Genomic DNA, 226,696 nt, shown 5'->3' on the forward strand with positions numbered 1-226,696 from the left:
CCGAGCGGGCCGCTGAGGTCAATGCGGTGCTGGACTTGGTGGCCCACGGCATGGTCGGGGTCGCGGTCTCCTCACAGGCCTTGGACGACCCTGGATTTTCTTTGCCCTCGGCCATGAGCGCTGAGCAACTACGGGCGCTGGCAGGTGCCCCCAACGAGGTGAGACATGACTGAATTCGCAACGCGGGTCGCGCTGAGCGACAGCCCCGAAGCCTGGGCCCAAGAGCCTCCCTTGGTGCAGCGCCTGGTCAGCCAGCATGGCGCGCAATGGGTGGATGCCCAGAATGCGCTGGCCTTTGCCCAAGGCTCGGGCGAGCGTGTGCTGTTCTTCTGCGGTGACCCGGTGCGTTTCCCAGAGGGCGTGGACGTGGCCGTGGTGCTGCCTGAATTGCAGAAGGCCTTTGAGGGCCGCTTCCACATCGGCGTGGTCCTGCGCGGGGACGAAGATGCGGTGGCCCGCCGCTGGGGCGTGCAGCGCTGGCCTTCCTTGGTGTTCTTGCGCGATGGCGCTTATGTCACCACCCTGGCCGGCATGCTGGACTGGACCGACTACCTGGCCCGCGTCAAGGACGCCCTGGCCATGCCCACCTCCCGCGCGCCCAGCGTGGGCATTCCGCTGGTGAGTGCCAGCGCTGCGTCTTCTTGCCACTGAGGCCCCATCATCATGAGCCAACCCTTTGCCGCCAAGCCCTTTCCCATCCCTGTGGTGGCCGCTGGCCCTGGTGCCCACACCGAGGATGAAACCCTGGACTACCTGCACATGCCGCAAGGCATGTCCACCTTCAGGGCGCCACCGCTGCCCGAGCCCGAGGAACTCGCGGGCCATGAGGGCGCGGTGGCCGTGCTGCAGCAAGTGCTCAGCGCGGCCCAAGCCCTGGTCCGCGGCGAGGCGGTGGCGCCGGTGGCCGTTCAAGGCTTGGATGCGGCCAACCTCACGCTGCTCAATCAGTTGTTAGGTGAGGGCGAAGTCAGTGCACAGGTGCTCACCCAGCCGGGTGACCCGCGCGCCCTGCAGCCTGGCGAGGCCGCGCCGCGCGTGCGCGTCAGCGTGCAAGAGTCGGTGTTTGCCGGCATCTGGCGCGTCGTCACCACGGCCGATGATGGTGCGGTGAGCGACACCATTGAAGTCGCCACTGTGCCCGCTGTGCTCAAGCAGGCGACTCGGGAGGACCTGCCCTTTACGCCCGCCAAACTCCAGCCCCCGCCCAGCGTACAGAACGCCCCCATGGTGCTGGTGGAGCTGGCCGACCACCGCCAGCACTGGCGTCCGGGCGACAGGCCCCAAGTCGTCAACCTGACGCTCCTGCCGCTGACGGTGGAGGACATCTCCTTCATGGACGCCCAGCTCGGCACCGGCCGGGTGCTCATCCTCTCGCGCGGCTACGGCAATTGCCGCATCACCAACTGCTGCGTGGCCAACACCTGGCGGGTGGTCTATTACAACTCCCAAGACACGGTGATCTTGAACTCAGTGGAGGTCACTGACATGCCAGAAGTGGCCTGCGCGGCGCAGGAGGATCTGGTGGACTCCACCGAGCGCCTGGCCGAAGTGCTGGCCTGGGTGCGCCAAGGATGAGTGCCATGAGCGAGCTTCCCCGCGCTGGCTTCGAAGGCAGTTATCTGGGCGACCGTCACCGCTTGCCGGCCGACGCCCGGCTGGAGTGCAAGATCTGCTGGTGGGTCTATGACCCGGCCGAAGGTGACGCCCAGTGGCAGATTCCCCCGGGCGTGCCTTTTGTCGACCTGCCTGCGCACTGGCGCTGCCCGCAGTGCGACGGCGCGGCCGAGCAGTTCATGGTGCTCTGACTCCGTCCACGCATCATGCGCCTCTCGCCCGCCGCCCAAGCTCGTGTTCATCTGCTGACCCAGGTGTTCGAGCACATTGCCCTCACGCGCTTTCAAGGCCTGGGGCTGCTTCACCCTGGTTTGCGGGTGCAGGCCGTGGGCTTTGCCGAGGTGCAAGAAGGCCCGCAGCAAGTCTGCCTGCAAGGCGTGCTGATCACGCCCTGGTTCATGAGCTTGCTGCGCTTGCCACTGGAGGCACGCCAGGGCGCAGGCCTGCGGCCTGGCGAGTCGGCCACCCGCAGTTTTGCGGCGCAGCGCTGCGACTTCATCGCCGCCCACGAGCCCTTGCTGGGCCACTTCGAGAGCTGCTCCTTGTTCTCGCCCATGGCGGACTTTGCCGACCAAACCGCTGCGGTGCTGACAGCGCATGAAGTGCTGCGTCAGATGGCGGTCTCTGGCGCGGCGCCGTTGGCGCCGACTGCCGTGGCGCCAAGCCGCGCTCAGCCTGCGGTGCCGGCTCCAGCCGTCACGCTGAGCACGGGCACGCCTTCGCCCCAGCTCAGCGAGCCCATGCCCGCACGGCGCGGCTTTTTGCTGGGGCTGAGGGCCAAAAGGGTCACACCATGAGCGCTGATCTCGCCGGTCATCTCTTTGTGCACCCCGGTGCTGCCGCAGGCGCCACGCTGCGCAGCACCCGGCCGCTCTTGGCCCAACGATTGCTGGAAGGGCGCCCTGTGCGCCAAGTGCCGGCCTTGGTGGCCGCCGTCTACAGCCTGTGCGCGCACGCGCAGCGCTGGACCGCCGAGCGGGCCGTCCAGGCCGCTTTGGGAAAGCCGGCCGTCATCACCGAGGCCGAGCAACAAGCGCACCAAGCCGCCACTGCCCGCGAGCACCTGCTGCGCATCGCCCATGATTGGCCGCGCCTGTGGCCCGGCGTGGCCGCTGCGCCCCCCTTGCGCGGCTGCCCGCTGTGGCCCGCGCCCAGCGATGCGGCGCTTGGCCTATCGCGTTTGGCAGACTGGCTGGCTCGGCATTGGCTGGGTGAACCCGCTGCGGCGTGGTGGGCGCGCTGCGCCAACGATGCGGAGGCGGGCCGGCAATGGGCCGCAGAGGCTCCGGGGGCGCTGGCCGCCATGCTGCACTCGCAGGCCGGTGCCGCGATGGCTTTGGCCACACCGGGCGCCAGCTTGGTGATGGGGCCGGCCGCGCAAGCCCAGCTCGCAACCTTGGCACAAGGCATGCTGGACGAGCCCGGCTTTTGCGCCCAGCCAGATTGGGCCGGGCAGACCGCCGACACCGGCCCTTGGAGCCGCGCCCACGCCCACCCGGGCGAGCAGGCTTTGCAGCCTCAGTGCTTGACGGTGTGGGACCGTTGGTGGGCCCGTCTGCGCGAGCTGGTGCAACTGGCGCTGCCGCAAGGCCATCAGGTCTTGGCCCACGGTGCGCTGAGCCTTGGTTCATCCACGGGCCTGGCCTGGACGGAAACGGCCCGCGGGCTGCTGGTCCACGTGGCGCAGCTCAGTGATGACAGCTCGGGGGCGCGCGTGCAGCGCTACCGCGTGCTGGCGCCCACCGAGTGGAACTTTCACCCGCAGGGTGCATTGGGGCAGGCCCTGAGTGCCTTGCCCGTGCAAGGCAGCGAGGATGAGGCCCATCGCCTGATCACGGCCTTCGACCCCTGCATCGGTATCGAGCTGGTCGGCGCCCCAACAGCTCGGCCTCCTGTGGAGACTTTGACCTATGCATGAACTCAGCTTAGCGGGCGGCATCTTGCGCCTGGTGGAGGACGCCGCCCAGCGCGAGCGCTTCAGCCGTGTCTCGCACCTGCACCTGGAGGCGGGCGCCCTCAGCGGTGTCGAGGTGCGGGCCTTGCGCTTTGCCTTGGAGGCCTTGCAGCCCGGCACCTGCTTGGAAGGCGCCGAGATCCTGATCGATGAACCGGCGGGCAGCGCATGGTGCCTGCGCTGTGCCTGCAGCGTCACCATTCACAGCCGCGCCGATGCCTGCCCCCAATGCGGTGGGCACCAGATTCAAGCCACCGGCGGGACCGAGTTGAAAGTCCTCGACCTGCTGGTTCACGACGACGAACCCATTGCCTGAAGGAAGCACCATGTGTGTTGTTTGCGGTTGCGCCACAGGCCACGTGCCTGCTCACCCCCCCCATTCTCATGAGCATGCTCATGAGGGCCCTGACCATGATGCTGCCCATGCCCGCGCCCATGCGCTGGGCCTGCCCCATCATCACGGCCCGGTGCAGGCCGCTGTGGTGGCCGTGCACCCTGAGACGGGGGATCTGCACTATGGCGCAGGCTCAGCCCGCGTCTCGGTGCCGGGCATGAGCCAGGCCCGAGCCATCAAGCTGGAGACCGATGTCCTGGGCGCCAACAATGCCTTGGCGGCCGACAACCGGGCGCACTTTGCCGCCCATGGCGTGACGGCCTACAACCTGGTGTCCAGCCCAGGCTCGGGCAAAACGACGCTGCTGTGCGCCACCATCGAAGCGCTCAAGCAGCGGGTGCCTCACTTGCCCGTGGCGGTGATCGAGGGCGACCAGCAAACCTCCAACGACGCTGACCGCATCCGCGCCACCGGCGCTCCCGCCATCCAGGTCAACACCGGCAAGGGCTGCCACCTGGATGCGCAAATGGTGGGCGATGCGTTCTCGCGCCTGAGCTTGCACGGGGCGGCGCACGCGCACACCCCCGCTGAACAGGGCGGCGCGGTGGACGCCCTGCTCTTCATCGAGAACGTCGGCAACCTCGTCTGCCCCGCGATGTGGGATTTGGGTGAGCAGGCCAAGGTCGCCATCCTCTCGGTCACAGAAGGCGAAGACAAGCCGATCAAATACCCCGACATGTTTGCCGCCGCCACGCTGATGGTGCTCAACAAAGTGGACCTGCTGCCCCACCTCAATTTTGATGTGGCGCGCTGCATTGAGTACGCCCGCCGGGTCAACCCCGGCATCGAGGTGCTGTTGGTCTCCGCCACGCGCGGGGATGGCCTGGACGCTTGGCTGGATTGGCTTTTGCAGGCTCCGTCCGCTCACGTCAGTGCCGCACCTGAAAGCACCGAAGCGCAACTGCGCCGTCGAGTGGCAGAGTTGGAAGCCAAGCTCCAGGCGCTGGAGGCGGCTCGGTGAGCCTGATGCTGCAGCCACGCCGCCTGCCGCGGCCCGCGCCCGCGCGGGTGTTGGCCCTGGGCGCTTACCTGAAGAACAGCGCCTGCTTGGTGCAGGGCGAGGCGCTGTGGTGCTCGCCCGTGCATGGTGACTTGGGCGAGCCTGCGGCCTGCGAGGCACTCTGGGCCTCTGCCCAAGCCCTGCGGCAAGCGGCCGATGGCCCCATTGAGGCGGTGGCTCACGACCTGCACCCTGATTTCGAATCGACCCGCCTGGCCCAGGCCTTGGCCGCAGAGTGGGGCGTGCCCGCGATCGCTGTGCAGCACCATCAAGCCCACATCGCGGCGGTGCAAGCCGAGCATGGCTTGCGTGGCCCGCTGCTGGGCTTGGCCCTGGACGGTGTGGGCCTGGGCGATGACGGCACGGCTTGGGGAGGGGAACTCTTGCTGCTGCAAGACGGCGGCGCGGCTTGGCAACGCCTTGGCCATCTGCCCACACTCGCATTGCCCGGTGGCGATGTGGCTGCGCGTGAGCCTTGGCGCATGGCTGCGGCCGCGATGCAAGCCTCTGGCCGAAGCGCAGACATCATCTCGCTGCTGGCGCCTGCGGTGGGTGAGCCCGCTGTGCGGCTGCTGAGCCAGATGTTGGCACGCGGCCTGAACTGCCCGCCCACCACCGCGGCGGGCCGCTGGTTTGACGCGGCGGCGGGCCTGCTGGGCCTGAGCGTGCGCCAAAGCCAAGAGGCCGAGGCCGCCATGGCTTTGGAGGCGTTGGCCACGGCGTGGCGCGCGCAACATCCTGAAGCGCTGTGGCCCGATCTGCCAATGGCGAACGGCATGCCCGATTTGCGAGCCCTGGTGCCGATGTTGACCCAGGCCCGGCAGGCCGCGCAGACTGAGGCAAAGGCTGAAGCTGCCGCACACTTTCATAGTGCCTTGGCCCAGGGCTTGGCCCGGGCCGCCCTCGCTGCGGCGCGGCAGACGGGGGCCACGCAACTGGCCCTGGCCGGGGGCTGCTTTTTCAATCGCCTGCTGTGTGCGGAGCTGCACACGGCTTTGGCGGGCCAGGGCTTGAAGGTATGGCAGCCCCAACAGTTTTCTTGCGGCGACGCTGGGCTGGCGCTGGGCCAAGCCTGGGCGGCCGCCCATGCGCTTCACCGGCCAGCCCCGGCTGCACCGCCTCCTTCTTTGCTTGAATTGGAAGTCTGACCCATGTGTCTTGCTCTGCCCGCACGCATCGTCGCCTTGAGCGATGCCGATCACGCTGTTGTGGACCTGGGCGGCGTGCGCAAGTCCATCAACATCGCCCTGACCCCCGGCGTGGCGGTGGACGACTACGTCATCGTCCATGTGGGCCATGCCATTGGCCAGATTGACGCTGAAGAGGCGGCTCGCACCTTGGCCCTGTTTGCGCAACTCTCGGCGGTGCCGGCTGAAGGAGCGCTGGGATGAAGTACATCAGCGAGTTCCGCGATGGTGACTTGGCCCGCCAGATGGCCGAGGCCCTGGCCCGCGAGGTCCAGCCCGAGCGCCGCTACAACTTCATGGAGTTTTGCGGCGGCCACACCCATGCCATTTCGCGCTACGGCATTGCCGAGCTGCTGCCGCCACAGGTGCGCATGATCCACGGTCCCGGCTGCCCCGTGTGTGTGTTGCCCATCGGCAGGGTCGATCAGGCCATTGCCTTGGCCCTGGAGCGCGGCGTGATGCTGTGCACCTATGGCGATGTGATGCGGGTGCCGGCCTCGCAAAGCCTGTCACTGATGAAGGCCAAGGCCCGGGGCGCCGATGTGCGCATGGTCTACTCCGCCGCCGACGCGCTGAAGCTGGCGCAAGACAACCCGTTGCGCGAGGTGGTGTTTTTGGCCATTGGCTTTGAGACCACCACGCCGCCCACGGCCTTGGTGATCCGTGAGGCCGCCCGCGCGCAGGTGAAGAACTTCAGCGTCTTGGCCAACCATGTGCTGACCCCGGCCGCTGTCACCCACATTCTCAACAGCCCCGAAGTGGCGCAGTGGGGCACGGTGCCCTTGGATGGCTTCGTCGGCCCGGCCCATGTCAGCATCGTCATCGGCTCGGCCCCTTATGTGCCGTTTGCGGTGGGCTATCGCAAGCCGGTGGTGATTGCAGGATTTGAGCCGCTGGATGTGATGCAGGCCATCCGCATGTTGGTGGCTCAGGTCAATGAAGGCCGCGCCGAGGTGGAGAACGAGTTCACCCGCGCTGTAACACCAGAGGGCAACCGTGCCGCTCAAGCGGTGGTGGCGGAGGTGTTTGAGCACCGCGAAAGTTTTGAGTGGCGGGGTTTGGGCGTGGTGCCCGACAGCGCCTTGCGCATCCGCCCGGCTTACGCAGCGTTTGACGCCGAGTTGAAGTTCGACCTGACCTACACGCCAGTGCCTGACCACAAGCAATGCGAATGCGGCGCCATTTTGCGCGGGGTGAAGCGGCCCACGGATTGCAAGCTCTTCGGCACGGTCTGCACGCCCGAGAACCCGATGGGCTCGTGCATGGTGTCCTCCGAGGGGGCGTGTGCGGCGCATTACTCCTATGGGCGGTTTCGGGATATTCCGATGGTGGTGGAGACGGTGGCATCTTGAGGTCTAGGCATGACGAACCTAGCGCCGTGTTTTAGCGTGCGCATGCTGATGCTTGTGCAGGAACAGGCCACTGGGGGGCGCTGCTCCGTTCCTGTCCCCCGCCAACGCCTTACGGCGCTGGCTCCTCCTTTACCTCACTGCGCAGCGCCCCCCAGCGCCCTGTTCATTCGAGAGGATGGCTTCCTGCGGCGCACAAGGAAGTTGCCATGCGACCCGTGAATCGCTTGGTGGGGAGGCGGGACCTTATGGGCCGGAGTACGACGACGCAACGCTGCCAAGTGGTTGGGGTGACCGGCGCAGCGAAGTAAAGGGGGAGACGGCGGCGTAGCCGACGGCGGAGGACATGAGCGGAGACGGTTGCCCCAAGCGCTTGGCTCGCATCCTTGGTTGCAGTAGGTTTTAAGTAGGTGAGTGACACGATATGAGCATCAAAAAAGACTACATCCGCCCCCTCGACTTCAAGAACGGGAGGGTGGATATGAACCACGGCGCAGGCGGCCGGGCCAGTGCACAACTCATCAGCGAGCTGTTCGCCCGCGCGTTTGACAACGAGTTTCTTCGCCAAGGCGATGATGGGGCGCGGATGCCGGCGCTGCCCACAGGGCATGAGCTGGTGATGGCCACCGATGGCCACGTGATCAGCCCCTTGTTCTTTCCGGGCGGCGACATCGGCAGCTTGGCCGTGCACGGCACCGTCAACGATGTGGCCATGATGGGGGCCACGCCGCTCTATCTTTCGGCCAGCTTCATCCTCGAAGAAGGCTTTGCGCTGGCCGACCTGCAACGCATCGTCCACAGCATGGCCGCAGCAGCGCGTGCCGCTGGCGTGCCGGTGGTGACGGGCGACACCAAAGTGGTGGAGCAAGGCAAGGGCGATGGCGTGTTCATCAGCACCACGGGCGTGGGCGCCGTGCCTGCGGGCCGGCGCCTCAGCGGCAGCCTGGCGCAGGTGGGTGACGTGATTCTCGTATCGGGCACCATGGGCGAACATGGCGTGGCCGTGCTCTCTAAACGAGAGTCCCTGGAGTTTGAGACGGCCATTGAGTCGGATTCCGCCGCGTTGCACACTCTGGTGGCGGCGCTGCTGGCCGCTGTGCCCGAGGGCGCGGTGCGCACCCTGCGTGACCCCACGCGTGGCGGCCTGGCGACCACGCTCAACGAAATCGCGCGGCAATCCAGCGTGGGCATGATGCTCGAGGAGTCTGCCATTCCCATCTTGCCCCAGGTGGATGCGGCCTGCGAGCTCCTTGGGCTGGACCCGCTCTACATGGCCAATGAAGGCAAGCTCATCGCGGTGGTCGATGCGGCCCATGCCGAGGCCGCCTTGGCGGCCCTCCAAGCGCATGAGCGGGGCAAGGCCGCGGCGCGGATCGGGGTGGTCACCGAAGACCCCCACCGGTTTGTGCAGATGAACACCGCCTTTGGGGGGCGCCGCGTGGTGGATTGGCTCAGCGGTGAGCCTTTGCCGCGCATCTGTTGACCCCTACACTTCAGGCCACGCCGAACAAGCCCTTTCGCAGTACCACTTGTGAACGCACCGCACCCTTTGAGCCCTGATGACCTGCCCGTGGTCTTGCTGGTGGACGATGAAGTCCGCTCGCAAGACGCGATGCGCCGCACGCTGGATGAGGACTTTCGCATCCTCACCGCCAGCAGTGCCGACGAGGCGCGCGAATGGCTGACCCGCCAAGAAGTGGCGGTGATCCTGTGCGACCAACGCATGCCTGGACAGATGGGCGTGGACTTCCTCAAAGAGGTGCGCGAGCGCTGGCCCGACACGGTGCGCATCGTCATCTCGGGCTATACCGACAGCGAAGACATCATCACCGGCATCAACGAGGCCGGCATCTACCAATACATCCTCAAGCCCTGGGTGCCGGACCATCTGCTGGCCACGGTGCGAACTGCCGTTGAAGCGCGCACTTTGCAGCAGGGCCTGAGCCGCTTGGAGCTGGAGCTGCGCACCGGCGCGCCCTTGCTCAAGGCTCGCCGCGCGCAGCGCTTGAACGAGGCCCAGGCGGTCTTCGGTTTCGAGCGCATCATCCGTGCCCCCGGCAGCCCCATGGAAGGCGTGTGCGCCATGGCAGCGCGGCTGGCGCGCTATGACCTGCCGGTGTTGGTGCTGGGTGAATCGGGCACCGGCAAAGAGCTGTTGGCGCGGGCCATTCACTATGCGAGCCCGCGCCAGAGTGGCCCCTTTGTGATGGAGAACTGTGCGGCCATACCCGACACGCTCTTGGAGAGCGAGCTGTTTGGCCACAAGCGCGGCGCCTTCACCGGCGCCTATGAAGACCACATCGGCTTGTTCCAACGCGCCCATGGCGGCACGGTGTTTTTGGACGAAATCGGCGAGACCTCGCCGGCCTTTCAGGTCAAGCTCTTGCGCGTGCTGCAAGAGGGCGAGTTGCGCCCGGTGGGCTCCACCCGCGCCGTGCCCGTGGATGTGCGCGTGCTGGCCGCCACCCACCGCACCTTGGAAGACGAGGTCAAGGCCGGTCGCTTCCGTGAAGACTTGTACTACCGCATTGCCGGCACCACCCTGCACATGCCGGCTCTGCGCGAGCGGGCTGACGACATTGCGGTGATTGCCCAGCATGTCTTGCGCCACGTGGCGCAGGAGTTGGGTCGGCCGGAGGTGCACTTCACGCCGGAGGCCCTGAGCTGCCTGTCGGCCTATGCCTGGCCAGGCAATATCCGCGAGCTGCGCAACGAGATCGCACGCGCTGTGGCGCTGTCGGACGATGTGGCGCTGCGCCCGCAAGCGTTTTCGCCCCGCCTGCGCTGTGGTGAGGCGGCATCGTTGGCCAAACCGAGCGCGCCCGAGCTGGCCAGCCTGCCGCGCAAGGGCACGCTGGCTGAGCGCCTGGACGCTGTCGAGGCCATGGTGCTGCGCGAGGTCTTGGCCCGCCATCAGGGTAACAAGACAAGGGCTGCGGCCGAGCTGGATTTATCGCGCGTGGGCTTGCGCGCCAAGATGCAGCGCTTCGGATTGGATGAGGCCTGATGATGAACGTGCTGTGGCTTCAATCTGGCGGGTGCGGGGGCTGCAGCATGTCGCTGCTGAATGCCGACACGGCCGACTTTGAAGGCCAGTGGCGCCAGGCGGGCTTGAACCTGCTGTGGCACCCGTCGCTGTCCTTGGCCTCAGGCAGCCAGGTGACCCGCGTGCTGGAGGATTGCCTCAGCGGCGCACAGCCTCTGGATGTGCTGTGTGTCGAGGGCTCGCTCTTGCGCGGCCCGCAGGGCACCGGCCGCTTCCACCTGCTCGCGGGCACCGGCCTGCCCATGATCGATTGGGTGCGTCGTCTGGCTCAGGTCGCTACGCATGTGGTGGCGGTGGGTTCTTGTGCCGCCTGGGGCGGCATCACCGCCGCTGGCGCCAACGAAGTGGAAGCCTGTGGCCTGCAGTACGAGGACGACCGCGTGGGCGGCCTCTTGGGCGCGGGCTTTCGGGCACGCGGCGGCTTGCCGGTGATCAACATTGCCGGCTGCCCCACGCATCCGGCCTGGGTGACGGATGCTTTGATGGCGCTGGCGGCGGGCTTGTTCAGCGAGGCGGACTTGGATCCTTTGAACCGCCCGCGCTTTTATGCTGATCAACTGGTGCACCACGGTTGCACGCGCAATGAGTTTTATGAGTTCAAGGCCAGCGCCGAGCAGCCTTCAGACATGGGCTGTTTGATGGAGCATATGGGCTGCAAGGGCACGCAGGCGCATGCCGATTGCAACACCCGGTTGTGGAACGGCGAGGGCTCTTGCACGCGCGGCGGCTATGCCTGTATCAGTTGCACTGAGCCAGGTTTTCAAGACCCCGGTCATGCGTTTCACGCCACGCCCAAGCTGGCCGGCATTCCCATCGGCCTGCCCACCGACATGCCCAAGGCCTGGTTTGTGGCTTTGGCGTCTTTGTCCAAGAGCGCGACCCCCAAACGCGTGAAAGAAAACGCCACGTCGGACCATGTGGTGGTGGCGCCGGTGGTGCGGCGGACGAGGTTGAAATGAAGAGGCCTATGGTCGGTCCTTTTCGGATGCCGTGGAGTGTGGTTAATGGCCGTGGCGTGCAGAGTTGGCCGTGGTTTTGTGTGCTGGTTGCGATGGTCAGGCATGTGTTTCATGGTTTTGGAGCGAATCGTTCGCCGAGGGCTGGGGTACTCTGCGCCGCTCATGTCCTCCGCCACGGGCTGACGCCCGTGTCTCCTCCTTTACTTCGCTCTGCAGAGCACCCCAACCTTCGGCTCAGCGCAGCAGCGCTGCATCGCTTGCCCAAATTGACGCGACGGGGCCTGCAAGATCAATCGAGTCATCAAGTTGGTCTGGCTCGGGCTTTGAGTTCGTCTCTCAAAGGCTACCTACGCACCGAAGAGAACGTGGTGCCTGGCCGAGGTAGCGAAGTAAAGGGGGAGACAGTGCTGTCAAGCACTGGCGGAGGACATGAGCGGACTCGGCCAGGCGGCGCGTTCTCGATGCAGAGCGCTATGCAGGCCCATCAGATCAGATCTACCAGATGAACACCACCAACACCCGCCTCCTCGTCGGCCCTTTCAATCGCGTGGAAGGTGATTTGGAGGTGCAACTGGACGTCCGCGATGGGCAGGTGACCGAGGCGCGGGTCACGGCCACCATGTACCGGGGTTTTGAGAACATCTTGCCGGGGCGCGACCCGCATGATGCGTTGGTCATCGTGCCGCGCATCTGCGGCATCTGCTCGGTGTCGCAGTCGGTGGCAGCGGCGCGGGCCTTGGCCGATGCGGCGGGGGTGAGCCCGCCGCCCAACGGGCTGCACGCCACCAACCTGATGCTGGCCTGCGAAAACCTGGCCGACCATCTGGCTCATTTTTACCTGTTCTTCATGCCCGACTTCAGCCGCGAGGTCTATGCCCAGCGGCCCTGGTTTGCTGAAGTCCAGCGGCGCTTCGCAGCCCTGGGCAGCGGGGCGGGCGGTGGTGGCGTGCACGCGCGTGCGGCGGTGGCTGCGCGCCAGCGCTGGTTCACGCTCATGGGCACCTTGGGCGGCAAATGGCCGCACACCCAAAGCGTGCTGCCCGGCGGCAGCTCACGGGCCATTGATGCGGCAGAGCGCATCCGCCTTCTGGCCAAAGTGCGGGAGTTTCGTGCCTTTTTGGAAGGCACTTTGTTCGCGGCACCGCTGGAAGAAGTCACCAGCTTGCACAGCGAGGCCGAGCTGCAAGCGTGGCATGCCCAAGCGCCTGAGCGGGGTGATCTGCGCCTGTGGCTCACAATTTCGGCCGACCTGGGGCTGGACCGCCTGGGTGCGGGGCCCGGCCGCTACCTCAGCGTGGGCGCCTACCGCCAGCCTGACGGCAGCCATGCACTGGCGCCGGGGCTGTGGCGCGCGGGCGTGGGGCTGGAAGCGGTGGACATGGCCCGCATTTCTGAGGACGCCACCTACGCTTGGTTGGATGACGCTGGCGGTGCGCTGCACCCCACCAAAGGCCACACCCGCCCGCAGGCGGATAAACCTGGCGCCTACACCTGGAATAAGGCACCGCGGCTGGGCGGTGAGGTCATCGAGACCGGGGCCATCGCGCGCCAGTTGACCAGCGGCCAGCCCTTGATCCGCGACGCGGTGGCGCGCTGCGGTGGCACCGTCTACACCCGCGTGCTGGCGCGGCTGGTCGAGCTGGCGCGGGTGCTGCCCCTGCTGGAGCAGTGGCTCGCGGCCCTCACGCCCAAAGAGCCCTTTTTCGTGCCCGATGCGCTGCCCGACGAGGCCCAAGGCATGGGCAGCACCGAGGCGGCGCGCGGGGCCTTGGGGCATTGGCTGCAGGTGCGTGGGGGCAAGCTCAGCCACTACCAAATCATCGCCCCCACCAGTTGGAATTTCTCCGGCCGAGATGCAGCGGGCCAGCCGGGCGCGCTGGAGGCGGCCTTGGTGGGCGCGCCGGTGCAACCCGGTGAGACCACGCCGGTGGCGGTGCAGCACATCGTCCGCTCGTTCGACCCTTGCATGGTCTGCACGGTGCACTGACAGAGTGAGTGTTTGATGCCACGCCCCAGCCCGCTTGCCGCCATTCCGCCCAGCCCTGAGATGGAGGGCGTGGACGAATCCACCTGGATGGACGTGATCCACAAGATGGACGAGGTCTATTCGCAGCTGGTGGCCGATGAAATCAAGCTCGAGCAAAAAAACGCCGAGCTGGAGCAGTCGCAGCAGTTCATCTTCAGCCTGCTGACGGCGATGAGCGATGTGCTGGCCGCGTGCAACGAGAGCGGCCAAATCGAAGAGACCAATGCGGCGCTGTGTGAGCTGGTGGGCCGCAGCGACGCCCAACTGCGCGGCATGGTGCTGAGCCAACTGACGGCCGACGACAGCAGTGCAGCCCGGCTGCGGCATGTGCTCTCCACCCCGGCTTTGCAGCGCAGCGGCACCACGGTCGATGTTGAGCTGCTGGATGCCCAAGGCCAGCGCGTGCCGGTGGACTTCAATTGCACGCCGCGCCTCGACGGCCAAGGCCGGCGCGTGGGCATGGTGTTTGTGGGCCGCCCTATGGGCGAGATCAAACGCGCTTATCACCAACTGCGTGAGGCGCACGAGGCCCTCAAGCTGACCCAGCAGCAACTGCTGCACTCCGAAAAAATGGCCTCACTGGGCCGGCTTGTGGCCGGTGTGGCGCATGAGCTGAACAACCCCATCAGCTTTGTGCTGGGCAATGTGCATGCGCTGCAGCGCTACACCGAGCGCCTGCGCCAGTACTTGGCTGCGGTGCATGCGGACGAGCCTGCCGCCGAGCGCGCGGCTTTGCGCGCCAAGCTGCGCATCGACCACCTGCTGGCCGACTTGCCATCCCTGATGGAGGGCACGCTGGAAGGTGCGCAGCGGACGGCCGACATCGTCAATGGCTTGAAGCGCTTCTCGGCCGTGGACCGCGAAGAGCGCGGCCTGGTCGACATGAACGGCGTGATTGAGCGCGCCGTGCATTGGGTCAAAAAGGGCACGGCACCGGCCTTTGACGTGCACTGGCAGCCGGGGCCTGACGCCCAGGTGCTGGGTAGTGCCGGGCAGTTGCTACAGGTGCTGATGAACCTGGTGCAAAACGCCTATGACGCGGCCTCGCAGCGCCAAGGCGCCTTGCCGGCGCTGTGGATTGGCTGTGAGGTCACAGCGGGCTGGGTGCGCGTGACCCTGCGCGACAGCGGGCCCGGCATTGCCGAGGCCGACCTGACCCGCATCTTCGACCCCTTTTTCACGACCAAGCCGGTGGGCAAGGGCACAGGCCTGGGCCTGTCCATCTCCTACGGCATCGTCGAGCAACATGGCGGCCGCCTGCACGCCGCCAACCACGCCTTGGGGGGCGCGGTCTTCACGCTGGAGTTGCCGCTGGCCTGAGGGCCTTCAAGCGCCTCAGGCGGCCTTACATGCCGGCGTAGTTCGGCCCACCGCCGCCTTCGGGCGTGACCCAGATGATGTTTTGGGTCGGGTCCTTGATGTCGCAGGTCTTGCAGTGCACGCAGTTTTGCGCATTGATCTGCAATCGGTCTGAGCCGTCGTCGTTCTTCACGAACTCATAGACCCCGGCTGGGCAGTAGCGGCTCTCCGGGCCGGCAAAGCGGGCCAGGTTGGTGGTCACCGGCACCGAGGCGTCTTTGAGCGTCAGGTGGGCCGGTTGGTTCTCTTCATGGTTGGTGTTGCTGATGAACACCGAGGAGAGCCGATCAAAGGTCAACACCCCATCGGGCTTGGGATAGTCGATCTTGGGGCACTGGTCAGCCGGCAGCAGCTTGACGTGGTCAGGCACCAGGTTGTGCGTGGTCCAGGGCGGTGTGGCCACACCCACCTTGGGCAAGAACCAATGCTCGATACCGGTCATCAGCTTGCCCACCAGCGGGCCCTTCTTGAACCAGTTCTTGAAGTTGCGGTAGGTCCACAGCTCTTCATGCAGCCAGCTGGCTTGGAATTTCTCGGGGAAGGCGGCCAGCTCGTCTTGGCTGCGGCCGGCGGCCAAGGCTTCGGCCAGGGCCTCCGCACAGAGCATGCCGCTCTTGAGTGCCGCATGGCTGCCTTTGATGCGCGCCGCGTTCAAGAAGCCCGCATCGCAGCCGACCAAGGCGCCACCGGGGAAGACCAGCTTGGGCAAGGCTTGCGGGGTGCCGTTGTTCAGGGCGCGTGCGCCGTAGCTGATGCGCTTGCCGCCTTCAATGTGGCTGCGGATGGCCGGGTGGGTCTTCCAGCGCTGCAGCTCTTCAAAAGGCGAGAGCCATGGGTTGCTGTAATCCAGGCCGATCACAAAGCCCAGGGTGACCTTGTTGCCTTCCAGGTGGTAGAGGAAACCGCCGCCAAAGGTGTCGTCGTTCATGGGCCAGCCGGCGGTGTGCACCACGCGGCCCGGCTGGGCTTTGTCGGCGGGGATCTCCCACAGCTCCTTGATGCCGATGGCATGGGTCTGGGCGTCGCGCTCGGCATTCAGGCCATAGCGGGCGATCAACTGCTTGCCCAGGTGGCCGCGGGCGCCCTCGGCAAACACGGTGTACTTGCCCAGCAGCTCCATGCCCAGCTGGAAGCCTTCGTGCGGCTCGCCATCTTTGCCAATGCCCAGATTGCCGGTGGCCACGCCCCGCACCCGGTCTTTCTCGTCAAACAGCACTTCGGCGGCGGTAAAGCCGGGGAAGATCTCCACGCCCAGGCTTTCGGCCTGCTCGGCCAGCCACTTGGTCACCGCGCCCAGGCTGATCACATAGCAGCCGTGGTTGTGGAAGTTGCGGGGCATCAGCCAGTCCGGCGTGCGGCTGCTGCCGGTTTCGTTCAGCACCAGCAGGTCGTCGCCGGTGACAGGCTGGTTCAGCGGCGCGCCGCGCTCTTTCCAATCGGGGAACAGTTCGGTGAGGGCGCGGGGGTCCATCACGGCACCCGAGAGAATGTGGGCGCCGGGCTCGGAGCCCTTTTCCAGCACCACGACATTGATCTCCTGGCCTTTGTCGGCGGCGATCTGCTTCAGACGGATGGCCGTGGCCAAACCGGCAGGGCCACCGCCCACAATGACCACGTCGTATTCCATGGACTCACGGGGGCCAAATTGGGCCAAGAGGTCGGCAGAGGTCATGTCAATGTCCTGGGCAGAGAGAGTCAAAGTGGGGCAGGTGCAGGCATGCACCCAGAATTGGCGCCGATTCTAGCGGCAGTTCCCTATAAAAAGAACGATCGTGCTATTTTGTGAAACCCCCTTTCCATCTCTAATCTGCCCAGCGATAGTGTCGATGTTCCCCGGATCGAGCAACGGCAGCTGAACTAGGATGTTTGGGGTCAGACTGTCATCAGCGAGGCTGCCGCATGTTAGGAATGGTGTTCACCGAGTTCTTGGAGATGGTGGAGGAGGGCTTTGGCCCCGACGTGGCGGACGCCATCCTTTGCGACGCCTCTCCTGGCCATGATGGGGCCTACACCGCGGTTGGCTACTACGATCACGCCGAGTTGGTCGCCATGGTGGTGGCGCTGTCAGGGCGCACCGGCATCCCGGTGCCAGACCTGGTCAAAGCATTCGGGCGGCATTTGTTGCTGCGTTTCACCCAAGTTCATCCCAAGATGTTCCAAGGGGCACACAGTCTTTTCGATCTGGTGGCTCGCATCGACGGCCACATCCATGTCGAAGTCCACAAGCTCTACAGCGAGGCCACCTTGCCGCGATTTACCGTGCAAGACCGCAGCCCTGAGCGCATGACGGTGCTCTACCAATCCCCTCGCGGTCTGCATGAGTTGGCGGTCGGCCTGTTGGAAGGCGCGGCCGAGCACTATGGCGAGGCTTGCACCGTTCAAACCCAAGCCTGGCAAGACGACCAAGGGCAAACCGGGACCTTGATCACCTTGGAGCGCGCGGCTGCATGATGCATACCCAGCCAGGTCTGCTCGACGCACACACCTCGGCCGACCCGGTCGAGGTGATGAAGCGGCGTCTGGACCGTGAGCGGGCGGCGCGCAAGCAGGCTGAAAACCTGTTGATGGAGAAGAGCCAAGAGCTCTTCGCAGCCTTGCAGAGGGCGCGGCAGACAGAGCACCGCTTGCAGATGGCCCTGTGGGGCAGCGGTGAAGGCATCTGGGATTGGTCCAGTGGCGAAGCCGCCGTGCATGTCATGGGCCTGCGCTTGGGCGCAGACTCTGTCGCCGAGGCGGATTACGAGATCCGCGCATTGGCCGCTCGCGTGCATCCCGATGACCGCGAATCCGTGCTCTTGGCCAGCCGCCTGCATTGGGCTGGCGCGCGGGAAGACATGGACATGGCCTGCCGCTTTCAAACGGTGGAGGGCTGGCGCTGGGTGCGCGTGCGAGGCCGCGCCATTGAGCGGGACGACGAAGGCCTGCCCATGCGCATTGCGGGCACCGTCAAAGACATCACCAATCAGCGGGCCTCGGAGCAATCTCTCAACCTGATGGCTCAGGCTTTTGCCAGCACGCATGACGCGCTGGCCGTGGTCGATGAGCGCTGGCGCATCGTCGAGGTCAATGACTCCTTGATCCAAATGATCGACGCCGAGGCCACCGCTCTACAGGGGCAGTCGATTCTGGACCGTGTTGAGATCGACAAGGCCGGCGCTGCACGCGGCGGCTGGCGGGCCGAGCGCGTGCTCAAGGGCCGCGACAACGACGTGCCGGTCGAGGTGAGCGTGACACCCGTGCAAGCCTTGGCGGGCCAAGGGCGCTGCTACATCGTGGCCATGCACGACATCAGCGAGCGCCACATGGTGGCTTCTCGGCTGGAGCGGCTGGCGCTCAACGACACCCTGACCGGCCTGCCCAACCGCGCGGCGCTGGAGCAACATTTGGCCGAGTGCGTGAGCCAAGAAGGAGCAGAGCCCTTTGTGGTGCTGTTCATGGACTTGGATGGCTTCAAAGGCGTCAATGACTCCTATGGCCACAAAGCCGGTGACGACGTGCTGCGGCAGGTGTCGCAGCGTTTGGTGCGAGCCTTGCCCGGCGCCTTTGTCGGCCGCTGGGGCGGCGATGAATTTGTGGCGGTGTTCCCCCCAGGCAGTGACGACATCGCGGTCCGCGAAGGCGCCCAACTGCTGATGGCCGGCTTGGCCGAGCCTCTGACCCTGGGCGAAGGGCATGAGTTGGTGATCAGCCCCAGCATGGGCGCGGCGCAGTTCCCGCTGCATGACACCGATGCAGCGGGCTTGCTGCGCAAGGCCGACTCCGCCATGTATGCGGCCAAAGCCCAAGGCAAGAACCGGCTGCAGATTTATGAGCCCTCCATCGACCAAGACTCGCTGCGGCGGGTGCGCTTGCTGAGCCAATTGCGGGTCGACGCCGAGCGCAGCGCCTTCACCTTTGAGGCCCAGCCCAAAGTCGACCGCGAGGGTAAGGTCACTGGCGCTGAACTGCTGGTGCGCTGGACCACCCGCGAGTTTGGAGCGATCTCGCCGGTGGAGTTCATTCCCCTGGCCGAGCAGTCGGGGGCCATTGAATTGCTTGGCCGCCAGGCCTTGTTGTGTGCGGGTCGCTTGGCCCAAGACATTGCGGCCAAAGGGCTGCGCTTGCACATTGCCGTCAACCTCTCTCCGCGCCAGCTCCACAACATGGCGTTTGAGCGCATGGCGCTGCATGCTTGTGAGCGCTTTGGCATCAAGCCCGCACAGTTGGAGCTGGAGCTGACGGAATCCGCCTTGGCCGACGCCTCGGTGTTGCCCCTGCTGCGCCGCTTGCGCAACCACGGCTTCACCTTGGCCTTGGATGACTTCGGCACCGGCTACTCCTCGCTGAGCTATTTGCTCAAGCAGCCGGTGCAAAAGGTCAAGATCGACCGCGCCTTTGTGCGCGACATCACCTCGGACAACGCGGCCAGCGAGGTCATCAAAGGCACGCTGCAGATCTGCCGTGGCTTGGGCCTGAAGACCGTGGCCGAGGGCGTTGAAACCTGGGCGCAGTTCGAGATGCTGCGCGATCTGGGGGTGGATGAATTCCAGGGTTATTTGTTTGCCCGCCCCATGCCCATCGACCAATGGCTGGCCCAACTGGCCGGTGAAGGCCCAACGGACTGAGCCGAGCCGGGCTTCAGGGGTCGATTGAAGGCCTTGCTTGAGGCTTTCGGGACCGGGCCGCGTGATATGGTTGCCCAACAGCTGAGCTGTCAGAGGCAACACCGATCCGCTGGGGTCGTGCTGCTCCCCCGAATCTTTCATGCTCCTTCAAGAGCCCCATTGTCATGAGCTATTCCATTGATCTGTCGGGCCGCGTGGCCCTGGTGACGGGCGCTTCCAGCGGCCTGGGAACTCAATTTGCGTTAACCCTGGCCCAAGCCGGCGCAGCCGTGGTGCTGGCCGGGCGCCGCACCGAGCGGCTCAAGACCTTGCGGGCCGAGATTGAATCGGCCGGCGGTGATGCTCATGTGGTGCATTTGGATGTCACTGATGTGGCTAGCATCAAGTCAGCCGTGGCCCATGCCGAGACCGAAACCGGCACCTTGGACATCCTGATCAACAACTCTGGCGTGAGCACCACCCAAAAGTTGACGGATGTGAGCCCCGACGATTACGACTTTGTGATGGACACCAACACCCGCGGTGCTTTCTTTGTGGCCCAAGAAGTGGCCAAGCGCATGATTGCCCGCTCGCGCGGCGCAGCGCCCGGCACCTTCACCGGCGGGCGGATCGTGAACATCGCCTCCATGGCCGGCCTGCGCGTGTTGAGCCAGATTGGCGTCTATGCCATGAGCAAGGCGGCGGTGGTCCACATGACACGCGCCATGGCCTTGGAATGGGGCCGCTATGGCATCAATGTGAATGCCATCTGCCCGGGCTATATCGACACCGAGATCAACCACCACCATTGGGACACTGAGGGTGGGCAAAAGCTGGTGCAGATGCTGCCGCGCAAACGCGTGGGCCAGCCCAAAGATCTGGACACTGCCTTGCTGATGCTGTGTGCCAACGAAAGCCATTTCATCAATGGCGCAGTGATTCAAGCCGACGACGGCTTTGGGGTCTGAGGTGGCTTGATAATCAAAGCCATCTTGATGGCTTTGAAGATCGAGTCTGACCATGACCTTGCGTGCATTGACGCCTCTGGAGGCGCGCGTCCTGGCGGTGCTGGTGGAGAAGCACCACACCGTCCCTGATACCTACCCGCTCTCGCTCAACGCCCTGGTGGCCGGCTGCAACCAAAAGACGGCCCGCACGCCGGTGATGGAGGCCTCGGAGTCCGACGTGATCGTGGCCTTGGACGGCCTCAAGCAGCTTCACTTGGTGGTGGAGGTCTCGGGCAGCCGCGTCTCCCGCTATGAGCACAACGCCCCGCGCGGCCTGGGCGTGCCCAGCCAGTCGGTGGCCTTGCTGACCACGCTGATGTTGCGCGGGCCGCAAACGGCCGCTGAGTTGCGACTGAACTCAGAGCGCCTGCACAAGTTTGCCGATGTCTCCTCGGTCGAGGCCTTCCTCGATGAATTGAGCAGCAAGGAGCCCGCCCGCGTGGTCAAGCTGCCGCGCGCCCCTGGGGCGCGCGAGGCGCGCTGGGCGCATTTGCTGTGCGGCGAGCCTGCGCCAGAGTTGTTGGCGGTGAGCAGCGGAGCCACCGCCACTGGGGAGTCGGTCTCCGCGGGCGAGTTGAGTGTGCTCAAGGCCGAGGTGGCGCGCTTGTCCGGCGAAATGCAGGCCTTGCGGGCCGAGGTCTTGGCCTTGCAGCAGGCTTTGGGTATCAGCCCCAGCACGGAGGCTTGAGCATGCGCTTTGAGCTGCCCGAAGCGAAGAAGCTGAGCTTCGAGATGACCATCCCCATTCGCTGGGGCGATATGGACGCGATGGGCCATGTCAACAACACCATCTACTTCCGCTATCTTGAGATTGTGCGGGTGGAGTGGCTGCGCCAGGTGGGCGGCCCGCCGGACCCCAGCGGCGAAGGCCCTGTCATCGTGAATGCGTTTTGCAACTTTCTCAAGCAGTTGGAATACCCCGGCGATGTGCTGGCCCGGCATTACGTGGCCAACCCTGGGCGCAGCAGCTTTGACACCTTCATCACGCTGGAGCGGGTGGACCAGCCGGGTGTGATCTACGCTGAGGGCGGGGCCACGACGGTGTGGATGGATTTCCCCAGCGGCAAATCAGCCCCCATGCCCGACTGGCTGCGGGCCTTGGTCAGCTGAGATGAACCTGAGCGACGACGCGGCCCTGGTTGACCTCTGCGACACCTGGATTCGCAGCCGCCAACACATTGGCCCCAAGCACCTGGGTGAGCCAGCGCCGGACGAGGCCACGCTGCGGGCGCTGTTCACAGCCGCTGCGGCTGCGCCCGACCATGCGCAGTTACGGCCCTGGCGCTTTTTGGTCTTGGGGCCGGCGGCACGGGCGCGGCTATCCGAGGTGTTTGCCCAAGCCTTGTTGGAACGCGACCCTGCGGCTTTGGACTACCAACTCAGCGAGGCGAGGCAAAAGGCTTTCAGAGGCCCGGTGCTGATTTTGGCGGTGGTGGACTTGCGCGCCGAACACGCCGATGTGCCGCCCATGGAGCGGGTGTTCTCGCTGGGCAGCGCCGTGCAAAACCTGCTGTTGGCGGCGCAGGCCCGGGGCTTTGCCAGCGGCTTGTCCAGCGGCCGCGCTTTGAGCAGCGAGGCCTTGCGGCAGGCTTTCGACATCGCCCCAGGCGAGCATGCGCTGTGCTTCGTCAGCTTGGGCACGCCCACGCGGCATAAGACGCCGCGTCAGCGGCCCGACGTTGACGATTTCGTGCGCTGGGTCTGAGGACGCTCAGGACTGCGGCTCGCAGCGCGCATTCAGGGCGGCCCAGCCGCGCGCCACCTGCACGCCGTGCGGACCGACGCACAACTCCATGCGCTGCGCCTCGGGCCATCGTTGATGAATGAAAGCCTCCAGGCTTTCGGGGGTACTGACGCTGTAGCGCGGCTGGTCGGGCTGCAGCAGCGGATGCTCGTCGTTATGCAGCCAGGGGCTGAGTGCGGACAGGCCCCACCAAGCGCCGACATTCACCACGCTGGGCTCGTAGCCCGCCTCGCGCAACCAGGCCTGCGCGGCGAGGCGCGGGGGCTGCGCGCTGGGGGCGGCTACGGCGTGGGCCAGTAGCTCTAAAGCCCATTGATTGCAGTTTTGTGAGCGCGTGGAAAACGCGTAGGCATTGGCGCTGTAGCGGCCGCTTTGCAGGCTCAGCGCGCGGGCTTTGTCGGCCGCAGCCGCAGCCAGGGCCTGAGCTGGGCCTTGCGGCAGCCACACCACGGAGATGAAGGCCAGTTCGGGGTCATCAACACCCCTCACAAAGCCCGTTAAGCCCTGATCGAAGAGACGAGGAAACTGTTCGTCGCAGTCAAAGTAGAGCTGGCGCACCGCCCAGGGCAGGTCCGCGCCTTCGCGCAGGCTCCAGCCCGCATGGGTATAGCGCAGGCCAAAGCGCCCCAGATTGAGCCCAGAACGCGATACCAGTGCCACTGGGGCACCCTCGCGCTGCAATTCCGCCTTCACGGCGGCCGTGAGCAGGAGCAGCCGCTCCTCTTGGGCGACCGAGCGGTCTGGCGGTAAGCCGCAAAAGCGCATGGACGCCTGAGCGGGCAGGGCAGCCAGGACCGCCAGGGCCAAGAGCGCGCTGCTCGCGGCGCGCATTCAGATCACAACAGGGCGGCTGTCCAGCTCACGCTGCCAAGCGTCATCCAAGACCAGGAAGAAAGGCTCACGGGCTTGGGCGACGGCAAAGGTCAGGCCAAAGTCACGGTGTTGCACGTCCACCCAGACGCCACGCGCCAAGCCGGCTTGCTGGGCAATGTGCTGGGGCAGCTTCAGCAAGACGGGGGCGTCTTGGTTGATCTGCAGCGCCACTTGCACCCGGCCGTCAGCGCCCGGCACCGTGGCCACGTCGATGATTTGATAGCGGCCTTGGGCCATGCGCTCTTTGCCGGACGAGCTGTTGCTGGAGGCTTCCAGCGAATCCGACAGGCTGCCCAGCCCCTTGGAGGCCGCGCTGGACGCTGAGGACGCGCCAGAGTCAGAGGCTTGGGCACTGCTCATCCCCAAGGTCATGGCCGAAGCGGCCAGCATCGCCAGGAGGTGGTGACGTGAAGAGTGGAGAGTCATGAAGGCTTGTCCTGAGAGTGGCTCGTTGCCCTATTCTTGCTCAAGCAGGCCTTAGTCCAGCGCCAAGGGCAGAGATTTTGCTGCGGCGCGTAGCCACTGGCCTGGCGCTATGGTGGTGATCAGCCCCTCGGTCCGCATGCGTTCGAGCACGCGGCGGCTGGCGGTGAAGGGCGTGTTGCCGGGGCGAGAAAAAGAGTAAAAGCGCTGGCGGTCGCTGACCCAATCGAGGCGCGCACTGGTCCAGCGGCCTTGCATGAAGATGCGACACATCTGTCCCGCCGCCAGGCCGTTCATCCACGCTGCGCAGGCCAAGCGGCCAGGGCTGTCCGGTGGGTCGTCTTGCCACACTTGGGGCACCGTCTCCAACTCGGAGTGGTGGGCCCAGCGCGACGACAGAATGTCATCGGACCCTGCAGGCGCAGGCTCGGCGTGGGGCGCAACGGCCGGGCTCTCGGGCTGAGCGGCCGCCGCTTCAGGCGTGGGCGGCGTGGCAGGCGATGGCTCCGCAGTGGCCGCGCTGGGAGGTTCAGACAGCACAGGGCTGGCTTCGCTGGCCAGTGCCTCTTCTGGCAGGGGCTCGGGCCCCGGCTCGATGTGCAGCACGTCCCGCAACGTGGCTTCAATGCTGCTGATTTGCTCAGGCGTGTGGGCTCCAGCCTGGAGCCCTTCGCGGACTTCCGCCAGCCACGCCTCCAGCACGGCCGGCGTGAAGGCTTGGCCCACAACCGGGGTGCCACTGTCGATCAGTGCATCCACCAGCGCCGTCCAGCGCTGCGTTGCGGGGCTGTCGACACCCTCGGCCGCACCGACTCGGGCCAAGACCTGCACCCAGGGCCCCAGCAGGAATTGACGGACCTCGGGGGCCGGGGTCAGGCCCTTCAAACGGTCCATCATTTGGAACAGCACCAAGGGCTCCAACTCGTCGCGCCGCACTTCGACGTCCAGTTGCGCTTCGGGCTGGCGCTGCGCGTCGGCCGCAGCCTTCAAAGCCGCCAAGTGCATTTGCTCGACATGGTCCAGCACGCGTTGATAGGCGCTGTCCTTGGGTGGTAGCTTGGAGCGCTGCAAACGCTCGATCAGCGGCGCCATGCGTTGCTCCAGTGGCAGCTTGCCTGGCTTGTGCAGCGGGTACAACTGCCCCAGCGCCACCAGGCGCTCCACCAAGCGCCAAGTCACGCCTTGCTCATCGGCCAGCATCTCTGGGTGAGCCTCGACACTGCGCTGCAGCGCCAAAGCCAGGTCCACCATCAACTGCTTCATGCCACTGTCCAGGCCGGCTTGCTCGGCCATGCGGGCCAGCAAAGCCGGCACCTGGGTGGCCGAGATGCCGACGGCGGGCTGTGCGGGGTTGGCAGGCGCGCGCTGCAGGTCTGCGGTGTCTTGCGTGGGCACGCTGACCACCCGGCTGACCCCTTGCAACTCCAGCCATTCCAGCTGTCGCTCATAAAGAGGGTTGAGCAAGCGGGTCAATGGCGTGGCCAATTGGGACAGCACATCCAAGCGGCGCTGCGGCACGCTGACCGAGGCGCGCAAGGCTTGGCACAAGGTGTCCGCCAGCAGGCCGGGGTGCAGCAAGGCGACATGCGGCCATTGGCCCTCGGCCAGTTCCGTTCGCCACAGGGGCTCGCCACGCGTCTGAATGTCCAAGAGCAGCCAGTCGGCGGCGGTCTGCATGTCTTGCACCAAGCGCTTGACGATCACGCTTTCGTTGACCTCGGCCTCCGACATCAGCATCAGGCCACTGGGCAGGCCATTGCGCGCGGGTGGGCTGGCGTCTGCGGGCCTGCTCAAGGCGCGCTCCAGCTTCATCAGCCAAGCCTCTCGCAGGCCGGCTTGGTGCTGCAAGCCTGCGGCGCGCAAAGCACGTTGCACCAGCTCCGCTGCGTCACTGCGGCAGCGCTGCAGCCAATCCACAAATGAAGGCACGTTGACGGATTCGGGACGCATGGCTGCCGTGGGTGGGGTCTACTGCTGAAATGATGAGCCTGGAGATTGTGGCGCGCCACGCTCGCCACCAGCGGCGCAGCTCGGCCAAGAGGCGCAGCCGCGTGACACAGGCCCGGCCATTTTTCACACCTCGCTTCGGGGTTTCGCAGAAGCAACAAAGCCCAGTCTTGCGAACTGGGCTTTGTACGGAGTGTGTGGTGCCGGAGAGAGGAGTCGAACCCCCGACCTTCTCATTACGAATGAGCTGCTCTACCAACTGAGCTACACCGGCTTGGAAGCCGCGCATCATAGCAGAAGGTGCGGCTGAATCAGCAGGTGCTTAGACGTCCTGGTGGTAGTCGTGGACGCGTTGGACTTCGTTCTTGGAGCCCAGGATCACGCTGACGCGCTCGTGCAGCTTGGTAGGCTGGATGTCCATGATGCGCTGGCGGCCGTTGCTCACCATGCCGCCGGCTTGCTCCACCACAAAGCCCATGGGGTTGGCTTCATAGAGCAGGCGCAGCTTGCCGGGCTTGTCCGGGTCGCGCTTGTCCCAGGGGTACATGAAGATGCCGCCACGGGTCAGGATGCGGTGCACATCGGCCACCATCGAGGCCACCCAGCGCATATTGAAGTCCTTGCCGCGCGGGCCTTCTTTGCCGGCCAGGCACTCGTCGATATAGCGCTTGACCGGGGCATCCCAGTGGCGCATGTTCGACATATTGATGGCGAACTCTTTCGTGTCCTCAGGGATTTGCACATTCTCTTGGGTCAAGACCCAAGAGCCCATCTCGCGGTCCAGGGTGAACATGGCCACGCCGTCGCCCACGGTCAGCACCAGGGTGGTTTGCGGGCCATAGATGCAATAGCCCGCCGCCGCTTGCTGCTTGCCGGGCTGCAGGAAGTCCTCTTCGCTGACGCCACGCTGGTTGTTGACCTTGCGCAGCACCGAGAAGATGGTGCCAATCGACACGTTCACATCGATGTTGGATGAGCCATCGAGGGGGTCGAACAGCAAGAGGAACTCACCTTGCGGATAGCGGTTGGGCACCACATGGATGGAGTCCATTTCCTCGGAGGCCATGGCCGCCAAATGGCCGCCCCACTCATTGGCTTCGATCAGCACTTCATTGCTGATCACGTCCAGCTTTTTCTGGACTTCGCCCTGCACGTTCTCAGAGCCAGCGCTGCCCAGCACGTCGCCGAGCTCGCCCTTGTTGACGGAGATGGCAATGCGCTTGCAAGCGCGGGCCACCACCTCGATGAGCAGGCGCAACTGGGCCGGGATGTGGCCGTGTTCGCGTTGCTGCTCGACCAGATACTGGGTCAAGCTGATTCGTTTGGTCATCTCAAAGTCCTCGTGATTTAGTCTTGAAGTGCGCGGTCGATGATCTCCCGGGCATCGCTGCTGAGCTTGGGCGCTGCGGCCACGCGGCTGATGGCCTCCCGAGCGGCATTGCGGTAGGTCTCGGCCAGGTTGCGCCAGCGGTCCAGGCCGCGCGCAAAGCGCGAGGCCAGTTGCGGGTTGACGCTGTCCATCTCCAGCACCTTTTCAGCCCACAGCACATAGCCTGCGGCATCGCTGCGGTGGAAGGCGGCGGGGTTGGTGTCCCAGGTGAAGAGCAGGGCCCGCGCGCGGTTCGGGTTGTTCAGCGTGAAGTCGGGGTGCTGCAGCAGCTGGCGCACCCGGGCAAAGACCTTGCCGTCGCGCTCGGGCGCACCGGCTTGCAACATGAACCACTTGTCCAAGACCAGCGGGTCGTGTTGGAACTGGGCATGGAAGCGTTGCAGCGCGGGCTCGGCCAGCTCGGCGTGGGCATAGACCAGCGCGGTCAACGCGCCCAAGCGGTCCGTCATATTGGTGGCGTCTTTGCAGCGCTGGTAGGCGCGGCCGGGCCAGACGGTGTCACCGCTGCGGCGGGCATCTCGCACCAGCATGGCCAGGGCGAGGTTGGCCAGCGCGCGGCGGCCACTTTGGGCGGGCACCGGGCTGTAGCCTTCGCGCACTTGGTGGGCAGTCCAGGCCCAGGCCCAGTCCTCGTGCAACTGTTCGGCCAGTTGGTCCAGCAAGTGCTCGCGCGCGGCGTGCAAGGCTTGCGGGTCCACGCCTTCCATGGCTTCCATCAAGAAGCGTGCGGAAGGCAAGGTCAAGGCCAGGTCCTTGAACGCAGGGTCCAGGTCGGGGTGGCGCAGCACGCTGCGCAGCGCTTGCACATAGGCCGCATCCACCGCTGTGGGCTGGCTGCTGGCAGCCGCAGCCAGCAGGCGGCTGGTGGCCAGGCGCTGGCTGGCTTCCCAGCGGTTGAAGGCATCGGTGTCATGGGCCAGCAGCACCAGCAGGTCAGCGTCGCTGAGGCCGTCGTCCAGCACCACGGGGGCAGAGAAGTCGCGCAGCAAAGACGGCACGACCTCGCCCGTGAGCCCCGTGAAGGTGAAGCGATGCTCTGCGCGGGTCATCACCAACACGCGCTCGGTGCCGGCTGCGCCGGACTCATGGGCCAGTTGCAGCGGCTGCGCGCTGCCGTCGCGGCCGAACAAAGCCACCGAGACCGGCAGCAATTGCGGTGCGGCACCCGGGGTGCTGTGCTGGCGCAGGGTCAGGGTGTAGCTGCCGGCTTCGGCGTTGAACTCGCCACGCGCGGTCAGGCGCGGCGTGCCTGCTTGGGCATACCAGCGCTTGAAGACATCGAGCGAGGTCGCCAAGTGGCTGGACGGGTTGGCGTCGGCCATGGCTTGGGCAAAGTCGTCGCAGGTCACGGCCTGGCCGTCATGGCGCTGGAAGTACAGCGCCATGCCCGCCGCAAAGCCTTCGCGGCCCACCAAGGTGTGCATCATGCGCACGACCTCGGCGCCCTTCTCGTAGACGGTGGCGGTGTAGAAGTTGTCGATGGCTTGGTAGGCCTCGGGCCGCACCGGGTGGGCCATGGGGCCGGCGTCCTCGGCAAACTGCACTTCGCGCAGGCGGCGCACATCGCCAATGCGGCAGACGGCGCGCGCGCTGGCGCTGCCAGTCATGTCGCGGCTGAACTCTTGGTCGCGGAAGACGGTCAGGCCTTCTTTGAGCGAGAGCTGGAACCAGTCGCGGCAGGTGATGCGGTTACCCGTCCAGTTATGGAAGTACTCGTGGGCGACGACACTTTCAATGCCGTCAAAGTCAGCGTCGGTGGCCGTGGCGGGCGTGGCCAGCACGTACTTGGTGTTGAACAGGTTCAGGCCCTTGTTCTCCATCGCGCCCATGTTGAAGTCGTCCACGGCGACGATCATGAAGCGCTCCAGGTCCAGCGGCAGCTTGAAGCGGGCTTCGTCCCAGACGATGGAGGCGATCAGCGAGTTCATCGCATGCTCGGTTTTCTCCAAGTCGCCGCGCTTCACAAAGATCTGCAGCAAGTGGTCTTTGCCCGAGCGGGTGCGCACCCATTGCTCGCGCGCCACCAAGTCGGCGGCCACCACGGCAAACAGATAGCTGGGCTTGGGGAAGGGGTCGCTCCACTTGGCGTAGTGGCGGCCGGCGTCCAAGTCACCTTGCTCCACCAAATTGCCGTTGGACAGCAGCACGGGGAACTTCTTCTTGTCGGCGCGAAGGGTGACGCTGTAGACCGCCATCACATCGGGGCGGTCCAAGAAGTAGGTGATGCGACGGAAGCCTTCGGCCTCGCACTGGGTGAACAGGCCCGAGCCCGAGGCATACAAGCCGCTGAGCTGGGTGTTCTTCTCGGGCGCAATGGTGTTGCGGATCTCCAGCACAAAGCTGTTGGCTTCGGGGGCGTCCAGCACCAGCAGGCCATCTTCATGGCGGAAGGACACGCTTTGGCCGTCGATCAGCACCCGCAGCAGGTTCAGGTCTTCGCCGTGCAGGCGCAGGGCTTGCACCGGCAGGTCGGTGTTGCGCTCGATCTGCAGCTTGCTGGCGACGATGGTCTTGGCACCGTCCAAGTCGAAAGTCAGATCGGCGGTTCGGATCCAGTAGGCAGGCGCTTGGTAGTCGCTGCGCTGGATCAAGGGGCTGGCACCTTCACGCATCATGATGGGTCATCCTTTAGAGGGGGAGGGGAGCGCACGATGGGAGTTGTCGTGCGCTCAACAGGCAAGCAGGCCTTACAGGCCTTGCTTCAGGCTGGCGGCGATGAACGCGTCAAGGTCGCCGTCCAACACCTTCTGGGTGTTGGAGATTTCCACGTTGGTGCGCAGGTCCTTGATACGGCTTTGGTCCAGCACGTAAGAGCGGATCTGGTGGCCCCAGCCGACGTCGGTCTTGGTGTCTTCGAGCTTTTGCTGCTCTTCCATGCGCTTGCGCATTTCATGGTCGTAGAGGCGCGAGCGCAGGCGCTTCCAGGCCACATCGCGGTTGCTGTGCTGGCTGCGGCCGTCTTGGCACTGCACCACAATGCCGGTCGGGATGTGGGTCAGGCGCACGGCCGAGTCGGTCTTGTTGATGTGCTGGCCGCCCGCGCCTGACGCGCGAAAGGTGTCGGTGCGCACATCTGCCGGGTTGATGTCGATCTCAATCGAGTCATCCACTTCCGGGTAGACAAACAGCGAGGCAAAGCTGGTGTGGCGGCCACCGGCCGAGTCAAACGGGCTCTTGCGCACCAGGCGGTGCACACCGGTCTCGGTGCGCAGGTGGCCAAAGGCGTACTCGCCCTCGACCTTGATGGTGGCGCTCTTCAAGCCGGCGACATCGCCCGGCGTTTCGTCTTCCATCGTGGCCTTGAAGCCCTTGCGCTCGCAGTACTTCAGGTACTGGCGCAGCAGCATGCCGGCCCAGTCGCAGGCCTCGGTGCCACCGGCACCGGCTTGAATGTCGATGAAGCAGTTGCTGGGGTCGGCCGGGTTGGAGAACATCCGGCGGAATTCCAAGCGCTCGACGATCTCGCGCAGCGAAGCGGTCTCCGCCTCAATGGCTTCCAGGCCGTCAAAGTCTTCTTCAGCCTTGGACATCTCGAACAACTCGGTGTTGTCCGACAAATTGCTGGTCAGGTGGTCGATGGTGCCGACCACGTCATCCAGTTGCTTCTTCTCTTTGCCCAGCTCTTGCGCCCGCTTGGGGTCGTTCCAGATGTCTGGGTTTTCGAGGGTGGCGTTGACTTCGTTCAGCCGCAGGATTTTGCGGTCGTAGTCAAAGATACCCCCGTAAATCGAGGGTGCGCTGGGTCAGGTCCGAGAGGGTGGTCCCGATCACGTTGATGCGCTCGATGTCCATGATCAATTCCTTGTAATTTGTAGGGTGCCAGCGGCAAACGGGTGATTTTCTCATGTTCCCGCTGGCTTGACGTTGTGCGGGTAAGTCCCGCCCGCTCAGACCCTTGGTTGGCCCCTAGGATGCACTGGATTGCCGCGACAATGTAAGCATGTGTGGTGCTCAGGCTGGCAAGGCTAGGGCACGGCGAGTGCAGGAGAGGCCCATGCTGATGGCGGCCATGTTGATCAAAATGCTTACCGAGGTGGCCTTGTTGGCCTTGCTGGGGCGGTGGCTCCTGGGCCTGCTGGTGGGTGTGGGTCGTGAGCACAATGTGTTTTGGCGCTTGCTGGATGTGGTGGTGTCGCCGGCCATCAACGGGGTGGCTCGCTTGAGCCAGGGCCGCTTGGGGCCAGCGGGGCAAGCCCGCGCCGCCGGCCTGTTGCTTTTGTTGATTTGGCTCTTGGCGACCGCCACCAAGATTTATCACTGCTTGGCCTTGGGGCCAGGCGCTTGTCGTTGAGTTGCCACGACATACATGTCCACCTCCGCAGATGCTTCCGCCAACCCCTCCCCGTTGCCCAACGCAGCGGTGCGGCGGCGCTATTGGCTGCGCAATCGGCGCCTGACGGCGGGACTGTTGTTCCTCTGGATGGCGGTCACCTTTTTGGTGGCGTTCTTTGCGCGTGAGCTGAGCTTCAGTTTTTTTGGCTGGCCCTTCAGCTTTTGGATGGCGGCCCAAGGTGCGCCTTTGGTGTATTTGGTGTTGGTGCTGGTCTACGCGGCAGCCATGAACCGGCTGGATCGGCGCTTTGGGGTGGACGAGGATGACTGAGCCCGCCTTGCCGCCCCTGCCGCCGCGCCGCCCGCCCGGGCCCAAGGCCCAGGCCAGCATGGTGTTCAGGCGCAAGCTCAACTGGGTCTATGGCGGCTATGCGCTGGCCTTTTTACTGTTTGTGGTGGCACTGGCCATGCTGGAGCGCTGGGGCCTGTCGCGCCAGCACATTGGCTTCATCTTCTTGGCGGCTCCGATGGTGCTTTATGCCGTCATTGGGGTGATGTGCCGCACCACTGATGCGACCGAGTATTACGTGGCCGGGCGGCGGGTCCCCGCCATCTATAACGGCATGGCGACAGCGGCCGATTGGATGAGCGCCGCCTCCTTCATTGGCATGGCCGGCACGCTCTATCTCACCGGCTATGACGGCCTGGCTTTCATCTTGGGCTGGACCGGCGGCTATTGCTTGGTGGCCTTGCTCTTGGCGCCTTATCTGCGCAAGTTCGGGCAGTTCACCATTCCTGATTTTTTGGGCGCCCGCTACGACGGTAACCTGACCCGCCTGATTGGCTTGGGCGCGACCATCTTGTGCTCCTTCATTTATGTGGTGGCACAGATTTATGGCGTGGGCCTGATCACCACCCGGCTGACCAGCATTGCTTCGTTTGAGGTGGGCGTGTTCCTGGGCCTGGGCGGCATCTTGGTGTGTTCGTTTTTGGGTGGCATGAAGGCCGTGACCTGGACGCAGGTGGCCCAGTACATCGTGCTGGTGGTGGCTTACATGGTGCCGGTCGTGTGGCTGAGCGTGAAGCAAACCGGCAACCCCATTCCGCAAGTGGCCTACGGCTACCAATTGCAAAAAGTCTCGGAGGCCGAACAGCGCCTCAAAGTGGACCCCAAGGAGTTGGAAGTCATTGAGGTCTATGCCACCCGGGCCAAGGCCTTGGAGGAGCGCATGCGCGATGTGCCAGGCGCCATGGCGCGGGACCGCGCAGCCGCGCAGCAGCGGGTGGATGCGCTCAAGCGGGCAGAGGCGCCGCAGCGCGAGATCCAAGCGGCAGAGCGTGTGTTGGCGGCCCTACCGCGCACCGAGGCTGAAGCCAAGGCGGCCTGGGCGCGTGAGCGTGCAGCGCTGCTGGAGCGGGCCAAGCCTTTGGGCGGCATGCCGGACCACGCAGCACAGTTTGCGGGTGACCCCAATGGCAGCCCTGAAGAGCAGCAGCAATACACCGAGGCGCGGCGCAACTTCTTGGCCCTGGTGTTTTGCTTGATGGTGGGCACCGCCGGCCTGCCCCATATCTTGACCCGCTACTACACCACGCCCTCGGTCAAAGAGGCGCGGGAGTCGGTGTCGTGGTCGCTGCTGTTCATCCTCTTGCTCTACATCACCGCGCCGGCCTTGGCGGTGATGGTGAAGTTTGAGATCTTCACCCATGTGGTGGGCCTGCCTTTTGATGCCTTGCCCGCTTGGGTTGCCAACTGGCACAAGGTCGACCCGGCACTGATGTCGGTCACCGATGTCAATGGCGACGGCTTTTTGCAGCTCGGTGAGATCACGCTGGGCGGCGACATCATTGTGCTGGCCACCCCCGAAATCGCGGGCCTGCCCTTCGTCATTTCGGGCATGGTGGCGGCCGGCGGTTTGGCGGCGGCCCTGTCTACGGCGGACGGCCTGCTGCTGACCATTGCCAATGCCCTCTCTCACGACCTCTACTTCAAGGTGGTCAAGCCCGAAGTCTCGACCGGGCGGCGGGTGGTGATGTCCAAGCTGCTGCTGCTCTTGGTGGCCGGTGGCGCGGCGTTTTTGGCGGCACAGCGCCCGGCCAACATCCTCTTCTTGGTGTCGGCGGCGTTCTCTTTGGCCGCGTCCGCCTTGTTCCCCGTCCTGGTCTTGGGCGTGTTCTGGCGCCGGGCCAATGGCTGGGGGGCGGCCAGTGGCATGGTGGCGGGTTTGGCGGTGACGTTCTGGTATTTGGCCTCCACCCACCCTTGGCTGCGTGGCCTGTTCGGTGTCACCAGCCCCGTCGAGTTGTGGTGGGGGATCCAACCCATCTCAGCCGGTGTCTTCGGGGTGCCGGTCGGGTTTTTGGTGACCATAGTGGTCAGCCTGTTGACGCCCAGGCCCTCACCGAAGACCGAAACCATGGTCGAGGCCCTGCGCTACCCCAGATCCTGAGCGTCGCTGGGGCCGAGTGGCCGCCCATCGCTCAGAGGAACTCCCGCAGCAAGCGCGCCAAAGCTTCGGGCTGGTCGTGGTGCAGCATGTGGCCGGCCCCTGTCAGCGTACGCCGCTCTAGCTGAGGCACCTGCGCCAATCGGGCGTCAAAGTCTGCCCTGGGGTAACGCGCGCCCCACCATTGCTCGAACGGTGTTTCGTCGCCCTCCACCCACAGCGTGGGTGCGCTGATGCGCCGCCAAGCCGCCAAGACTTCGTCCAGCCGATACGGCATGGCACTGATGCGGCGGTGCGCGGCGTCCGCCTGCAAATGCCACTGGCCATCGTCTGCGGGTGAGGCCCACTGCGTGGCCAACCACTGGGCGCGGTCGTCGGGCAGGCGCGGGTTGGTGTGTTGCAGGCGCTGGGCCACAGCCTCGGCGCTGGCATAGGGCTTCAAGGCCTTGGGCGCTTTGAGGTCGTCCAACCACTTGGCCAGATGCGTTGGCGCGGCTTCTGGCTTGGCTTCGGGCAGGCCAAATCCTTCGAGGTTGATCAAGCGGCGGATGCGCGTGGGCCGCGCACCGGCATAGCTCATCACAATATTGCCGCCCATGCTGTGACCCAGCAGGTCGATGGGCAAATCGGGCGAGAGCGCATCGACCAAGGCGTCCAGGTCACCCAGATAGTCGGCAAACAAGTAATGGTCGCAGGCGGGGCCTTGGGTCAGGCCAAAGCCGCGCCAGTCGGGGGCCACGATGGGCCGCTCGCCATCGCCCTGAGCTTGGAGTGCATCCACCAAAAACTGGAAGGACGCGCCCACGTCCATGAAGCCATGGCCCAGCAGCAGCAGCGGGCGCTCGGGCGTGGCGGTGCTCGGGTCGCCCCAGCAGCGCAAGGCGTACTGCCAATGGCCGCGCACCGGACGCTGCAAAACCTGGGCTTCGCGCTGTGGGCGATAGGGGGCTGTGGTGTTCAAGAGCTTTCTGCCATCCAACGAGGAAGCGTGAGCCGAAAGCGGCTCCCGACGCCGACATTGGACCAGGCTTCCAGCCGGCCGCCCATGGCGTCCGCATAGGCCTTGCAGATGCTGAGGCCAAGCCCAAAGCCACGCGAGCCGGATTGCTCTGCGCCCAAGCGGTTGAAGGGCTCAAAGAGGTGTGCCAACTGGGCTTCGCTCAGGCCAATGCCGCTGTCTTCCACCTCCACCCATCCCTCTTTGCCGTTGTGGCCCAAGCGGACCAGCACCTGTCCTCCTTGCCGGTTGTACTTGACGGCATTGGAGACCAGGTTGGTCAGGATGTGGCGCACGCGGCGAGCGTCAGCGCGCAAATCCGGAGCGTCCTCGGGCAGATCGGCGCTCAGGCTCAGGTTCAGCGGGGCCGCCATCGGTTCGTGCTGGGCCAGCACGGTGGGCACCAGCACGGCCACCGAGGTCGGGCCCATGCACAAGTTGAGGTGGCCGGACTCCGCGCGGTTGAGGTCCAGCATTTCCTCGACCAACTCCAGCAACTGTTTGCTGGCCGTGCTGATGTGTTGCAGGTATTCGTTGCGCTTGTCCGGAGTGCTTTGCAGATTCATCTGCAGCAGCTGGCAAAAGCCCTGTACGGCGTTCAGTGGCGTGCGCAGCTCATGGCTGACCCGCGACAGCAATTGCGTCTTGGTCTGCGCGGCTTGCTCAGCCAAGCTGCGCTCCTGCTCGGCGTCTCGGGCGCGCTCCTCGGCCTCACGCGCGATGCGCCGGTCGGTGAGGTCGACGATCACGCAGGCCAGCTCAATGGCGCGAGCACCCTCCTGGCGCGGGCGCACACGCGTCATGCGCAGCTCCGCCCACACTTGCCGCCCGTCCAAGCACATCAGGGCGGACTCCTCCAGCTTGGCACTGCCTTGGCTGACCGCGGCTGTGAGCGCCAGGCGCAAACGACTGCCCGCGTCGCCCTGCGGAAAAAGCCTGGAGAGCAAGAGCAGCGGCGCGGTCTCTTCGCCCGCGTGGCCAATCAGGCGCAGGGCTTCGTCGTTGGCTTCAATGATGGCGCCATGGCGGTTCAGTAGCAGCACGGGGACTGGCAGGCCATGCAAGAGCTGGGATTGCCAGGCGCAAAACTGCTCGACTTGGTGGAGCATGTCCTGGGTCTGCAGCATTTGCTCTTCGACGCCTTGGGTGTGCAGGCGCCAGACGTCGTCCATGGCTTTGGCCGGTTCGCTGTGGCCTTGCTTCAGCAAGGCCCGCGCCCGCTCGGGGGCATGCTCGCTCAGCGCATCCAGGGCCAGCGACATCACCCCAGCATCGGCGTGGTCCCGCAGGTCTTGGGCGGAGGGCTCAGGTCGCATGGCGGTGGCTCAGTTGCGGCCAGGTGCTCATGGACGGCGAGATGTCGAAATGGGTCACCACGACGCCATCTTCGCTGCCGGAGAGCGGACGCGCATGCATGACGAACCAGCGCTCCTCCTCGGGGCTGTGGCAGGGGTACGTCACGGTATAGGCTTGCCGTCGGCCCGACATCACTTCCTGAAGATTGCGCAAAATCTCCGGCGCTAAAGGGTCGGTCGAGCGGGCCAGGACCGCCAGGTAGTTCGCGCCGATGCCGCAGTCCAGGTCTGGGTTGCCGCCGTTCTCGCGCGCAAATGAATTCCAGGCGCGGTTGACCAGCCGGATCGTGCCTTGCAGGTCGATCACGGCGACATGCTCGGGCAGCGAGTCAATCAGGTCTTGCAGGCGCGAGGCATCCCTCAAGCGAGTGATGTCGATGAAACTCATCACGGCCCTGCGCCAGTCGTTGCCCTTGCGCTGGCCATAGGCCAACACCCGAGCCAAGTACCAGGAGCCGTGAGGGCCAGAGACCTCGCGCTCCACCACCTCGCCAGTGGCCAAGGTCTTGCGCAGGTCTTCGCTGAGTTCCGGGTAGATCAGCAGACTGTTGAAGTCTTCAATGGAGCGACCGACATCGCTGGGACGCAAACGGAACAACAAAGTCGCCTCGGGTGTGAAGCGGACGAGCGATAGATCGCTGTTCACGAACAGCGTGGCAATGCCGGTGGATTGCGCCATGCCTTCCAAGTCGGCGTTCAGCGCAGACAGCGCATCCAGCTTGGCGTTGTACTCGGCGTTGACGGTGTAGAGCTCCTCATTGACGGACTGCAGCTCCTCATTGGTGCTCTGCAACTCCTCGTTCGACGACATCAACTCTTCGTTGGTGGCTTGGAGTTCTTCGTTCGAAGCTTCAAGCTCTTCAATGGTGCTTTGCAGGCCTTGCCGCGTGGCATGCAGCTCGCGCTCCAGGGCCGCCAGCCGGTCCATTTCTAAGGCGTCCAGGGGCACTTGGGTGGCGCTGAGGGGCGTCTCCAAGATCTCTTCCAGCGACAAGGCCACACACAGGGTTTCGCTTTCCAGCGTCACCGGGTGGGCCACCACGCTGATGGTGCGCTCCTGGCCGTCGACATCCACTTTGATGGGGGGCACACGGTGAGCCTTGCCCTCTCGCAGGGCGCATTGCATCGCATGGGCCGCCAGAGGCCCCAAGCGCGGCGGAAGCAGCCGAAGGGCATCTAAATTGACAGAGCCTTCGGGCACCCGCAGGTAGCGCTGCGCCGGCCCCCAGGTGTGCAGCAGCTGACGCTGAGAGTTGATCAGCAAGCACGCAGGCAAATAGGCTTGCATCAACTGTGCTTGCGCCGTCTCCACCACACTTTGCGCTAAGGGCAATGCCGGTGTGCTGCCATGGCGCAGGATGGCGGGCGGGGAGGCGCGGCCGAAGCCGTCGTGCAGCGCCAAGGACGTGATCACGGGGCGCTGCAGGCGATAGAGCTTGTGGCTGCTGTCCAGCACTTCAAAGTCGGCTTGGAGGGGCCCGAGTGACTCGCTCGAGCCCAGGAACAGCACCCCTTGCGCGTTGAGCGCATATTGCAGCCGTCGCATGACACGCTCTTGCGCTTCCGCCTGGAAGTAGATCAGCGTGTTGCGGCAGACCACCACGTCCATCTTGGTGAAGGGCGCGTCGTCCAGCAGGTTGTGCCGCGCAAACAGCACGATCTGGCGCAGCTCCGGCTTGACCACCAAGCGGTCATCTTGCTGGGTGAAGTAGCGGGCGACGCGCTCGGCGCCCAGGCTCTCAGCCAGGCCGGCGGGGTAGCTGCCGGCGGAGGCCAGATCGAGCACACGCTGGTCGACATCGGTGGCAAAGACTTTCACCCCAGGCCAGTTTTGCGCCAGTTGGCAGGCCTCCAGCAGCAAGATGCCCAGCGAATAGGCCTCCTCACCGGTGGCGCAGCCTGCGCTCCAGACGCGCAGAGGCCGGTTGGTGGGCTGCTGGCGCACCATGGGCACCAAGACCTGATGCAGCAGGATCTTGAAGGCCGCAGCGTCGCGGAAAAAGCCGGTGACCGGGATCAGCAGCTCCCGGCGCAATTGCTCGCGCTCTTCGGGCGAATCGGCCAAACGGTCTGCATAGTCCGAGATGTCCAAGCAGCCCAAGACGAGCAGGCGCCGCTCAATGCGACGCAGCACAGTGGGCAGCTTGTACTGGTTGAAGTCGATGCCGCTTTGCGCAAACAAGTTTTCAAACACACGCTGTAGCGCGGGGCGCATGCTTTGGGCGGGCAGCAGCTCACTGTGGCCCAAGCGTCCAGCGCGGCCTCGCACAATCTCCAGGGCACGCGCGGCCAGCTCTTCCGGTGAGCCCACCGCATCCGCTTGTGTGGCGGCCAGGGCGCTGCGCGGCATGGAGTCGAACTTGGCGCTGTCGGGCGCCTGCACCAGCACATAGCCACCTTGGGCGCGCAGGGTCGATGCGCCGAGAGCGCCATCCGAGCCGGAGCCCGACAACACGATGCCGATCGCGTGGTCGCCCACGCTCTGAGCCAGAGAGATGAAAAAGTGGTCGATCGGCAGCGTGACGCCGTGGGCCGGCTTGGGCTCGAAGTGAATACAGCCCTGCACCAAGGTCATCATCACGCCGGGCGGCAGCAAGTAGACGACATCGGCCTGCAGCGCTGCACCTTCCTCCGCCGTGGTCACCGTCAGCGCTGTGTGGCGGCCCAGCAGCTCCGGCATCATCGAGCGATGGTCCGCTGCCAGATGCTGCAGCACCACAAAAGCGGCTTGCGTGGGCAGTGTCAGGGAAGAGAAGAAGCGCTGTAAGGCCTCTAAGCCACCCGCCGAGGCGCCCACCGCCACAATCCAAGTTTCATTGCTCAGGTCTTGGGGCAAGGGGGCTGGGGGTAGGCTGACAGACGGTTCCTCTTCCATGGCAGTCGTTCTTTTGGATGACGCCGGGATTCTCACTGAATTCCATCTTGATGGTGCGGGTTTTTACGAGCGCCCCATTTGCGTTGAGTCAGAAAGATCAGCGGTACGCTTGCGTTCATGTCGACCTCCATTGCATTCACCCCGACTGCGCATCAGCGCTTGCATCAGGCCTTTGAGTGGCACGTCCCCACTTGGTTCAATCTGGCGGAGGTTTGTTGTCATCGCTGGGCACGCAGCCACCCTCAAGCCGTGGCCCTGCGCATTGAGCAGGACGACGGCGGCACCAGCACGGTGCGCTTTGCTGATTTGCAGGCCCAGGCCCATCGCCTCAGTGGTGCGCTGCGGCGCTTGGGGGTGCGCCGCGGTGACCGCGTGGCCGTGGTCATGCCTCAGCGCTTAGAGACCGCCGTGGCGCACATTGCGATTGCCCAAATGGGGGCGGTGGCCATGCCGCTGTCCATGCTGTTTGGGCCGGACGCGCTGGAGTACCGCTTCAACGACAGCGAGGCGGCAGTGGCTTTGGTGGATGAATCCGCCATCGCGGCCGTGCGGGCAGCGCGCCCGGCGTGCCCGGGCTTGAAGACCGTGGTGGCCGTGGGCCAAGCGGCGGGCCTGGGCGATATCGACTGGGCGGCGGCCTTGGCCCGCGAATCGGCACATTTCAGTGCGGTGCGCACCAAGGCGGACGAAGCGGCGGTGTTGATCTACACCAGTGGCACCACCGGGCCGCCCAAGGGCGCTTTGATCCCGCACCGCGCACTGATCGGCAACCTGAGCGGCTTCGTCTGCAGCCAAAACCTGCTGCGGGGCACTGGGCCGCGCGGGCCTTCCACGCCAGGCCAGCGCCGCCTTGCGCTCGGCACCGGCGGCGTGCCCAAAGACTCGGTGTTTTGGAGCCCGGCAGACTGGGCCTGGACGGGCGGCTTGATGGATGCGCTCTTGCCATGCTTGTACTTTGCGCTGCCCATCGTCGCCTTTGCGGGGCGCTTCACGCCCCAGCGCGCTTTTGAGCTGATGCAGCGCCATCGGGTGACCAACACCTTTCTCTTTCCCACGGCGCTCAAGGCCATGATGAAGGCGGTGCCTCAGCCGCGCCAGCACTTTGAGCTGCACTTGCGCGCCGTCATGAGTGCGGGCGAGGCGGTCGGCGATGCCGTCTTCCATTGGTGCGAGCGCGAGCTGGGCGTGGTGGTCAACGAGATGTTTGGCCAGACCGAGATCAACTACATCGTCGGCAATTGCAGTCAAGGCCTGGGCACCAATGGCCACTTGGGCCCCGACGGTGCGGTGGGCTGGCCCGCCAAGCCGGGCAGCATGGGCAAGGCTTACCCTGGCCACCGCGTGGCCGTGATTGACGATGCGGGCCAAGAGTGCCCGCGCGGCACGCCGGGCGATGTGGCGGTACACAGGCTGGACGTGCACGGCCATCCCGACCCGGTGTTCTTTTTGGGCTACTGGAAGCGCGACGACGCCACCCGTGCCAAGTTCACCGGTGAGATGGACAGCAGTTGGTGCCGCACGGGCGACACCGCTGTGATGGATGAAGACGGCTACCTCTGGTACCAAGGGCGCAGCGACGACGTCTTCAAGGCCGCGGGCTATCGCATCGGCCCCAGCGAGGTCGAGAACTGCCTGGTCAAACACCCGGCGGTGGCCAATGCCGCCGTGGTGCCCAAGCCCGACGCCGAGCGCGGCGCGGTGGTCAAGGCCTATGTCGTCTTGGCCCCTGGGGTGGTGGGCGACGCGGCCCTGGTGGAGTCTCTGCAAGCTCATGTGCGAGGCCAGTTGGCGCCTTATGAGTACCCCAAAGAGATCGAGTTCATCGACGCCTTGCCCATGACGACCACCGGCAAGGTGCAGCGTCGCGTGCTGCGGCTGCAAGAGGAAGAGCGCGCGGCTGCGCGACGAAGCGCCTGAGAGGCGCTCGCGGTGTGGAAAGTGCACGCTTTCCGCCCTTTGCGCCGCTCAACCGGCGGCAAGCTCACCCGATAGGGGGCGGTGATGACCCGCTGCCGCCCCTCCACCATGACCTCCCCGCGCTCTGTGTTCTTGCTCCCTGCTTTAGAGGGGCAAGCATGAGCCAGCCCGCGTCACCCCACGGCAAGACCCAACTCGTCAATGGCGCCACCCTGAGCCGGCTGCAGCGTTATTCCAAAGGCGCGGTGCTGTGGGCCACGCTGGGGGCCGTGGTGGGCGTGAATGTGGCGGCGTTTGCCTTGGCCCAAACGGGGCTCTCCGCCGGCGATCAAGCGCTGGCGCTGGCGGCTTTCAGTGTGTTGGCGGCGGGGCTGGCGTGCGGCTGGCTGCTCCTATTCACGCGCGGCTGGCGGCAAGACGTGCAGCACATCGCAGAAACCCTGGATGAGCTGGCCTACAAAGACGGTGTGACGGGCCTGTTCAATCGTCATGCCGCGATGGCGCATTTGCAAGAGGCGATGGACGCTGGGCCGCTCAACGGTCACGGGCTGTCCGTCGTGACCTTCGATCTGGATGACTTCAAGCTCATCAATGACACCTTGGGCCATGCCGTGGGGGATGAAGTCTTGCGCTTGGTCGCGTCTCGTCTGCAGGAGTCATTGCGCCCTGGGGCTCGGGCCTACCGCTTTGGCGGCGATGAGTTTGTGGTGATCTGCCCTTGCGATGCAGGCTTTGCCGACCCGGCGCGCTATGGTGGCATGGTGCAGCGTGCGCTGTCTGGCCTGACTCGCCTGGATGGCCATGAACTCAACCTCACCGGGTCCGTGGGCGTGGCGCGCTTTCCGCTCGATGGCGAGACGCCCCAAGACGTGGTGCGGGCCTCGGACATCGCCATGTACGAGGCCAAGTCGCGCGGCAAAGGCCACTTGGTGGTGTTTGCCCAAGGCCTGCGTCTGGCCACCGAGCACCGCGTCCAACTCGAATCCGAGCTGCGCCGCGCCCTGCGTGTAGGCGAGATGCGGCTGACCTATCAACCCATTGTGGAGTTGAGCACCGGCCGCGTCTTGGCTGCAGAAGCCTTGCTGCGCTGGCAGCACCCCGAGCGCGGCTTGCTGATGCCCAGCGACTTCATCGACGTGGCCGAGCGCTCTGGCCTGATCGTGGAACTCGGCGGTTGGGTGCTGGAGCAAGCAGCGATGCAATTGGCCCACTGGCAGCGCTGTGGCCTGACGGAGCTGCATGTCGCGGTCAACGTCTCGGCTCGGCAGTTGCGGGGCGGCTTCATCACGCGGCAGTACGACCACGCGGTGGCAGCCTCGCAGTGCGACCCCACCTGCTTGGAGCTGGAGCTGACCGAGCACACGCTGATTGAAGACCTCGACGACAGTGTCCGCCTGCTGCATGAGCTGCGGCGGCGTGGCGTGACCTTGGCCATTGACGATTTCGGCACCGGCTTGTCGTCGCTGGCTTATCTGAAGCGCCTGCCGGTGGGCAAGCTCAAGATCGACCGCAGCTTTGTGGCGGGCCTGCCGCACGACTCGGGCGACCGCGCCATCGTCACGGCAGCGCTGTCAGTGGCCCGAGCCATGGAGCTGACCGTGGTCGCCGAAGGCGTCGAGACGCCGCGCCAGGCGCGCTGCTTGCGCGAACTGGGCTGTGCGCAGGCGCAGGGCTTTTTGTATGGCAAGCCCATGAATGCGAGCGAGTTGATGGCGCTGGCCATCGCAGGTGCCACCGAGCCCCCCAGCGACTCGCGGCCGCAGGTGCTTCTGCCCGTCTGAACACGGCTTACTTGGCGCATTTGCCGGCTGCGGCGGCATAGGCCAAGGCCGGCAGGCTCAACAGACCGCCGCCACTGCCCGCAAACTCGCCCTTCAGGCAGTCCCCTTTAGCGCCCTGCTTCACGCCCTCGGCCAAGGCCGTGTCCTGGCGCTGAATGGCGATGCCGGTGGCCGCCTCGGTCCGCTCGGCCAGCAAGGGCTGTTGCCCCGCCTGCCGCAGCGCTTGGCGCGTAGCATCATTGCGCAGCAGCGCGCCCATGCTGGTGCTGCTGGGCGCGGTGGGCTCGGGGGCGGAGGCCGCAGGCAGCAGGCTCAAGGTCGTGCTGGTGGCGGTAGCCGCCGCCGGCTGAGGGCTGGCGGTCAAAGGTGCAGTGTCTTGCCGATCACGCGGGGTGCTGCTCTTGGGCGGCGGGGCCGTGCTGGGCCGGATGGGGCTGGCAGCAGGCGGCCGCGCCGCGGTGGGCTGCGTGGGGTCTGGCAGCACCCAGCTCAAGGTGGTGCTCTTCGCGGGGGCGTGCACCGTGGCCACGGTGATGCGCCCGGTGTGCTGCAACCAAGCCAGCAAGAGCAGCAGATGCAGCCCCACCACCACTCCCGCGGCGCGCAGACGGCTCGGCCTGGCCCCCGTGCGCCACTCAGTCCGGTGCGGGCGCATCGTCGTCACCGGCTTGGTAGACCAGCAAATCGCCGGGCTGGCATTCCAGCACCGCACAGATGGCCGCGAGCGTGTCAAAGCGCACCCCGCGCACCTTGCCGGATTTGAGCAGCGAGATATTGACCTCCGAGATGCCGACCCGCTCTGCCAGTTCGCGCGAGCGCATCTTGCGCCTTGCCAGCATCACATCCAGGTTCACCACAATGGGCATCAGACAAAGCCCTCGTTCTCTTGCGCCGCGCGAGCCGCCTCGCGCATCACCCGAGCCAGGGCCACAAACACCAGGGCCAGCAAGATCAAGGGATAGTCGTCCGTGCCCAGCGACACGGTCAGGATGCGTTGACCCGGCGGGTTTTGCAGCGTGACGGCCACCCACATGGCGGCGCGCTCCAAGGGCTGCAGAACAGCCAAGGCCGCCACGCCCCAGCCCCAGCGCTGCCAGCACTGCAGCGCTTTGTCTGAGAACAGACGCCCGGCGCGGAACTCCGCAAACAAGCCCCACAGCTGCCACAGCAGGGCGCACTGCACCAGCAGCACCGGCACATTCACCAGCACCATGCGTTGCAGGGTTTCAAACGTGGGCGGGCCCGTCAGCTTGCTCAACAGGCTGACCGAACCACAGCTGTAGTCGCTGCTGAGCAAGTGCTCGGCATTCCACAGCGGCGCAAAGGCCATGCAGACCGCGGCGACGGCGCCGACGACGCACAGCACTTGGACGGCCAGCGAGAGCGTGCGCAGGCGCTGGGCCAAGCTGCGCTGCGGTAGAGAGGGGCTTGTGGCGTCGAACTTCATGATGTTTAATGTAAAACGATAAAAACATATCGTCAAACACTTTAGAGACCGCCATGCACCCCCTCCTGACCTCTCGCCGGTTTACCTCGCTTTTTGTCTTCTTGATGGCTTTGGTGCTCGCGGCTTGCACACAGGTGCCGCTGCGCTCCCTGTGGCAGTTGCGGCAGCTGGACTGGCAGCAGTTGGACCCGGCGTTTCTGCTGGCGCTGGCCTATCTGCCCGAGGGCATTGAGGCCAGGCCCGACGCGGCAGTCATCACCCTCAAGCTGGAGCGCGGCAATGCGGCGGCCGAGGTGTGGGAGGAGCGCTTGGTACTGCGCCCGGTTCAGGGCACCGCCCCGGTGCCCTGGCCTCAAGCCCCCGAGCGCCGCGGGCAATGGCTGGCCCTCGGCCTGGACGCACAGCAGCAAGCGCGCTTTCACGCGCTGCGCAGCACCTTGCAAGCCTGGAAGGCGCAAGACGGCGCTGCGGCCAAGCGCACCGTCAGCATGTCCCTGGAGCCCCAGATGTGCCGCCGTGGCGCCACCCCAGCCAAAGGGCAGAAGGCCTTGCGCATCAGCGGCTGGCTGCGCTGGAAGGCCCAACAAGCGCCGGTCTTGCTCTTGGACGAAGCGGGCTTGGCCGAGCTGTCGGAGCGCCAGCCCGATGCCGCCGCACTGCCTCTGTGTGCAGATGGGGCACACTGAGCGACCTCTCAGCTCGTGCGGCTCAGCCCATTTTCCCCATCATGCAAACGCTCCAGCTCGGCCAAAGCGACCTCCACATCACGCCCATTGGCCTCGGCACCATGACCTTTGGCGAACAAGTCGGCACGGACGACGCCCACGCCATCCTCGACCGCGCCCTGAGTTTGGGTGTGAGCTTTCTGGACACGGCCGAGATGTACTCGGTGCCCGCGCGGGCCGAGACCTTTGGCGCCACCGAAGCCATCCTGGGCCAATGGTTTGCCAAGCGGCCCGGTGTGCGGCAGCAAGTGGTGTTGGCCACCAAGGTCGCCGGCCCCTCTCGCGGCATGCCTTGGATCCGCGGCGGTGCGGCCGACCTCAAGCCCGAGCACATCATCCAAGCCTGCGAAGACAGCCTGCGGCGTTTGCAGACCGATGTCATCGACCTCTATCAAATCCACTGGCCTAACCGCCATGTGCCGGCCTTTGGCAGCCTCTACCTGGACCCGGCCAAGCTGGCCGAGCAAACCTCCATCGAAGCCCAACTGCGGGCACTGGACCAACTGGTGCGCGCGGGCAAGGTGCGCGCCATCGGCTTGTCCAATGAATCCCCCTGGGGCGTGATGAGCTTCATCAAGGTGACCGAGCAGATGGGCTTGCCGCGCATTGCGTCGGTGCAGAACCCCTATGCCCTGGTGAACCGCACCGTGGATAACGGCCTGGATGAGGTGCTGCTGCACGAGAAAGTCGGCTTGCTGGCCTATTCGCCCCTGGGCTTTGGCAGCCTGACCGGCAAGTACGACGGCCCAGGCTTTGACCCCTCTCAGCCGCAACTCGGCCGCTTGGCCCAGTTTGAAACCATGCGCAAACAACGCTGGGCCCGCCCCGAGGCCTTAGGTGCAGCCCGCCGCTACAACGCGCTGGCCCGCGAGCATGGTCTGACGCCCGCGCAGATGGCGCTGGCCTTTTGCTACCGCAACTGGCGCGTGGCCAGCACGCTGATTGGGGTGACCAGCATCGCCCAGTTGGAGCAGTGCGTGGCGGCCTGGGACACCACCCTGTCGCCCGAGCTGCTGGCGGCCATTGACGCCATTCGCTGGGAGCTGCGCGACCCGGCGCAGTGAGGCGGCGCGCCAGCGCGGCACGCTGTGCCGCGTTGGGGCTTACTCTGCCGTGATCTTGCGGTCGCGGATCAACTTGCCCCACACGGCGGACTCGGCGCTGATGAAGCGGGCCAGCTCGTCGCGGCTGCCGGGCTGCGCCAGCATGCCGTGCTTCAGCAGCTCGGCCTTCACCTCTGGGGCGTTCAAAGCCTTCACCAACTCACGGTTCCAGCGCTCCAGCAACTCCGGTGCTGTCTTGCCGGGTGCGACAAAGGCATACCAGTTGGTGGCAGAGAAGCCGGGGTAGCCGGACTCCGCAATCGTGGGCACCTGGGGCAAAAACTCGGGGCGCTTCAGGCCCGTGCTGGCCAGGGCCACCAGCTTGCCCGACTCCACATGCGGCTGGGCGGTCGACCAGGTCGAGTAGTACGCGGCGACACGGCCTCCCAGCAAGTCTTGCAGGGCGGGGGCGCCGCCCTTGTAAGGGATGTGCACGGTGTCCATGTCGGCCTGGGCGTTCAGCAACTCGCCGGCCAAGTGGGATGCCGAGCCTGCCCCCGTGGAAGCGTAGTCCAAGCCGCCGGGCTTTTGCTTCGCCAGTTTGATGAAGTCGGCCAGGGTCTTGACGCCCACCTGTGAGCCCACCACCAAGACATTCGGAAAGGTCATGCCCAAAGTCAGCGGGGCCAGGTCGCGCACCGGGTCATAGGGCAGCTTCATCAGGTGCGGCGCAATCGACAGCGGCCCCACCGACCCCAGCAAAATGGTGCTGCCATCGGGCGTGGCGCGTGCCACATGCTGGTGAGCCAAATTTCCGCCCGCGCCCGGCCGGTTCTCGACGACCACGGTTTGGCCCAGGTTTTCGCTGAGCTTTTTGGCCACCACGCGCGCCCCGGTGTCGGTGGCGCCGCCAGCCGCAAAGCCCACCACCAAGGTGATGGTCTTCTTGGGCCACTCGGGGCTTTGGGCATGTGCCCAAGGGCTCAGCAAGGCGGGCAGCAGTGCGGCCAGTGCCGCGACCCAACGAGGTAAAACGTTCATCTCAGGTCTCCATCAATCATCCGCCAGCTTCAAGCGGCTGGGTTGGCGCTTTTCAATGCTCGACTTCAGCAGGGCTGCGACGCGATACACCCCGTGCGCGAACTTGCCGTAGGGCAGGGTGGCGAACAGCGCCATCACGGCGCCCAGGTGCAGGCACAGCAGCAGGGGCAAGGCTGCCGTGCCGTGGCTGAGCATCAGGGCCAGGCCACTGCTGGCCACCAAGAACAACAGGCCGATGAAGCCCAAGTCCATGGGCCGCTGAGCCCGGTCACCTTGCAGCGGATGGCGGCGCAGATGCAGCCAGCCCAAGCCCGCGCTGCCCAGCGCCAGGCTGATGCCGCCCACAGTGCCCAAGAGCTTGGGCACGCTCAGCAGAGGATAGGGCGCTGGCCAGCCCAAGCCATAGTGGTAGAGCGTGGCCACACAGGTGGCCGCAAAGCAGGCCATGAAGCCATAGAAGGTGGCATGGTGGGCGCGGCGTCGCCACAAGCTGAAGGCATCGTCTTCGTTGTTGCAGCCCTCGCCATGGCCGCCGCCCAAGTGAGTCAGGCGCAAAGCTTGGCCACTGGCCTCGACGGCAGCGTCCAGGCTGTGAGGGCCAGGCTCGGCGTGGCGCCAGAAGCGGCGCACGCCCAGGCCCAAGGCCAAGCAGGCCCAGGCAAACACCGGTGCAAACAAGCTGACCAGCAGATGGTGCGGGAACACCCCGTAAAAGTTGCCGCCGCTGGGGGCTTGCAGCAGCGCCGCGCCGCCGCCCTGCTGCCACACCCCCAAGGCCAGGAACAAGGCCAGGCTCACCGCCAAGGCCGTGGCCAGCGTCAGGCCACTGCGTTGGTAAAGCCGACCCAACGCGGGCGGCCAGGCGTAGTCGCTATAGGTCTGTCCGCGCAGCCGGGCCATGGCCTGCGGCACATTCACGCTGAACTCATGCGGGGGGGCGTATTGGCAGGCATGCAAGCAAGCGCCGCAGTTGTGGCACAGATTGGCCAGATAGTGCGCGTCGGCGGCTGCAAAGCTCAGGCGCCGGGTCATGGCTGGAAACACCGCGCAAAAGCCCTCGCAGTAGCGGCAGGCATTGCAGATCTGCATCACGCGGGCCACTTCGGACTCAGCGGTGGTGGATGCCGCGCGGATGGGAATGACCCGCCGCGGCGGGCGGGGCTCAAGCGGCGACATGGTCCACTCCTTCAAAGTCCGAGGCATGCCCCGCCGCATTGGCGGCGCGCGCACCAGCGATGCGACCGAAGGCCGTGCCGATGGACATGCCCACCCCCGCCGTGTAGCCCTGGCCCAGCACATTGCCGGCCATCACTTCGCCAGCCGCAAACAGATTGGGGCTGGGCTGCCCGCCAAAGCGCACGGCGGTGCTGGCATCGACCTTCAGGCCCAGGTAGGTGAAGGTCACGCCGGGCTTCAGGGCATAGCCGAAGTAGGGCGGTGTATCCAAGGGCAGGGCCCAATGGGTTTTGGGCGGACTCAGCCCCTCGGTGTGGCAGTCGTCCAGCCGGGTGTGGTCAAACTGGCCGACACGGCAGGCCGCGTTATAGGCCGCCACCGTGGCGGTGAACTGCCCCACCTCCAGCCCCAGTAGGCGAGCCAGCTCGGGCAGGCTCTCGGCCTGCACGCCGTCAAAGACGGGCGGCATGAAGCGGCCCACCGCTTTGGCGTCGATGATGCTGTAGCCAATCTGCCCGGGCTGCTGGGCCACCAAGCGGCCCCAGATGGCATAGCGCTTGGGCCAGAAGTCTTCGCCTTCGTCATAAAAGCGGCGGGCCTCTCGGTTGAGCACCAGGCCCAGAGACACGCAATCCAGCCGGGTGCAAATGCCGCCGTCATAGAGGGGTGCGCGGGCGTCAATGGCCACCATATGGGCCTGGGTGGCGTCACCGATGGTGTCGGCCCCCAAGTCCATCAATTGCTTCAGCAGCACGCCGGTGTTGAAGCGCGTGCCGCGAATCAAAAAATTGTCGGCCGGCCACTCACCCTGGGCGTTCTGGCCCCAGGCTTGGCGCAGCCAATCCCGGTTGGACTCAAAGCCGCCACTGGCCACCACCGCGCTGCGGGCGGTGATGCGCTCGCCCCCCACCCAGGCGGCGACAAAGCGCTCACCGTCCATCTCCAAGCGGTCCACCGGGGCCTCATAGCGCACCTGCACCCCCAGGGCCCGAGCGCTGCGGTAATAGGCGTTCACCAGGGCTTTGCCACCGCCCATGAAAAAGGCATTGGTGCGTGCCACATGCAAGGCGCCTGAGAGCGAGGGCTGAAAGCGCACGCCATGCTTTCGCATCCAGGGCCGGCAGGTGCCCGAAGCGCGGATCACCAAGCGCGCCAGCGCCTCATCGGTTTTGCCGCCGGTCACCTTCAGCAGGTCTTGCCAAAACTCTTCTTCGGGATAGGCCTCCACCAGCACATCTTGTGGCGCGTCATGCATGCAGCGCAGATTGCGCACATGCATGGAGTTGCCACCGCGCCAGGCCCGGGGTGCGGCTTCGAGCAGCAAGACGCTGGCGCCCGCCTCGCGCGCCATCAGGGCCGCACACAGCGCGGCATTGCCACCCCCCATCACCAAGACATCGACCACGCCCACCTCCTTTGCAGGAGCCGGACTCTAGGCAGCGGCCGCCTTGGGGGCTAGCCCGAAGCGGGCAAAGGGGTTTCAGGCTTTGTGAAAGGAGGCTCCGATCCAGCGTCCCTCCGTGACGAGGCGGGCCGCCACATCGGCCAGCACCACGCGGGTGGCCAAGGCGGCGGGCGAGAGCTCGTCATCTGAGAGGCTGACCAGCAGATTCGGCCGCCGCGCCGGCGCATTGCTGATCTGCACCAAGCGCACATCGTCACGCTGCAGGCGCAGCGTGGCCGCACCGGGTTGGATGGTGGCGCCCAGCCCCGCGGCCACGGCGTCCATCAGCAGGCTGAGCCCGTCGATCTCTGAGACGATGGTTGGCCGGCGCTTGGCCTGCGCAAAGGCTTGGTCCACCAAGGAGCGCAGGCCATGCGGGCCGCTGGGCAAGATCAGGGGCAGGGCGCTCAAGTCTTCGAGCTTGGTGCGGGGGCGTGTGGGCAGGCCGGGCAGGTCTTGGCGCCCCATCACATACAGGCGTTCTTCGAGCAGCGGGGTGACGCTCCAGCCATGGGCTTGCTCGACCTGGAACATCACCGCCAGGTCCAACTGCCGCGCGCCGAGCATCTGGCCCAGATGGCCGGAGAGACTCTCCACCAGATGCAGACGCACCTCGGGGTAGCGCGCACGCATGGCCGCCATCAGGGGCAGGCCCAGCACGCTGGCAGTGGACGGGGCCAAACCCACGCTGGCATGGCCGGACAAGCGAGCCTGCTGGGCCGCGAGGGCCGCATGGTCGGCATGCCGCAGGGCCAGCTGGGCCTGGCGCCAAAAGGCCAGGCCGGCGTCGGTGGGCAGCACGCCTTTGGAGGTGCGTTGCAGCAGCCGGGTGGCCAACTCACCTTCCAGGCGGCTGATTTGCTGGCTCAAGGCCGAGGTGACCACGCCCAGCGCGGCCGCGGCTTGGCTGAAGCTGCCGTGTTCGACGACTTTGACGAAGTAGCGCAGTTGTCTGAGTTCCATGGCGTCAGGCGTGAGGGGCGGCGCTGGCGCGCACGGTGGTGGCGGGTTTGCGGCGCTGGCCCGCCCGGCTGGGCGCCTGCCCGCCGCGCCGCGACAAGAACAAGTCCCACAGTTGTTGAGCCGCAGGGGTCAAGGGGCGGCCTTTGCGGCGGATCAAGCCGACTTGGCGGGTGATCACCGGCTCTTGCAGCGGCACGCTGACCAGCAAGGGGTGGTCTTTGCCCGGCATGGCCAAAGAGGGCACGGCCGCCACGCCCAAGCCGGCTTCCACCAAACCGAGCAGAGAGGTCACGTGCTGGGTTTCGTAAATGGCTTGGGGCAGGTCGGTGAGGCCCGCCAGGGCTTGGTCCAGCAGCAGGCGGTTGCCTGAGGATTTGCCCATGGCGATGAAGTCGTGTGCGGCCAAGTCGGCCCAGCTGACATGGCGGCGTTTGGCCAAGGGGTGGTCGCGGCGGCAGGCCGCCACAAAGCGCTCTTGCATCAGGGGCTCAAACTCGATGTCAGGCTCTTGGCTGCCAATGAAGTTGAGGCCAAAGTCGGCCTCACCGCGCGAGACGGTGTCCAGCACCTCGCTGGCGCTGGCATCGAACACCTTCAGGCGGATGCGGGGATAGGTTTCGCGGTAGCGGCCAATCACCTGGGAGACGTAGTAGTACACCGTGGACGGCACGCAGGCAATGCTGACCTCGCCCAGCCGCGAGGTGGCCAAGCCTTGGATGCCCATCAAGGTGCTGTCCAGCTCGTCGAGCAGGCTTTGCACCTTGCGTGCGAAGTCGCGGCCCACGGCCGTCAGGCTGACCCGCCGCGTGGTGCGCTCCAGCAGCTTGACGCCCAGGGCGGCCTCCAGTTTGTCGATGCGGCGGCTGAAGGCCGGCTGCGAGATGTGCACGGCTTCAGCCGCCCGGCGGAAGTTGGCCAGCTCGGCCACCGCCCTGAAAGCCAGCAGGTCATTGAGGTCAAAGTTGATCGCCATGGCGCTCCTTCATTGATGCTGATGATGCATCAAAACTTCATAAATATGCAATTCACGGCATCAAAGCGCGCGGCCATCATGACGGCATGTCTTCGATCGCTTTGCCTTGCACCCTGATGCGCGCCGGTACCTCGCGCGGCCCCTTCTTCCTGAAGGATTGGCTGCCCGAGGACGAAGCCGTGCGCAACGAGGTCTTGATCGGCGCCATTGGTGCGTCGGACCTGCTGCAAGTCGATGGTGTGGGCGGCGGCAGCACCTTGACCAGCAAGGTGGCCATCGTCTCTCGCTCCAGCCAGCCCGATTGCCATCTGGACTATTTGTTTGCGCAGGTCGGTGTCGGCCAATGCTCGGTGGACACCCGGCCCAACTGCGGCAATATGTTGTCGGGCGTGGTGCCGTTTGCGCTAGAGCAGGGGCTGATCCACGCCCAAGACGGTGAAACCACCGTGCGCGTGTTCAACGTCAACACCCGCTCGCGCATTGATGTGACCGTGCAAACCCCGGGCGGCCGCTTGACCTATGAGGGCGAGACCTGCTTGGATGGCGTGGCCGGCTCGGCCGCCCCAATCCGCCTGAACTTCCTCGATGCTTGGGGGGCGGTGACGGGCTCGCTGTTCCCCACCGGCCGCCGCATTGACGTGATCGATGGCGTCGAGGTGAGCTGCATTGACGCGGCCATGCCCTTGATGATGATCCGCGCTGCCGACCTGGGCCTGACCGGGCGGGAGTCCCCCAGCGCCTTGGACGGCCACCCCGGCCTGCTGGCGCGCATCGAGCAGTTGCGCTGCCAGGCCGGCGCCCTGATGGGCCTGGGCGACGTCAGCACCAGCGTTATCCCCAAGCCCGTGTTGGCCAGCCCGGGGGACGACGCGCTGAGCATCACCTCCCGCTACTTCACCCCGCGCCGCTGCCACGCCTCTCACGCCGTGACGGGGGCCATTGGCGTGGCCACCGCGTTTGCGCTGCCCGGCACGGTGGCCAGCAGCACGCAGGCCTTGAGCGGGGCATGCCGCGTTGGCGTGTTGCACCCGCAAGGCCGCATTGACATCGACGTGCTGGTGCATGGGCAAGGCGAGGCCGCGTCCATTGAACGCGCTGCGCTGGTGCGCACCGCCCGCAAGATCTTCCATGGCGAGTTGCACGTGCCTGGATATGTGTTCTCACAACCCCTAGAAGGAGACAGCCCTATGAAGACTCGCTGGACGACGGCCTTGGCCGCCGCTGCGGTGATGGCCGCTGCACCTGCAGCCATGGCCTTCCCCACCAAGACCATCACCTTGGTGGTGCCCACAGCCGCTGGCGGCGGCAACGACGCCATGGCCCGCACCATCGCGCAAAAGCTGGGCCCGCTCTTGGGCCAAACCATCATCATTGACAACCGGGCGGGTGCCAATGGCTCCATTGCCAGCGAGTACGTGGCCCGTGCCACGCCCGACGGCCACACCCTGATGTTTGGCTATATCGCCACCCACGCGATGAACCCGGCGCTGCAAAAGCTGCGCTATGACCCTGTGGCCGACTTCGAGCCCATTGGCCTGGTGGGCTATTCGCCCACGCTGATGGTCAGCCATGCGGCCACGCCCATCAAAGACGTGAAGGACTTGGTCGCCCAGCTCAAGGCCAAGCCCGACAAATACACCTATGCCTCGGCGGGCAACGGCACAGCGCCACATTACGCGGCCGAGCTGTTCAAGCTCAATGCGGGCGTGGTGATGCTGGGCGTGCCCTACAAGGGCTCCGCCCCGGCCATCAGCGACACCATTGGCGGCCAAACCCAGGTCATGTTCCCCAGCTTCTTCACGGCGCTGCCGCATGTGCGCAGCGGCAAGCTCAAGGCGCTGGCGGTGGCCGGCCCCAAACGCTCGGCCTTGTTGCCCGATGTGCCCACCCTCAAAGAAGCCGGTGTCGATGGCGTGGATGTGCAGCAGTGGTACGGCGTCTTCGCGCCCGCCAAAACCCCCAAGCCCATCATCGAGCAGATCAACAAAGCGCTGAACCAAGTGCTGAACGACAAAGAGATCATCAAGAAGATCGAAGACCACGGGGCCGATGTGGAAAGCAGCAGCCCCGAGCAGTTCGGAGCCTTGGTGAAGGCTGAACTGGCCAAGTGGAAGGGCGTGGTGCAGAAGGCCAAGCTCTCCGCCGATTGATCTCCGCTCCCGCATCAACGCAGTAAGGACAAGAACATGACCCAACGACCTTTCACCCTCAGCGCCTTGGCCTTTGTAGGGGCTGGCTTGTCGCTGGGCGCACAGGCCCAATCCACCGTCACCGTCTTTGGCGTGATGGACGCGGCCGTGCGCCAAACCAGCAACACCGGTGTGGCCACCAACCGCTCGGTGGCCAGTGGCTCCAACTCCACCAGCCGTCTGGGCTTTAGAGGCACTGAAGACTTGGGCGGTGGCTTGGCCGCCAGCTTCCACCTGGAGCACGGCTTGTTGCTGGACAGCGGCACAGCCGCCAGCAGCACCCAGTTCTGGGACCGCCGCGCCACCGTGAGCCTGAGCAGCAAGACCCTGGGTGAAGTGCGCCTGGGCCGCGACTTTGTGCCCACCTATGTGAACTGGGGCCGCTACGACCCCTTCAGCTATGTGGGCGTGGCCAGCTCCAGCATCTTGGTGGCCAACAGCCAGACCGGCCCTATCCGCGCAGCCTTCTCCACCAACCCCAACACCACGGTGCGCGCCAACTCGGGTGTCCAGTACCTGCTGCCCAATGACTTGGGTGGCCTGGAAGGCGGTGTGATGCTGGCCCCCACCGGTGGCGGCACCTTGGCCAATGGCGCCAACAAAGTGATTGGCGCACGCCTGGGCTGGGCCAACAAAACCTTTGGCGTGGCGGCAGCGGCCACCACCACCGAGAACTCGCTGACCACCGCCGGTAAGTTCAAGGACGTGAACGTGGGTGGCTTTTATGACTTCTCGGTGGTGCGCCTGACCGCCGCTTGGCGCCGCTTTGATTACGACACGTCCACGCAAACCAATTGGCTGGTGGGTGCCACCATGCCGCTGGGCTCCGGCACGCTGAAGTTCTCGTGGAACCAGGCCTCGCTGGAAGGTAAGGTGGGCACCACCACGCTGCCAGACAATGGGGCGCGGGTCTTGGGGCTGGGCTATGTCTATGACTTCTCCAAGCGCACGGCGGCTTATGCCACCGTGTCGCAGGTCAGCAATGACAGCAAGTCCACCTTTGTGGCCCCGGGCGGTACCTCGGGCATGGCGGCGGGCGGCAGCTCTCGCGGCCTGGAGTTCGGCGTGCGGCACAACTTCTGAACCTGCTTTTCGGGGGCCTCGGCCCCCTTTTTCACCAGACGACCATGGCTTTGGACACGCTTGAGACGACTCTTTCGGCCTGGGTGGGCCGCACGGAAACCCGCAGCGACACGCTGACCCTGACCCCAGCCATGGCCCTGGCCGCCACGCTGGACAGGGCCGACGACCGCTACGAGGTGGGCAGCGCGCTGCCGCCCTTGTGGCATTGGCTCTACTTTTTGCCGCTCCACGCGCAAAGCGAGATCGGGCCAGACGGCCATGCCAAGCGCGGTGGCTTCTTGCCCCCGGTGCCCCTGCCTCGGCGCATGTGGGCGGGCAGCCAGTTTGAGTTCCACCACCCCTTGCACCTGGGTGATGCGGTGGAACGAACCTCCACCATTGACAGCGTCCGGGTCAAACAGGGCCGCACCGGCCCCCTGGTGTTTGTGAAGGTCAAGCATGAGGTGCGCCGCCAAGGTGCCTGCGAGGTGGCGATCACTGAGTTTCATGACATCGTCTACCGCGAGGCCAAGCGGCCGGATGATGTGGAGCCACCGCCCACGCCCGCCTCGACTGAAGCCGCTTGGCAGCGCCGCATCGTGCCCGATGACGTGCTGCTGTTCCGCTACAGCGCGCTGACCTTCAACGGCCATCGCATCCACTACGACCGCAAGTATGTGACCGAGGTCGAGGGCTACCCCGGCCTGATCGTGCACGGCCCGCTGATCGCCACCTTGCTGATGGACCTGCTGCGCCGCCAACAGCCGCAGGCCGACGTGGCCCGCTTTGAGTTCAAAGCGCTGCGGCCCACCTTTGACCTGCACCCCTTCCAGGTTCAAGGCCAGCCCAGTGCCGATGGCCGCACGGTTCATTTGTGGGGCCAAGACCATGAAGGCTGGCTGACCATGGATGCCACCGCCACCTTGAGGGCTTGAGATGCTGCCTCTGCACGGACTGACTGTTGTCACCCTGGAACACGCGATTGCGGCCCCCTTTGCCTCGCGCCAACTGGCCGACCTGGGGGCGCGCGTCATCAAGATCGAGCGCCCCGGTGTGGGCGACTTCGCGCGCGGCTATGACCAGCGCGTGCGCGGCATGGCCTCGCACTTTGTCTGGACCAACCGCAGCAAAGAAAGCCTGACCCTGGATGTCAAACACCCGCGCGCCCATGCCTTGCTCAAGCGCTTGGTGCTGGAGCAAGCCGATGTGCTGATCCAAAACCTGGCCCCCGGTGCCGCGGCCCGGCTGGGCCTGGGCTGGGAGGCCCTCTCGGCCGAAAAGCCGGGGCTGATCGTCTGCGACATCTCGGGTTATGGCGAGGACGGCCCCTACCGCGACAAAAAGGCCTATGACCTGCTGATCCAAAGCGAGGCGGGCTTTGTCTCGGTCACAGGCACGCCCGACGAGCCCTCCAAGGCGGGGCCGTCAATTGCCGACATCTCCGCCGGCATGTATGCCTACAGCAGCATCTTGGCCGCTTTGCTGAACAAGCAGCGCACCGGGCGCGGCCAGCACATTGACATCTCCATGCTGGAGTCTTTAACGGAGTGGATGAGCTACCCGCTCTACTATGCCTTTGACGGCGCCAGCCCACCGCCCCGCACCGGGGCCTCGCACGCCACCATCTACCCCTATGGGCCGTTCCCCACCGGCGGTGGCGGCACGGTGATGCTGGGCCTGCAAAACGAGCGCGAGTGGGCGGCCTTCTGCGACAAGGTGCTGCTGCAGCCCGGCCTGGCCACTGACGCCCGCTTTGCCGGCAATGCGGCCCGCACCGCCCGGCGCGCCGAGCTGCGGGCTTTGATCATCGAAGCATTTGCACCCTTGAGCGCTGCGCAGGTCTTGGAGCGCCTGGAGGCCGCGCAGATTGCCAACGCCCAGGTCAACACCATGGCCGAGGTCTGGGCGCATCCTCAGCTGCAAGCCCGCCAGCGTTGGCGCGAGGTGGCCTCTCCGGTGGGGCCGCTGCCCGCCTTGCTGCCGCCGGGCTCTTGGCCCGAAGAGCCGCAGATGTCCGCTGTGCCGGCCTTGGGCCAACACACCGACGCCATCTTGGCCGAGCTGGGTGTGGCGGCGGCTGAGATCGCCGCCCTGCGCGCGGAAGGTGCGGTGTGAGCCCGCGCAGCTATCTCTTTGTGCCGGGCGACCGCCCCGAGCGCTTTGCCAAGGCCTATGCCAGCGGCGCCGACGCCGTGGTGCTGGACCTGGAAGACGCCGTGCCCCCGGAGCGCAAAGCGCTGGCCCGGCAGGCCATTGCCGAGTGGCTGGCGGCCTGCACGCCGGCCCAGCGCGCCCGAACGGTGCTGCGCTGCCAGGCGGTCGGCCAGCCGGGGTGGGCGCAGGACTTGACTGTGGCCCAGCCTTGGGCCGGGGTTGCACAGAGCGCCCCGCAGCTGATGCTGGCCAAGGCGGAGTCCGCCGAGCAGATGGCTCAAACCCAGGCACTCTGCGCCTTGCCCGTTTTGGCCCTGATCGAATCGGCCAAAGGCGTGCTGGCCGCGCCGCAGATTGCCGCCACCCCAGGCGTGGCCCGCCTGGTGTTTGGCACGCTGGACTTTGCACTGGACTTGGGCGTGGCGGCCGAGCCCGCGGCGCTGGCCCATGCCGCCAGCCTGCTGGCCTTGGCCTCGCGCGCAGCGGGCTTGCCCCAGCCGGTGGCGGGCGTGACCACCGCCATGCAAGACACCAGCGCCCTGCAGCAAGACTGGGCCTGGGCGGCGAGCCTGGGCTTTGGCGCCAAGCTTTGCATTCACCCCTCGCAGGTGGCGCCCTTGCATGAGGCCATGCGGCCCAGCGCCGAGCGCTTGGCCTGGGCCCAGCGCGTGCTGGCGGCGGCCGCTGCTGCTGGCGGCGCGGCCTGCCAGGTCGATGGCCGCATGGTGGACGCCCCGGTCATCGCTGAAGCCCAAAGGCTCATCGACAGAGCCTAGAACAAACCCACCGACCTACACACCCCAAAGAGGACACACCACATGGCTGCATCCATCATCGACTCGCGCATTTTTCAAGGCATCTTCAGCAGCGATGCCATGCGCCACGTCTGGTCCGACGAGAACCGCACCCAGAAGTATCTGGACATCGAATGCGCCTTGGCCAAGGTGCAGGGCCGGCTGGGGCTGATCCCGCAAGAGGCGGCTGATGAGATCGTCAGCCACTGCCATCTTGAGCAGATCGACATGGCCCTGCTGCGCCAGCAAACCGAGCGCATTGGCTACCCCATCTTGGGCGTGGTCTCGCAGCTCAACAAGCTGTGCCGCGACAAGCTGGGCGAGTATTGCCACTGGGGCGCCACCACCCAAGACATCACTGACACCGCCACGGTGCTGCAGATCCGCGAGGCCCTGGTTTTGGTGGACGATGAGCTGGCCGCCATTGCCCAAGGCTTGGCCAAGCTGGCCCGCGAGCACCGGCTCACGCCCATCATCGGCCGCAGCAATCTGCAGCAGGCCATTCCCGTGACCTTCGGCTACAAGATGGCCGGCTTGCTGAGCGCCGTGCTGCGCCACCGCGAGCGCATTGCGCAGCTGCGCGAGCGCGTGCTGGTGGGCGAGTTTGCGGGCGCGGCGGGCACGCTGGCCTCTTTGGAGACCGGCGCGATGGAGACCCAAGCCGGCCTGTGCGCTGAGCTGGGCCTGGCCCAACCGGTGATCGCCTGGCACACCATCCGCGACAACATTGCCGAAGTGGGCGCCGTGCTGGGCCTGATTGGCGGCACGCTGGGCAAGCTCAGCACCGATGTGAAGCTGATGATGCAGACCGAAGTGGGCGAGGTCTTTGAGCCCTACCACCACGGCCGGGGCTCCAGCAGCACCATGCCGCAAAAACGCAACCCCATTGCGAGCTGCTATATCCATGCCGCCATCAGCGTGGTGCGCCAACACGCCGCCGCCTTGATGGACGCCATGGTGGCCGACCACGAGCGCAGCACCGGCCCGTGGGAGATCGAATGGATCTCGCTGCCCGAAACCTTTTGCCTGATGGCTGGCGCGCTCAAGCAGTCTCGTGCCGTGGTGGAAGGCCTGCAAGTGGACCCCGCCGCCATGCGCCGCAACATCGACATGACCGGCGGCCTGGTGATGAGCGAGGCAGTGATGATGGGCTTAGGCCCTTACATTGGCCGTGAATACGCCCACGACCGGGTCTATGACCTCTGCCGCCAATCGCTGGCTGAAAACAAACCCCTGCTGGACCTGCTCGAAGCCCACCCCGAGATCAAGGCCCATGTGGACCGCGCCGCCCTGGAGCGCATGCTGGACCCCGCCAACTACCTGGGCCAGTCTGGTGTGATGGTGGACCGCGTGCTGGCCCAGATGCCCGCTTAAGGGCAGGCGTTGGGGCAAGCATTGCGGCAGACCTTGGGGCCGGCATGGAAGCCGGCCGCCGCGAATTGACGACAATGGGGGCTGCACCTCTTGAGTCGTCCGACATGGCCAAAAAGAAAGACAAGCACGTCAGCGAAACCCCCGCCACCCAATGGCTCAAAGCCCGGGGCGTGAGCTTCAGCACCCACCCCTATGACTACGTGGACAAGGGCGGCACCGCCGAGTCGGCCAAGCAACTGGGCTGGGACGAACACGCCGTCATCAAAACCTTGGTGATGCAAGACGACAAGGCCGAGCCGCTAATCATCTTGATGCACGGCGACAAGCAAGTCAGCACCAAAAATCTGGCCCGCGCCATCGGCGCCAAGAGCGTCGAGCCCTGCAAGCCCGAAGTGGCCCAGCGCCACAGCGGCTATTTGGTCGGCGGCACCTCGCCGTTTGGCACCCGCAAAGACCTGCCGGTCTATGTGGAGCAAAGCATCCTGGCCCTGCCCGCCATCCTCATCAACGGCGGCCAGCGCGGCTACCTGGTGGGCATTGCGCCGGCGGTGTTGACGGAGGTGCTGGGGGCGAAGGCGGTGGGGTGTGCGATTTGAGTGTTGACGGTGGGCAGGCCGTCATGTGCGGCTTCCCATTGCGTCCAAGGGGCTGCGCACCCCGCCGCCACCTGCTTTGAGCACGTGTGTGTAGATCATGGTGGTGGACACATCTTTGTGCCCGGCACATCTTGCACGGTGCGGCTGATGTGAAATTCACCACCAGAGCGAACAAGGCAGCCGGCTAGAGGCGAGTCACGCTGCCCACGCTACAGTTCATCCGCCGTCTCTTGCTGCATGTACTGCCCGGCGGCACGAAGCGCATTCGTCACTATGGCGTCCTGCCCAATGGCTGCAAGAAGACGCAATTGGCGCAAGTACGCCAAGCACTGCATCAGCGTGCACCAAACCCCCAGGCCACTGAATCGGCCAGAGACTTCATGGCGCGAGTGGCCCGCGTCAAGGTGAACGCCTGCCCGTGCTGCCAAGTGCCACTCAAGGTGGTGCAAAGCTTGGCTGGGCAAAATCACTTGCCTGTGTCGGGGCAAGGGCGTCCAACCACCACCGCCAATGGGCCGCCGCTGTGACCCGATCCTACGGCGCACCCTCTCAGCCCGCTCTGTAGGCCGCATAGGGCGACCTTGCGCCCAAGCCCGTGCAACCGAGCGCAAGGCCTGCATTCCATCCACGGCATCCTAGAAACTGAGGATGCCAAGCTCGCCGCTAGTGGCAAATCTGGAGTCTGCGGGCCTGGACGCTGGAGATAATGAGCAGCATCAGCGGGGGCAGGGGTATCAAACCCCCAGTACATACAGTCACCCTGCCTGCCACCGACTCCACATGGTTCAGTTCAACCGGTTTTATCTGCCGCGATCAGCGGCTATGCAGTCTCCAGCCTGGGTGGCGCGGCAGATTATCCTATTCGTTGGGCTTCCTAGACTCACCACCGCTCACCCACAAGCCAAATGACCAAACCCCGCGTCTTTATAGGATCGTCCGTCGAGGGACTAAGCATTGCGTATGCAGTACAGCAGAACCTTCTCCACGATGCAGAGGTGACGGTGTGGGCTCAAGGCGTCTTCGAACTCTCGAAGACTACGATCGAATCACTTACCAGTGCACTGCAGGACAACGACTTTGCCGTCTTTGTCTTTTCCCCAGATGATCTGACAAAGATACGAAACACAAGCTCCCTGTCGGTACGCGACAATGTGCTCTTTGAATTCGGGCTGTTTATCGGACGGCTAGGACGTGAGCGCGTCTACTTCCTACTCCCGACTTGTGGCGATCTGCACCTACCGACAGATCTCTTGGGAATCACACCCGGGCGCTACGAAAGCACTCGGTCAGACGCAAACATGCAGGCAGGAACTGGCGCTGTATGTCACCAAATTCTGACCCAGGTGAGAAAACTCGGTCTCGTTCCTGGCCGCTCTTCACCCAGGGCAAGCGGAGAAGAGGCTATTTCCGAAGCTGTCGCAAATAGATCATGGTTTCAGGATTTCTTCGACAAGAAGTATGCGGCAGCGAAGCAAACTCTTGCAGACGAGGCCGCGACTCAAACGGGTGACGACGCAGTTGCGTCGCGCGCATTCATACTCATGTGTGACTATCACTTAGGCGGCAAGTCGGATATCACGCCGCTGGTGCAGTTGGCTCGCGACAACTCCGGTAGTGCGCGCGTCCAGGTCGTTGTCGCGACTATTCTTCGTCTCGAAGGTCACGCCGGCAAAGCAATGGAGTTGCTATCAGAGGCAAGGACGCAGTTTCCTAGGAATGCCTCGATCACCCAAGCGATAGCTCGGGTTCACGGTGATGTTGCGGACAACCAGAGCGCAATTGCGGAGCTAGAACGCTTTGGACCAGAGCAGTTCCCTAATGTGGCTATTGATCTTGCAGAGGCCCTGGAACGCGAAGGAAAGCAAGCGGATGCACTACAAGTGATCCAGCGCTGTTATGTCCACCACCCGGCGCATAAAGGCCTCCGATTCAAGTACGCAAGAATCGCTCAAGATCTCGAGAAGCACGAGATCGCACTTGCTCTCTTTTCAAGCCTTCGCTATGAGGAACCCGACTCAATCGAGTATTGGGGCTATCTTGGAAACTCGTGCCTGCGATTGAATCTCTACGACGCAGCTCTGGCGGCCTATCGTCGAGCAGAGTCGCTCATGAAAGAAGGACAAAGCTCACAGTGGATCGTAGCGAACATTGGCAACCTCCTTAGCAACAAGGACCTACCGACAGAGGCTTGCGTCTACTTGGAAAGGTCGCTGAAGCACGAACCTTTGTCGGAGTACGCGCACGATCGAATGGCGGGTGCCCTGAAAAAGAAGGCAGCTGAGGAGAAACTATTGGAGAAGGCCAAAACAGAAGGCAAACGCCAGATTCGAGAGGCAGAGCTAAACCTGCTGGCGTCGCAAGCAGCTGCGATTCCATTGCCGAACGAGCTGGCTGCCGTTACGCTGACGCAAAACAAGGAGGCCTAACCCATCACAGGGACTTCCCTTCTCCTCAAGCGCCATCCGTAATGTTTTTCCTTTTGGAGTGGCATTCTTAACCTTGAAAATGAGTCGATGCCCGGGCTGCATTTGCTCGGCGTGACAGTGTTGTTGCAGAAGTCTTGGTAACTTCCCCAATGGGCACGGCTTTGAGACGCACAGCCGTTCGGCAATGGCTGCTCACTGCGCGGCGTTGGACTAACCACATTCCCCCTGCCTCAGCCTGCAGCGATGCACGCCCACCTCCCCACTAAACACTACACAAACCCACCAACGGCGAGTTGCCGCTCCCATCCACCGGAAAGAAGCCCTTCAAGCCGTGCACAAACATGGTGCTGTCGGTGGAGAAGGCCATGCTCCATTCGGGGAAGCGGCGGGCTTCGGCGGGGCGGCGCACCAGCAGCTCGATGCTGTGGTGGCGCGGGTCGCGCAGCAGGCTTTGCCATAGGGCGTCCAGGCTGTCGGTGGGGCCTTCCACGCATTGGGTGAATTGGCCGCGCAGGTAAAGCAGGTGCCCGGTGATGCCGAGGCGGGCATTGCGCTCTTGGGCTTGGGTCAGCAGATCAAAGAGTGGCCGCGGGTCCATCTCGCGGCTCGCTGTGGAGCGGTAAACAAGGCGTTCAAGCATGGGCCGGGATTGTCCTGAGCCAGGCTGTCGGCGAATTGACGTTGCTCAGGGAGTGCCCGCATCAGTCAGCCCAACCATTTGCGTTAATCTTCGGGGCAGGGCTCCTGGCTTTGCCCGGGCAAAGTTCACCAGGTGGCCCTCTCAAGCGCAGCGTTCACCTTCCATGTCCCCACCGCGAGAGGGCTTGGCCCTTCACCAGCGGTTTATTGCAGAGGCTAGCCATGAAACCTGTTTCCGTACTGTTGGCCAAACGCGCGTTGCCGGTGTGCAGCGTTCAGCCTGACGACACTGTGTTCCATGCCCTGCAGGTGCTGGCCGAGCATGAGGTGGGTGCCCTGGTGGTGATGGAGGGCGATCAGTTGGTGGGGGTGATTTCAGAGCGCGACTACACCCGCAAAGTGGCTTTGCAGAACAAGAGCTCCAAAGACACCTTGGTGCGCGACATCATGACCCGCGACGTGCTGGTGGTGACCCCCAAGACCGGCACCCGGGCCTGCATGCAAACCATGCGCGAGAAGCGCATCCGCCACTTGCCGGTGGTGGACGCCGGCAAGGTAACGGGCATGATTTCCATCCGCGACATCATGGACGACTTGCTCGAAGAGCACGAGCAGACCATTGCGCAGTTGGAGTCCTACATCGCCTCTTGATCAGCGGCCGCGTCCATGGCCGTGGCCGTGGGCTTGCTCGTAGCCACGGCGCTCTTCATAGCGGGGCGCGCCACGGCCGTCGGGCCGCTCGTCATGGCGGCGCATCTCGGGCTCATAGTGGCGGTGGTCGTGCTCGTAGCGCGGCTCATAGCGGGGCGGTGGTGGCGGTGCGGGCTGGTAGACCGGTGCAGGCCTGTAGGGGCGCAGCACATGCTGCTGGTACCACCGGTCTTGCACAAAGTAGACGGGCACGCCGCAGGCACCGTAGGCCGCGCAATGGCGGCTCCAGCGGCGTTGGTGGCCGGGTGGCACCCACATGTAGATGGGTTGCACCGTGGGTGGCGGCGCATAAATGGCCACGGGCCGAGGCTGCACCACGACGGGGGCCGGGTAGCGGCCGATGTCGATGCGGCCGTGTACGCCGGGCTGGCTGATGCCAATGGACACGCCCACATCTAAGGCCTGGGCGGGCAGGGCCAGGCTGCCTAGGGCGGCCACGCCAAGGGCGGTGAGGAAGCGCAGAGGGCTGGACGGGGTGGTGCGTGTGTTCATGCACCTGCCAACGGCGGGAGAGGCCGCCAGGTTGTCCGCACCGCCGGGGCTTTACCTCAGGTTACGGCTCGGCGTGCTCAACCGCCGCCGTAAACAATCCTCGCCTTGCCCTCAAAGGCCACGGTTTTCCAGCGGGCTAAGGCGTCGTCGCTGGGCCAGATGCGGCCTTGCTCGCCCAGGTCGATCTCGGCCACGGCATCACTGCGCTCGACGCTCAGGCGCACGGTCAGGCCTTGGGTCAGGCGGCCTTCTTCGGTTTCTTCGACCTTGGCGGGGCTGCTGGCCACCAGCTCGCGCAGTTGCTGGGCCAGGGCCAGGCCTTGGGCCACGTTGCCGCGCGGGCACATTAGCTTCACGGCCAAGTGGCGGCCAAAGCGGGCGCGGGCGCCGGCCAGGTCCCACACTTGCTGCACGTTCAGGCGCAGGCCGCCGCTGAAGCGGTCGGGCTGCACCTTGCCTTGGATGATGACCAACTCGTCTTCCTTGAGCTGGTCTTTGTGTGCATCCAAAATGGTTTCGTTGGCCACGGCCTCGATGGGCTCGCTGTTGTCGTCCACCTTGAAGATGCCGACGCGGCCGCGCTGGCCGTTGATGACGCGCATCTCACTGACGATGCCGGCCAGCAGTTGCGGGTCGCGAGAATCAATGAGGTCGGCCACGCGCAGCGGCGCGAACTTGCGCACCTCGGCCTCGTCTTGGTCAAACAAATGGCCTGAGAGGTAGAAGCCGATGGCGGTCTTTTCCAGCGAGAGCTTCTCGCGCACGCTGAAGGGCTCGGCGGCCACCAGCGGCGGCTCTTGCGTGGCCGAGCCGTGGCTGTCTTCCAGCATGTCAAACAGCCCGCCTTGGTTGGCATTGGCGGCCTGGGTTTCTGCCCACTCAAAGGCCAGGCCAATGCTGGCCAGGGTTTGCGCCCGGTCGGGGTGCAGCTCGTCAAAGGCACCGGCTTTGATCAGCGCGTCGACCACGCGTTTGTTGACCTTGCTCTTGTCGCAACGCCGGCAAAAATCGAACAGGCTCTTGAAGGGGCCGTCGGCTTCGCGCGCGGCGACGATGGCTTCAATCGCGCCTTGGCCGGTGCCCTTGATGGCGCCCAAGCCATAGCGGATCTTCTTGCGGCCTTCCGCGCCCGGCATGGGCTCAAAGCGGTAGCGGCCGCGGTTGACGTTGGGCGGCTCGAACTCGATCTTGAAGTTCTTGGTCGCGTCGTTCAGCAACACCCGCAGCTTGTCGGTGTCGCTGATTTCAATCGTCATATTGGCCGCGAAGAACTCGGCCGTGAAGTGCACCTTGAGCCAGCCGGTGTGATAGGCCAGCAGCGAGTAAGCGGCCGCGTGCGACTTGTTGAAGCCGTAGCCCGCGAACTTCTCCATCAGGTCGAAGATCTCGTCGGCCTTGTCTTGGCTGATGTTGTTGGCCGCAGCACCCTTGCGGAAGATCTCCCGGTGCTCGGCCATTTCCTCGGCCTTCTTCTTGCCCATGGCCCGGCGCAGCATGTCGGCGCCGCCCAGGCTATAGCCGCCCAGCACCTGGGCGGTCTGCATCACCTGCTCTTGGTAGACCATGATGCCGTAGGTCTCCGAGAGCACCCACTCCACCATCGGGTGCGGGTACTCCACCGGCTCGCGGCCGTGTTTGCGCGCCACAAAGCTGGGGATCAGGTCCATCGGCCCCGGCCGGTACAGCGCGTTCAGCGCAATCAGGTCTTCCAGGCGGCTGGGCTTAGCGTCGCGCAACATGCCTTGCATGCCGCGCGATTCAAACTGGAACACGGCTTCGGTCAGGCCATCGGAGAACAGCTTGTAGACGGCCGCGTCGTCCAGCGGAATGTTCTCGTAGGCGAAGTCCTTGCGCTCGGGGTAGCGGCTGGTGATGAACTCCTTGGCCACTTCCAAAATGGTCAGCGTGGCCAAACCCAAGAAGTCGAACTTCACCAGGCCAATGGCCTCGACGTCGTCTTTGTCGAACTGGCTCACCGCCGAGTCGCTACCGGGCTGTTGGTAGAGCGGGCAGAAGTCGGTGATCTTGCCCGGCGCAATCAGCACGCCTCCGGCGTGCATGCCGATATTGCGCACCATGCCTTCGACGCGGGCGGCCAGCGAGAGCAGCTCGGCCACTTCTTCTTCGGCGGCTTCGCGCTGCTCCAGCTCCGGCGCTTCCAGGCGGGCGTAGATCAGCTTGTCGTCGGGCTTCTCGGGCACTTTGGCCAGGGTCACCGTTTTGCCCGGCGGCGCCGGGATGAGCTTGGCAATGCTGTCCACATGGCCAAAGCCCATGCCCAGCACGCGGCCGATGTCGCGCAGCGCGGCCTTGGCCGCCATGGTGCCGAAGGTGGCAATCTGGCTCACCGCCTGGCGGCCGTATTTGTCCTTCACGTAGTCGATGACCCGGTCGCGGTTGGCCTGGCAGAAGTCGATGTCGAAATCGGGCATGGACACCCGCTCCGGGTTCAAGAAACGCTCGAACAGCAGGTTGTACTGCAGCGGGTCCAGGTCGGTGATCAGCAGCGCATAAGCCACCAGCGAGCCCGCGCCCGAGCCCCGGCCTGGGCCCACTGGGCAGCCGTTTTCTTTGGCCCACTTGATGAAGTCCGAGACGATCAAGAAGTAGCCAGGGAAGCCCATCTTGATGATGGTGTTGAGCTCAAACTCCAGCCGTTCCACATAGCGCGGGCGCTCGGCGTCGCGCTTGGCCACATCCGGGTAGAGGTGCTTGAGCCGCCCTTCCAGGCCGGCATAAGACTCTTGCCGGAAGAACTCCTCCATGGGCATGGGTTGGCCGTCTTCGAGCAGCGGCGTGGGGAAGTCCGGCAGGCGCGGCTTGCCCAGCACCAGGGTCAGGCTGCAGCGCTCGGCAATCTTCAGCGTGTTGGCAATGGCCGAGGGCAAGTCGGCAAACAGCGCCTCCATCTCGGCTTGCGTCTTGAAGTACTGCTCGCGACCAAAGCGCTTGATGCGCTTGGGGTTGGTCAGGGTCTCGCCTTCGGCCACGCAAACGCGGGCTTCGTGGGCGTCAAAGTCGTCCGGTGCAAAGAACTGCACCGGGTGGGTGGCCACCAGCGGCAATTGCAGCTCGGCGGCCAGCGGCACGGTGGCGCGCACCAGCGGCTCATGCTGGGGCAGGCCGCCGCGTTGAATCTCTAGGTAAAAGCGCTGAGGGAAGATCTCCGCAATCATGCGCGCCCCTTGCGCAGCGCGGGCGGTGTCGCCGGCCAGCAGGGCTTGGCCCACCAGGCCATGCTCGGCGCCTGAGAGCGCAATCAGGCCGTGGCCCAGCTCGCGCAGGTCGCTCCAGCGCACCCAAGCCTGCGCCTTCTGCACATTGGCCGTCCAGGCCCGCGCCAAAAGCTCGCTGAGGTTGTGATAGCCGTCGACGTTTTGGACGATCAGCAGCAGGCGGCTGGCGGTTTTGTCCGAGGCGTCGGGGACGGGCTCTATCCAGCAGTCCGCCCCAATCAGCGGCTTGACGCCCTTGCCTCGGCAGGCCTTGTAGAACTTGACCGCGCCAAACAGATTGGCGAGGTCTGAGATGCCCAGCGCCACCTGCCCATCGGCTTTGGCCCCGGCTGCCGCATCGTCGATGCGCAGCGTGCCGTCAACAACAGAGAACTCGGTGTGGGTGCGGAGGTGGACGAAGGGCATCGGCAAGACTTAGACGTTGAACAGGAAGTGCAACACGTCGCCGTCTTTGACCACATAGTCCTTGCCTTCGGCGCGCATCTTGCCGGCCTCTTTAGCGCCTTGCTCACCCTTGTAGGTGATGAAGTCTTCATAGGCGATGGTCTGCGCCCGGATGTAGCCGCGCTCGAAGTCAGTGTGAATGACGCCTGCGGCTTGCGGGCCGGTGGCGCCGATGGGCACGGTCCAGGCGCGCACTTCCTTCACCCCGGCGGTGAAGTAGGTTTGCAGGCCCAGCAGCTTGAAGCCGGCGCGGATCAGGCGGTTCAGGCCCGGCTCGTCCTGGCCCATTTCAGCCAGGAACATGCTGCGGTCTTCGTCACTCATCTCAGAGAGTTCAGCTTCGGTCTTGGCGCAGATGGCCACGACCGGGCCGTTCTGGGCGGCGGCGTATTCCTTCAGGCGGTCGAGGTAGGGGTTGTTCTCGAAGCCGTCTTCCGAGACGTTGGCCACAAACATGGCCGGCTTGGCGGTGATCAGGCACAAGGGCTTGAGCAAGACCAGCTCTTCCTTGCTGAAATCCACCGTGCGCACGGGCTTGCCTTCGTTCAGCGCGGCTTCGCACTTTTCCAGCACTTTGACCAGGGCGATGGCATCTTTGTCACCGGCGCGTGCCACCTTGTTGTAGCGGTGCAGGCTCTTCTCGACGGTGCCCATATCGGCCAAGCACAGCTCGGTCTGGATCACCTCGATGTCGGAGATCGGGTCGATCTTGTTATTGACGTGAATGACGTTGCCGTCTTCAAAGCAGCGCACCACATTGACGATGGCGTCGGTTTCGCGGATGTGGCTCAGGAACTGGTTGCCCAGGCCTTCGCCCTTGGAGGCACCGGCCACCAGGCCCGCGATGTCCACAAACTCGACGATGGCCGGCAGGATGCGCTCAGGCTTGACGATCTCCGCCAGGGCGGCCAGCCGAGGGTCGGGCAACTCGACCACGCCCACATTGGGCTCGATGGTGCAAAACGGGTAGTTCTCGGCCGCAATGCCGGCCTTGGTCAAGGCGTTGAACAGAGTGGATTTGCCCACATTGGGCAGGCCGACGATGCCGCACTTGAGGCTCATGGGACGCTTTCTAGGAGAGGGTAGGGGGCGGACTTCGCCGAACCCGTGATTCTAGGTGGTGTCTCACAGCGCGCGGGGCCTGCCGTCGCCCTGGGGGCGGGCGGCCTCCTACAATGGACCGCATGAGTGCCTTTGATGTGCGAGTTCTGGGCAGCGGCATTGTGAGCCGCTGCGTGGCCCTGGTTTTGGCCCAGCAGGGCTTGCGTGTGACCTTGCAGGCCAAGCCGCCTGCCCAAGGCTTGGGGCCAGATGTGCGGGCCTATGCGCTGAACCCGGCCTCGGTCGGCCTGCTGCAACGCCTCAAAGTGTGGGACGCCCTGCCGCTGGACGCCCGCACCACGGTGCTGGACATGGATGTCCACGGTGACGCCCTGGGTGGGCATATTGCGTTTTCGGCCTGGGACCATGCCACCGAAGCCTTGGCCTGGATCGTCGACGCCGCTGCGCTGGAGACCGTGCTGGACACGGCCGCCGGCTTTGCCGCCTCCGTCACGGTGCAGCCCGAGCCTGCGGCGGCCGCGTTAACGGTGGTGGCAGAGGGCAAGGCGTCGGCCGAACGCGCCGCGCTGGGCGCACAGATGCAGCGCCACCCGTATGGCCACTGGGCCTTGGCGGCGCGCTTGGTGTCTGAGCAGCCGCATTGCGGCACGGCCCGCCAGTGGTTCCGCAGCCCGGACATCTTGGCCCTCCTGCCGTTTGACCGGCCCGAGCCCCAGCAGTCTTGGGGCTTGGTGTGGTCGCAACCCGAGGCCCAGGCCAAAGAGATGTTGGCTTGGCCGGTGGAGCAATTTGAAGCTGCCTTGCTAGAGGCCAGCCAGGGCGCCGTGGGCCCCTTGCGCTTGGCCAGTGAGCGGGCGCTGTGGCCGTTGGCCATTGCGCAGGCCGAGCCGGTGGTCGGCCCCGGCTGGGCGCTGGTGGGCGATGCGGCCCATTTGGTGCACCCGCTGGCCGGGCAGGGCCTGAATCTGGGCCTGGCCGACGTGCTGGCGCTGGACGAGGTGATGAAGCAGCGAGAGGCTTGGCGCGAGCTGGGCGACCCGGCGCTGCTGGCTCGTTATGCCCGCAAGCGGCGTCTGGGCACCCTGGCCATGGCTGGGGGTACGGATGCACTTTGGCACCTTTTCGCGTCTGAAGCACCGGGCCTCAGGGAACTTCGCAACCACGGCATGAGTCTGGTAGACCATGTCGCACCGCTCAAACGCTGGCTGATGGGCCGGGCGATGAGCGTCTGACCGGGCTGGCCCCGGCTTCACTTTTTCAAGGATGACCATGTTCAAGACCACCGCTTCTGCCGCACGCTCGGCTGCTTTCTGGGCCCGCACAGCGGCTTTGGCTCTGCCGCTGGGCTTGGCCCTGGCTTCTGGCGCGCAGGCCGACGAAGCGTCCATCCGCAAGAACCTGGCCGACCGCATGGGCAACCTGCCGCGCATCGACGAGATCAGCAAGACCGCCATTCCCGGCATCTACGAGCTGCGCATGGGCACGGACATTCTCTACAGCGATGAGGATGGCAATTTCCTGATCGAAGGCGCGCTGTTTGATACCCGCACCAAGACCGACATCACCAAGGCCCGCATCGACAAGCTCACCGCCGTGGATTTCGCCAAGCTGCCGCTGAAAGATGCGGTGGTCATCAAGCAGGGCACGGGCGCGCGCAAGATGGTGGTGTTTTCGGACCCGAACTGCGGCTATTGCAAAAAGATCGAGCGCGATCTGGTGAACGTCAAAGATGTGACGGTCTACAACTTCATCATCCCCATCCTGGGCGCGGATTCGGTGCTGAAGGCGCGTGACCTGTGGTGCGCCAAAGACCAGCCCAAGGCCTGGCGGGCCTGGATGATCGACGGCCAACCGGCCGCCAAGGCGGCCGAGAAGTGCGACACCGCCGCTCTGGACCGCAATATGGCCCTGGCGCGCAAACACAAGATCCAGGCCACGCCGGCCGTGATCTTTGAAGACGGCAGCCGCGCCCCCGGTGCCATCCCGGCCGAGCAGATCGAAAAGATGCTGGCGGCAGCCAAGAAGGGCTAAGCCGCTCCTAGGCGTGTGCCGAACGCCACGGCTACCCCTCCCAAGCTGGGGGTGTCGCGTGTGGCCCACGTTGCGGCGGCGTGGCTCGGGCGACAATCGCGCGCCATGAACACGCCGTCGTCTCTTCCACCTTCTCTGCCCGACGTTTTGCAGCCTGACGAGCCGCCGCTGTGGGCGCGCCGCATGGGCTATGGGGGGCTCATTCCTTTTGTCGTGCTCTCGCTGCTGGTCTGGGTGGTGTGGCCCGACGTGCAGCCCGAAGTGACGCTGGCCTTCGCCGCCTATGCGGCCACCATCGTCGCGTTCTTGGGCGGCGTGCATTGGGGCCTGGCCATGCGGGCAGACGCCCCCGGCCCACGGGCCTTTCGCTGGGCGGTGGTGCCGCCACTACTGGCTTGGGTAGGCATCGTCATGCCGCCGCACGCCGGGCTGGCGCTGCTGGGGACGGCCTTGGTGGTGTGCTACCTGGTCGACCGCCGGCTCTACGTGGCCTGCGGCCAGGCGCATTGGCTGACCTTGCGCTTCCGCCTCAGCGCGGTGGCTGCATTCTCTTGTTTCCTTGGCGCTGCCGGGATTTAAGGACTCCACACCATGATCTCCTATCGTATTGAGGTGGCCAGCGCCACCGAGCACCGCTTTGCGGTGACCTTGACGGTGCCGGCCCCCGACACCCAGACTTGGCTGACCCTGCCGGTGTGGATCCCGGGCAGCTACTTGGTGCGCGAGTTCGGCCGTCACTTGAGCCGTCTGAGCGCCCGCCAAGGCGCGCGCGAGGTGAGCTTGACCCAGGTCGACAAATCCACCTGGGTGGCCGAGTGCAGCGGCAAGGCCGCACTGACGCTGAGCTATGAGGTTTATGCCTTTGACGCCTCGGTGCGCACGGCCTATCTGGATGACCGGCGCGGCTTCTTCAACCCCACCAGCCTGTGCTTGAGCGTGATGGGGCGCGAGCAGCAGCCCCACCAGGTCGAGATCGCCCGCCTGCCCAAGGGCTGGGACGTGGCCACAGGCATGACGGCCACCGGCAAGCTGCGTTGGCAGAGCGCCGACTACGACGAGTTGATCGACCACCCCTTTGAGCTGGGCGCGTTTTGGCGCGGCGAGTTTGTGGCCAACGGCGTGCCGCATGAGTTTGTGGTGGCGGGCGCGTGGCCCAGCTTTGACGGCGAGCGTTTGCTGGCCGACACCCAAAAGATTTGTGCCACGCAGATCAGCTTTTGGCATGGCCGCAAGAAGCCGCCCTTTGGCCGCTATGTGTTCATGCTCTATGCCACCGAAGACGGCTACGGCGGTTTGGAGCACCGCGCCAGCACTGCGCTGATTGCCAACCGGCGGGATCTACCGCGCCAAGGCCAGACCGGCCTCAACGATGGCTATGTGAAGCTGCTGGGCTTGATCAGCCACGAGTACTTCCACACCTGGAACGTTAAGCGCCTGAAGCCGGCCGAGTTTGTGCCCTATGACTTGAGCCAAGAGAACTACACCGAGCTGCTGTGGTTCTTCGAAGGCTTCACCTCCTATTACGACGACCTGCTGCTGCTGCGCTCCGGCCTGATTGACGCGCCGCGCTACCTGAAGCTGATGGCGCAAACCTGGAACGGTGTGCGCAGCACGCCGGGCCGCCATGTGCAGAGCGTGGCCGAGTCCAGCTTTGACGCCTGGGTCAAGTACTACCGCATTGACGAGAACACGCCGAACGCCACCATCAGCTACTACACCAAGGGCGCCCTGATCGCCCTGTTGCTGGACTTGCGGCTGCGCCAAGCCGGCCGAGGCAGCTTGGACGAGCTGATGCGCGGCCTGTGGACGCGCTGCCATGGCGGCGCGGTGACCGAGGTCGACATCTTGGCGGAGGTGGATGCCTTGGCCGGGGCCGAGTTGGCGCAAGAGGTGCAGGCCTGGGTGCATGGCCGGGGCGACCTGCCGCTGGAGGCCGCGCTCAAAGCGGCAGGGGTGCAGGTGGGCCGCGAGGCGTCCGGCTTCTCGGCCAGCTTGGGGCTCAAGCTCACCGAAACCGCGCTGGGCGGCGTGCATGTCAAGTCCGTGCTGAGCGGCGGCGCTGCGGCTGCGGCGGGCGTGTCGGCTGGCGATGAGCTGCTGGCCGTGAATGGCTGGCGCGTGCGCCGTCTCGACGACGCTGCGCAATGGCTGCAGGCTGGTCAAGCGTTTGAGTTGACCTTGGCGCGCCAGCAGCGCCTGGCCACGGTGCAGGTGCAGCGGGGCGGTGATGCGGCCTTGACAGAGAACCTGACGCTGAGCCTGGACGCCAGCCCTGGCGCTGCGGCCAAAGCGCTGCGTCAAGCCTGGCTCAAGGCCTGAGCATTCGCGACCCATTCATGGCCCCATCGGCTCGCCACTCCGCGACCCCAGCCCGTGCCGCTGCACCGGGCTTTGCGCGCCACCGGCGCCTGCTGGCCGGCTTGGTGGTGGTGGTGGTCTTGGCCCATGCCGGCATAGCCTGGCAAGTGGCGGAGTCTCGCATCGGCGAGGGCGACGCAGACACTGCGCCCAAAGCGCTGGATGTGAGCTTTGTGAAGGAGTTGATGCCTGAGGCACCGCCCGTGTTGGTGGCGCCGCCGCCGCCGGCCGCGCCACCGGCGCCGGTGGTGGCCCAAGCGGACCCGGCAGCCTCAGCGGCCTCAGCGCCCGAGCCGCCTCCGCAGCCCACCACCCCGCCGCCGCCGCCCGTCGAGGTGGCGCAAGTGAGGGAAGAAGGCCCGGTGCCGCCACCCACCGAGGTGCCCCCGCCACCCCATTCGGTCGAATGGAGCATGGCCAGCCCCGCGCCGCCGGGGCTCACGCCCCAGCCCTTTGCGTGGCCCGCCTCCACGCGGCTCGTCTATAAATTGGTCGGCGACTTTCGGGGGCCTTTTGAGGGTAATGCCACGGTGGAATGGTTGCGCCGGGATCAGCGCTACCAAGTCCGCATTGAGGTGGGTGCTGCGCTGATCTTCACCCGCCGCATGTTGAGCGACGGGGTCTTGAGCACGGTGGGCCTGACGCCGCAGCGCTATGACGAGGAAACCGATGCGCCGTTCTCGGCCACCCGGCGTCAGACAGTGCGCTTCGGTGCCGACCAGATCGAATTGGCCAACGGCACACCCACAGCCACGGTGCCGGGTGTGCAGGACCCGGCCAGCCAGTTGGTGCAAATCACTTGGCGCATGTTGACCCAGCCCGACTTGGCGCAGCCTGGCCAGACGCTCGAGCTGCCACTGGCGCTGCCCCGGCGGCTGGGCGCTTGGACCTATGATGTGACCGGATTTCAGACGGTGGACCTGCCGTTTGGGCCGACAGAGACCTTGCACTTGGTGCCGCGTACCGGCAATGGGCGCGGTGACGAAATCACCATGGAGGTTTGGTTGGCACCCAGCTTGCAGTATTTGCCGGTTCGAATTCGGTTTGCCCAGGCCAAAACGGGCGCGTCTGCCGAGCTGACCTTGGCCTCGCGGCCCCTTCAGGCCAACGACGTGCCCACGCCTGTGGCCGCCCCCCCTCAACGATAGGAGACTCGCAATGGCTTATGAATGCATCTTGACCGACGTGCGCGGTGACGGCCCCTTGAAGACGGGCGTGATCACGCTGAACCGCCCCAAGCAGATGAATGCGCTCAACGACCAGTTGATGGATGAGTTGGGCGAGGCCTTGATGGCCTTTGACCGTGACAGCAGCATTGGCAGCATCATCGTCACCGGCAGTGAGAAGGCCTTTGCCGCAGGGGCCGACATTTCCGCCATGGCGGATTACGACCACATGGAAGCCTTCCACCGCCAGCACATCAGCCGCAACTGGGAGACCATCCGCCAGGTGCGCAAGCCGGTGATCGCCGCGGTGGCCGGCTTTGCCTTGGGCGGGGGCTGCGAAGTGGCCATGATGTGTGATGTGGTGCTGGCAGCGGACAACGCCCGCTTTGGCCAGCCCGAGATCAAGATCGGCATCGTCCCTGGTGCGGGCGGTACCCAGCGCTTGCCGCGTGCGATTGGCAAGTCAAAGGCCATGGAGCTGCTGCTGACGGGCAAGTTCATGACGGCCGAAGACGCGGAGCGCGCGGGCTTGGTTTCGCGCGTGATCCCCTTGGCCAACCTGATGGAAGAAGCCTTGGCCCTGTGCGCCCAAATCAATGCCCAGAGCCAGCCTTCGGTGATGATGATCAAGGAATTGGTCAACGAGTCTTTCGAGAGCGGCCTGTCCACCGGGGTGCGCTATGAGCGCCGCCTGTTCCACTCGCTGTTCGGCACGCAAGACCAGCGTGAAGGCATGGGCGCTTTTGTGCAAAAGCGCGCGCCTGAGTTCAAGCACCGCTGACGCGCGCATTGCGCCCCAGACCGCACCGTGACGTGACAGCACCATGAGTGCGATTGGCCCCCTGTTGCTGGCCCCGATGGAGGGCTTGCTCGACCACACCCTGCGCGACGCCTTGACGCGCGCCGGGGGCATCAGCCGGTGTGTTAGCGAGTTCATCCGCATCACCGACCAGCTCTTGCCGCACCGGGTCTTCAGCCGCATCGTGCCGGAGGAGGCTAACGGCTGGCGCACGCCAGCGGGTGTCTTGGTGCGGCCGCAGCTCTTGGGCAGCGACCCGGCGTGTTTGGCGGACAACGCCGCCCGCATCGCCGAGATGGGGGCGCCCGGCATTGACCTGAACTTTGGCTGCCCCGCCAAGATCGTCAACCGCCATGGTGGCGGCGCGACCCTGCTGGATGAGCCGGATCTCTTGCACCGCATTGCCCGCAGCGTGCGCGCGGCGGTGCCCGCGGGCCTGCCCGTGTCGGCCAAGATGCGCCTGGGCAATCAAGACGACAGCCGTGCGGTGGAGTGTGCGCTGGCGCTGGTGGAGGGCGGTGTGGCCGAGCTGGTGGTGCATGCCCGCACCAAGGCCCAGGCCTATCGCCCGCCGGCTTACTGGGAGCGGGTGGCCGACATCCGCCAAGCCGTGGCCGTGCCTCTGGTGGCCAATGGCGAAATCTGGACGGTGGCCGATGCGCAAGCCTGCCGCGCGGCCTCGGGCTGCGATGCGCTGATGCTGGGCCGCGGCATGGTGGCCAACCCTGGATTGGCCTTGGCCATCTTGGCGCACGGTGATCCGGGGGCCAAGGCTCAAGGCGGCCTGAGTTGGGCCGAGCTGCAGCCGCTGTTGCAGAGCTTTTGGGCCTCCGTCTGCGCCCATATCGTGCCGCGCAACCGCGCCGGGCGCTTGAAGCAGTGGCTCAATTACCTGCGCCGCCATTACCCCGAAGCGCAAGCCGCCTACACCGCTTTGCGCACCGACAACGACCCGCAGCGATTGGCCCATCGCCTGTTCCATGAGTTTGCTGCGGCCCCTGCGCCACAACACGACGCCCCTCGGGTGATGGCATGAGTAAAGCATTCACCAAAGAAGCCGACAGCGACGATGACGATGACAGCGGCGCGTTGCCGCCGCTGCCCGCCGGCAGCAAGAACTACATGACGCCGGCAGGCTATGCCCGGCTGCGCGATGAACTGCTGAACTTGATCGACAACGAGCGCCCGCGCATTGTGGAGATCGTGCACTGGGCGGCGTCCAACGGCGACCGCTCCGAGAACGGCGACTACCTCTACGGCAAAAAGCGCCTGCGCGAGATCGACCGCCGCATCCGCTTCCTGACCAAGCGCCTGGATGTGGCCGAGGTGGTCGACCCCTCAGCCCACCACGGCAGCGACCAAATCTACTTTGGCGCCACCGTGACCTACGCCAACAGCAAAGGCGAAGAGCGGACGATCACCATCAAAGGCATCGACGAGGTCGACCACCTAGCAGGCGAAGTGAGCTGGATCGCCCCGATTGCGCGTGCGCTGCTGAAGGCTCGGGAAGGTGACGAGGTGCAGTTGATGACCCCTGGCGGCTTGGAGTCGCTGGAAGTGGTCGAAGTGAGATACCCGAAGCCAGCCTGAAGTCCTCTGCACATCGCGTCAAACATCTGGTCTGCGCGATGTGTGAGCATCGATCAGGAGCGGTTCACCCGTACCGGCGTGGTGCATCACTCCAGGATCAAGTCATTTCGTTGGGGATGAGGTAAACCGGATGGCGTAGTTATCGCCATGGTGCCCCTCATAACCCCGTGCCAAATGGATGATGCCTGGGCCTGCGGCGGTGGCCAGCCACGAACACCCGTTCGCTTGGGGCTCGGTGTTCAGCGTCAGCGGTGTCCAGCCATCGGTTCTGCCATGGGTGTGGAAAAGAATATCCGGCCATGTGTCTTTCATATTCTTCAATGTCACGGAGAGCTGTTGGCAGGCCTCTTTGTCAGACTGCGTGACATAGAGGTCGGCGCGGCCATCGCCGTCCATGTCGCCCACTGCAATACTGTTGGCTTGAGTCGTTAGATTCGCCGTCCAAGATGGCTGAGCTGGCAAGCTGCCATCCGAAGATTGAAAATAAACTTCAATGGAATGATTGCTTGCATCGCTGACCGAAACGATCAGGTCTTTGCGCCCATCGTGATTAAGGTCTTCGATCTCCGCGGTGATCCATTGCTGCTTGACCATAGGTAATTCAGCTTGCCGCCAAGTATTATTGGGGTTTTGATATAAAATAATGCTTGGCGCAGGGCTCTTACCATTTTGGCCCACGGTGCGACACAGCACGAGGTCATCCAGCCCATCGCCATTGAGGTCGCCGCTGCGGGAGCAGTTGTTGTAGGTCGTGATGTTTACCAAGGGCTCCACAATTTCGGAGAAGGTATATTTCCCCGATCCGTTGTATCGAAACAGCCTGTTTATATTTGCATGGCCATCGGGGCGCAAGGCCCCATGCACGGTAATCCAAACACCTTGAGTGCCATCCGCCCAACGGAAGGGTTCTACCGTGCGGCTCCTTCCATAGATGTCTTCTAGCCCTGTGGTGTTTGTCATTCGCTGCATCTTCACGTTGGACTTTGTGGAGACGTTGCGATACACCTCGTTGGGGCCTTGCCCTTTGCCTTCATTGGCGCCGATGGCGCACACCATGTCTATTTTCTTGTCTGCGTCCAGATGCATGAATCCACATTCATGCCGGTCTGCCTTGTCTCCATCCAGGGCCGTATCTGGCAGGCTGAATTTCTGTGCGCTGTATTGAATGCCACCCCCAAGGCTACACAGGAAGGGCCCATCGCTGGTGTCGTGTCCCACAAACCAATAATCTTTGCATCCTATGCCTCTGAAGTCATAAGAGCCGCGCCCATACACCTTTTTGCGGGATTCAATCAATTGATAAGTTGGCTCCAATTTGATTGTTTGAGCGACGCTGATGCTGGGCGTCACCATCAACAAAATAGCGAAGGTGGAGAAAATGATTTTGGTTCTCTGGTGGTCAACCGGGAATGAACTTGAATTCATGGTGGTCTTCGGCATTTATGGCGGATCGTTAGATCAATCTAAATCAATCCCCTTGATAATTTCAGCCATGAATTTGATGTTTACATATCTCGCCGGAGATGAATTTTTCGGTACCAGGGCGGATAAAGGTGATTCATCCATTTGTGGCCATGGGGCAGTGTGAGTACTGGCCCTTCATCTGGCGGGGCGCCAAAGCCATGGTCCAGGGCTGAACCGTAGGGTGGGCGGCGGCCGGCGTGCAGGAGCGCAAAGCGCTGGGCCCCGGCGTGATAGCGAAAGGCGGCCTCGCCTCAGACAGGAAAATTTTTGGAGGCCTTGTCCATTCCCGAATGAGCTCTGCGTGTGTAGAGGCAGTTGTGACGTTAGGCGGCACAACGTTCCTAAAACACCACCTAGCTAGAAAGTTAGGTGCAAAGCAATTCGAGGGATAGATGGCACAGAAACAAAGAAGGGCCCCAGGGGGGCTAGTGGGTGTGGCGGGTGTGTGGCTGACCTGGGTCAGCATCGGGGCCGGGGCAAGCACAGAGGTGATGGCGCAGACCATTCCCTCGCTGCCCGAGTACACCTTGGTCGAGACAGGCAAAAAGGTCTATGGGCGGGCTTCGCATGACTTCCGAGCCATCGGGTGCATCGACTACTGGTTTGTGGGGCATGACCTGAAAGACTCGCCTTTCGCCTGCCAGAAGGGCAGCCCTGGCAAGTACACCCTCCAGAAGTACAAGCTGCCCACCCAAGCCGTCGATGGCGGCAATATGGACCGGCATGAATGCGGTTTCATGCACCTTGATGGCGACGGCAAGATCGACATGGTCTGCACGCTCGGGGCAGACAAGGGCAAGGGCGAGGGCGTCAACGAAGTCTTTCGCAATACCTCGTCCAAGAAGGCGGTGAGCATGGAGCGCATCACCAAGCCGACAGGTATTGAAGACCCGTACGGACGCGGACGCACCGTCCAGCCCTTCAAATGGGCGGATGGTACGCAAGGGGTCTGGACCACAGTGCATGGCGCGTATCGCAGCGATGGCAAGCCCAATATCAATCGCCTGTTCCGCTACGGCGCACCCGGCAGCTTCTATTTCACCGAGGTCCCAGAGCCGGCGGTCAACGTCACGACCTATAACAATTGCTCGCGCAGTGGGGACTTGAATGGTGATGGCTTAGACGACCTGCTGCTGTGCCGAACCGTCGGCGAAGGCGGCACTGCCGCGGCCGACAGCGTGGTGCTGTATCAGCAAGCCGACATCAGCTGGCGCACCGCAGTGTTGCCCATGGCCACGAAGACCTGGATCACCGCGGAGATCCACGACGTCAATGGCGATGGTCGTCGAGATCTGGTGGTGTCGGTGGAAGAGGCTGGGCAATACCGCATAGAGCTTTACCTTCAGGCGGCCAACGGCAGCCTGCCTTCCACAGCGAGCTGGTCGTCGCCACTGCCGGTCAAAGGCAACAGCATTGCCATCGGCGACCTCAACGGCGACGGCCGCCCCGATCTCTATGTCACGCAGGCCGACAGCAAGGCCTGCCAAGACCAGGTCAAAGCCAAGGGGTCGATGACCGACACCTGGCCGGATCGCGTCTTCTACGCCAGCCCCTACGCAGACCAATGGGCGCAGCAAGTCCTGGTCAATGAACCCCAGGCCTATGGCTGTTCTTGGTTGGCCACGGCCGCGGAGCCCGGTGTGGTTCACCTGGGGCGCGGGCTGGAAGGCGAGGTGGGGGACAGCTATGTGGTCCTGTTTGACCACAAGGCCTCCAGCAGTGTTCAAGGCGCTGTTGCTCTGCCCACGGAGGCCCAACGAAAGGCGCAGTGGCGCGACGCTATCCTGGGGCAAATCCGGGGCCGCTGATCCTCTGGGGCTTGGGTGAGTCGGCGTATGCTCAGCACGTCGATTCACCGGAGATCAGCATGATTGGCTATGTGACCCTGGGCACCAACGACCTGCCGCGTGCCGTGGCGTTTTACGATGCCCTGTTCGGGGCCATGGGCGCCTCGCGAATCTGGGATGGCCCCTCGGGCGTGGCCTGGGGCGTCTCCATGGACAAGCCCGGCGTGGGGGTGATGACGCCGTTCAACAAGCAGGCCGCTACCGTGGGCAACGGCAGCATGGTGGCCTTGGTGGTCGACAGCAAAGAAAAGGTGGATGCGTATTACCGCAAGGCCATCGAGTTAGGCGCCACCGATGAAGGTGCGCCCGGCCCCCGAGGTGAGGGCTTCTATGCGGCGTACTGGCGCGACTTGGACGGCAACAAGCTCAATTTCTTCTTCATGGGTTGAGGCCAGCGGGCTTCATTTAGCCCGCACCCGCTGGGTGCGCAACACCGACGGTGAGCGCTTGAGCGTGCGCAGCACATCGGCCAAATGCAGGCGGTCGCGCACGCTAACCAAGATCCGGATCTCGACCGTTTCGCCCACCGCTTCATCGCCCATGGCAATGTGGGTGATGTCCGCTTCAGCGGCCGACACGGCCTGTGCCACTTGGGCGAGCACGCCCTTGCCATTGCTGACCAGCACCTGCACGGCGGCTTCAAAAGGCCGGGTAGGTTGTTCGGCCCATTCCACCTGCATCCAGCGCTCAGGGTCGCGCTCGTAGAGGCGTTTGCCGGCCAGGCAGTCGCTCATGTGGACGATCAAGCCTTCGCCGCGGCCAAAGTAGCCGACGATGGCGTCGCCCGGCACCGGGCGGCAACACGGCGCCATGGAGATGGAGGCGGCTTCAGTGCCGTCAATCACCACCAGGCCTTGGGTGGGTGTGTTGTCGTCATGCCCATAGCGGCCCAGGCTCAGCGTGACCGCGTCTGGGCGCTCGCCTTGTTCCAGCAGCAGCTTGGCCATGCGCTTGGCCACGATGGTGGCAATCTTCTTGCCCAGGCCAATGTCCACCAGCAACTCGGTGGTGCTGCGGTTGCCACTCCAGCGCAGCAAGGCGGACCAGGCTGGGTTCTGGCCGGCTGCGTCTTCGCTCAGCGGTGGCAGGCTCAGGCCTTCGGCGCGCAGGGCCTGGCTCAGCATCTTCAAGCCCAGCTCTTGCGATTCCTCGTGCTCCAGGTTCTTCAAGAAATGGCGGATCTTGCTGCGGGCGCGGCCTGTGCGCACAAAGTTCAGCCACGCCGGGTTGGGGCGCGCACCCGTGGCGGTGACCACCTCCACCACATCGCCGCTGCGCAGTTCGGCCCGCAAGGCGGCGGGTTCGCCATTGATTTTGGCCGCCACGCAATGGTCACCCACATCCGAGTGGATGGCGTAGGCGAAGTCGATGGGCGTGGCGCCCCGCGGCAGGGCCAGGATCTTGCTCTTGGGCGTGAACACATAGACCGCGTCCGGCACCAAGTCGATCTTGACGTGCTCCAAGAACTCCGAGGCGTCGCGCGTCTCGTTCTGGATGTCCAGCAGGGACTTGAGCCACATCGCACCCAAGCGCTGGGCCACATCGCTGGGGTTGACGTTCTTTTGTGCGCCCACTTTGTAGAGCCAGTGTGCGGCAATGCCGGCTTCGGCCACGGCATGCATTTCATCCGTGCGGATCTGAAACTCCACGGCCGTGCCCAAGGGGCTCACCAAGGTGGTGTGCAAGGACTTATAGCCATTCGGTTTGGGGATGGCGATGTAGTCTTTGAAGCGCCCGGGTACGGGCTTGTAGAGCTGGTGCAGCACGCCCAGCGCGTGATAGCAGTCCATCAAGTTGGCCACAACGATGCGAAAGCCAAAGATGTCATTGACCTGCGCAAAGCCGGCGTGCTTCTCGCGCATCTTGCGGTAGATGGAGAAAACAGTTTTCTCCCGGCCCGAGATGTCCACGCGCATGCGGGCTTCGCCAAAAGCCTTGATCACATCGTTTTGGACCCGCGACACAATGTCGCGGCGATAGCCCCGCGCGCGCTGCAAGGCCTTCTCCAGGGCCGCGTGGCGCCAGGGGTGCAGGTAAGAGAAGGACAGCTCTTGCAGCTCGCGATAGGTCTGGTTCAAACCCAGACGGTGGGCGATGGGGGCGTAGATGTCCAGCGTCTCGCGGGCAATGCGGCCGCGCTTATTGGGCGCCATGGCCGCCATGGTGCGCATATTGTGCAAACGGTCGGCCAGCTTGACCAAGATGACCCGCACATCACGCGACATGGCCAAGAGCATCTTGCGAAAGGACTCCGCCTGGCCTTCTTCGCGGGTCGAGAACTGCAGCTTGTCGAGCTTAGTCAGGCCGTCCACCAACTCGGCAGTGGGGGCACCAAAGCGCTCAATCAACTCGACCTTGGTGATGCCACAGTCTTCCATGGCATCGTGCATCAGCGCGGCCATGATGGCTTGCGCGTCCAGTTTCCAGTCGGCCACCAAGCCGGCCACCGCAATCGGGTGGGTGATGTAGGGCTCACCACTGGCGCGGAACTGGCCCAGATGGGCTTCGTCGGCGAACTTGTAGGCGTCGCGGATCAGCTTGAGGTCGGTCTTGCTGAGGTAGCCGAGCTTGTCGGAGAGGGCGGCAAAGGAGCTGACTTCCGGCGGCATCGCGCTCGGGCTGCCTGCGGGCACCCGGGGTTTGGACTGCAGGGCGGCGGGGAGAAAGTCAGCAAGTGTGCGAATCACCATGGCTCGAATTTAGCGGAAATACGCTGTAACTTGAGCAAGATGCCGCCAAGCCCTCGCAATTCCCTGGGCCAAGCCAATGAACCCTGAAATGGCAGGCATGAAAAAAGGGCGCTTGAGCGCCCTTTGTCGTGGTCAGGCCAGACGGAGTGGCCAGTGACTGGTGGTCAGGTCGGGACCTTGCGCAACATCTCCAGGCCCACTTCGCCGGCGGCGATTTCGCGCAGCGCGGTCACGCCGGGCTTGTTCTTGCTTTCCACGCGGGGGGTGTGGCCTTGGCTCAGCATGCGAGCGCGGTAGGTGGCGGCCAACACGAGCTGGAAGCGGTTGGGGATCTTGTTCAGGCAGTCTTCGACGGTGATGCGGGCCATGTGGGATCCAGTGACTCTTGGTAAGGAAGCGCTGAGGCTTAAATGCCCAGCGAATGAAACACAGCCGCCTTGGCGCGGCGTTGGGCCGCATATTTCAAGCGCTGTGAGTGGACCACTGTCTTCAGGTCAAAGACGGCAGTCTCGAAGAGGGCGTTGATTATAACGTAGTCGAAAAACTGGGCCTGAGCCACCTCGGTGCGGGCATTCTCCAAGCGGGTTGCGATGACATCGGCCTGGTCCTCGCCACGGCGGCGCAGGCGCTGCTCCAGCTCTTCCCAGCTCGGCGGCAAGATGAAGATCAACACCGCAGCCGGGAAGAGCTTGCGGATCTGCAAGGCGCCTTGCCAGTCAATCTCCAGCAGCACGTCTTTGCCCTGGGTCAGCAGGCCCTCGATCACACCGCGCGAGGTGCCGTAGTGGTTGCCATGCACGGCCGCCCACTCGACAAACTCGCCGCGCTCAATCATGGCTTTGAACTCGTCGGGTTGGATGAAGAAATACTCGCGGCCATGCTGCTCTTGCCCGCGCGGCTGGCGCGTGGTGTGCGAGACCGAGACATTGAGGTGAGAGTCGACCTCCAGCAAGGCCTTGACCAAGCTGGATTTGCCGGCCCCGCTGGGGGCGGCCACGACGTAGAGGTTTCCGGGCATCTCCATGGTGTTTACTCGATGTTTTGAACCTGCTCGCGCATCTGTTCGATCAAGACCTTCATCTCCACCGAGATGCCGGTCAGCTCCAGCGCGGCAGATTTAGAGCCCAAGGTATTGGCTTCGCGGTGCAGCTCTTGGATCAGGAAGTCCAGGCGCTTACCCAGCTCGCCACCAGCCGTCAGCAAACGCTCGATCTCGTCCAAATGTGCCTTGAGGCGAGAGAGCTCTTCAGCCACATCAATGCGGATGGCAAAGGCGGCGGCTTCCGACAATGCGCGCTCGCGGGCGGACTCGGCTGTCATCGCATGGCCGGCGCCAGCGCTTTGCAAGGCTTCGTTCCAGCGCTCCAAGAAGCGCTCCTGCTGGCGCTTGACCACCAGCGGCACCTGGGGCTCGGCCTGGGCGGCCAGCTCGCGCAGCTTGTGCACGCGCTCCATCAGGATCTGCACCAGACGCTCACCTTCGCGGCTGCGGGCCTCGCGCAGCGCGGTCAGCCCCTCGCGGGCGGCGGCCAGTGTCAATTCGTCCCACTGCGGGGCAGCCGTGGGCGCGGCGCTGCCGCGGCACCATTGCAAGGCCTCATGCACGCTCAAGGGCTTGGCCTTGGGCAGCCAGGCGGCCACGGAAGACTCCATGCGCGCCAAGCGGTTGAGCTGCTCAGAGCTGGGCTGCGGCAGACCTTCGTCGGCAGCGCGGCCTAGGGCGGCGCGGACCTCCACCTTGCCGCGCTTGAGACCACCCACCAGGAGGTCGCGCAAAGCGGGCTCCAAGTGGCGCAACTCGTCGGGTAAGCGGAAGGCGATGTCGAGGAAGCGGCTGTTGACCGAACGCAGCTCGACGGTGACGCCGGGCTGGGTGGGAACTTCCTCATTCCGGGGGGCGGCAGCGGCGCTGGCGAACCCGGTCATGCTGTAAACTGGCATGGAGCTTTTGCACCTAGCAAAAACAAGGATTATGTCAAAGCCTAAACCAGCCCCGTTGCCCGCGGGCACAGTGGTCGGTGGCTACCAGATCGTCAAGAAACTGGCGGCCGGCGGTTTTGGTGTGGTTTACCTCGCCGAAGACGAAGGTCGGCACCATGTGGCGCTCAAAGAGTACCTACCGGCGTCTCTGGCCGAGCGATCGGCAGGCGAGCTGATTCCACGCGTCAAGCCGGAAAAGCAGCCCCTGTATCGCCTGGGCCTGAAGAGCTTCTTCGAAGAAGGGCGCTCGCTCGCCCAGATTTCTCACCCGAGCGTGGTCTCGGTGCTGAATTTCTTCCGCGAGAACGAAACCGTCTATATGGTGATGAACTACTTGCAGGGCGATACCCTGCAGGACTTCATCATCACGGCCCGCGATTTGAAGCGCGAAAAGGTATTCCGCGAGTCCACCATTCGCAGCCTGTTCGACGAGATCTTGCGCGGCTTGCGCATCGTGCATCAGCACAAGATGCTGCACCTGGACATCAAGCCGGCCAATATCTTCATCACCAACGACAACCGCGCGGTGCTGCTCGATTTCGGCGCGGCGCGCGAAGTGCTGTCCAAAGAGGGCAATTTCATCCGTCCCATGTACACGCCGGGCTTTGCGGCCCCCGAGATGTACCGCCGCGATGGGGCCTTAGGCCCGTGGACGGACATCTACGCGATTGGGGCTTGCCTCTATGCCTGCATGCAGGGCTACCCGCCCAACGATGCCCCGCAACGCATCGAGAAAGACCGCCTGCCGCTGTCGCTCTCGCGCTTGCGCAACACCTACTCTGACAACCTCATCGAGGTGACCGAGTGGTGCATGTCGTTGGACCCGCTGTCCCGACCGCAAAGCGTGTTTGCCCTGCAAAAAGAGCTCTCGCGTGAGACCGAGCGCCGCTACACCTCGCTGAGCTTCACCGAGCGCTTGAAGCTGCAGATCGAGAATTTGAAATCGGGGGCACGCAGCTAAGGGCTGCGTTCTCCCACTAGCCAGCACATGCCATCATGAGGTTCTCCGTCTACCAAGTCAGCCGCAAGGGCGGGCGCGAAAAGAACGAAGATCGCATGGGCTATTGCTACACGCGAGATGCCGGCCTGTTCGCTTTGGCCGATGGCATGGGCGGCCACCCTGAGGGCGAGGTCGCGGCTCAGTTGGCGCTGCAGACCATGGCGGCCGCGTTCCAGCGCGAGGCCAAGCCGCAGTTGAAGAACCCACTGCGTTTTTTGCAGGAGTCCATCCTCGCTGGGCACTATCAACTGCTGCGCTACGCCACAGACAAGTCACTGGTCGATACACCGCGCACCACCATGGTGGGCTGCCTGATGCAAGGTGCCACCGCTTATTGGGCCCATTGCGGTGACTCGCGCCTCTACCTCGTGCGAGATGGCGTCTTGTTGGCCCGCACCCGCGACCACTCCTACACCGAGCTGCAAGAGACCTTGTCCCAGGTGGTGCCCATTGATGCGCGCTTCAACCGCTCGGTCTTGTTTACGTGTTTGGGCAGTCCCGGCAAGCCGGTAATCGACACCGTCGGCCCCATTCAGATGCAGGCGGGCGACCGGGTGCTGCTGTGCTCGGACGGTTTGTGGAGCGTGTTGAGCGACGATGAAATCGTCAGCACGTTTGCGGCGCGCCCCATTTCTGACGGGGTGCCCGAACTGGTCGAGCAGGCCTTGCGCCAAGGTGGCCCGCACTGCGACAACGTCACCGTCTTGGCGGTGGAGTGGGAAGCGGCTGAAGACCGCGACAGCCTGTCAGGCGTGTCCACCCAGTCTTTGGGCGAGGATGTTTTTGCCTCGACCATTCAAGCCAGCATGGCCGATGCGACGCTGCCTGATTTGGACGAGGCCGAAATCGAGCGCTCCATTCGCGAAATCAACGAGGCCATTCAGCGCACCTCCAAAAAGGGGCGCTAGCCTTCCCGGGCGCACGGGCTGCCACAAGCCCCTGATGCGCTGCATTCACCATTGACAGGAATTCTCATGACCTTCGTCCGCCCCTTGGGCCGTCCGGCCGATGCTTTGCGCCCCCTTCGCATCACGCGGGGCTACACCCGCCACGCCGAGGGCTCGGTCCTGATCGAGTTTGGCCAGACGCGGGTGCTGTGCACCGCATCGGTGGAAGAACGTGTGCCGCCCCACAAGAAGGGCAGCGGCGAAGGCTGGGTCACGGCTGAATACGGCATGCTGCCGCGCGCCACGCACACCCGCTCCAGCCGCGAAGCGGCCAAGGGCAAGCAGACTGGCCGCACCCAAGAGATCCAGCGCCTGATCGGCCGCTCCCTGCGTGCTGTGTTCGACCTGGCTGCCTTGGGCGAGCGCACCATCACCTTGGATTGCGACGTGCTGCAAGCCGATGGCGGCACCCGCACGGCGGCCATCACCGGGGCCTTTGTGGCGGCGCAAGACGCCGTGAACCAACTCTTGGCCAGCGGCGCACTGAGCAGCAACCCCATTCGCGACCATGTGGCCGCGATCTCGGTGGGCATCGTCCAAGGCACGCCGCTGCTGGATCTGGAGTACGTCGAAGACTCAGCCTGCGACACCGACATGAATGTGGTGATGACCGGTGCCGGTGGCTTTGTGGAAGTGCAAGGCACAGCCGAGGGCGTGGCCTTCAGCCGGGCTGAGATGGGCACGCTGCTGGACTTGGCGACTGCTGGGATTGCCACCTTGGTGCAAGCCCAGAAGACTGCTCTCGCGCAGCCGCTGCCCGCACAAGACTGATTGAGCAAGGGCTGCAAGATGAAGCTGGTGCTGGCCTCGAACAATGCCAAAAAGCTCAAAGAGCTGAGCGCGCTGCTGGGCGCCTTGCCCTTGAGCCTGGTCACCCAAGGCTCCATGGGCGTGGCCGAGACCGAGGAGCCCCACATCACCTTCATCGAGAACGCCCTGGCCAAAGCCCGCCATGCGGCGGCGGCCACCGGCCTGCCTGCGCTGGCGGATGACTCCGGCCTGTGTGTGGATGCGCTGGGCGGTGCGCCCGGCGTGCAAAGCGCGGTTTATGCGCCTTTCACCGCGCCGCCAGCGGCGGAGCGAGAGGCGCTCAGAGCCCTGCAAGATGCCGCCAACAACCAACTGCTGCTGAGCCGGCTGCAAGGCCAGGCTCAGCGCCGGGCCAGCTTTGTCTGCGCACTGGTGGCCATTCGCTCGGCCGACGACCCGGAGCCCTTGATCGCCTTTGGCCGCTGGCAGGGCGAGATCTTGCGCGCGCCGCAAGGGGAGGGTGGCTTTGGCTATGACCCGCTGATGTTCATTCCTGCTTTCGGCTGCACCGTGGCGGCGCTGGACTCTGCCACCAAGAATGCGCACAGCCACCGTGCGCTGGCGGCGGCCCAACTGTTGGGCTTGATGCAAAGCGCCTGGGGCTTGGGCCAATGAATGGCGAGGCGCTGGTCCAGCGCTACCTGCGCCCCGGCACCTTGCAACTGGGCGCACCGCCGCCGCTGTCCGTGTATGTGCACCTGCCGTGGTGCCTCAAAAAATGCCCGTACTGCGACTTCAATTCGCATGAGTTCAAAGGCATTCGGCTGTCGCCCGCCGAAGCCGCGGAAGACACCCTGCCCGAAGCCCGCTACCTGGACGCGCTGCGTGCCGACCTGGAGGCCAGCTTGCCGCTGGTGTGGGGGCGCTCGGTGCACTCCATCTTCATTGGCGGAGGCACGCCCAGCTTGTTCTCGCCCGAGGCCATTGCCCGCCTGCTCAGTGACATCCGTTTGCTGCTGCCCCTGTTGCCGGGCTGCGAGATCACCATGGAGGCCAACCCCGGCACCTTCGAGAAAGACCGTTTTCGGGCCTATCGGGCGGCCGGTGTCACGCGTTTGTCGATTGGCGTGCAGAGCTTTGACGATGCGAAGCTCCAGGCCCTGGGCCGTGTCCATGATGGCGCCCAAGCCCGCGCCGCCGTGGCCGAGGCGGCGGCCTGCTTTGACACCTTCAACCTCGACCTGATGTATGCCCTGCCAGGGCAGACGGCGGATGACTTGGCCCAAGACCTCAGCACGGCGCTGAGCTTTGCCCCGCCGCATCTCTCGCTCTACCACCTGACGCTGGAACCGAATACCGTCTTCGCCAATCACCCTCCGGTGCTGCCCGATGACGATGTCAGTGCTGACATGCTGGATCAGGTGGTGGCCACCACCGCGGCCGCGGGGCTGCAGCGCTATGAGGTCTCCGCCTATGCCCGCAGCGGCCACCGCTGCACGCACAACCTGAACTACTGGCAGTTCGGCGACTACCTGGGCCTGGGCGCTGGCGCGCATGGCAAGCTGAGCTACCCTCATCGTGTGGTGCGTCAGGTCAAATGGCGCGAGCCGGCGACCTATATGCGTGAGGCCTTGGCCGGCAAAGCCTGCTCCAATGATGAAGAGGTTGCACGCAAGGCATTGCCCTTCGAGTTCATGCTCAACACCTTGCGCTTGCGTGACGGTTTTGAGGAGGCCTTGTTCCAAGAGCGCACCGGCTTGCCGCCCTCGGCGATCAGCCAAGGCTTGGCCCAGGCCCAGGCCAAGGGCTTGCTAGAGCGTCAGATGAGTGAGTCGGGCGTGGTGTGGCGCCCCACCGAGCGTGGCTTTGATTTCTTGAGCGACCTGCAGGCCTTGTTCCTCCCCCCAGCTTGAGGGGCTGGCTCGCGAAGCTGTGTCACGCGCCTTTCACACGGCGCGAGCATCATGTGGGTTTTGGGGCTTGATGCCCATCAACAATCCCGTTAGGGTCAAGCCGTGCGGCACCGTGACGCACGACAAAACCTCATCGTTGGAAGGAACACTCATGAACGCTCGACTCTTGTGGGCCGCCTTGGCCTTGGCTGCATTGCAGGCCTGCGGCGGTGGTGACGACCCCCGCTACAACACACTCAGCGGCGAAGCGCCGCTGGTCATCGGCCACCGTGGTGCCTCGGGCGAGCGGCCTGAGCACACCTTGGAGAGCTACCAACTGGCCATTGACCAAGGGGCTGACTTCATTGAGCCTGATCTGGTGCTGACGGCCGATGGCGAAATGATCGCCCGCCATGAGCCCATGCTGGACAGCACCACCGACGTGGCCGCCAAGTTCCCGGCCAGCCGCATGAGCACCAAGATGGTCGATGGTGTGCCGACCACCGCCTACTTTGCCAGCGACTTCACGCTGGCGGAGATCAAGACCTTGCGTGCCGTGCAATCGCGGGCCAGCCGCTCGCAAGCGTATAACGGCCAATTCGGCATCCCTACTTTGGCCGAAGTCATCACCCTGGCCAAGAATGCCAGCGCCAAGACAGGGCGCACGGTGGGCATCTATCCGGAAGTCAAGCACTCCACCTTCCACGATGGCTTGTTCGGCAGCCATGTGTTTGAAGACAAGCTGGTCAGCATGCTGCACCTGGCTTATGGCAACACCCGCACGGCGCCGGTGTTCATCCAATCCTTTGAAGTCAGCAACTTGCAATACCTCAACACCAAGACCGACATCCGCTTGGTGCAGTTGATTGATGCCGATGACGTGAACAAAGACGGCAGCATGTCCTTGGTGGCGCCTTACCGCCAGCCTTATGACTTTGTGGTGAAGGGCGATGCGCGTCTGTTCTCAGACCTGCTCACCAGCAGCGGCCTTGATTTTGTGAAGACCTATGCGGACGCCGTCGGGCCTTGGAAGCCCTATCTGGTCAAGACGGTGGATGACGGCGTGGAGCGCACGGGCGACACGACGCTGAGCATCAACGACCGTCGCGTGGATGGCAGCACCGGCGTGGTGGAGCTGGCGCACAGCAAGGGCTTGCTGGTCTACACCTGGACCTTCCGCAATGATGCCTCGGGCTATGGCTTCAAAGACCCGCAGGCCGAGATGCGCTACTACATGAGCCTGGGTTTGGATGGGGTCTTCACAGACTTCCCCGCCACGGGCGTGGCGGCGCGCAACGGCTTGTGAGCGCAGGCCTGACACGTTGAAGAGGAGGGCAGCCAGGGCTGCCCTCTTTCGCATTCAAACGCGATGCAGCGTCGCACCGTGAGCGGCGCGCAGCTTGTCGATCAAGTGGCCGGCAATCTGGTTGAGCGGCAGCACCTCGTCGGCCGCACCATGGTTGATCGCCTCTCGCGGCATGCCAAACACCACGCAGCTGGCTTCGTTTTGGCAGATGTTGAAGGCCCCGGCGTCCCGCATGGCCTTCATGGCCTTGGCGCCATCGGCGCCCATCCCTGTCAGCATGATGCCGAAGGCGTTGGGCCCGACCACTCGAGCGGCAGATTCAAACAGCACTTCCACACTTGGTTTGTGGCGGTTGACGGGCTCACCGTCGCGCACCCGGGCCACATAGTTGGCGCCCGAGCGCTCGACAGATAGATGCAAGCCACCCGGTGCGATGTAGGCGTGGCCTGGCAGGATGCGCTCGCCATCGGTCGCCTCTTTCACACGAATCTTGCACAGCCCATCCAAGCGCGTGGCGTAGCTCTTGGTGAAGCCTGGCGGCATGTGCTGGGTGATCACCACGGCAGGAGAGTCAGGCGGCAAGTTGACCAGCACTTCCTTGGTGGCTTCGGTGCCACCCGTCGAGGCGCCGATGAAGATGATCTTTTCGGTGGAGACGCGGCCCAGCGGCGCGCTGGGTTTGGCGGTGGCGGCTGGGCTTGCGCTGGCGGCGCTCGACGCGGCGGCTGTGCCAGCGGCCGCCACAGCCGCAGTCACCGAGGGTGGTGGGCGGTGGACATGGGCTTTGGAGGCGATCCTCACCTTGTCCGTGATCTCTTCGGCCAGGATCTTCAAGCCATCCGCAATGCCAATCTTGGGCTTGGCCACAAAGTCAACAGCACCGAGTTCCAAGGCCCGCATGGTGACTTCGGCGCCGCGCTCGGTCAGCGTGGACACCATCACCACCGGCATGGGGCGCAAGCGCATCAGCTTGGACAAGAAGTCGATGCCGTCCATGCGCGGCATCTCCACATCCAGGGTGATGACGTCTGGGTTCAGGTTGCGAATCATCTCGCGGGCGATGAACGGGTCGGCGGCCGCGCCAACGCAGGTCATGTCCGGTTGGCGATTGATGATCTCGCTCAATATGCTGCGCACCAGCGCTGAATCATCCACCACCACGACACGGGTCTTAGACATAGCTTGAAGCTCCTGAGCAGGTTTTGGTTTTGGTGTTTAGAACAAGTCCACAGAGCCGCCGCCTGTGGTGGCGGGGGCGGCATTCTGCGCGGCGAGTTTGTCTTGGGCGACCAGTGCCTCGGCATTGGCCGGCGCTAAGCGCTTGACCATGGCCTTGCCGCTGGCCGGCAGGAAGCAGACCTTGCGCGGATAGATGTCCAGCACGTCTTTGGAGACGATGGGAATGCGCTCGGTGCTGAGGAACTCGGTGACGAACTTGGTGTTGCGCTCGCCGACATTGATGCTGTTCATGCCACTGATGACGGCGCCGCCGCCAAAGATCTTGGCCTCCATGCTCAAGCGTGAGGCGCCGCGCTTCATCATCTCGTTGATCAACAACTCCATCGCGTAGGTGCCGTAGCGGCCGGAGTCTCCAGCGCCCTCAGGCAACATGAAGTGGTTCATACCGCCAATGCGCCGGTCGCGGTCCCAGATGCAGGCCGCGATACAGGAGCCCAAAGTGGTCATCACCAGAATGTCTTCGGTGTCGACGTAGTACTCGCCGGGCAAGACTTTGACGGCCTCATTGCCAAAGTGCGCGTCGTAATAAAAGAACGACGCTTCACCGGCCCGACGAGGCTGTGACTTCAGCTTCTCAAGGCGCTGATTGCGCCCACCGATCGCTGGAGACTTGGTGTGGCTGGCAGTGTTCAGCGGTGGATTCATGGGCTGGCTTTGGTGAGTGTGGGGAGGCTCATGAAGGCACTTAGGCCCGGCGATAAATGGTCTTGCCTTGCAGCGCAAACAAGTCGCGCGACTCGGTGAAGTTTTCAGAGTGACCGACGAAGAGCATGCCGCCGGGCTTCATCACCTGGTGGATGCGCTCCAGCACCTTGCGCTGGGTCGGGGGGTCGAAATAGATCATTACGTTGCGGCAGAACACCATGTCGAAAGGCTCGCCCAGGCTGCTCCACTGCGTGCTCATCAGATTGAAGGGCCGAAACTCGATGCAACGGCTCAGCTCTGGCTTGGCACGGATGAAGCCGGCGTTGCTGGCGGTGCCGCGCAAGAAATGTCTCTTCAGTCGCTCAGGGCTCAAGCCTCGTGAGTCGGCGGGGTAAACACCGCGCTGGGCCTGAGCCAGCACCTTGGTGTCAATGTCGCTGGCCAGCAGCTTGGCCTGGTGGCTGGCACCAAGCGCTTCAGTCAACACCATGGCGATGGAGTAAGGCTCTTCACCCGTTGAGGCGGCGCAGCACCACACTCGCAAGGGGCCGGATGTGTGGCTGCGCAGCATCTCGGCCATGGCATGAAAGTGGTGCTCTTCCCGGAAAAAGGCGGTCAGGTTGGTGGTCAGGCTGTTGATGAATTCCTGCCACTCTTGCTCGCCGGCCGCACCGCTGGAGCGCTCCAGCCATTCCAGATAGGCGTGAAAGCTGGTGTGGTTGGTTTCTCTGAGGCGCCGCGAGAGGCGGCTGTAGACCATCGCGCGCTTGCCCTCGTGCAGGCTGATGCCGGCGCGCTGGTAAATCAGCTGCCGCACGCGCTCAAAGTCAGCCGCTGAGAAGCTGAACTCTTGGGCCGACCCATCGCTGAGGCCAGGGCTACTGGGGCGGGGTGGCGCATCGAGCAAACTGGACATGGTGTGGAGGCGCAAAGTGGAAGGCCGCGACAAAAGCCTCGCAGCGGAGCTTGACCGAGAGTCTTGCAATGACCGGGCCCTTGCGGCGGCTGGAGTTGCAGGGCTTTCGGGGCCTTTATCCCCGTCTTGAGCCGCTCCCCCCCGCTCCTATACTGGCCTCCTCATCGAACTGAGCACTGCTAAAGCCGCCTGCCGTGGATCACATTCCCTACGCCGACTTGCCCGATCCGGGGGTTCTGAACCTGGATCGAGCACTGCAGCTTCTGCGCCAAACCGGCCAGGAGTTGCCGCAAGGCCTGCCGGGCTCTGGGGCTTGGCTGCAGTCTTTGGTGGACAAGCTCTGCGACCTCAGCAGCCGCGACGCACTGACCGGGCTGGCCAACCGCCGCACGTTCGAGTCGGCGCTGAACCGTGAGATTGATCGGGTGGCGCGCTCCGGCGAGCCGGCCTTGTTGCTCTATCTGGACATTGACCACTTCAAGCGGGTCAACGACAGCCATGGCCACAGCTGTGGCGATGCCGTCATCAAGGCCGTGGCTCAGGCCATTGGCGAGAGCGTGCGTCCCATGGACTTGGCCGCTCGCATCGGCGGCGAGGAGTTCGCCATCATCTTGCCTAACTGCCCACCGGCCTTTGGGCAAACCGTGGCCGAGCGGGTGCGTTTGCGCATTGAGTCCCGCGCCATTGATGTGGGCCCCTCTCAACGCCTGGGCGTGACGGTCAGTATTGGCGGAGCCTTTGCGCCGCAGTGGGTGCGCTCCTCGGCCTCGCTGTGGGCGGAGCGTGCGGACTTGCAGCTCTATCGCGCCAAATCAGAAGGGCGTAACCGCACTTGCCTGGAGCCGACACCGGTCTCTCTGGTCAGTGCTGAAGAAAAAGGGCTGCTGTTTGGCAGCTCACCGTCAGGGGATATTGCATGAACGCCCAAGCCGCTTCAACCGGCCATGTGGCCCGAATCACCGCGATCACCAGCGGCAAAGGCGGGGTGGGCAAGACGTTCGTGTCTGCCAACCTGGCTGCTGCCATGGCGCGTCAAGGCCTGCGGGTCTTGGTGCTGGACGCCGACTTAGGCTTGGCCAACCTGGACGTGGTGCTGAACCTCTATCCCAAGATCACGCTGCACGATGTGTTCACGGGCAAGCATCAGCTTGAAGAAGCCATCATCCCGGCACCCGGCGGCTTCTCCGTGCTGCTGGCGGGCTCCGGCATGGTGGAGTATTCGCGCCTCACGCCCGAAGTGCGTGACCAATTGGTCGATGTGATTCGCCAGATCCGGCCCAAGTACGACCGCATCTTGCTGGATACCGGGGCTGGCATCTCCGATGTGGTGCTCTACACCGTCTCGCTGGCCGACGAAGTGCTGGTCGTGGCCACGCCCGAGCCTACGTCGCTGACCGACGCCTACGCCACGATCAAAGTCATTGCCACGACCCAAGGACGTCGGGATTTGCGTCTCTTGGTCAACCAAGTCAGCAAGGTTGGCGAAGGCCGCACCATTCGGGGCCAATTGCAGCAAGTCGTCGACCGCTATGTCACCCCCGGTTTGGAAGCCCCGGTCAAACTGGCCTTTTTGGGCGAGATTCCGTCGGACCCCGCCGTGCGTCAGGCCGTGCAGCGGCGACAATTGCTGCTGGATTGCTTTCCAGGCAGCCCCGCGGCCCAAGGCATTGTGGCGGCGGCCACGCGCCTGGCCGACTGATGGCCGACGACGACACCTCTTCTGCACCTGCTGGTCCCACACCGTTCGAGATGATGGGCGGCGAAGCGCGCGTGCGCAGCTTGGTGGATCGTTTTTACGATCTGATGGACTTGGAACCCCGCTTCACCGTGCTGCGCCAGGTCCACGGCAGCACGCTGGACGACGCCCGCGACAAGCTGTTTTGGTTTTTGTGCGGCTGGTTGGGCGGGCCCAACCATTTCATCGAGCGCTTTGGCCACCCTCGCTTGAGGGCGCGCCATCTGCCGTTTTCCATCGGCCGTGAAGAGCGCGACCAGTGGCTGGCCTGCATGTTCCAGGCGATGGAAGACGAGCAGGTGCCTGAGGCCTTGGCCAGCCGGCTGCAGAAGTCTTTCTTCGATACGGCAGACTGGATGCGCAATCGGCCCGACTGACCAGCCCGGCCTCACCCCATGAGGGCGCGTTCGCGCGCCTTAGGCCTGAAGTTGGTCCAGCGCCGCGAAGCCACGGTCCCAAGCGCTGGCCAGGGTATCGAACAGCGGGCTCAGGTCCGTCGGCTTGGCTGACATCACCGCCCGCGCGCCCTTGAGGATCAGCGTCTTGCCGGTCTGGCCGATCTCGTCGAAGGCGGCGACGGCGGGCTCTGCCGCGGGGCCAAGCTCCAGCCAGCGCAGCCAGCGCGAGGCCAACTCAAAACCGGCGCCCATTTGCCGCGTGCCGGCAAAGGCCCAGACGTGATAGTGATCCAGCCCTTGCTCGCGCAGCCACGGCAAATCTTGGTGGAAGCGCTGGCCAAAGCGGTGCATGGGGTTGTCGGTGGGGCGGCGCTTCAGCAAGTCCGGCAGCTGGGCTCGGCCTTGAGCTTGAAGCTCCGCCAAGGGGCGAGACACACGGCGGTCGCTGCGAATGACCTCGGCAAACAGCGGCAGATAGCTGGGGTCGGCGGGCTGGCCCAGCCGGAAGGTGCGGTCGAAGTCTTCACCCTCCAGCGCATAGCAGCCCGCGTTGTGGAAGTAGACCAAGCGCTTGGCGGCGACATCGATGTCGGCCAGCACGATGGTGGTCTTGGAATGGTTCTGGCGGTAATCGGTGCCGGCCACATCGGGCAGCCAAAACGCATCGGCTTCGACGCTGATCAGCTTGCCGGCGCTCAGGTGCTCCAGGGCGTGATCCAGCAGCGGGCGCCAGAGCGTCAGCTCTTGGACATCCAGGCCATAGCAGCGCCGGAGTTCGTCGTGCGAGGGCTTGAAAAAAGTCCACTGGTCGCCTTCAAAGTCCAGCGGCAGCGTTACGCCCAGCATGGCATGAGGGTCCAGCCCCATGGCATGCAGCAGCTCGATCCACAGGTCGGCATAGCAGTTTTTCTCGGGCCACACCGCGCCCTCACCATGCAGGGCATGGCGCTGGTAGTGGGCGGGGTCCAGGCCGGGCAGGGCGGTGGCGCGGGACAGTGCCAAGGTGTCGAGGGTGCTGCGCAAGCTCATGCTCATCCGGATTGGACACTCAAGGCCAGAGTTGGGCGCGCACATCGGCGGGCCATTGGTTCACGTCAAAACCGTGGGTCTTGATCAGCGCCAGGGTGACGCGCTCCAGGCCAAAGCCCAGGCAGGCGGTGTGGGCGGTGCTGCCGTCGGCACGCTGGATGCCGAACTTGCCGGTGAAGTGCTCTTGGTGCCAGTTGAAGGAGCAGATGGCGGTGGGCTTTTCCTCGGAGATGACCGGGACCATGATCTCGAACTTCAGCTGCTGCTCGCGCTGGCTGGTCGCCATCATCTTGCCGGCCTTGCCAAAGAAGGGGTCGTTGGCCACATCGCTGATCACCGGCAGCTTCAGGCCCTGCAACAGGCGCAGGCCGCGCTCCAGCCAGGCGTTGCGCCAGGCTTGGACATCGTCGGGGGCGCCAACGCGGATGTATTCGCGCATGCGGAAGGATTGCAGGCGGGTGGGCTCATCCGAGGGCTCGTGCCGGTAGCACCAATTGCGCACGGTCACCAAGCGGCCACCGTCGGGCAGCAGGCCACTGAAGACGGGGTAGACCGGGTAGCAGGCGGCCGGCAACAGCATGCTTTCGGTGATCTCTAGCGCCTCTTCCCAGCGCTCGCCGTTGCGGGCCTTATCAGCCATGGCGCGGGCGTCGAGCTCTTTGCCGAAAAAGCTGTGGATGCTGCCGATGAGCTGCGGGAAGTTGTCCAGATAGCCCATCTTCTCGATCATCGTGCGCGCGACGATGGGCGGAAAGGTCATGGTCTCGGCGCCGTCGCCTGCGGCTTCGCGCTGGACCAGCGCGTCAAAGCGGTCGAGGATGTCCTCGAACACCGCACCGCGGCCGTAGCCGCCCTTGATGGGGGTGGGAATGATCAGGCCATGGGCCACCAGGCCGTCGTAGAAGGCCTTGGGGTCGTAGCGGTCTTGAGGTGTGGTCATGGTGGGTTCGGGGTCAGTCGTCTTTGTGGACCAACAGCAGGGCGGCGCTCTTGGCAGCAATACGGTCGTTGGAGACCATCAGCGAGCCCGACAGCGCGTCGCGCAGCGGGCGGCCCATCGCGTAAGGGCCGTCATTTTTGTAGCCCTGGATGCCCACGATCTGCAGCGCGGCGATCACGATCTGCGGCGCGGCCTCCGAGGTAGAAATCTTCAGGTTGTTCATGCGCAGCGCCCAGCTCAGGCTGCTGTAGGACTCCACCTTGTCGCCGGCGGCCACAAAGCCGTCGTACTCATCGGCAATGGCCATGATCTGCTGGCGAATGACCTGCAGCCGGGTGTTGAGCTCGGCCAAGGGCAGGGCCTGGGGCGGCACGGTGCCCGGGTTCTTGCGGGCCAGGGTGCGCACATACTGGGCGGCCTTGCCATAGGCGCCGGCCGCAATGCCCATCCACAGTGCCGACCACAGGATGTGCGAGTAAGGGACCATGGACGCCGCCGAAATCTCGGCATAGTCCACGGGCAGCACATGGTCGATGGGGCCGGTGGCACTGAACTTATAGCCCGGGCTGCAGGTGCCGCGCATGCCCAAAGTGTCCCAGGTGCTGGTCTGCTCCAGCGTCAGGTCGGACTTGCGGTTGTAGACCAAGCACTGGTCGTTGGCGGCAGAGTCGGCCGTCTTGCGGCAAGTCACCAAGATGACGTCGGCATCGGCGCAATAAGAGCCGGTGGTGGCATCCTTGTTCAGGCGGTAGCTGTCGCCCAACCTTTCGACGGCGCAGATACTGCTTCGGGTATCGCCAAAAGTGCCCACTTCTGAGGTGATGGAGGCGATCAGGTGCTGGTGCTCGCAGAGTTCGCGCACGCGCTGCAGCAGCGTGGGGTTGCCACCCGTGTTGCGCATCAAGCAGGCCACCTGGCTGTAATGCATGGTCAGCACCATGGCGGCCGAGGCGCATCCCGGCGCCAGCGCGGAGACGATCTGCGCCAATTGCCGCATGCTGCAGCCCGAGCCGCCCAGCTCCCGCGGCACCGGGGCTGACATCAGCTTGGCGGCGCGCATGGCTTCCACGGACTCCCGAGGGAACCGGCCTTTGACATCCACGTCATTGGCATGCAAGGCGGACACCTCCTTGCTGATGCGGTGGGCGGCGTCGAGCAAGGCGTCGAAAGAAGGGGCAAGGGTGGACATGTAACGGTTCCAGTAAGGACGGGTGAGCCAAAGGGCTTGCCGTCAGAAGGACATGCCTTGAATTTTGCGGGCAATGCGTCAGTTGTTCGCGAAATCAAGCTCACGAAACGGTGAGGCTCGCGAGAAAATCACGGGAAACTTTGTCTCGGGCAGAGGATTGCGCCAAGCTTGCGCTGGCGGGCTTGTCTTTCTCTGTCTTTTTCGTCATGTCCTCACCTGCCTTTAATGCCACAGACCCTGCCCCGCGTTGCTTGGTGCTGCTGCTGCATGGCTTGACCATGCTGCCGCAGACCATGCAGGCATTTGCCAAAGTCCTGGAGCCGCAGGCCTTGGTGTGTTGCCCGGCCGGGCCGGTGCAGTACCCGGATGGATCGCTGTCCTGGTGGCCGGTGGACCTGGCCAAGCGTGAGGCCGCCCTGGCGACAGGCCCCGTTGACTTGGCCCAGCGGTCCCCCAAAGAACGCGCACGAGCGAGGGAGGCTTTGCATGAGGCAGTGCGGGCTGCCCGCGCACAGCACCCCGGTTTGCCATTGGTGCTGGCGGGGTTTTCGCAAGGGGGCATGTTGGCCGTTGACTACTTGCTGCAACACCCCGACGCTCAGGCCGATGCCTTGGCGCTGATGTCGGCCTCGCGCATTGACCTTGACACCTGGCAGCCCTTGCTGCCCCGATTGGCAGGATTGCCGGTGTGGGTGACGCACGGGCGCCTCGACAACGACCTGGCCTTCAGCGCCGGTGAAGGCTTGCGCGACATGCTTCACACAGCGGGCGCGCACGTGCAGTGGCAGCCCTTTGACGGGGGGCATGAGCTGACGATGGTGGTGTGGCGGGGCTTGCGCCGATTTGTCCATGGGCTCTACCCATGATCACGTTAGCTCCGTTATCATCCGCCCGCCTCTGGCCCCTTGGCGCCGGTGCAGCCGGTCCATGCCGCTGGGGCGCGGGCCGTCGGTGACATGGACCCCTTCGTCTTCAACGCTGCCACCGCCCCCTCCATGCAGACTCTCCAGATTGACCCTCAGTGGGCCGCCCGCGCGCTGCCGGGCCAGCGCTTGTGCGCAGGCATCGACACCGTGGCGCTGGCCTCCCTGCGTGAGTCACTGGCCGCGTTTGGTCCGCGCTTTGTGCAGCGCTTGTTCACCGCTCAAGAGCAGGCGGTGGCGGCCGAAAGTGTCGATGGCGGCGTAGAGCGCTTGGCGGCGCGCTTTGCCGCCAAAGAAGCGGCCATCAAGGCCTTTGGCTTGTCTGAGGTGGGCGTCGATTGGCGCCAGATTGAAGTGTTTCGATTGCCCTCGGGCAAGCCAGAGCTGCGCCTGCATGGCCGAGCCCTGGCGCATGCCCAGGCGCTGGGCGTGCGCAGCATGACGGTGTCTTTGAGTCATGACGGCGAGCAGGCCTGTGCCTTGGTCGTTGCTGTGGCTGATGAGGCCGCATCCCCCGAATGTGTTTGATTTTTGACGAGGAGATTTTCCATGAGTGCTTCTGTTGCTGAGCGTATCCGAGCCATCCTGGCCAAGCATGGCAAGCTGTCGCAAGACGCCGCAGCCCTGGCTGCTGATGCTGACCTGTACGCGGCGGGCATGACCTCGCACGCCAGCGTCAACGTCATGCTGGCGCTGGAGGGTGAGTTCGACATTGAGTTCCCCGACCACTTGCTGACCCGCGCTGTGTTCTCCAGCGTGGCAGCGATCCAAGCTGCCGTGGAAGAGCTGACCGCCTAAGGGTCTGTTTGCCATGCGCCGCCTAGCCCGCGTCCCCGACAGCCCGCTGCGCCTGCCCCTGGTGGGCCAGTGGGCCATGGTGCGGCTTGAGGGCGACGCAGTGCCCGGCGACGACGCCGACTGGATCGCTTTGCCAGGCCCCATGACCGTGGCGGCAGGATTGCAGCGGGCTGGTCTCTGGCACTTGGCGTCCTCCACGCGAGACTTTGACCAGGAAGGCTGGTGCTTCCGCTGCTGCTTTGACGCGCCCGCCGGTACAGGGCTCGGCCAGCCGCTGTGCTTGGGGCTGGACGGCCTGGCCACCGTGGCCAGCGTCAGCCTGAATGGTGAAGTGCTGCTGCACAGCCAAAACATGTTTCGTCAGCATGAGCTGCTGCTGCCGCAGGGCGTGAAGCCGAACGGCAACGAGCTGCTGATTCGCTGCGAGCCTCTGGCGCCGCTGCTGGCCCAGCGGCGTGGCCGCCCGCGTTGGCGCACGCCCATGGTGCCGCAGCAGCAACTGCGCTGGGTGCGTACCACTCTGTTGGGGCGCACGCCGGGCTGGTCTCCCAACGCGCCCGCCATCGGCCCTTGGCGGGACGTGTGGTGCGAGCCTCTGGCGCCCCGCCGCTTGACCCACTTGAGCTGGCAGGCTGAGGTGGTCGACGGCCAAGGACGGCTGCGTGTGGCGCTGGCCAGCCAGGCGCCTGAAGCTCTGCGCGCCGCCGCCATCAGCCTCGTGTGCGGCGAACAGCGTGTGCAAGCTGCGTTGCTGCCGGGCGACGAAGGGCGCTGGCAGGCCGAGGTGGTGGTGCCCGAGCCCGCCTTGTGGTGGCCGCACACCCATGGCCGGCCTGCGCTTTACGAGGTGTCACTGCACTGGCCGGGTGATGAGGCTGCGCAACACCTTGGACGCGTGGGCTTCCGGACGGTGACGCTGGACACCGCCCAACAAGGCTTTGGGCTGCAGATCAACGGTGTGCCCGTTTTTGCCCGCGGCGCTGTGTGGACACCGCCTGACGCTCTGTCACTGCACGCCCCCGGCGAGCAGTATCACGATCTCTTGAAGCCCCTGTGCGCGGCGGGTTTGAACATGCTGCGGGTGGCTGGGCCCATGGTGTATGAATGCCCCGCCTTCTTCGACGCTTGCGACGCGCTGGGAGTGATGGTCTGGCAAGACCTGATGTTCGCCAATATGGACTACCCGGGCGAGGACGCCGCCTTTTTGGCAGAGGTCGAGGCCGAGGTCACCCAGCAGGCGCAGCAATGGCAGGCCCGGCCCAGCGTGGTGGTGGTTTGCGGTAACTCAGAAGTTGAGCAACAAGCTGCCATGTGGGGGGCGCCGCGCGAGGCCTGGGAGTCGGCGTTGTTTCATCAGCATGTGCCTGCGCTGCTGGCTCAGGTGTTGCCTGGCGTGGCGTATTGGCCGTCCAGCGCCCACGGTGGTGCGCTGCCTTTTCAGCCTTCGGTGGGCACGTGTTCTTATTACGGCGTGGGCGCCTACAAGCGCCCCTTGGAGGACGCGGCCAGCAGCCGCGTGAGATTTGCGACCGAGGCCCTGGCCTTTGCCAACATTCCTGGTGACGATACCCTGGCAACGCTGCGCGAGCTGTCGCAAGGTCAGGCGGCGCGGGTGCACGGCCCGCTCTGGAAGCAAGGCGCGCCGCGTGACCTGGGGGCCGGATGGGACTTTGACGATGTGCGCGATCATTACGTCGAAACCCTCTACGGTGTCCGGGCCGATCATCTGCGCGCCTATGACCCCGCACGGCATCTGATGCTGGGCCGCGCGGCGGTGGCTGAAACCATGGCCGCCGCATTTGCGCGCTGGCGCTCCGCGGGCTCGGCGTGCCGCGGCGCCTTGGTCTTCACGCTGCGCGACCTGCGCCCCGGTGCGGGCTGGGGAGTGCTGGATGATGTGGGACGGCCCAAGTCGGCGCTTCATGGTTTGGCTTCGGCATGGCAGGCGCGCAGCCTGCTGCTGACGGATGACGGGCTCAACGGCGTCACCTTGCAGTTGGTGAACGATCCGGCCGAGGCCGTGACCGGCGAGGTGGAGCTCAAGCTGTTCCGCGACGGGCAGGTGGTGGTGGCCGAAGGCCGCGCCCCGGTGACGGTGGCAGGTCATTCGGTCACGGCGGTGCCGGCGCAGGCTTTGCTCGAAGGCTTTCTGGATATCAACTGGGCCTACCGCTTTGGGCCGCCGGTGGCCAATGTGCTGTGGGCGGGCTGGCGCAATCAGCAAGGCGAGCTGCTCTCTGAGCGGCTGATGTTCCTGCCGACGGTGGCGGGCTTGCAGGGTCAGGAGCTGGGCTTGAGCGCCCAGGCCCAGACCCAAGCAGATGGGTCGCGTCGCGTGACCCTCAGCACCCAGCGGGCGGCGCGCGGTGTTCACTTCGAGGCAGAAGGCTGGGTCGCAGACCACGAGTGGTTTGACTTGGCCCCGGCCGCCTCGCGCACGGTGGTTTTGAGACCCAGTGGCGCCAAGGTGCGTGCATTCCGCGGCCTGGTGCAGGCCATCAACGGATTGGCGCCCGCTGTGATCAGCGGAGGGGCTTGAGCGTGCAGCCAGGCCTGGGCCTCGCTGCGCAGCCCTTCTACCTCGACACGCGGGGTGGCACGGTCCTGTGCTGGTGGCACGCCCCGGCACAGCCGGCCGTTGCGCATCCGGTCTTGATGTGCCCGACCTGGGGTGACGAAGAGATTGGCGCCTACGCGGGCTGGCGTGCGTTGGCGAATAGCCTGGCGCTGCAAGGGGTGCCGGTGCTGCGTTTGGACTTGCCCGGCGAGGGCGATAGTTTGCCTCGGGCCGCCGGGGCTTCTGCCTGGTCAAGTTGGCTGGACGCCTTGGACGATGCCGCCCTGGCGCTGTTGCAGGTGTCGGGCTCGCCCAAGGTCCACCTGCTGGGCTTGCGCCTGGGCGCCTTGTTGGCGGCTCAGTTGGCTGACCGTTTGCGTCAGCGCGCGGATCAGGTGGCCTCGCTGCTGCTGTTGGCGCCGGTGGCCTCGGGACGCGCCTTTTTGCGGGAGGCGCGATTGCTGAGCCAGGTGCCGCAGGGCGAGCCCTTGCAGGCCGGCGAGGCGATGGCCGGTGGCTTTGTGCTGGATGCCCCGAGTGCCGAGGCACTGGCCGCAGCCCAGTGGCCAACGCCGCAGGCCTCAGGGCAGAGGGCGGCTTGCCCGGTGTTGCTCTTGGAGCGCAGCGACCGTCCACTGCCCGAGGCCGCACGGGCTTCCTTGGCGGCTTGGGCGGGCGTGGAGCGCTTGCAGGGTGAGGTGCGCGACGACCTGGCGACGACCACGGCCATTGCGCACTCTGCAGTGTGGCCGGACTTGACGCAGCCCTTGCGGTCGTGGCTTGTGCAGGCCGGGGCCGCTGCGTCGGACTTGGTGGGCTTGGTCTGGCCTGGTGTAGCGCCAAGCGCCGCGGGCCCGGGCTGGACGGAAGAGCTCGTCAGCTATGGCCCAGGCTTGGTGGCGCAATGCACGCGCCCAGCCTCTCGGTCTGCGCGGGCCACCCTCTTTTTGTCGAGTGGGGCGGAGCGGCGCATCGGCCCGCATCGGCTGTGGGTGGACTTTGCCCGGCAGTGCGCGGCCCGCGGTGAGCTGTGTTTGCGACTCGACCTGGGGGGTATCGGTGACAGTGTGGCCCGTGACACTGCTGGCGCATCGCCCTCGCGTGCCGACCAGGTCTACGACGCCCGATGTGTGGACGACGTCCGTGCCGCCTTGCGGTGGCTGGAGCAGACGCACGGTGTCACCCAGGTGAGGCTGGTGGGCCTGTGTTCGGGGGCCTACCACGCCTGGCGCTGCGCCGTGGCGGGGCTGCGGCTGAGTCATGTTGTGGCGATCAATCCCTTGGTCTACCACTGGCGCTCAGGCATGTCATTGGACCCGACACACCATGCTTTTGGACAGATTGATATCGCCGATGGTGCTGTACGCTCCTTGAAAGACCCCGCCCGTTGGATGAAGTTGCTGCGGGGGCAGGTGCACGTCAGGGTGATCCTCCGAGCGATGGCGGCTCGGTTGATGGGCCGGCTGCAGAACATCTCTCGCCATGTCGGCCGTCGGCTGCATTGGCCACTCTCAGAGGATGTGGTGAGCGATTTGAGGCAAGTGATCCGTCATGCAACGCCCCTCAGCTTTGTATTCTCCGAGGGAGACCCGGGTCAGGCCCTGCTGCGCCAAGAGGCGGGCTCGTTCTTAAAGGGTCAAATTGCCAGCGCTCGCGTGCACTTGACCACGATTGAGCGCTCGGATCACACCTTTTCGACGCGAACTGGTCGTGATAGCTTGTATAACTGTCTGAATAGCATCCTCTCCGCAGCGAGCGATTTCGCCGTGCGCGAGGATCAGAACTTGGCGTCCGTGACGCCCCAGCAGTCATGACCAATACATCCTCACGCCGAATTGCCATCATGGGCATCCGTGGCGTGCCCGCGCAACATGGCGGTTTCGAAACTTTTGCTGAACGTTTGGCCCCTTATCTCGTCCGTTGTGGGTGGGATGTCACCGTCTATTGCCAAGAGGACCAAAAAGGCCCGGTGACGGAATCTGACTGGCAAGGGGTTCGGCGGGTTCACATCGGCGTTGGTGAAGACACGGCGCTCAACAGCATTCACTTCGACTGGGCTTGCATTCAGCATGCCGTCCGCGAAAAGGCAGCGTTGGTGCTGACGCTTGGCTACAACACTGCGGTGTTGGGCCTGCGTCTGCGCATGGCCGGGATTTGCCATGTCATCAATATGGACGGCATCGAATGGGCGCGCGATAAATGGGGGCCGATTGCCAAGGCTTGGCTGTACCTGAACGATTGGGCGGGCTGCTTGGGCGGCCACCACTTGTTGGCCGATCACCCCATGATTGCGCGGCACTTGGCCGGTCGTGTGGACAAACGCAAGATCAGCACCATTCCCTACGGCACAGACATCATCCGCCAGGCGCCAGCCGATTTATTGGCCCCCTTGGGTGTGGCCTCGGGCCAGTTTCTGACCTTGATTGCGCGTCCCGAGCCCGAAAACTCGGTGTACGAGATCGTCAAGGCTTTTTCGGCTCGGCCGCGCGGGGTCAAACTGCTGGTTTTGGGCAGTTACAAGCCGCAGCAGAACGCGTTTCACGCCAAAGTCATGGCGGCCGCCAGCCAAGAGGTGGTGTTTGCTGGCGCCATCTACGACCATCAGGTTGTCAATGCGATTCGGCTGCATGGACTACTTTATTTGCATGGACACCAAGTAGGAGGCACAAATCCGTCACTGGTTGAGGCCATGGGTGCTGGAAATCCCGTTCTGGCGCACGACAATCGCTTCAACCGCTGGGTCGTTCGAGAAGGCGCCTGGTATTTCAAGGACTTGGACAGTTGTGTCGAAGCCTTGGATGCTTTGTTGGCCGACCCTGAAGAGCGCCAGCGGATGTCGCGTGCCAATCGTCAGAGGGCTGTGGAAGCCTTCAGTTGGCCCGTGGTTTTGTCTCAATATGAAGTGACGCTGAGTGTCCTCTATGGGCGTGCGGCTGGGGGTACGGGCGATGTGACGCCGCCCTATGCCGGCAGCTTGGATACCGTGAATACGATTGACCTGCTATGAACCCCAGCCGCCAAGCCTCATTCAGTCTGGCCCGTGTGCTCCGTTTGGTGACGGGGCTGTTGGTCGTGGGCAGCCTGGTCGCCTGCAGCAGCCTGACGCCGCCGGCGCAAACCTCTGGGCCGGTGCCGTTTTTGCGCCTCGACATGGACGGGCAGGTCGCGGCCGCGCAAGCCACGGCCGATGGCGCCACCCTGCCGACGGGTTTGGACGCTGAGCCCGCCTTGCCCCCCTATCGCTTTGGCGTGGGCGACGAGTTCGACCTGCGTGTCCCGGATGCGCCGCAGTTTGACTTGGCCTTGAAGGTGCGGCCGGATGGCAAGGTCAGCCTGCCCATGATCGGCACGCTGCATGTCAAGGGGCGTTCGCCTGAAGACGTCCAAGACGAAGTGCGCGAGCGCTTGAATGCCTTGTCCGGTGGCCCGGGCAACCGTGAGTACCTGCTGCACACCAACGACGAGTTGGAGATCAAGTTCCCCTACATGCCCACGCTCAACGAGTCCGTGCGGGTGCGGCCAGACGGCAAGCTGCAACTGCAGATGGTGGGGGTGGTGCAAGCCGAAGGGCTGAGCCCTGAAGAGTTGCAGGCGCAGCTCAAACAACGCTATGCCAAGTTTTTGCGCTCGCCCGAGGTGTCGGTGCTGGTGCGTAGTTTTGGCACGCAAAACGTTCGGGTGGGCGGTGAAGGCACCGGCCGGGCCGGCTTGGCCAACCTGAGGCCCAACATCATTGCGCGCAGCACCCAAGCCACCCAGGTTTTTGTGGGCGGCGAGGTGGCGCGTCCAGGCGTCCTGGCCTATCGCCCAGGCTTGTCTTTGCTGCAAGCCTTGATCGAAGCCGGCGGCCAGTTGCCCAGTGGCGACGTGACGCAGATGGTCATCTTGCGCCGTGGCGCGAACGACAAGGTTGAAGTCTTCCCGCTGCGCTTGTCGGCCACCTACTTCCGGGCGCCCAACAAGGACATCCAACTTCAGCCCTTCGATGTGGTCTTGCTGCCGAAGTCGGGCATCTCCACGCTGGGCGATCAGTTGAACCAATATGTTTTCAACCTCTTCCCCTTGATCCGGAACAGCGCACTTGGCCTGTCCTACAACTTGCGCTCCAACACGCCTTGAGCGCGGGCCAAACACCTTTCAGCGTCATGTCCTCCACTCAGACTCTCTTCAGCCCGCCAGGCAGCGCCGCAGAACCGGCCATGACCTTGCAAGATGGCTTGGCCATGCTGGCCCGCCAAGCCATCTTGATCCTCATCACCATGGCCGTGCTGACCGCAGTCACCTTGTGGTTGCTGGGGGGGCAGAAAAAGGTCTACACCACCACAGCACGGATCTGGATTCAGACGGAGCAACAAGGCACGCCCGCGTTCTTGTCGGGCCTGGCGGCTTACCGGGACTCGCCCTATCCCGACCCCGTGGCGCGCAAGATTGAAACCGAAATGGAGCTGCTGCTGACGCGCTCCAACGCGGCAGATGTGATTCGCCGCTTCAAGCTCACCGAAGACCAATTGGCCTTCAAGCCCATGGACCATGTGAAAAACAAGGTCTCCAAACTGCTGGGTATTGAGGACGACTATGTGGGCCAAGACGCCAAGTCAGGCCCACCCGTGGATGCCCTGGTCGACCAGTTGCTCAAAGGGATCAAGGTCAGTCCACGTCGCTCCGGCACGGCGGACACCTCCTCCAACGTGTTGGAGATTGAGCTGGAGTCCACCGATGGCGAGGTCGCGCCCAAGATTTTGGCGGCGCTCATTGAAGGCTATCTCAAACTCTCGGCCGAGCAGTCTCAACAACAGGCCACGACCACCAGCCGTCTTATCGAGCGGCAGATGATTCAGGCGCGGGATGAATTGCGCGCCGTTGAGGGTGAAATCACTGAGGTGCTGATGCGTCAGGCGCGTCGGGCCGAGTCTGACGGTACCGGTGGCTCTTTGGTGACCGCCCGCACGGGGGCAGCCTTGCAAGGCGAAGCCGATGGCGGAGCGACCCAGCTCAAGAACCACATGATGGAGCTGCAGATTCAGCTTGATCAGGCGCGACAGCTCTACACCGAGGACGCTGAGCCGGTGAAGGCTGCCAAGCGTCGGCTGGCGGCGGCCGAGGCCCGCCTGCGGCAGGGCATGGGAGACGGCGTCAAGACCAGTGCGGACATCAGCCGCTTGGAGCGCCAGCGCAATTTGGCGCAAGAGCGCTATGTGGAGTTGCGCAAGCGGCTCGACCAGATCGAGCTCTATTTGCAGGCCAACCAAGAAGAGAACCAAGCACGCACCGTCGTGGACAACGCCAGCGCGGCCTCGGGTTCAGGCAAGGCCAAACAGTTGATGCTGATGGCACTGGGCCCGATTTTGGGCTTGGCCTTGGGTCTGCTGTTGGCCGGCGTGCGCGAGTTCATGGATGGTCGGATGCGCTCGCCCAAGGATGTTCGGCAAACCTTGGGCTTGCCAGTCTTGGGCCAGGTCAGTGAGCTGAGTCGTTCGGCGCGCCGGTCCTTAGAGCAGAACAGGGGTGGGTGAGCGCATGTTGTCTAAGTTGTTTGGTGGCTCATCTCTACCTTCTATCGACTTGCTGGCCATCGACCGCATGGCCCTGCACCTGCGGCACGACAACGACGGTGCGGTAGAAGGGCGTGTGTTCATCGTCACCAGTGCCCGGCCCGGGGAAGGCAAATCGCTGATTGCACGTTTGTTGGCCCAGGCGGCTGCGCGGCACCAAGAAGGCGATGTGCTCCTGATGGATGCTGGCATCACGGCCAATGCGGCTGAAGCGGCTTCGGCGGGCTTGGCGGAGCTGTTGGCCGGTGCGCCTTTGGATGGCCTTGTCACTCAAAGCGGCAGCCCCAGTTTGTGGCAGCTGTGGCGGGGTCACGGCTATCACGCCAGCCAGTTGTTCAGGGGCGCTCGTCTGCGCAGCGCGCTGGACAAGGTCCGTGCCCGCTTCCCGTTGACCATCATCGATGCCCCCGAGCTGTCGGCCTGCGGCGCTTTGCTGGCCCTGGTTGATCAAGCCATTGTGGTGGTGGATACCCGTGTCACCACCGGTGAGGCGGTCAAGCAAGCCCTCGATACGGCGCTGGGCGTGGCGGGTGTTGGGCAAGAGCGCATTGCGGGCGTGGTGCTCAACCGGCAGTCACAGCGGCAAATTCGCTGGTCGGGGGGCTGATGCGCGGCGGGCTTCCCCTGTTGGAGGCCGCCTTCTGGTCGCTTCTGGCCTGTGGAGCTGCGGTCGTCTCTGCCATGGTGATGGTGGGGGTCTCGCCCACCAAGTCGGTGGCCATGGTCGCGGTCGTCTTGTGTGGCTGCGTGTTTCTTTGGTTGCGCCACTACCGCGCCAGCCTGCTGGCATTGACCTTTGGGCTGGTGCCCATGGACATGAGCAAGGCGGTCTTCCCGCCCTTGGAGCTCTACTACTCGCCGGGCCTCTACCTCTATGCCCCCCAGGCGCTCTCCATCGTTTTGCTGGGCATGGCCTTTGTGCGGTGGTTCATGGTCACCAAGCGCTTGCCCAAGTTCGAACCCATCGACGGCTTGGTGGCGGTCTTTTTGACCTGGGTCTGGATTTCAGCCATCGGCTCACCGCAAGGCGCACTGGCCCTGGCCACGGCCCTGGCCTACACCTTGATCGTGGCCGCCTACTACGCTGCGGTGGTGTCCGTGCGGGAGATGCGCGACGTGCGCGCCATCTTGTTTGGCGTCGGGGCCATTGTGCTGCTGCAACTCATTTGGGTCGCGCTGCAAGTCGTCACCAAGCAACCCTTGGGCCTGCCGGGCAGCAAGAACGAAACCTCGGCCTTCATGGTGAATTTCGGCGGCGCGGGTGAGGCCATTCGGCCAGGCGGCTTTGCCGGCCACCCCAACGGTTTGGCGCACCACATGGTGATGGTCATTCCGGTCGCGCTGTCCTTTGCCTTGTTGGGTTTTCGCTTTATCTCAGCGCGGGTAATGGCCTTTGTCTGGGCTGTCTTGCTGGTGGCCGCAGTGATGCTGGTGCAGACCTTGTCACGCGGCGGCTGGCTCTCTGCGGGCATTGCCGGCCTGGTGCTGTTTGCTGTGATGACGCGCCTGGGCGCCATCTCCGGGCGGCGCTTGGCGGGCGCGGTGTTGATGTCGATAGCGGCCCTGATGCTGCTGGTGGCCATCTTCCCGCAGACGATTCTGCGTCTGACCGAGTCCGACGACCGCTCCTTGGAGGGCCGCATGGTCTTGAACGATCAGGCCATGGCCATCATTGAAGGCAATCCGCTCAAAGGGGTTGGCTTGGGGGCTTACAACCGCTCTACCTACGCCTACAACGGTCCGCTCTACGCCACCGTCTCGGAAGACTTCCAAAAGCAGTTGCGTACTGTGGTGGTGCACAACGGTTATTTGTTGATGGCTGCTGAGTTGGGTATTCCGGCGCTGTTGCTGTTCTTTGTCATCTTGATCAAATTCCTGAGAACTCCCTGGCCGCTCAATCGCTTCAAGGACCCGGTGCTTTTGACCTTGGCGATGGGGCTGTTGGCGAGTTTGCTGGGGCAAGCCATCTACTTCAGCTCTGACAACTACTACGTGGATCAGCGGGTGGCCATGCTGTGGATGACCGCAGGCTTGCTGCGTGCGGTCACCCGCCTGGCCAGCGAAGCCCCGAGTGAGCCTGCAGCATGAAGAAGCCCAGCACCTTGTGGTCGGCCTTGGGCTCGGCGGTGTTTTTGCGGCTCATCATGGCCGTAGTGAACTTCGGCCAGTTTTGGGTCTTCACGCGGATGCTCCCCGCAGACGAGCTGGGGGGCTACTCCCTCATCTTGGGCGTGTTGATGATGCTGCACGCGATGCCGCTTTTGGGCTTGTCCGTGCCCTTGATTCGCCGCATCGCCACCGGCCCCGAGGATGCCTCACGGGAAGTCTCCAATGCATTTGCGCTGAGCCTGCCTATGGCGGTGCTCATCACGATTGGCGTGTATGTCTACGGGGTGACACAGTTCGATGCTGCCTTGCATGGCCCGCTCGATTGCTTGGCACTGACGATGATCCCGGTGGCCTGGATCTTGGTGGCCGAGTGTGCCTTGCTGGGGCTGGAGCGCATGGACTTGATCACCAAGGTCCAGGGGCTGGAAGCGGTTGGGCGCCTCGTGTTTGGCGTGGCTGCCATCCAACTGGGCTATGGCTTGTACGGCGTGTTTGTCTGCATTTTTGTGCTGCGCGCGCTGGTCGCGGTGTATTACGCCCTGTCCTCCGTGGTGCCGCGCGTTCGGTGGGCCTTGGTCAGTTGGGACATTCAGGTTCGCAACTTCCGCGAGATCCCGACCTTCATCGGCATCGTCATCTTGGCTGCGCTGGTATTGCGGGTTGACGTCTTGGTCTTGGAGCACACCCGCGACCTGGCCGAAGTCGCGCTGTTTGCAGCAGGTGCGCGGCTCTACGAAGCCGCCTTGATGGTGCCCACCATGGCCGCACAGGCCTTGATGCCCACGCTCGCGCGCATGCTTCAAGAGAGCGAAGAGAAGTTCAAACAGATGTTCCGCGAAGTGCTGGACCACCTCATGCTCATTGGCGGCTTGTTCGCCATCGGCTTGGCGGCGCTGGCCGGCGTGGCGGTGGCTTTGGTGTACCCCAGCCATTTGCAAGGGGCGGGCGAGGTGTTTTCTTGGCTCGCCTTGGGCACTGTGCTGGTGATGGTGGACCAACTGTTGTCTTCCGCCATGTTGGCTGCCAAAGCGCAGCGGGAAGACATGCGCAGCCTGGCCGTGGCGGCTGTGGTGCTGGTGCTGGCCTTGCTGTTGCTGACAGGCCCATGGGGCGCGCAAGGGGCGGCCTGGGCCATCCTGATCGCCCACCTGACGCGTTTGGCCATGCGCATTCGCTGGGCTGCCGCGAGACTGGCCTTTCCCGAACTACCGGGCGCCTCCGTTCGCCACCTCTTTGGCATGACCATGGGCATGTTGGGCCTGCGCTTGGTTCACCTGCAGCACCCGGCAGCGGAGCCGGTGTGGGCCTTGATGGCGGGCCTGGCCGCTTGGTATATGACGGCCCGCCTGACGGGTGTTTTGAGGCCCGGTTGGTGGCGGCGCCTGCGGCAGTGGCGCGCCTCGCTGCAGGCCGCGCGCTGAGAGGGACTGATGAGAATCCTTCATCTGGACCCTGACGACATCGACAACCCCGTCTCTGGCGGTGGGCCGATTCGAACCTTGCAGCTTTACCGGCGCATTGCTCGGCATCACGAGGTCACCGTGGTGACGCCGACCTTTGCGGGCTCCACGCCGGAGCTGGTGCGCGACGGCATTCGCTATCTGCGCCTGGGCCGCAAGATCCGAAACCACGGCTCCTCGCACCACATCACCTACCTGTTCAAGCTCCCAAGCGCTGTGCGCGGCATAGAGCATGACCTGTTGGTTGAAGACTTCATGCCGCCGTGCGGCGCCACTCACGTGCCGCTATTTCGGCGCCGCGATGTGCCGCACATTGCATCGGTGCAGTGGTTCAGTGCCTGGGATTACACCCGCAAGCTCAAGCTGCCCTTTCATTGGGGGCAAGAGTATGGATTGAAGCTCTACAGCAACTTTGTGGTGCTGACACCGTCGATGAAGCAAACCATCCAGGGCTGGAATCCCGGTGCGCGCATCGACGTGATTCCCAATGGTGTGGATGACGACCTCTTCGAGGTGCCCATTGAGGCCGGACGAGGCATTCTGTTCTTGGGGCGCGTGGAGATCGGCACCAAGGGCATAGACCTTTTGCTTGAAGCCTATGCCCGTATGCCGGTGGCGCAACGGCCAGGCTTGACCATTGCCGGCACCCTGCAAGAGCCAGAGCTGCTGCAAGCCTGTTTGCAGCGCTGGGGCTTGGAGGGCCAAGTGACCATCTTTGGCCGCTACGACGCAGCGCAGCGCCGCGAGTTACTGCGAACTCACCGCTGTCTGGCCATGCCCTCCCGCATTGAGACCTTTGGCATGACCGTGGCGGAAGCCAATGCGGCCGGCACGCCTGCGGTCGTGTGGGACCAGGCGCCCATGAACGAAGTGTCGTCAACAGCCTGCTGGCGAGTGCCGCCCTATGACGTCGAGGCCTACCGTCAGGCCCTCCAGCAGGCTTGCGCAGCGCCAGACCATGAACTTCTGCGCAGAGGTGAGCTTGCGCGGGAACAGGCCCGTCGATTTAATTGGGATACTGTTGCGGGCTTGCAAATGTCCGTGTACGAAGACGTCCAGGCCCGTTGGCTGCAAGCCCGAGCACGGTGAGGCGCTGCTGTTATGACCTTCATTTCCTTTCTGCGCCGATCGGTGGTTCGATTCCTGCGTCCGGATGCGCGGAACTCCCTGGCCATCGCGCTGTTGCTGTCGGGCCATGACCGCTGGCCCAGGCCGGTCGACGCGTGGTCCGAGCGCAAGGTGCTGGTCATCAGCCCGCATGCCGATGACGAGGCCATAGGCTGTGGCGGCACGGTGCTCAAACATGTGGCTGAGGGCGCTGAGGTCACCGTCTTGCACCTCACCGATGGCCGCAACGGCTGCAAACGCCTGCAGGACCCTCACCTGCCGCCGGATGAACGTGCCACCTTGGTCGCTTGGGTGCGCCAGACTCGCGAAGCGGAGGCCCGTGCTTGGGCGGCTGGGGCGGGCGTTCGGGCGGTGGAGTTTTTGGGTCTTTCAGACAGCGAGGTGTCTGCCTCCCCCCAGGCGGTCGCCGGCCTGAAGGCAGTGTTGGAGCGCATCCAACCGGACTTGATCTATGTGCCCGCCATCACCGATTTGCTTGAAGACCACTGGCGCGCCAACTTATTGCTGGACGCGGCGTTGAACGCCGCACCGGGCGCATGGCAGGGCCGTCTCCTGCTGCGCTCTTACGAGGTGTGGAGCCCTCTGCCCGCCAACCGTGTGGTGGATGTTTCGGCGGAGTTTGAGCGCAAGCTTGAACTGCTGAGGCTCTACAAGAGCCAGTTGGCCGATGTGGACTATTGCCGTGCGATTGAAGGCTTGAACGCCTATCGCTCCACCATGCTGCCACGAACCGCGCAAGGCTATGCCGAGGCCTTCTTGGAAGCCAGTTTGCCGGGCTGGCGGGCTGTGTTGGCAGGTCGACACTGAGCGCGTCATGACGAGCCCAAAGGATTCAGGCATTGAGGTCAGAGAAGCCACGCCCGCGGACGATGAGGGCGTGAATCGGCTCTTTCACACCGTGTTTGGCTTTGAGCGCTCTGCCGAACATTTCAAGTGGAAGGTCTACGACAACCCTGATGGCCCGATGGTGGCCCTGGTGGCCGTGGCAGGCACTGAAGTGGTCGGCTATTACGGCTTTTGGCCCACCGCCATGCGCTTGGGTGGCAAGCGGGTGCTGGGCGGGCAGGCGCTGGACATCATGTTGCATCCCGAGCATCGCGGCCTGCCCCTGGCCTTGCGTCTGTGCGGTGAGTGCATTGAGTTAGCCGGGCGGCGCGGCATGCAACTGCTCTACGGCTTGCCCAACATCTTGGCGCTCAAGCTCCAGGTTGGCAAGCTCAACTCCGACCATGTCGGCGATGTGCCGCTGTGGGTTCGGATTCTCGACACCCGCGAAGCCCTCGGCATTACCGGCCCCCGCGGCTGGGCGGTGCGCGCGATGGGCTTGTTGCCCCTGGGTGCCAGCACGGGCTTTGAGCTGAGTGTGGGCGTGCCACAGGAGGCTGAATTGGCCGAGTTTCTGGGCCGCGCCAAGCTGCCCCATGGCCGCCTGCGGGTGGCGCCCACGGCCGCGCGCTTGCTCTGGCGTTTCGGCGCCAACGCCCAGCGCAACTATGTCTGGCACACCGCACGGCAGGCCGGGCAACTGCAAGGATTGGTCGTGGTGGGGGATCACACGCTGCCGCACATGGCATTGCTGTCGGAGATGCTGGGCGTGGCCGATGCCCCGCAGCAGGCGGCCCTGCAGCACGCCCTTCAGAGCCTGAAGCGCCAAGGCGTGACGGCGGTGCACGCCATGTCCACCAGGGGCCCGAGAGATGCGGTCTTGAAAGCTTGTGGCTTCAGGCGTCGGCGGGTGACCCAACCATTGGTGGTGCACAAACCCTTGCCTGTGACCCTGCCGGCCAATCCCCATGTCTTTGACGACTGGGTGGTCTTCGGTGCGGACCATGACGTGTATTGATTGGCCAGCACCTGCAACGCGAGGTCTTGGCCCCAACGAGTTAGAGCATGATTGACGTCTCCATCATCGTCGTGAATTGGAATGTGCGCGACCTCTTGCGCCTGTGCCTGCAGTCTTTGCGAGACCAGGCGGGCCTGCCCATGGCGCGCATGCAGGTGATCGTGGTGGACAACGCTTCTGCCGATGGCAGCGCGGCCATGGTCCGAGCCGAGTTCCCAGAGGTCACGTTGTTGGCCAATGAAGACAACCTGGGCTTTGGCAAAGCGAACAACCAAGCCTTGCCTTTGTGCACAGGCCGTCATGTGTTGCTGCTCAACCCAGACACCGTGGTGTTGGATGGCGCCATTGCCAAGCTGGTGGGCTTGATGGATCGGCAGCCCGAGGTGGCCGTGGCCGGCTGCCGATTGCTGAACGGCGACATGACCCTACAGCGCTGGACAGGCGGTGCCTACCCGCGCTTGCTGAACTTGGCCAATCACTACTTTTTCTTGGATCGGGTCTTGCCCTCGTCGTGGCGGCCCATGCCGCTCTACCTCGACCGCGATGTGCCTGAAAACATGGAGGTCGATTGGGTCAGCGGCGCCTGCATGATCCTGCGCGGCAGCGCCCTCGGGGGGCGTCTTTTCAACCCGGACTATTTCATGTACGGCGAGGACATGGAACTGTGCCACCGCCTGAAGCAAGCGGGCGGCCAGGTGCTCTACACGCCCGAGGCGTCCATCATTCACTACCAAGGCGAGAGCATGAAACAGCAGCAAGGCGATGTGCTGCTGTCCTCACTGAAAGGCCCGCGCCAGTTCTACCGCCAGATGCGGGGCGGTCGCGGCCTGTGGTTGTATGACTTCGTCACCTGGGCAGGTTTTGCCCTGCGCTGGGCGCTGTATGCGTTGGCTGGGGTGGTTCAAGGCGGCGAGCGCTGGCGGGACAAAGCGGCATCAAGCCGCAGCATGATGCACCGCGCTTGGAAGATCCTGGTCAGCCCTTGAGCCGGGCGCTCGCTTGAGGCGCAGGCCTCAGGGATATTCGAGTGCGTCCGACTGCATTTGCAGCGTCGCAAAGGCCTGCAGCGGGATGTAGCCCCCGAAGCCACCGGCATCAGCGCCCGCATCAACCATGGCCGCAAACAGCGGGTCCACGGGCAGGTTCAGTTGACGCTGGGTTTCCAGCACCAAGCGGTAGGCGTTCATCACCAAGGGGACGCGGGGCTGATAAGCCAAGATGACACGGATGCGCAGCACATTGGCGTCTTGAATGGTTTGGCCAGAGCTGGCCCCTACATTGGCCAAGCCATTCGGCCGGTACTCCAAACCACTGTTGGGAATAACGCGCAAACCACCTTGCTTGTCGGTGAGGGCGGGGTCGGCCCAATCGTTGAAGCTGGCGGTCGTGGGGTTCAGCACGGTGATGACCCGACCGCTGGACTTCAGCACCTTGTCTTGCGTGATGGCGATGGCCTGGCGCGCCCGATCCCGAGCGGCCTGCAACTGGGTGTCGTCCACACCGCCGCCGTACATGGGGACCAGTGCATTGATCAAAGCCTCTTGCATGGCATTCGGATTGGTGCCGTTGACCGACCCCGCCCGGGCTGCCATGAAGGTGGCATGGTTGAGCTGGTTCTTGGCAAAGAACAGCAAGCCATGATGAATCAAGATCATGGTCAGCAGCAGCAAGATGGGGGCCACGATGACCATTTCCACCATCGTGGCGCCGCGCTGTGCGCCACGCCGGAGTGCTGTGTTCATGACGGACGACGAAACATTCATGGAAATCAGTGCCCTGTAGCAAGGCTGGGCAACAGGTGTGCCAATGAATCACCCACCTTGATGCCCAGACGCTTGATGGCCCCTGCACTCAATTCGAGGGTATGCACAGCAGCGCGGCCACCGAGATGAAAGCGCCAGGGCTTGAGCCCCGGTGCCAGCCTCACGACCTTGGCCCCGCGGTCCAGGTAAACCACGTCGATGGTGAAGCGCATGAAGCAGGTATGGATGCTGTCACAGCGGGTGATCAACAATCCCTCATCGGGGGCGATGGAGGCTTGAAGCATCAAGCCCTTAAAGCGGGCCCAAAAAGTGTCCGCGCAGTGAATGTGAAGCGCCATGTTGTGCTCAACCGCCTGCAGCCAACAATCGCGAGACGATGGGGAATAACAAAACAATGAAGGTGCAGGGGAAGATACAGGCAATCAGAGGGAACAGCATCTTCACCGGGGCCTCGAGTGCCAACTTCTCCGCACGCATGAAGCGCTCATTGAGCCGTTGCTCGCCTTGGGTGCGCAACATCGGCCCCAAGCTCATGCCCATGCGCTCTGCTTGAATGACGCATGAGGTGAAGTGCGACAGCGATTGATCTTTGACCCGATCGCTCATATCGCGCAGGGCTTCGGCCCGAGACTTGCCGGCGCGAATGTCCCGCAAGACGCGTTGGAACTCGTCGCGCAGATAGCCTCGCGGGCCTTTGGCCACGGCCTGGGTGATGGCGCCTTGAAGGTTCAGGCCGGCTTCCACGCACAAAGTGATCACATCGAGAAAGAAGGGCAGGGCCCGCACGAACTCGCGCTGCCGCGCTTTGATGCGGTCCCGCAGCCACACCAAGGGCAAAAACCAGCCCAAGGCAGCGACCATCACGATCAGCAGCAGCGAGTTGCCGTAGCCGACTTCAAACTCACCCTTGTTGGCGTCTGCAGTGCCCAGGCCCGTCAAGATGGCCAAGAGCAGGCTCATCAGCACCACGCTGGTGATCATGAAGGCCAACTGCCCGGCGTAAAACTGCCCGGGTGAGAGCGAAAACTCCAAGCCGGCTTGGCGCAAGCGCAGCACAAAGGCCAAGCGGGTTTGGCGCGAGAGCATCCTGTCGAAGCGGGGCTCCATCCACTGCACCGGCCACCACAACATCCGGAATCCCAAGGGCGGTGGGTCTCGGAACTCGCGGTCTTCCTCCGGGGGCTCAGGCAGCAGCCCCAGAGCGAACCAAATCGCCACACCCACCACCGTGCCCATGAGCAGCGCGGCGAGTGGAAGAATCCAGGAGGCGTTGATCAGGCTGTCCACAGTCACTCACACATCAATGGTGGTGATGCGACGGATCAGCATCACCCCGACCACTTCGAGCACCACAATCACGGCCAGTGCGATCCAGCCCGGCGTGCTGTGCCACAGGCCGTGCATGCCTTCGGGCTCAATCTCATTGAGCACCAGCATCAGGGCAATCGGCATGGAGCCCACCACCCAGGCTTGCAGCTTGCCTTGGGAGGTGAGTGCGTCAATCTTCTCTTCCATCTGCAGCTTGCGGCGCACGGTGTTGGAGGTGCGCTCCAGCGTTTCGGCCAAGCCGCCGCCGGTTTCATTGGCCACCCGCATGGCAGACACCACGAGGATGGTGGTGGTCGTGGGCACGCGCCGCGCCAGGTTCGTGAGGGCACTGTCCAGCGGCATGCCCAGGCGGTTTTCGCGCAGCACCAAACCCATCTCTTGGCGCAGCGGGGCAGGGGCTTCCTCCACCAGATGATGCAGCGCGCCAGTCAGGCTCAAGCCCGCCCGCAGGCCCCCGGCAATCATCATCAGAGAGTCGGGCAATTGCTGGTCAAACTTTTTGAGGCGCGCCGCCCGCATGCGGGCGTAAATGATGCGAGGCATGGAGGCCAACAACACCAAGCCCAGCATCGCCAACAAGACGCTGTCGGTGATCAGCCAGACTGCCAGCGTGCCGGCAATCATGGCAAAAAGGTTGATACCGAAAGCCGCCTTCGGGTCGAGAGAGAGGAAGAGGTCGCGGGTGTGGGACTGGGTCAGCCGGGTGAAGCGATTCTCGTAGGCATCAATCGCCTTGGGGGCGTGTTGAATCACCAGCCACGCCGCCGCCGCCGCCGCGGCAGCCGCCGTCAATGCCACCAAGACCGGGATCAACCAATCGGCATTCATGTCAGTGCTCCAGACGATGCACTCTCTTGCAGCGGCTCTGCATTTTGGGCCAGCGCCAGCTCTTCAGAGGCGGGGGCAAACAGACGCAAGTCCAACGCGCCACCGCGCGCGTTCAGGTCTTCGTAGAAGGTGGGAATCACATCGCAGCCGGTGTAGTAGCCCCGCACCTTGCCGGCTTTGGGATGGCCTTCAGGGTAGTAGCCGCGCTGCATGAACAAGAACAAGTCTTGCATCTGGAAGCGGCCGCTTTCCATGCCACTGATCTCGGTGATGTGGGTGATGGCCCGGGTGCCGCAGGCGAATCGCGTTTGTTGGACGATGATGTCCACGGCGCTGGCAATCTGCTCGCGGATGGCCGGCAAGGGCAAATCTGCGCCCGCCATCAAGATCATGGTTTCCAAGCGGGCCAAGCCGTCGCGGGGCGTGTTGGCATGCAAGGTGGTCAGCGAGCCTTCATGGCCGGTGTTCATGGCCTGCAGCATGTCCAGGGCTTCGGCGCCCCGGCACTCGCCAATCACGACCCGGTCGGGCCGCATGCGCAGCACGTTCTTGACCAGGTCGCGGATGGCCACGGCGCCCTTGCCTTCGGCGTTCGGCGGTCGGGCTTCCAGGCTGATCAAGTGGTGGTGGTGCAGCTTCAACTCAGCCGCGTCTTCGACCGTGATCACCCGTTCGCTGTCCGGGATGAAGTTGGAGAGGATGTTCAGCAAGCTGGTTTTGCCAGAGCCCGTGCCGCCCGAGATGATGATGTTCTTGCGGGCCTCGACGCAGACCTTCAAAAAGCGCAGCATCTCTGGGCTGATGGAGCCCAGGTTCACCAAGTCTTCCCCGGTCAGTTTGCGCTTGGGGAACTTACGAATCGTGATGGCCGAGCCATGAATGGCCAGTGGCGGAATGATGGCGTTGACCCGCGAGCCATCCTTCAGGCGCGCATCCACCATGGGGCTGGATTCGTCGATATGGCGCCCCAGCGGCGCCACGATGCGCTCGATCACGCTGATCACGGCCTTGTCGCTGGTGAAGCTCAAGGGATAGGGATGGAGCTGGCCGCGCCGCTCGACATAAATGCTGTCGTAGCGGTTGACCATGATTTCGCTGATGGAGTCATCCAAGAGCAGCTCTTCCAGCGGCCCCAAGCCAACGGCTTCGTCAATCACCTGCTTGCGCAACAGGGCCGGGTTGAGCTGCGGCGGGATCTCGTCCGCCACGCTTTCCATCACCCCATCCATCAGGCTGGACGCCTCGCTGCGCAGACGCTCGTCGGTCATCGAGGAGACATCGCGACGCCGCAAGTCCATGCTTTCAATCAGCAAGCCATGCAGGCGCTTGCGCCATTCAAACTCCAAAAGCTTGAGCGGGTTGTTGGCCGCTTCTACGCGCGCAATGGGGGCCGTGGGCGCCAGCGCCTGGGGCGCAGCCATCGCCGCCGTGGCCTGAAGGGGGGCTGCCGCACGTGCCATCGGTGCGGACACCGGCGCTGCGGGCGCCGCGAGCAAAGACTGATCCTGAGCGCGGCGGCCGAACTCGGCGGCACCGCGCAAGTCTTCAGCCGTGAGCTGATTGCCGTGCAGGTGGTCGCTGGCTCGACGCGCCAAACGGCGGGTTGAGGCCAGGCTGTCTGCCGGTGCTTGCCAGGGCGCGACTTCCTGGGCACTGGCCAAGAGCTTGAGCCGGAAAGGCCCGATGACGATGCGATCGGCGACGCTGAGCGGGCCGTATTGCAGGTCAATGCGTTGGTCATTGACCTGCACGCCCCCAAAGGCGCCCAGGTCTTCAATGAAGACGCCCGACGGTGTGTTGAAGAGCCGCGCGTGCTCGCGGCCGATGCGCCAGTTGTTCAGGCGCAGATCGCATTCACTGCTCTTGCCGATGATGCAGTCATCCGCCACCGCAATGGCGCTGGTCTGCCCATCGGGCCGGGTCAGCTCAATGTTCATCATGGCTGTGGTCCTGCCTTACTGCGCACGCAGCCACTGTGCCCCGACCCAGCCGGTTTGCTCGCCCACTTTGACCGCCACAAAGTAGCCTTTACGGCCCGAGGGCAAGACTTCGACCACGGTGTTCAGGGGCAAATAGCGCAAGACGCGGCCATCGAATTCAGCGCTGGAGCGCAGAGGCAGGTCGTATTGGTTGACGCGATACATGCCCGCCGCCAAGGAGCCATCTCCGTCCACGGGCATACCAGTCAATGGCGTGGTTTCGTTGCGGGGGGCGCGTCGGGCCGCCTCTGCGGCGACGTCCGCGGCCGTTGGCTTGGCCGCTGCTGCACGCTGTGCAGCCAGGGCTTCGGCGGCCTGGGCGACGGCTTTTTCATTGGCCGCAGCTTGCGCGGCCGCAGCGGCCGCCGCGGTGGACGCCGCAGTGGACGCCGCAGTGGACGCCGCGGCCGCACTCGGGGTGGCTGCGGGGCTGCGCGCCGGTGTGGCCACAGGTGGCAAGGCTGCCGCCGCAGAAGGAGAGGGCGCCGGTACGGGGTGGGGCGTCGCCACAGCCACTGGGCTGGCAGGGGAGGTCGCCACGATGGGCGTGGGGGCGACCAAGGCCGGCTGGGGCAGCGCCGTGGGCTTGGCCTGCACGGCGTTGGCGGGTGGCAGGGTCTCAATGGCGGGCAGGTAGGGCGACTTGCCTGCGTCCTTCTCCAGCCGCTGGGTTGCGTCTTCCACCCGAGCGCTCAGGGACGAGGTGTGGGCGTCCACGATGGTCGGGGTGACAAACACCACCAACTCGGTTTCGTCATTCTGGAAGCGCTTGGAGCGGAACAAAGCGCCCAGCACGGGGATGTCGCCCAAGAACGGCACTTTGTCGATGGTGCTGGTGGTCTTGCGTGACAGCAGCCCGGCCAAGACCATGGTCTCGCCAGCCTTGACGTTGAACTCGGTGCTGGTGCGACGGGTCGACAAGGCGGGGCCGGCGTTTGTGGACAACGAAGTGTCCAGCGAGCTGACTTCGCTGTCGATCACGGCGCGCACCATATTGTTCTTGTCGACCTGCGGCACGATGTCGAGCTTGATGCCGAAGGGCTTGAAGAAGACGGTTTGGCCGTTGATGGAGGAGACGGTGTAGGGGTATTCACCGCCGGCCAGGAAGGTGGCCTTGGAGCCGTTGCGAGCCGAGAGTTGTGGCTCGGCCAAGATGCTGCCTTGGCCGTCACGCACGAGCATGTTCAGCGTGCCCGAAAGACCTAGGTTGACGGCGGTTAAGGCGCGCAAGCTGGAGGTCAGCGAGACCGTATTGGTGCCCGTGGTGCTGAGATTGGGTGAGCCCGGAATGGCGATGGTCAAGTCACCTGTCGCGCCTCGTTGGAAAGGTGACCACACGCCACCAATGGCCGCGCCGCCTGCTGCGTTCCACTTCAGACCAATCTCGCGCAGCAGGTTGGAGGGGAACTCCACCACCTTCACGTCCATCATGATCATCTTTTCCCAGCCCAGTTTGCTGGTGAAATTGACGACTTGCGGATAGCGCTTGCTCAGCTCATCAATTTTGGCCAAGTCCCGGTCGGCCAGGTTGTCGCCCTCGACGATGACTTTGTCGCCAATCACCGAGGTGCGGGCATTCGGAATGGTGGCCAGGAAGCCTGCGATCTCTTTGGCCGAGCCACGGGCGTCATTGGCCGTGACGGTGACCTTCATGCCCGTCATGCGGCCGGCCGCGTCCCAGAACATCATATTGGTCACGCCGGGGGCATTGGCAAACACCAGCACATCGCGCCCATCCAGCACATTGGCAGTCAGCAGCTGGCCATTGCCCACGGCAATGCGTTTGACGCCAGGGGCCGGGAACAAGCGGGTCTCACCCACATACAACTGCACCTCGGCCTCGGCCACGGCGGCCGGTGCGGGGGTGGTGGTGCTGCGTGCGGCTGGCGTGCCGGGCGTCTGGGCTTGCAGGCCCCAGGGCAGGCATAAAGCGGCCAGCGCATAGAGAGCTTGGGGAGAAGCCTTGGGGCGGAGAGAGAAAGAGAACAACATGGGGATTCCGGTGCGCAGGGTTGCCTAGAGGGTCAGGGCCTTCACCGGCCGGTCGTGCTGGGCGCAGCCGCAGCGGTAGGGGGGGCATCATTCGGCGCTGCAGAGAGATTGCTCATCACCTTGCCTTGGGAGCTCGATTTGCCGGCGCCGCCATAAAGCACTTGCACCTCGGGCGCAGGGGGCGCAGCAGGGCGACCTCTGGGCGCGGCCGAGGGCGCGGTGGGGCCATCTTCCATCAGACTCACATCGACCTCTTCCACGGCGCCCGCCGGTTTGTCATTGGGGTTGCGCAGCAGCGCCGTGATCTTGCCCATCTCGCGGGCGCTGATCACATTGCGGGCTTGCTCGGGCGTCGTGTTGAGGGTGACGGTGGAGTAGCGGCGTGACTCGCCCGTGCGGGGGTCATTGGCCACGCGCTGGCCCGTGGCCATCACTTCGACGCCCAGCAGCACCGGCACTGGCGCAGAGCGGCGGCCGCCTTGGCTCGTGGTGAGCATCAGGTCGATCAAGTCGCCCGGCTCCACCAAGCCCGAGATGGAACTGATTTCGTCCACTTGCATCGTCACTGCGCGCCGACCGGGTTCGACCCGGGCCGAGAACGTCGCAGCGCCACCTTGAATCAGGCTGGGTAAGATCATCTCGCCCGCTTTGATGGGATAAGCCAGCAGTTTGCCTTCGACCCGTTCAAAGTCGCTGGCTTTGAGCGCCAGGGAATGAGCGTACTCCACCGGAATCTCGCGAGCGGCGACCGTTTCAGCGCTGATGGCGTCGCCCCGGCCCAAGGGGCGCTTGGCCACGATCATCTGTACTTTTTGGCCGCTCTCCAGGTTGGCCTGGGCGGCGATGGCCGCCTTTTGGCGGTTCAAGTAGCTCAGGCTGAGCATGGCGGACGCGCCACCCAAAACCAGGGCCACCACCAAAATGATCCAGGTGCGCCGCGTGGCGCCCCGGGTGGACTTGAGAGAGGGGGAGGCGGTGGGTGCGTTCACAACAAAAGCTCAGCAAAAAATGTGCAGGACAAACCGGAGCGGTGCGGCCCTAGGTGGGCAAAGACAAGGCATAGCTGAAGCGCTTATAGGCTTCTTGAAGGGCGGCGAACATTTGGTCTAACACGGAGACATTGCCGTCATAAGGGATCAGCAAGATCACAGAAAAGGCCGCCAAAACAATCACATATTCGACCATGGTCTGCCCTTGCTGGGCCTGACGGGAGCGGAATTTCATACCTCGAATCATCTGGCTTAGCCTCCGGCAACAGTGACTAAAAATACAGCGGTTTGTCCCTGCGGTTCCACAGAAATGGTGGCCGTGGCCTCTTTGCCATCGCCGCGAAAAAACAGCAATTCACCGGGCGCCCCAGCATTTTGGCGCTCAGCGCTGGTTTGCCGCTCCAGCGCATAGCCTTCGCCTTTGAGCATACCTACTAAATGGCTTGAGTTGATCGCGATGGAGCTGGTATTCGTGAAGAGTAGCTGCATACTTTTGCGCGCGCCATCCACACTCGTGCTGTGGCTCTTGATCACCGAGCCCAGAGGCAGCCGATCTTGCAGGCGACCGAGCCTGGCGCGGTAATCGTCGCGCATTTCAGCGGCCGCGCGCATATCCGTGATGCCAATCACCCCCCGGCAGCCCGGAAAAGTCGCTTCAATCTGCACGGTGACATAAAAACCGTCCAGATACTTGGCTAAAACCATGGTCCGGCCCTGGGCACTGCGTGCCACTGGTGGCCCTAAGCTTTTCTCGAACCAGGCCGTGACCGCACCGGGCTTGTCCGGGCTGGCAAAGCCGAACATGCGCATGGGCGTGCCGTTGTGGATCATGGGGCCGCCCATGTCCTGCGCCACAGCGCGCGGCGGGAGCTTCACCTCGGGCCACGCCCAAGCCGTGCCACCCAAACCCCAGAGCAAAGTGACCAGCAGCGCTGTGCACCAAGCCCGGCGCAGCCCATGCCCAGCAGACCCTAAGAGACCCCAAAAATGCATCACAGGCAACAAGCGCAGTGCGCGCGGCTTAATTCGGCTTCTTGCGATCGGGCGGAGCGACCTCCTGCCAAAAATCGAGTTTGCCAATCTCCGGTCCCTTGATGCGCCCAGAAGCTTCGACGTCCGACACCACTTGGCGGATCGTGTCAGACGTGTATTGGGTGTATTGATTGGCGAGGTTCAGCCCTTGAGAGGGAAACACCCAGGCAAACACATCGCCTTCTTGGGTGGCCATTTGGCGGATGACCTGGGCTGGGTCTTTGGCCGTCCAGGGTGAGGTGAGCGTGGTGGTTCGAGCGGACAACTTCATGTCCAGGGTGTCGAAGGGCGAGAAGCTGGACTCCATGAAGCCAGGCGTGCGAGAGGGCAATTTGTTCAGGCTGACTTCCACGGTGGCCGTGAACAGGCCGCGCCCTTTCAAGCCGATGTACTTTGGCGCCATGCCACCATTGGCGAAGGCATCGCGCCCTAGAGCATCTTTGCCAAAAAAGTCTGTCGAGGGGTCAAAGCCGCCAGCCGTACCAGCACCTTGGCCGGTCGGTCCGTACTTGATGGTCACTGCCGCACTGGGGTTGCTCAGCAAGCGTTGGTTGGCGGGGTCGGTCCAATTCACTGGCCCAGTGGCGGGGCTGGCGGGGTTGGAGACGATTTTGCTGTCGTTCTCGCCAAAAAACCGGTTCTGCACCTCGCGAGCCAGTACATCCTCGGGCCGCCAATTGCCGGAGTCGTCCGACTGGGTGCGAGCCTCAAACGCCACATAGCGGCTGGCCATCTGAGTTTGATGCTGCACATCCTGATACTTGGCGATCAGGGGCATCAAGAGCAGAAACGGCACGATGACGCCGGCCAAGAGGATGATGAACTCGGTCATCGCTTGGCCATGGGGGCGGTGGGTCGTTCGCAGCGTCAATTGATGCCTCCAGCGCCTTGCAAGCCGCGGGCGGCATCCACTTCGCCCTTGGCATCGGCCAGGCGGGTGTGCCAGTAGGGATTGAAGAGGTTGGGGCGCTCTTCGGCGTTGAAGTACTTGTTCAGCCGGGCGGCACCGTCGCGCCGGAAAAAGGTTTCCGTCTTGGCCACGGCCACCATCTCACCGGCATTGCCTGCAGGCTGGGCTTTGTAAGCATTGAGCTTGGGGGTGGTCTTGATGCTGGAGCGCGCCTCTGAGGTGGCGGTGTCGCTGATCTTGCGCATCACGCGGATGCCAAACACCATGCGCGCCTTCTCATCCTGCTCATCAGGCGTGAGCTTGGGATCTTGCAGCAGGTCGAAATAATCGGGGATGCCCGAGTAACCACTGCCGCCAGAAGGGCCATTGCCAAAAGAGTTGCGCCCAAACAGCAGCTTGCGGCGCTGGGGTGTGCTGCAGTCTTCAAAGCTATAGAACTCCTCGACCAACTCGTCTTCAGAGGTCCAGCGTGCAAAGCCCGGTTTGCCGGGGGCGTCCAGGTTGCCGGCCTCGGCGTCTTCGGTGATCCAGGTCTTGCCGCGCCGGATCAGCTTGTCGGTTTGGCCTGCACAAAACGTGCTGTTCACCGACATCTCCCAGTCGCGCATCATGGGGGTGGTGTCGGACGTTCCTGGCTCGCCAATGAAGGGGTCTTGCCGCTGTGCTGCCAACACGCCGCTCAGCATCCGGCCTCGGTCGGTGCCGCTCATGATGCGCACAAAGCCGCCTCCGCCATTGCGCCACTCGGCTTCGTCATCCGCAGCGCCCAGGCTGTTGGACAAGGGGTTGGGGTCGGCGACGGGGGGATTGCCTTCGTTGGCGTAGGCGGTTCTCAGCACCGCGTCAATGGCGTCTTGTCGCGATTGACGCAGTGCCTTGAAGGCGATCAGTTGCGACTGCGAGATGGTGAACAGATTGCGCTGGTCGGACAAGCCTGTCAGCGCGCCCAGCACACCGCTGTCTACCAGCTCGCCTTGCATTTGCGGCGCATGTCGCTGCGCAGCGGCCACGGGGGCGGCCATCTCAGGGTACTTGCCAGAGAGCAGCACCACGGCGTCTTCGCCTGCCGAGTTGAGCATGGTCAACCACGATTGCAGGCTGTTCATCTGGGCAATGGCGACCGTGTTGGCCATGATGACCCGGTTGCCATAAGCCGTGTAATTCAGGGTTCTGGCGTCCAACAGACCGGCGGCGTACACAGCCGCGTCGGTGGTGTTCACCAGCTTGGTCTTCTCGCGGATCAGCTGACCCGAATTGAAGACAAAGAAAAGCATTGCGGCGGCCACAGCCGCCACAAAAAGCCCGAAGACCAGCACCTGGCCGCGTTGACTGCTTCTACGCATGGTTTCTCACTGTAGAGCAGCCAAGGGCCACGGTGCAAAGCCTCTTACTGGCTGGTCTTGTTGTAGGAATCCAAGCCCTTGGTCTTTTTAGCTTCGCTGTCGGCTTTGCCCGCAGCGGTCTGGGCTTGGCCGATCTGGGTCGCAGCGTCCTTGCCGGAGATTTCAGCAGCGATACCGGCGGTTTGGTTACGCACGGTACTACCGAAGAACTGGTAAGTCACGATTGCGGCCACGGCGATCAGGGCGACGATGATGATGTACTCGGTCATGCCTTGGCCGCGTTGGGTGGCACGAGCTTGCTTGGCGACTTGCTTGAACATGGTGAGACCTTTCAGGTAAACACAGGAATATATGAGGGTGACTCGGAGCGTCCGCGAGATTTTGAAACAGCCTGTTTCGCCACTCTCCGAGCCCAGAACCTTGGTGCGGAATGAATTCTATGGGGCGCCTTGCTGCGCCGATACCTTCTTTGCGGCGTCCGCTGTGCGGTGCGTCACGAACTCATACAAATCATGGCCTCAAGGGGGTGTTGGAGCCGGCCGATAGGCCGCCATCACTGGGCCTCATGCCGCTGCAAGTGTGACGTATGCCCGCTAACAGCGTCTGTGCGGACGCATCCCAACTGAATCGGGCCGCTTGCAACACCCCTGCTTGCCGCATGGCTTCAGCGCGGCGATCGTCGTTCAGCACTTCATGCATGGCGGCCGCTAAGCCGCCCTCATCGCTGGGGTGAACCAGCAGGGCGGCCTCGCCGGCCACTTCGGGCAGCGCTGTGCTGTTGGCGGTGATCACGGGCACGCCGCTGGCCATGGCCTCCAACACCGGCATGCCAAAGCCTTCGGCAAACGTGGGGTAGGCGAAGAGCTGAGCATGGCGCAGCACGGCAGGCAGTTGCGTGTCGCTGACTTTCTCCAGGACCTTGACTCTGTCGTTAAGCCCCAAGGCGGCGATGGTCTCGAACACGGCGTCATGCTGGAAGTCGCGCTGGCCCACAATCACCAAAGGCGGTGAGTCGGGCGGCAGGGTTGCATAGGCTTTGAGCAAGGTGACATGGTTTTTGCGCGGCTCCAGCCGGCCCACAGTCAAGAGGTAGCGGCCGGGCGTGAGCCCCAAGGCGCGCACGAGATCTTCACCGTCAGTGCCCGGGTAGAAGCGGCTGTGGTCGACCGCATTGGCGGTGACATGAATCGCCTCAGGCGCCAAGCCGTATTGCCGCACCATCTCTTGGCGGGAATAGTCGCTGACCGTCAGCAACAAGGCTGACTTCTGGGCGGCTTGGGTGCAAAAGTAGTGCATCTGCCGCGCAAAGCTGGGCTCAAAGTACTGCGGATGGGTCTCGAACAGCACATCGTGGATGGTGCAGGCAAAGCGCCCCCTTCGCAGCAGCGGCAGCTTGTATTGCATGTGCAGCACATCCAGCTTGTGCCGCCATTGCAGCCAGGGGAGCTGCAGGCCCAAGCGCAGCACACCCGGCCACTTGGGCATGCGCACCAGAGTGACGTTTGGCGCTGCGAATTCGGCATGAGCTTGTCTGAGGCTGTCCGTGCCCTCTAAAAAGAAGATGAAGTCGATGTCCGGGCCTAGGCGAATGGCCGCGCGGTAGAGGCCCAGGATGTGGCTGCGTGAGCCTTGAAACAGCTCGTCCCACACATGGAAGTCCACCCCCAGGCGTATGCGTTGAGCGGGGGCGGCAGCAGAGGTGGAAGGGGATGACATGTGGGCTTTGGCGTGGCGTGCTCGCTGGGTGGCCCAGGAGGGGCGCTCAGCTGGAGCGGCGGATGCTAGCAGTGGCCAAGCCTAGGCACAGCAGCAGGCCTGCCCAAAATTTGGCGTTTCACAGGGGCGCGCACGGGGGCGCTGGGCGGCGGGTCTTGGAGCCGAGCAAGACGATCAAGGCCCCCGCGCCCCCCTCTGGGCCGCTGGCTTGGGTGAAAGCAATCACCTCCTGGCGCTGCGCCAGCCAGCGCTGAACCTTGGTCTTCAAGATGGGTTGGCGCCCGGGCGAGCCGTGGCCTTTGCCATGCACCACGCGCAGGCAGCGCCGGCCTTGTTGGTGGGCCTTCAGGATGAAGCTGGCCACGGCCTCTCGGGCCTCGTCGCGGCGCAGGCCGTGCAGGTCGATCTCGCCCTGGATGGACCATTGCCCCCGCCGCAGGCGCGACAGCACATCTTCAGACACCTCGGGGCGGCGATAGCTCAGGCCGTCGTCGGTGAGCAGCAGCGACTCCACATCCACCTCGTCGGAGAGTGCCTCGCGCAGGGCGGCGGCTTCATCGGCCAGGGTTTGCCGGGGCTCGGGGGTGGGCACGCTGCGCGGCAATTCAGCCCGGCCAGTGTCCTTGAGCGGGGCGACCGGCCCCACGCTGAGCGCAAACAACTGCCGCTCGCGGGCCAGCCGAGCCGCTTCGGCCGCCTCTTGGGCGCGCCGCGCTTCTTCTTGCAGCCGTGCTTGGCGCAAGGCCTCACGCACGGCGCCCAGCTCTTTCCAGTCTTTCACCATCACCATGCGGCCATGATGCCCGTTTTATGCGGGCGGCGTGCGCCAGCGGCTTACATCAGGCCTCGCTCGGCCAAGCTGACCACCTCGCCTTGGCCCACGACCATGTGGTCTAAGACCCGCACATCCACGAGGGCCAGCGCCGTTTGGATGGATTTGGTCAAAAACTCATCGGCCCGCGAAGGCTCGGCCACGCCCGAGGGGTGGTTGTGGGCCAGGATCACCGCAGCGGCGTTCATCTCCATGGCTCGGCGCACCAGCTCGCGTGGATAGACGCTGGTTTGGCTCAGCGTGCCCTGAAACAGCTCTTGCCAGGCGATCAGCCGGTGTTGGGCGTCCAAGAACATGACTGCAAACACCTCGCGGCTCTGGCCACCCAACTGCAGCGCGGCATAGTCTTTGACCCGCTGCACCGTGTCAAACGCGGGTTTGGCGCTGAGTTGCTGGGCCAAGGCGCGGCGTGAGATCTCCAGCACGGCGCTGACCTCTGCCCGTTTGGCCGGGCCCAAGCCCTTGACGCCCTTGATGTCGTCAGCGCTGCAGTGCAGCAGGCCACCAAAGCCATTGAAGCGCTTGAGCAGCGCGTCGGCCATGTCCAGCACACCCATGCCCCGTGTGCCCGTGCGCAGCAGCAGGGCCAGGAGTTCGGCATCAGCCAGGGCTGCAGGGCCCTGGGCCAAGAGCTTTTCACGCGGGCGCAGGGCTCGGGGCAAGTCCTTGATCGTCATGTTTCCTCCCTGATTCGGGGCACGTTCACGGCTTGTGACGAGGGCCTGCGTGGGCCACCCCTAAAATCGGCCCCAGCGTATCAGTTTGAGGTCGTGCTTGTGAATACCATTCAGCCAGGGTCTTTCCTGACCCTGCATTACCGGCTTGCCGGCCCGGACGGGGCCGATGTGGTCACGACTTTTCAAGATAAGCCCGCCACCTTGTCGCTGGGTGCGGGCCAGTTGGCGCCCGCCATTGAAGCCAGATTGCTGGGCTTGGCAGAGGGCGCGCACACCACCTTTACCTTGGCGCCGGGCGAGGCCTTTGGCGACCGCAACCCCGACATGGTGCAACGCATGAAGCGCAGCGCCTTGGACGGCATGGCCGACCCCGACGCCGAATACAGCGTGGGCGACGTGGTGGAGTTCCCCACACCCGATGGCCGCGGCCGCTTTGCCGGCGTGCTGCAAGCGCAAGGCGAAGGCTGGTTGGAGTTTGACTTCAACCACCCCTTGGCCGGCAAGGCTGTGACCTTTGAGGTCCAAATCATTGGAGTGATGTGATGAGCGTGCCTGCGATGAACAATGCGGAGGTGCTGCTGGCCGAGCCGCGCGGCTTTTGCGCCGGGGTGGACCGCGCCATCGAGATCGTCGAGCGCGCCCTGGTGCGCTTTGGGCGGCCCATTTATGTGCGCCACGAGATCGTCCACAACACTTATGTGGTGAACGACCTCAAGGCCAAGGGCGCCATCTTCATTGAGGACTTGGCCGACGTGCCCCCGGGCGCTACCCTGGTGTTCTCGGCGCATGGCGTCTCGCAAGCCGTGCGCCAAGAGGCGGCCGAGCGCGGCTTTCAGGTCTTTGATGCCACCTGCCCGCTGGTCACCAAGGTGCATGTGGAAGTCGCCAAGCTGTCTAAAGAGGGTTATGAGTTCATCATGATTGGCCACAAAGGCCACCCCGAGGTGGAAGGCACCATGGGGCAGTTGCATGAAGGCATTTACCTGGTGGAAGACGTGGCCGATGTGGCCACCGTCCCCGTCACCCGCCCAGACAAGCTGGCGGTGGTGACCCAGACCACCCTGAGCGTGGATGACGCCGCCGAGATCTTGAATGCCGTGAAGGCCCGCTTCCCGCTGGTGCGCGAGCCCAAGAAGCAAGACATTTGCTACGCCACCCAGAACCGCCAAGATGCCGTCAAGCTGTTGGCGCCCCAGGTCGATGTGGTGGTGGTGGTGGGCAGCCCCACGAGCTCTAACTCCAACCGCTTGCGCGAATTGGCCGACCGCTTGGGCACGCCCGCCTATATGGTCGATGGTGCAGACGACCTGCAAGCCGAGTGGTTTGAAGGCCGGCAACGGGTGGGCCTGACGGCCGGGGCGTCAGCGCCTGACGTGCTGGTGCAGCAGGTGATTGCCCGCTTGCGCGAGCTTGGGGCGCTGGCTGTGCGCCGCCTGCCCGGGGTGGAGGAAACCATCGAGTTCCCGCTGCCCAAAGGCCTGGGCGACAAGTCCATGGCCGAGTTCGCTGCATCGCGATCCTGAGCCCCGGGTACCTGGTTTTTGAACGAATGCTGAGTGGCTGCTGGCCAGGCCCTGTGCGGTCGGCTCCCTGCGCCACTCCTCACTGCTGAATCATTTTTGAGGACTGTCATGCTGGACATCACCCAATTGCGCCGCGACTTGGACGGCGTGGTCGCCAAACTCAACGCCCGCAAGTCGCCCCAAGCCTTCTTGGATGTGGCCCGTTTCACCGAGCTGGAGGCCGAGCGCAAAGCGTTGCAGGTCAAAACCGAGGAGCTGCAGTCGCGTCGTAACGCACTGTCTAAGCAGATCGGCATGAAGAAGGGCAAGGGCGAAGACGCTTCGGCCGAAATGGCAGAGGTCGGTGGCATTGGCGACGCCCAAAAGGCCGGTGCCGAGCGCCTGGAGGCCATTCAGGCCGAGCTCAACCACATGCTGATGAGCATTCCCAACCTGCCGCACGACAGCGTGCCGGTGGGGGCCGACGAAGCCGGCAATGTGGAAGTGCGCCGCTGGGGCACGCCCCGCAGCTTTGACTTCGACATCAAAGACCATGTGGACCTGGGCGCGCCCTTAGGGCTTGACTTTGACACCGGCGCCAAGCTCTCGGGCTCACGTTTCTCCTTCCTGAAGGGCCCCGCCGCCCGTCTGCACCGCGCCTTGGCGCAGTTCATGCTGGACATGCAAACCCAACAGCACGGCTACACCGAGTGCTACACGCCCTACATCGTCAACCGTGAAGTGCTGGAAGGCACGGGCCAACTGCCCAAGTTCAAGGAAGACATGTTCTGGGTCAGCCGTGGCGGAGATGAAACCCAGGCCGAGCAATACCTGATCAGCACCTCGGAGATTTCGCTGACCAATAGCGTGCGCGAGCAAGTCTTGAAGGCCGACGAGTTGCCCATCAAGCTGACGGCGCACAGCCCCTGCTTCCGCTCGGAAGCGGGCTCGGCCGGGCGCGACACGCGCGGCATGATCCGCCAGCATCAGTTTGACAAGGTGGAGATGGTGCAGATCACCCACCCAGACCACAGCTATGCGGCGCTGGACGAGATGGTCGGCCATGCCGAAGCCGTGCTGCAGGCCTTGGGCTTGCCTTACCGCGTGCTGGCGCTGTGCACCGGCGACATGGGCTTCACGGCGGCCAAGACCTTCGACTTGGAAGTGTGGGTGCCGGCGCAGAACGCCTATCGCGAGATCAGCTCCTGCTCGAACTGCGAGGCTTTCCAGGCACGCCGCATGCAAACCCGCTTCAAAAATGCCCAGGGCAAAAATGAGCTGGTGCACACCTTGAATGGCTCCGGCCTGGCCGTGGGCCGCACCTTGGTGGCCGTGCTGGAAAACTACCAACAAGCCGATGGCTCGATCGAAGTGCCTGAAGCGCTGCGCCCCTATCTGGGCGGCGCCACGGTGCTGAAGGCCTGAAGACGCTCAGGCCAGGGTGAGGGTCGCCAGCCCGTAGCTGGCGGGCCCCATCTGCCACTGCACCCCGCCACGCTTGGTGTCGAGCTGTACCTCGGGCCTCACCAAGGTCGAGGCCTCGGGCAGCCCGGGGCTGTCGAACAGGGCTTTGGCCTGGACTTGCTCGACACTGGCGGCTTGCACCTGCACGCCGGGCAGGCTGAGCCTGATGGCGCCCGCGCGCGCCGGGTCTTTGTTGATCACCACCACCTGCACGGTTTTGCCCTGGCGTGCGGCCACGGCGCTCGCCAGCGGCATGTTCGGCCAGGCTGCGGAAAAGCTGATGCCGGTGGCTTTGGCCGTGGTCTCCACCTTGACCTGGCTGGCCACGATGTGCCCACCGGCGAGCAAACGCCGAAACATCTTCAGCGCATGAAAGGCCGGCCGCACTGGCGGCGGATTGGCTTGGGTCAGCACCTCAAAAGCACCAAAGATCCAATTGCCGTTCAGCGACCAGTGCGCCCCCAGCTCCATCTGGGGCTCATGCGCCATCATGCGCAACAGGTCTGCCACAAACAGCGCGCCTCCTTGCGTCATCACATAGCCGTTCTGGCGAATCTCTTTGTCTTTGATGCGGGTGGAGGTGAAGTAGCTGTTGTACTCCGTCACCCCAATGCGCGGCAGTGGCAGCTTGGCCGTCTTGGGGTGCTGGCGCCACAGCTCGTTGATCAGGCCCGGTACCCGGCGCAGGGTTTCGCTGCCGGCGGCAGCGCCCCAGTAGAGCTGCTCATCGCTGCCCAAGGCCACCGGGTAGCCCTCTGCGTTGGTGGCGCCGGTGATCAGCGGCATATACCAATGCACCGCTAAAAAACTCAGGTCTTGTGGGCGCTCAATGCCGTCGAGCATCTTCTTGGCCCAGCCCAGGTGCTCGCCCACCACGGTGGCGATTTCGCTGTTGGGCCGCCACGGCCTGCCAGAGTAGGTGTCCAGCGCAAACGGCAGGCCCACCTTGATGCTGGGGTCCACCGCCTTGATGGCCGCGAGCACCGCATTGACCCGCCGGGCAAAGTGCTCCGTCTTGAGATAGAGCGGGTGATTGCGCTCCATCACATAAGGCTCATTGCCCAGCTCCCAATACAGGACTTTGGGCAGTGGCTTGCCGCTCAGGCGCGAGACATGGGTTTGGTGGTTGGTGAATCGCACCCACTCGGCTGCCTGCTGGGCCAGCTCGGCATCACTGCCTTGGTGCATGTTCAGCTCGATCAAGGGCTGGGCGCCGACATGCTCGCAGGCTTCCAAGAACTCGATCGTGCCGTAGAAAATCTTCTGAAACGGCTGACCCGGGTAGGTGAATACCGGCTTGCGCTGGGCCACAGGGCCAAGGCCTTGCTTCCAGTGGTAGGTGTCGGGCACGCCGGGGTAGCGCAGCACGGTGGGCGCCAGCTCCTTAGCGCGGTTGGCTGGGCCATCGCGCCAGCGGCCGTCATGGTCCATCAGGCCTTCGCTGCCATAGACCCAAGGCGTGTTGCTGCCCACGAGCAAGGGGTTGGCTGCGTGCAGCAGCTCCTGCACTTTGACCTCAACCTCAATCGCGTGCTGGCCACCGCTTTGCGCCAAGCTGGGCAGGCTGGCCCCGGCTGCAGCCGTGGTGGCCAGCACTTGGCGGCGGTTGAGCGAAAGACCGGTTGGGCGAGGGCTGTGGCGCATGGGGCGGGAAGCAAGCAGCAGCGAAGCCCTGATTGTGAGATCAAGCCAGAATCACGCGCGGGGCCGGGGGCTCTAGCCCTTCAGAAATCGGCTAGAATGCGCAGCTTCACCAAAATCGACCGGTGAACACCCGAATCAGGAGAGGTGGCAGAGTGGTCGAATGTACCTGACTCGAAATCAGGCGTACGGTATCCCCGTACCGAGGGTTCGAATCCCTCCCTCTCCGCCACGAACACGCCCGCAGCTTTACCGCTGCGGGCGTTTTTCTTTGTCCGCATTCACCCATCTTTACACGCAGGTGACCGAGGGCTCACATGGCTCGTGCAGAGTACACAGCAGCCCCGCTTTGGGGGCTGTCAACTTTGAGTTTGAGCACTACCATGCACCCTTCCATGACCACGGCCCGCAGCAACCCGTTTGCCTATGGCGGCCGAGAATCTTCGCTGGACACCATGACGGCCAAGCTGTTGTTGATTGATGATGATGCCCGCCTGACCAGCATGGTGGGCGACTACCTGCGCGGCCACGGCTACGAAGTGGACACCGCCGGCAGCCTGGCCCAGGGCCGCGAGCGCCTGCGCCAGGTGAACTACGACGCCCTGGTGCTGGATTTGATGCTGCCCGACGGCGACGGCCTGGACTTGACCCGCGAGCTGCGCGCCGATGCGCGCACCCGCCGCTTGCCCTTGCTGATGCTGACCGCGCGTGGCGAGCCCACCGACCGCATCATTGGCCTGGAGATTGGCGCCGACGACTACCTGCCCAAGCCCTTTGAGCCGCGCGAGTTGCTGGCCCGCGTCAAAGCGCTGTTGCGCCGTGCCACGCCCGAGGCGGCCGATGACGACGTGCTGCGCTTCGGCCACCTGGAGATCGACTTGGGCGCGCGCGAGGCCCGCCTGCAAGGCGAGCGTTGCGACCTGACGGGCCACCAGTTTGACCTGCTGGTGGTGCTTGCCCAAAGCCCGGGCCGGGTGCTGACCCGGGATCAGATCATGGATGCGCTCAAGGGCCATCCGCTGGAGGCCTTTGATCGCTCCATTGACGTGCACATCTCGCGCATTCGCGCCGTCATTGAAGACGACCCCAAGACGCCCAAGCGGGTGCTGACCGTGCGCGGCTCGGGCTATGTCTTTGCCCGCAAGCAGGACGGCGATTGAAATCTCTTTACCTGCGGATTTGGCTCACGGTGGTGGCGGCGCTGGCGCTGTTTGCGCTGGCGTCGGGCTGGTTGGTTCAGCGGCATTTGGACCAGGAGCGCGTGCGCTCCGACGCCCAAATGGCCGAACGCATGGCCGCCTGGGGTGAATTGCTGCAGGGCTCCTTGCCAGAGGCTTGGGAGGCCCCACAAGCCCAGGCGGATGCGCTCAAAGAGTGGTCGCGTCGTCTGCGCCTGCCGCTGGCGCTGGACGCACCGGGCGGGGCGCGCATCGGTGCGTCTGAGTCCTACCTGCGTCGGGAACTTGAACCTGGTGGATTGAGCCGGGCGGTGGCCATTCGTCTGGACGATGGCCGCACGCTGTGGCTGGTGCGGCCTGGCGGCCGCAAGCAGCGAGACCCCGCAGACGCACCCGAGGCCGGCCAAGGCGGCCCGGGGGCGGACGGCCCGAGCCGCACAGGCACCGGCCCAGACCGCCCCAGTTTTTTGGGGCTGCCGGTGGCCGTGCCGCCGGACTGGCCAGCCAGCTTGAGCTTGCTGCTGTTGCTGGGCCTGCTGTTTTTGGGGGTGGCCGCCGGCGCTTGGCCGGTGGTGCGCAGCCTGACGCGGCGGCTGGAATTGCTGCAGCAGGGGGTTGAGGCCTTTGGCGCAGGCGCCTTGCACCACCGCATTCAAGCCGAGGGCAGTGATGAAGTTGCCGCCGTCGCACACAGTTTTAACCGGGCGGCAGAGCGCATTGAGACCTTGGTGCAAACCCATCAGCGCTTGTTGGCCAATGCCAGCCATGAACTGCGCTCGCCCCTGGCGCGCTTGCGCATGGCGGTGGAGATGTTTGAGAGCGCGGGTCCTGCACAGCGCGCGGCCCTGAAGACGGAGATCGACACCAATGTGTCGGAGTTGGATGCCTTGGTCGAAGAGGTGCTGCTCTCCAGCCGCCTCGACGCCGGTGCGGCGGTGGAGGTGCGTGACCGCATCGACCTGATGGCCTTGTTGGCTGAAGAGGGCGCGCGGCTTGCGGTGCCACTGCAGGGGGATCACCCGCCGATCCTGGGCAACGAACGCTTGTTGCGCCGTGCGGTGCGAAACCTTCTGGAGAACGCGCGGCGCTATGCCGGCGAGGAAGTGCTGCTGCAGGTTCAGCCGTCATCAGCGCCCGGCTTCGTGGAGATCCGGGTGTGCGACCGCGGCCCGGGTGTGCCCGAAGATCAGCGCGAGAAAATCTTCGAGCCTTTCTACCGCATGCCGGGCCATGCCGAGCGCGAAGGGGGCGTGGGCTTGGGGCTGTCGCTGGTCAAGCAGATTGCTCAGCGCCACCAAGGGACGGTGTTTTGCGAGCCCAACCCCGGCGGCGGCAGTTGCTTTGTGATCAGGCTGCCGCGGGCTTGAGGCTTTGTGCCTTGGCGTTCAGCGTCCAAGCCATCAAGCTGAGCATCGCGACAGCCGCAATCATCAAACCCACCGTGCTGCTGATCCAAAAGCCTTGGGCGCCTTGCCAAGAGGCCGGGACGTTGCCCGGCACGTTGAAGGCCAGCATATAGCCCCCGCCCAAGCCCACACCACTGAGGGCCGCGACATAGATCAACATGGGCACGGTGGCCACCCGCCAAGCACGCAGCACGAACGCGGCCACGGTTTGGATGGCATCGGCCACATGAAACAAGGCCACCCAGGTCAGCAAGGGCAGGGCGGCCGCAGCAATGGCGGCATCAGGCGTGTAGAGCGCCACGACCTGCTGCTGGCACAGATGCACCGTCAGCCCCAAGCCGGTGGCGATGCCGGCTCCCAGCAGCAAGCCATGCCAGCCCAGGCGCCGCGCATCCAGCACGTCGGCCGCGCCCACACGCTGAGCCACCAAGGTGCTGGTGGCATTGGCCAAAGCCATGGGCATCATGAACATCAGCGTCACCACGTTCATCGCCACTTGGTGTCCCGCCACTGCCAGGGCTCCGGTCCGGGCGATGAACAGGGCCATGAAGCTGAATCCGGTGACTTCCACCAAGATGCTCATGCCCATGGGCAGCCCCAGGCGCAGCAAGCCTTTGAGGGAGGCTGCATGGGGCTGGTGCAGGCCACGGCCCCACAGCTCAAAGGGCTGGTAGTGGCTGTCGCGACGCATCCACCACCAGGCTAGGCCCAACTGCGTCCACATGGCCACAGCGGTGGCCCAACCGCAGCCTTCCACGCCGAGTGCAGGCAGTCCCCAGGCGGGCACGCCCATCACCGCCATGGTGGACAGCGGGATCTTGACCAACAAGCCCAACAGTTGCAGCACCATCACGGCTTTGGGCCGAGAGATGGCATTGTTGAAGCCACGATAGACCGTGAACAGCAGGGCCGCAGGCAGTGAGACCGCCAAGGCTGACAAATAGGCCTGGACTTTGGCGCGCACCTCTGGTGTGGGCTGGGCCAGCGCCAAGAGCGGCTCGGGGAAAAGCAGCAGGCTGCTGCCCAGCAGCGAGAGGGCCAAAGCGACCCATACGGCTTGATGCGCCTGCTCGCCCGCCGCGCTGAGCTTGCGGGCGCCGTAGAGCTGGCCGACGGTGGGCGAGATGGCCAAGACCACGCCCATGAAGCCGATGAAGATGGTGATGTACACCGACATGCCCACGGCCAGCGCCGCCAGGTCTGACGGTGAGACACGCGCCACGAGCAAGGTGTCCACCGTGCCATAGGCCAACACGGCGACCTGACCGACAAATACCGGCCAGGCTTGGCGCACGATGCGGCCGGTATTGCTCGTCAAGGTGCTCCGCGTCGTTGGGAGGGGCTGGGCCTCAGGCATGGGTCTCTGGATGGGCCCCGTCGGCGGGCGCTGCGGGGGACCCCGGAGGGGTGAGTGCGCTGTCGCGCGCCCGCTCGGCATAGCGGTTGAAGCGCCAGGCCTTTGCCTCCAAGGTGATGCGGCGCCAGACTTGGCGCTTCTCGCCTGGGCTCATCACTGGCCAGTGCTGAACTTCGTCTTCCGTGCGGCCGCAGCCTTTGCACAGCGGGTCGCCCTGCGCGGTGGAGCAAATGGCGATGCACGGCGCGTCCGGCGTGTGCTGGTACCAAGCGAGCCAGGCTTCGCGAGCGCGCACTGGCATGGTGTCTTCGTCAGCCTCAGGCTCACGGTGATACACCATCAAAGCATAGATCTCGGCCAGCGCCCGTACTTCGGCGCAGGCCACGATGCCGTCGTCGGAAGGGGACTTTTGGCGCCACCAATTGATGGCGGACTCAATGTCGGTGATGTGAATGCCAGCCATGGAAGCCCAAAAAGACAACCGCCCGGGAGGGCGGCTTGACGAGGAGTGAGGGCAGGGTCAGTCGACCAAACGGATCTCAACCCGGCGGGCATGCTCGGGGGGGCCATTGCCCGCGGTGCTTTCGGGCTTGCGCAGTTGAATGCGTGCGGCATCCACACCGGCTGCCTTCAGTGCCTCGCGCACAGCCACGGCCCGCTTCTTGGCCAATTCGGCATTCATGGCGGGGTCACCGCTGGTGTCATGGAAGCCCGACAGGACCAGCTTGCGAGCCGGTGCGGCGTCGACTGCGGCCTTCACACTGGCCAGCTCTGCAGCGGCCTCGGCGGGCAGCTCGGAGGCACCCGATGCAAAGTAGAGCGTGCCGGTCAAGTCGCCACTCAGCGGGCCTTCGAGCAGGGCTTCACCGGGTGCGGCAGCCACCGCCGGGGCGGCATGGCCTTTGAGTTGCCGCAGACCCAAGCCCCCCAACAGCCCGAAAAGCAGCAAGGTGATCAGGCCCAGGGTCGTCCACACGCCAACGCGCGCGCCATCATCCAGATCGTCCAACATCGTTTTCTCCGCCCAAGAATTAGAAGATGCCAGATTCTAGGTGGTGGCGTCGCCCGCCGTGGCGGAGGGTTTAACCCCCCGCAATCAGGTTGCCGCGTTTGAGCAATTCTTCAATCAACTGTGCATCGGTGGCTTGGGCGTTCAAGTCCAAAGCGCTGCGCAGGTCCACCCCGTTGAGGCTGATGGTTAGGTCTTCTGCTGCGGCGCTGAACGCACCGTTGGTGAACTGCCCCTTGCTCGACACATGGATCAGCGTGGTGCCGGGTTGGCTGGTGGTGTCGAACTCCAGGTAATTCGCCAAGTTGCCCACCGTGCCGTTGGGCCCGAAGGCTTCACCGCTCAGCAGGTCGCGCAGGTCCAGCACATCGCCGCCTTCGGCAAAGTTGAGGGCCGCAAAGTCCATGATCTGGTCTGTCTCGGGAGCGCCAGTGGCGCCCTTGTCCGTGCCGCGCCAGTAGAAGGTGTCACTGCCATCGTCGCCGCGCAGCACATCATTGCCTGCGCCGCCGACCAAGGTGTCGTCGCCATTGCCGCCGCGCAGGCCATCAATGCCGGCACCGCCGTCGATATAGTCGTTATCGAAGCTGCCGTACACCAAGTCAACGCCGGCGCCGCCCTTCACCACATCTTGCCCCCAGCCGCCGTTGGCCACGTTGGCCCAGCCATTGATGGTCTGGCCATCGGTGGCGCTGTTGGCGGTGATGCCGTTGGCGAAGTTGCCCCAGGAGTCGACCATCTTCCAGTCTTCCTCGGACATCAACACTGTTTGTGCCACATTGGCCGCGGTGACGGCCTGGCCAGTACCCGAATGGGCCGAATTGGCTGATGCGCCCAGATCCACCCAGTCCGCGCCATCACCAGCTTGGACCAGGTCATTGCCGCCCAGCGCCACAAAGGCTTGGTCAAAGGTCGAGGTCTGAACGGTGTCCACGGTGACGCCACCGCCCAGATTACGGTTGATCACGGTTTCATCGGTATCGACCGCGGCGACCAAGGCGTCATTGCCCTCGCTGCCGGCCACCACCGGGGTGAAAGCCACGCGCATGGGCAAGGGCGGCGAGAGTTGGGACTCAGCGCCTGTCGCACTGTCCACCCAGGCATAGGTGATCAGGTGGTTGCCCTCACTGAGCACGCCTACAGGCTTCAAGGTCAGTGCCTTGGCGTCATAGGTGGCGTCCACTTTCAGGCCATCCACATACAGCACCGCCGTGCAGTTCGCCGGGGCGGTGGGCAGCTTGAAGACGGGTTGGTTGACGCTGGTGAGGTCATCCGAGTCGCTGCCCGCCGTGTCTGAAGAAGCCAGCAAGTCAGGAGCCATCACAGGCAAGGGTGCTTGGGTGCGGATGTCCACCTTGAGGCTGGTGGAGGCCGGAGACACGTTGCCGGCGGCGTCGGTGACCTTGATGCTGACTTGGTGCACGCCATCGGTCAGCGCCTGAGTGGCGGTGATCGTGCGGGTGGCGAAGTCAAATGTGGCGGGTGTCTCTACGCCATCCACCCACAGGCTCACGCTGTCGGTGGCAGCCACGGTGCCCACGGTAAAGCTGGGCTGGTTATTGGCCGTGATGTTGTCTGTGCTGCTGGTGCCGGTGTCGCTGGCGGTTTGCAGGTCCAGCGCCGCGGGCGCAGTGGGCGCCGCCGTGTCGATGGTCATGCTCAAGCCGGCCGAGCGTGCAGACTCAATCCCAGCAGCATTGGTGATCGACCAGGTGATGGTGTGGGCCGTGGCGCTCAAGGCGGTGTTGGGCGTCAGTGTGCCGGCGGCGGCATCATAAGTAGCGGCCACCTTGGTGCCATCCACGTACAGATTGGCCACATCGCCGGCCTTGGGCAGTGCCCCCACCACAAAAGCTGGGCGGGTGACATTGGTGAGGTTGTCGGTGGTGCTGGACCCGGAGTCACTGCCGTCAGCCAGATCGGGCAAGGCCGCGGGCGCTTCCTTGACCGCGTCGATGTCCACCGTCAACGCCGGTGAGGCGGCCGACTTGGCGCCCGCCGCGCTGACATTGACGATGGCGATGGTGTGTGATCCTTCGCTCAACGCCACGTTAGGCGTCAAGGTCTTGGTGCTGGCGCTGTAGGTGGCCGCGACGACCACGCCGTCCACCAGCAGGTCGATGCGCCCGCCGGGCAGCGGGTCACCCACCACAAAGCCAGGGCGGGTGTTGCTGGTGATGTTGTCGGTGTTGCTGGTTCCGCTGTCGGCCGTGGCCAGCAGGTCCGGCGTCACCGTGGGGGCAGCGGGCGTGCTGGTGTCCACGGTGATGCGGTAAGCGCCCGTGGTGCTCACGGCGGTTTCATTGCCAGCCGAGTCTGTGAGCGAGTAGCTCAGGCTGTGCGGACCATCTGTCAGGGCATTGACAGGTGTCAGCGTGCCGGCGACCTTGTCCCAGACCGAAGCCACCTTGACACCGTCCACATACAGATTGGCGGTGCCCACGGCACCCGCCTCGCTGAAATAGCCGTTGGTCAGCGCATAGTTGAACAAGCTGGGCTTGTTATTGGAGGTGATGCCGTCGGTGGTACTGAGGCCCAAGTCGGTCGCAGCGGTGAGGTTGGAGGACCAGTAGTTCAGGTAGCTGGTGGGCGCGGTGGTGTCGATGACCAAGCTGAGCGCCGGTGAGCGAGCCGACTCCACGCCAGCGGCATTGGTGACCGAGTAGCTGATGCTGTGCGTGGTGGCGCTGAGCGCGGTGACAGGTGTCAGCGTGCCGGCAGCGGCGTCATAGGTGGCAGCGACCTTGCTGCCATTGACATACAGGTTGAACACATCACCCGCCTTGGGCAGGGCGCCGACATTGAAGACGGGCTTGGTGAGGTTGGTGATGTTGTCGGTGTTGCTGCCGCCGGAGTCGCTGGCAGCGGCCAGGTCGATCAGCGCGGGCGTCTCTTTGACAGCATCCACATCAATCGTCAGCGCAGGTGACGCAGCAGACTGCGCGCCCGCCGCGCTGACATTGACGATGGCGATGGTGTGTGAGCCTTCGCTCAACGCCACGTTAGGCGTCAGGGTCTTGGTGCTGGCGCTGTAGGTGGCCGCGACGACCACGCCGTCCACCAGCAGGTCGATGCGCCCGCCGGGAAGCGGGTCACCCACCACAAAGCCAGGGCGGGTGTTGCTGGTGATGTTGTCGGTGTTGCTGGTGCCGCTGTCGGCCGTGGCCAGCAGGTCCGGCGTCACCGTGGGGGCAGCGGGCGTGCTGGTGTCCACGGTGATGCGGTAAGCGCCCGTGGTGCTCACGGCGGTTTCATTGCCAGCCGAGTCTGTGAGCGAGTAGCTCAGGCTGTGCGGACCATCTGTCAGGGCATTGACAGGTGTCAGCGTGCCGGCGACCTTGTCCCAGACCGAAGCCACCTTGACACCGTCCACATACAGATTGGCGGTGCCCACGGCACCCGCCTCGCTGAAATAGCCATTGGTCAGCGCATAGTTGAACAAGCTGGGCTTGTTATTGGAGGTGATGCCGTCGGTGGTACTGAGGCCCAAGTCGGTCGCAGCGGTGAGGTTGGAGGACCAGTAGTTCAGGTAGCTGGTGGGCGCGGTGGTGTCGATGACCAAGCTGAGTGCGGGTGAGCGAGCCGACTCCACGCCAGCGGCATTGGTGACCGAGTAGCTGATGCTGTGCGTGGTGGCGCTGAGCGCGGTGACAGGTGTCAGCGTACCAGCAGCGGCGTCATAGGTGGCAGCGACCTTGCTGCCATTGACATACAGGTTGAACACATCCCCAGCCTTGGGCAGGGCGCCGACATTGAAGACGGGCTTGGTGAGGTTGGTGATGTTGTCGGTGTTGCTGCCGCCGGAGTCGCTGGCAGCGGCCAGGTCGATCAGTGCAGGGGTCTCCTTGACAGCATCCACATCAATCGTCAGCGCAGGTGAAGCAGCAGACTGCGCGCCCGCCGCGCTGACATTGACGATGGCGATGGTGTGCGAGCCTTCGCTCAACGCCACGTTAGGCGTCAGAGTCTTGGTGCTGGCGCTGTAAGTGGCCGCCACGACCACGCCGTCCACCAGCAGGTCGATGCGCCCGCCGGGCAGCGGGTCACCCACCACAAAGCCAGGGCGGGTGTTGCTGGTGATGTTGTCGGTGTTGCTGGTGCCGCTGTCGGCCGTGGCCAGCAGGTCCGGCGTCACCGTGGGGGCGGCGGGCGTGCTGGTGTCCACGGTGATGCGGTAGGTCTGGGTGCTGACGGTGGTTTCGTTGCCCGCAGAGTCGGTGCGCGAAAAGCTCAGCGTGTGCGGGCCGTCCGTCAAGGCATTGACAGGCGTCAGGGTGCCCGCGACCTTGTCCCAGACCGCAGCGACCTTGACCCCATCCACAAACAAGCTGGCCGTCCCGACCGCGCCGGCCTCACCGAAGTAGGTGCTGGTCAGCGCGTTGTTGAACAGGCTGGGCTTGTTGTTGGAGGTAATGCCGTCGGTGGTGCTCAGGCCCAAATCCGTGCTGGTGGTCAGCGAGGAGGCAAAGCTGTTCAGGTAGGTGGTGGGTGCGGTGGTGTCGATGACCAAGCTGAGTGCGGGTGAGCGAGCCGACTCCACGCCAGCGGCATTGGTGACCGAGTAGCTGATGCTGTGCGTGGTGGCGCTGAGCGCGGTGACAGGTGTCAGCGTACCAGCAGCGGCGTCATAGGTGGCAGCGACCTTGCTGCCATTGACATACAGGTTGAACACATCCCCAGCCTTGGGCAGGGCGCCGACATTGAAGACGGGCTTGGTGAGGTTGGTGATGTTGTCGGTGTTGCTGCCGCCGGAGTCGCTGGCAGCGGCCAGGTCGATGGCCGTGGTGGGGGCTTCCTTGACGGCATCGATGTCAATGCTCAATGCCGCGGAGGTGAGTGTGAGTGCCCCCCCTGCGCTGGGCTTGAAGCCATAAGCGATTTGGTGTGCACCTTCCGACAGGGCTGCGTTGGGCGTCAGGGTCTTCGTGCTGGCGGTGTAGGTGGCGGCCACTTCAAGGCCATCCACCAGCAGCACCACCACGGAGCCGGTGGGCGGCGTCGGGACCGTGAAGCCGGGTCGCGTGTTCGAGGTGATGTTGTCGGTGTTGCTGGTGCCGGTGTCGGCGGTGGCCAGCATGTCGGGCGCGCCAGCCTGCACGGTGACGCTGACTTGCGCGGTGCTGGTGCCGCCTTTGCCGTCAGAGAGGGTGTAGCTGAAGCTATCCACGCCCGTGAAGCCCGCCTTGGGCACATAGGTGATGCGACCATCCGCACCCAAGGTGGCCACGCCATTGCTGGCGGCTCCCACGGCGCTGACGCTCAAGGCGTCGCCCTCTGGATCGGTGTCATTGGCGAGCACAGCAATGGTGACGCTGCCGTCCTGGGCGACGGTGGCGCTGTCATTGACAGCCGTGGGCGCGGTGTTGGGGCCGGGCTGCACGGTCAGGGTGACGGTGCCTGTGCTTTCATTGCCTTGGCCATCGCTGACCACGTAGGTGAAGCTGTCCGTCCCGCTGAAGTTGGCGTTAGCCGTGTAGGTGATGGTCCCGTCCGGGTTTTGCGTCAGGGTGCCATTGGCAGGATTGCCATAGCGCACGATGCTCAGGTTGTCGCCATCAGGGTCCGAGTCATTGCCCAACAGCAAGGCTGGTGAGCCGGTGACGGGCACCCCAGCTTGCACGGTGACGCTCTCACCTTGCACAACCGGAGCCTGATTGCCGGTGCCTTGCACGGTCAGGTAGACGGTGCCAACGGTCTCGTTGCCCTGGCCGTCGCTGACCGTGTAGGTGAAGCTGTCTGCCCCGCTGTAGTTGGCATTGGCCGTGTAGGTCAAAGTGCCATCAGCGTTTTGCAACAGCACGCCATGCGCAGGCTGGCCATAGCGCAAGATGGTCAGCGCGTCGCCGTCAGGGTCGGAGTCGTTGCTGGTCAAGATAGAGGCGGGGCCGCTGATGGGCACGCCGGCGGTCACGCTCAGATACTCGTCGGTCACCACGGGGGCCGCGTTGGCGGCGGCCGCGATCAGCGCGGCTTGTTGCTGGCTGCTGCCGGTCTCAGCCGAACTGCTGGCTTGGCTCACGGCTTGGGTGGTTTGGACGGTGGTCGATTCTTCGACGCGCGTGGCCACGGTGGCAGCCTGAGCCATCAAGAACGGCGGCTCGATGGTCAGGCTGCTCTGCGACGCGCTTCCCAACGACGTCTGCTGGCTCACGGGGTCAACCACCACCTTGACGGCGTTGGCTGTGATCTTGCGGGTGACGGTACTCATCTTTTGCTCCAAGTGGCCCTGAGCCACTCTGTGTCTTGTCGGGGGCGAAGGGCCCGCACAGGCCCTGCTATCGCTGCTTCAGTGTGCGTGGGCTCAGCGCTTGCGAACCACTTCGCAACGGCGAGCGCCGCCCACACCGGGGTCGTTGAACGAGGCGGTGCTGCAGGTCACCTTGCCGGTAAAGATGCCCATGCTGTAGCCCACGGTGGGGTTGCCAAAGCGCACAACTTGGGTGCCGGTGAAGCCGCAGCTTGAGCCTTCGCTGGCGCAGGGCGTGATGCTCACCGGGGTGCTGGCGTCACGCGGGTTGGTGCCGGCGGCCACTTCCTCGCCATCCAAAATGCCGTCCGAGTCGGCATCGACACCGTAACGGTGCTCAGCGCCACGGGCGACCAAGGTGAAGGTCACCGGGGTGCCTGTAGCAGCATCATTGGTCAGGGCGGTGCGGGTCAGCTTTTCTGCCAAGGTGTTGCCCTGGAAGGAGGTGGTCGATCCGCGAATCAAGTAGCCCCCCTTTTGAACACCGTTTTGCACCCGACGGAAGATCAAGGAGGCGTGAGGGCTGTTGGCGGCGATGCTGATCATCTGGTTGAGTTGTGTGGTTTGAGCAGCGGTCATCACACCGGACACCAGCAACTGCGTGCCGACGCCAGCGTGGGTGTCCATGCGCTTCTCGCCACCCAGCAGTCCGCTGGTCGGCCCTTCCAGTGACAGCAGCTCTGACAGCGCAGCCTGTTGGAAGGTGGTGCCGGTGTTGGCTGTGACCGCCAAGTCCACATGCTCGGCGCCGTCATGCTGGAAGCCAAAGCCCGAGGTCGAGCCGCCATTGGGGTCCGAAGGCCAGAAGCCGACACGCTTGTAGAGCGGTGCAAAGGCAGGCGGCACAAAGGACTGGCCTTGCAGGCGGGCGGCACCTTCATTGCGGGGAGCTTGGCCTTGCTGCAGGTGGCACTGCAGGCAGTTCACCCGGCCGGTGCCCTTGCCGCGCAGCTCAACCAATGCGGTGGAGCTGGTGGCGGTGTAGGTGCGCAAGTCCGGCAAGGTGATGGCCGTCTTGCGGCTGTCGTCCATATTGCGGTTGGGGTTGGGCGGCAAATGGACCGTGGCGAGGAAGTCCCCAAACTTCTTCATGTCCGCGGCGCTGGGCTGGGCGTCGCCGCTCATCAGGTGGACATAGGTGCCGGCAAATTCAGCCAGCGAGTTCTTGTCACCCCGCCAGTGCAGGGTCTTGAAGGACATGATGTCCTGGAAGGTTTGGGTGAGCATCGGCCCCTTCATGGGGTGGACCGAGATCGGCGTGCCGGTGGGCAGGCCGGCGTTGATGTCGATGTCCTTGACTGGAATGAAGGCACCGCGTGGGTCGCCCAAATCCCAGGCGAGGCGGTCGGTCTTGGCGTCGACGTGGCAGCTTGCGCACGAGGTGTGGCCGGTGCCCGAGAACTTGGTGCTGTAGAGGAAGGGGCGACCGGCCTTGACCACCGCGGGTGTCGGGTCGTAGAAGCCGACGCGGCCCAGTTCTGTGCGGGTGTTGAGGTCGAGCACCGAGACAGAGCCTGCAAAGCGGTTCAACACATAGGCGCGGCCTCGGCCTTCGTCCAATGCCAAGCCCGTGGGGCCTTCCCCAACGGCAACTTGCCCGACGCGAGCGCCGGTGTTGCTGATGACGATGACGTTGTCGGAGCCCATGCCGGTGACCCACGCGGTCTGGCCGTCAGCGCGCCACTTGATGGCGCGGGGGTCGCCGAGTGACAAGCTGCGTTGCGCCACGGGCACGCTGGGCGTTTGATAGGTCAGGTGCGGGTTCAGGTCCGTCACACTGGCCGCACCTGCTGGCATGAACTGGGCCAGCTTCATCTGCACAAACTTGCCATTCAGGTTGGGCTCGTAGCGAATCTGATTGAGCGCGTCCGTGCCCACCACGGTGACCTGGCCGGTGGCAGGGTTGACGTCCATCGCCATGTTCAGGTTCATCAGGCGGCTCTTGTAGCCAATCACCGAGTCATTCGAGGTGCTGATGATCGCGACGTCGTTGTCCGGCAGCTTCCAGCCGGCCACGCGATTGGAGAGCCTGGAGAGGTCTCCGGTGACCAAGCGGGTCCAGTCACCCTTGTTGTCGTCCATCCAGCGGCCAGCATCGTCCTGGCGCACGATCAGGCCCACGGGGTAAGGCTTGACGCCAGCCGGCAGCGGCGGATTGAAGCCGGTTCCGGCATTGGGCGGAGGGTTTTGGCCTTTCCACGGACCTTCAGGGCGGTTCACCACATTGCGGATCAGCGGGGTTTGTTTGCCTGTGGCGTCCACGGTGGCGCGGCCATCCAAGGCCGTCGTGCCATTGCCGCTCTCGAAGATCGCTACATAGACCTCGGTGCCATTGGCGTTGACGGCCAAGGCGCGAGGCTCCTCGCCCGTGATGGCCACTTTGCGCGGGGCTGCCGCCAAGTTGCTCAAGGTGTAGACCAGCACCGCGTTCGCGTCGGAGCAGGTGACGTAGGCTTTGCCGGCAGCGAACACGACGTCTGCGGGCTCGTTGTCGGTTTTGAGGGTGCCGGTGACTTTGCCTGTCGTCAGGTCGATGATGCTGACGGAGTCAGAAATCTGGTTGACCACCCAGACTTCGGTGTTGCTGCGGGCACGCACAGACACCGGGTCCAGGCCCACCGGGATCGTGGTCTTGAGGCGCGGGCTGCCGCTGCTGAGGTCAAAGACCTCCAGGGCATTGGCCGCCGTGTTCACCACCAACAGCGTGTTGCGGTCGGGGGTCATGTCGACCGGGTGGACTTGCCCAGTCTCGTAGTTCACCACGCCGGCTTTGGGGCGAGAGTCGGCCAAGCTCGCCGTGCTGACGAGTAGACCAGCACTCAAGAGCGCAGCGCTGAGAAGAACGGGAGCAATGCCGTGGAACTTCATGGTGTATGCCTTCGAGGAGAAGCGGGAGATTTCAAGAATGAGGTGTGTCCGGATCAGCGGCGGTTGATCTCGCCGACCCAGGTGCCGTACTCGGCGGTGTCCATGCCCGTGAGGGCCTGCAGAATGGCCAAGCCATCCAGTTGAATTCGCAATGCGTCCGGCACCATGGTGCGGTCGAAATAAAGCATTTGGGCCTCGATGCCGCCGTGCAGGTAAAAGCGATCTGAGGACATGGTGAAGCCTTGCTTGTGGCCCCAGCGCCGCAGTTCTTCGGCGGTGCGCACATCAGTCACCTGGACCACATGGCGCGAACGCATGGGTGCGGCCAAATCGGCGCCGTTGCCCTGCAAGGCAGACAAAGACGCCTGCAGGAAAGGCATTTCCAGGGCGGCCGGCACATGGCCGATCTGCGCCTGGGCAGAGGAGGGTGATGCCGCACTCCAGGGTAGCTTGCTCACGGGGGAGGTGGTCTCTGGCGCGGCCTGCGGTGCCGCAGGCCCTTGGGCCGAGCCGCCGGCCTGCAGGGCCGCAGCCGCATCGCCGGGCAGTGTGCTGGAGGAACGCGGGTCCGCGAGCAGCCATCCGGCACCGATGAGGGCGCTCACCACAAGGGCGATCAAAGTCCAAGGGACAGGCTGGAGACGGATAGAACGCATGGAGATGAATGGCGTGAGAGCGAAGCGCGGTGGTGCGCCGAAACTCTCACGCGCATCAGTGGCTAGGGAATGTCGTCAGTTTGGGGGATGCCCGTGAGCAATTGCAACAAAGGTATCGACCGACTCCGCCTGCAAACCAAGAATTTGTCACGGCTTTTCCGCGGACCTATCGCATCAGTTCTGCGCCTAGGTTTCTCGGGGGATTTGGAAGCTCAGTTTGTTGAGAGCAAATGGCGTTCCGTTTTGAGAGCTTGGGTGATCAAAGTCACATTCATCCGGATCCCAAGCGGTGATCTGCAGCAGGTGCGTTACCGATAATCCGCCCATGAATAAGAAGTTATTGCTCAGTGCACTGGCGGGTGCTGCCTTGGCCGTGCTCATTCTCGGAGGTGTTCAAGCGTCCCGTTCCATGGGGCGATTGGGTGAACCCTCGAGCGTTGCCGTTCAAAAACTGATGACACCTTTTGCGGTAGACCCTGCTTGGGTCAAGTCCGGAACACCGAACTTTCGAGCCACCGAGACCGCGCGATCACCTGACGGCAAAACCATTGTGGGTCAGTGGGCCTGTGATGGCCCGACGACTTTCGAATGGACATTCGGCTTGGACGAAACCGTTCACTTGCTCGATGGCGAAGTGCATGTGGAGTATCTCGGCCGCAAGTTCACGCTCAAGCCCGGCGACACCGCGACGTTCCATCACGGCACCAAAGCGACCTGGACCGTGCCCGAGAAGGCGCACAAGGTGTATGTCTTGCATCACCCTGGGTTTTGGGCGCATCTGCGCCAGAAGTACTTTGGAGCTTCACACTGAATGTTTTGCTGCGGGCTGTCCGCTGCGCAAAAGAGAAGGGCCGCGTCTGCGGCCCTTTTTCTTTGGATCACCAGGGTGAGCGGCCTATGCCCATCACGTGCCGATACCACTCATGGAAGTGCTTCATGCCGTCTTCCATGGGGCTTTGGTAGGGGCCGGCTTCGTCGTCGCCGCGCTCGTACAAGGCCTTGCGGCCTTGGTCCATGCGCTCGCCGATTTCGTCGTCTTCGATGCAGGTTTCCATATAGGCCGCCCGCTGTGCTTCCACAAACTCGCGCTCGAACGCCGCAATGTCTTCGGGGTAGTAGAACTCCACCACGTTGAGCGTTTTTTGCGGCCCTTGCGGGTAGAGCGTAGAGACCGTCAGCACATGCGGGTACCACTCGATCATGATGTTCGGGTAGTAGGTCAGCCAGATGGCCCCGTGAGCGGGGGGGACACCCTCGCGGTACTTCATCAGCGCGTCATGCCAGCGCTGATAGACCGGTGAGCCCGGCCGCTTCAGCGCATTTTGAACGCCGACGGTTTGCACCGAATGGTGCTTGCCAAACTCCCACTTCAAGTCCGAGCAAGTCACAAACTGGCCCAGGCCAGGGTGGAAAGGCCCGACGTGATAGTCCTCCAGATAGACCTCAATAAAGGTCTTCCAGTTGTACTGGCATTCATGCATCTCGACGTGGTCGAGCACATAGCCTGAAAAATCAAGGCTGGCCCTAGGGCCCAGGTGCGCTAAGTCCGCCGCGATGTCTCGGCCGTTGTCCTCAAAGACCATGCCGTTCCAGGTCTTCACCCGATAGTTGTTCAGGTGCAGACACGGGTCGTGGTCGAAGTGCGGCGCGCCAATCAACTGCCCTTGCAGGTCATAGGTCCAGCGGTGCAGGGGGCAGACAATGCTGCTCTTGGTGTTGCCTCGGCCGCGCAGCATCACCGCTTGGCGATGCCTGCAGACGTTGGACACCAACTCAATGCCTTTGGGCGTGCGCACCAGCATCCGCCCTTCACCTTCTTGGGGAAGGGCATAGTAGTCGCCGAGTTCGGGAACGGACAGTTCGTGCGCCAAATAGCGCGGTCCGTGCTGAAAGATGAGTTCTTGCTCCCTACGAAGCAGGTCCTCATCGAAGTAGGTAGAAACGGAGAGTTGAGAGCGCTTGCGCTCCAGAGCTTCCAGCGTGATGCTCAGGTTCGACATGATCCCCAGGATCTCCAAAAAACATGTCTAAAAACCCCCCCACCCGGTGGCCCCGCGGATGGGTTTGTGACGAAAAAGCCCTCCCAGCGGGAAGGCTAAGGGTCGAATTCTAGCCGCAAGCTGTTGCATCGAGGCCATCCCCAGCCCATGGGTGTTGCGATTTCGGGCCGCACGGGGTGCCATTGGTCTGTTTTAAGGAGGCTTACGGGTTTACCACTGACTACAATCCCGGTTTGCTTTTCACCCTTCGAAATGCGCAAGGCATCCACCTCTCATCCTCCCGCTGTTTCAGAGCCCTCAAGCTACGAAGAGGCTCTGGCCGAACTCGACGGTTTGGTGCAGCGCATGGAGGCGGGTCAGATGCCACTGGACCAACTCTTGGTCAGCTATCAGCGCAGCGCCCAGTTGCTGGAGTTTTGCAAGGCGCGCCTCGAGGCCGTGGAGCAGCAAGTGAAGGTCCTGGAGGAAGGGCAGCTCAAGCCCTGGACGAACGCATGAATGATGTGAATTTTGAATCTTGGTCGAGCTCCGAGCTGCGGGCTGTTGAACAAGCGTTGGAGAGCTGGGTTCCGGCGGACACCCCTGCAGCGCTGGGTGTTGCCATGCGCTATGCGGTGTTGGATGGTGGCAAGCGTCTGCGCCCCTTGCTGGTGCTGGCTGCCGCGAAGGCGGTTGAAGGCCAGCGCGAGGCCGCCATGCGTGCGGCGGTGGCGGTGGAGTTGATCCATGCCTATTCGCTGGTCCACGACGACATGCCTTGCATGGATGACGATGCCCTGCGCCGCGGCAAGCCCACGGTGCATGTGGAATTCGGTGAAGCACGCGCCATGTTGGCGGGCGATGCCATGCAAGCCTTGGCCTTTGAAGTGCTGACCCCCGATGATGGCGTCGAGCCCGCCTTGCAAGCCCGCTTGGTCAGCCTGCTGGCCCGCGCTGCGGGCCACCAAGGCATGGCCGGTGGCCAAGCCATTGACTTGGCCAGTGTCGGCCGCATGCTGGACGAAGCCTCTTTGCGCGACATGCACCGCCGCAAGACTGGGGCCTTGCTGCAAGCCAGTGTCTTGATGGGCGCTGCCTGCGGCCCCGTTGATGCCCAAACCTGGGATGCCCTGGCCCAATACGGCGCGGCCATTGGCCTGGCCTTTCAGGTGGTGGATGACATTCTTGATGTCACCCAGGCCTCAGACACCTTGGGCAAGACCGCTGGCAAAGACGCGGACAACAACAAGCCCACCTATGTCTCCGTCTTGGGCCTTGAGGCTGCGCAGCGCTATGCACTGGCCTTGCGTGACGAGGCCCACACGGCACTCGCCCGCTGCCACCTGAGCTCCACCGACCACCTGGCCTGCTTGGCCGACAAGGTGGTGGATCGTCAACACTGAAGCTGGGGTCGCGTGTCAGCCCACCCCGCTTCTCACCGGATGCCACAGTCATGACCCATGCGCTGCTGCAAACCATCAACGCGCCCAGCGACTTACGCTCGCTGAGCCGAGTTCAGCTCAAGACGCTGGCCAATGAGTTGCGAGACTTCTTGCTGCACACGGTCAGCCGCACTGGGGGGCATTTGTCCTCCAACCTGGGCACGGTGGAGCTGACGATCGCCCTGCATCATGTGTTCAACACACCGCGCGATCGCATTGTTTGGGATGTGGGCCACCAGTCCTATCCCCACAAGATTTTGACGGGCCGCCGTGAGGCCATGGCCACGCTCAAGCAGATGCATGGCATCAGCGGTTTCCCAAGGCGCAGCGAAAGCGAGTACGACACCTTCGGCACCGGCCATTCCTCCACCTCGATCTCTGCAGCACTGGGCATGGCCCATGCCGCCAAGCTCAAGGGCGAAGACCGCCGCTGCGTGGCCGTCATTGGCGATGGCGCCCTGACCGGCGGCATGGCTTTTGAAGCCTTGAACCATGGTGGGTATGCCGGTGGCGCCGGCCTGCCCGACATGTTGGTCATCTTGAATGACAACGACATGTCCATCTCCCCGCCGGTGGGCGCGCTGAACCGCTACTTGGCTCGCCTGATGAGCGGCAAGTTCTATGCGGCGGCCCGCGAAGGCGCCAAGAGCGTGCTGCGCAACACGCCGCTGTATGAGTTTGCCAAGCGCTTCGAAGAGCACACCAAGGGGATGGTGGTGCCCGGCACCATTTTTGAAGAGTTCGGCTTCAACTATGTCGGCCCCATTGACGGTCATGACCTCGACTCCTTGGTGCCCACCCTGGAGAACCTGCGTGACGCCAAAGGCCCGCAGTTCTTGCATGTGGTCACCAAGAAGGGTTACGGCTATCAGTTGGCCGAGGCAGACCCGATCAACTACCACGGCCCGGGCAAGTTCGACCCGGCGGTCGGCTTGCAAAAGTCCACCGCACCGGCCAAGCCCACCTTCACCCAGGTCTTTGGCAACTGGCTCTGCGACATGGCTGCCGCCGACGAGCGCCTGGTGGGCATCACGCCGGCCATGCGCGAAGGCTCAGGCATGGTCGAGTTTGAAAAGCGCTTCCCCAAGCGCTACCACGACGTAGGCATCGCCGAGCAGCATGCCGTCACCTTTGCGGCGGGCCTCGCCTGCGAAGGCCTGAAGCCTGTGCTGGCGATTTACTCCACATTTTTGCAGCGCGGCTACGACCAACTGATTCACGACGTGGCCTTGCAGAACTTGCCGGTGGTGTTTGCGCTGGACCGCGCGGGCTTGGTGGGTGCTGACGGCGCCACCCACGCCGGGGCCTATGACATCGCCTACATCCGCTGCATCCCGAACATGAGCCTCCTGACGCCCGCCGATGAGCGCGAGTGCCGACAGGCCTTGAGTACAGCCTTCCACCAAGACCATCCGGTGGCCGTGCGCTACCCCCGCGGGGCCGGTGCCGGAGTGGCCGTTGAGCCTGACCTCAGCACCTTGCCTTGGGGCAAAGGCGAAGTGCGCCGCCAAGGCAAGCGCGTGGCCATTTTGGCGTTCGGCACCTTGCTCTACCCGGCGCTGCAAGCCGCTGAGCGCCTGGATGCCACCGTGGTCAATATGCGTTTTGCTAAGCCTTTAGACGAGGACCTAGTGCTGCAGATGGCCCGCAGCCACGAAGCCTTGGTGACACTGGAAGAAGGTTGCGTCACCGGTGGTGCTGGCAGCGGCGTGATGGAAGTCTTGGCGGCTGCTGGTCTGAATGTGCCGGTGTTGCAGATGGGCTTGCCGGACGAGTTCATTGAGCACGGCGACCCCGCCAAGCTCTTGGCGCTGTGCGGCCTGAGTGCAGAAGGCATTGAGCTGGCGGTCAGCAAACGCTTTGGCATCGTGCCGCTGTCCCTGGTCAAGCCTGCGGCGGCCTGAGCGGACGACCCCTCACTTTAGAGTCCCCTCCTGGGCAGGGCTTCGCGCAACGTGCGATCCTTGCGGCTCGCGGCCAGCCGAAGCGCCCTTTTCTTGCAGTCATGAATCCTCAAGCCAACAGCCTCCATATCCCAGACACCCAGAGCGAGCGTGATGAGCGCCACTTGGCCATTCAGCGCGTGGGCGTGAAGGATGTGCGCTACCCGCTGACCTTGAAGGTGGCCGGCGCGGTGCAATCGACGGCCGCACGGTGGTCTTTGGATGTGGCCTTGCCGGCCGAGCAAAAGGGCACCCACATGTCGCGCTTTGTGGCTTGGCTGGACGCACAGCAGGAGCCCATGGACGCAGCCCGCTTGAACACCGAATTGGCGGCCATGCTGGAGAAGCTGCACGCCGACGAGGGCCGCATCGAGGCGCGTTTCTCTTTCTTCCTGCGCAAGCGCGCGCCGGTCTCGGGTTTGGAAAGCCTGTTGGACTATCAAGGTGCTTGGATCGCCGAGCGCCGCCAGGGCCAGACGGTGATCTGGGCCGAGGTGGGTGTGCCGGTCAAGAGCCTGTGCCCGTGCTCCAAGGAGATCTCTGATTACGGCGCGCACAACCAGCGCTCTTTGGTGACCATCCGAGTGGCCTTCAAGGACCCGGTGGCAGGCGCCATGGAGTGGCATGAGTTGGTACGCTTTGCCGAAGAATCTGCCTCCAGCGAGATTTGGCCCATGCTCAAGCGGGCCGACGAAAAGTGGGTCACCGAGCGGGCCTACGAAAACCCCAAGTTCGTCGAAGACTTGGTGCGCGATGTGGCCCTGCGCTTGAACGCCGAGCCGCGCATTGGCCGCTACCGTGTGGATGTCGAGAACTTCGAATCCATCCACAACCATTCGGCTTGGGCGCGGATCGAGCGGGATTGAGTGCCCGGTTTTCGCTGCTGTTGATGACGTAGGCCTGTTGATGATGGGCGCGTGCCGAGAGGGCAGGCCGGGTCTCTCCGTTCATGCCAAGGTCAGAGCCCTTGGCCCTCGCCAGGCACAAACAGTCCTCAGGACTGTTTGTGTCCGGGCTCAGTCCTCCGTCGGCAGCCTGTGGCTGCCGCCTCCCCCTAATACTTCACTGCGAGACCCGGCCTACCCTCTCGTCTGCCACCGTTGAGGCACTACAACGGTAGCGTTGCGTTGAAGGCTTTGACTTTTTGCGCTGGCACCGCTCCAACGACGGTGAGCAAGGTGGTGGCGTGAAGGTCGAAGCGAAGTATTAGGGGGAGACGTCGGCCGTAGGCCGGCGGCGGAGGACATGAGCGGAGGCCTTCACGCCACCGCCTTGCGACGCCACTACCGTGCGACGCCGCCGCCTTGAGATGATCACCCCGCCACCCGCAGCCGCTCCCGCAAAAACTGCCCCGCCACAAAGATATCGCGCTCCACCGCTCGCCTCACGCCCGCGTTGTCTCGCTTGTCCAGGGCCTTTAGAAGGGCCTCATGAGCGTCGTTAAGAACCTCAGTGGCCTCGGGGCAGTCGAACAACTGGTTGGAGACGGGGCCAGCCTTGAGCCACAGTGTGTCGATCAGGCTGAACAGCGTGGGTGAGCCTGCAGCGCGGTAGAGCAGCACATGAAAGTCTTCGTTGGGGCCGAGATAGCCGGGCACATCATCGCGCTTCAACGCCTCTGCCATGGCCGTGCACAGACTTTGCAGTTGGACGCGGTCGGCGTCGGACAGGCGCAGCGCCCCGCGCTCAGCCGCCTCGCCCTCCAGCAGCATGCGCATCTGCAAGAGGTCGTCAAACTCGGCCACTGACAGACGCGGCACCGTCACGCCGGCGTTGGGCACATTCACCAAAGCGCCCTCGGCGGCCAGGCGCTGTAGCGCCGCGCGCACCGGCATCTGGCCCACACCCAGGTCGGACGCCACATGGCGGATCTTCAGGCGCTCGCCGGGCAGAAAGCGGCCCACGGTGATCCACTGCCGCAGGCGGGCATAGACCTCGTCTTGCTGGGTGGAGGTGGCAACGAGGGTGCCATGGCTGGCGTCTTCAGCAGCGCTCATGATTGCGGCGCGCTCAGCAGAGCCAGCACCTCATCCATGGCCTGCAGCAAGGCGGCGACATCGGCGTCGGTGGTGTCCGGGCAGACCAGCATCATGTTGTGAAAGGGGGTGATCAACACGCCCCGGTTCAGCAAGGCCAGGTGCAGGGCGTGCTCCAACTCGGCGTCCATCGCCGCACTGGCCTCGCTGCCATTGCGCGGCGCGGTGGCACAGAACTGGAATTCTGCCCGCGCGCCGACCTGCGTCACGCACCACGGCAGGCCGTGGCGGCGAATCACTTCCTTCAGCCCTTCGGCCAAAGCAGCGGCCCGCTTCAGCATGGGCTCATAGACCTTGGGCGTCATCAGGTGGGTCAGCGTGGCGCGCATCGCGGCCATGGCCAGCAGGTTGGCGGTCAGTGTGGTGCCAATGCCGGAATGGCCCGGTGGGGCTTGACGTTTAGCGGCTTCGGCCTGGGCGGCCAGGGCCGCGCTGAAGCCATAGGCCGCGCAAGGCATGCCGCCGCCCAAGGGCTTGCCCACCACCACGGCATCAGGCTGCAGGCCGTGGGCGCGGGCATAGCCGCCGGGGCCGGAGCTGATGGTGTGGGTTTCGTCCATCACCAGCAGGCTGCCGTGTTGGCGAATCAGGGCTTGGGCTGCCACCCAGAAACCGGGTTCGGGCAGCACCATGCCGATGTTGGTCATCACGGGCTCGGCCAGCACGCAGGCCACGTCGCCGGGGGCCAGCGCGGCTTGCAGGCCGGCCAGGTCGTTGAACTCGACCACGCGGGTGGTGGTGGTCAGGTCTTGCACCTGGCCCAGCAGGCTGTCGCGTTGTTGGGGCTGGCCATTCACCAGGTCGACAAACACATCGTCCACCGTGCCGTGGTAGCAGCCATTGAAGACCAGCAAGACCTTGCGGCCGGTGGCGGCGCGGCACCAGCGCAGCACAAAGCGGTTGGCGTCGGTGGCCGTCATCGCGAACTGCCAGGTGGGCAGGCCAAAGCGTTGGGCCAGCAAGGCGCCCACGGCGGCCGCATCTTCGCTGGGCAGCATGGCGGTCAGGCCGCGGGTGGCGCGTTGGCTCAGGGCCTCGGCCACCACCGGCGGCGAGTGGCCAAACATGGCGCCGGTATCGCCCAAGCAAAAATCCACCAGTGTGTGGCCGTCCACATCGTGCAGACGCGCCCCTTGGGCCTGCTCCACATGCAGCGCAAAAGGCGTGCCCCAGTCGCTCATCCAGTGCAGGGGCACGCCAAACATCAGGTGGGGGCTGGCGGCCGCGGCCAAGGCTTGAGAGCGAGGGTGGCGCTGGGCGTAGATGTCGCGCTCCTGGGCCAGCAGGGCTTGAATGCGGGCGGGGGAGATGCCGTGAAAGCTCAGGTCAGACATGGGTTTCCTTCTCTTTGCTTGGGCTCAGACCAAGAGCAGCAAGTGCTCGCGCTCCCAGGAGGAGATCACGCGGTTGTAGGTGGCGTACTCCAACTCCTTGACGGCGCAGAAGGCGTCCACAAACGATTCGCCCAAGACCTCTTTCATGGGCTCGCAGGCGCGCATGGCTTCGATGGCGTCTTCCAGGTGGCGCGGTAGCTCGTGGCTGACGTTCCAGGCGCTGTCCACCGTGGGCTCGCTGGGTTGCAGCTTGTCGCGCAGGCCCAGCCAGCCGCAGGCCAGGGTGGCGGCCATCGCGAGATAAGGGTTGGCGTCCACGCCCGGCACGCGGTTCTCCACGCGGCGCGCCTCGGGGTCTGACTTGGGGATGCGAATGCCGCAGGTGCGGTTGTCATAGCCCCAGCGCACATTGATGGGCGCGGACATATAGGGCGCGAGCCGCCGGTAGGAATTGACGTAGGGCGCGAACATGGGCATCACCAGCGGGATGTAGGTTTGCAGCCCGGCGATGAAGTGGTGGAACAGGTCGCTGGCTTGGCCGTCCTCGCGGCTGAAGATGTTGCGGCCGCTGCTGCTGTCCACAATGCTTTGGTGGATGTGCATGGCGCTGCCGGGCTCGCCTTCCATGGGCTTGGCCATAAAGGTCGCAAAGACGCCGTGGCGCAGCGCTGTTTCGCGCACCGCGCGCTTGAAGAGGAAGACCCGGTCGGCCAATTCCAGCGGGTCACCGTGGGTGAAGTTGATCTCCATCTGGCCGGGGCCTGCCTCGTGGATCAGGGTCTCCACGCCCAATTGGTGCACCTCGCAGAAATTGGACAGCTCCATGAAAAAGGGGTCGAAGTCGTTGACGGCGTCGATGGAATAGCTCTGCCGCCCCACCTCCGGCTTGCCGGTCCGGCCCAGCGGCGGCTGCAGCGGCGCATGCGGGTTCTGCTGGCGTGCCACCAGGTAGAACTCCATCTCCGGGGCCACCACCGGCTGCCAGCCGCGTTGCTCATACAGTGCCAGCACCTGGCGCAGCACGGCGCGGGGGCTGAGCTGCACCGGGCGGCCGTCCCACTCCACGCAGTCGTGGATCACCACGGCCACGGGCTCGGCCGCCCACGGCACGACGCGGATGGTGGCGCCATCAGGCTTGCACACCATGTCCGGGTCGGTGTCGCCCACAAAGGGGCCGTTGTCGGGTTGCTGGCCGTTGACGGTGTTGAGCAGCACGCTCTTGGGGATGCGCATCTCGCCGCTGGCCAAGAAGAGGTCACGCGGCAGGATCTTGCCCCGGGCAATGCCAGTCATGTCGGGGATCACGCACTCCACTTCGTGGATGCGGTGGTCGGCCAAAAAGCGCTCTAAGGAGGTGGTCATGGGCAATTGGCAGAGGATGGAATGCCCGAATGATAAGCCCAAGCATCAGTTTGTGATCACAAAACTGTGGGGAGTCAGGGGTTGTGCCGATTTCACAGTGGAGGGCTTCCCGAGGCAGCGGTCGATCAAGCGGTTCAAATGATCACAAACAGGCGGGTGTGGCGTGCGGCTGCCGCAAGGCCCGCGCGTCGCCTGGGGCGCGGCACAATCCTTCCCTCGATCTCCACCAAGTCCGCTGCATCATGAAAGTCCTGCTCCTCAACGGTCCTAACCTCAACCTGCTCGGGTCGCGGGAGCCGCACATCTACGGCGCAGACACGCTGGCCGATGTGGAGGAGCGCTTCAAGGCCGAGGCTCAAAGCCTGGGTGTGGAGGCCGACGCGTTTCAAAGCAACCATGAAGGGGCTTTGATTGACCGCATTCATGCGGCGCGCAAGGACGGCACCACCGCCATCGTCATCAACCCCGGCGGTCTGACCCACACCAGCGTGGCCTTGCGGGACGCCCTCTCAGGCGTCGCCCTTCCTGTGGTGGAGGTGCACATCAGCAATGTCCACCGTCGCGAGGAGTTCCGCCACCACTCCTACATCTCCGGCATTGCAGAGGGCGTGATCGCAGGGTTGGGCGTGCACGGCTACGGTGCCGCCCTGCGCTTCTTGGTGGGCCGCTATAAGGGTTGAAGCGCTTGGGCCTGCGGCCCGAAGGCGTAGATGTCCATGCCCAGGTGGCCCCAGGTCACGCTCTCGTGCAGGCGCAGGCCCACCGGCTTGGTGCCCGCAGCACCGGCGGCCACAAAAAAGGGCAGCAGGTGCTCGTCCGTCGGGTGCATGTGCGCGGCATGTGGTGCCTGGCGGCGATAGTCCAACAAGGTGGGCCAATCCGCCGCCGCGCTGCGCTCGGCCATCCAGGTGCGAAAGGCGGCACTCTCTGGGATCTCCGGCGCATCCACCGCGCCCCGCCCGCCGGCCCACAGCCGCAGGTTGTGGGTGATGGCCCCCGTGCCCAGGATCAACACGCCGTCATCCACCAGGGGCGCCAGCGCCTGACCCAGCGCAAAGAGCTGCGACGGGCTCCAGTGCGGTGGCCAACCCAGGGGCAGCACCGGGACGTGCCCCTCAGGGAAGAAGGTGCGCAGCGGCGTCCAGATGCCGTGGTCCATGCCGCCTTCGGGCAAGACATGAAGCGGCAAACCGGCACGCTCGACCAAGCTCGCCACCCGCCGGGCCAAGGCGGGTGCGCCGGGGGCGGAGTAGCGCAAGGCATACAACTCGGCGGGGAAGCCCGAAAAGTCATGCACGGCCTCATGCTGCGGGGCTGCAAGCAGCACCGGCTCCCGTGTCAGCGTATGGCCTGAGATGGCGATCACCGCCGTGGGTGGCGTCGGGCCGCTGGCGAAACGCTGGGCCAAGCGCTCCCAGGCGGCTTTGGCGGCCGAGGCCTCCAGGGCTGTCATGGGCGAGCCGTGGGAGACATAAAGCGGGGGAAACGTGGGATGTGCCATGCGCACGATTGTTGAGCCCCCACTGCGGCCTATCGTTCAAAACAACTGCATGGAATCTGTGGTGCGCTGTCGGCCGCGCTACCCCGCCACAGGCCGCATACGACCGTAAAAAGCCTTTGGGCCATGCACGCTTGCGCCTTGGGCTATCGTCTGGGCCTCTGCACCCACTGGCCGCTTCATGTCATTCGCAGCACCATCCACCCCATCATCATCGTCGCGCCGCTCGCCCTCTCCGTGGCAATTGGCTTGGCGGCAAACCGTGCTGGACTTCCGTGCCGGCGAGCTGCGTTTGGTCTTGGTGGCGGTGATGCTGGCGGTGGCAGCGCTGACGGCCGTGGGCTTCTTTGCCGACCGGCTGCAATTGGGGCTGCAAAGAGATGCGGCCCAACTGCTGGGTGGCGACTTGGTGATCAGCAGTGACCAGCCCCTGCCCGAGGGCTTTGTGCAGCGTGCGCAAAGTGCTGGCCTGCGTATGACCCAGCATGCCAGCTTCCCCAGCATGGCGCGGGCGGGCGACGAGCAGGGCGGAGGTACGCGGCTGGTGGCGCTGAAGGCGGTGGACGAGGCTTACCCGCTGCGTGGTGCCCTCAAAGTCCAAGCGCAGGGGCAGACCCAGCCGGCGTCGCTACGCCGTGGGCCGGCGGTGGGGCAGGTGTGGGTGGAAGAGGCGGTGTTGTCGGGCTTGGGCCTGAAGGTGGGCGATGGCTTGTGGCTGGGCGATGCGCGGCTGAGCATTGCTGGCGTGCTGACCCAAGAGCCCGACCGCGGTGCGGGCTTCATGAGCTTTGCCCCTCGGGTGATGATGCACCGGCAAGACTTGGCCACCACGGGCTTGGTGCAGCCGGCCAGCCGCGTGACCTACCGCCTGGCCGTGGTGGCAGCGGGGTCAGCGTCGTCCTTGGAGCGGTTTGAACAATGGGTCAAGGCGGAGGTGAAAAACAAGAACCTCAAGGGCGTGCGGGTGGAAAACCTAGAGAACGGCCGGCCGGAGATGCGCCAAACCTTGGAGCGCGCAGAAAAGTTCTTGAACCTGGTGGCCTTGCTCTCGGCCCTGCTGGCGGCGGTGGCGGTGGCTGTGGCGGCGCGCGACTTTGCGATGAAGCGCTTGGACGACTGCGCCATGCTGCGGGTGCTGGGCCTGAGCCAGCGCAGCATGGCCTGGGCCTTTGTGCTGGAGTTTGCGCTGCTGGCCCTGGTGGCCAGCGGGCTGGGGGTCCTGGCAGGTGCCGCCGTCCACTTTGCCTTCATTGGCCTGCTGGGCGCTTTGGTCCCCACCGATTTGCCTTGGCCCAGCGGGCGTGCCGCCTATCTGGGCTTGGGGGTCGGGGTCGCTCTGTTGATGGGCTTTGGCCTGCCCACCGTCTTGCAGTTGGCCAAGGTGCCGGCCTTGCGGGTGATGCGCCGCGATGTGGGTCAGATCCGCCCCGCCTCACTGGCTGCTGTCTCTGCGGGTGTGGTGGCGCTGGGGGCTTTGCTGATGACCGTGGCCCGCGATCCCAAGATGGGCGCGCTGACGGTGGGCGGTTTCGCAGTGGCGCTGGGCGTGTTTGCGCTGGTGGCTTGGGGCGCTGTCTTGCTGCTTCGCAAGCTGGTGTCAGAGGCCACCGCGCCGCGCTGGCTCTTGCTGGCGACGCGCCAAGTGGCGGCGCGGCCCGGCCTGGCGGTTTTGCAAGTGGCATCTCTGGCAGTGGGCTTGATGGCCCTGGCGCTGCTGGTGCTGCTGCGCACAGACCTGGTGGACTCCTGGCGCAAGGCCACCCCACCCGATGCGCCCAACCGCTTTGTCATCAACATACAGCCTGACCAGGCCGAGGCTTTTCAAGGTTTGCTCAAGGGGGCCGGGGTGACGGGCCATGATTGGTACCCCATGATCCGAGGCCGCCTGGTGGCCGTCAACGGCGAGCCGACCGGCCCCAAGTACGCCGCCAACCCAGAGGCGCGTCGCACCATCGACCGTGAACTTAACCTCAGCCACGCCGCGCAGATGCCGACCCATAACGTCTTGGTCAAGGGCCAATGGGCGGCGCCCGATGCTTCCGGTTTGAGCATCGAAGAAGGCTTGGCCCAGCGTCTGGGCGTGGGCCTGGGCGATGTGCTGAGCTTTGACGTGGGCGGGCAGACCCAAGAGGGCCGCATCAACAGCATTCGCAAGGTCGATTGGGGCTCGATGCGCGCCAACTTCTTTGTGATGTTCCCGCGGGCCGAGATGCCGGATGTCCCTACAACGTACATGACCGCTTTCAAGGCGCCGGCCACGCCGGGCTTTGACAGCCAAGTCGGGCGGCAGTTTCCCAACGTCACGGTGGTCGATGTCTCGGCCTCGGTGGCCCAGGTGCAAAACGTGCTCAATCAAGTCATTCGGGCGGTGGAGGTGTTGTTTGCCTTTACCGTGGCCACGGGCTTGATGGTGCTGCTGGCCACCATCAGCGCCACGCGCGATGCGCGTATTCGCGAAGCCGCCATCATGCGGGCCTGCGGGGCCTCGTCTCACCTCCTGGGCCAGGTCCAGCGGGCCGAGTTGATGGGCCTGGGTGCGCTGGCGGGTGGCTTGGCCAGTGCCGCAGCCATGGGTGTGGGTGCAGGTTTGGCGCGCTGGGTGTTTGAGTTCACCTGGACGGCATCGCCCTGGGTGCCCCTGGTGGGCATGGTGGCAGGCGCTGTGCTGGCGGGCTTGGCGGGCTGGTGGAGCCTGCGCGAAGTGCTGCGCCGGCCAGTGATGCAGACCTTGCGCCAGGCCTCTACAGCGTGAAGTAGAAGCGGGCCCCTTGGCCGACCTCGGACTCGGCCCATATGTCGCCGCCGTGGCGGCGGATGATGCGCCGCACCGAGGCCAGGCCCACGCCCGTGCCTTGGAAGTCTTTGGCGCTGTGCAGGCGTTGGAAGACGCCAAACAGGCGGTCGGCAAAGCGCATGTCAAAGCCTGCGCCGTTATCCGCCACCACCAAGGTGTTCTGGCCCTCGGTCAGCTCGCGCTTGAACTCAATGCGGGTCTGCGGGCACTTGCTGCTGTACTTCCAGGCATTGCCCAGCAGGTTCTCCAAGGCCACCCGCAGCAAAGTGGGGTCGCCTTGCACAATGATGCCCGGCTCAATCAGCACCTCGGCGGCGCGCTCGGGTTGGTCGCGGCGCAGGTCTTCCAGGATGTAGGTGGCGAGTTGCGACAAGTCCACCGGCTTGCGGGCCAAAGGCTGCGACTGCAGGCGCGACAGTGCCAAGAGCGCGTCGATCATGCTGTTCATGCGCGCAGCCGCCGCCAGCACGCGGTCGAGGTGGTCGTTGCCAATGCGGTCCAGGAAGCGGCCGTAATCTTCCTTGAGGATGCGTGAAAAGCCTTCGACCACGCGGATGGGCGCACGCAAGTCGTGGGAGATGGAGTACACAAAGGACTCTTGGTCCTCTTGGGCCTGGGGCTTGGCTTCGGTGCTCAGGCACAAGAGCCTCGACGCGGGTAAGTCAGACCCGGCGTCAACCTCCACCAGTCTCGCTTGCCAGCCGGCCACGGTCACCACGCCGCCTGGCTCCAGGCGCTCAAGGGCCTGGGCCATGTCCGGAGGAAGGGCCTTACGGACCGCTTCCCAGGCCTGTCCCAGCAGCGCACCGGGCTCACCGCCCACCAGTTGCTGGGCGGCGGGGCTGACTTGCCGGACGGTCCAGCCCTGAGCTTCGGACTGCAACAAAAAGGTCGGCTGCGCCATCACGCCCCACAGGCGGGAGAGCAGCACTTTGTCGTGGCGCGCTTGCAAGGCCGGGGCCAAGGGCTGGGCGGTGCCCAAATAGCCCAAGACGCGCCCTTGGGCATCCAGCGTGGCCTGCGCCCGCAGCAGCCACCGCGAGCCGTCTGACTTGAGCACGGCACGCAAGGGGCCAATCGTGCTGCCCGCCGCCATGCGCAAGGCCAGGGCGTCTTCGGGATCGTCCTCGAGCGCAAACAACTGGGCGAAGGCTTGTCCTTGTTGGTTGGCCAATTGCCAGGCTGGTCCCTCGGCCTCTGGGCTTGGACGCCACATCAGCAATCGGTGCTCCGCGTCGGTGCGCCAGACAGCGTGTTCGCTCAGGGCGATCAGGGTTTCGACGTCTCTTTGCACGCGCTGCTGCTGCAGGCGCAAGCGCTGGCGCACCCAGAGCGCGCCAGCGGCCGTACAGGCGATGCCAAATCCGAGCCACATCAGCAGGCCGTAGGCTGTGACGGTGCCTGGCGGAGCCAAGGACTGCGCAGAGACCGGTGCCGCCCACATGCTGGCGATCGCAGACAGCGAACCCGCGACCTGGCCTTTGGGACAGTCGGTCAGTGCTGCACGGTCACGAGAGGGCAGACGCATGAGGCTCATTGTACGGAGGCCAACTGAGACGGCTGTGGTTCTTGCGAAACGGCAAAGGGCAGTGAAATCAGGTTACAACCCTGCTTATCGGGCTTGACGGCGGTGCACGTTAGCCCGATGCTCCGCACTCGTATCGATGTATATTGCGCCATCAGAGTGCATCGCATGGGTGCCGAGGGAAGGGGATGCCGCATCGTCTTCACCCGTGCCTGCGCATTCGCTTTGCGGCCTGACCCAGCTTCACAGCCCATGCTTGATCTCTCCACCGTCAGTAGTCCCGTCTCCGACGCGCAAACCGATGATTCGGTGCTGGACCCTGCGAGCCTGAATCAATTGCGTTCGCTGGACCCAACGGGCGGCGACATGTTCTTGCGCAAGGTCCTGGAGACCTACATTCGCTCGCTCGACAAGCAAGTCGACGCGGCCAACGTCGCGTTTGGGGCCGGGCGCCACGACGATTTATCCCGTGCGGCGCACAGCCTCAAGTCGGCTTCGGCGAGCGTGGGGGCGTTGAAGTTCTCGCGTTTGTGTGAGCGCATTGAGCACGCCATCCGGCGCCAGGAACTCGGAGGCATCCCCTCCGACATGGCCGAGTTCGCACGAGAGGCGGCCACTGTCCGAGCGGCAGCCTCCAGACTGCTGGGGCCTGCTTCGGCATGAATCACCTCTACGGCACCAACGCAAACGGTGTGCCTGAGCACCCGAAGGTGCTGCTTGTTGACGATGATGATGTCAATTTGCTGTTGGTGTCCGCCGCGCTGAGCCAGCACGGCTTTGAGGTGACCGAAGCCACCGGCGGTGACAGCGCTCTGCGCATGTTGCGCCACTGGACGCCCGACCTGGTCGTGCTCGATGCCCGCATGCCAGGGCTGGACGGCTTTGAGACTTGCCGTCAATTGCGTGAGATGTACGGGTTTGAAAACGTCCCCGTGCTGATGCTCACCGGCTTGGATGACGAGACCTCGGTGAATCGCGCCTACCAGGCTGGTGCCACTGACTTTTTCGTCAAGTCCAACCAATGGAGTTTGCTGGCCGGCCGCCTGCGCTATATGTTGCGCGCTGCGCGCACGCACCAAGAGTTGGTGCGCAGCAAGGCCAAGCTGGCTCGCGCCCAAGACCTGGCGCGCATGGGCAGCTTCGATTGGTGGTATGACCAAACCCAGGCCTATTCTCTGGACCGTGGCTTGGAGTTGTCCGAAGAAGGCTTGCGAGTCTTTGGCTGCGGGCCGGACGAGCACCTGACCCTGCGTGCGCTGCTGCACATGGTGCCGCCCGTCGACCGCCGTGGCTTGTTGCGCCAAACCCGCATGCTCTTGCGCCAGGTCACGGTGATCAACACCGATGTGCCGATGAACCTGCCCGACGGGCGCTTTCGCATCATCCATGTCGAAGCCGAGGCAGAGTTTGGCGAGTATGGGCAATGCAATGGCTACACCGGCATCGTCCAGGACGTGACAGACCGCCGGCAGGCGGAGGACAGCATTCGTCGCTTGGCCAACAACGACTCCCTGACCAGCCTGCCCAACCGGCGCCAACTCATGTGGCGCACCGAGCGCGCGCTGGAGCAATCACGGCGCATGAACCACCAGGTCGCGCTGCTGATGATCGACCTGGACCGCTTCAAAAACATCAACGACACTTTGGGCCATGCGGCCGGCGATGAGCTGCTGATTGAAGTGGCGCTGCGTTTGCGCAGTTGTGTACGCCACTCCGATCAGATCTTTGACGGCCTGGTCGAGTCCGTCGGTGGCCGCAGCCACCGCGCCCTTGAAGCGGTGGGTCGCTTGGGCGGCGATGAGTTCGTGGCCTTGCTGCCCGAAGTCCATGACGAAAGAGACGCCGAACGTGTGGCCCAGCGTGTGCTGGAAGCCTTGCGTGTGCCGATCTACGTGGCTGGGCAAGAGTGTTTTGCCACGGCGTCGGTGGGCATCGCACTGTTCCCGCGTGATGGAACCAATGTGCATGACCTGATGCGCAATGCCGACGTGGCCATGTATGCGGCCAAGTCCAGCGGTCGCAACGGCATGATGCTCTACACGCCGCAACTGGCGGGCAGAGGCCGCGAAAAGCTGGAGCTGGAGACGGCGCTGCACAAGGCCATTGAGCGCAATGAACTGGTGCTCTACTACCAGCCCAAGGTCGATGTGGCCACCGCCAAAATGGTGGGCGTGGAGGCCCTGATGCGCTGGAAGCGCGGCGACCAATTGGTGCCACCCGGCGACTTCATCCCCTTGGCCGAAGAGACGGGCCTGATCGTGCCGCTCTCAGAATGGGCGCTGCGCGAGGCCGCCCGCCAAGCGCGGGTCTGGAAAGATGACTTTGGCTTCAACGAGTCCATCGCTGTCAACATGCCCAATCGCATGTTTTTGCGCAATGACTTGGTCGAGTTGGTGCGAGCCGCAGTGGAGCCGCACGACATCCCGCATCGCATGATTCTTCTGGAGATCACCGAAGACTCCCTGATGAAGGACCTGCAGAGCATCTTGCCCACGCTGCAGCGCCTCAACGAGATTGGTGTGCAGATCTCCGTCGATGACTTCGGCACAGGGTACTCCTCGCTGTCGCGCCTGACCACCTTGCCCATCACCGAGGTCAAGATCGACCGCTCGTTTGTGAACGACTTGGTGGTGACGCGCAAAGGCACGGCCGTCATTCGCACCATCGTGGCCCTGGCACGCGCGCTGGGCCTGCGGGTCATTGCCGAGGGCGTCGAGTCGCTCAGCCAGCAAGAGGTCTTGCACCGCCAGGGCTGCAGCATCATGCAAGGCTTTATGTTCAGCCGCCCCATTCCCGGGGACCAGATTGGCGACTGGGTGCGCCGCATGTCCATTGCCCCTAAGGGCCCTTGGATTGCCAGCGTCGAGGTCGGCATGGACGACGCTGATGAGCGTGCGCAAATCACCAGTGCGGGGGCCTGATCTCAAGCAGCCCGCAAGTCCTTGTTCAGTTTGAGCCTGGACTGCCGATATCGAGCGACACCCATGCCCCGGCTCGATCATGACTGACTCCTCTGAACTCACACCGGCGCAGATCGCCAAAGCGGCATTGCGACGTTTGGCCTTGGCTCGTCAAGAGCCTACGCCGGAAAACTATGCCCAAGCCTGGGCTGAAGAATGTGGCCATGGCCGCCCCCAAGTCACCCTGCCCAGCCAAGCCAAGCCGCTGATGGAGCGCATGGCGGCGCGCTTGGTCGACGCAGCCGATGCCCGAGACGAGTTGCTTAAACACCTGCTGCACGGCGACTGGAACGAAGCCTCACGGGTGCTGGAGCGCGCAGGCGAGAGCTCGTCCCACCAAGCGCAAGCGTTGGCGCAAGTCATCGACCGCATGGCCAAGGGCCTGGAGCGTGGCGGCAAGCAATGGACCTTGGCCCGCAAAAAGGACAGCCTCAAGCGCGTGCTGGATGCCAACCGCAGCGATGTGCAGCGTCTCACCCAGCGCCTGCGGCAGCTCGTCAACTCCTGGGATGACGGCGATCAGCCTGTAGAGGCCGCCGCGGACGCCAGCGAGCACGGTTCGGCGGCTGTGCCCGCGCAGGCTGTCGCGCCCGTGGCGCCTGCCGTGGTCACGGCCTGGCCTCAGGTGCTGCACCCCTTGCAGCACACGGTTCGCTTGGCCCTGCCGTCAGACCAGCCGCGTGCGGTGGCCCTGGCCGATGAACTCGCCGCATTGGCCGACCAGATCGCCGAGCAAGGGGCCACCGCCCCGCTGGCGCGCGCGGTGGCAGAGGTGTGCGAGCGGGCTGGGCGGCTGCTGTCACACCGGCACCATTTGCTCGACCAAGTGCATGTGCTCAGCCAAGAGCTGGCTGGCAGCCTGGCGGAATTGGCCGAAGACGATAGTTGGGTGCAGGGGCAACTCAACAGCCTGCGCCAACGCTTGGACGAGCGGCCCAATGCCCGGGCCGTTCAATCGGCCAGCACTTTGTTGGCCGAGGCCCGCTTGCGGCAACGCGATGTCCGCCAAGAGCGCAACAGCGCTCGCCTGGCGCTCAAGGAGCTGATTCAGCGCATGCTGCATGAGCTGGGCGAACTTGATCAGCACACCGGCCGCCTGAGCGACGGCATGCAGCGCTATATGAGCACCATCGAGAAGGCGGACTCCTTGGAGAGCCTGGCCGGCGTGGTGCGGGAGATGCTGGATGAGGGCCGCGAAGTGCATGGCCTGGTCAGCAGCACCCGAGAGCGCTTGAACGGCGAACATGCGCGTGCCGTCGAATTGGAGGAGCGGGTGCGTGAGCTGGAAACCGAGCTGCGCCGCCTGTCTGACGAGGTGGCGACAGACGCCCTGACCCAAATCGCCAATCGGCGCGGCATGATGCAGGCCTTCGAGGTTGAGCAAGCTCGCATGCGCCGTGAAGGGGGCGAGTTGTCGGTCGGGCTGCTCGACATTGACAACTTCAAGAAGCTCAACGATAGCCTAGGCCATGCCGCTGGGGATCAGGCCTTGATCGCGCTGGCGCAGTATGTGCGGGATGCGCTGCGCCCCATCGATATCGTGGCGCGTTTTGGCGGCGAAGAATTTGTGGTGCTCTTGCCCTCAACACCGGTCGACGAAGCCCAGAAGACCTTGACCCGTCTGCAGCGCCAAATGAGCGCCAGCCTCTTCATGCATGAAGGCAAAGACGTGTTGGTCACCTTCTCAGCGGGGGTCACGGCCTATCGCTTCAGCGAAGCCTTGGGTGACGCGCTCGAGCGCGCGGACGAGGCGCTCTATGAGGCCAAGCGCACCGGCAAAAACCGCACCTGTATGGCCTGACTAGGCGGGGGGCTGAGAAGCCTGTGGGATGACGGGGCCTGAGTGGCCCCGTTCGGCCTCAGAAGAACTCCACCATCCCGGTGTTGGCGGATTCGGCCAAGGGGTGATCGAGGGCCAGTTTGTCGAAGTCTACGCAGCAATTGCGGCCGTCGCGTTTGGCTTTGTAGACGGCTTGGTCGGCGCGCTCAAAGGCGGCGCTGGGTGTGTCACCGGGCTGCAACTCGGTGTAGCCAATGCTGACCGTCAGCGAGCCCACGCGCGGAAAGTCATGGCTCGCCACCGTGGTGCGCAAGCGCTCCAGCGCTTGGCGGGCGTCGGCCGGACGGTCGCCGCTGAGCAGCACCAAAAACTCTTCGCCGCCAAATCGATAGAGATGTTCCTCATGGCGGAAGCTGTGCCGCATGATTTGACCCAGCAGCAGCAAGACTTCATCGCCCATCAAATGGCCGAATTCGTCGTTGATGCGTTTGAAGTTGTCGATATCCACCACGCCCAACCAATAGCGGGTATTGCGCAGTGGACGCCGGCGCTCGTCGGCCTTGAACTGCGGTGCGGGGACGTCGTTGCCCAACTGCAAGGCTGCGCGCACAAAAGTTTCGTCAAAGGACTTGCGGTTCAGCAGCCCGGTCAGCGCGTCGCGTTCGTTTTCATCCAGCAAGCCCCGCAAATGCCGGTAATAGCGCCGGACAGCGCTCAAGATGCGAGCCTCTTCTGGGGAGGGGGCATTGAGCTGCCACACCTCCAGCACGGCCACGATCTCGTTGTCGGTCTGTAGCGGGTAGAGCCAATGCGCGGGCGCTTGGGTCACGCGCACGATCTCGCCAGACTGCAAGCAGGTGAGGTGATAAGGCAGGCTCTCCAGCGGGACGGTGGGCCCCGCGTCCCGCGTCGCCTCATAGCTGCGGTACGGCTCGCCTCGATGGCGCTTATAGACATGCGTCAGCCAGCGGGGAGCCTCCAGGCTGCCGACGGTGCGGTGAATGGCCACGTACTGCGGGCAAATCAGCTCATCGATCAACCTCATCACGGCCTCGTCCAATGTGTCGCGGTCGCGGTGGCCCGCTAAATCTGCCAGATGATCGAGAAGACGTGACATGAGGGCCCAGACAGAAATGGAGTGCGCCGTGCGCGCGGTGCCAACTGCGGCGTTGGCAAGGGTCTGTCTGGGATATCGGCCCGGGCTCAGCGGGATTGAGCCACTTTGGCGGAAGCGGTGAGATTCGAACTCACGGTAAGGTTTCCCCTACGCTAGTTTTCAAGACTAGAGCCTTAAACCACTCGGCCACGCTTCCTGGGGGTCTCATCGCCGCCCTGCTGGGTGGGTGAGAAGGGCTGCATTATGGCTCATCCTGGCGCTTGTTCTTGGGCGCACTGCACTTGGGTCACTTCGCGTCGGCCGCCATCCACCCGAACGGCCGTCAATTGGCCGCCCCACACGCAGCCGGTGTCCAGGGCCAGCAAGTCCGCGCGGTTGACCAAACCCAAGGTAGACCAGTGGCCAAAGGCGATGGGTTGGCCCGCTGCAGCGCGCTGGGCGTGCTCGAACCAGGGCTTGAAGCCCTCTGGCGCGTGGTCGGCACCCTCTTTGGTGTCGAAGTCCATGCGGCCTTGGGCGTCGCAGAACCGCATCCGTGTCAAGGTGTTGACGATGAAGCGCCAGCGCGTCACCCCGCTGAGATTGGGGCTCCAAAGCGGGGGTTCGTTGCCAAACATTTGCGCCAAGAAATCTGCCTGGGCGGGGCCTCGCAAGACAGCCTCGACCTCGGCCGCCAGGGCCAAGGTTTGCTCGGTGGTCCAGGCAGGGTGAACACCGGCGTGAACGGTCAGCCAGCCTTGCGTGTGGTCGGCCAAGCGTCCGCGCTGCACCAGCCACTCCAGCCAGGCGCCGCGTTGTGGGTGAGTCAAGATCGCGTCGAGCGTGTCTTTGCGGCCCGGCTTGCGCACACCTTGGGCCACCGCCAACAGGCTGAGGTCATGGTTGCCCAACAACCAAGTCGCACTGGCGCCGAAGCTCTGGAGCTTTTGCAACACCTGCAGGGAGGCCGGGCCACGGTTGACCAGGTCGCCCAAGACATGGACATGATCGCGCGAGGGGGAAAAATCTAAGGTGTCCAAGAGCTTGTCAAAGGCGCTGCAACAGCCCTGGATATCGCCAACAAAGTAGTGCATCGCGCGATTCTGCTACGCTCCCACCCCGTTTTGACTCATTTGCGGCGCTGGCAACAGGCGCCGCGTCGCATGGACATCCTGCTTTTAGTCTTCCTGATTCTGCTCAATGGCGTGTTTGCCATGTCTGAAATGGCCTTGTCGGCCAGCCGCAAGGCGCGGCTTCAGGTGATGTTGGAAGCGGGCGAGCACGGGTCGCGCGCCGCTATCGAGCTGCATGACAACCCCACCAAATTTTTGTCCACGGTGCAGATCGGCATCACCTCCATCGGGGTGTTGAACGGTATCGTGGGTGATGCAGCATTCTCCGGCCCTGTGTCGGCTTGGTTGCAGCAGCATCTGCAAGCCACCCCCAAGGTGGCTGATGTGACGGCCACCGCGATGGTGGTCATGGTCATCACGGTGCTGAGCATTATTTTTGGTGAGCTGGTGCCTAAGCGCCTGGGCCAAATGCACCCTGAGACCGTGGCGCGTTTGGTGGCCCCGCCGATGCAGTGGCTGTCGGCCCTCACGCGGCCTTTGGTGTTTGTGTTGGCGGCCTGCACCGAAGGCATGCTGCGCTTGCTCGGCATCAAGGCCGGAGCGAACCGCAGTGTGACGGAAGAAGAAATCGCCGCCAGCCTGGAAGAAGGGCTGGACGCCGGGGTCATTGAAGCCCAGGAGCACCAGATGGTGCGCAATGTGTTTCGCCTAGATGACCGCCAGATCGGCTCCATGATGATCCCGCGTGCGGAGATCGCCTGGCTGGACGCCGAGGCCACCGTCGAGGAAATGCTGACCGTGGTCGCCGAGGACGAGCATTCGCGCTATCCCGTCTGCCGCGGCGGGCTGGATGACGTGATCGGTGTGGTGGCCGCTCACAGCCTGCTGCGGCCCATGGCCAGCGGCCAAACGGTCAAGCTGGCGGACCACCTGCAAGCGCCGGTTTTTGTGCCCGAGACGCTGTCCGGCATGGAACTGCTGGAGCACTTCCGTACCTCCGGCGCTGAGTTGGTGTTTGTGGTGGACGAATACGGCGCGGTGCAAGGGGTGATCACCGTGCGTGACGTGCTGGAAGCCATCACCGGCGAGTTCGGCACCGATACCGATGAAGATGCCTGGGCCGTGCAGCGCGCCGACGGAAGTTGGCTGGTCGATGGCATGATCCCGGTCCCCGAGCTGAAAGATCGGCTCAACATCAAAGAGTTGCCCGAGGAAGACCGAGGGCGATACAACACCTTGGCCGGCATGATCATGCTGCTGCTGGGCCGCTTGCCCCAGACCACGGATGCGGTGGAATGGGGCGTGTGGCGCTTTGAGGTCGTGGACCTCGACGGCAAACGCGTGGACAAGGTCCTGGCCACACGAACCACTCTAGAGGAAGACGAAGAATGATCAATCCAGAACTCCATACTCAACCCGTCGCGCTCGACCGCGTCGGTCATCGCGCCTTGAAGCTGAGCGAAGGCGCCAACAGCCTGACGCGCGTCACCCAGCTGAACTCCATGTTCTTGACGCTGGCCGAGTTTGGCGATGCGGCCAAAGAATTCCCCATCTTTTTCTTGCGGGCCGGCAAGGATGACAAGGGCCATGAATTGGTGGCACCGGTGGCGGTGTTTGGCCTCAAGCAGGGCCAAAACCTCTTTGTGGAAGGCTCTGGTGCCGACACCCGTTGGAAGGCCCGCTACACCCCGGCTCTGATGCGCGCCTATCCCTTCACCATGGCCCGTGTCAGTGAAGAGCAGTTGGCAGTGTGCATTGACCAGAGTTTTGACGGCTGGTCTCAGACCGAGGGCCGCGCCTTGTTCGACGACAAGGGCGAACCGACCGAGTTGTTGAACAGTGCCCGTGATTTTGTGGAGCGCATCGAGAACGAAGTCGAGCGCACCCGCCTGGCAGGCCAACGCCTGATGGAGCTCAAGCTGCTGCAAGAAAAGCGCTTTGATGCCACCTTACCCGACGGCTCTCCGCTGCGCGTCGACGGCTTCTTGGCGCTGGACGAAGAGCGCTTCAACAAGCTGACTGACGCTGAAGCCCTGGAACTCCATCGCACTGGCTTGGCGGGTGTGTTGCATGCGCATTTGATCTCCATGTCCAACATGACGGCCCTGATCGAGCGCCAGCTCGCGCAAAGCCCGGCAGCCGCCGCTGCCTGAGGCCCATCAGGGTCATCCCCTGGGTCACCGTGACGGGATGTCATGGCAGATCACCCCCAGGGGTTTTTAAGAAAAGAAGAGGGCTCGCCGATATCCCGGTGAGCCTTCAAGACTTGTGGGGTGGCGCGCCTGCCGTCAGGGGTGCGCCGTTCGGCCTCACCAAGCCTAGGCTCTGGTCTGATAGAGGGAGCCTAAAAAATGGAAAACCGCTCGCGAATTCTGCTGGTGGACGATGATGAGCTGACCTTGCACATGCTCACCGCGACCCTGGAGCAGGACTACGAGGTTCTGCACGCCACTGACGGTGAGCGTGCGTTGCAGCAGATGTCTACACAGGCTGTGGACTTGGTGCTGCTCGATGTCGAGATGCCTGGCATCGATGGCTATGAGGTGTGCCGTCGGCTGAAAGAAACAGCGGATGTGCCGGTCATTTTTCACTCTGCGCACACGAGCATTGAAGAGCGACTTCAGGGCTATCGCGTGGGCGGCGATGACTACCTCGCCAAGCCCTTTGACCCGGCTGAGCTGAATGCCAAGATCGTTCGCTTGCTGCAGCTTCATGCCTCCCGGCGCGAGCTGAGTGGGCAATTGGATGAGGCCATGAACGCGGTGCTCTCTACCGCCGACATGATGGGCGAGGCCGGTGTGGTGCTGGAGTTCCAGCGCGAAGCCAACCAATGCAAATCCCATACTGAGCTGGCTCAGGCCATTCTGGCCGCCCTGGCACGCTGGTCATGGGATGGCTGTGTGCGCGTGACGGGCCGCCGGCAGGTCCTCAGCCTCAATGCGCGGGGTGAATGCACGGCACTGGAAGCCACCTTGCTGGACCATTTGCAGACCCAGACCCGTGGCATTCACGCCTTGGGGCCACACACGGGCTTTGTGTATGGCGAGGTGTTGGTATTCGTCCGCAATTTGGCCATGAACCGTCCTGAAGGCAGCATGGAGCGTGCGGAATCTGAGCGCATGGGACGCGCCATCGATAACATTGCGTTATTGGTGGAGGGTGCGCTGTCGCTGGTCACTGCCTTAGATGCAGGTTCTACCGCCAGGGATCTGGACGAAATCCGCAAACTGGTTACCATGACCCGCGATGCGTTGGCAGACATTCAGGCGCGCAGCCATTCACAGCGAATGGAAGTGCAGCAACTGGCGCAACGCCTTCATGAGCAGGTGGAAACGAGTTTCTTGCACCTGGGGCTGACCGCCACGCAAGAAGATCAAGTCAGCAGCATCATCCGTGAGCATGGAGAAGACGTGCTCAAGGCTTTAGATAGAGGGCGAGAGCTGCAAGATTTTCTGCAGCGCATCGTTCAGAAGTTGGGGCAGTACGTGTGAGCATCAGCGATCAGGGGTTGACCACCTCCCTCGCGAAGGACGCTGCAGCGTCCGGGGTTGATGGCCTCCAGGCGCTGAAGTCGCGCCTGGATCGGTCCATCCTGCGGATCGCTGGCTTGGTGCTGGCGCTGCCTGTGCTGGCCTCCGTGATCCAGCTGATTTTCATCTTCACGCACCCGAGCGCTTCACCGGACGACCGCAACAGCCGTCTCGTGGCCTGCGTGGCCGTGATCGGCATTGCCCTCGCCTCTTGGGGCTTGGCTCGATATCGCTCGGCGGCCGCCGGAGCGCTGTTCTTGTGCTGGTCGGCCATGGCGGTGCTGATGGTGTCGGCCTGGACCATGGACTGGGGCATGGCGTCCACCAGCCTCGCGGCGTTTTCAGCCTTGATTGCGATTGGCGGCTTTTTGGTGGGGCCTCACATGGCTCGCTGGCTGACCTTGGCGGCAGTGAGCTACTTGATCGCACTGTGGGTGGCCAGCATTCTGGGGCAGACCGGTGGCTTGGCGCAGCTCGATCCTCAGCGCATGGCCAGCTATGGTGCGGTGCACATCACGGCCTGCCTCTGCGTGGGCTGGATGGTGTCGCGGTATGGCAGCCTGTTCATGCAGATGATCGCTTCTTTGGACAGCTCCAAGCGCTTGCTTGAGAGCACCTTGCAAGCAGAGCAAAAGGCCGCTCGCCAGTTGGCCCTGAGCGAGGCCCGGATGCGCGCGCTGCTGGACAACTCCCTCAATGCGGTGTTGATCCTGGACAGAGATAGCGGCAGCATTCGTTATGCCAACGCTCAGTTGCTAGACCGTCATGGCTGCAAGTCCTTGGCTGAGTTTGATGTGCGGCTGATGTATCCCGAGCAGCCCTACACGCCAGAAGAGTCCTTGCGACTGGTCAAGCTCACGCTTGAGGAAGGGTCGCGCCAAGTGATTTGGAAGACGCGCGATATCCACGGCGTGGACATCTGGTGGGACATGAAGCTGGACAACATGCTGCTGGAAGAAGCGCCCAGCGTGGTGTGTTTCGGCCACGACATCACGGCCCGTGTGATGGCCGAGACCGCCCTTCGCAACCAGCAGCAGCAGTTGGAGGCGCAGGTCAAGGAGCGCACCCAGCAGTTGATGATCGAACAGCAGCGCATGCAAGATGTGATCGAGGCCTTGCCCATCACGCTGTCGATTCGTGACCGCGAAGGGCGCTACACCTTGGTGAACAAGCGGTTCGAGACGGCGCTGGGCCTGCTTCGAGAGCAGGTGGTGGGGCGGCCGGCGCATGAATTCTTGCCGCCCGCCATGATGGCAGACATGCGCCACTGGGACGGCAAAGTCCTGGGGGGCGAGGGCGAGCAGACCTTTGAGCGGGTGATCCCCGACCCCTCAGGGCGGCCCCTGGATTACCTGATCACCTCGGTGCCGCTGCTGAATGCTCAGCGCGAGCCCTTTGCGGTGCTCAATCTGGGCACTGATGTGACTTCGCTGAAGACTTTGCAGCGGGAGCTGGCGCTGGCCAAAGAGGAGGCCGAGCGACTGGCCGCCGCCAAGAGCGAGTTCTTGGCCAATATGAGCCACGAGATCCGCACGCCTTTGAACGCCGTCTTGGGCATTGCCCAACTGGGCGTCAGGCGCACACCGGTCGAGACGCCTGAACATGCGGACTATGAGCGCATTTTGCGCTCTGGGCGCTTGCTGTTGGGGGTCATCAATGACATCTTGGATTACTCCAAGCTGGACAGCGGCAAGCTGGAGGTTTTCGACGAGCCCTGTGAGTTGGCCGTGCTCTTGGCCGATGCCGCTGAGATGGTGGCCGAGCGGGCGCGCGCCAAAGGGCTGTCGCTGAGCATCCATATAGACGACCAAGTCCCGGCCTGGCTGCGCCTCGATGGCCTGCGTGTCAGCCAGGTCTTGGTCAACCTGCTGTCCAACGCCGTCAAGTTCACGCCGCAGGGCAGTGTGCGTTTGGAGGCGCGGGCTGAAGACCAAACACTCTGCCTCTCCGTCATCGACACAGGTGTTGGCATCGCGCCGGAGCACCTGGCGCGCATCTTCGACCCCTTTGAACAAGCGGACAGCTCCACCACGCGTCTCTACGGTGGCACGGGCCTTGGGCTGTCGATCAGCCGTCGCTTGGCGGAGCTGATGGATGGAGACATTGTTGTGCACAGCGAAAGCCAAGAGGGTTCTTGCTTTACCTTGCGGGTGCCGCTGCGTCCGCTGCAGGCGGCCGACGCGCCCCAGCCCCAGGTGACGGCGGGGACTGCCGGCAGTTTGGAGGGCATGCGCCTTTTGGTGGTGGACGATGTGGAGATCAATCGCACCATCATCTTGGCCATGCTGCGGGAGTGCGGCGCCAGTGCAACCGGCGCACCCAGCGGTGAAGCGGCGGTGGCTCGTCTTCAAGCTCAACCCGATGCCTTTGATGCGGTGCTGATGGACCTGCAAATGCCGGGCATGGATGGCTTTGAAGCCACGCACTTGCTGCACGAGAGCCTGCCGGACATGCCCGTCATCGCCCTGACCGCCCACGCCCTGGAAGACCAGCGTCGCAAATGCCTGGAAGCGGGCATGGTGGCCCACATCACCAAGCCGGTGGACCTGACAGAGCTGGCGCAGGTGTTGGGCACCCACCTGCCGCGCCGACACCGGCCCGGCAACGAAGGCTTGCTGCCGCGAACGACCAGCGCCAAACCCACGTCACCGCCCCCGCAAGTGCTGCCGCCCGTCCCGGCCCTGGCGCCGCACCCTGCTGCACCGCTGGCCCAGCCCGGCGGCGAGTGGCCTGACCTGCCCAGTTTTGACCGCGCGGGCGCGTTGTCGCGCTGCGGCGGCCAAGAGGCCGTCTTGCGCAAGGTCTTGGTGATGTTCGCCGCCCAACTGCAACGCTGGCCTGCTGACCTGCATCAGGCCGCTGAAGCAGGTGTGCCAGAGCTCAAAGCGGCTGCCCATCGCCTCAAAGGGGTCAGCGGCAATTTGGGCCTGACGGCGCTGGAGCGCGATGTCTTGCACCTGGAGCAGGCACTGGCCGCTCCCCTGACACCAGAGGCTTTGTCCCAGGCCTTGGCGCCTGTGCTGTCGGAGCTGAGTGCGGTGGATCAGGCCTTGGCGGCTTGGTCGGCGCGGTAGCCCAGGCGCTGAGACAAGCTGGCGGCACGTGCCCGCAGCAAACCCACTAGGGGGCCGTCCAAGCCTAAGTCCACCTTGGCACTGGGCCCGATGGCGGTGAGCGCCAACACCACCTGCCCACTGCCATCGCGAACGGGCACGGCAATGGCGCCGACCCCGGGCACGGCGGTGCCATCGACCCGGGCCAGGCCTTCGGCCCGCACGGCCGCCAAGATGGGCACCAAGTCCTTGGCAGACACCGGCTCAGCCTCCCAGGCCAGCAAGGGCTGCCATTGCGCCTGCGGCAGCCAGGCCGCAAACAAGCGCCCAGAGGCGGTGTCGCGCAGGCTCATGACCGTGCCATGACGCATGCTGACATGCACCGGGCTGGGGGCCTCGGCAATGCGCACCAGCGTCGGCCCTCGGTTGCCCCACACTGCAATGGCCACGGTCAAGCCTGTCTCCAAGGCCAGCTCTTCAATCAAAGGGGTGGCCAGCCGCACCGGGTCGTACTGTTGCAGCCCGATCAAGCCCATTTGCAAAGCCAGCGCGCCTAGGCCATAGCGGCCCCCCTCGGCTTCTTGCTCCACCAGACCGATCTTCTGAAAGCTCACCAAATAAGGGTGGGCTTTGGCCGGGCTCATGCCGGCCTCACGGGCCAAGTCTTTGAGCGGCAAGGGCCGGCCATGGTGGGCCAAGGCCAGTAGCAACTGCCCGCCCACCTCGATGCTCTGAATGCCGCGCGGCCCGCGTTCAGCGCCGTCGTCATCGGGGAGGTCTGTGGCCAGAGAGGAGGGCATAGGTATTTTTACTAAACGTAATTGATTAGACATTATCGAATAAGCTGATTAAGATCAAGCCCGTTCGCGAATGTTGAATCAATTCACTTTAGACGAATTGAAGCCTGTCGCCCCGCAGGCCCCTCCATCCTCTCACTGCCCCCCACAGCCGCCATGACTTCGACCAAGACCTTTGCCTCCCACGCCGACCTGGAAGAAAAGAAGGTCAGCTTTGTGCAACTCTCCGAGCATGCTTGGGCCTACACCGCCGAGGGCGACCCCAACACGGGTGTGATCATTGGCGATGACGCGGTGATGGTCATCGACACCCAAGCCACCCCGGCCATGGCCCAAGACGTGGTGCGCCGCATCCGCGAAGTCACCGACAAGCCCATCAAGTACGTGCTGATGTCGCACTACCACGCGGTGCGCGTGCTGGGCGCTGAGGGCTACCGCGCCGAAGGGCTGGAACACATCATCGCCAGCCAAGACACGCGCGACCTCATTGTCGAGCGCGGCGAGCAGGACAAAGCCAGCGAGATCGGCCGCTTTCCGCGCCTGTTCCAGAACGTCGAGTCCGTGCCTCCGGGCCTGACCTGGCCCACCATGACCTTCAGCGGCAAGATGACCCTGTGGCTGGGCACGCTGGAGGTGCAACTGCTGCAGTTGGGCCGCGGCCACACCAAGGGCGACACCGTGGCCTGGCTGCCCCAAGAAAAGGTGCTGTTCTCGGGCGACTTGGTGGAGTTTGACGCCACCCCCTACGCCGGCGACGCCTACTTCCAAGACTGGCCGCAAACCCTGGCCAATATCGCCGCGCTGCAGCCTGAAAAGCTGGTGCCCGGCCGCGGAGCGGCGCTCAGCGGCGCCGCCCAGGTCAAAGCCGGGCTGGACGGCACACAGGCGTTTGTGAGCGAGCTGTTCGCCAGCGTCAAGGCGGGTGCTGCCCAGGGCAAGCCCCTGCGCGCTGTCTACGAGGAAACCTTTGCCCGCCTGCAGCCCCACTACGGCCACTGGGTCATCTTCAACCACTGCATGCCTTTTGACGTGACCCGTGCTTACGACGAGGCGCAGGGCATTGCTGACCCGCGCATCTGGACGGCCCAGCGCGACATCGAGATGTGGCAGGCCCTGGAAGGGTGATGTCAAAACGAGGCCGCTACCGCGCTGGCCTCGGTGTCTGAACGCCTTCACAAGAGGCATTTTTGGAGATTCCCATGAGCATTCAACGCATCCACCATGTGGCCTACCGCTGCAAGGACGCCAAGGCCACCGTCGAGTGGTATGTCAAGCATTTGGGCATGGACTTCGTCCTCGCCATTGCCGAGAACCAAGTGCCCTCCACCAAGGCGCCGGACCCGTACATGCATGTCTTCTTGGATGCGGGGCAGGGCAATGTCCTGGCCTTTTTTGAGCTGCCCACCCAGCCTGAGATGGGGCGTGACGAGAACACCCCGGCCTGGGTGCAGCACATCGCCTTCAAGGTCGACAGCGTGCAAAAGCTCGAAGAGATCAAGGCGCGCCTGGAGGCTTCGGGCATCGAGGTCATTGGCCTGACCGACCACACCATCTTCAAGAGCATCTACTTCTTCGACCCCAACGGCCACCGCCTAGAGCTGGCCGCCGATGTGGGCACGCCCGAGATGTACGCCAAGCTGGATGCCTGCAAGTGGGACATGCTCAACGAGTGGGCCCAAACCAAGCAAGCCCCCAAACACGCGGCCTGGATGCACGACAAAGAATTCAACCAAGGCGCTACAGCCTGACCTGAGCCCAGAGGCCAGCCCATGCTCAAGACCTATTCCTACGCTGAGTTTCCTTACCGCCAAAGCGAGGCTCAGCGCTTAGGCCAAACCCCCCGCTACCCGCTGGTGGTGATTGGAGGCGGCCCGGTGGGCCTGAGCCTGGCGCTGGACGCCGCCCGTCGCGGTGTGGCGGTGCAACTGCTGGACGACAACTACACCGTCAGCATCGGCTCGCGGGCCGTCTGCTATGCCAAGCGCCCGCTGGAGATCTGGCGCCGCTTAGGCGTTGATGCGCCTTTGCTGGCGCGCGGCGTGCGCTGGCAGATTGGCAAGGTGTTTTATGGCGAGAGCCTGGCTTACCAGTTCGACCTTCTGCCCGAGCAGCATCATCAGATGCCTGCCATGGTCAACCTGCAGCAGTACTACCTGGAAGAGACCTTGGTGGCGGCTTGCGAGGCGGACAAGCACGTCACCCTGAACTGGAAGCACAAGGTAGTGGGCTTGGAGCAAGTGGACGGAGACGACCCGCATGTGCGCCTCAGCGTGGAAACCCCGGACGGCCGCTTTGAGATGCTGGCCGACTGGGTGGTGGCCTGTGACGGTGCCAACAGCGACACCCGCCGCATGCTGGGGGCCGACTTTTCCGGCCAGGTCTTCAACGACCGCTTCTTGATCGCCGATGTGGTGATGGACCCCAGCACCCAGCCCGTCAACGAGGCCTCCGGTGCACAGCGCCTCAGCTCAGAGCCTGAGCGCTGGTTCTGGTTCGACCCACCGTTTCACCGGGGCCAATCGGTGCTGCTGCACAAGCAAGCTGACAAGGTCTGGCGCATCGACTTCCAGCTCGGCCGTGACGCCGACCCGGTCGAAGAGAAAAAGCCCGAGAACGTGCTGCCGCGCATCAAGGCCATGCTGGGTGAGAACGTGGACTTTGAGCTGGAGTGGGTGTCTGTCTACCAGTTCGCCTGCCGCCGCATGGACCAATTCCGCCATGGCCGGGTGCTGTTTGCGGGCGACGCTGCGCACCAGGTCTCGCCCTTTGGCGCACGTGGCGCCAACTCGGGCGTACAGGACAGCGACAACCTGGCCTGGAAGCTACAGCTGGTCTTGAGTGGCAAGGCCAACGAAGCGCTGCTGGACAGCTATCACCACGAGCGCTCGTTGGCGGCCGATGACAACATCGCCAACTCCACTCGCTCGACCGACTTCATCACCCCCAAGAGCCGCGCCTCGCTGCGCTTGCGCAATGCGGTGCTGGAGTTGGCGCGCACCGAGCCCTTCGCGCGGCCCATGGTCAACAGCGGTCGGCTCTCGCTGCCCACGCCTTATGGGGACAGCCCCCTCAACACGCCCGACACCGACGCCTTTGCAGGCCTGATGCGCCCCGGCACGGTCTGCGCCGATGCACCCTTGGTACGCGACGGCCACGCCACTTGGCTGCTGGACGTGCTGGGGGAGGGCGACTCACCCTTTGCCTTGCTGGTGTTCGGTGAGGTGCCCGCCCCATTGAGCTTTGACCTGCCCGTGCGCCTGCTGCGCGTGGGCCAGGAGGTGCAAGACGCAGCAGGCGTGCTCGCGGCCCGCTATGACGCCCAACCCGGCACCGTCTACCTGATCCGCCCTGACCAGCATGTGGCCGCCCGCTGGCGCCGGTTTGATGCCGCAGCGGTCCAGGCCGCTCTGCAACGGGCCTCCGGTGGCCCACAAGGAGCCCATTGATGACCGCGACCCTGAACCGCCACCCCAACATCCCGCAGGTCGACGGCTTTTACGAAAGCCTCATCCATGCCCAACGCGGCATGAGCGATGATCAGGCCGACCTCTTTCTCGCCAAGCTGGTGCTGATCCTGGCCAATCAGGTCGGGGACCGTGCCGTGCTGGACGAGGCCATTGCCCTGGCTCGCACCAACACCCTGGGTGTTTGAGCCCCTCACCATCCCACAAGGAGTTCCATATGACTGTTTCTCGCCGCTCTAGCCTGGGCGCCGCGCTGCTGGCGCTGTGCGCGTCCACCGCCTTTGCCTACCCTGACAAGCCCGTCGAATGGGTGGTGCCCTACCCGGCGGGCGGTGGCTCTGATGTGGTGGCCCGCACCGTCGCCGAGCAGATGAGCAAGAGCCTGGGCCAAACGGTCATCGTCAACAACAAGCCGGGTGCGGGCACCAATATCGGCGCCGACTACGTGGCCAAGGCCAAGGCCGACGGCCATGTGATGTTGACCGCCGACACCGGCACCCTGGCCGCCAACCCTTGGCTGTTCAGCAAGCTGAGCTACAACGCCGAGAAGGACTTGGCCCCCGTCGGCCTGATCGCCCGCTTCCCGCTGCTCTTGGTGGTGAACCCCCAAAACGTGCCGGCCAAGACCTGGAAAGAGTTCCGCCTGTGGGCTGGCAACCAGGCGAACCTGAACTACGCCTCGCCCGGCACCGGCAGCCCCCACCATCTGGCCATGGCACTGTTGCGTGAGAAGACCGGCATGGCTGCCGGCCATGTGCCCTACCGGGGTGCTGCCCCCGCTGTGCAAGACGTGATTGGCGGCCAAGTGCCCTTCATGTTCCTGGACACCGCCGCCGCCTATCCGCACATTCTCTCGGGCAAGCTGCGCGCCATTGGCGTGGCCAGCCCGGCGCGCATCAAAACCTTTGCCGACATTCCCACCCTGGACGAGCAAGGCCTGAAGGGCTTTGAAGCCTATGCCTGGCAAGGTTTGGTCGTGCCCACCGGCACGCCGGCGCCGGTGGTGGCCCAGCTCAACAAGGCCTTGCAAGACGCACTGACCCAAACCGCCGTGAAGGCGCGCTTTCAAGTGCTGGGCTTGGAGAGCCTGGGCGGCACCCCCGAACAGATGAAGGCCTACTGGCAGCGCGAGCATGCCAAGTGGGGCGAGGTCATCAAGGCCGCCAACATCAAGCTGGACTGAACTGCACAAGCCTTGCCATGATCGACCACACGCACGACACCTCCGCCACCGCTTGGGTGGCTTCGGCCAACACCGGCCACACCGACTTCCCCCTGCAAAACCTGCCCTATGGCCGCTTCAAACGCGCAGGCAGCCAGCAAGACTGGCGCATCGGGGTGGCCATTGGTGACCAGATCCTCGACTTGAAGGCGGCCGCTCAACTCGGCCGTTGGCCCACCGACATCCAGGCCTTGTTGCACCCCTTGGCCCAGGGCGACCTGAACCGCTTCATGGCCCAAGGCCCGGCCGCCCGCAAGGCCCTGCGCGCCGCCCTGTTTGACGCTCTGCGCGACCCTGCCCAAACCGGGTCTGCGAATGCCCGCGCCCTGCAAGCCGCTGCCGCCCAGGTGCTGCTGCCGCAAGACCAGGCCGAGATGAGCCTGCCCTGCCAGATCGGTGACTACACCGACTTCTACACCGGCATCCACCATGCCACCACGGTGGGCAAGCTCTTCCGCCCCGACAACCCCTTGCTGCCCAACTACAAGTGGGTGCCCATCGGCTACCACGGCCGGGTGTCCTCCATTGGGGTCAGTGGCCAAAGCTTCCGTCGCCCGCAAGGCCAGTTCAAAGCGCCGGATGCGGAGGTGCCCAGCTTTGGCCCTTGCAAGCGCTTGGACTATGAGCTGGAAGTCGGCGTGTTTGTCGGCGCCGGTAACGCCCTGGGTGAGCCGATGAGCATGGACCAAGCCGAGGCCGACTGGTTTGGCATCGTGCTGCTCAACGACTGGTCGGCCCGCGACGTGCAAGCCTGGGAGTACCAGCCGCTCGGCCCCTTCTTGGCCAAAAACTTTGCGACCACCATTTCTCCGTGGATCGTCACCCAAGAAGCCCTGGAACCCTTCCGCACGGCGTTTGAGCACCCGCCCACCGACCCGCAGCCGCTGCCGTATTTGGACAGCCCTGCCAACCGGGCCCAAGGCGGGCTGAACATCGAGCTGGAAGTGCATCTGCAAACCAGCGCCATGCGCGCAGCGGGCCAGCCGGCCCACCGCCTGATGCAAAGCAACTTTGCCGATGCCTACTGGACGGTGGCCCAGATGCTGGCCCACCACAGCAGCAACGGCTGCAACCTGCAGCCCGGTGACCTGCTGGGCTCCGGCACCCAAAGCGGCCCCCGCCCCGAGCAAGGCGGCTCGCTGCTGGAGCTGACCCAAGGCGGCAAGCAAGCCCTGACCCTGCCCAATGGCGAAACCCGCGTCTTCTTGCAAGACGGCGACAGCATCACCCTGCACGGCCGCTGCCAGCGCGAGGGCGCGGTGGCGATTGGGTTTGGGGCGTGTGTGGGGACGGTGCGGGGCTGACGCCTGAGCCCGCGTGACGCCGCGGCGCCACGCGGGCTCAGGCTGGCAGCAAGCTGCCCAAGCCTGAGGGCAGCGTGGCGCAGACGCAGCGGTTGCGGCCGAGGGCTTTGGCTGCATAGAGCGACTCGTCGGCTCTTTGCTGCAGGTCCAGCATCTCCAGCCGGGTTCGGGGGCTACCGACGGCCAAGCCGATGCTGACGGAGGCCTTCATCTGCAAGGCGCCGTGTTCGATGTACGCATCGCACACTGCAGCCCGCAGTTGCTCGCCCATGTCTGCGGCCTGGCGTGTGTCCGCCCACAGGGCGACCAGGCAGAACTCCTCGCCGCCCCAACGCACCAGCACGTCTTGGCCGGGGCGGGTGCAGGCCAACAGGCGCTGCGCCACCGCCCGCAGGCAGACATCGCCGGCCGCGTGGCCGTGGGTGTCGTTGAGCCGTTTGAAGTGGTCGATGTCCACCATGTAGAGCGCCACTTGCAGCCCCTCTTGTTGGCTTCTGGCGAGCTCGGTGTCAATGCACTCTTCAAGGTAGCGGCGGTTGAACAGGCCCGTCAGGGCGTCCGTGCGGCTGAGCTTGGCCAATGAGTGATTGAGCTGCTTGAGCTCGTCCGTGCGTTCGGCGACTTTGGTTTCGAGTTCGGCCTTCCACTGCACGTGCTGGGCCAGCATGTCGCGCTGGGTTTGCTCGCGCAGCTTGCGCTCGGCTTCCATGCGCGCCGCTAGGACGATGGAGAACAGCAGCATCTCCAAGGCGGAGCTGATTTGCGGCGCATGGTCTATCCAGCGGCTGGCGGGCAACCAGCCCAATTTGCTGGCCGCCAGCAAGCAACCGGCTAGGACCACCACCGAGAAGGTCATCAGGAACATGCGGGCGGTGGCAACCTGTTGAACCGCCAGCCGAGCGGCCAGGAACATCACGCCGAGCATGCAGATCACCGCGCCGCCAATGGCCATCAGGATGGCCAGCTTGTAGGGCAAGACCAAGGCCCCCAGGGCCAGCGTGAGTTGAAGGGCCACCAGCACACGGCTCATGCGCCAACCCCAGCGCGAGTGCGCCTGCAGTTGCACCAGCGAGCTCATGAAGAGCACGCCGCAGAGGGTGGCCAAGGACAGCAGCATGGGCAAGGCGGTGAGGTTCCAACTCGGGGCGTTGGGCCACAGCCATTGGTAACTCATGCCGCCAATGGTGAGCACGAAGCCCGCAAAGGTCAGCATCCAGCCGATGTACCAAAGGTAGACGATGTCACGCAGGGCGATCAGCAAGTAGGCGTTGTAGGCCAGCATGGCCAAGACCACACCGACATACACCCCATGGGCAATCAGGCGGGATTGCTCTTCGTCCTCAAACACGGCACGGTCGTGCATGGTGATGGGGAATTGCATGGAGGTCTTGGTTTCCACCCGCACCAGCCACTCTGTGCTCTCCCCGGAAGAGAGATTGAGCGGCAGCACAAAGTTGCGGTGGCGGATGAGGCGTTGGCTGAAGGGGCGCTCAGCGCCCAACTCCAGCGGCGCCAGCGTGTGGTCCCGCAGATGCTCGGTCTGATAGATGCGCAGGCTGCCCAGCACGGGGTAGCCGATCTCCAGCAGCCCTTCTTGAGGAAAGGCGGCCAGCGAGGTCACCCGAATGCGAAACCACACCGCGGCTTGGGTGTAGCCCAAGGAGAGGTTTCTGCTGCCATTGCTGCGCCACGCAGATTCAGGCAGCGCTTGGACCTGCGCTGCGCTTTGTTGCAGGCTGTCGTCAACGTGGTAGGCCAGCTCCACGTCATAGAAATTGGCCAGCGCCACACTGGGCCACAGCAGGCCCATGCACAGTACGCAGCTGAGTTGTCGCCAAAGCCTGAACGCCCGGGCGCAAAAGGCCTGTGCAGCGCGGTGGAGTGCGGGTGAGTGGCGGGGGCGGGCAAGCTTGGGCACTCCAGCATGCTAGGGAGGCGCTGCCCGCGTGAAGCCGCAAATTGACTGGCCTTGGCCGCTCAGTTCAGGGGTTCAACGCCGCTGCTCAGCCACCAAACAAGCGCTTGAACCATGCCGCAATGCGGCTCAAGATCCCACCGCCTTCGGAGGGCGCTGCTGTGGGGGCGGTTTCGCTGGCCACAGGCGGCGGGCCGTACTTCTCAAGAAGCGCCTCGGTGAACTTGCCGAAGAACTCGCCGGCCATTTTTTGCGCTGCCATGTCGATCAAGCGCGAGCCGATTTGCGCGATCTTGCCGCCCACGCTGGCGTTGGCTGTGTAGCTCAGCAGGGTTTCATAGGGCCCCACGCCTTGCAGGCTGACACGGGCGCTGCCCTTGCCGTGGCCGGCCGCGCCGCCTTGGCCCTCGAAGTGGATGGTGTAGGCATTGGGGGCGTCAATCTCGTCGAGCCTGAGCTTGCCTTTGAACTTGGCTTTGACCGGGCCGATGGCGGCCATCACCACCACATCGTAGTGGTTGGGCTCGGTCAGGGTGATGCTCTCGCAGCCGGGGATGGCGGCTTGCAGCATGGCGGTGTCGTTCAGGGCGTCCCAGGCCTTGTCTTGCGAGACAGGCAGGGTTTGTTGGCTGGTCATCTCCATGGGAGGCTCGCTTTCTTCAAAGGGGTGATCGGGTGGGGCCACCGGCCAAGAGCTGGCCCAAGTGGCTGAGGCTGGCCAGGTTGTGGGCGGCCAGCAGTTGGCTGACATGGGGCAGCAAGGCGCGCGCGCCAGCGGCCTTGGGCTCAAAGCCCTCGTAGCGCAGCAAGGGGTTGAGCCAGATCAGGCGGCGGCAGCTTTTGGCCAGGCGCTCGGCTTCGTGGCTGAGCGCGTCGCTGTCGCCATGGGCCAAGCCATCGGTGATTAGCAGCACGGTGGCCTTGCCGCCCAACACGCGCCGCGCCCAGTGGCGGTTGAACTGGTGCAGGCAATCGGCCAAGCGGGTGCCGCCCGACCAATCGGCCACGGCGGCGGCCACCTGGGCCACGGCCTGATCGGGGTCGCGCTGGCGCAGCGCCCGGCTGATGGGGGTGAGCCGCGTGCCAAACACAAAGCTGTGCACAGGTGTGTCAGCTTGGGACAGTGCATGGCAAAAGTGCAGCAGCATGCGCGAGTAGCTGGCCATGGAGCCGGAGATGTCGGCCAGCACCACCAAGGGAGGCGTCTCACGGCGCTGGCGCCGGCGCAGCGGCTGCCACAGCTCGCCGCCTTGGCGGCCCATGCGCTGCAGGCTGCTGCGCCAGTCGGGCCGACCAATGGCGGCACGCTCAAAGCGGCGTGTCAGCACGGGCTTGAACTGCAGAGGCAGGGTGCGCAGCAGGCGCTTGGCCTCGGCCCATTCCTCGGGCGTCATGGTCTCAAAATCTTTGTGCCGCAGCACCTCTTGCTCGTTCCAGGTCAGGCTGGCTTGCACGTCCAGCTCGTCGGGCGGCGGCTGGGGTGACTCGGTCTGGGGGGCATGCGGAAACAGCGCGGCCGCCAAGCGGCGGTTCTCCGGGATCTTCAGCGGGGTTTTCTCTTGCAATTGCACCCGGGGCAAGAGCAGGGCGCGCATGCGGCCTTCCAGGTCGGGGTCTTTCCAGAACAGGGCAAAGGCTTGGTTGAACAGCACCCGGTGCTCGGCCTTGGAGAGCATGCAGGCTTGCAGCGCCGCATGAAAATCTGCCCGGCTCTCAAGACCGCTGTGCAGCAGGGCTTGCAAGGCCATTTGCACCCGGTCTGTGCCCACCGGCATGCCTGCGCTGCGCAGCACGCGCGCAAAGTGCAAGACATTGTGGGCCAGGTGCCCTGGCAGGCTGTCGGGGTGAGGGGCGGCCAGCATGGCGTGCCCTTCAACCCATGAAGCCGGCGGCACGCAAGGTGTCACGCACCTCATTGAGCAGCTTGCTGGCTTCGGAGCCGCTGACCTTGGCGATGTCGTCTTGGTACTTCAGCAGCACGCCCAGGGTTTGGCTGATCAACTCTGGGTCCAGCACCACCGCATCCAAGGCCAGCAGGGCTCGGCTCCATTCAATGGTTTCGGCCACACCCGGCAGCTTGTAGAGGTCCAACTGGCGCAGGCGGTGGATGAAGGCCACGATCTCGCGGGCCAGGGCTTTGGGCGCGTCGGGCACGCGGCGCTCCAAAATGGCCAGCTCGCGCTGCAGCGTGGGGAAGTCCACCCAGTGGTAGAGGCAGCGGCGCTTGACGGCGTCGTGGATCTCGCGGGTGCGGTTGCTGGTCAGCACCACAACCGGCGGCGCGGGCGCGCGGATGGTGCCCAGCTCGGGGATGGTGATCTGAAAGTCCGACAGCACTTCCAGCAAGAAGGCCTCAAAGGGCTCATCGGCGCGGTCTAGCTCGTCGATCAGCAGCACCGGCGGCACCGGCTGGCTGGGGTCGATGGCCTGCAGCAGCGCGCGCTTGATCAGGTAGCGCTCAGAGAACAAATCGGCGTCGCTGGCTCCCTCGCTGAGCTTGATGGCCATCATCTGCCGCGCATAGTTCCACTCGTAGGCGGCGCCGGCCATGTCCAGGCCTTCGTAGCACTGCAGGCGGATCAGCGGGCGGCCCAGCATCTGGGCCAGCACCTTGGCAATCTCGGTCTTGCCGGTGCCGGGCTCGCCTTCCAAGAACAGCGGGCGCTGCAGCTTGAGCGCCAAGAACACCGTGGCCGCCAGCTCGCGGCTGGGCACATAGTCCAGGGCTTCCAAGCGGCTTTGGGTGTCGTCAATGCTGAGGGGGAATGCGGTCATGAGCAAGGCAGGAAGAGCAGCGCCGCAGAGGCTGCGGCGCTGTGGGGGCGACGACGTGCCCGGCTTCAGCTGGCAGCGACGGCGCGGCCGGCCAGCACGGGGATCAGCGCCGCACGGTACTCGGCCGAGCCGTGCAGGTCGCTGCTCAAGTCGTCCGCCGAGACCTTCAGGCCTTGCACGGCAGACGCGCTCCAGTTGGCGGCCAAGGCTTGCTCCAGCGCGGTGGCGCGGAACACGCAAGCCCCAGCACCTGTGACGGCCACCCGCACCCCTTGCGGCCCTTGGCTCACAAACACGCCCACGATGGAGAAGCGCGAGGCCGGCTGCACGAACTTCTGCCACGCCGCCCGGGTAGGCACGGGGAAGCTCACCGCAGTGATCAGCTCGCCCTCGCCCAAGGCGGTCTCGTACAGGCCTTTGAAGAAATCATCGGCTGCGATCTGACGCGTGTTGGTGTGGATGGTGGCGCCCAAACCCAAGGCCGCTGCCGGGTAGCAGGCGGCCGGGTCGTTGTTGGCCAGGCTGCCACCGATGGTGCCGCGGTTGCGCACTTGGCGGTCGCCGATCTTGCCGGCCAAGTCGGCCAGCGCCGGGATGGCGGCGGCCACGTCTTTGGAGGCGGCCACTTCGGCATGGGTGGTCATGGCACCGATCTTGACCACGCCGCCCGAGACGGTGATGCCCTTGAGCTCGGCAATGCCGCTGAGGCTGACCAGGCTTTCCGGGGCGGCCAGGCCCAGCTTCATGGAGGCCAGCAGCGACTGGCCCCCGGCGACGATCTTGGCCTCTGAGGCGGCTGCAGCGCGCGAGGCATCGGCCACGCTTGAAGGGGTGTGATAAGCAAATGTTTGCATGGTGATTACTCCTTAAATGGGCCCCTAGGGCCGGGCCCCGCCCAGCCCGCCCCCCGAGGGGGGCAAAAAACTTGGGGCGGCCCGGCGTTTTTTGGGTGGATTCAACGCTGGGCCTGCAAGGTCTGCCACACGGTGTGGGGTGTGGCTGGCATGGGCATGTCTTTGACGCCCAAGGCATGGCAGATGGCGTTGATCACCGCCGGGGGAGAGCCGATGGCACCGGCCTCGCCGCAGCCCTTGACCCCCAGGGGGTTGTGGGTGCAAGGCGTGCCCTTGGCCGTCTCGACTTGGAAGTGGCAGAAGTCGTCGGCGCGCGGCATGGCGTAGTCCATATAGCTGCCGGTGAGCAACTGGCCGGAGTCTTCGTCATAGATGCCGTGCTCCAGCAAGGCCTGGCCAATGCCTTGGGCCACGCCGCCGTGCACCTGGCCTTCGACGATCATGGGGTTGACCACATTGCCGAAGTCGTCCACCGCCGTGAAGCGGTCGACCCGCACCGCACCCGTCAGCGGGTCCACCTCGACCTCGCAGATGTAGGTGCCGGCAGGGTAGGTGAAATTGGTCGGGTCGTAGAAGGCGTTCTCGTTCAGGCCCGGCTCCAGCTTGTCATGCGGGAAGTTGTGCGGCACATAGGCGGTGAGCGAGACGGCCGCAAAGGGCACGGACTTGTCGGTCCCGGCCACCTTGAACACACCGTTCTCGAACTCCACATCGCCATCGGCGGCTTCCATCAGGTGGGCGGCGATTTTCTTGCCCTTGGCAATCACTTTGTCCAGCGCCTTGATCATGGCGGTGCCCGCCACCGAGAGCGAGCGCGAGCCATAGGTGCCCATGCCGAACAGCACCTTGCCGGTGTCGCCGTGCTCAATGGTCACGTCTTCCAGCGGGATGCCCAGCTTGTCGGCCACCACCTGCGCGAACACGGTTTCATGGCCTTGGCCATGGCTGTGCGCACCGGTGAAGATGGTCACCTTGCCGGTGGGGTGTACGCGCACCTCGCCCGCATCAAACAAGCCCGCCCGCGCTCCCAAGGCGCCGGCCACCGAGGACGGCGCAATGCCGCAGGCCTCGATGTAGGCCGAGTAGCCCAAGCCCCGCTTGAGGCCCTTGGCCGCGCTGGCCGCTTTGCGGGCCTCGAAACCCGCCACATCGGCCAGCTCAATGGCCCGGGTCATGGTGGCGTTGTAGTCGCCCGTGTCGTAGGTCAGGCCGACTGGTGTGGCATAGGGGAAGCTGGTGATGAAGTTGCGACGGCGCAGCTCGGCCGGGTCGATCTTCATCTCGTGCGCCGCCGTCTCGACAATGCGCTCCAGCAAGTAGGTGGCCTCAGGCCGGCCCGCGCCGCGGTAGGCATCCACCGGCGCGGTGTTGGTGAACACGGCGGTCACTTCGCACCAAATTTTGGGCGTTTTGTACTGGCCAGCCAGCAGCGTGGCGTGCAAGATGGTGGGGATGCTGGACGCAAACGTGGACAGGTAAGCGCCCATATTCGCCGTGGTGGTGGCCCGCAGCGCCAGGAAGTTGCCGTCTTTGTCGAGGGCCAATTCAGCCAGCGAGTCATGGTCGCGGCCATGGGCGTCGGACAAGAAGGCCTCGCTGCGGTCGGCCGTCCACTTGATCGGGCGGTTGATTTGCTTGCTGGCCCACACCAGAGCGGTTTCTTCGCCGTACAAGAAGATCTTGGAGCCAAAACCGCCGCCCACATCGGGGGCCACCACGCGCATCTTGTGCTCGGGGATGCCCAGCACAAAGGCGCACATCAGCAGGCGCTCCACGTGCGGGTTTTGGTTGCTCACATACAGGGTGTAGTTGTCGTCGGCGCGGCTGTAGCTGGCGTTGGCGCAGCGCGGCTCCATGGCATTGGGCACCAGGCGGTTGTTCTTGAACTTCAGCGTGGTGATGTGGGCGGCGCTCTTGAAGGCGGCGTCCACGCCGTCCTTGTCGCCGATGCCCCAGTGGTAGCACTGGTTGTTGGGCGCTTCGTCATGCACGCTCGCCGCAATGCTGGTGGCCCGGCCCGTGCCGATCACCGGCGTCAGCTCTTCATAGTCCACCTCGATCAGCTCGGCCGCCGCCTTGGCTTGGTCCAGCGTCTCGGCCACCACCAAGGCCACGCGGTCGCCCACATAGCGCACCTTGCCATCGGCCAGCACCGGGTGCTTGGGCTCCTTCATGGGCGTGCCGTCCAGGCTGTTGATCAACCAGCCGCAGGGCAGGCCACCCACGGCCTTGAAGTGCTCGCCGGTGAACACGCCCAGCACGCCGGGTGCGGCGGCCGCAGCCGCAGTGTTGACCGACTTCAGACGCGCATGGGCATAAGGGCTGCGCAAAAAGTAGCCATACGTTTGGCCGGGCAGATTGATGTCGTCGGTGTACTGGCCTTTGCCGGTCAAGAAGCGGCCGTCTTCACGGCGGACCACCGACTTGCCGATGAAACCTTGGGGTGCGTTCATGTCGAATCCTCAAAAAAATGCCGGGCCGTCCCAAGTTTTTTTGCTCCCCCTCGGGGGGGCGAGACGGGCGTCGCCCGGATCTTGGGGGTTGAGTTAGGCCATCTTGGCCGCGCCTTGGCGCACGGCTTTGACAATGTTCTGGTAGCCGGTGCAGCGGCAGAGGTTGCCTTCCAGGCCCTCGCGCACCGCGGCGTCGCTGTCGCAGCGGTGGTGTTTCACCAGGTCCACCGCGCTCATCACCATGCCCGGTGTGCAGAAGCCGCATTGCAAGCCATGGCATTGGTTAAAGGCCTCTTGCATGGGGTGCAGCGTGCCGTCAGCCGCGGCCAAGCCTTCGATGGTGGTCACCTCGGCGCCTTGGGCTTGAACGGCCAGCATATTGCAGCTCTTCACTGCACGGCCGTTAAGGTGGACGGTGCAAGCGCCGCACTGAGCGGTGTCGCAGCCCACATGGGTGCCCGTCAATTGCAGGGTCTCGCGGATGAATTGCACCAACAGCGTTTGCGGTGCGACGTCTTTGGTCACTTCGCGGCCGTTGACCTTGAGCGTGATCGTGGTCATGGGTTGTCTCCTGAGTGCGTTGACGGCAAGCCCAAGCGGGAAGGTGGCTTGACGTTGCGGGGGCCATCCTAGGCACGCGACGCGCACTTGGCTTGATGACGGAAACGCCTATGAACGCGTTTGCAAATCAGATAAGCAAAGCATTGCATAAGGGGTTTCCAAGACCCCGAAATGCCGCAGGGACGCCGTGGGGTTCAGGTCTTCCCGCAAGCGCTGGCGCGGCGCGTCCCGCCACAATGCCTCCCATGGACAACGTTGATCTACAAGTGCTGCGCCAAGTGGTGGCGTGGCGGGCGGCAGGCGCTGGGGTGGTGCTGGGCACCATCACGCGCACCTGGGGCTCGGCACCGCGCCCGGTGGGCTCGGTGGTGGCGGTGCGCGACGATGGGCAGATTGCCGGCTCTGTCTCGGGCGGCTGCATTGAAGACGATCTGATTGCGCGCATGCGCGAGCAAGCCCTGGCGGCCGACGTGCCCAAGGTGGTGCGCTACGGGGTCAGTGGCGACGAAGCGGCCCGCTTTGGCCTGCCCTGCGGCGGCACGCTGGAGCTGGTGCTGGAGCCCATCCAAGCCAACAGCCAGATCGAACTGCTGCTGGAGCGGCTGAGCCAAGGCCAGCGCGTGCGCCGCGAGCTGACGCTGGCCACCGGTGCCGTTACCCTGGCTGAGGCCACCGGCGCCGACGCGGTGTTGCTGAATGAGACAACGCTCATCTCCACCCACGGCCCCGACTGGCGCTTGGTGGTGGTGGGCGCGGGGCAAATGACCCTGTACCTGGCTCAAATGGCCCAGGCCTTGGACTATCAGGTCATCATCATCGACCCGCGCGAGGAGTACGCGGTCGAGCTGCCCGGCGTGGTGCACCGCCGCGATATGCCCGACGACGCCGTGCTGGCCCTCAAACCAGATGCCCACACCGCGATCATCGCCCTGACCCACGACCCCAAGCTCGACGACTTGGCCCTGATGGAAGCGCTGCGCACACCCGCCTTCTACGTGGGCGCGATTGGCTCACGCCTCAACCAAAGCAAGCGCAAACAGCGCCTCGCCGAACACTTCGGCCTGAGCGAGACCGAACTGGCCCGCCTCTACGGCCCAGTGGGCATCAAAAACGGTGCCCGCACCCCGCCCGAAATCGCCGTTTCCATCTTGGCCGAGCTGACGGCGGTGCGTTACGGCTGGCGCATCCCCGAGCCGGTGTTTGAAGGCGGCGGCCCGGCACTGTCTGCGCCGGGCTGTGTGGCCTAGCGCACCACATCCCCCAGCACCACCCCTTCACGCCGCGGGTCGGCGCCGCCGTCCAGCACCCGGTTGCCTGCGCTGTCTTTGCGCCGCACGATGGTGGAGACGCCACTGGAGAGTGCGGCCGTGCTGACGGTGTGGCCCAGGCTGCGCAGGCCGCTGACCAGCGGGTCGTTGGCGCTGCCGTTGGCCAGGTCCACATTCGGATGTTCGCCGCCGACATTGGTGGTGGGGCTGTTGGCCGCGCCAAAGTTGATCATTGATGTGGCTTGCTGCGCGTTCAGGCCCCAGTCCAACACGCCCACCAAAGTCTTGGTGGTGTATTGGATGATGGTGGAGCCGCCGGGGGAGCCGGTGGCCATCACCCAGTCGCCCTTGCTGCCGTCGGCCTGGGCCTCGAACACCAGGGTGGGGGCCATGGAGCTGCGCGGGCGCTTGCCGGGCTGCAGGCGGTTGGCGATGGGCACGCCTTGGGCGTCTGCTGGTGCGGCTGAAAAATCAGTGAGCTGGTTGTTCAGTAAGAAGCCTCCCTTGGTCATGTGGAAGGAGCCAAAGCCACTCTCGATGGTGGTGGTCATGCTCACCACATTGCCCTGTCGGTCCACCACGCTGAGGTGGGTGGTGCCGTTGTCGCGGGCGGGTGGGTGCACGCCGCCGGCTGCGCCCGGGAAGGTGCCGGGCTGGGCCGTGCCCATGCTGCGCGAGAGGCTGATCAGCGAGGCGCGTTGGCGCAGATAGGTTTTGTCCAGCATGGCCGCCGGCGAGCCGCCGGGCAGGGGCACGAAGTCGGCGTCGGCCACGTACTTGTCGCGGTCGGCATAGGCCAGGCGCAGGGCTTCAGAGACCAGGTGGACGCCCGTCACTGCGGGCTTGCCACCGTTGTCGTCCAGCGCGCTGGGTGGGAAGGCCGCGAGGTTGTAGGTCTCCAAAATGCCCAAGGCTTGGGCCACGGCCAAGCCGCCGGAAGAGGGCGGCGGCATGCCGCACACCACTTTGCTGCGGTAGGTGATGCACACGGCTTCGCGCTTCTTGGCCTGGTAGGCGGAGAGGTCAGCCAGCGTGGTCAGGCCTGGGGTGATGCCGCCGGTGGTGTCGGCAATTTCATCCACGATGTCTTGCGCCAGCGCGCCGCTGTAAAAGGCCGCCGCGCCTTGCGTGGCCAAGGTGTTGAAGGTGGTCGCCAAGGCGGGCGATTTGAGCAGCGTGCCGGCGGGCCAGGCCCGGCCGTTAGCGTCCAAGAAATAGCCCCGGGCTTCGGGGTCGCGCTGCAAGCTGGCCTCGACGCTGGCGATGGAGCTGGCCATGCGCGGGCTGACCTTGAAGCCATTGGTGGCAATGCTGATGGCCGGGTTGAAGAGGTCCTTCCAGGGCAGCACACCCGCGTCTTTGTGGGCCAACTCCAGCATGCGCATCACACCGGGCGTGCCAATGGAGCGGCCTGAGGACCGGGCGTTGGGCAGGGGCGTGGTGGGGTTGCTATCGCTGACCCAGCGCAGGTAGTTCTCTGTGGCGGCGGCGGGGGCCGTTTCGCGGCCGTCATAGGCCACCACGCTTTTCTGGGCGGCGTTGTAATGCAGCATGAAGGCGCCACCGCCAATGCCCGAGGATTGGGGCTCCACGATGTTCAGCACCATCTGCGTGGCAATGGCGGCATCCACCGCGCTGCCACCGGCCTTGAGCACATCACAACCCGCCTTGGTGGCCAGCGGGTTGGCGGCCACGACCATGAAGCTGCGCGCGCTCACGTTCTTTTTGCTGGCAAAACCGGTGGGGATTTCGGGGGCCCCGCCTTCACCGGGGTTGCCGGGGTTGTAGACGGCGCCGGCGTCGCTCACTTGCAAGCAGGCGTTTTCTTCCACCGCATCGGGGTCGGAGGACGCACAGGCCGACAAGGCCAAGGCTGAGGCGAGTGCGAGCAGGCGATAGGCGGTGGGGGCTGCACCGGGCAGGCGCGAGGATGAATGTGGGGAAATGGACACGACGGGAGTTCCTGAAGGTTTGTTATAGGGTGTCTACACGGTAGCCCTCTGTGCCAGTGATGCACACCGGGTTTTCGCTAGGGCAGCGGCTGCCCAGGGGGCCGCCGACTCCGCTGCGTGGAGTGTCACGTTCTGGCGCAGTCACCAGAGGTCTGAGCGGGGTTTGTGCCATCTGGCCTGCGGTGCCGTGTAGCGGTCTGATAGAGGCAATTTGGGGCTCATGCAGCCTCGCGCCCAGGACTTTGTCTTCTAGGAAATCCATGTCTCAACGTCCTCTCTTTTCTCCCCACGCGCTGGCGGTGGCTTGCGCGCTGGCTTGCTCGTCGGGGGCGTTCGCGCAGAGCAGCGCGGCTGCCCCCAGCGAAGAGGTGGTCGTCACCGGCTCGCTGACGCAGCAACGCGTGCAAGACGCGCCTTTTGCCATCACCGTAGTCGACCGCGACGCCCTGCGCCGCGCCGGCCCCATGGTCAACCTCAGCGAGGCCATGAGCCAAGTGCCGGGCGTGGTGGTCAACAACCGGGGCAACTACGCGCAAGACCTGCAGATCAGCTCACGCGGCTTTGGCGCCCGTGCCGCCTTTGGCGTGCGCAGCATGCGCCTGGTGGCCGATGGCATTCCGGCCTCGGGCCCCGACGGCCAAGGCCAGGTCGCGCATTTCGACTTAGCCGGGGCGCAGCGCATAGAGGTGCTGCGCGGGCCGTTTTCGGTGCTGTACGGCAATAGTTCCGGCGGGGTGATTGCCTTGGTGGCGGCCCCCGTCAAGACCAGCGAGGTCGAGGTCGGCGTGGATGCCGCAAGCTTTGGCCTGCGCCAAGTGCGTGGCTCGGTGGGTTTGGCGCTGGGCCAAGGCTTTGATGCGCGGCTGAGTGCCAGCCATATGGAGGTCGAGGGCTACAGGCCGCACAGTGCGGCGCAGCGCGACCTGGGCCAAGCCCGCTTGGGCTGGCAAAACGACACCGACCGCGTGGTGGTGCAAGTGGGCGCTTATGACCAACCCGCCGACGACCCCCTGGGCCTGACCCGCGCTGACTTCAACAGCAACCCCTACCAAACGGCGGCGCAAGCCACCCAGTTCAACACCCGCAAGGCCGCGCGCCAAACCCAGGCCGGGGCAAGCTGGCGCCACCTCTTTGGCGCAGACGCTCTAGGCGGCCTGCTGCGCGAAAGCCAAGTGGCGCTCTACAGCGGAGACCGCAGCGTGACGCAGTGGCAGGCTATTCCCGCAGCCACCCAAGCCAATCCGCGCCACGGCGGTGGTGTGGTCGACTTTGACCGCGCTTACAGCGGTGTCGATGCCCGCTTGCGTTGGGGTTTTGGGCCGGTCGAGCTGGTGACGGGCCTGGCCCAAGAACGCCAGCAAGACGACCGGCGGGGTTACGAAAACTTCACCGGCACCGGGGCCAGCCAAGTGCTGGGGGTGACAGGCAAGCTGCGGCGCGACGAGCAAAACACCGCCACCAGCCGCGATGTCTACACCCAAGCTGAGTGGACGCTCAACCCCGACTGGGTGGCCAGCGCCGGTGTGCGCAGCGGCAAGGTCAGCCTGCGCGCCCGGGACGCTTATCTCAGCAATGGCGACGACTCTGGCGACCTGAGCTTCAGCTACACCAATCCGGTGGCGGGCCTGCGCTGGCAGGCTCTCAAAGAGGGCAGCCGCAGCCTGCACCTGCACGCCAGCGCCGCGCGTGGCTTTGAGGCGCCGACCCTGGGCGAGCTGGCCTACAAGCCCGATGCCTCGGCAGGCTTCAACACCGCGCTCAAACCCCAAGTCAGCCGCCAGTTGGAGCTGGGGCTGAAGTACCGCGAGCCCGCCTTTGCCGTGGATGCCGCAGTCTTTGACACCCGCGTCTCGGATGAGCTGGCCACGCTGAGCAACAGCGGTGGCCGCTCCACCTTCCAAAACGTGGGTGCTACCCAGCGCCGTGGCCTGGAGTTGGCCGGCCGCTGGGAGCCCGCACGTGGCTGGCGCACCCAAGCCGCACTGACTTGGCTGGACGCCACCTATCGCGACGCCTTCAAAGCCTGCGCCGGCACGCCCTGCACCACGCCCACGGTGGATGTGCCCGCCGGCAACCGCATTGCCGGCACGCAAGCCCGCAGCGCTTGGGCCGAGCTGGCTTGGCGCGACAGCGCCTGGGGCGAGTTTGCCCTGGAGGCGCGCGGCGTGGGCCGCGTGGCGGTGAACGACAGCAACAGCGACTTTGCCGCAGGCTATGGCCTGGCGGCCTTGCGCTGGAGTCAGCAGTGGTCATTGGGCCAAGCCCAGCGCCTGGAATTGACCGCGCGCATCGACAACTTGGCGGATCGGGTCTACGCTGGCAGCGTCATCGTGGGCGACGGCAACGGCCGCTACTTCGAGGCCGGAGCCCCTCGCACGGTGTGGGTGGGTGTACGTTGGGTCCATGGGCTCTGAGCCGCAAAGGGGCAGATGTGAAAGCCTTGCAAGTCCTTCCATTCGCAGCCGCCTTGGCGGTCTTGCTGGCGCTGCCGGCCCCGTCGGCGGCGGCCACGCCTGCCAAGACTGCTGCTGCAGCCGTCCCGGCCGATGAGTTCGAGGGTGACCCCTATCGCTCGCTGCCCTGGTCAGACATGCGCAAAGAGTTTTTGGGCGGCGGCAAGGCGGTGTTTGACTCGCGCGTGCAGGTTCAAGGCCCGGCTTTTGCAGAAGACCCGATGAACGTGCCCATCAGCGTCAAGGTCGACCCGGCCTTAGGCCCTGTGCAGCGCATGGTGCTGCTGGTGGACCGTAACCCCATTCGCAAGGTTTTGGAGTACCAGCCCGTCACCGCCTTGCCCGCCATCGCCTTTCGATTCAAGCTGGAGCAGGCGTCGCCCGTGAGGGCGGCCGTGCAGACCCAAGACGGCCTGTGGCATGTGGGCGGCACCTGGGTGGACAGCGCCGGCGGCGGCTGCACCGTCAGCGGCGCCACGCGCAAAGACGGCTCGTGGACCCAAACACTCGGCGAGGTCAGCGGCCGCTTGTTCACCGCAGCGCCCGGCAACGCCGAGGCCAGCTTTTCGCGCTTGCGTGTGCGCGTCATGCACCCGCAAGACACCGGCCTCGTCGGTGGCATTCCGGCCTTCTATGTGAACAAGCTCTCCGTGCGCGATGGCAAAGAGCGCGAACTCGCCCGCTTGCTGAGCTTTGAGCCCGTCAGCGAGAACCCGGTGTTCTCTTTCGACTTTGCCACGCCGCCCGAAGGCGGTGTGTTTGTGGTGGGCAGTGACAACAACGGCAATCGCATTGCCAGCAAGGTGGAGTGAGCAAAATGCGCGTGTTCGCTCCTTTGGCCCTGGCAACTGCCTTGGGCATCGGCGGGCTGTGGCCGGCTGCTGCGGTGGCGCAGGCTGCCCCACAAGTCGATGTGGACCGCCTGGACTACGGCCTCAAGGCCCGCGCCTTGGCCCCAGGCGTCTGGGTGGTGGAGGGCGCCAATGCCGACTTCACCGTGGCCAACGGCTGCAACATCATCAACACCGGCTTCATTGCCACGGGCAAGGGCGTGGTGGTCATCAACACCGGGGTCAGCAAGCGCCAAGGCGAGCAATTGCGCGCCCTGATTGCCCGCACCACGTCCGAGCCGGTCATCAAGGTGTTGCAGCTCAACCTGCACCCGGACTATTTTTTGGGCCACCAGGGCTTTGCCGATGTGCCACGCTTGGCCACGCCCGCCACCCGCGCCGGTGTGGCCCGCGAGGCCAGCGCCTACGAAGACAACCTGTATCGCCTGTGCGGCGACTGGATGAAGGACACCAAGACCTTGCCGCCCACGGTGGACTTGGAGGTGCCTTCGGGCGGGCAAGCCCGCTCCTGGAAGGTCGGCGAGCGCGAGTTTGAATTGCGCGAGTGGACAGGCCACACCGACTCTGACGTGGTGCTGATCGACAAGCAAAGCGGCGTCGCCTTTGTGGGTGGCTTGGTGTTCTCGCAGCGCATTCCCACCACGCCGCATGCCAAGGTCGGCCCTTGGCTAGAGAGCCTCAAGGCCTTGGAAGCCTTGGGCCTGCGCACTGTGGTGCCCAGCCACGGCCCGGTGCACCAGGGCTCAGAAGGCATTGCTCAAACCCGACGTTATTTGCAGTGGCTGGACGGCCACTTCAAGAAGGCGGCCGAGCAAGGCCTGGAGATGAACGAGCTGCTGCGCTCTCCAGTGCCCGAAGAGTTCAAAGGCTGGGCTGCTTTCAGCACCGAGTACACGCGCAATGTGGCGCACCTTTACCCGGTGTATGAGCGTGAGGTGTTGAAGCGGGGGCGGTAGCCCGTTGAGCGGCTCGTAGGTCTCGACCGTCGCGCGTCACCGTTCGTCCTGAGCTTGTCGAAGGGTCGGGAGACCTGTCAGCCTTGGTGGCCTGTCATGCCCTGTCGCGGGGTAGGCCCCAGGGCTCATGCGAGAGGCGGTCGGCTAAAGCCGACTCCCTTGCGGTGCTCGTGCTGGGCTGGGCGCTGCAGAACTCGCTCCACTCACTGCGTTCGTTACGCTCAATCATCTGCTGCGAGTCAGAGATTGATGCGCGCTGCGCGCGCCCCAGCCCACCCCTGCGCTCCTCAGCGCCTCTCAAATCGCCCTGAGGCCCACCCCGCGCCAGGGCGGGTGGTGGGGTGGTCGAAGGTGCTCCAAGCCACTCGTTCGATGCAGAGGTGGCCATCCTGTGGCGATCTGGCTCAATGTGTCCGTGTTGCCCGTTCTGTTACGCATCATCGTCCTGCAAGCCCAATCGCGCGTATTGCTCGTCTATCTGTCTCAAGGTGAGATGATGAGTAACCCACTTGTTTGGGCCTCTAAGGTACTGCACATACACCACTGGATTACCGGGTGTACTCTTGGAAGTGCTGAAATCAACGTTCTGAATTCCCTCGCAATAGGGCTCGCGTCTCACGATTTCGGCCGCTTTTTGCAAGTACTTGGCGTATTGATGCAGGTCCGGCTTCAAGTAGGTGGTGTCGATTGCGCCCGTCACAATAGAGGCCACTCTCGATCGGTATGCCGGTGCAGATGCGTATGCGTCCGCGATCTCGACCGCATTTAGAACGTATGAGGGGTACGGGCTACTCACCTGCTTGTACGTGACTCCTCGTCCGGCCAACGCCTCCATTACTGCAAGGCGAGTTTCTTCCGGGCAGCGCAGACCGAAGTACACCTCGCGTACTGCACGGAAGTCGTGCTCGTGCAGTCCGGCTGGCGTCGCCACGATGCGAACTTCTTCCTCGTACCTCCAGGGCAGCGATTTCGACCCAAGAAGCTTGTTCAGAACCATGACCGGCGACGTGCCTGTCACAAACTCGCCCATTTCGAACGCCGGAGAGGCGTTGCCGTAGGTCACCTCGATGCGATGAAGATGCATTGGCTCGAAAGACACGAGCCTGTCTAGGTCATATCCGATGCAGTAGCCCTGGTGCGAGCCTCCGTAGTGCGCCCAGATAAGCTCGTTGAGTGGGTTATAGCTCAGAGAGAAGACGCCGGACTTGTCCACGAAGCCGAGCAGTTCCTCAGTGGCAGCGGATACCCCTTCGAACGATTCTCCGACCCTGCCCATCAGACCTGCGGATATTGTCCTCAGCGCGCGGAACTGTGCATCGAGAGGGCTTCGGTCGAAGCGACCTTCGAAAGGGTCGTTTAACGTTTCGCGGGACGCAGCATAGATTTGACTCTCGCGAAGTCCGCGCAAGTCTCTTTCAAATGATGCTCCGCCCCCGCTCCTGTATTTAAATGCGATGCTGCGTTTCATCACGTGTAACGTTGGATTTATTTCTCATCGCTCTGCATGCCCAATTCACAACCCACGGCTACGAAGTCGCCAATTTCGATTTTCAAGTCGGTGATGTTTTCGTATCTGGGCTCTGGACGCCAAGGTGTCCGTTCATGCTCTTTCAAATACGAGAGCAAGCCTTGAAGAGCCTCTTCCTTCAGCTCTTCCGCACTTCGAGCTCTGGATTCGACGTGACGAATGGACGTTGTACCTTCCTCTCGAAAGGCACCCTTGTTGCTGCTCATGCCAGAGAGCACCCACTTGCATTCGTAATGCGGCGTCACATGCCAACCCTATGAATAGCAACGTTCAAGTTCAGTGGGAGCCAACGCCGTCCCCTTCAGCGAAGGGTTCAACATCAAGCTCTTGCCCGTGAGCTTGGAAGGTTGGGCAGATGACGGCAGCGCCCGAACAGTACAGGACGAGGAGGCAAAGTTCTCTGCGCAGCGCTTCTGTACTGCGCACAACCGGCACAGACATTTGGTCAGTATCGCGCTCTGAACGAAGGCTCCAGGAATCGGTCCGGCGAAGCAATCCTTCCAGCGCGCTCAGGAACTGCTCTGGCGTTGGCCACGCATAAGGACGACTTATGTCGAGCTTCGGCAGCAGATCCACAAGGACACCGCTAGTGCCAAGCTGTTCAACAGCCATGCCGATCAAAGTTCCTTCGAAGTAGCAGAGTGTTTCGTCCGATAGTCCAAACGGGGTGGCATAGGGCCTCAACTCAAAACCAACCGGTTGCTGCACCAAGCTGATCCAAAAGGAGTCCGGCGAGCGGCAGAAGAGCGTGGCTTCCATTGATGTTGAACTTGTTTGTGTGGAGAAAATGCCTGTCGCCCGAAACGTCCTGTTGCCAGCAAAGGGCCGATTTCAGCACGCCTAAGTGCTTGTCGATTTTGGCGCACTGCGGATTGATCGGTTTTCTGAACGGTATCGACAAACCGGCATTTTGGCGCAAGGGTGCGCAGCACTACAGCGGTCCAGGGTCCAAGTCTTGACATACTTTGAATGGCGACGTTCTCTGCTCAGGAACCGTAGTTTGGGTCAAGTCATCGAAGCGTCGCGACCCACACCGCCACGCCGGCATCACGCCAAGCATGCAGTCCACCAACGTCGGACTTGCGCTGGCACAGGCCGTGGCTCGGGGCGATTTTGAGGTGCCGAGGCGCGCAGGGGAAGGGCGTGGCGCGTGTATTCACGCGCTTCAAGAACATACTCGCCGTCACTGTTTGACCATAGCGAGCCGAAGGTGAGCGGAGGGAGTTTGACGGCGCACGCCCTGGACCGAGCACCGAGGGAAGTCGGCGCCAGCCGACCACCGGCACATGAGCCCCGGGCCACGGCCTGTGCCAGCGCACACGCCCACCTTCGCAAGCCAAGCCCCAAGCCCCAAGCCCCAAGCCCCAAGCCCCAAGCCCCAAGCCCCAAGCCCCAAGCCCCAAGCCCCAAGCCCCAAGCCCCAAGCCCCAAGCCCAAAGCCCAAAGCCCAAAGCCTCCCACACACTTGCTGATCGGTCCCATTTGAGGCTAAACTCCGTCTCAAACTGGACGAAAGACGCGCCATGGCTTCGACCCCCGCTCGTGCCCTCAAAACCGCAGCCCGCACCGTGCCCGCCCGCAGCCGCAGCAAAGCGGCAGCCGCTGCGGCGCCCCAGGCCACGCATGCGCCCATGGCGGCGCGCGAGCCCCTGCCGCGCTTCTCGCTGGACGACCGCTCGGTGGCCGGCACGCAGATTTTGGTCTACCACCCTACCAAAGGCGTGGACGACTTTGTGCAGCAACTGGCGGTGGCCACTCCGCTGCAACTGGTGGCCACGGAGCGCCATGGCGTGGCGGGGGGCTTGCTCAAAGATCTCTCGCGGCGCATGGAGATACCGGCGGCGCGCATGTTCACCATCTTGGGTGTGCCCAAGGCCACGGCCGAAAAAAAGTCTGCGGCGGGCGATGTAGTCAGCGGCAGCGGCGGGCAGGCGGCTTTGGGCATGGCGCGGCTGCTGGGCATGGCGCAAGAAATGTTGGCGCAATCCACCGCGCCCGAGGCCGAAGGCTTTGACTCGGCCAAATGGCTGGGCCAGTGGCTGGAGCGGCCGCAGCCCGCCTTGGGTGGGCGCAAGCCGGCCGACCTGCTGGACACGCCCACGGGCTTGAAGGTGGTCACCCGCCTGCTTGGGGCCATCCACAGCGGGGCTTACCAGTGAAGCTCTGGCGCATTGCCGCCGAAACCCGCCAATACCCCGCACACGACCTCTCCGGCAAGGGCGCGGCCATCAGCCCGGGCCGCTGGAACGAAGAGCAGCAAGCCGTGGTGTATGCGGCGCCCACCATCGCCATGGCGGTGCTGGAAACGGCTGCTCACCTGGACCCAGGCGGCTGGCCGTTGAACCGATTCTTGGTGTGTATCAAAGTGCCTGACGAGGTGTGGGAGCGGCGCGAAGAGCTGCCCGCCGAACACCTGCCGCCCGCCTGGGCGGCCATCCCGGCGGGCTTGTCCAGCGTGACGGTGGGGGCGCAATGGCTGGCCTCCCGCAGCAGCGCGATTTTGCTGGTGCCCTCGGTCATCGTGCCCGAGGAATGGGTGGCCTTGATCAACCCCGCGCATGCGGATGCAGCCCGCATCAAGGCCAGCGTGCAACGGCCCGTCACTTACCAGCAGTTGTTCCGCGCTATTTAGCGGGGGCAGACGGGCTGCGCTTCTTTGGCGCGCCCTTGGCCGCAGGCTTACCGGGCGCTTTGAAATCCCACCAGGGCAGCGCGCGGGTCAGCGAGAGCACGTCGCCGCTGTCAGCCCGCTCATAGCCGGGCAGTTCTTCGAGCACATGGGCCCAGGTGGGCGCGTGCAAGACCTCGCAGAGCTTTTGCACAGCTGGGTGTTCTAACGCATCTTTGAGGCAGACCAAGAAATAGTCTTCCTCCATCAGCGGCACAAAGTCCAGGCCAAAGGCCTTGGCAGCGGCTTCCAGGCCCAAGCCCACGTCGCCCACGCCGGCGGCGAGTGCGGCGGCCACGGCCATGTGGCTGTCTTCGGTGGGGCCGAAGTAGTTGTTGATCAGGTGTGGCGCCACATTGGCTTGGGCCAGCAGGTGGTCGGTCAGCAGCCGCGTGCCCGAGCCGGGCTGGCGGTTGATGAAGCGGGCGTCGTGGTGGGCCAAGTCAGGCAGGTTGCGCAGCTTCAGCGGGTTGCCTTTGGCCACCATCAGGCCTTGGGTGCGGCGGGTGCAGCCGATGAGCTTGTGCTTGCCGGGTTGCAGCAGGGGCTTCAGGCCTTGGGCAAAAACATTGCTGCTGTTCTCCAGCGGCGGCACATGAAAGCCGGCCACCACGCAGCGGCCTTCGGCCAGCGCCCGCAGGGCGTCCATGCTGCCCGCAAACTTCAGGTCGATGTGCAGGCGGTGCTCGGTGCTGGCACGCTCGCGCAGGCCGGGCAGGGCCAGGTCGTGGCTGGCGTAAATGGTCAAAACCTGCTGGCTGCCGTCCAGGGCTTCGGCCAGCACGCGCTCTAGCTCGGCGCGCAGGGCTTCAATGTGCGGGGTCAGCCGCGCCCGGGCGCGGGTTTCGGCCCACAGCAGGCGCTCGGCAAAAGGCGTTAAGCGGGCGGGCTGGCCTTGGGTCCAGGTCACCAGCGGCTGGCCCATTACCTCTTGCCAATGCTTTAGCGCGCCCCAGACATGGCGGTAAGACGCGCCCAGCGCCACGGCGGCATGCTGGATGGAGCCATGCTGGCGCACGGCCGAGAGCAAGTCGAACAAGGGGTTTTGGACGTCGGCGCCCCGCTGACCTTCGGGCTGGAAGGTGTATTGCAGATGAACGCCGCGAGAGGGTGAGCCGGGAGCAGACATGCCGTGATTGTGCCCGCAGCAAGGCCTGTGCTGGCAGCGGGTATGCTCCCGCCTTCATTCGTGGCCCCTCCTTTCATCGCAAGCTGTTTCCCATGAGCACTCCCGAACCCAAACTCACCTCGCTCTCCCATGGTGGCGGCTGCGGCTGCAAGATTGCGCCGGGCGTGCTCAGCGACATCTTGCGGGGCACCGCAGGCATGGCCTTGCCGCCCGAGTTGCTGGTGGGCATAGAAACTGCGGACGATGCGGCGGTCTACAAGCTCAACGACGAGCAGGCGTTGATCGCCACCACCGACTTCTTCATGCCCATCGTCGACGATGCCTTCGACTTTGGCCGCATCGCCGCCACCAATGCCATCAGCGATGTTTACGCCATGGGCGGCACGCCCATCATGGCCTTGGCGCTGGTGGGCATGCCCATCAACGTGCTGTCCACCGCCACCATTGGCCGCATCTTGGACGGCGGCGCATCGGTCTGCAAGGCGGCGGGTATTCCCATTGCCGGCGGCCACACCATCGACTCGGTCGAGCCCATTTATGGCCTGGTGGCCTTGGGGCTGGTGCACCCCAGCCGCATCAAGCGCAATGCCGACGCCCAGGTGGGTGATGTGCTGGTGCTGGGCAAGGCGCTGGGCGTGGGCGTCCTGTCGGCCGCGCTCAAGAAGGGCAAGCTGGACGACGCCGGCTATGCCCAGATGATCGCCACCACCACGCGGCTCAACACCCCTGGCCCGGCCCTGGCCGCCTTGCCTGGTGTGCATGCACTGACGGACGTGACCGGCTTTGGCCTGGCAGGCCATGCGCTGGAGATGGCGCGTGGCAGCGGCCACACCGTGCGTCTGGATTGGGCCCAAGTGCCCTTGCTAGCGGGTGTGCGGGCTTTGGCGGAGCAAGGTTGCGTGACCGGGGCCTCGGGCCGCAACTGGGCTGGCTATGGCCCTGACGTGGCCTTGGGTGCTGACTTCACCGACCTGGACCGCGCTTTGCTGACCGACCCGCAAACCAGCGGCGGCCTGCTGGTGGCTTGTGCGCCCGACGCGGTGGACACCGTGCTGGCCACCTTCAAGGCCCAAGGCTTTGACGCAGCGGCGGTGGTGGGTGAGGTGGTGGCCAAGGGCTCCCACGCGCTCCAAGTGGTCTGAGGGCGTGAGGCCCATGCGCTTTAGCCGCCGACACAGTCTGCTCGCTCTGGCGGGCGTGTTGGCAAGCCCCAGTTGGGCCACACCCACCCGTCAGGCGTGGCCGCGTGGTCAGGCCACCCCCCCGCTGCGTTTGCCCGGCCTGGACGGCCAGATGCTGGACCTCACCAGCCTGAAGGGCCGCCCCGTGCTGCTGAACTTCTGGGCCACCTGGTGTGATGCCTGCCGCGCCGAGATGCCTTCGCTGCAATTGTTGGACACCCAGCATGAACGCGACGGGCTGGTGACCTGGGCGGTGAATTTCAAAGAGTCTGTGGGCGTGATCCAGCGCTTTCAGGCGCAGACAGATTTCGACCTGACCGTGCTGCGCGATGCCAGCGGGCAGGCCAGCAAGAGTTGGGGTGTGCGCGCCTTTCCGACCAGCATCCTCATTGGGCGAGACGGGCAAGCCCGCTGGCGCATCGAGGGCGAGGTGGATTGGCAGCAGCCGCCCGCACGACAATGGATACAAGAGTTGATTAAGGACACCCGATGACCCACCCCACCCTGACCCGCCGCCACACTTTGCAAGCCCTGGCCGCCGCCACCGCCGTGGGCCTGCAGCCCAGTTGGGCCCAGGCGCCCCAGCGCCGCTTTGAACCAACCCCTGGGGCATGGCGTCGTTTTGAGCTGAGCACCGAGGTGCAAGTGCCCGAGGTGCGTGGTCACACGCGGCTGTGGCTGCCCATCCCCGATGTCGAGTCCGACTATCAACGCGTTGAAGGCCACCGCTGGAGTGGCAATGCCCAGCGCGTGCAGGTGGTGGCCGATGCGCCGCGTGGCGTGCGCATGCTGATGGCCGAGTTCACGCCCGAGGCTGGGCTACCGCGCCTGACGCTGACCAGCACGCTGCAAACCCGCAGTCGCGCCGTGAACTGGCAGGAGAAGCGCCGGGTGAGCGAAGACCCCGCCCTGCTGCGGGCGGCACTCCAGCCCACCGCATTGCTGCCGCTGGACGGCATCGTCCGCAAGACGGCGCAGGAAGCCACCCGGGGTGCCCGCACCGACTTGGACAAGGTTCGTGGCATCTACCAATGGGTGGTCACCCATGCTCACCGCGAGCCCAAGACCCGAGGCTGCGGCACCGGCGACATCAAAGCCATGCTGGAGACCGGAAACCTGGGCGGCAAGTGTGCCGACCTGAACGCGGTGTTTGTGGGCCTGTGCCGCGCTGTGGGCGTGCCGGCGCGCGACGTCTACGGCCTGCGCTTGGCACCGTCTGCCTTCGGCTACAAAGAGCTGGGGGCCGGCTCGGCCAAGCTGCAAGGGGCGCAGCACTGCCGTGCTGAAGTCTTCTTGGCTCAGTACGGCTGGGTGGCGATGGACCCGGCCGATGTGCTCAAGGTGATGCGCCAAGAAACTCCCGAGTGGATCAAGGACCCGGCCCACCCGGTGGTGGCCCCCGTCATGGCCGGCTTGTTTGGCGGCTGGGAGGGCAACTGGGTGGCCTGGAACACGGCTCATGATGTGCGCTTGCCCGGCTCTAAAGAAGACACCCCGCTGGGCTTCCTGATGTACCCCAATGGCGAGAACGACCTGGGGCGCTTTGATGAGCTGTCGCCAGACAGCTTCCGATATGCAATCCAGGCCCGAGAGTTGAGCGCGGCCTGAAGAGCCTGGGCACCGGCCCGCTTCACGGGCCGCAATTGACGTGGATCCGCGGCACTTATCCACGCATTGCCCTTCCAGGAGGCAGCGCACCATCCCGTCGTGAAAGCTTGCTACGTCAGCCCGCAGGGGTATGGCTTGGCAAGCTGGCACAGCTAGGCTGCCTCAACTCACTGGAAGGGATTCTCATGAACCGCATCATCTCGCTGCTGGCTGGTGCCAGCCTGATCGCCCTGGGCTCGCTGGCTACGGCCGCTGATGGCGGTGCAACGCCAGAGCAGGCCACCGACATGGTCAAGAAGGGCGTGGCCTTCATCAAGGCCAATGGCAAAGAAAAGGGCTATGCCGAGATCACCAGCAAGACCAGCCAGTTCAAGTTCCAAGACCTGTACCTCGTGGTCTATGGCCTGGACGGCACCGTGCATGCTCATGGCGCCAACGAAAAAATGGTCGGCCGCAACCTGATCGATCTGAAGGATGTGGACGGCAAGGCCTTTGTGCGCGAGCGCGTTGAAATGGCCAAGTCCAAGAACACCTTCTGGCAGGACTACAAGTTCACCAACCCCGAGAACAAAAAGATCGAGCCCAAGACCATGTACTGCGAAAAGCTGGACGACACCGTGGTGTGTGGTGGCATCTACAAATGATCGACAGGTTGAAGGCTTGAACTCACTGCCGTGCAAATTCGCCCGTTTCGCCGGGCGTACTGAGGGATCAACCCGATGAAACTCGCCACCAAGCTCTTGCTGGCGCCCATGATGGCCGTGGGTGTGGTGCTGCTTGCAGCCAGTATCAATACCGTTCTGATGACTCGTCAGGCCGACCATGCTCAGGCCGAATTCAAAGGCCATATTGGCATCTTCAAGGCATTGACGGCACAGCAGGAGGAATTGGGCGAGGTCCATGCGCGCAATTACCGTACGGTGGCCTTGGTGGCGTCGCTGGATGAAGCGCAGGTCAAGGCAGCCCGTGAGGCGCTGGCCAAGCAGATGCAGACGCTCAAGGACGCATTGGCCGTGCTGTCTAAAGATGAACAAGCCACTGACGAGTTGCGCAAGCTCTTGGCCTCGGCCACGCCAGTGATTGATCTCTATCGCAAGCAGGCCGACGACGCGATTGACATGGCGTCTGTAGACCCCAACACCGGCGTCGCCGCTATGCAGAGCGCTGACGCGAGCTTTGCACGCCTGGCCAAAGGGGTCGAGGCCGCCGTGACCCAGATCGAAAGGGACTCCGCCGCAGAAGCAGCGGCCATGACGGCGCAAAGCCACCGCACCACGGCCATCGTCGCGGCGCTGGCCTTGATGGCCACCGCCGCAGCCGTGGCGTTTGCCGTGGTGTCTCAGCGCCGCAGCATTGCGGAGCTGCACAGGGCGCGCCAGCTCGCCTCTGCGGTGGCCGACGGCGACTTGACCCAGCGCATCGAGACCCAGTCTAACGATGAGATTGGGGAGCTGATCACCACCCTGGCTCAGATGCAAGACAAGCTGCGCGCCTTGGTCACCGAGATCCGTGTCAGTGCCGACAGCATTCAGACAGCCAGCGCTGAAGTGGCCACGGGTAACCAAGATTTGAGCGGACGCACTGAGGTCACCGCCAGCAGCTTGCAGCAAACGGCGTCCAGCATGGAGCAGCTCACGGGCACCGTGGCGCAAAGCGCGGATGCGGCCTCGCAGGCCAACCAGTTGGCGTCCAGTGCCTCAGATGTGGCCGTGCGTGGCAACGATGTGGTGGGCCAAGTGGTCCACACCATGAACGATATTCACAGCGCCAGTGCCAAGATCGCGGACATCATTGGCGTGATCGACGGCATCGCCTTCCAAACCAATATCCTCGCGCTGAATGCAGCGGTGGAGGCCGCCCGTGCGGGCGAGCAAGGCCGAGGCTTTGCGGTGGTGGCGGGTGAGGTGCGCAGCCTCGCGCAGCGCAGCGCTGAGGCCGCCAAAGAGATCAAGGGCCTGATTGGCGCCAGCGTTGAGAGGGTGCAGTCCGGCAGCCAGTTGGTCAGTGATGCCGGTGACACCATGCAGGAAGTCGTGACCAGCGTGAAGCGTGTCAGCGACATCATTGGCGAGATCAGCCTGGCCACGCGAGAGCAACGCCAGGGCATCAGTCAGGTCAATCAAACCGTGACCCAGCTCGACCAAATGACGCAGCAGAACGCGGCGTTGGTGGAGCAAAGCGCGGCGGCGGCCGAGTCCCTCAAAGACCAGGCGCAGCGCTTGGCGACGGTGGTGGGGACCTTCCGCTTGCAGTAAGCCACTGCGGCCGCTCACCCGGCCGCCAGCGGTTGAGCAGCGGCACCAAGGGGCTGGCCAGCAGCAGCATCACGATCAGCCCGTGCGGCTTGTAGAGCACGAACTGCCACACGAAGGCCGCCAGTGCGACCAGCACCGCATAGGCCACGCGCAGGCTGCGCGTGCGCGGCGTGGTCATCGGGTCAGAGATCATGAAAAAGGCAAACAACAGCAAGCTGCCCGTGCTGAACTGATGCCACCAAATCGAGAGTGCCAAGCTGGCCTCGGTCTCCAGCCACACGAGCCGTGCGGCCAGCAGGCCCCCCCAGGCCAGTAAAAAGCTCACAGAGATATCGAGCCGCCCGACGCAGCGGGTGACCCAAGCACCCAGCGCGACAAACCACAGCGCGAGCAGCGTCTCTGAGCCCCATTGCCCCGGAGACAACCATGCACCCGGCACGACGGCCCAGGCCAAAAAGGCCGCCAGGTTGGCGGGGTTGAAGACATGGCTGCGCTGCTCGCCCGTGCCCGCCCGCACCACAAATTTGCTGCTGCAGGCCACGCAGGCCAGCAGCGGGTGGACCCAGACCGACTCCGCCCGCACCAAGACGCTGATGCCAATGGCCGTGATGACCGCGCTGAGATAAGGCCCCACGCCACGCGCTGGCAGGCCCAAGCGCCGCAGCCAGAAGGCCTGCGTCAAGAGGCTGGCGCTGAGCGCACCCAGCACCTGCAAGCCGGTGAGCGCAAAGTCTTTGGCCAGGGCACCGAAGGCTAAAAAGCAGCCCACAAAGGCGATCTGGAACCAGCGCGGGTCTAGGCGCGTCATGGCAGCTTCAGCCCGGAGTTTGGCCGTTGGTCACCACTGCTGTTGCGGCTGACGGGCGGGGCGCAAAGAGGCGCTCCCACCAGGTGGCGGCCACTGGCTTACCGGAGCCGCTGCTGTTGGCAGTGGGCGGCTTGCCTTCACCCCGTCCGAGCTTGTCAATGTCGGCCAGCGACCAGCCGGTCAGCTTGGCCAGGGTCAGGCTTTCTTGCTTGATGCGGGCCGGCACTTGTTCTTCGTAGTAGCGGCGGGCCGACTCCAAGGTGCTGCGCTTGCTGGCGTTGCAAGACTCGGCACACTCCTGGGCCAGTTGCGCTTCAGACTTGCCCGCATAGGCCTGCGGGTTGCCTTCCCAGCGCGGGTTGCGCGCGGGCTTGGCCAAGGTGGCCGGGTCCAGCGCCTTCAGGCGGTCCAACACCCGCTCGACCTTGGGCTTGCACAGGGCCTCGCACTCTTGCTTGCCCATCTCCGCCGCGCATTGGGCTTGTGAGCCGGCATAGGGGTTGTGCACCACGTAGCGGGTTTGGAAGTTCTGGCGGTCCTTGGTCTGGGTAAAGGCCAGGTCGTCGGGGAAGGTGGCGGGCGTGTAGCGCACATGCAGGCGGGTCAGCATCACCGGCTGGGCACCGCCACCGGGCGGCAGCACCATGGGTGGCAAGCGGCTGGGGGCGGGCACTTGCAAGCGCTTGAAGGCCTCATCGGCCTGGCCGTCGAGCCAGAACACGCCGGCTTGGCGCAGCTCTTCCGGCGACAGCGGGTTGGCCGCGCAAGGGTCGCACCAAGACATGTCCCAGAAGTACTCGGTGAAGGCCACGCGGTAGTCCTCGCGCTGGGCCGAGGTGTCGAACAAGGCCTTGTAAAAGTCCTTGAAATGCGGCTTGATGAAGTGCGGCAGGTTCTCGTTGGCCGCCAGCTTGACGGTGCGGTAATTGCTGCTCTCGACCCGGCCTTCGCGCGTCAGCGCATAGACGATCAGGTCTTGCGGCTTGTTCGGTGAGGCGTTCAGCATCCCCAAACGCATGGGCAGCATGAACTTCTCGCTCTCGAAGGCGAACTGCAGCGGCCGCAAGTGGCTGTAACCCAGCTTGGCCTGCTCCTTCAGGTTGACCTTGGCCACAAAAAACTTCATGCCTTGGTTGATGTAGGGCTTGAGCGCCGCCGACGCGCCCCGAGGAATGCGGTAGCCGTTCTCGCGCAGCCAAATCTCCAGCCCGTCCGACTGCTTGGCTGAGAGGCTCACGATGTCGTATTCCTCCAGGGTGTACTTGGCTTCGACCGTCACACCCAGGGCTTTGTTGCGGGCCAAGGTGCCTGCCCGGTCGGCCATCATCGGGGCTGCGGCCATGGCCACCGGCACGGGCGGGCGTGGGTAGAGGTCCTCGCTCCAGTCCATGCGGAACTGGCAGGGGTTCTGGTCGTGGTATTCGGCGAGGCGGGGGCTGGAGTAGGCATCCAGGCGCTCGAACATCACCTTCTCAGCCACCCGCACCTGGCCTTGTTTGAGGGTGACCGGCGTGGGGACGATCAGCGCAAACTCTTTGAGCGGGCCGGAGTAGTCGTTGAGCATGGACAGCACGGTGCGCTGGCCGTCCCGCACCAACACGACTTGGCTGGCTTCGTTGAACAAACTGGCATCGGCCTTGCCGGCGTAAAAGCCGCAAAAGGCATGGGCAGGTGCGGCGGCCACGCTGCACAAAGCGGCAGCCAAAGCGCCGAGCGCGGCGCGGGGCAGAGCAAGCATGGGTTCTCCTCCATCGGTCGGGGTTCTGTGTCGAACGTCTGGAGTGTGCATCAGGTGCACGGCGCTTTGTTGACGCTGTGTAAAGCGTCTGCCGAAGCACCTAACCGCCACCTCGCTGCATATACAAGTCGAAGTAGCGCATAAAGGCTTGGCGCTCGGCCTCGTTCACGCCGTCAAACCGATAGCTCACCATCAGGTGCGGAAAGCGCGCCAAGCCCAGGGCGCGTGGGGGCAGAACCTCCCACTGCAGGTGGAGATGGCCTTGGCCGATGCTGACGGTGGCGCTGTGCTCGGTGGGCAGGCAGAGCGCATGGTCGCGGCAGGCGCCGGGCAGCCAGCGCAGCCAGTCGGCGGGGGTGCCGCCGGTGTCGCGGCTGAAGGATTCAGGGACGGAGGACAAGCGCCTCATCCACCCGCAATGGGCGGCCAGACGGCCAGTGCATCGCCTTCTTTCAGCGTGCGGCTGGCACGCTCTTCCGGGGGCACGTAGCTGCCATTGACGAGCACCAAATGCACCAGCTTGGGCGGAATGCTGAAAGACTCGATGATGCTGAGGACGGTGGCCTCGGGGGCCACCTCCAGTGCCATCTGGTTGCTGTTGCGTTTATCGACCGGCAGGTACTCGGTCAGCGTGGCAAAGAGCTTGAAGGTGATGTGCATGAGCGAATGCTATGTGCAATCACCGAGGCTTGATGTGCGCATGGGCACTTTGGGCCTGGGCCGTGGCCAGGTAAGCGCTCATCAACAGGGTCGGGTCGGCCATGAGCTTCTCGCGCCATTCGCCGAGTTTGACTTCGCCTTCCACCAAGCCGCGCATCACGCCCACATGCTCGGTCCAGCCGATGGAGTTGCAGCCCACCAGTTTCTCGTGGTCGAACTGCAGGCTCAGCAGCTTGCCGTTGGCCTCGTCGGTCAGCTCGACATGCTGGCCGCCTTCCACACCGTCCCATTTGCCAAAGCTGGCGGAGATCATGCCCAGGGTGTCCAGCACGTTGATCTGGGTCACGCCCTTCAGGCTGGTGCTTTGGCCGGCCATATTGAGCGCCGCCACACGGGCTTGCTCGGCCGCATTGGGCTGAATGGCGCTGACGATGGTTTTGCCACTGACCTTGTCGAAGGCCTCAGCGCAATCGCCCGCCGCATAGATGCCGGGCACATTGGTTTGCAGGTGCTCGTCGGTCAAGATGCCCACCAAGCAGGTGATGCCGCTGTCCTGCAAGAAGCCGATGTTCGGGCGCACGCCGGTGGCAGAGATCACCAAATCAGCCTCCAGCACTTGGCCGGTCGAGAGCTTGACCTGCATGGCGCCGCTGGCGCTGGCGGCTGCCGCGGCTGGGGCGGGTGCCGGGGCCGGCGCGCCGCCCAAGCCAATGGCCGAGGCCAGCTTGCTGAGCAAGCCGGGCTCTGCGGGGGCCGGTGCGGGCGCAGCGGCGGCGCTGCCGGGGCGCTCAATCGCATCGACGCGCGCGCCGGTGTAGACCTTGACGCCCTTGGCTTCGCACCACTGCTTGATCATGCGGCCGGCGGTGGGGCCCATCATGCGGGGCACCATGCGGTCGCCCATTTCCACCACGCTGAGCTGCACGCCGCGCATGGCCAGCGCTTCCATGATGATGCAGCCGATGAAGCCTGCGCCCATTTGCAGCACGCGGGCACCCGGCTTGGCCAGGGCCATGATGGCGCGGGCATCTTCCAGCGTCCAGCAGGTGTGCACGCCAGGGCCGGTGATGCCAGGCACCGGGGGCTGCACCGGGGATGAGCCGGTGGCGATCAGCAGCTTGTCAAAGGATTCGCGGCTGCCGTCTTCCAGCACCACGGCGCGGGCGGCGGTGTCCACCGTCTTCGCGCGGCCCCGGCGCAGCTCCACGCGCAGAGCGGCGAAGTGGCCGGGCGTGTGGCGCAGGTGCGTGCCTTCTTCGCCGACCTTGCCAATCAGCAGATAGGGGATGGCCATGCGCGAGTAGGGCGCTTCGGGTTCGTCGCCGATGACCACGATCTGGTCGTTGGGGGCGTGCTTGCGGAGGGTCTCGGCCGCAATAACACCGGCCGGGCCGGCACCGAGGATGACGTGCTTCATGGTGTGATCAGAAAAAAGGCGGTGCCGGGGCACCGCCTTGTGAACAAGTGGGAGCGGCCGCTGAAGGACGCTCCGGGTGCGCTCAAGGGCAGAAAACCTTGAGCGCGGCCATCAGAGACCCAGACGGCTGCGGGTCTCGGGCTTGAGCTGGCCGTCGGCGTCCCAACCACGGATGTCGTAGTAGATCGGCAGCATCTCGCCCAGCTTGTTGACCATGCCCTTGGCAGGGCCGGTCTTGGCGGGCTCGGTCAGCAGGCGCTTGGGCAGGGTGTCGTCTTTGGAGCTGAAGCCGGCGCGGTTGTTGAAGTCGCGCTCCATGTTCCAGATGCGCTCGCCGATGGTGTTCAAGTTCTCCAGGGTGAACTCGTCGCCGCAGGCGGCGGCCACTTGCGGCTGCACATCGGCCAGGCCCCAGGCAAAGCTGGTGAAGATGCACACGCCGGCAGCGTCAAACGCGGCGGTGGCGTCTTGGAAGGCCTTGACCAGCTCAGGCTTGCCGTTAGATTCGAGCGGGTCGGTCTTGACGGGAATGCCCAGCACTTCAGAGGCGATGGTGTAGCCGCGCAGGTGGCAAGCACCGCGGTTGGACGTGGCATAAGCCAAGCCAATGCCTTGAATGCCGCGGCCGTCGTAGGCCGGGAACTCTTGGCCCTTGACCGACATGGACAGATCCGGGTGGCCGTACTTGGCGGTCAGGCGCTTGGAGCCTTGGCCGATCTCTTTGCCAAAGCCTTCGCCCTTGGCGGTGATCTCCGCAAAATAGGCCAGCGCCTGGGCCGAGCCGAACTTGGCGTCGATGCCGATCTGCTCTTTGGTCAGCACGCCCATTTCGTACAGCTCCATCACCGCGCCGATGGTGGCGCCGAAGGTGATGGGGTCCATGCCGTGCTCGTTGCACAGCACGTTGGCGTACTGCAGGGTGTCCAGGTCGTTCACACCGTTGGCAGCGCCCAAGGCCCAAGCCGCTTCATACTCCAGGCCGCCCGAAGCGCCCCAGTATTGCGGCTTGTTCTCAACGGTGAAGTGGTTCTGGTCGATCTTTTGGATACGGCCGCAGGCAATGGTGCAACCAAAGCAAGCTTGGTTGGTGACCAGAGGCTTTTTGCCGTCGCTGCCCGGCGCAGTGCGGGGGCGGCCCATGGCTTCTGCGCCAATGTCGCCGGCGCCTTCAAACTGCACATCGCGGTGGTTGCGGGTGGGCAGGGCGCCGACTTCGTTGATCACGCTCATCAGCACCTGGGTGCCCATCGCGGGCAGGCCCACGCCGGTGACGCCGTTCTCGGCCAGGATCTTTTTCTTCTCGGCCGTGACGCGCATGAACTCCTTGGGGTTGACCAAGTTGCCCACGCCCTTTGTGCCTCGCACCACCACGGCCTTCAGGTTCTTGCTGCCCATCACTGCGCCCACGCCAGAGCGGCCAGCGGCACGGTGCAGGTCGTTCACCACGGCGGCGAACAGCACCAGGTTCTCACCGGCAGCGCCGATGCTGGAGACGCGGACCAGCGGGTCTTGGTGGCTGGCCTTGATGGTCTTCTCGGTGTCCCAGACTGACTTGCCCCAGAGGTGAGACGCATCCTTCAGCTCGGCCACATCGTTCTCGATGGACAGGTACACCGGCTTGGGCGACTTGCCTTCAAAAATGACCATGTCCCAGCCAGCCATCTTCAGCTCGGCACCCCAGTAGCCGCCCGAGTTGGAGCAGGCGATGGCGCCGGTCAGCGGGCCTTTGGTGACCACGGTGTAGCGGCCGCCGGTGGAGGCCATGGTGCCGGTCAGCGGGCCGGTGGACCAAATGATTTTGTTGTCGGGCGACAGCGGGTCGACCTTGGGGTCGATTTCTTCGACCAAGTACTTGGAAGCCAGGCCACGCGAGCCCAGGTATTGCTTGGCCCAATCCATGCGCAGCGGCTCAGAGGCCACCGTGCCGTTGGTCAGGTTGACGCGGAGAAGTTTTCCAGCCCAAGACATGTGTTCGCTCCTTAAGCTGCAGAAGAAGGTTGGTTGCCGAGCTTGTCAGCCCAGGCGGCCATCTTGTTGAGGCCCGTCCAGTTGGCGTCCACATAGGTGATAGCGCCGGTGGGGCAAGCGGTGGCGCAAGCGGGGTCGCCGCCGCAGAGGTCGCACTTCTGGACCTTGCCGGTCTCTTGCACGTAGTTAACCGTGCCGAAGGGGCAGGAGATGGTGCAGACCTTGCAGCCCACGCAGGTGCTCTCGGCCACGACCTTGGCGCCGGTGGCTTTGTCCACCGTGATGGCCTCGACCGGGCAAGCATGCAAGCACCATGCTTCGTCGCACTGGGTGCAGGTGTAGGGCACTTTGCGGCCCGTTTCGTGGAAGTCGAACACCTTGATGCGTGACTTGGCCGGCGCAAACACGCCGTAATTTTCATAGCTGCAGGCCATTTCGCACTGCAGGCACCCGGTGCACTTCTCCGGGTTGATATGAAGGCTCTTCTGCATGGTCGTCTCTTTCGCAGTCGGTCCAGGATGTGGGGCCAGCCTCGAAGGGCAGGGCGCCACACGGGCACCGTCCTCCTGGGTTGGGGTTATGCAATGATCTGCATAGCGCTCCACTTTCGAAAGGCCGTGCAAACCCTGATTAAGCCTGTTCGGTGCAGGGTTGCTGTACCAGCGTGGGACGAAACACGTGTTTTTGCGCAAATGGGCTAGGTGGGGGGGCTTTCGGCGGGCGTGCTTGCCGGGGTTGGTGCGTGCGCTGCCACAGGCCGTGGCCCGGGGCTCATGCATCGGCGGTTGGCTAATGCCAACTGCCCTCGGTGCTCGGCCAAGCGCGTGCGCCGTCAAACTCCAGCCGCTCACCTTCGGCTCGCTGTGGTCAAACAGTGACGGCGAATATGTTGTTGAAGCGCGCGAGTACGCGCGCCACGCCCTTGTCCTGCGCGCCTCGGCGCCGAAGAAATCGCCCCGGGCCACGGCCTGTGGCAGCGCTGGTCCAGCGTTGGAGGCCTGCACGATTGGCTTGCCTGACGTTGCGCAGCCATGGCAGAAAGTGGGTAAGTGACCGGTGCCTTCGGAGGATTTGCGAGCCGGCAACGCCCCCCTTGCAATCACGTCAAGACGCGGCCTCTGGGCCGCTATAGTGCTGCGCAGCGTTACGACAAAATGCCGGTTTGTAATTGCTGAACAGAAGTCGGATCGGTAGCAAATGTGCTAGTAGCCATAGATACTTAGATTAGCTGATGCTTGTGTTTTCTGGCGAGGGGCTTTTCTAGCGAGAGGCGCTTTACCCGCCCATAAAGTTATGCAGCTTGAAGAGGTTACCGAAGGTTGGGACTCAGTCCATGTGGGACAGGAGGGTGCCGCTCTGTCGATTGAGGGCATCAATCCCTGGTTGCATGCAGCGCTGTGGCAGCGAGCACAGGCTGATCACACTGTTGTGCCCCACCTTACCTACCGGCATCAGCGACATCGGGCATGGGTCTATGAGGTCTCGCAGAATGGCAAGACTGCTCGATTTGCCGCGGCGGAACTCTCGAACGGCATATGGGGCTTCTATGTGCCACGCGAATCCGCTGTTTGAACGGCTGCTCGATGAGACCACCTTCGGCAGGCAGCGCTGCGATTGGCAACTGACCTTTGCTTAGCCCGGCAGGCTGATGGCGACAACTTACCACCAACGTTTTGCTTTGAGGCACCCATGAGTGACGTCACTGCCCAGGGATCGCAGTTTGAAAGTGCAGCATCCATCTTCCGGCTGATTTCTACTTCCCTATTCATTTGCGGCTTCTTCCCTGCTGTTGTTGCTGCCACGGTGCCCAATGGCCAGGACAAATCAGTCGCCATCGAGCGAGAGGTCGAGCGTCTCGAGGCGGAGCAGTACCGGCTTCTGGAGCAAGTCAGGAACGAGTTGGCCGCGCTGCCAGCCATCGCTCCGTCCTCGCCTCAGGCAGCTCGGCGAGCGAAGCTTGAGTTGTTGCTTGCAGAGATTGAGCGCCGGATCAATGCGGAGTCATCTGGTCGCACATACTACGTCTCCGCCATGACTCCGGATACCGAGATCCGTTCATACTACGAGCGTGTTCAGCGTCGGATTGAGGAGCAAGGCAACATCAACTTCCCCAAGACCGACACCACCTCGTTGTACGGGCGCGTTGTCGTTACCTTTGCGCTGAATGCTGACGGGAAGATCGATCGTATCGACATCGCAAAATCCACGTCGAAAGTCTTGTCAGAGCACGCGATCAACCTGCTGAGGATGCTAGAGCCGTTTGAAAGCTTTCCTCCCGAAGTGGCGAAGAGGATCGATCAAATGGTGATCACGGCTCCGTTCAATTACAAGCGAAAGTAGAGCAGTGGGAGTGGGGCATAACCACCCCATCTAGCGAGCAAGTGTCGGCAAGCCCCAACCGCCTCTCTTTTCGAACGTTGAGCGGTATCGGTACTTGATCGCCACATCTTCAGCGCAGGACAAGTTTGAGATTTGGTCTCTACGCACTTTGCTCCTGCCGCCATAAGTCGCACCGTTCCACTACTTCACCCGCCCTGGGGCCTACCCCTCGACAGGGCCACTTAAGCTACAAACCGTAGCCCGAACCATCACATAACCCGGCAACAAGCGAGGGAGCACCTGCCCCGCGCTCAAGGCGCCGTACACAAACAATGCACCGCCGCCGCATAGGGCTGGCGGCCTTCGATCAGTTTGCGGGCCAGGGCCAGCTCGCCCTGGTCTTGGCGGGTGGCCCACGCGGCGGCGTTGCGCAGCGGGTTGCTGTGGCTGCCCATCAAGCTTTGGAACAGGGGTGCGATGCTCACGGCCGCTTGGTCGCCCAGGCTGGCCAGCAGGCGGTCGAAGCGGCTGCGTTCGGGCTCGACGTAGACCACGGCGGGTTTATCCAGCTTGGCCAGGCTGGTGGCGGCGGTGATGGCGTCTTGCAGGCCGCCCAACTCATCCACCAAGCCGCGCTCTTTGGCTTGCTGGCCGGTCCAGACGCGGCCTTGGGCCACGGCGTCCAGCGCTTCGGGCTTCATCTTGCGGGCGGCGGCGGCCTGGCCGATGAAGCGGGTGTAGATGTCGTTGATGCCAGATTGCACCACCTCGGCCATGCGCGGGTCCAGGGCACGGCGCGGGTCATAGCCGCCAGCCAGCCAAGTGGTGCTGTAGCCGCCGGTGCGGATGGAGAGCTTGTCCATCAAGCCCTCAGCCGTGGGCAGCATGCCGAACACGCCGATGGAGCCGGTGATGGTGCCTTTGTCGGCCAACACGCGGTCGCTGGACATGGAGATCCAATAGCCGCCCGAAGCGGCCACATCGCCCATGGAGATGACCACGGGCTTGCCGGCCGTGCGGGTCACTTCCAACTCGCGGCGCACGATCTCGGAGGCCAAGGCGCTGCCGCCGGGGGAGTTGACGCGCACGACCACGGCCTTGATGCGTTCGTCCTCTCGGACCTGGCGGATCAGGCGGGCGGTGGAGTCGCCGCCGATGGTGCCGGGGCTGGCGAAGCCGTCGATGATCTCGCCTTCAGCCACCACCACACCCACGGCGGGGCCGATGGCGGAGGGCTGGGGGGCTTGACGGGCGTAGTCGGCCAAGCTGACTTGGCGGATGGTTTTGTCGTCCAGCGCGCCGCCCTTGATGATCTTCTCGCGGAACAGGTCGCGGGTGATCACGGCGTCCACCAGCTTGGCGTTCAGGGCCAGCTTGGCACCGTCGCCGCCGGTGGCCTTCAGGGCTTCGGGCAGGGTGTTGATCAGTTGGGTGATGCTGCCGGCGGGCAGCTTTCGCTGGGCTTCGACGCTGCTCATGTAGTCGGCCCAGAGGGCGTCGTACAGATACGCATCGGCCTCTAGCGCGGCCTTGGAGGGTGCGTTGGCAATGTAGGGCTCACCAAAGCTCTTGAAGGTGCCCACGCGCAGCAGGTGCACGGTGATGCCCAGGCGGTCCAGCGCGTCTTTGTAGTAATTGCGCTGGCGGCCAAAGCCCGACAACTCCACCATGCCCATGGGGTGCAGGTTGACCTCATTGGCATGGCTGGCCAGATAGTAGCCGGCTTGGCTGAAGTGTTCGCCATAGCTCAGCAGCGGCTTGTTGCAGGCCTTGAACTGCGTCAGCGCGGTGCCCACTTCGCGCAGTTGGGCCATGCCTGCGCCTTCAAACTCGCTGACATCCAGCACGGCTTGGCTGATGTTGGGGTCTTTGCAGGCTTCTTTGAGTGCGGTCAGCACGTCGCGCAGGCGGGTCTGGTGGACCATCTCGCCCTGGGCGCCGGCCAGCAGGTGTTCACGCGGCGAGCCCGCCACCTCTTCCACCAGCTTGCCTTGCAGGTTGAGCACCAGCGTGGTTTTGTCCTTGGGCTTGTCGGGCTTGCTGGTGAAGAGGGCGACCGCAATGGCGATCAGCACCAAGAGGATGATGAGGTTGAAGAAGGCGCGGCGGCAGAGGTCTAGAAACCACCAAATACCCTTAAAGACTGCCACAAAAGGCGACGCGATGGAGCTGAACGACATGACACACCTGCCCATGAAAGAAGGCCACCCAGGTGTGGGTGGCCTTGCAGATGTTAAGCGGCGCCGCCTTGCAGTGCGCGCTTCAAGCTGGGGGCTTGCTCAGCGTTTGCTCAAGATCACCGTGCAGCGTTGGGGAAAAACAATTGTTCGCCGTTGATTTTGTAGGCGGCGATGCTGGATTGGCCGGCCGGTGAGGTGACCCAATCGGCAAACTGCTGGGCCAGAGCGGCTTTGACATGCGGGTGCTTGGCCGGGTTGACCACCATCACGCCATATTGGTTGAACAGCACCTTGTCGCGTTCGACCAGCACGGTCAACTCGCCCCGGTTTTTGAAGGACAGCCAGGTGCCACGGTCGGTCAGCACATAGCCGTTGGTCGACGAGCCCATGTTCAGCGCCGGGCCCATGCCGCAGCCGCACTCTTTGTAGCCCGCAGGCTTGGCCGCGGCCATGTCCACACCGGCGGCCTTCCACAGGCGCAGCTCGGCGGCGTGGGTGCCGCTCTTGTCGCCGCGCGAGATGAAGGGCGCGCCGCTGCTGCCGATTTTGCCCAGGGCGGCGGCCACGGTGTGGCCCTTGACCTTGGCCGGGTCACTGGCCGGGCCGACGATGACGAAGTCGTTGTACATGACCGCTTTGCGCTGAGTCGAGAAACCATCGGCGACAAACTTTTCTTCGGCCACCGTGTCGTGCACAAAGACCACATCGGCGTCACCACGCCGGCCCATGTCCAGCGCTTGGCCGGTGCCCACGGCCACCACTTTGACGTCAATGCCGGTGGCGGCTTTGAAGGCTGGCAACAGGTGGGCAAACAGGCCCGACTGCTCGGTGGAGGTGGTCGAGGCCATCAAGATGGCCTTGTCTTGGGCCTGCAGCAGCGGAGCGGCCAACAGCAGGGCCATGGCCGCGGCCAGGGCACGCAGGGCGGGACGGCGGGAAGAGATCAAGTCCATGGCAATTCTCCTTTGAGGAACTGGGCTGCGGCCTCGGGCAGCGTGTCATTGAAAAAGGCATCAACGGGGCGCTGCACCACAAGCTGCCCCGCTTCCAGATACGCCACCTGGGTGGCCAGGCGCTTGGCCTGCCCCAAGTTGTGCGTGCTCATCACCACGCTGACGCCGTCTTGGCCAAACTCGGCGATCAGGCTTTCGACCTCGCGCTTGGCCGACGGGTCCAAGCTGGCGGTGGGCTCGTCCAAGAACAAGATGTCGGGCTGCAAGGCCCAGGCCCGCGCCAGGGCCAGGCGCTGCTGCTGGCCGCCCGAGAGCGCGTGGGCGGGGCGCTGGGCCAACTCCCGCAGGCCCACGCGGCGCAGGGCTTCGTCGGCCCGCTGGGCGCGCTGGTCTGCGGGCACGCCGCGCAGCCACAGCCCCAGGCGCAGGTTGCGCTGCACGCTGAAGCTCAAGAAGAATGGCTTTTGGAACAGCATGGCCGAGACCGGCGGCTGCTGCGTGGCGGGCAAGGCATGCACCAGGCGCTGGCCTTGGCTCAGGGCTTGCAGGCCGTTGAGGGCGCGCAGCAAAGTGCTCTTGCCCGAGCCATTGGCGCCCAGCAGGGCCAGGCGCTCACCTTGGTGAAGCGTCAAGTTGATGTGGGAGAGTGCGCGCACCTGGCCAGCGGCATAGACCACGCTGGCGTCTTGCAGGCTGATCAAGGGCGTATTGCTCACAGCGCCTCCGCCGGCAAGTGGCTGCCGCGCTGCACCAGCGCAATCAGCCCATTGACCAAGCCCACCACGCCCAGCAGCACCGCGCCCAAGGCCAAGGCCAGCGGCAGGTCGCCTTTGCTGGTTTCCAGCGCAATGGCGGTGGTCATCACCCGGGTGTTGCCCAGAATATTGCCGCCCACAATCATCACCGCGCCCACCTCGGCCACGGCGCGGCCAAAGGCGGTGAGCATCACCGTCAGCACGCCCAGGCGCTGGTGGGCCAGCATCAACAAGGCGCGCAGCAAGGGGCCGGCACCCAAGGCGGCCAGTTGATCCCCGCCCTCGGCCAGCGCGTCCATCACCAAGCGGCGCGAGAGCGCGGCAATCAAAGGCACCACCAGAATGGTCTGCGCGATGACCATGGCGGTGGGGGTGAAGAGCAAGCCCCACGATCCCAGCGGCCCAGAGCGCGACAGCATCAAATACACCAGCAGGCCCACCACCACCGAGGGCAGGGCCAGCAAGGTGTTGAGCAGCCACACCAAGCCCCCATGGCCCGGAAAGCGCGCCACCGCCAACCACGCGCCCAGGGCCAAGCCCAGCACCGCGCCCAGGGCACAAGCACTGAGGCTGACCTTGAGAGAGAGGCCGACGATGGCCAGCAGCTCGCTGTCAAAGCGAGTGATCATCTGCAGGGCGAGGGAGAGGCTGTCGGCAAGCGTGTTCATGAACCGGCGCGATTCTGGCGTGGCCTTTGGGCTTGAGCGATATGCACGTTCGTGCATAAGGGATGGCGCGGACTTGGCATGATGGTGGGCGCAGCGCTGGCCCGCGCTGGGGTGTCTCGGCTTGGATCAACGCCACAATGGCGCCCTGTTGTCTGAGTCGCGACTGCGCGATTGAGGCTTTATTGAAATTTGGAAAGCACGCTTCATGCTTGGACCTTCTCCCCTGATGGCTGGTGACGAACTCCCGGTGGCTGAGGCGCGCGCGCGCATTCATGCGGCGCTGCGTCCCATCACCGACGTACAGACGCTGCCGCTGCGCCAAGCGCTGGGCCGTATCTTGGCGGCCGATGTCATCAGCCCGATCGCCGTGCCAGCCCACGACAACTCGGCCATGGACGGCTACGCCCTGCACGGCGCCGACCTGCTGGCCGATGCGCCCACTGCCTTGCGAGCCCTGGCTGGCGTGACCGTGTTTGCCGGCACCCCGCTGGCCCAGCCCGTGGGGCGTGGGCAGTGCGTTCGCATCATGACGGGGGCCGTCATGCCTGAAGGCCTGGACACGGTGGTGCCCATCGAGCTGTGCCAGGTCGCGGCCGACGCCGCCGGCGATGTGGTCACCCTGAAGCCGGGGGTGTTGAAGCCGGGTGAGAACCGCCGCAAGCGCGGTGAAGATCTGGCCTTGGGTCAGCCCGCTTTGCGGGCAGGGCACTTGCTGCGGCCGGCAGACTTAGGGCTGCTGGCCTCGCTGGGCGTGGCCGAGTTGCAAGTCTTCAGGCGTCTCAAGGTGGCGCTGTTCTCCACCGGCAATGAGCTTCGCACCCTGGGCCAGCCGCTGGAGGAAGGCTGCATCTATGACAGCAACCGATTCAGCCTGATGGGGGCCTTGGAGCGCCTGGGGGTGGAGGTGCTGGACCTAGGGCTGGTGGCCGACGACCCCGTGGCGCTCAATGCCACGCTCGACCAGGCCCTTGCCCACGCCGATGTGGTGCTGACCAGTGGCGGCGTGAGCATGGGCGATGCCGACTACACCCGCGACCTGCTGGCGGCGCGCGGCGAGGTGGGTTTTTGGAAGGTGGCGATGCGGCCCGGCCGGCCCTTTGCCTTTGGCCCGCTGCACGCGGCGGCCGGGCGCACCGCGTGGC

General features: G+C 64.4%; 198 protein-coding genes and 3 tRNA genes (2 of these 201 only partly in view). 112 read left to right on the plus strand and 89 right to left on the minus strand.

Annotated elements, in window-relative coordinates; all coding sequences use genetic code 11:
• The 16 genes from KAK11_RS17285 to KAK11_RS17360 all read left to right on the plus strand — a co-directional run.
• On the plus strand, window positions 1–173 hold the 3' portion of the coding sequence (locus KAK11_RS17285; protein ID WP_210810532.1) for a HypC/HybG/HupF family hydrogenase formation chaperone. Its footprint begins 163 nt before the window's first position; 173 of the gene's 336 nt are visible here — the last part of the coding sequence; its start codon lies beyond the left edge, outside the window; it ends in the stop codon at window positions 171–173.
• Window positions 166–651, plus strand: a complete 486-nt coding sequence (locus tag KAK11_RS17290) for a thioredoxin domain-containing protein (RefSeq protein ID WP_210810533.1) — start codon at window positions 166–168, stop codon at window positions 649–651. The genes KAK11_RS17285 and KAK11_RS17290 overlap by 8 nt, the downstream gene beginning before the upstream one ends.
• Window positions 652–663: 12 nt before the next feature.
• The gene (locus KAK11_RS17295; protein ID WP_210810534.1) at window positions 664–1,575 is read left to right on the plus strand and encodes a hydrogenase expression/formation protein; all 912 of its coding nucleotides are present in this window, start codon (window positions 664–666) and stop codon (window positions 1,573–1,575) included.
• A gap of 5 nt (window positions 1,576–1,580) precedes the next feature.
• Complete coding sequence (locus KAK11_RS17300) at window positions 1,581–1,805, plus strand: rubredoxin (protein WP_210810535.1); 225 nt, start codon at window positions 1,581–1,583, stop codon at window positions 1,803–1,805.
• A gap of 15 nt (window positions 1,806–1,820) precedes the next feature.
• Window positions 1,821–2,411, plus strand: coding sequence for a [NiFe]-hydrogenase assembly chaperone HybE (hybE, locus tag KAK11_RS17305; RefSeq protein ID WP_210810537.1), 591 nt, complete (start codon window positions 1,821–1,823; stop codon window positions 2,409–2,411).
• A complete protein-coding gene (locus tag KAK11_RS17310; RefSeq protein WP_210810538.1) occupies window positions 2,408–3,532 on the plus strand; it encodes a nickel-dependent hydrogenase large subunit in 1,125 nt (374 codons plus the stop codon). Before hybE ends, KAK11_RS17310 begins: the two co-directional genes overlap by 4 nt.
• Window positions 3,525–3,884, plus strand: a complete 360-nt coding sequence (gene hypA, locus KAK11_RS17315) for a hydrogenase maturation nickel metallochaperone HypA (protein WP_210810539.1) — start codon at window positions 3,525–3,527, stop codon at window positions 3,882–3,884. The genes KAK11_RS17310 and hypA overlap by 8 nt, the downstream gene beginning before the upstream one ends.
• A gap of 10 nt (window positions 3,885–3,894) precedes the next feature.
• Complete coding sequence (gene hypB / locus KAK11_RS17320) at window positions 3,895–4,923, plus strand: hydrogenase nickel incorporation protein HypB (protein WP_210810540.1); 1,029 nt, start codon at window positions 3,895–3,897, stop codon at window positions 4,921–4,923.
• 5 nt (window positions 4,924–4,928) lie between these two features.
• Window positions 4,929–6,110, plus strand: a complete 1,182-nt coding sequence (locus tag KAK11_RS17325; protein WP_210810828.1) for a Kae1-like domain-containing protein — start codon at window positions 4,929–4,931, stop codon at window positions 6,108–6,110.
• A gap of 3 nt (window positions 6,111–6,113) precedes the next feature.
• On the plus strand, window positions 6,114–6,353 hold the full coding sequence (locus KAK11_RS17330) for a HypC/HybG/HupF family hydrogenase formation chaperone (protein WP_210810541.1): 240 nt from the start codon (window positions 6,114–6,116) through the stop codon (window positions 6,351–6,353).
• Entirely contained in the window at window positions 6,350–7,501 is a 1,152-nt protein-coding gene (hypD, locus tag KAK11_RS17335; RefSeq protein WP_210810542.1) for a hydrogenase formation protein HypD, read from the plus strand. Before KAK11_RS17330 ends, hypD begins: the two co-directional genes overlap by 4 nt.
• A gap of 421 nt (window positions 7,502–7,922) precedes the next feature.
• Entirely contained in the window at window positions 7,923–8,981 is a 1,059-nt protein-coding gene (hypE, locus tag KAK11_RS17340) for a hydrogenase expression/formation protein HypE (RefSeq protein WP_210810543.1), read from the plus strand.
• 48 nt (window positions 8,982–9,029) lie between these two features.
• Window positions 9,030–10,505 carry a sigma-54-dependent transcriptional regulator gene (locus KAK11_RS17345; protein ID WP_310737826.1) on the plus strand — a complete coding sequence of 492 codons (1,476 nt, stop codon included), beginning with the start codon at window positions 9,030–9,032 and terminating at the stop codon, window positions 10,503–10,505.
• Window positions 10,505–11,503, plus strand: a complete 999-nt coding sequence (locus KAK11_RS17350; protein ID WP_375140699.1) for an NADH-quinone oxidoreductase subunit B family protein — start codon at window positions 10,505–10,507, stop codon at window positions 11,501–11,503. The genes KAK11_RS17345 and KAK11_RS17350 overlap by 1 nt, the downstream gene beginning before the upstream one ends.
• 502 nt (window positions 11,504–12,005) lie before the next feature.
• Window positions 12,006–13,490 (plus strand): nickel-dependent hydrogenase large subunit, encoded by a 1,485-nt coding sequence (locus KAK11_RS17355; protein WP_210810544.1) that lies wholly within the window; start codon window positions 12,006–12,008, stop codon window positions 13,488–13,490.
• 15 nt (window positions 13,491–13,505) lie between these two features.
• Window positions 13,506–14,849, plus strand: a complete 1,344-nt coding sequence (locus KAK11_RS17360) for a sensor histidine kinase (protein ID WP_210810545.1) — start codon at window positions 13,506–13,508, stop codon at window positions 14,847–14,849.
• 25 nt (window positions 14,850–14,874) lie between these two features.
• Here KAK11_RS17360 and KAK11_RS17365 read toward each other — a convergent pair whose 3' ends face one another.
• On the minus strand, window positions 14,875–16,560 hold the full coding sequence (locus tag KAK11_RS17365) for an electron transfer flavoprotein-ubiquinone oxidoreductase (RefSeq protein WP_210810546.1): 1,686 nt from the start codon (window positions 16,558–16,560) through the stop codon (window positions 14,875–14,877).
• Window positions 16,561–16,796: 236 nt separating this feature from the next.
• Between KAK11_RS17365 and KAK11_RS17370 the strand changes: the two genes are divergently transcribed.
• The 6 genes from KAK11_RS17370 (at window position 16,797) to KAK11_RS17395 (ending at window position 22,183) form a co-directional block, all read left to right on the plus strand.
• Window positions 16,797–17,339, plus strand: a complete 543-nt coding sequence (locus tag KAK11_RS17370; protein ID WP_210810547.1) for a heme NO-binding domain-containing protein — start codon at window positions 16,797–16,799, stop codon at window positions 17,337–17,339.
• Complete coding sequence (locus tag KAK11_RS17375; RefSeq protein WP_210810548.1) at window positions 17,336–19,492, plus strand: putative bifunctional diguanylate cyclase/phosphodiesterase; 2,157 nt, start codon at window positions 17,336–17,338, stop codon at window positions 19,490–19,492. Before KAK11_RS17370 ends, KAK11_RS17375 begins: the two co-directional genes overlap by 4 nt.
• Window positions 19,493–19,656: 164 nt before the next feature.
• Window positions 19,657–20,439: an SDR family oxidoreductase gene (locus tag KAK11_RS17380; RefSeq protein WP_210810549.1), complete on the plus strand. Its 783-nt coding sequence runs from the start codon at window positions 19,657–19,659 to the stop codon at window positions 20,437–20,439.
• A 52-nt stretch (window positions 20,440–20,491) separates the two neighbouring features.
• The gene (locus tag KAK11_RS17385) at window positions 20,492–21,166 is read left to right on the plus strand and encodes a YceH family protein (RefSeq protein WP_210810550.1); all 675 of its coding nucleotides are present in this window, start codon (window positions 20,492–20,494) and stop codon (window positions 21,164–21,166) included.
• Window positions 21,167–21,168: 2 nt separating this feature from the next.
• Window positions 21,169–21,588 (plus strand): acyl-CoA thioesterase, encoded by a 420-nt coding sequence (locus tag KAK11_RS17390; protein WP_210810551.1) that lies wholly within the window; start codon window positions 21,169–21,171, stop codon window positions 21,586–21,588.
• Window position 21,589: 1 nt separating this feature from the next.
• Window positions 21,590–22,183, plus strand: a complete 594-nt coding sequence (locus KAK11_RS17395; protein ID WP_246499112.1) for a nitroreductase family protein — start codon at window positions 21,590–21,592, stop codon at window positions 22,181–22,183.
• Window positions 22,184–22,189: 6 nt separating this feature from the next.
• On the opposite strand, the gene KAK11_RS17400 is transcribed toward KAK11_RS17395, so the two are convergent.
• From KAK11_RS17400 to prfB, 7 genes are all read right to left on the minus strand, one after another.
• On the minus strand, window positions 22,190–23,053 hold the full coding sequence (locus KAK11_RS17400) for a DUF2145 domain-containing protein (protein ID WP_210810552.1): 864 nt from the start codon (window positions 23,051–23,053) through the stop codon (window positions 22,190–22,192).
• Window positions 23,054–23,521, minus strand: coding sequence for a hypothetical protein (locus KAK11_RS17405; RefSeq protein ID WP_210810553.1), 468 nt, complete (start codon window positions 23,519–23,521; stop codon window positions 23,054–23,056).
• 51 nt (window positions 23,522–23,572) lie between these two features.
• Window positions 23,573–25,468, minus strand: a complete 1,896-nt coding sequence (locus KAK11_RS17410) for a DUF1631 family protein (RefSeq protein ID WP_210810554.1) — start codon at window positions 25,466–25,468, stop codon at window positions 23,573–23,575.
• 195 nt (window positions 25,469–25,663) lie between these two features.
• Window positions 25,664–25,739, minus strand: a tRNA-Thr gene (locus KAK11_RS17415).
• A gap of 48 nt (window positions 25,740–25,787) precedes the next feature.
• Window positions 25,788–26,795, minus strand: coding sequence for a class 1 fructose-bisphosphatase (locus tag KAK11_RS17420; protein ID WP_210810555.1), 1,008 nt, complete (start codon window positions 26,793–26,795; stop codon window positions 25,788–25,790).
• Window positions 26,796–26,812: 17 nt separating this feature from the next.
• Complete coding sequence (gene pepN, locus KAK11_RS17425) at window positions 26,813–29,467, minus strand: aminopeptidase N (RefSeq protein WP_210810833.1); 2,655 nt, start codon at window positions 29,465–29,467, stop codon at window positions 26,813–26,815.
• A gap of 75 nt (window positions 29,468–29,542) precedes the next feature.
• Window positions 29,543–30,647 (minus strand): peptide chain release factor 2 gene (gene prfB, locus KAK11_RS17430; RefSeq protein ID WP_210810556.1). Its coding sequence is split into 2 segments (ribosomal slippage): window positions 29,543–30,565 and window positions 30,567–30,647, totalling 1,104 coding nucleotides; the frame shifts between segments, so codons are not numbered across the junction.
• Window positions 30,648–30,849: 202 nt separating this feature from the next.
• On the opposite strand from prfB, the gene KAK11_RS17435 reads away from it, so the two are divergent.
• From KAK11_RS17435 to KAK11_RS17445, 3 genes are read left to right on the plus strand one after another with little or no spacing between them, the layout of a single operon-like run.
• Complete coding sequence (locus tag KAK11_RS17435; RefSeq protein WP_210810557.1) at window positions 30,850–31,146, plus strand: hypothetical protein; 297 nt, start codon at window positions 30,850–30,852, stop codon at window positions 31,144–31,146.
• Window positions 31,147–31,161: 15 nt separating this feature from the next.
• Entirely contained in the window at window positions 31,162–31,458 is a 297-nt protein-coding gene (locus KAK11_RS17440) for a DUF4212 domain-containing protein (protein ID WP_210810559.1), read from the plus strand.
• Window positions 31,451–33,577: a VC_2705 family sodium/solute symporter gene (locus KAK11_RS17445; protein ID WP_210810560.1), complete on the plus strand. Its 2,127-nt coding sequence runs from the start codon at window positions 31,451–31,453 to the stop codon at window positions 33,575–33,577. The genes KAK11_RS17440 and KAK11_RS17445 overlap by 8 nt, the downstream gene beginning before the upstream one ends.
• Window positions 33,578–33,608: 31 nt before the next feature.
• On the opposite strand, the gene KAK11_RS17450 is transcribed toward KAK11_RS17445, so the two are convergent.
• The 3 genes from KAK11_RS17450 to KAK11_RS17460 are packed head-to-tail and all read right to left on the minus strand — an operon-like array spanning window position 33,609 to window position 38,801.
• Window positions 33,609–34,535 carry an alpha/beta hydrolase gene (locus KAK11_RS17450; RefSeq protein WP_210810561.1) on the minus strand — a complete coding sequence of 309 codons (927 nt, stop codon included), beginning with the start codon at window positions 34,533–34,535 and terminating at the stop codon, window positions 33,609–33,611.
• Window positions 34,532–35,887 (minus strand): PAS domain-containing sensor histidine kinase, encoded by a 1,356-nt coding sequence (locus KAK11_RS17455; protein ID WP_210810562.1) that lies wholly within the window; start codon window positions 35,885–35,887, stop codon window positions 34,532–34,534. The genes KAK11_RS17450 and KAK11_RS17455 overlap by 4 nt, the downstream gene beginning before the upstream one ends.
• Window positions 35,877–38,801, minus strand: a complete 2,925-nt coding sequence (locus KAK11_RS17460; RefSeq protein ID WP_210810563.1) for a CheR family methyltransferase — start codon at window positions 38,799–38,801, stop codon at window positions 35,877–35,879. The genes KAK11_RS17455 and KAK11_RS17460 overlap by 11 nt, the downstream gene beginning before the upstream one ends.
• 117 nt (window positions 38,802–38,918) lie before the next feature.
• On the opposite strand from KAK11_RS17460, the gene KAK11_RS17465 reads away from it, so the two are divergent.
• Both KAK11_RS17465 and KAK11_RS17470 read left to right on the plus strand, forming a co-directional pair.
• Window positions 38,919–40,718 carry an acetate--CoA ligase gene (locus tag KAK11_RS17465; protein ID WP_210810564.1) on the plus strand — a complete coding sequence of 600 codons (1,800 nt, stop codon included), beginning with the start codon at window positions 38,919–38,921 and terminating at the stop codon, window positions 40,716–40,718.
• A 158-nt stretch (window positions 40,719–40,876) separates the two neighbouring features.
• Window positions 40,877–42,499, plus strand: a complete 1,623-nt coding sequence (locus KAK11_RS17470; RefSeq protein ID WP_210810566.1) for a putative bifunctional diguanylate cyclase/phosphodiesterase — start codon at window positions 40,877–40,879, stop codon at window positions 42,497–42,499.
• A gap of 7 nt (window positions 42,500–42,506) precedes the next feature.
• On the opposite strand, the gene KAK11_RS17475 is transcribed toward KAK11_RS17470, so the two are convergent.
• The 3 genes from KAK11_RS17475 to KAK11_RS17485 are packed head-to-tail and all read right to left on the minus strand — an operon-like array spanning window position 42,507 to window position 43,946.
• The gene (locus KAK11_RS17475; RefSeq protein ID WP_210810567.1) at window positions 42,507–43,085 is read right to left on the minus strand and encodes a hypothetical protein; all 579 of its coding nucleotides are present in this window, start codon (window positions 43,083–43,085) and stop codon (window positions 42,507–42,509) included.
• Window positions 43,086–43,134: 49 nt separating this feature from the next.
• The gene (locus tag KAK11_RS17480; protein ID WP_210810568.1) at window positions 43,135–43,365 is read right to left on the minus strand and encodes a helix-turn-helix domain-containing protein; all 231 of its coding nucleotides are present in this window, start codon (window positions 43,363–43,365) and stop codon (window positions 43,135–43,137) included.
• The gene (locus KAK11_RS17485; RefSeq protein ID WP_210810570.1) at window positions 43,365–43,946 is read right to left on the minus strand and encodes a DUF2975 domain-containing protein; all 582 of its coding nucleotides are present in this window, start codon (window positions 43,944–43,946) and stop codon (window positions 43,365–43,367) included. The genes KAK11_RS17480 and KAK11_RS17485 overlap by 1 nt, the downstream gene beginning before the upstream one ends.
• 53 nt (window positions 43,947–43,999) lie before the next feature.
• Between KAK11_RS17485 and KAK11_RS17490 the strand changes: the two genes are divergently transcribed.
• Entirely contained in the window at window positions 44,000–44,632 is a 633-nt protein-coding gene (locus KAK11_RS17490; protein ID WP_210810571.1) for a hypothetical protein, read from the plus strand.
• Between the two features lie 41 nt (window positions 44,633–44,673).
• Window positions 44,674–45,735 carry an aldo/keto reductase gene (locus KAK11_RS17495; protein ID WP_210810572.1) on the plus strand — a complete coding sequence of 354 codons (1,062 nt, stop codon included), beginning with the start codon at window positions 44,674–44,676 and terminating at the stop codon, window positions 45,733–45,735.
• Between the two features lie 39 nt (window positions 45,736–45,774).
• On the opposite strand, the gene KAK11_RS17500 is transcribed toward KAK11_RS17495, so the two are convergent.
• The 5 genes from KAK11_RS17500 to KAK11_RS17520 form a co-directional block, all read right to left on the minus strand.
• Complete coding sequence (locus tag KAK11_RS17500) at window positions 45,775–46,755, minus strand: Bug family tripartite tricarboxylate transporter substrate binding protein (RefSeq protein ID WP_210810573.1); 981 nt, start codon at window positions 46,753–46,755, stop codon at window positions 45,775–45,777.
• A gap of 12 nt (window positions 46,756–46,767) precedes the next feature.
• Complete coding sequence (gene tcuB / locus KAK11_RS17505) at window positions 46,768–47,931, minus strand: tricarballylate utilization 4Fe-4S protein TcuB (RefSeq protein WP_210810574.1); 1,164 nt, start codon at window positions 47,929–47,931, stop codon at window positions 46,768–46,770.
• The gene (gene tcuA / locus KAK11_RS17510) at window positions 47,918–49,336 is read right to left on the minus strand and encodes an FAD-dependent tricarballylate dehydrogenase TcuA (RefSeq protein ID WP_210810576.1); all 1,419 of its coding nucleotides are present in this window, start codon (window positions 49,334–49,336) and stop codon (window positions 47,918–47,920) included. Before tcuA ends, tcuB begins: the two co-directional genes overlap by 14 nt.
• Window positions 49,337–49,411: 75 nt before the next feature.
• Window positions 49,412–50,338, minus strand: a complete 927-nt coding sequence (locus KAK11_RS17515) for a LysR family transcriptional regulator (protein ID WP_210810578.1) — start codon at window positions 50,336–50,338, stop codon at window positions 49,412–49,414.
• A 4-nt stretch (window positions 50,339–50,342) separates the two neighbouring features.
• On the minus strand, window positions 50,343–51,311 hold the full coding sequence (locus KAK11_RS17520; protein WP_210810579.1) for a LysR family transcriptional regulator: 969 nt from the start codon (window positions 51,309–51,311) through the stop codon (window positions 50,343–50,345).
• A gap of 86 nt (window positions 51,312–51,397) precedes the next feature.
• Between KAK11_RS17520 and KAK11_RS17525 the strand changes: the two genes are divergently transcribed.
• The 9 genes from KAK11_RS17525 (at window position 51,398) to KAK11_RS17565 (ending at window position 61,906) form a co-directional block, all read left to right on the plus strand.
• The gene (locus tag KAK11_RS17525; protein ID WP_210810582.1) at window positions 51,398–53,461 is read left to right on the plus strand and encodes a 4-oxalomesaconate tautomerase; all 2,064 of its coding nucleotides are present in this window, start codon (window positions 51,398–51,400) and stop codon (window positions 53,459–53,461) included.
• 36 nt (window positions 53,462–53,497) lie between these two features.
• On the plus strand, window positions 53,498–54,583 hold the full coding sequence (locus KAK11_RS17530; RefSeq protein WP_210810583.1) for a porin: 1,086 nt from the start codon (window positions 53,498–53,500) through the stop codon (window positions 54,581–54,583).
• A 44-nt stretch (window positions 54,584–54,627) separates the two neighbouring features.
• Window positions 54,628–55,497: an HTD2 family dehydratase gene (locus KAK11_RS17535; protein ID WP_210810584.1), complete on the plus strand. Its 870-nt coding sequence runs from the start codon at window positions 54,628–54,630 to the stop codon at window positions 55,495–55,497.
• Between the two features lies 1 nt (window position 55,498).
• A complete protein-coding gene (locus KAK11_RS17540; protein ID WP_210810586.1) occupies window positions 55,499–56,677 on the plus strand; it encodes a CaiB/BaiF CoA transferase family protein in 1,179 nt (392 codons plus the stop codon).
• Window positions 56,674–57,492, plus strand: a complete 819-nt coding sequence (locus KAK11_RS17545) for an HpcH/HpaI aldolase/citrate lyase family protein (protein WP_210810587.1) — start codon at window positions 56,674–56,676, stop codon at window positions 57,490–57,492. Before KAK11_RS17540 ends, KAK11_RS17545 begins: the two co-directional genes overlap by 4 nt.
• Before the next feature lie 42 nt (window positions 57,493–57,534).
• Window positions 57,535–58,884 carry a class-II fumarase/aspartase family protein gene (locus tag KAK11_RS17550; protein WP_210810588.1) on the plus strand — a complete coding sequence of 450 codons (1,350 nt, stop codon included), beginning with the start codon at window positions 57,535–57,537 and terminating at the stop codon, window positions 58,882–58,884.
• Between the two features lie 104 nt (window positions 58,885–58,988).
• Complete coding sequence (ybaK, locus tag KAK11_RS17555) at window positions 58,989–59,480, plus strand: Cys-tRNA(Pro) deacylase (protein WP_210810589.1); 492 nt, start codon at window positions 58,989–58,991, stop codon at window positions 59,478–59,480.
• A 200-nt stretch (window positions 59,481–59,680) separates the two neighbouring features.
• A complete protein-coding gene (locus KAK11_RS17560) occupies window positions 59,681–60,007 on the plus strand; it encodes a transposase (RefSeq protein WP_259373572.1) in 327 nt (108 codons plus the stop codon).
• Window positions 60,008–60,385: 378 nt separating this feature from the next.
• Window positions 60,386–61,906: a TIR domain-containing protein gene (locus tag KAK11_RS17565; protein WP_210810592.1), complete on the plus strand. Its 1,521-nt coding sequence runs from the start codon at window positions 60,386–60,388 to the stop codon at window positions 61,904–61,906.
• A gap of 262 nt (window positions 61,907–62,168) precedes the next feature.
• On the opposite strand, the gene KAK11_RS17570 is transcribed toward KAK11_RS17565, so the two are convergent.
• Window positions 62,169–62,546 (minus strand): BLUF domain-containing protein, encoded by a 378-nt coding sequence (locus tag KAK11_RS17570; protein ID WP_210810593.1) that lies wholly within the window; start codon window positions 62,544–62,546, stop codon window positions 62,169–62,171.
• 221 nt (window positions 62,547–62,767) lie between these two features.
• Here KAK11_RS17570 and KAK11_RS17575 point away from each other — a divergent pair, with 221 nt between their 5' ends.
• Window positions 62,768–63,196 (plus strand): CBS domain-containing protein, encoded by a 429-nt coding sequence (locus KAK11_RS17575; protein WP_210810594.1) that lies wholly within the window; start codon window positions 62,768–62,770, stop codon window positions 63,194–63,196.
• Here KAK11_RS17575 and KAK11_RS17580 read toward each other — a convergent pair whose 3' ends face one another.
• The 3 genes from KAK11_RS17580 to ychF form a co-directional block, all read right to left on the minus strand.
• Complete coding sequence (locus tag KAK11_RS17580; protein ID WP_210810596.1) at window positions 63,197–63,748, minus strand: hypothetical protein; 552 nt, start codon at window positions 63,746–63,748, stop codon at window positions 63,197–63,199. It lies immediately after the preceding gene.
• Between the two features lie 77 nt (window positions 63,749–63,825).
• Window positions 63,826–67,389 carry a DNA polymerase III subunit alpha gene (dnaE, locus tag KAK11_RS17585; RefSeq protein ID WP_210810598.1) on the minus strand — a complete coding sequence of 1,188 codons (3,564 nt, stop codon included), beginning with the start codon at window positions 67,387–67,389 and terminating at the stop codon, window positions 63,826–63,828.
• Window positions 67,390–67,398: 9 nt separating this feature from the next.
• A complete protein-coding gene (ychF, locus tag KAK11_RS17590; RefSeq protein ID WP_210810600.1) occupies window positions 67,399–68,490 on the minus strand; it encodes a redox-regulated ATPase YchF in 1,092 nt (363 codons plus the stop codon).
• 122 nt (window positions 68,491–68,612) lie between these two features.
• Between ychF and KAK11_RS17595 the strand changes: the two genes are divergently transcribed.
• From KAK11_RS17595 to greB, 8 genes are all read left to right on the plus strand, one after another.
• Window positions 68,613–69,722 carry an FAD-dependent monooxygenase gene (locus tag KAK11_RS17595; protein WP_210810601.1) on the plus strand — a complete coding sequence of 370 codons (1,110 nt, stop codon included), beginning with the start codon at window positions 68,613–68,615 and terminating at the stop codon, window positions 69,720–69,722.
• Window positions 69,723–69,759: 37 nt separating this feature from the next.
• Complete coding sequence (locus KAK11_RS17600; RefSeq protein ID WP_210810602.1) at window positions 69,760–70,521, plus strand: DsbC family protein; 762 nt, start codon at window positions 69,760–69,762, stop codon at window positions 70,519–70,521.
• Between the two features lie 105 nt (window positions 70,522–70,626).
• Window positions 70,627–71,100 (plus strand): DUF3429 domain-containing protein, encoded by a 474-nt coding sequence (locus KAK11_RS17605; protein WP_210810603.1) that lies wholly within the window; start codon window positions 70,627–70,629, stop codon window positions 71,098–71,100.
• A 12-nt stretch (window positions 71,101–71,112) separates the two neighbouring features.
• The gene (locus KAK11_RS17610) at window positions 71,113–72,840 is read left to right on the plus strand and encodes a M61 family metallopeptidase (protein ID WP_210810606.1); all 1,728 of its coding nucleotides are present in this window, start codon (window positions 71,113–71,115) and stop codon (window positions 72,838–72,840) included.
• Window positions 72,841–72,857: 17 nt separating this feature from the next.
• The gene (locus KAK11_RS17615) at window positions 72,858–74,027 is read left to right on the plus strand and encodes a DUF3108 domain-containing protein (protein ID WP_210810607.1); all 1,170 of its coding nucleotides are present in this window, start codon (window positions 72,858–72,860) and stop codon (window positions 74,025–74,027) included.
• A gap of 10 nt (window positions 74,028–74,037) precedes the next feature.
• Window positions 74,038–74,826: an enoyl-CoA hydratase gene (locus tag KAK11_RS17620; protein WP_210810608.1), complete on the plus strand. Its 789-nt coding sequence runs from the start codon at window positions 74,038–74,040 to the stop codon at window positions 74,824–74,826.
• Between the two features lie 43 nt (window positions 74,827–74,869).
• Window positions 74,870–75,880, plus strand: coding sequence for a tRNA dihydrouridine synthase (locus tag KAK11_RS17625; RefSeq protein ID WP_246499114.1), 1,011 nt, complete (start codon window positions 74,870–74,872; stop codon window positions 75,878–75,880).
• Window positions 75,877–76,434, plus strand: a complete 558-nt coding sequence (gene greB / locus KAK11_RS17630; RefSeq protein WP_210810611.1) for a transcription elongation factor GreB — start codon at window positions 75,877–75,879, stop codon at window positions 76,432–76,434. Before KAK11_RS17625 ends, greB begins: the two co-directional genes overlap by 4 nt.
• A 102-nt stretch (window positions 76,435–76,536) precedes the next feature.
• On the opposite strand, the gene KAK11_RS17635 is transcribed toward greB, so the two are convergent.
• Window positions 76,537–77,874 (minus strand): FG-GAP repeat domain-containing protein, encoded by a 1,338-nt coding sequence (locus KAK11_RS17635; protein ID WP_210810613.1) that lies wholly within the window; start codon window positions 77,872–77,874, stop codon window positions 76,537–76,539.
• Between the two features lie 515 nt (window positions 77,875–78,389).
• Between KAK11_RS17635 and KAK11_RS17640 the strand changes: the two genes are divergently transcribed.
• Together KAK11_RS17640 and KAK11_RS17645 are read left to right on the plus strand one after the other, a co-directional pair.
• Window positions 78,390–79,706: an FG-GAP repeat domain-containing protein gene (locus KAK11_RS17640; protein ID WP_210810614.1), complete on the plus strand. Its 1,317-nt coding sequence runs from the start codon at window positions 78,390–78,392 to the stop codon at window positions 79,704–79,706.
• A gap of 59 nt (window positions 79,707–79,765) precedes the next feature.
• Window positions 79,766–80,134 (plus strand): VOC family protein, encoded by a 369-nt coding sequence (locus KAK11_RS17645; RefSeq protein WP_210810615.1) that lies wholly within the window; start codon window positions 79,766–79,768, stop codon window positions 80,132–80,134.
• A 12-nt stretch (window positions 80,135–80,146) separates the two neighbouring features.
• Here KAK11_RS17645 and KAK11_RS17650 read toward each other — a convergent pair whose 3' ends face one another.
• The 4 genes from KAK11_RS17650 to KAK11_RS17665 all read right to left on the minus strand — a co-directional run bounded on the left by KAK11_RS17650 (window position 80,147) and on the right by KAK11_RS17665 (window position 84,376).
• On the minus strand, window positions 80,147–82,435 hold the full coding sequence (locus tag KAK11_RS17650; RefSeq protein WP_210810616.1) for a RelA/SpoT family protein: 2,289 nt from the start codon (window positions 82,433–82,435) through the stop codon (window positions 80,147–80,149).
• A gap of 164 nt (window positions 82,436–82,599) precedes the next feature.
• Window positions 82,600–82,803, minus strand: coding sequence for a DNA-directed RNA polymerase subunit omega (gene rpoZ / locus KAK11_RS17655; protein ID WP_210810618.1), 204 nt, complete (start codon window positions 82,801–82,803; stop codon window positions 82,600–82,602).
• A 38-nt stretch (window positions 82,804–82,841) separates the two neighbouring features.
• A complete protein-coding gene (gene gmk / locus KAK11_RS17660) occupies window positions 82,842–83,459 on the minus strand; it encodes a guanylate kinase (protein WP_210810619.1) in 618 nt (205 codons plus the stop codon).
• Window positions 83,460–83,464: 5 nt separating this feature from the next.
• On the minus strand, window positions 83,465–84,376 hold the full coding sequence (locus KAK11_RS17665) for a YicC/YloC family endoribonuclease (protein WP_210810620.1): 912 nt from the start codon (window positions 84,374–84,376) through the stop codon (window positions 83,465–83,467).
• A gap of 31 nt (window positions 84,377–84,407) precedes the next feature.
• Between KAK11_RS17665 and KAK11_RS17670 the strand changes: the two genes are divergently transcribed.
• The 6 genes from KAK11_RS17670 to KAK11_RS17695 all read left to right on the plus strand — a co-directional run bounded on the left by KAK11_RS17670 (window position 84,408) and on the right by KAK11_RS17695 (window position 90,310).
• Entirely contained in the window at window positions 84,408–85,376 is a 969-nt protein-coding gene (locus KAK11_RS17670) for a serine/threonine protein kinase (RefSeq protein ID WP_210810622.1), read from the plus strand.
• 35 nt (window positions 85,377–85,411) lie between these two features.
• Window positions 85,412–86,323: a PP2C family protein-serine/threonine phosphatase gene (locus tag KAK11_RS17675; protein WP_210810623.1), complete on the plus strand. Its 912-nt coding sequence runs from the start codon at window positions 85,412–85,414 to the stop codon at window positions 86,321–86,323.
• A 66-nt stretch (window positions 86,324–86,389) separates the two neighbouring features.
• A complete protein-coding gene (gene rph, locus KAK11_RS17680) occupies window positions 86,390–87,133 on the plus strand; it encodes a ribonuclease PH (RefSeq protein ID WP_210810625.1) in 744 nt (247 codons plus the stop codon).
• An 18-nt stretch (window positions 87,134–87,151) separates the two neighbouring features.
• A complete protein-coding gene (gene rdgB / locus KAK11_RS17685) occupies window positions 87,152–87,787 on the plus strand; it encodes an RdgB/HAM1 family non-canonical purine NTP pyrophosphatase (RefSeq protein WP_210810628.1) in 636 nt (211 codons plus the stop codon).
• Window positions 87,784–89,025 (plus strand): radical SAM family heme chaperone HemW, encoded by a 1,242-nt coding sequence (gene hemW, locus KAK11_RS17690; protein WP_210810629.1) that lies wholly within the window; start codon window positions 87,784–87,786, stop codon window positions 89,023–89,025. The genes rdgB and hemW overlap by 4 nt, the downstream gene beginning before the upstream one ends.
• 151 nt (window positions 89,026–89,176) lie before the next feature.
• Window positions 89,177–90,310, plus strand: coding sequence for a glycerophosphodiester phosphodiesterase (locus tag KAK11_RS17695; RefSeq protein ID WP_210810630.1), 1,134 nt, complete (start codon window positions 89,177–89,179; stop codon window positions 90,308–90,310).
• A 54-nt stretch (window positions 90,311–90,364) separates the two neighbouring features.
• Here the strand turns inward: KAK11_RS17695 and KAK11_RS17700 are convergent, their stop codons facing one another.
• The 3 genes from KAK11_RS17700 to KAK11_RS17710 are packed head-to-tail and all read right to left on the minus strand — an operon-like array spanning window position 90,365 to window position 93,110.
• Window positions 90,365–91,489 (minus strand): protein-glutamate methylesterase/protein-glutamine glutaminase, encoded by a 1,125-nt coding sequence (locus KAK11_RS17700; protein WP_210810632.1) that lies wholly within the window; start codon window positions 91,487–91,489, stop codon window positions 90,365–90,367.
• A gap of 36 nt (window positions 91,490–91,525) precedes the next feature.
• Complete coding sequence (cheD, locus tag KAK11_RS17705; RefSeq protein WP_210810633.1) at window positions 91,526–92,194, minus strand: chemoreceptor glutamine deamidase CheD; 669 nt, start codon at window positions 92,192–92,194, stop codon at window positions 91,526–91,528.
• A gap of 40 nt (window positions 92,195–92,234) precedes the next feature.
• Window positions 92,235–93,110: a CheR family methyltransferase gene (locus KAK11_RS17710; RefSeq protein ID WP_210810634.1), complete on the minus strand. Its 876-nt coding sequence runs from the start codon at window positions 93,108–93,110 to the stop codon at window positions 92,235–92,237.
• Between the two features lie 194 nt (window positions 93,111–93,304).
• Between KAK11_RS17710 and KAK11_RS17715 the strand changes: the two genes are divergently transcribed.
• The 3 genes from KAK11_RS17715 to KAK11_RS17725 are packed head-to-tail and all read left to right on the plus strand — an operon-like array spanning window position 93,305 to window position 95,222.
• On the plus strand, window positions 93,305–94,030 hold the full coding sequence (locus KAK11_RS17715) for a GGDEF domain-containing protein (protein ID WP_375140700.1): 726 nt from the start codon (window positions 93,305–93,307) through the stop codon (window positions 94,028–94,030).
• Window positions 94,027–94,809, plus strand: coding sequence for a MinD/ParA family protein (locus tag KAK11_RS17720; RefSeq protein ID WP_210810636.1), 783 nt, complete (start codon window positions 94,027–94,029; stop codon window positions 94,807–94,809). The genes KAK11_RS17715 and KAK11_RS17720 overlap by 4 nt, the downstream gene beginning before the upstream one ends.
• The gene (locus KAK11_RS17725; protein ID WP_210810637.1) at window positions 94,809–95,222 is read left to right on the plus strand and encodes a group II truncated hemoglobin; all 414 of its coding nucleotides are present in this window, start codon (window positions 94,809–94,811) and stop codon (window positions 95,220–95,222) included. Before KAK11_RS17720 ends, KAK11_RS17725 begins: the two co-directional genes overlap by 1 nt.
• 39 nt (window positions 95,223–95,261) lie before the next feature.
• Here the strand turns inward: KAK11_RS17725 and KAK11_RS17730 are convergent, their stop codons facing one another.
• The 3 genes from KAK11_RS17730 to KAK11_RS17740 are packed head-to-tail and all read right to left on the minus strand — an operon-like array spanning window position 95,262 to window position 98,401.
• Window positions 95,262–96,266, minus strand: a complete 1,005-nt coding sequence (locus KAK11_RS17730; protein WP_210810638.1) for a DUF1839 family protein — start codon at window positions 96,264–96,266, stop codon at window positions 95,262–95,264.
• A 25-nt stretch (window positions 96,267–96,291) separates the two neighbouring features.
• A complete protein-coding gene (locus KAK11_RS17735; RefSeq protein ID WP_210810640.1) occupies window positions 96,292–97,212 on the minus strand; it encodes an amino acid--[acyl-carrier-protein] ligase in 921 nt (306 codons plus the stop codon).
• Between the two features lie 13 nt (window positions 97,213–97,225).
• Window positions 97,226–98,401 carry an acyl-CoA dehydrogenase family protein gene (locus tag KAK11_RS17740; protein ID WP_210810641.1) on the minus strand — a complete coding sequence of 392 codons (1,176 nt, stop codon included), beginning with the start codon at window positions 98,399–98,401 and terminating at the stop codon, window positions 97,226–97,228.
• A gap of 206 nt (window positions 98,402–98,607) precedes the next feature.
• Between KAK11_RS17740 and KAK11_RS17745 the strand changes: the two genes are divergently transcribed.
• From KAK11_RS17745 to KAK11_RS17815, 15 genes are all read left to right on the plus strand, one after another.
• The gene (locus KAK11_RS17745) at window positions 98,608–99,267 is read left to right on the plus strand and encodes an alpha/beta hydrolase (RefSeq protein ID WP_210810642.1); all 660 of its coding nucleotides are present in this window, start codon (window positions 98,608–98,610) and stop codon (window positions 99,265–99,267) included.
• Window positions 99,268–99,357: 90 nt separating this feature from the next.
• Window positions 99,358–99,852 (plus strand): holo-ACP synthase, encoded by a 495-nt coding sequence (gene acpS, locus KAK11_RS17750; protein ID WP_210810643.1) that lies wholly within the window; start codon window positions 99,358–99,360, stop codon window positions 99,850–99,852.
• Window positions 99,853–99,873: 21 nt separating this feature from the next.
• The gene (locus KAK11_RS17755; protein WP_210810645.1) at window positions 99,874–100,122 is read left to right on the plus strand and encodes an acyl carrier protein; all 249 of its coding nucleotides are present in this window, start codon (window positions 99,874–99,876) and stop codon (window positions 100,120–100,122) included.
• Window positions 100,123–100,135: 13 nt separating this feature from the next.
• On the plus strand, window positions 100,136–102,661 hold the full coding sequence (locus KAK11_RS17760; RefSeq protein ID WP_210810646.1) for a glycoside hydrolase family 2 protein: 2,526 nt from the start codon (window positions 100,136–100,138) through the stop codon (window positions 102,659–102,661).
• Window positions 102,662–102,663: 2 nt separating this feature from the next.
• Window positions 102,664–104,493 (plus strand): alpha/beta fold hydrolase, encoded by a 1,830-nt coding sequence (locus KAK11_RS17765; protein WP_310737832.1) that lies wholly within the window; start codon window positions 102,664–102,666, stop codon window positions 104,491–104,493.
• The gene (locus KAK11_RS17770) at window positions 104,490–105,686 is read left to right on the plus strand and encodes a DUF1972 domain-containing protein (RefSeq protein WP_210810649.1); all 1,197 of its coding nucleotides are present in this window, start codon (window positions 104,490–104,492) and stop codon (window positions 105,684–105,686) included. Before KAK11_RS17765 ends, KAK11_RS17770 begins: the two co-directional genes overlap by 4 nt.
• A complete protein-coding gene (locus KAK11_RS17775) occupies window positions 105,683–106,798 on the plus strand; it encodes a polysaccharide biosynthesis/export family protein (RefSeq protein ID WP_210810650.1) in 1,116 nt (371 codons plus the stop codon). The genes KAK11_RS17770 and KAK11_RS17775 overlap by 4 nt, the downstream gene beginning before the upstream one ends.
• A gap of 80 nt (window positions 106,799–106,878) precedes the next feature.
• The gene (locus KAK11_RS17780; protein ID WP_210810651.1) at window positions 106,879–108,192 is read left to right on the plus strand and encodes a GumC domain-containing protein; all 1,314 of its coding nucleotides are present in this window, start codon (window positions 106,879–106,881) and stop codon (window positions 108,190–108,192) included.
• 4 nt (window positions 108,193–108,196) lie between these two features.
• A complete protein-coding gene (locus KAK11_RS17785) occupies window positions 108,197–108,838 on the plus strand; it encodes a nucleotide-binding protein (protein ID WP_210810652.1) in 642 nt (213 codons plus the stop codon).
• The gene (locus KAK11_RS17790) at window positions 108,838–110,319 is read left to right on the plus strand and encodes an O-antigen ligase family protein (protein WP_210810654.1); all 1,482 of its coding nucleotides are present in this window, start codon (window positions 108,838–108,840) and stop codon (window positions 110,317–110,319) included. The genes KAK11_RS17785 and KAK11_RS17790 overlap by 1 nt, the downstream gene beginning before the upstream one ends.
• A complete protein-coding gene (locus KAK11_RS17795; protein WP_210810655.1) occupies window positions 110,316–111,761 on the plus strand; it encodes a lipopolysaccharide biosynthesis protein in 1,446 nt (481 codons plus the stop codon). The genes KAK11_RS17790 and KAK11_RS17795 overlap by 4 nt, the downstream gene beginning before the upstream one ends.
• Window positions 111,762–111,770: 9 nt before the next feature.
• Entirely contained in the window at window positions 111,771–112,889 is a 1,119-nt protein-coding gene (locus KAK11_RS17800) for a glycosyltransferase family 4 protein (RefSeq protein WP_210810656.1), read from the plus strand.
• 12 nt (window positions 112,890–112,901) lie between these two features.
• The gene (locus KAK11_RS17805; protein WP_210810658.1) at window positions 112,902–113,735 is read left to right on the plus strand and encodes a PIG-L deacetylase family protein; all 834 of its coding nucleotides are present in this window, start codon (window positions 112,902–112,904) and stop codon (window positions 113,733–113,735) included.
• Between the two features lie 7 nt (window positions 113,736–113,742).
• Window positions 113,743–114,771, plus strand: a complete 1,029-nt coding sequence (locus KAK11_RS17810) for a GNAT family N-acetyltransferase (RefSeq protein WP_210810659.1) — start codon at window positions 113,743–113,745, stop codon at window positions 114,769–114,771.
• Window positions 114,772–114,818: 47 nt separating this feature from the next.
• Entirely contained in the window at window positions 114,819–115,757 is a 939-nt protein-coding gene (locus tag KAK11_RS17815) for a glycosyltransferase family 2 protein (protein WP_210810660.1), read from the plus strand.
• Between the two features lie 27 nt (window positions 115,758–115,784).
• On the opposite strand, the gene KAK11_RS17820 is transcribed toward KAK11_RS17815, so the two are convergent.
• From KAK11_RS17820 to radC, 15 genes are all read right to left on the minus strand, one after another.
• The gene (locus tag KAK11_RS17820) at window positions 115,785–116,513 is read right to left on the minus strand and encodes a TadE/TadG family type IV pilus assembly protein (protein ID WP_210810662.1); all 729 of its coding nucleotides are present in this window, start codon (window positions 116,511–116,513) and stop codon (window positions 115,785–115,787) included.
• Between the two features lie 26 nt (window positions 116,514–116,539).
• Window positions 116,540–116,872: a DUF192 domain-containing protein gene (locus KAK11_RS17825; RefSeq protein ID WP_210810663.1), complete on the minus strand. Its 333-nt coding sequence runs from the start codon at window positions 116,870–116,872 to the stop codon at window positions 116,540–116,542.
• Between the two features lie 7 nt (window positions 116,873–116,879).
• A complete protein-coding gene (locus KAK11_RS17830; RefSeq protein WP_310737827.1) occupies window positions 116,880–117,827 on the minus strand; it encodes a type II secretion system F family protein in 948 nt (315 codons plus the stop codon).
• A complete protein-coding gene (locus tag KAK11_RS17835; protein WP_210810664.1) occupies window positions 117,828–118,691 on the minus strand; it encodes a type II secretion system F family protein in 864 nt (287 codons plus the stop codon).
• The gene (locus KAK11_RS17840) at window positions 118,688–120,631 is read right to left on the minus strand and encodes a TadA family conjugal transfer-associated ATPase (protein WP_210810665.1); all 1,944 of its coding nucleotides are present in this window, start codon (window positions 120,629–120,631) and stop codon (window positions 118,688–118,690) included. The genes KAK11_RS17835 and KAK11_RS17840 overlap by 4 nt, the downstream gene beginning before the upstream one ends.
• Before the next feature lie 15 nt (window positions 120,632–120,646).
• Window positions 120,647–122,662: a secretin GspD/PilQ domain-containing protein gene (locus KAK11_RS17845; RefSeq protein ID WP_210810666.1), complete on the minus strand. Its 2,016-nt coding sequence runs from the start codon at window positions 122,660–122,662 to the stop codon at window positions 120,647–120,649.
• A gap of 41 nt (window positions 122,663–122,703) precedes the next feature.
• Window positions 122,704–123,651 carry a Flp pilus assembly protein CpaB gene (gene cpaB / locus KAK11_RS17850; protein ID WP_210810667.1) on the minus strand — a complete coding sequence of 316 codons (948 nt, stop codon included), beginning with the start codon at window positions 123,649–123,651 and terminating at the stop codon, window positions 122,704–122,706.
• Window positions 123,652–123,700: 49 nt separating this feature from the next.
• Window positions 123,701–123,886: a hypothetical protein gene (locus KAK11_RS17855; protein WP_210810668.1), complete on the minus strand. Its 186-nt coding sequence runs from the start codon at window positions 123,884–123,886 to the stop codon at window positions 123,701–123,703.
• A 17-nt stretch (window positions 123,887–123,903) separates the two neighbouring features.
• A complete protein-coding gene (locus tag KAK11_RS17860) occupies window positions 123,904–124,482 on the minus strand; it encodes a hypothetical protein (RefSeq protein ID WP_210810669.1) in 579 nt (192 codons plus the stop codon).
• A gap of 190 nt (window positions 124,483–124,672) precedes the next feature.
• Window positions 124,673–125,554: a hypothetical protein gene (locus KAK11_RS17865; protein ID WP_210810670.1), complete on the minus strand. Its 882-nt coding sequence runs from the start codon at window positions 125,552–125,554 to the stop codon at window positions 124,673–124,675.
• Window positions 125,551–126,936, minus strand: coding sequence for a Tad domain-containing protein (locus KAK11_RS17870; RefSeq protein WP_210810671.1), 1,386 nt, complete (start codon window positions 126,934–126,936; stop codon window positions 125,551–125,553). The genes KAK11_RS17865 and KAK11_RS17870 overlap by 4 nt, the downstream gene beginning before the upstream one ends.
• Before the next feature lie 44 nt (window positions 126,937–126,980).
• A complete protein-coding gene (locus tag KAK11_RS17875) occupies window positions 126,981–127,256 on the minus strand; it encodes a Flp family type IVb pilin (RefSeq protein ID WP_210810674.1) in 276 nt (91 codons plus the stop codon).
• Between the two features lie 190 nt (window positions 127,257–127,446).
• Window positions 127,447–128,652, minus strand: a complete 1,206-nt coding sequence (locus KAK11_RS17880) for a glycosyltransferase family 4 protein (protein WP_210810675.1) — start codon at window positions 128,650–128,652, stop codon at window positions 127,447–127,449.
• A gap of 118 nt (window positions 128,653–128,770) precedes the next feature.
• Window positions 128,771–129,442, minus strand: a complete 672-nt coding sequence (locus tag KAK11_RS17885; RefSeq protein WP_246499116.1) for a Smr/MutS family protein — start codon at window positions 129,440–129,442, stop codon at window positions 128,771–128,773.
• Window positions 129,443–129,486: 44 nt separating this feature from the next.
• A complete protein-coding gene (gene radC, locus KAK11_RS17890; protein ID WP_210810676.1) occupies window positions 129,487–130,161 on the minus strand; it encodes a RadC family protein in 675 nt (224 codons plus the stop codon).
• A 99-nt stretch (window positions 130,162–130,260) separates the two neighbouring features.
• On the opposite strand from radC, the gene KAK11_RS17895 reads away from it, so the two are divergent.
• The 3 genes from KAK11_RS17895 to serS all read left to right on the plus strand — a co-directional run bounded on the left by KAK11_RS17895 (window position 130,261) and on the right by serS (window position 133,088).
• Complete coding sequence (locus tag KAK11_RS17895) at window positions 130,261–130,704, plus strand: FKBP-type peptidyl-prolyl cis-trans isomerase (protein WP_210810678.1); 444 nt, start codon at window positions 130,261–130,263, stop codon at window positions 130,702–130,704.
• A complete protein-coding gene (ispH, locus tag KAK11_RS17900) occupies window positions 130,704–131,684 on the plus strand; it encodes a 4-hydroxy-3-methylbut-2-enyl diphosphate reductase (protein WP_246499118.1) in 981 nt (326 codons plus the stop codon). Before KAK11_RS17895 ends, ispH begins: the two co-directional genes overlap by 1 nt.
• 108 nt (window positions 131,685–131,792) lie before the next feature.
• Complete coding sequence (gene serS / locus KAK11_RS17905) at window positions 131,793–133,088, plus strand: serine--tRNA ligase (protein ID WP_210810679.1); 1,296 nt, start codon at window positions 131,793–131,795, stop codon at window positions 133,086–133,088.
• Window positions 133,089–133,094: 6 nt separating this feature from the next.
• Here the strand turns inward: serS and KAK11_RS17910 are convergent, their stop codons facing one another.
• Window positions 133,095–134,771, minus strand: a complete 1,677-nt coding sequence (locus tag KAK11_RS17910; protein ID WP_210810680.1) for an alpha-L-arabinofuranosidase family protein — start codon at window positions 134,769–134,771, stop codon at window positions 133,095–133,097.
• 138 nt (window positions 134,772–134,909) lie between these two features.
• Between KAK11_RS17910 and KAK11_RS17915 the strand changes: the two genes are divergently transcribed.
• The 3 genes from KAK11_RS17915 to KAK11_RS17925 all read left to right on the plus strand — a co-directional run bounded on the left by KAK11_RS17915 (window position 134,910) and on the right by KAK11_RS17925 (window position 137,313).
• Window positions 134,910–135,000, plus strand: a tRNA-Ser gene (locus KAK11_RS17915).
• Window positions 135,001–135,223: 223 nt separating this feature from the next.
• Window positions 135,224–135,928, plus strand: a complete 705-nt coding sequence (locus tag KAK11_RS17920) for a response regulator (RefSeq protein ID WP_210810841.1) — start codon at window positions 135,224–135,226, stop codon at window positions 135,926–135,928.
• Window positions 135,925–137,313, plus strand: a complete 1,389-nt coding sequence (locus KAK11_RS17925; protein WP_210810681.1) for a sensor histidine kinase — start codon at window positions 135,925–135,927, stop codon at window positions 137,311–137,313. Before KAK11_RS17920 ends, KAK11_RS17925 begins: the two co-directional genes overlap by 4 nt.
• Here KAK11_RS17925 and KAK11_RS17930 read toward each other — a convergent pair.
• The 6 genes from KAK11_RS17930 to KAK11_RS17955 all read right to left on the minus strand — a co-directional run bounded on the left by KAK11_RS17930 (window position 137,294) and on the right by KAK11_RS17955 (window position 149,438).
• The gene (locus KAK11_RS17930; protein WP_246499120.1) at window positions 137,294–138,670 is read right to left on the minus strand and encodes an MATE family efflux transporter; all 1,377 of its coding nucleotides are present in this window, start codon (window positions 138,668–138,670) and stop codon (window positions 137,294–137,296) included. The two genes, KAK11_RS17925 and KAK11_RS17930, sit on opposite strands and share 20 nt — an antisense overlap.
• A gap of 31 nt (window positions 138,671–138,701) precedes the next feature.
• On the minus strand, window positions 138,702–139,172 hold the full coding sequence (locus KAK11_RS17935; RefSeq protein ID WP_210810684.1) for a DUF3717 domain-containing protein: 471 nt from the start codon (window positions 139,170–139,172) through the stop codon (window positions 138,702–138,704).
• A 57-nt stretch (window positions 139,173–139,229) separates the two neighbouring features.
• A complete protein-coding gene (locus KAK11_RS17940; RefSeq protein ID WP_210810686.1) occupies window positions 139,230–139,721 on the minus strand; it encodes an OmpA family protein in 492 nt (163 codons plus the stop codon).
• 70 nt (window positions 139,722–139,791) lie between these two features.
• Entirely contained in the window at window positions 139,792–145,926 is a 6,135-nt protein-coding gene (locus KAK11_RS17945; RefSeq protein WP_210810687.1) for an Ig-like domain-containing protein, read from the minus strand.
• Window positions 145,927–146,019: 93 nt separating this feature from the next.
• Entirely contained in the window at window positions 146,020–148,833 is a 2,814-nt protein-coding gene (locus KAK11_RS17950; protein ID WP_210810688.1) for a YncE family protein, read from the minus strand.
• A gap of 53 nt (window positions 148,834–148,886) precedes the next feature.
• Window positions 148,887–149,438: a hypothetical protein gene (locus KAK11_RS17955; RefSeq protein WP_210810689.1), complete on the minus strand. Its 552-nt coding sequence runs from the start codon at window positions 149,436–149,438 to the stop codon at window positions 148,887–148,889.
• Window positions 149,439–149,943: 505 nt separating this feature from the next.
• On the opposite strand from KAK11_RS17955, the gene KAK11_RS22070 reads away from it, so the two are divergent.
• Complete coding sequence (locus tag KAK11_RS22070; protein ID WP_259373574.1) at window positions 149,944–150,300, plus strand: cupin domain-containing protein; 357 nt, start codon at window positions 149,944–149,946, stop codon at window positions 150,298–150,300.
• Between the two features lie 67 nt (window positions 150,301–150,367).
• Here the strand turns inward: KAK11_RS22070 and KAK11_RS17965 are convergent, their stop codons facing one another.
• Window positions 150,368–151,489, minus strand: coding sequence for an aromatic ring-hydroxylating oxygenase subunit alpha (locus KAK11_RS17965; RefSeq protein ID WP_210810692.1), 1,122 nt, complete (start codon window positions 151,487–151,489; stop codon window positions 150,368–150,370).
• A 252-nt stretch (window positions 151,490–151,741) separates the two neighbouring features.
• Between KAK11_RS17965 and xseB the strand changes: the two genes are divergently transcribed.
• The 4 genes from xseB to folE2 all read left to right on the plus strand — a co-directional run bounded on the left by xseB (window position 151,742) and on the right by folE2 (window position 155,719).
• Window positions 151,742–151,987, plus strand: a complete 246-nt coding sequence (gene xseB / locus KAK11_RS17970) for an exodeoxyribonuclease VII small subunit (RefSeq protein WP_210810693.1) — start codon at window positions 151,742–151,744, stop codon at window positions 151,985–151,987.
• Window positions 151,984–152,871: a polyprenyl synthetase family protein gene (locus KAK11_RS17975; protein ID WP_210810694.1), complete on the plus strand. Its 888-nt coding sequence runs from the start codon at window positions 151,984–151,986 to the stop codon at window positions 152,869–152,871. Before xseB ends, KAK11_RS17975 begins: the two co-directional genes overlap by 4 nt.
• A 50-nt stretch (window positions 152,872–152,921) precedes the next feature.
• Window positions 152,922–154,814 carry a 1-deoxy-D-xylulose-5-phosphate synthase gene (gene dxs / locus KAK11_RS17980; RefSeq protein ID WP_210810696.1) on the plus strand — a complete coding sequence of 631 codons (1,893 nt, stop codon included), beginning with the start codon at window positions 152,922–152,924 and terminating at the stop codon, window positions 154,812–154,814.
• A gap of 101 nt (window positions 154,815–154,915) precedes the next feature.
• Window positions 154,916–155,719 (plus strand): GTP cyclohydrolase FolE2, encoded by an 804-nt coding sequence (folE2, locus tag KAK11_RS17985; RefSeq protein WP_210810697.1) that lies wholly within the window; start codon window positions 154,916–154,918, stop codon window positions 155,717–155,719.
• Between the two features lie 447 nt (window positions 155,720–156,166).
• Here the strand turns inward: folE2 and KAK11_RS17990 are convergent, their stop codons facing one another.
• From KAK11_RS17990 to KAK11_RS18000, 3 genes are read right to left on the minus strand one after another with little or no spacing between them, the layout of a single operon-like run.
• A complete protein-coding gene (locus KAK11_RS17990) occupies window positions 156,167–156,850 on the minus strand; it encodes a GntR family transcriptional regulator (RefSeq protein ID WP_210810699.1) in 684 nt (227 codons plus the stop codon).
• Entirely contained in the window at window positions 156,847–158,223 is a 1,377-nt protein-coding gene (locus tag KAK11_RS17995; RefSeq protein ID WP_210810700.1) for an aspartate aminotransferase family protein, read from the minus strand. The genes KAK11_RS17990 and KAK11_RS17995 overlap by 4 nt, the downstream gene beginning before the upstream one ends.
• A 24-nt stretch (window positions 158,224–158,247) precedes the next feature.
• Window positions 158,248–159,585, minus strand: a complete 1,338-nt coding sequence (locus KAK11_RS18000) for a glutamine synthetase family protein (protein ID WP_210810701.1) — start codon at window positions 159,583–159,585, stop codon at window positions 158,248–158,250.
• A 242-nt stretch (window positions 159,586–159,827) separates the two neighbouring features.
• Here KAK11_RS18000 and aroQ point away from each other — a divergent pair, with 242 nt between their 5' ends.
• The gene (gene aroQ / locus KAK11_RS18005) at window positions 159,828–160,265 is read left to right on the plus strand and encodes a type II 3-dehydroquinate dehydratase (protein ID WP_210810702.1); all 438 of its coding nucleotides are present in this window, start codon (window positions 159,828–159,830) and stop codon (window positions 160,263–160,265) included.
• On the opposite strand, the gene KAK11_RS18010 is transcribed toward aroQ, so the two are convergent.
• Window positions 160,253–161,086 carry a dioxygenase family protein gene (locus KAK11_RS18010; RefSeq protein WP_210810704.1) on the minus strand — a complete coding sequence of 278 codons (834 nt, stop codon included), beginning with the start codon at window positions 161,084–161,086 and terminating at the stop codon, window positions 160,253–160,255. The two genes, aroQ and KAK11_RS18010, sit on opposite strands and share 13 nt — an antisense overlap.
• A gap of 178 nt (window positions 161,087–161,264) precedes the next feature.
• Between KAK11_RS18010 and KAK11_RS18015 the strand changes: the two genes are divergently transcribed.
• Window positions 161,265–163,835, plus strand: a complete 2,571-nt coding sequence (locus KAK11_RS18015; protein ID WP_210810705.1) for an ABC transporter permease — start codon at window positions 161,265–161,267, stop codon at window positions 163,833–163,835.
• Here KAK11_RS18015 and KAK11_RS18020 read toward each other — a convergent pair.
• Window positions 163,825–165,405 carry a sensor histidine kinase gene (locus KAK11_RS18020; protein WP_210810706.1) on the minus strand — a complete coding sequence of 527 codons (1,581 nt, stop codon included), beginning with the start codon at window positions 165,403–165,405 and terminating at the stop codon, window positions 163,825–163,827. The two genes, KAK11_RS18015 and KAK11_RS18020, sit on opposite strands and share 11 nt — an antisense overlap.
• Before the next feature lie 249 nt (window positions 165,406–165,654).
• Here KAK11_RS18020 and KAK11_RS18025 point away from each other — a divergent pair, with 249 nt between their 5' ends.
• The 3 genes from KAK11_RS18025 to KAK11_RS18035 all read left to right on the plus strand — a co-directional run bounded on the left by KAK11_RS18025 (window position 165,655) and on the right by KAK11_RS18035 (window position 170,163).
• The gene (locus tag KAK11_RS18025; RefSeq protein ID WP_210810707.1) at window positions 165,655–166,065 is read left to right on the plus strand and encodes an Hpt domain-containing protein; all 411 of its coding nucleotides are present in this window, start codon (window positions 165,655–165,657) and stop codon (window positions 166,063–166,065) included.
• Window positions 166,062–168,323, plus strand: coding sequence for a putative bifunctional diguanylate cyclase/phosphodiesterase (locus KAK11_RS18030; RefSeq protein WP_210810708.1), 2,262 nt, complete (start codon window positions 166,062–166,064; stop codon window positions 168,321–168,323). Before KAK11_RS18025 ends, KAK11_RS18030 begins: the two co-directional genes overlap by 4 nt.
• Window positions 168,324–168,402: 79 nt before the next feature.
• A complete protein-coding gene (locus tag KAK11_RS18035; RefSeq protein ID WP_210810709.1) occupies window positions 168,403–170,163 on the plus strand; it encodes a GGDEF domain-containing protein in 1,761 nt (586 codons plus the stop codon).
• A gap of 58 nt (window positions 170,164–170,221) precedes the next feature.
• Here KAK11_RS18035 and KAK11_RS18040 read toward each other — a convergent pair whose 3' ends face one another.
• From KAK11_RS18040 to KAK11_RS18050, 3 genes are all read right to left on the minus strand, one after another.
• A complete protein-coding gene (locus KAK11_RS18040; RefSeq protein ID WP_210810710.1) occupies window positions 170,222–171,259 on the minus strand; it encodes a GGDEF domain-containing protein in 1,038 nt (345 codons plus the stop codon).
• 106 nt (window positions 171,260–171,365) lie between these two features.
• Window positions 171,366–171,455: transfer RNA gene (locus tag KAK11_RS18045), tRNA-Ser, on the minus strand.
• A 52-nt stretch (window positions 171,456–171,507) separates the two neighbouring features.
• Window positions 171,508–172,332: a symmetrical bis(5'-nucleosyl)-tetraphosphatase gene (locus KAK11_RS18050; protein ID WP_210810711.1), complete on the minus strand. Its 825-nt coding sequence runs from the start codon at window positions 172,330–172,332 to the stop codon at window positions 171,508–171,510.
• Between the two features lie 69 nt (window positions 172,333–172,401).
• Here KAK11_RS18050 and KAK11_RS18055 point away from each other — a divergent pair, with 69 nt between their 5' ends.
• From KAK11_RS18055 to KAK11_RS18070, 4 genes are all read left to right on the plus strand, one after another.
• Window positions 172,402–173,703, plus strand: a complete 1,302-nt coding sequence (locus tag KAK11_RS18055; RefSeq protein ID WP_210810712.1) for a hemolysin family protein — start codon at window positions 172,402–172,404, stop codon at window positions 173,701–173,703.
• Complete coding sequence (locus KAK11_RS18060) at window positions 173,700–174,464, plus strand: SapC family protein (protein WP_210810714.1); 765 nt, start codon at window positions 173,700–173,702, stop codon at window positions 174,462–174,464. Before KAK11_RS18055 ends, KAK11_RS18060 begins: the two co-directional genes overlap by 4 nt.
• Window positions 174,465–174,662: 198 nt before the next feature.
• Window positions 174,663–175,802, plus strand: coding sequence for a response regulator (locus tag KAK11_RS18065; RefSeq protein ID WP_210810715.1), 1,140 nt, complete (start codon window positions 174,663–174,665; stop codon window positions 175,800–175,802).
• Window positions 175,803–175,819: 17 nt separating this feature from the next.
• Entirely contained in the window at window positions 175,820–178,915 is a 3,096-nt protein-coding gene (locus KAK11_RS18070; protein WP_210810719.1) for an ATP-binding protein, read from the plus strand.
• Here the strand turns inward: KAK11_RS18070 and KAK11_RS18075 are convergent.
• Complete coding sequence (locus tag KAK11_RS18075) at window positions 178,885–179,694, minus strand: IclR family transcriptional regulator (protein ID WP_210810720.1); 810 nt, start codon at window positions 179,692–179,694, stop codon at window positions 178,885–178,887. The genes KAK11_RS18070 and KAK11_RS18075 overlap by 31 nt on opposite strands.
• A 153-nt stretch (window positions 179,695–179,847) precedes the next feature.
• Between KAK11_RS18075 and KAK11_RS18080 the strand changes: the two genes are divergently transcribed.
• The 6 genes from KAK11_RS18080 (at window position 179,848) to fahA (ending at window position 185,681) form a co-directional block, all read left to right on the plus strand.
• Window positions 179,848–180,816 (plus strand): MBL fold metallo-hydrolase, encoded by a 969-nt coding sequence (locus tag KAK11_RS18080; protein ID WP_210810721.1) that lies wholly within the window; start codon window positions 179,848–179,850, stop codon window positions 180,814–180,816.
• Between the two features lie 74 nt (window positions 180,817–180,890).
• Window positions 180,891–181,439 (plus strand): VOC family protein, encoded by a 549-nt coding sequence (locus KAK11_RS18085; protein WP_210810722.1) that lies wholly within the window; start codon window positions 180,891–180,893, stop codon window positions 181,437–181,439.
• A 21-nt stretch (window positions 181,440–181,460) separates the two neighbouring features.
• Window positions 181,461–183,137 (plus strand): FAD-dependent oxidoreductase, encoded by a 1,677-nt coding sequence (locus tag KAK11_RS18090; RefSeq protein ID WP_210810723.1) that lies wholly within the window; start codon window positions 181,461–181,463, stop codon window positions 183,135–183,137.
• Window positions 183,137–183,343, plus strand: coding sequence for a DUF2783 domain-containing protein (locus KAK11_RS18095; RefSeq protein WP_210810724.1), 207 nt, complete (start codon window positions 183,137–183,139; stop codon window positions 183,341–183,343). The genes KAK11_RS18090 and KAK11_RS18095 overlap by 1 nt, the downstream gene beginning before the upstream one ends.
• A gap of 29 nt (window positions 183,344–183,372) precedes the next feature.
• Complete coding sequence (locus tag KAK11_RS18100) at window positions 183,373–184,338, plus strand: Bug family tripartite tricarboxylate transporter substrate binding protein (protein ID WP_210810725.1); 966 nt, start codon at window positions 183,373–183,375, stop codon at window positions 184,336–184,338.
• Window positions 184,339–184,355: 17 nt separating this feature from the next.
• The gene (gene fahA / locus KAK11_RS18105; protein WP_210810726.1) at window positions 184,356–185,681 is read left to right on the plus strand and encodes a fumarylacetoacetase; all 1,326 of its coding nucleotides are present in this window, start codon (window positions 184,356–184,358) and stop codon (window positions 185,679–185,681) included.
• A 37-nt stretch (window positions 185,682–185,718) separates the two neighbouring features.
• Here the strand turns inward: fahA and KAK11_RS18110 are convergent, their stop codons facing one another.
• The 7 genes from KAK11_RS18110 to KAK11_RS18140 form a co-directional block, all read right to left on the minus strand.
• The gene (locus KAK11_RS18110; protein ID WP_210810727.1) at window positions 185,719–187,491 is read right to left on the minus strand and encodes a sensor domain-containing diguanylate cyclase; all 1,773 of its coding nucleotides are present in this window, start codon (window positions 187,489–187,491) and stop codon (window positions 185,719–185,721) included.
• A gap of 193 nt (window positions 187,492–187,684) precedes the next feature.
• Window positions 187,685–188,239, minus strand: a complete 555-nt coding sequence (locus tag KAK11_RS18115; protein ID WP_210810728.1) for an SRPBCC family protein — start codon at window positions 188,237–188,239, stop codon at window positions 187,685–187,687.
• Between the two features lie 16 nt (window positions 188,240–188,255).
• A complete protein-coding gene (locus KAK11_RS18120; RefSeq protein ID WP_210810729.1) occupies window positions 188,256–189,458 on the minus strand; it encodes a vWA domain-containing protein in 1,203 nt (400 codons plus the stop codon).
• Between the two features lie 10 nt (window positions 189,459–189,468).
• Entirely contained in the window at window positions 189,469–190,371 is a 903-nt protein-coding gene (locus KAK11_RS18125; RefSeq protein ID WP_210810731.1) for an AAA family ATPase, read from the minus strand.
• Between the two features lie 65 nt (window positions 190,372–190,436).
• Complete coding sequence (locus tag KAK11_RS18130) at window positions 190,437–191,225, minus strand: FAD binding domain-containing protein (protein WP_210810732.1); 789 nt, start codon at window positions 191,223–191,225, stop codon at window positions 190,437–190,439.
• Between the two features lie 101 nt (window positions 191,226–191,326).
• Window positions 191,327–193,678: a xanthine dehydrogenase family protein molybdopterin-binding subunit gene (locus KAK11_RS18135; RefSeq protein WP_210810733.1), complete on the minus strand. Its 2,352-nt coding sequence runs from the start codon at window positions 193,676–193,678 to the stop codon at window positions 191,327–191,329.
• 93 nt (window positions 193,679–193,771) lie between these two features.
• Window positions 193,772–194,239 (minus strand): (2Fe-2S)-binding protein, encoded by a 468-nt coding sequence (locus KAK11_RS18140; RefSeq protein ID WP_210810734.1) that lies wholly within the window; start codon window positions 194,237–194,239, stop codon window positions 193,772–193,774.
• Window positions 194,240–194,484: 245 nt separating this feature from the next.
• Here KAK11_RS18140 and KAK11_RS18145 point away from each other — a divergent pair, with 245 nt between their 5' ends.
• Entirely contained in the window at window positions 194,485–195,486 is a 1,002-nt protein-coding gene (locus KAK11_RS18145) for an XdhC family protein (protein WP_210810736.1), read from the plus strand.
• Here the strand turns inward: KAK11_RS18145 and ggt are convergent.
• A complete protein-coding gene (gene ggt, locus KAK11_RS18150) occupies window positions 195,483–197,459 on the minus strand; it encodes a gamma-glutamyltransferase (protein WP_310737829.1) in 1,977 nt (658 codons plus the stop codon). The genes KAK11_RS18145 and ggt overlap by 4 nt on opposite strands.
• Before the next feature lie 260 nt (window positions 197,460–197,719).
• Between ggt and KAK11_RS18155 the strand changes: the two genes are divergently transcribed.
• From KAK11_RS18155 to KAK11_RS18165, 3 genes are read left to right on the plus strand one after another with little or no spacing between them, the layout of a single operon-like run.
• Window positions 197,720–199,873 (plus strand): TonB-dependent receptor family protein, encoded by a 2,154-nt coding sequence (locus KAK11_RS18155; protein WP_210810737.1) that lies wholly within the window; start codon window positions 197,720–197,722, stop codon window positions 199,871–199,873.
• Window positions 199,874–199,899: 26 nt separating this feature from the next.
• A complete protein-coding gene (locus tag KAK11_RS18160; RefSeq protein WP_246499124.1) occupies window positions 199,900–200,724 on the plus strand; it encodes a quinoprotein dehydrogenase-associated SoxYZ-like carrier in 825 nt (274 codons plus the stop codon).
• A gap of 5 nt (window positions 200,725–200,729) precedes the next feature.
• Window positions 200,730–201,719 carry a quinoprotein relay system zinc metallohydrolase 1 gene (locus tag KAK11_RS18165; RefSeq protein ID WP_210810740.1) on the plus strand — a complete coding sequence of 330 codons (990 nt, stop codon included), beginning with the start codon at window positions 200,730–200,732 and terminating at the stop codon, window positions 201,717–201,719.
• A gap of 430 nt (window positions 201,720–202,149) precedes the next feature.
• Here KAK11_RS18165 and KAK11_RS18170 read toward each other — a convergent pair whose 3' ends face one another.
• The 3 genes from KAK11_RS18170 to KAK11_RS18180 form a co-directional block, all read right to left on the minus strand.
• Entirely contained in the window at window positions 202,150–203,187 is a 1,038-nt protein-coding gene (locus tag KAK11_RS18170) for a DUF2971 domain-containing protein (RefSeq protein ID WP_210810742.1), read from the minus strand.
• Between the two features lie 17 nt (window positions 203,188–203,204).
• Window positions 203,205–203,453 (minus strand): hypothetical protein, encoded by a 249-nt coding sequence (locus tag KAK11_RS18175; RefSeq protein ID WP_210810743.1) that lies wholly within the window; start codon window positions 203,451–203,453, stop codon window positions 203,205–203,207.
• Between the two features lie 70 nt (window positions 203,454–203,523).
• Window positions 203,524–204,006, minus strand: coding sequence for a hypothetical protein (locus KAK11_RS18180; protein WP_210810744.1), 483 nt, complete (start codon window positions 204,004–204,006; stop codon window positions 203,524–203,526).
• 764 nt (window positions 204,007–204,770) lie between these two features.
• On the opposite strand from KAK11_RS18180, the gene KAK11_RS21935 reads away from it, so the two are divergent.
• Window positions 204,771–205,406 carry an antitoxin Xre/MbcA/ParS toxin-binding domain-containing protein gene (locus tag KAK11_RS21935; RefSeq protein ID WP_246499126.1) on the plus strand — a complete coding sequence of 212 codons (636 nt, stop codon included), beginning with the start codon at window positions 204,771–204,773 and terminating at the stop codon, window positions 205,404–205,406.
• Complete coding sequence (locus KAK11_RS18185; protein ID WP_310737830.1) at window positions 205,403–205,879, plus strand: RES family NAD+ phosphorylase; 477 nt, start codon at window positions 205,403–205,405, stop codon at window positions 205,877–205,879. The genes KAK11_RS21935 and KAK11_RS18185 overlap by 4 nt, the downstream gene beginning before the upstream one ends.
• On the opposite strand, the gene KAK11_RS18190 is transcribed toward KAK11_RS18185, so the two are convergent.
• Entirely contained in the window at window positions 205,872–207,044 is a 1,173-nt protein-coding gene (locus KAK11_RS18190; RefSeq protein WP_210810747.1) for a substrate-binding domain-containing protein, read from the minus strand. The genes KAK11_RS18185 and KAK11_RS18190 overlap by 8 nt on opposite strands.
• A 92-nt stretch (window positions 207,045–207,136) precedes the next feature.
• Here KAK11_RS18190 and selD point away from each other — a divergent pair, with 92 nt between their 5' ends.
• The 5 genes from selD (at window position 207,137) to KAK11_RS22250 (ending at window position 212,088) form a co-directional block, all read left to right on the plus strand.
• Window positions 207,137–208,186, plus strand: a complete 1,050-nt coding sequence (gene selD, locus KAK11_RS18195; protein WP_210810748.1) for a selenide, water dikinase SelD — start codon at window positions 207,137–207,139, stop codon at window positions 208,184–208,186.
• Between the two features lie 58 nt (window positions 208,187–208,244).
• Window positions 208,245–208,718: a TlpA family protein disulfide reductase gene (locus KAK11_RS18200; protein ID WP_210810750.1), complete on the plus strand. Its 474-nt coding sequence runs from the start codon at window positions 208,245–208,247 to the stop codon at window positions 208,716–208,718.
• The gene (locus KAK11_RS18205; RefSeq protein WP_210810751.1) at window positions 208,715–209,833 is read left to right on the plus strand and encodes a transglutaminase-like domain-containing protein; all 1,119 of its coding nucleotides are present in this window, start codon (window positions 208,715–208,717) and stop codon (window positions 209,831–209,833) included. The genes KAK11_RS18200 and KAK11_RS18205 overlap by 4 nt, the downstream gene beginning before the upstream one ends.
• A 185-nt stretch (window positions 209,834–210,018) precedes the next feature.
• Window positions 210,019–210,477 (plus strand): cache domain-containing protein, encoded by a 459-nt coding sequence (locus tag KAK11_RS18210; protein WP_210810753.1) that lies wholly within the window; start codon window positions 210,019–210,021, stop codon window positions 210,475–210,477.
• Between the two features lie 75 nt (window positions 210,478–210,552).
• The gene (locus KAK11_RS22250; protein ID WP_210810754.1) at window positions 210,553–212,088 is read left to right on the plus strand and encodes a methyl-accepting chemotaxis protein; all 1,536 of its coding nucleotides are present in this window, start codon (window positions 210,553–210,555) and stop codon (window positions 212,086–212,088) included.
• On the opposite strand, the gene KAK11_RS18220 is transcribed toward KAK11_RS22250, so the two are convergent.
• From KAK11_RS18220 to KAK11_RS18250, 7 genes are all read right to left on the minus strand, one after another.
• Window positions 212,033–212,896 carry an RnfABCDGE type electron transport complex subunit D gene (locus tag KAK11_RS18220; RefSeq protein ID WP_210810755.1) on the minus strand — a complete coding sequence of 288 codons (864 nt, stop codon included), beginning with the start codon at window positions 212,894–212,896 and terminating at the stop codon, window positions 212,033–212,035. The two genes, KAK11_RS22250 and KAK11_RS18220, sit on opposite strands and share 56 nt — an antisense overlap.
• 7 nt (window positions 212,897–212,903) lie before the next feature.
• Window positions 212,904–214,634, minus strand: a complete 1,731-nt coding sequence (locus KAK11_RS18225) for a DUF2330 domain-containing protein (protein WP_210810756.1) — start codon at window positions 214,632–214,634, stop codon at window positions 212,904–212,906.
• 100 nt (window positions 214,635–214,734) lie between these two features.
• A complete protein-coding gene (locus KAK11_RS18230; RefSeq protein WP_246499127.1) occupies window positions 214,735–215,034 on the minus strand; it encodes a hypothetical protein in 300 nt (99 codons plus the stop codon).
• A 5-nt stretch (window positions 215,035–215,039) separates the two neighbouring features.
• Complete coding sequence (gene thiS / locus KAK11_RS18235) at window positions 215,040–215,294, minus strand: sulfur carrier protein ThiS (RefSeq protein WP_210810761.1); 255 nt, start codon at window positions 215,292–215,294, stop codon at window positions 215,040–215,042.
• 19 nt (window positions 215,295–215,313) lie between these two features.
• On the minus strand, window positions 215,314–216,711 hold the full coding sequence (locus tag KAK11_RS18240; RefSeq protein WP_210810762.1) for an NAD(P)/FAD-dependent oxidoreductase: 1,398 nt from the start codon (window positions 216,709–216,711) through the stop codon (window positions 215,314–215,316).
• A 111-nt stretch (window positions 216,712–216,822) separates the two neighbouring features.
• Window positions 216,823–218,679 (minus strand): aldehyde ferredoxin oxidoreductase family protein, encoded by a 1,857-nt coding sequence (locus KAK11_RS18245; protein WP_210810763.1) that lies wholly within the window; start codon window positions 218,677–218,679, stop codon window positions 216,823–216,825.
• 11 nt (window positions 218,680–218,690) lie between these two features.
• Complete coding sequence (locus tag KAK11_RS18250) at window positions 218,691–219,170, minus strand: 4Fe-4S dicluster domain-containing protein (RefSeq protein WP_210810764.1); 480 nt, start codon at window positions 219,168–219,170, stop codon at window positions 218,691–218,693.
• A 1,198-nt stretch (window positions 219,171–220,368) separates the two neighbouring features.
• Between KAK11_RS18250 and KAK11_RS18255 the strand changes: the two genes are divergently transcribed.
• The gene (locus tag KAK11_RS18255; RefSeq protein ID WP_210810765.1) at window positions 220,369–221,019 is read left to right on the plus strand and encodes a TonB family protein; all 651 of its coding nucleotides are present in this window, start codon (window positions 220,369–220,371) and stop codon (window positions 221,017–221,019) included.
• 290 nt (window positions 221,020–221,309) lie between these two features.
• Here KAK11_RS18255 and sppA read toward each other — a convergent pair whose 3' ends face one another.
• From sppA to KAK11_RS18275, 4 genes are all read right to left on the minus strand, one after another.
• Window positions 221,310–223,178 (minus strand): signal peptide peptidase SppA, encoded by a 1,869-nt coding sequence (gene sppA / locus KAK11_RS18260; protein ID WP_210810766.1) that lies wholly within the window; start codon window positions 223,176–223,178, stop codon window positions 221,310–221,312.
• Between the two features lie 116 nt (window positions 223,179–223,294).
• Window positions 223,295–224,131, minus strand: coding sequence for an ABC transporter substrate-binding protein (locus KAK11_RS18265; protein WP_210810767.1), 837 nt, complete (start codon window positions 224,129–224,131; stop codon window positions 223,295–223,297).
• Window positions 224,122–224,847: an ABC transporter ATP-binding protein gene (locus KAK11_RS18270; protein WP_210810768.1), complete on the minus strand. Its 726-nt coding sequence runs from the start codon at window positions 224,845–224,847 to the stop codon at window positions 224,122–224,124. The genes KAK11_RS18265 and KAK11_RS18270 overlap by 10 nt, the downstream gene beginning before the upstream one ends.
• Window positions 224,844–225,554 carry an ABC transporter permease gene (locus tag KAK11_RS18275; protein ID WP_210810769.1) on the minus strand — a complete coding sequence of 237 codons (711 nt, stop codon included), beginning with the start codon at window positions 225,552–225,554 and terminating at the stop codon, window positions 224,844–224,846. The genes KAK11_RS18270 and KAK11_RS18275 overlap by 4 nt, the downstream gene beginning before the upstream one ends.
• A 205-nt stretch (window positions 225,555–225,759) precedes the next feature.
• Between KAK11_RS18275 and moeA the strand changes: the two genes are divergently transcribed.
• On the plus strand, window positions 225,760–226,696 hold the 5' portion of the coding sequence (gene moeA, locus KAK11_RS18280) for a molybdopterin molybdotransferase MoeA (RefSeq protein ID WP_210810771.1). It continues 344 nt past the right edge of the window; the window shows 937 of its 1,281 coding nt (coding positions 1–937); its start codon is at window positions 225,760–225,762; the stop codon falls past the right edge of the window.

This window comes from Ideonella paludis (assembly GCF_018069865.1).
In the GTDB taxonomy this organism is placed as follows: domain Bacteria; phylum Pseudomonadota; class Gammaproteobacteria; order Burkholderiales; family Burkholderiaceae_C; genus Ideonella; species Ideonella paludis.

Bases quoted from the DNA above. Each gene is read 5' to 3' on its own strand.
- KAK11_RS17290 (WP_210810533.1), top strand. From the start codon at position 166: ATGACTGAATTCGCAACGCGGGTCGCGCTGAGCGACAGCCCCGAAGCC.
- KAK11_RS17295 (WP_210810534.1), top strand. From the start codon at position 664: ATGAGCCAACCCTTTGCCGCCAAGCCCTTTCCCATCCCTGTGGTGGCC.
- KAK11_RS17300 (WP_210810535.1), top strand. From the start codon at position 1,581: ATGAGCGAGCTTCCCCGCGCTGGCTTCGAAGGCAGTTATCTGGGCGAC.
- hybE (WP_210810537.1), top strand. From the start codon at position 1,821: ATGCGCCTCTCGCCCGCCGCCCAAGCTCGTGTTCATCTGCTGACCCAG.
- KAK11_RS17310 (WP_210810538.1), top strand. From the start codon at position 2,408: ATGAGCGCTGATCTCGCCGGTCATCTCTTTGTGCACCCCGGTGCTGCC.
- hypA (WP_210810539.1), top strand. From the start codon at position 3,525: ATGCATGAACTCAGCTTAGCGGGCGGCATCTTGCGCCTGGTGGAGGAC.
- hypB (WP_210810540.1), top strand. From the start codon at position 3,895: ATGTGTGTTGTTTGCGGTTGCGCCACAGGCCACGTGCCTGCTCACCCC.
- KAK11_RS17325 (WP_210810828.1), top strand. From the start codon at position 4,929: ATGCTGCAGCCACGCCGCCTGCCGCGGCCCGCGCCCGCGCGGGTGTTG.
- KAK11_RS17330 (WP_210810541.1), top strand. From the start codon at position 6,114: ATGTGTCTTGCTCTGCCCGCACGCATCGTCGCCTTGAGCGATGCCGAT.
- hypD (WP_210810542.1), top strand. From the start codon at position 6,350: ATGAAGTACATCAGCGAGTTCCGCGATGGTGACTTGGCCCGCCAGATG.
- hypE (WP_210810543.1), top strand. From the start codon at position 7,923: ATGAGCATCAAAAAAGACTACATCCGCCCCCTCGACTTCAAGAACGGG.
- KAK11_RS17350 (WP_375140699.1), top strand. From the start codon at position 10,505: ATGATGAACGTGCTGTGGCTTCAATCTGGCGGGTGCGGGGGCTGCAGC.
- KAK11_RS17355 (WP_210810544.1), top strand. From the start codon at position 12,006: ATGAACACCACCAACACCCGCCTCCTCGTCGGCCCTTTCAATCGCGTG.
- KAK11_RS17360 (WP_210810545.1), top strand. From the start codon at position 13,506: ATGCCACGCCCCAGCCCGCTTGCCGCCATTCCGCCCAGCCCTGAGATG.
- KAK11_RS17365 (WP_210810546.1), bottom strand. From the start codon at position 16,560: ATGACCTCTGCCGACCTCTTGGCCCAATTTGGCCCCCGTGAGTCCATG.
- KAK11_RS17370 (WP_210810547.1), top strand. From the start codon at position 16,797: ATGGTGTTCACCGAGTTCTTGGAGATGGTGGAGGAGGGCTTTGGCCCC.
- KAK11_RS17375 (WP_210810548.1), top strand. From the start codon at position 17,336: ATGATGCATACCCAGCCAGGTCTGCTCGACGCACACACCTCGGCCGAC.
- KAK11_RS17380 (WP_210810549.1), top strand. From the start codon at position 19,657: ATGAGCTATTCCATTGATCTGTCGGGCCGCGTGGCCCTGGTGACGGGC.
- KAK11_RS17385 (WP_210810550.1), top strand. From the start codon at position 20,492: ATGACCTTGCGTGCATTGACGCCTCTGGAGGCGCGCGTCCTGGCGGTG.
- KAK11_RS17390 (WP_210810551.1), top strand. From the start codon at position 21,169: ATGCGCTTTGAGCTGCCCGAAGCGAAGAAGCTGAGCTTCGAGATGACC.
- KAK11_RS17395 (WP_246499112.1), top strand. From the start codon at position 21,590: ATGAACCTGAGCGACGACGCGGCCCTGGTTGACCTCTGCGACACCTGG.
- KAK11_RS17400 (WP_210810552.1), bottom strand. From the start codon at position 23,053: ATGCGCGCCGCGAGCAGCGCGCTCTTGGCCCTGGCGGTCCTGGCTGCC.
- KAK11_RS17405 (WP_210810553.1), bottom strand. From the start codon at position 23,521: ATGACTCTCCACTCTTCACGTCACCACCTCCTGGCGATGCTGGCCGCT.
- KAK11_RS17410 (WP_210810554.1), bottom strand. From the start codon at position 25,468: ATGCGTCCCGAATCCGTCAACGTGCCTTCATTTGTGGATTGGCTGCAG.
- KAK11_RS17420 (WP_210810555.1), bottom strand. From the start codon at position 26,795: ATGACCAAACGAATCAGCTTGACCCAGTATCTGGTCGAGCAGCAACGC.
- pepN (WP_210810833.1), bottom strand. From the start codon at position 29,467: ATGCGTGAAGGTGCCAGCCCCTTGATCCAGCGCAGCGACTACCAAGCG.
- KAK11_RS17435 (WP_210810557.1), top strand. From the start codon at position 30,850: ATGCTGATGGCGGCCATGTTGATCAAAATGCTTACCGAGGTGGCCTTG.
- KAK11_RS17440 (WP_210810559.1), top strand. From the start codon at position 31,162: ATGTCCACCTCCGCAGATGCTTCCGCCAACCCCTCCCCGTTGCCCAAC.
- KAK11_RS17445 (WP_210810560.1), top strand. From the start codon at position 31,451: ATGACTGAGCCCGCCTTGCCGCCCCTGCCGCCGCGCCGCCCGCCCGGG.
- KAK11_RS17455 (WP_210810562.1), bottom strand. From the start codon at position 35,887: ATGCGACCTGAGCCCTCCGCCCAAGACCTGCGGGACCACGCCGATGCT.
- KAK11_RS17460 (WP_210810563.1), bottom strand. From the start codon at position 38,801: ATGGAAGAGGAACCGTCTGTCAGCCTACCCCCAGCCCCCTTGCCCCAA.
- KAK11_RS17465 (WP_210810564.1), top strand. From the start codon at position 38,919: ATGTCGACCTCCATTGCATTCACCCCGACTGCGCATCAGCGCTTGCAT.
- KAK11_RS17470 (WP_210810566.1), top strand. From the start codon at position 40,877: ATGAGCCAGCCCGCGTCACCCCACGGCAAGACCCAACTCGTCAATGGC.
- KAK11_RS17480 (WP_210810568.1), bottom strand. From the start codon at position 43,365: ATGCCCATTGTGGTGAACCTGGATGTGATGCTGGCAAGGCGCAAGATG.
- KAK11_RS17485 (WP_210810570.1), bottom strand. From the start codon at position 43,946: ATGAAGTTCGACGCCACAAGCCCCTCTCTACCGCAGCGCAGCTTGGCC.
- KAK11_RS17490 (WP_210810571.1), top strand. From the start codon at position 44,000: ATGCACCCCCTCCTGACCTCTCGCCGGTTTACCTCGCTTTTTGTCTTC.
- KAK11_RS17495 (WP_210810572.1), top strand. From the start codon at position 44,674: ATGCAAACGCTCCAGCTCGGCCAAAGCGACCTCCACATCACGCCCATT.
- KAK11_RS17500 (WP_210810573.1), bottom strand. From the start codon at position 46,755: ATGAACGTTTTACCTCGTTGGGTCGCGGCACTGGCCGCACTGCTGCCC.
- tcuB (WP_210810574.1), bottom strand. From the start codon at position 47,931: ATGTCGCCGCTTGAGCCCCGCCCGCCGCGGCGGGTCATTCCCATCCGC.
- KAK11_RS17515 (WP_210810578.1), bottom strand. From the start codon at position 50,338: ATGGAACTCAGACAACTGCGCTACTTCGTCAAAGTCGTCGAACACGGC.
- KAK11_RS17520 (WP_210810579.1), bottom strand. From the start codon at position 51,311: ATGGCGATCAACTTTGACCTCAATGACCTGCTGGCTTTCAGGGCGGTG.
- KAK11_RS17525 (WP_210810582.1), top strand. From the start codon at position 51,398: ATGTCTTCGATCGCTTTGCCTTGCACCCTGATGCGCGCCGGTACCTCG.
- KAK11_RS17530 (WP_210810583.1), top strand. From the start codon at position 53,498: ATGACCCAACGACCTTTCACCCTCAGCGCCTTGGCCTTTGTAGGGGCT.
- KAK11_RS17535 (WP_210810584.1), top strand. From the start codon at position 54,628: ATGGCTTTGGACACGCTTGAGACGACTCTTTCGGCCTGGGTGGGCCGC.
- KAK11_RS17540 (WP_210810586.1), top strand. From the start codon at position 55,499: ATGCTGCCTCTGCACGGACTGACTGTTGTCACCCTGGAACACGCGATT.
- KAK11_RS17550 (WP_210810588.1), top strand. From the start codon at position 57,535: ATGGCTGCATCCATCATCGACTCGCGCATTTTTCAAGGCATCTTCAGC.
- ybaK (WP_210810589.1), top strand. From the start codon at position 58,989: ATGGCCAAAAAGAAAGACAAGCACGTCAGCGAAACCCCCGCCACCCAA.
- KAK11_RS17565 (WP_210810592.1), top strand. From the start codon at position 60,386: ATGACCAAACCCCGCGTCTTTATAGGATCGTCCGTCGAGGGACTAAGC.
- KAK11_RS17570 (WP_210810593.1), bottom strand. From the start codon at position 62,546: ATGCTTGAACGCCTTGTTTACCGCTCCACAGCGAGCCGCGAGATGGAC.
- KAK11_RS17575 (WP_210810594.1), top strand. From the start codon at position 62,768: ATGAAACCTGTTTCCGTACTGTTGGCCAAACGCGCGTTGCCGGTGTGC.
- KAK11_RS17580 (WP_210810596.1), bottom strand. From the start codon at position 63,748: ATGAACACACGCACCACCCCGTCCAGCCCTCTGCGCTTCCTCACCGCC.
- dnaE (WP_210810598.1), bottom strand. From the start codon at position 67,389: ATGCCCTTCGTCCACCTCCGCACCCACACCGAGTTCTCTGTTGTTGAC.
- ychF (WP_210810600.1), bottom strand. From the start codon at position 68,490: ATGAGCCTCAAGTGCGGCATCGTCGGCCTGCCCAATGTGGGCAAATCC.
- KAK11_RS17595 (WP_210810601.1), top strand. From the start codon at position 68,613: ATGAGTGCCTTTGATGTGCGAGTTCTGGGCAGCGGCATTGTGAGCCGC.
- KAK11_RS17600 (WP_210810602.1), top strand. From the start codon at position 69,760: ATGTTCAAGACCACCGCTTCTGCCGCACGCTCGGCTGCTTTCTGGGCC.
- KAK11_RS17605 (WP_210810603.1), top strand. From the start codon at position 70,627: ATGAACACGCCGTCGTCTCTTCCACCTTCTCTGCCCGACGTTTTGCAG.
- KAK11_RS17610 (WP_210810606.1), top strand. From the start codon at position 71,113: ATGATCTCCTATCGTATTGAGGTGGCCAGCGCCACCGAGCACCGCTTT.
- KAK11_RS17615 (WP_210810607.1), top strand. From the start codon at position 72,858: ATGGCCCCATCGGCTCGCCACTCCGCGACCCCAGCCCGTGCCGCTGCA.
- KAK11_RS17620 (WP_210810608.1), top strand. From the start codon at position 74,038: ATGGCTTATGAATGCATCTTGACCGACGTGCGCGGTGACGGCCCCTTG.
- KAK11_RS17625 (WP_246499114.1), top strand. From the start codon at position 74,870: ATGAGTGCGATTGGCCCCCTGTTGCTGGCCCCGATGGAGGGCTTGCTC.
- greB (WP_210810611.1), top strand. From the start codon at position 75,877: ATGAGTAAAGCATTCACCAAAGAAGCCGACAGCGACGATGACGATGAC.
- KAK11_RS17635 (WP_210810613.1), bottom strand. From the start codon at position 77,874: ATGCCGAAGACCACCATGAATTCAAGTTCATTCCCGGTTGACCACCAG.
- KAK11_RS17640 (WP_210810614.1), top strand. From the start codon at position 78,390: ATGGCGCAGACCATTCCCTCGCTGCCCGAGTACACCTTGGTCGAGACA.
- KAK11_RS17645 (WP_210810615.1), top strand. From the start codon at position 79,766: ATGATTGGCTATGTGACCCTGGGCACCAACGACCTGCCGCGTGCCGTG.
- KAK11_RS17650 (WP_210810616.1), bottom strand. From the start codon at position 82,435: ATGGTGATTCGCACACTTGCTGACTTTCTCCCCGCCGCCCTGCAGTCC.
- rpoZ (WP_210810618.1), bottom strand. From the start codon at position 82,803: ATGGCCCGCATCACCGTCGAAGACTGCCTGAACAAGATCCCCAACCGC.
- gmk (WP_210810619.1), bottom strand. From the start codon at position 83,459: ATGGAGATGCCCGGAAACCTCTACGTCGTGGCCGCCCCCAGCGGGGCC.
- KAK11_RS17665 (WP_210810620.1), bottom strand. From the start codon at position 84,376: ATGCCAGTTTACAGCATGACCGGGTTCGCCAGCGCCGCTGCCGCCCCC.
- KAK11_RS17670 (WP_210810622.1), top strand. From the start codon at position 84,408: ATGTCAAAGCCTAAACCAGCCCCGTTGCCCGCGGGCACAGTGGTCGGT.
- KAK11_RS17675 (WP_210810623.1), top strand. From the start codon at position 85,412: ATGAGGTTCTCCGTCTACCAAGTCAGCCGCAAGGGCGGGCGCGAAAAG.
- rph (WP_210810625.1), top strand. From the start codon at position 86,390: ATGACCTTCGTCCGCCCCTTGGGCCGTCCGGCCGATGCTTTGCGCCCC.
- rdgB (WP_210810628.1), top strand. From the start codon at position 87,152: ATGAAGCTGGTGCTGGCCTCGAACAATGCCAAAAAGCTCAAAGAGCTG.
- hemW (WP_210810629.1), top strand. From the start codon at position 87,784: ATGAATGGCGAGGCGCTGGTCCAGCGCTACCTGCGCCCCGGCACCTTG.
- KAK11_RS17695 (WP_210810630.1), top strand. From the start codon at position 89,177: ATGAACGCTCGACTCTTGTGGGCCGCCTTGGCCTTGGCTGCATTGCAG.
- KAK11_RS17700 (WP_210810632.1), bottom strand. From the start codon at position 91,489: ATGTCTAAGACCCGTGTCGTGGTGGTGGATGATTCAGCGCTGGTGCGC.
- cheD (WP_210810633.1), bottom strand. From the start codon at position 92,194: ATGAATCCACCGCTGAACACTGCCAGCCACACCAAGTCTCCAGCGATC.
- KAK11_RS17710 (WP_210810634.1), bottom strand. From the start codon at position 93,110: ATGTCCAGTTTGCTCGATGCGCCACCCCGCCCCAGTAGCCCTGGCCTC.
- KAK11_RS17720 (WP_210810636.1), top strand. From the start codon at position 94,027: ATGAACGCCCAAGCCGCTTCAACCGGCCATGTGGCCCGAATCACCGCG.
- KAK11_RS17725 (WP_210810637.1), top strand. From the start codon at position 94,809: ATGGCCGACGACGACACCTCTTCTGCACCTGCTGGTCCCACACCGTTC.
- KAK11_RS17735 (WP_210810640.1), bottom strand. From the start codon at position 97,212: ATGACCACACCTCAAGACCGCTACGACCCCAAGGCCTTCTACGACGGC.
- KAK11_RS17740 (WP_210810641.1), bottom strand. From the start codon at position 98,401: ATGTCCACCCTTGCCCCTTCTTTCGACGCCTTGCTCGACGCCGCCCAC.
- KAK11_RS17745 (WP_210810642.1), top strand. From the start codon at position 98,608: ATGTCCTCACCTGCCTTTAATGCCACAGACCCTGCCCCGCGTTGCTTG.
- acpS (WP_210810643.1), top strand. From the start codon at position 99,358: ATGGACCCCTTCGTCTTCAACGCTGCCACCGCCCCCTCCATGCAGACT.
- KAK11_RS17755 (WP_210810645.1), top strand. From the start codon at position 99,874: ATGAGTGCTTCTGTTGCTGAGCGTATCCGAGCCATCCTGGCCAAGCAT.
- KAK11_RS17760 (WP_210810646.1), top strand. From the start codon at position 100,136: ATGCGCCGCCTAGCCCGCGTCCCCGACAGCCCGCTGCGCCTGCCCCTG.
- KAK11_RS17770 (WP_210810649.1), top strand. From the start codon at position 104,490: ATGACCAATACATCCTCACGCCGAATTGCCATCATGGGCATCCGTGGC.
- KAK11_RS17775 (WP_210810650.1), top strand. From the start codon at position 105,683: ATGAACCCCAGCCGCCAAGCCTCATTCAGTCTGGCCCGTGTGCTCCGT.
- KAK11_RS17780 (WP_210810651.1), top strand. From the start codon at position 106,879: ATGACCTTGCAAGATGGCTTGGCCATGCTGGCCCGCCAAGCCATCTTG.
- KAK11_RS17785 (WP_210810652.1), top strand. From the start codon at position 108,197: ATGTTGTCTAAGTTGTTTGGTGGCTCATCTCTACCTTCTATCGACTTG.
- KAK11_RS17790 (WP_210810654.1), top strand. From the start codon at position 108,838: ATGCGCGGCGGGCTTCCCCTGTTGGAGGCCGCCTTCTGGTCGCTTCTG.
- KAK11_RS17795 (WP_210810655.1), top strand. From the start codon at position 110,316: ATGAAGAAGCCCAGCACCTTGTGGTCGGCCTTGGGCTCGGCGGTGTTT.
- KAK11_RS17800 (WP_210810656.1), top strand. From the start codon at position 111,771: ATGAGAATCCTTCATCTGGACCCTGACGACATCGACAACCCCGTCTCT.
- KAK11_RS17805 (WP_210810658.1), top strand. From the start codon at position 112,902: ATGACCTTCATTTCCTTTCTGCGCCGATCGGTGGTTCGATTCCTGCGT.
- KAK11_RS17810 (WP_210810659.1), top strand. From the start codon at position 113,743: ATGACGAGCCCAAAGGATTCAGGCATTGAGGTCAGAGAAGCCACGCCC.
- KAK11_RS17815 (WP_210810660.1), top strand. From the start codon at position 114,819: ATGATTGACGTCTCCATCATCGTCGTGAATTGGAATGTGCGCGACCTC.
- KAK11_RS17820 (WP_210810662.1), bottom strand. From the start codon at position 116,513: ATGAACACAGCACTCCGGCGTGGCGCACAGCGCGGCGCCACGATGGTG.
- KAK11_RS17825 (WP_210810663.1), bottom strand. From the start codon at position 116,872: ATGGCGCTTCACATTCACTGCGCGGACACTTTTTGGGCCCGCTTTAAG.
- KAK11_RS17835 (WP_210810664.1), bottom strand. From the start codon at position 118,691: ATGAATGCCGATTGGTTGATCCCGGTCTTGGTGGCATTGACGGCGGCT.
- KAK11_RS17840 (WP_210810665.1), bottom strand. From the start codon at position 120,631: ATGATGAACATTGAGCTGACCCGGCCCGATGGGCAGACCAGCGCCATT.
- KAK11_RS17845 (WP_210810666.1), bottom strand. From the start codon at position 122,662: ATGTTGTTCTCTTTCTCTCTCCGCCCCAAGGCTTCTCCCCAAGCTCTC.
- KAK11_RS17855 (WP_210810668.1), bottom strand. From the start codon at position 123,886: ATGAAATTCCGCTCCCGTCAGGCCCAGCAAGGGCAGACCATGGTCGAA.
- KAK11_RS17860 (WP_210810669.1), bottom strand. From the start codon at position 124,482: ATGATCCACAACGGCACGCCCATGCGCATGTTCGGCTTTGCCAGCCCG.
- KAK11_RS17870 (WP_210810671.1), bottom strand. From the start codon at position 126,936: ATGCGTAGAAGCAGTCAACGCGGCCAGGTGCTGGTCTTCGGGCTTTTT.
- KAK11_RS17875 (WP_210810674.1), bottom strand. From the start codon at position 127,256: ATGTTCAAGCAAGTCGCCAAGCAAGCTCGTGCCACCCAACGCGGCCAA.
- KAK11_RS17880 (WP_210810675.1), bottom strand. From the start codon at position 128,652: ATGTCATCCCCTTCCACCTCTGCTGCCGCCCCCGCTCAACGCATACGC.
- KAK11_RS17885 (WP_246499116.1), bottom strand. From the start codon at position 129,442: ATGGTGATGGTGAAAGACTGGAAAGAGCTGGGCGCCGTGCGTGAGGCC.
- radC (WP_210810676.1), bottom strand. From the start codon at position 130,161: ATGACGATCAAGGACTTGCCCCGAGCCCTGCGCCCGCGTGAAAAGCTC.
- ispH (WP_246499118.1), top strand. From the start codon at position 130,704: ATGAGCGTGCCTGCGATGAACAATGCGGAGGTGCTGCTGGCCGAGCCG.
- serS (WP_210810679.1), top strand. From the start codon at position 131,793: ATGCTGGACATCACCCAATTGCGCCGCGACTTGGACGGCGTGGTCGCC.
- KAK11_RS17910 (WP_210810680.1), bottom strand. From the start codon at position 134,771: ATGCGCCACAGCCCTCGCCCAACCGGTCTTTCGCTCAACCGCCGCCAA.
- KAK11_RS17920 (WP_210810841.1), top strand. From the start codon at position 135,224: ATGACGGCCAAGCTGTTGTTGATTGATGATGATGCCCGCCTGACCAGC.
- KAK11_RS17935 (WP_210810684.1), bottom strand. From the start codon at position 139,172: ATGGCTGGCATTCACATCACCGACATTGAGTCCGCCATCAATTGGTGG.
- KAK11_RS17940 (WP_210810686.1), bottom strand. From the start codon at position 139,721: ATGTTGGACGATCTGGATGATGGCGCGCGCGTTGGCGTGTGGACGACC.
- KAK11_RS17945 (WP_210810687.1), bottom strand. From the start codon at position 145,926: ATGAGTACCGTCACCCGCAAGATCACAGCCAACGCCGTCAAGGTGGTG.
- KAK11_RS17950 (WP_210810688.1), bottom strand. From the start codon at position 148,833: ATGAAGTTCCACGGCATTGCTCCCGTTCTTCTCAGCGCTGCGCTCTTG.
- KAK11_RS22070 (WP_259373574.1), top strand. From the start codon at position 149,944: ATGACACCTTTTGCGGTAGACCCTGCTTGGGTCAAGTCCGGAACACCG.
- KAK11_RS17965 (WP_210810692.1), bottom strand. From the start codon at position 151,489: ATGTCGAACCTGAGCATCACGCTGGAAGCTCTGGAGCGCAAGCGCTCT.
- xseB (WP_210810693.1), top strand. From the start codon at position 151,742: ATGCGCAAGGCATCCACCTCTCATCCTCCCGCTGTTTCAGAGCCCTCA.
- KAK11_RS17975 (WP_210810694.1), top strand. From the start codon at position 151,984: ATGAATGATGTGAATTTTGAATCTTGGTCGAGCTCCGAGCTGCGGGCT.
- dxs (WP_210810696.1), top strand. From the start codon at position 152,922: ATGACCCATGCGCTGCTGCAAACCATCAACGCGCCCAGCGACTTACGC.
- folE2 (WP_210810697.1), top strand. From the start codon at position 154,916: ATGAATCCTCAAGCCAACAGCCTCCATATCCCAGACACCCAGAGCGAG.
- KAK11_RS17990 (WP_210810699.1), bottom strand. From the start codon at position 156,850: ATGAGCGCTGCTGAAGACGCCAGCCATGGCACCCTCGTTGCCACCTCC.
- KAK11_RS17995 (WP_210810700.1), bottom strand. From the start codon at position 158,223: ATGTCTGACCTGAGCTTTCACGGCATCTCCCCCGCCCGCATTCAAGCC.
- KAK11_RS18000 (WP_210810701.1), bottom strand. From the start codon at position 159,585: ATGACCACCTCCTTAGAGCGCTTTTTGGCCGACCACCGCATCCACGAA.
- aroQ (WP_210810702.1), top strand. From the start codon at position 159,828: ATGAAAGTCCTGCTCCTCAACGGTCCTAACCTCAACCTGCTCGGGTCG.
- KAK11_RS18010 (WP_210810704.1), bottom strand. From the start codon at position 161,086: ATGGCACATCCCACGTTTCCCCCGCTTTATGTCTCCCACGGCTCGCCC.
- KAK11_RS18015 (WP_210810705.1), top strand. From the start codon at position 161,265: ATGTCATTCGCAGCACCATCCACCCCATCATCATCGTCGCGCCGCTCG.
- KAK11_RS18020 (WP_210810706.1), bottom strand. From the start codon at position 165,405: ATGCGTCTGCCCTCTCGTGACCGTGCAGCACTGACCGACTGTCCCAAA.
- KAK11_RS18025 (WP_210810707.1), top strand. From the start codon at position 165,655: ATGCTTGATCTCTCCACCGTCAGTAGTCCCGTCTCCGACGCGCAAACC.
- KAK11_RS18030 (WP_210810708.1), top strand. From the start codon at position 166,062: ATGAATCACCTCTACGGCACCAACGCAAACGGTGTGCCTGAGCACCCG.
- KAK11_RS18035 (WP_210810709.1), top strand. From the start codon at position 168,403: ATGACTGACTCCTCTGAACTCACACCGGCGCAGATCGCCAAAGCGGCA.
- KAK11_RS18040 (WP_210810710.1), bottom strand. From the start codon at position 171,259: ATGTCACGTCTTCTCGATCATCTGGCAGATTTAGCGGGCCACCGCGAC.
- KAK11_RS18050 (WP_210810711.1), bottom strand. From the start codon at position 172,332: ATGCACTACTTTGTTGGCGATATCCAGGGCTGTTGCAGCGCCTTTGAC.
- KAK11_RS18055 (WP_210810712.1), top strand. From the start codon at position 172,402: ATGGACATCCTGCTTTTAGTCTTCCTGATTCTGCTCAATGGCGTGTTT.
- KAK11_RS18060 (WP_210810714.1), top strand. From the start codon at position 173,700: ATGATCAATCCAGAACTCCATACTCAACCCGTCGCGCTCGACCGCGTC.
- KAK11_RS18065 (WP_210810715.1), top strand. From the start codon at position 174,663: ATGGAAAACCGCTCGCGAATTCTGCTGGTGGACGATGATGAGCTGACC.
- KAK11_RS18075 (WP_210810720.1), bottom strand. From the start codon at position 179,694: ATGCCCTCCTCTCTGGCCACAGACCTCCCCGATGACGACGGCGCTGAA.
- KAK11_RS18080 (WP_210810721.1), top strand. From the start codon at position 179,848: ATGACTTCGACCAAGACCTTTGCCTCCCACGCCGACCTGGAAGAAAAG.
- KAK11_RS18085 (WP_210810722.1), top strand. From the start codon at position 180,891: ATGAGCATTCAACGCATCCACCATGTGGCCTACCGCTGCAAGGACGCC.
- KAK11_RS18090 (WP_210810723.1), top strand. From the start codon at position 181,461: ATGCTCAAGACCTATTCCTACGCTGAGTTTCCTTACCGCCAAAGCGAG.
- KAK11_RS18095 (WP_210810724.1), top strand. From the start codon at position 183,137: ATGACCGCGACCCTGAACCGCCACCCCAACATCCCGCAGGTCGACGGC.
- KAK11_RS18100 (WP_210810725.1), top strand. From the start codon at position 183,373: ATGACTGTTTCTCGCCGCTCTAGCCTGGGCGCCGCGCTGCTGGCGCTG.
- fahA (WP_210810726.1), top strand. From the start codon at position 184,356: ATGATCGACCACACGCACGACACCTCCGCCACCGCTTGGGTGGCTTCG.
- KAK11_RS18110 (WP_210810727.1), bottom strand. From the start codon at position 187,491: ATGGGCCTGCTGTGGCCCAGTGTGGCGCTGGCCAATTTCTATGACGTG.
- KAK11_RS18115 (WP_210810728.1), bottom strand. From the start codon at position 188,239: ATGGAGATGACCAGCCAACAAACCCTGCCTGTCTCGCAAGACAAGGCC.
- KAK11_RS18120 (WP_210810729.1), bottom strand. From the start codon at position 189,458: ATGCTGGCCGCCCCTCACCCCGACAGCCTGCCAGGGCACCTGGCCCAC.
- KAK11_RS18125 (WP_210810731.1), bottom strand. From the start codon at position 190,371: ATGACCGCATTCCCCCTCAGCATTGACGACACCCAAAGCCGCTTGGAA.
- KAK11_RS18130 (WP_210810732.1), bottom strand. From the start codon at position 191,225: ATGCAAACATTTGCTTATCACACCCCTTCAAGCGTGGCCGATGCCTCG.
- KAK11_RS18135 (WP_210810733.1), bottom strand. From the start codon at position 193,678: ATGAACGCACCCCAAGGTTTCATCGGCAAGTCGGTGGTCCGCCGTGAA.
- KAK11_RS18140 (WP_210810734.1), bottom strand. From the start codon at position 194,239: ATGACCACGATCACGCTCAAGGTCAACGGCCGCGAAGTGACCAAAGAC.
- KAK11_RS18145 (WP_210810736.1), top strand. From the start codon at position 194,485: ATGGACAACGTTGATCTACAAGTGCTGCGCCAAGTGGTGGCGTGGCGG.
- KAK11_RS18155 (WP_210810737.1), top strand. From the start codon at position 197,720: ATGTCTCAACGTCCTCTCTTTTCTCCCCACGCGCTGGCGGTGGCTTGC.
- KAK11_RS18165 (WP_210810740.1), top strand. From the start codon at position 200,730: ATGCGCGTGTTCGCTCCTTTGGCCCTGGCAACTGCCTTGGGCATCGGC.
- KAK11_RS18170 (WP_210810742.1), bottom strand. From the start codon at position 203,187: ATGAAACGCAGCATCGCATTTAAATACAGGAGCGGGGGCGGAGCATCA.
- KAK11_RS18175 (WP_210810743.1), bottom strand. From the start codon at position 203,453: ATGAGCAGCAACAAGGGTGCCTTTCGAGAGGAAGGTACAACGTCCATT.
- KAK11_RS18180 (WP_210810744.1), bottom strand. From the start codon at position 204,006: ATGGAAGCCACGCTCTTCTGCCGCTCGCCGGACTCCTTTTGGATCAGC.
- KAK11_RS21935 (WP_246499126.1), top strand. From the start codon at position 204,771: ATGGCTTCGACCCCCGCTCGTGCCCTCAAAACCGCAGCCCGCACCGTG.
- KAK11_RS18190 (WP_210810747.1), bottom strand. From the start codon at position 207,044: ATGTCTGCTCCCGGCTCACCCTCTCGCGGCGTTCATCTGCAATACACC.
- selD (WP_210810748.1), top strand. From the start codon at position 207,137: ATGAGCACTCCCGAACCCAAACTCACCTCGCTCTCCCATGGTGGCGGC.
- KAK11_RS18205 (WP_210810751.1), top strand. From the start codon at position 208,715: ATGACCCACCCCACCCTGACCCGCCGCCACACTTTGCAAGCCCTGGCC.
- KAK11_RS18210 (WP_210810753.1), top strand. From the start codon at position 210,019: ATGAACCGCATCATCTCGCTGCTGGCTGGTGCCAGCCTGATCGCCCTG.
- KAK11_RS22250 (WP_210810754.1), top strand. From the start codon at position 210,553: ATGAAACTCGCCACCAAGCTCTTGCTGGCGCCCATGATGGCCGTGGGT.
- KAK11_RS18220 (WP_210810755.1), bottom strand. From the start codon at position 212,896: ATGACGCGCCTAGACCCGCGCTGGTTCCAGATCGCCTTTGTGGGCTGC.
- KAK11_RS18225 (WP_210810756.1), bottom strand. From the start codon at position 214,634: ATGCTTGCTCTGCCCCGCGCCGCGCTCGGCGCTTTGGCTGCCGCTTTG.
- thiS (WP_210810761.1), bottom strand. From the start codon at position 215,294: ATGCACATCACCTTCAAGCTCTTTGCCACGCTGACCGAGTACCTGCCG.
- KAK11_RS18240 (WP_210810762.1), bottom strand. From the start codon at position 216,711: ATGAAGCACGTCATCCTCGGTGCCGGCCCGGCCGGTGTTATTGCGGCC.
- KAK11_RS18245 (WP_210810763.1), bottom strand. From the start codon at position 218,679: ATGTCTTGGGCTGGAAAACTTCTCCGCGTCAACCTGACCAACGGCACG.
- KAK11_RS18250 (WP_210810764.1), bottom strand. From the start codon at position 219,170: ATGCAGAAGAGCCTTCATATCAACCCGGAGAAGTGCACCGGGTGCCTG.
- KAK11_RS18255 (WP_210810765.1), top strand. From the start codon at position 220,369: ATGAGTGACGTCACTGCCCAGGGATCGCAGTTTGAAAGTGCAGCATCC.
- sppA (WP_210810766.1), bottom strand. From the start codon at position 223,178: ATGTCGTTCAGCTCCATCGCGTCGCCTTTTGTGGCAGTCTTTAAGGGT.
- KAK11_RS18265 (WP_210810767.1), bottom strand. From the start codon at position 224,131: ATGGACTTGATCTCTTCCCGCCGTCCCGCCCTGCGTGCCCTGGCCGCG.
- KAK11_RS18275 (WP_210810769.1), bottom strand. From the start codon at position 225,554: ATGAACACGCTTGCCGACAGCCTCTCCCTCGCCCTGCAGATGATCACT.